The organism is Arthrobacter crystallopoietes, from assembly GCF_017603825.1.
In the GTDB taxonomy this organism is placed as follows: Bacteria; Actinomycetota; Actinomycetes; order Actinomycetales; family Micrococcaceae; genus Crystallibacter; species Crystallibacter crystallopoietes_B.
The window spans coordinates 4,179,127-4,381,539 of sequence record NZ_CP072014.1 but is presented as its reverse complement, the minus strand read 5'-3'; the positions used below and the strand labels follow the sequence as shown (position 1 = coordinate 4,381,539).

General features: G+C 65.0%; 195 protein-coding genes, 4 tRNA genes and 1 pseudogene (1 of these 200 only partly in view). 124 read left to right on the top strand and 76 right to left on the bottom strand.

Translation table 11 applies throughout. The annotated features are described in order from the left end of the window. Positions 1 to 128: 128 nt before the first annotated feature. Both J5251_RS20205 and J5251_RS20200 read left to right on the top strand, forming a co-directional pair. Positions 129 to 1,775: a DEAD/DEAH box helicase gene (locus J5251_RS20205; RefSeq protein WP_139004529.1), complete on the top strand. Its 1,647-nt coding sequence runs from the start codon at positions 129 to 131 to the stop codon at positions 1,773 to 1,775. Positions 1,776 to 1,892: 117 nt separating this feature from the next. Beyond that, the gene (locus J5251_RS20200) at positions 1,893 to 2,342 is read left to right on the top strand and encodes a YccF domain-containing protein (protein WP_139004530.1); all 450 of its coding nucleotides are present in this window, start codon (positions 1,893 to 1,895) and stop codon (positions 2,340 to 2,342) included. A gap of 5 nt (positions 2,343 to 2,347) precedes the next feature. Here J5251_RS20200 and J5251_RS20195 read toward each other — a convergent pair whose 3' ends face one another. Beyond that, positions 2,348 to 2,818: a pyridoxamine 5'-phosphate oxidase family protein gene (locus J5251_RS20195; protein ID WP_139004531.1), complete on the bottom strand. Its 471-nt coding sequence runs from the start codon at positions 2,816 to 2,818 to the stop codon at positions 2,348 to 2,350. Positions 2,819 to 3,060: 242 nt separating this feature from the next. On the opposite strand from J5251_RS20195, the gene J5251_RS20190 reads away from it, so the two are divergent. Then, complete coding sequence (locus tag J5251_RS20190; RefSeq protein ID WP_208574895.1) at positions 3,061 to 3,609, top strand: YceI family protein; 549 nt, start codon at positions 3,061 to 3,063, stop codon at positions 3,607 to 3,609. A 39-nt stretch (positions 3,610 to 3,648) separates the two neighbouring features. Here J5251_RS20190 and J5251_RS20185 read toward each other — a convergent pair whose 3' ends face one another. Next, complete coding sequence (locus tag J5251_RS20185) at positions 3,649 to 4,251, bottom strand: HutD/Ves family protein (protein WP_139004533.1); 603 nt, start codon at positions 4,249 to 4,251, stop codon at positions 3,649 to 3,651. A gap of 15 nt (positions 4,252 to 4,266) precedes the next feature. Next, positions 4,267 to 4,794, bottom strand: a complete 528-nt coding sequence (locus J5251_RS20180) for a GNAT family N-acetyltransferase (RefSeq protein ID WP_139004534.1) — start codon at positions 4,792 to 4,794, stop codon at positions 4,267 to 4,269. A 237-nt stretch (positions 4,795 to 5,031) separates the two neighbouring features. Between J5251_RS20180 and clpB the strand changes: the two genes are divergently transcribed. Next, positions 5,032 to 7,632, top strand: a complete 2,601-nt coding sequence (gene clpB, locus J5251_RS20175; RefSeq protein WP_139004535.1) for an ATP-dependent chaperone ClpB — start codon at positions 5,032 to 5,034, stop codon at positions 7,630 to 7,632. 95 nt (positions 7,633 to 7,727) lie between these two features. On the opposite strand, the gene J5251_RS20170 is transcribed toward clpB, so the two are convergent. Continuing rightward, complete coding sequence (locus J5251_RS20170) at positions 7,728 to 8,960, bottom strand: septum formation family protein (protein ID WP_139004536.1); 1,233 nt, start codon at positions 8,958 to 8,960, stop codon at positions 7,728 to 7,730. Positions 8,961 to 9,233: 273 nt separating this feature from the next. Between J5251_RS20170 and J5251_RS20165 the strand changes: the two genes are divergently transcribed. Beyond that, on the top strand, positions 9,234 to 9,461 hold the full coding sequence (locus J5251_RS20165) for a DUF3073 domain-containing protein (protein WP_074701078.1): 228 nt from the start codon (positions 9,234 to 9,236) through the stop codon (positions 9,459 to 9,461). A gap of 69 nt (positions 9,462 to 9,530) precedes the next feature. Here the strand turns inward: J5251_RS20165 and J5251_RS20160 are convergent, their stop codons facing one another. The 6 genes from J5251_RS20160 to J5251_RS20135 form a co-directional block, all read right to left on the bottom strand. After that, on the bottom strand, positions 9,531 to 10,034 hold the full coding sequence (locus tag J5251_RS20160) for a 2'-5' RNA ligase family protein (RefSeq protein ID WP_139004537.1): 504 nt from the start codon (positions 10,032 to 10,034) through the stop codon (positions 9,531 to 9,533). Between the two features lie 32 nt (positions 10,035 to 10,066). Continuing rightward, entirely contained in the window at positions 10,067 to 11,188 is a 1,122-nt protein-coding gene (gene purM / locus J5251_RS20155; protein WP_139004538.1) for a phosphoribosylformylglycinamidine cyclo-ligase, read from the bottom strand. Next, positions 11,185 to 12,741 (bottom strand): amidophosphoribosyltransferase, encoded by a 1,557-nt coding sequence (purF, locus tag J5251_RS20150; protein WP_139004539.1) that lies wholly within the window; start codon positions 12,739 to 12,741, stop codon positions 11,185 to 11,187. Before purF ends, purM begins: the two co-directional genes overlap by 4 nt. Before the next feature lie 154 nt (positions 12,742 to 12,895). After that, entirely contained in the window at positions 12,896 to 13,252 is a 357-nt protein-coding gene (locus J5251_RS20145) for a hypothetical protein (protein ID WP_139004540.1), read from the bottom strand. Positions 13,253 to 13,261: 9 nt separating this feature from the next. Continuing rightward, entirely contained in the window at positions 13,262 to 13,648 is a 387-nt protein-coding gene (locus J5251_RS20140) for a sterol carrier family protein (RefSeq protein ID WP_139004541.1), read from the bottom strand. 23 nt (positions 13,649 to 13,671) lie between these two features. Then, positions 13,672 to 14,676 carry an asparaginase gene (locus J5251_RS20135; RefSeq protein ID WP_139004542.1) on the bottom strand — a complete coding sequence of 335 codons (1,005 nt, stop codon included), beginning with the start codon at positions 14,674 to 14,676 and terminating at the stop codon, positions 13,672 to 13,674. Positions 14,677 to 14,755: 79 nt separating this feature from the next. Here J5251_RS20135 and purD point away from each other — a divergent pair, with 79 nt between their 5' ends. After that, positions 14,756 to 16,066, top strand: a complete 1,311-nt coding sequence (purD, locus tag J5251_RS20130; protein ID WP_139004543.1) for a phosphoribosylamine--glycine ligase — start codon at positions 14,756 to 14,758, stop codon at positions 16,064 to 16,066. Then, positions 16,063 to 17,019 (top strand): phosphoribosylaminoimidazolesuccinocarboxamide synthase, encoded by a 957-nt coding sequence (locus tag J5251_RS20125; protein WP_139004544.1) that lies wholly within the window; start codon positions 16,063 to 16,065, stop codon positions 17,017 to 17,019. Before purD ends, J5251_RS20125 begins: the two co-directional genes overlap by 4 nt. Here J5251_RS20125 and J5251_RS20120 read toward each other — a convergent pair. The 5 genes from J5251_RS20120 to J5251_RS20100 all read right to left on the bottom strand — a co-directional run bounded on the left by J5251_RS20120 (position 16,997) and on the right by J5251_RS20100 (position 22,436). Beyond that, complete coding sequence (locus tag J5251_RS20120) at positions 16,997 to 17,674, bottom strand: hypothetical protein (protein ID WP_139004545.1); 678 nt, start codon at positions 17,672 to 17,674, stop codon at positions 16,997 to 16,999. The two genes, J5251_RS20125 and J5251_RS20120, sit on opposite strands and share 23 nt — an antisense overlap. Before the next feature lie 60 nt (positions 17,675 to 17,734). Next, positions 17,735 to 18,892: an FAD-dependent monooxygenase gene (locus J5251_RS20115; RefSeq protein WP_139004546.1), complete on the bottom strand. Its 1,158-nt coding sequence runs from the start codon at positions 18,890 to 18,892 to the stop codon at positions 17,735 to 17,737. Between the two features lie 102 nt (positions 18,893 to 18,994). Continuing rightward, positions 18,995 to 19,068, bottom strand: a tRNA-Pro gene (locus J5251_RS20110). A gap of 150 nt (positions 19,069 to 19,218) precedes the next feature. Beyond that, the gene (locus J5251_RS20105) at positions 19,219 to 20,163 is read right to left on the bottom strand and encodes a metallophosphoesterase (protein ID WP_208574894.1); all 945 of its coding nucleotides are present in this window, start codon (positions 20,161 to 20,163) and stop codon (positions 19,219 to 19,221) included. A 2-nt stretch (positions 20,164 to 20,165) separates the two neighbouring features. Then, positions 20,166 to 22,436: a transglycosylase domain-containing protein gene (locus J5251_RS20100; protein ID WP_240792988.1), complete on the bottom strand. Its 2,271-nt coding sequence runs from the start codon at positions 22,434 to 22,436 to the stop codon at positions 20,166 to 20,168. A 36-nt stretch (positions 22,437 to 22,472) separates the two neighbouring features. Here J5251_RS20100 and J5251_RS20095 point away from each other — a divergent pair, with 36 nt between their 5' ends. The 3 genes from J5251_RS20095 to J5251_RS20085 are packed head-to-tail and all read left to right on the top strand — an operon-like array spanning position 22,473 to position 24,043. Then, positions 22,473 to 22,628 (top strand): DUF4177 domain-containing protein, encoded by a 156-nt coding sequence (locus J5251_RS20095; RefSeq protein ID WP_074701091.1) that lies wholly within the window; start codon positions 22,473 to 22,475, stop codon positions 22,626 to 22,628. A gap of 1 nt (position 22,629) precedes the next feature. Beyond that, complete coding sequence (locus tag J5251_RS20090) at positions 22,630 to 23,124, top strand: RidA family protein (protein ID WP_139004548.1); 495 nt, start codon at positions 22,630 to 22,632, stop codon at positions 23,122 to 23,124. Further along, positions 23,108 to 24,043: an NUDIX hydrolase gene (locus J5251_RS20085; RefSeq protein ID WP_139004549.1), complete on the top strand. Its 936-nt coding sequence runs from the start codon at positions 23,108 to 23,110 to the stop codon at positions 24,041 to 24,043. Before J5251_RS20090 ends, J5251_RS20085 begins: the two co-directional genes overlap by 17 nt. A gap of 96 nt (positions 24,044 to 24,139) precedes the next feature. On the opposite strand, the gene J5251_RS20080 is transcribed toward J5251_RS20085, so the two are convergent. Next, positions 24,140 to 24,817, bottom strand: a complete 678-nt coding sequence (locus tag J5251_RS20080) for a Crp/Fnr family transcriptional regulator (RefSeq protein WP_074701094.1) — start codon at positions 24,815 to 24,817, stop codon at positions 24,140 to 24,142. Between the two features lie 258 nt (positions 24,818 to 25,075). Between J5251_RS20080 and J5251_RS20075 the strand changes: the two genes are divergently transcribed. After that, complete coding sequence (locus J5251_RS20075) at positions 25,076 to 26,263, top strand: MarP family serine protease (RefSeq protein ID WP_139004550.1); 1,188 nt, start codon at positions 25,076 to 25,078, stop codon at positions 26,261 to 26,263. A gap of 28 nt (positions 26,264 to 26,291) precedes the next feature. Here J5251_RS20075 and J5251_RS20070 read toward each other — a convergent pair whose 3' ends face one another. From J5251_RS20070 to acs, 3 genes are all read right to left on the bottom strand, one after another. Next, complete coding sequence (locus J5251_RS20070; protein WP_244250736.1) at positions 26,292 to 27,257, bottom strand: DUF2332 domain-containing protein; 966 nt, start codon at positions 27,255 to 27,257, stop codon at positions 26,292 to 26,294. Positions 27,258 to 27,310: 53 nt separating this feature from the next. After that, a complete protein-coding gene (gene aroQ / locus J5251_RS20065) occupies positions 27,311 to 27,769 on the bottom strand; it encodes a type II 3-dehydroquinate dehydratase (protein ID WP_139004552.1) in 459 nt (152 codons plus the stop codon). 132 nt (positions 27,770 to 27,901) lie between these two features. After that, the gene (acs, locus tag J5251_RS20060) at positions 27,902 to 29,875 is read right to left on the bottom strand and encodes an acetate--CoA ligase (protein WP_208574892.1); all 1,974 of its coding nucleotides are present in this window, start codon (positions 29,873 to 29,875) and stop codon (positions 27,902 to 27,904) included. A 275-nt stretch (positions 29,876 to 30,150) separates the two neighbouring features. Here acs and J5251_RS20055 point away from each other — a divergent pair, with 275 nt between their 5' ends. From J5251_RS20055 to J5251_RS20045, 3 genes are read left to right on the top strand one after another with little or no spacing between them, the layout of a single operon-like run. Further along, positions 30,151 to 31,824 (top strand): hypothetical protein, encoded by a 1,674-nt coding sequence (locus J5251_RS20055; protein ID WP_208574891.1) that lies wholly within the window; start codon positions 30,151 to 30,153, stop codon positions 31,822 to 31,824. 13 nt (positions 31,825 to 31,837) lie between these two features. Next, complete coding sequence (gene nth / locus J5251_RS20050) at positions 31,838 to 32,638, top strand: endonuclease III (protein ID WP_244250735.1); 801 nt, start codon at positions 31,838 to 31,840, stop codon at positions 32,636 to 32,638. Continuing rightward, a complete protein-coding gene (locus J5251_RS20045) occupies positions 32,635 to 33,354 on the top strand; it encodes an NUDIX hydrolase (RefSeq protein WP_208574890.1) in 720 nt (239 codons plus the stop codon). Before nth ends, J5251_RS20045 begins: the two co-directional genes overlap by 4 nt. A gap of 1,516 nt (positions 33,355 to 34,870) precedes the next feature. Here the strand turns inward: J5251_RS20045 and J5251_RS20040 are convergent. Further along, complete coding sequence (locus J5251_RS20040) at positions 34,871 to 36,580, bottom strand: bifunctional 3'-5' exonuclease/DNA polymerase (RefSeq protein ID WP_208574889.1); 1,710 nt, start codon at positions 36,578 to 36,580, stop codon at positions 34,871 to 34,873. Between the two features lie 175 nt (positions 36,581 to 36,755). Between J5251_RS20040 and ssd the strand changes: the two genes are divergently transcribed. The 7 genes from ssd (at position 36,756) to J5251_RS20005 (ending at position 41,785) form a co-directional block, all read left to right on the top strand. After that, complete coding sequence (gene ssd / locus J5251_RS20035) at positions 36,756 to 37,850, top strand: septum site-determining protein Ssd (RefSeq protein ID WP_208574888.1); 1,095 nt, start codon at positions 36,756 to 36,758, stop codon at positions 37,848 to 37,850. A 2-nt stretch (positions 37,851 to 37,852) separates the two neighbouring features. After that, positions 37,853 to 39,064: a TadA family conjugal transfer-associated ATPase gene (locus J5251_RS20030; RefSeq protein WP_208574887.1), complete on the top strand. Its 1,212-nt coding sequence runs from the start codon at positions 37,853 to 37,855 to the stop codon at positions 39,062 to 39,064. After that, positions 39,061 to 39,846 carry a type II secretion system F family protein gene (locus J5251_RS20025; protein ID WP_208574886.1) on the top strand — a complete coding sequence of 262 codons (786 nt, stop codon included), beginning with the start codon at positions 39,061 to 39,063 and terminating at the stop codon, positions 39,844 to 39,846. The genes J5251_RS20030 and J5251_RS20025 overlap by 4 nt, the downstream gene beginning before the upstream one ends. Before the next feature lie 218 nt (positions 39,847 to 40,064). Then, a complete protein-coding gene (locus J5251_RS20020; protein WP_208574885.1) occupies positions 40,065 to 40,496 on the top strand; it encodes a type II secretion system F family protein in 432 nt (143 codons plus the stop codon). 142 nt (positions 40,497 to 40,638) lie between these two features. Continuing rightward, positions 40,639 to 40,935: a DUF4244 domain-containing protein gene (locus J5251_RS20015; protein ID WP_208574884.1), complete on the top strand. Its 297-nt coding sequence runs from the start codon at positions 40,639 to 40,641 to the stop codon at positions 40,933 to 40,935. Positions 40,936 to 40,940: 5 nt separating this feature from the next. Then, positions 40,941 to 41,399 carry a TadE family type IV pilus minor pilin gene (locus J5251_RS20010; RefSeq protein WP_240792990.1) on the top strand — a complete coding sequence of 153 codons (459 nt, stop codon included), beginning with the start codon at positions 40,941 to 40,943 and terminating at the stop codon, positions 41,397 to 41,399. Further along, positions 41,396 to 41,785, top strand: coding sequence for an Rv3654c family TadE-like protein (locus tag J5251_RS20005; RefSeq protein ID WP_208574883.1), 390 nt, complete (start codon positions 41,396 to 41,398; stop codon positions 41,783 to 41,785). Before J5251_RS20010 ends, J5251_RS20005 begins: the two co-directional genes overlap by 4 nt. A gap of 4 nt (positions 41,786 to 41,789) precedes the next feature. Here J5251_RS20005 and J5251_RS20000 read toward each other — a convergent pair whose 3' ends face one another. Then, complete coding sequence (locus tag J5251_RS20000) at positions 41,790 to 44,132, bottom strand: DEAD/DEAH box helicase (protein ID WP_208574882.1); 2,343 nt, start codon at positions 44,130 to 44,132, stop codon at positions 41,790 to 41,792. Between the two features lie 98 nt (positions 44,133 to 44,230). Beyond that, entirely contained in the window at positions 44,231 to 44,905 is a 675-nt protein-coding gene (locus J5251_RS19995; RefSeq protein WP_139004563.1) for a GNAT family N-acetyltransferase, read from the bottom strand. Positions 44,906 to 45,003: 98 nt separating this feature from the next. Between J5251_RS19995 and J5251_RS19990 the strand changes: the two genes are divergently transcribed. Further along, the gene (locus J5251_RS19990) at positions 45,004 to 45,897 is read left to right on the top strand and encodes a rhodanese-related sulfurtransferase (protein WP_139004564.1); all 894 of its coding nucleotides are present in this window, start codon (positions 45,004 to 45,006) and stop codon (positions 45,895 to 45,897) included. Positions 45,898 to 45,969: 72 nt separating this feature from the next. On the opposite strand, the gene J5251_RS19985 is transcribed toward J5251_RS19990, so the two are convergent. Further along, complete coding sequence (locus J5251_RS19985; RefSeq protein ID WP_208574881.1) at positions 45,970 to 46,587, bottom strand: GNAT family N-acetyltransferase; 618 nt, start codon at positions 46,585 to 46,587, stop codon at positions 45,970 to 45,972. A gap of 103 nt (positions 46,588 to 46,690) precedes the next feature. Here J5251_RS19985 and J5251_RS19980 point away from each other — a divergent pair, with 103 nt between their 5' ends. From J5251_RS19980 to proC, 5 genes are all read left to right on the top strand, one after another. Continuing rightward, positions 46,691 to 48,217: a DUF7059 domain-containing protein gene (locus J5251_RS19980; protein ID WP_208576234.1), complete on the top strand. Its 1,527-nt coding sequence runs from the start codon at positions 46,691 to 46,693 to the stop codon at positions 48,215 to 48,217. A 74-nt stretch (positions 48,218 to 48,291) separates the two neighbouring features. Continuing rightward, positions 48,292 to 48,945 (top strand): ArsR/SmtB family transcription factor, encoded by a 654-nt coding sequence (locus J5251_RS19975; RefSeq protein WP_139004566.1) that lies wholly within the window; start codon positions 48,292 to 48,294, stop codon positions 48,943 to 48,945. Between the two features lie 141 nt (positions 48,946 to 49,086). Further along, entirely contained in the window at positions 49,087 to 51,813 is a 2,727-nt protein-coding gene (topA, locus tag J5251_RS19970) for a type I DNA topoisomerase (RefSeq protein WP_208574880.1), read from the top strand. 39 nt (positions 51,814 to 51,852) lie between these two features. Beyond that, positions 51,853 to 52,878 (top strand): Ppx/GppA phosphatase family protein, encoded by a 1,026-nt coding sequence (locus J5251_RS19965; protein ID WP_139004568.1) that lies wholly within the window; start codon positions 51,853 to 51,855, stop codon positions 52,876 to 52,878. Between the two features lie 240 nt (positions 52,879 to 53,118). Then, positions 53,119 to 53,973, top strand: a complete 855-nt coding sequence (proC, locus tag J5251_RS19960; protein WP_208574879.1) for a pyrroline-5-carboxylate reductase — start codon at positions 53,119 to 53,121, stop codon at positions 53,971 to 53,973. 3 nt (positions 53,974 to 53,976) lie between these two features. On the opposite strand, the gene J5251_RS19955 is transcribed toward proC, so the two are convergent. Beyond that, the gene (locus J5251_RS19955; protein ID WP_413542043.1) at positions 53,977 to 54,615 is read right to left on the bottom strand and encodes a potassium channel family protein; all 639 of its coding nucleotides are present in this window, start codon (positions 54,613 to 54,615) and stop codon (positions 53,977 to 53,979) included. A gap of 37 nt (positions 54,616 to 54,652) precedes the next feature. Further along, positions 54,653 to 56,065, bottom strand: a complete 1,413-nt coding sequence (locus J5251_RS19950) for a TrkH family potassium uptake protein (protein ID WP_208574878.1) — start codon at positions 56,063 to 56,065, stop codon at positions 54,653 to 54,655. A gap of 137 nt (positions 56,066 to 56,202) precedes the next feature. Here J5251_RS19950 and J5251_RS19945 point away from each other — a divergent pair, with 137 nt between their 5' ends. The 3 genes from J5251_RS19945 to gdhA all read left to right on the top strand — a co-directional run bounded on the left by J5251_RS19945 (position 56,203) and on the right by gdhA (position 59,464). Next, a complete protein-coding gene (locus tag J5251_RS19945; protein ID WP_348272944.1) occupies positions 56,203 to 57,405 on the top strand; it encodes an acetoin utilization protein AcuC in 1,203 nt (400 codons plus the stop codon). Positions 57,406 to 57,484: 79 nt separating this feature from the next. After that, positions 57,485 to 57,949 (top strand): ArsR/SmtB family transcription factor, encoded by a 465-nt coding sequence (locus J5251_RS19940; RefSeq protein ID WP_139004572.1) that lies wholly within the window; start codon positions 57,485 to 57,487, stop codon positions 57,947 to 57,949. Between the two features lie 174 nt (positions 57,950 to 58,123). Next, on the top strand, positions 58,124 to 59,464 hold the full coding sequence (gene gdhA / locus J5251_RS19935; RefSeq protein WP_139004573.1) for an NADP-specific glutamate dehydrogenase: 1,341 nt from the start codon (positions 58,124 to 58,126) through the stop codon (positions 59,462 to 59,464). 95 nt (positions 59,465 to 59,559) lie between these two features. Here the strand turns inward: gdhA and J5251_RS19930 are convergent, their stop codons facing one another. Beyond that, positions 59,560 to 60,798, bottom strand: coding sequence for an alpha-hydroxy acid oxidase (locus tag J5251_RS19930; protein WP_208574876.1), 1,239 nt, complete (start codon positions 60,796 to 60,798; stop codon positions 59,560 to 59,562). A 196-nt stretch (positions 60,799 to 60,994) separates the two neighbouring features. On the opposite strand from J5251_RS19930, the gene J5251_RS19925 reads away from it, so the two are divergent. From J5251_RS19925 to J5251_RS19910, 4 genes are all read left to right on the top strand, one after another. Next, positions 60,995 to 61,921, top strand: a complete 927-nt coding sequence (locus J5251_RS19925; RefSeq protein ID WP_139004575.1) for an N-acetylglucosamine kinase — start codon at positions 60,995 to 60,997, stop codon at positions 61,919 to 61,921. 222 nt (positions 61,922 to 62,143) lie between these two features. Next, on the top strand, positions 62,144 to 63,256 hold the full coding sequence (locus J5251_RS19920; RefSeq protein ID WP_139004576.1) for a 3-deoxy-7-phosphoheptulonate synthase: 1,113 nt from the start codon (positions 62,144 to 62,146) through the stop codon (positions 63,254 to 63,256). Positions 63,257 to 63,403: 147 nt separating this feature from the next. Further along, positions 63,404 to 63,616, top strand: coding sequence for a helix-turn-helix domain-containing protein (locus J5251_RS19915; RefSeq protein ID WP_139004577.1), 213 nt, complete (start codon positions 63,404 to 63,406; stop codon positions 63,614 to 63,616). Between the two features lie 177 nt (positions 63,617 to 63,793). Then, complete coding sequence (locus tag J5251_RS19910) at positions 63,794 to 63,892, top strand: 30S ribosomal protein bS22 (RefSeq protein ID WP_003792170.1); 99 nt, start codon at positions 63,794 to 63,796, stop codon at positions 63,890 to 63,892. Positions 63,893 to 64,005: 113 nt separating this feature from the next. Here the strand turns inward: J5251_RS19910 and J5251_RS19905 are convergent, their stop codons facing one another. Beyond that, positions 64,006 to 64,824, bottom strand: a complete 819-nt coding sequence (locus J5251_RS19905) for an HAD family hydrolase (RefSeq protein WP_139004578.1) — start codon at positions 64,822 to 64,824, stop codon at positions 64,006 to 64,008. A 107-nt stretch (positions 64,825 to 64,931) separates the two neighbouring features. Here J5251_RS19905 and J5251_RS19900 point away from each other — a divergent pair, with 107 nt between their 5' ends. Continuing rightward, the gene (locus tag J5251_RS19900) at positions 64,932 to 65,195 is read left to right on the top strand and encodes a glutaredoxin family protein (protein WP_139004579.1); all 264 of its coding nucleotides are present in this window, start codon (positions 64,932 to 64,934) and stop codon (positions 65,193 to 65,195) included. A 75-nt stretch (positions 65,196 to 65,270) separates the two neighbouring features. Next, a complete protein-coding gene (locus J5251_RS19895) occupies positions 65,271 to 65,984 on the top strand; it encodes a redox-sensing transcriptional repressor Rex (protein ID WP_244250734.1) in 714 nt (237 codons plus the stop codon). Positions 65,985 to 65,990: 6 nt separating this feature from the next. On the opposite strand, the gene J5251_RS19890 is transcribed toward J5251_RS19895, so the two are convergent. Continuing rightward, positions 65,991 to 66,782 carry a hypothetical protein gene (locus J5251_RS19890; RefSeq protein WP_139004581.1) on the bottom strand — a complete coding sequence of 264 codons (792 nt, stop codon included), beginning with the start codon at positions 66,780 to 66,782 and terminating at the stop codon, positions 65,991 to 65,993. Between the two features lie 190 nt (positions 66,783 to 66,972). Next, positions 66,973 to 67,518, bottom strand: a complete 546-nt coding sequence (locus J5251_RS19885; protein WP_139004582.1) for a YceI family protein — start codon at positions 67,516 to 67,518, stop codon at positions 66,973 to 66,975. Between the two features lie 124 nt (positions 67,519 to 67,642). Here J5251_RS19885 and J5251_RS19880 point away from each other — a divergent pair, with 124 nt between their 5' ends. From J5251_RS19880 to ccsB, 5 genes are all read left to right on the top strand, one after another. After that, on the top strand, positions 67,643 to 68,305 hold the full coding sequence (locus J5251_RS19880; RefSeq protein WP_139004583.1) for a histidine phosphatase family protein: 663 nt from the start codon (positions 67,643 to 67,645) through the stop codon (positions 68,303 to 68,305). 54 nt (positions 68,306 to 68,359) lie between these two features. Continuing rightward, positions 68,360 to 68,974, top strand: a complete 615-nt coding sequence (locus J5251_RS19875; protein WP_139004584.1) for a TlpA family protein disulfide reductase — start codon at positions 68,360 to 68,362, stop codon at positions 68,972 to 68,974. A 98-nt stretch (positions 68,975 to 69,072) separates the two neighbouring features. Continuing rightward, positions 69,073 to 69,765 carry a cytochrome c biogenesis CcdA family protein gene (locus tag J5251_RS19870; protein ID WP_418202250.1) on the top strand — a complete coding sequence of 231 codons (693 nt, stop codon included), beginning with the start codon at positions 69,073 to 69,075 and terminating at the stop codon, positions 69,763 to 69,765. A gap of 116 nt (positions 69,766 to 69,881) precedes the next feature. After that, on the top strand, positions 69,882 to 71,528 hold the full coding sequence (gene resB, locus J5251_RS19865; RefSeq protein ID WP_244250969.1) for a cytochrome c biogenesis protein ResB: 1,647 nt from the start codon (positions 69,882 to 69,884) through the stop codon (positions 71,526 to 71,528). 12 nt (positions 71,529 to 71,540) lie between these two features. After that, positions 71,541 to 72,575, top strand: a complete 1,035-nt coding sequence (gene ccsB / locus J5251_RS19860; RefSeq protein ID WP_139004586.1) for a c-type cytochrome biogenesis protein CcsB — start codon at positions 71,541 to 71,543, stop codon at positions 72,573 to 72,575. A 150-nt stretch (positions 72,576 to 72,725) separates the two neighbouring features. Here the strand turns inward: ccsB and J5251_RS19855 are convergent, their stop codons facing one another. Then, positions 72,726 to 73,097, bottom strand: coding sequence for a DUF2809 domain-containing protein (locus J5251_RS19855; protein ID WP_139004587.1), 372 nt, complete (start codon positions 73,095 to 73,097; stop codon positions 72,726 to 72,728). 70 nt (positions 73,098 to 73,167) lie between these two features. Further along, positions 73,168 to 73,587, bottom strand: a complete 420-nt coding sequence (locus tag J5251_RS19850) for a PLD nuclease N-terminal domain-containing protein (RefSeq protein WP_139004588.1) — start codon at positions 73,585 to 73,587, stop codon at positions 73,168 to 73,170. A 106-nt stretch (positions 73,588 to 73,693) separates the two neighbouring features. Here J5251_RS19850 and J5251_RS19845 point away from each other — a divergent pair, with 106 nt between their 5' ends. Then, positions 73,694 to 74,029 (top strand): DUF4229 domain-containing protein, encoded by a 336-nt coding sequence (locus J5251_RS19845; RefSeq protein ID WP_139004589.1) that lies wholly within the window; start codon positions 73,694 to 73,696, stop codon positions 74,027 to 74,029. A 3-nt stretch (positions 74,030 to 74,032) separates the two neighbouring features. Here the strand turns inward: J5251_RS19845 and J5251_RS19840 are convergent, their stop codons facing one another. From J5251_RS19840 to J5251_RS19825, 4 genes are all read right to left on the bottom strand, one after another. After that, positions 74,033 to 74,914: a 1,4-dihydroxy-2-naphthoate polyprenyltransferase gene (locus tag J5251_RS19840; protein ID WP_139004590.1), complete on the bottom strand. Its 882-nt coding sequence runs from the start codon at positions 74,912 to 74,914 to the stop codon at positions 74,033 to 74,035. A 100-nt stretch (positions 74,915 to 75,014) separates the two neighbouring features. Next, positions 75,015 to 76,130, bottom strand: a complete 1,116-nt coding sequence (locus J5251_RS19835; RefSeq protein ID WP_139004591.1) for an AMP-binding protein — start codon at positions 76,128 to 76,130, stop codon at positions 75,015 to 75,017. A gap of 9 nt (positions 76,131 to 76,139) precedes the next feature. Further along, positions 76,140 to 77,078 (bottom strand): 1,4-dihydroxy-2-naphthoyl-CoA synthase, encoded by a 939-nt coding sequence (locus J5251_RS19830; RefSeq protein WP_139004647.1) that lies wholly within the window; start codon positions 77,076 to 77,078, stop codon positions 76,140 to 76,142. Between the two features lie 110 nt (positions 77,079 to 77,188). Next, positions 77,189 to 77,626 carry a VOC family protein gene (locus J5251_RS19825; RefSeq protein WP_139004592.1) on the bottom strand — a complete coding sequence of 146 codons (438 nt, stop codon included), beginning with the start codon at positions 77,624 to 77,626 and terminating at the stop codon, positions 77,189 to 77,191. A gap of 290 nt (positions 77,627 to 77,916) precedes the next feature. On the opposite strand from J5251_RS19825, the gene J5251_RS19820 reads away from it, so the two are divergent. From J5251_RS19820 to J5251_RS19800, 5 genes are all read left to right on the top strand, one after another. Next, positions 77,917 to 78,378 carry an SRPBCC family protein gene (locus tag J5251_RS19820; RefSeq protein WP_139004593.1) on the top strand — a complete coding sequence of 154 codons (462 nt, stop codon included), beginning with the start codon at positions 77,917 to 77,919 and terminating at the stop codon, positions 78,376 to 78,378. A 9-nt stretch (positions 78,379 to 78,387) separates the two neighbouring features. Next, a complete protein-coding gene (locus tag J5251_RS19815; RefSeq protein WP_208574874.1) occupies positions 78,388 to 78,873 on the top strand; it encodes an SRPBCC family protein in 486 nt (161 codons plus the stop codon). A 196-nt stretch (positions 78,874 to 79,069) separates the two neighbouring features. Further along, positions 79,070 to 80,281: a thiolase family protein gene (locus J5251_RS19810; protein ID WP_208574873.1), complete on the top strand. Its 1,212-nt coding sequence runs from the start codon at positions 79,070 to 79,072 to the stop codon at positions 80,279 to 80,281. Then, complete coding sequence (locus tag J5251_RS19805) at positions 80,281 to 81,084, top strand: enoyl-CoA hydratase/isomerase family protein (protein ID WP_139004596.1); 804 nt, start codon at positions 80,281 to 80,283, stop codon at positions 81,082 to 81,084. Before J5251_RS19810 ends, J5251_RS19805 begins: the two co-directional genes overlap by 1 nt. 5 nt (positions 81,085 to 81,089) lie before the next feature. Then, on the top strand, positions 81,090 to 81,953 hold the full coding sequence (locus tag J5251_RS19800; protein ID WP_139004597.1) for a 3-hydroxyacyl-CoA dehydrogenase family protein: 864 nt from the start codon (positions 81,090 to 81,092) through the stop codon (positions 81,951 to 81,953). 101 nt (positions 81,954 to 82,054) lie between these two features. Here the strand turns inward: J5251_RS19800 and J5251_RS19795 are convergent, their stop codons facing one another. Beyond that, positions 82,055 to 82,966, bottom strand: a complete 912-nt coding sequence (locus J5251_RS19795) for an SGNH/GDSL hydrolase family protein (protein ID WP_139004598.1) — start codon at positions 82,964 to 82,966, stop codon at positions 82,055 to 82,057. 139 nt (positions 82,967 to 83,105) lie between these two features. On the opposite strand from J5251_RS19795, the gene J5251_RS19790 reads away from it, so the two are divergent. Both J5251_RS19790 and J5251_RS19785 read left to right on the top strand, forming a co-directional pair. Next, on the top strand, positions 83,106 to 83,717 hold the full coding sequence (locus J5251_RS19790) for a GNAT family N-acetyltransferase (protein ID WP_139004599.1): 612 nt from the start codon (positions 83,106 to 83,108) through the stop codon (positions 83,715 to 83,717). Between the two features lie 4 nt (positions 83,718 to 83,721). Then, positions 83,722 to 84,435, top strand: coding sequence for a tyrosine-protein phosphatase (locus tag J5251_RS19785; protein ID WP_240792991.1), 714 nt, complete (start codon positions 83,722 to 83,724; stop codon positions 84,433 to 84,435). Between the two features lie 310 nt (positions 84,436 to 84,745). On the opposite strand, the gene J5251_RS19780 is transcribed toward J5251_RS19785, so the two are convergent. Then, the gene (locus J5251_RS19780; RefSeq protein ID WP_139004600.1) at positions 84,746 to 85,180 is read right to left on the bottom strand and encodes a PaaI family thioesterase; all 435 of its coding nucleotides are present in this window, start codon (positions 85,178 to 85,180) and stop codon (positions 84,746 to 84,748) included. Between the two features lie 165 nt (positions 85,181 to 85,345). On the opposite strand from J5251_RS19780, the gene paaZ reads away from it, so the two are divergent. Then, positions 85,346 to 87,418, top strand: coding sequence for a phenylacetic acid degradation bifunctional protein PaaZ (gene paaZ, locus J5251_RS19775; protein ID WP_139004601.1), 2,073 nt, complete (start codon positions 85,346 to 85,348; stop codon positions 87,416 to 87,418). Between the two features lie 31 nt (positions 87,419 to 87,449). On the opposite strand, the gene J5251_RS19770 is transcribed toward paaZ, so the two are convergent. The 5 genes from J5251_RS19770 to J5251_RS19750 form a co-directional block, all read right to left on the bottom strand. Then, positions 87,450 to 88,100, bottom strand: a complete 651-nt coding sequence (locus tag J5251_RS19770) for a nicotinamide mononucleotide transporter (protein ID WP_279633604.1) — start codon at positions 88,098 to 88,100, stop codon at positions 87,450 to 87,452. A 66-nt stretch (positions 88,101 to 88,166) separates the two neighbouring features. Further along, entirely contained in the window at positions 88,167 to 88,796 is a 630-nt protein-coding gene (locus J5251_RS19765; RefSeq protein WP_139004603.1) for a TetR/AcrR family transcriptional regulator, read from the bottom strand. A gap of 31 nt (positions 88,797 to 88,827) precedes the next feature. Continuing rightward, a complete protein-coding gene (gene paaK, locus J5251_RS19760; RefSeq protein ID WP_139004604.1) occupies positions 88,828 to 90,168 on the bottom strand; it encodes a phenylacetate--CoA ligase PaaK in 1,341 nt (446 codons plus the stop codon). A gap of 14 nt (positions 90,169 to 90,182) precedes the next feature. Continuing rightward, positions 90,183 to 90,674, bottom strand: a complete 492-nt coding sequence (locus tag J5251_RS19755) for a hotdog fold thioesterase (RefSeq protein ID WP_139004605.1) — start codon at positions 90,672 to 90,674, stop codon at positions 90,183 to 90,185. Between the two features lie 167 nt (positions 90,675 to 90,841). Next, a complete protein-coding gene (locus tag J5251_RS19750; protein ID WP_208574871.1) occupies positions 90,842 to 93,070 on the bottom strand; it encodes a S9 family peptidase in 2,229 nt (742 codons plus the stop codon). A 166-nt stretch (positions 93,071 to 93,236) separates the two neighbouring features. On the opposite strand from J5251_RS19750, the gene paaA reads away from it, so the two are divergent. Genes paaA through J5251_RS19720 form a run of 6 tightly spaced genes read left to right on the top strand, consistent with a single transcriptional unit; the run spans position 93,237 to position 98,021 of the window. Then, positions 93,237 to 94,232, top strand: coding sequence for a 1,2-phenylacetyl-CoA epoxidase subunit PaaA (paaA, locus tag J5251_RS19745; protein ID WP_139004607.1), 996 nt, complete (start codon positions 93,237 to 93,239; stop codon positions 94,230 to 94,232). Positions 94,233 to 94,255: 23 nt separating this feature from the next. Next, positions 94,256 to 94,588, top strand: coding sequence for a 1,2-phenylacetyl-CoA epoxidase subunit PaaB (paaB, locus tag J5251_RS19740; protein ID WP_139004649.1), 333 nt, complete (start codon positions 94,256 to 94,258; stop codon positions 94,586 to 94,588). Continuing rightward, the gene (paaC, locus tag J5251_RS19735) at positions 94,585 to 95,412 is read left to right on the top strand and encodes a 1,2-phenylacetyl-CoA epoxidase subunit PaaC (protein WP_139004608.1); all 828 of its coding nucleotides are present in this window, start codon (positions 94,585 to 94,587) and stop codon (positions 95,410 to 95,412) included. The genes paaB and paaC overlap by 4 nt, the downstream gene beginning before the upstream one ends. 45 nt (positions 95,413 to 95,457) lie before the next feature. Further along, the gene (paaD, locus tag J5251_RS19730) at positions 95,458 to 95,997 is read left to right on the top strand and encodes a 1,2-phenylacetyl-CoA epoxidase subunit PaaD (RefSeq protein WP_139004609.1); all 540 of its coding nucleotides are present in this window, start codon (positions 95,458 to 95,460) and stop codon (positions 95,995 to 95,997) included. Continuing rightward, positions 95,998 to 97,188 (top strand): 1,2-phenylacetyl-CoA epoxidase subunit PaaE, encoded by a 1,191-nt coding sequence (gene paaE / locus J5251_RS19725; RefSeq protein WP_139004610.1) that lies wholly within the window; start codon positions 95,998 to 96,000, stop codon positions 97,186 to 97,188. 53 nt (positions 97,189 to 97,241) lie between these two features. Then, positions 97,242 to 98,021: an enoyl-CoA hydratase/isomerase family protein gene (locus tag J5251_RS19720; protein ID WP_139004650.1), complete on the top strand. Its 780-nt coding sequence runs from the start codon at positions 97,242 to 97,244 to the stop codon at positions 98,019 to 98,021. A gap of 338 nt (positions 98,022 to 98,359) precedes the next feature. On the opposite strand, the gene J5251_RS19715 is transcribed toward J5251_RS19720, so the two are convergent. After that, positions 98,360 to 98,812, bottom strand: coding sequence for an Lrp/AsnC family transcriptional regulator (locus J5251_RS19715; RefSeq protein WP_074701154.1), 453 nt, complete (start codon positions 98,810 to 98,812; stop codon positions 98,360 to 98,362). Between the two features lie 254 nt (positions 98,813 to 99,066). Here J5251_RS19715 and pdhA point away from each other — a divergent pair, with 254 nt between their 5' ends. Genes pdhA through J5251_RS19700 form a run of 3 tightly spaced genes read left to right on the top strand, consistent with a single transcriptional unit; the run spans position 99,067 to position 102,790 of the window. Continuing rightward, positions 99,067 to 100,191, top strand: coding sequence for a pyruvate dehydrogenase (acetyl-transferring) E1 component subunit alpha (pdhA, locus tag J5251_RS19710; protein WP_139004651.1), 1,125 nt, complete (start codon positions 99,067 to 99,069; stop codon positions 100,189 to 100,191). 23 nt (positions 100,192 to 100,214) lie between these two features. Continuing rightward, the gene (locus J5251_RS19705; protein WP_139004611.1) at positions 100,215 to 101,207 is read left to right on the top strand and encodes an alpha-ketoacid dehydrogenase subunit beta; all 993 of its coding nucleotides are present in this window, start codon (positions 100,215 to 100,217) and stop codon (positions 101,205 to 101,207) included. Positions 101,208 to 101,209: 2 nt separating this feature from the next. Beyond that, positions 101,210 to 102,790 (top strand): dihydrolipoamide acetyltransferase family protein, encoded by a 1,581-nt coding sequence (locus tag J5251_RS19700; protein WP_139004612.1) that lies wholly within the window; start codon positions 101,210 to 101,212, stop codon positions 102,788 to 102,790. 19 nt (positions 102,791 to 102,809) lie between these two features. On the opposite strand, the gene J5251_RS20430 is transcribed toward J5251_RS19700, so the two are convergent. After that, the gene (locus J5251_RS20430; RefSeq protein ID WP_244250733.1) at positions 102,810 to 104,489 is read right to left on the bottom strand and encodes an HNH endonuclease signature motif containing protein; all 1,680 of its coding nucleotides are present in this window, start codon (positions 104,487 to 104,489) and stop codon (positions 102,810 to 102,812) included. Between the two features lie 210 nt (positions 104,490 to 104,699). Between J5251_RS20430 and J5251_RS19690 the strand changes: the two genes are divergently transcribed. The 3 genes from J5251_RS19690 (at position 104,700) to J5251_RS19680 (ending at position 107,138) form a co-directional block, all read left to right on the top strand. Next, positions 104,700 to 104,906 carry a hypothetical protein gene (locus J5251_RS19690; RefSeq protein ID WP_139007211.1) on the top strand — a complete coding sequence of 69 codons (207 nt, stop codon included), beginning with the start codon at positions 104,700 to 104,702 and terminating at the stop codon, positions 104,904 to 104,906. A gap of 163 nt (positions 104,907 to 105,069) precedes the next feature. After that, on the top strand, positions 105,070 to 105,903 hold the full coding sequence (locus J5251_RS19685; protein ID WP_139007212.1) for an MBL fold metallo-hydrolase: 834 nt from the start codon (positions 105,070 to 105,072) through the stop codon (positions 105,901 to 105,903). 11 nt (positions 105,904 to 105,914) lie between these two features. Next, the gene (locus J5251_RS19680) at positions 105,915 to 107,138 is read left to right on the top strand and encodes an MFS transporter (protein WP_139007213.1); all 1,224 of its coding nucleotides are present in this window, start codon (positions 105,915 to 105,917) and stop codon (positions 107,136 to 107,138) included. Here J5251_RS19680 and J5251_RS19675 read toward each other — a convergent pair. Continuing rightward, positions 107,113 to 108,021, bottom strand: a complete 909-nt coding sequence (locus J5251_RS19675) for a phosphatase PAP2 family protein (protein ID WP_139007214.1) — start codon at positions 108,019 to 108,021, stop codon at positions 107,113 to 107,115. The two genes, J5251_RS19680 and J5251_RS19675, sit on opposite strands and share 26 nt — an antisense overlap. Positions 108,022 to 108,117: 96 nt before the next feature. On the opposite strand from J5251_RS19675, the gene J5251_RS19670 reads away from it, so the two are divergent. From J5251_RS19670 to J5251_RS19655, 4 genes are all read left to right on the top strand, one after another. Beyond that, complete coding sequence (locus J5251_RS19670; protein WP_139007239.1) at positions 108,118 to 109,113, top strand: o-succinylbenzoate synthase; 996 nt, start codon at positions 108,118 to 108,120, stop codon at positions 109,111 to 109,113. A gap of 214 nt (positions 109,114 to 109,327) precedes the next feature. Beyond that, on the top strand, positions 109,328 to 111,418 hold the full coding sequence (locus J5251_RS19665) for a PhoX family protein (protein ID WP_139007240.1): 2,091 nt from the start codon (positions 109,328 to 109,330) through the stop codon (positions 111,416 to 111,418). Between the two features lie 94 nt (positions 111,419 to 111,512). Further along, complete coding sequence (gene menD / locus J5251_RS19660) at positions 111,513 to 113,393, top strand: 2-succinyl-5-enolpyruvyl-6-hydroxy-3-cyclohexene-1-carboxylate synthase (RefSeq protein ID WP_139007215.1); 1,881 nt, start codon at positions 111,513 to 111,515, stop codon at positions 113,391 to 113,393. A gap of 63 nt (positions 113,394 to 113,456) precedes the next feature. Next, positions 113,457 to 114,344: an intradiol ring-cleavage dioxygenase gene (locus J5251_RS19655; protein WP_139007216.1), complete on the top strand. Its 888-nt coding sequence runs from the start codon at positions 113,457 to 113,459 to the stop codon at positions 114,342 to 114,344. 55 nt (positions 114,345 to 114,399) lie between these two features. Here the strand turns inward: J5251_RS19655 and J5251_RS19650 are convergent, their stop codons facing one another. The 4 genes from J5251_RS19650 to J5251_RS19635 all read right to left on the bottom strand — a co-directional run bounded on the left by J5251_RS19650 (position 114,400) and on the right by J5251_RS19635 (position 118,308). Further along, positions 114,400 to 115,158: an amino acid ABC transporter ATP-binding protein gene (locus J5251_RS19650; protein WP_139007217.1), complete on the bottom strand. Its 759-nt coding sequence runs from the start codon at positions 115,156 to 115,158 to the stop codon at positions 114,400 to 114,402. Positions 115,159 to 115,161: 3 nt separating this feature from the next. Beyond that, positions 115,162 to 115,947 (bottom strand): amino acid ABC transporter permease, encoded by a 786-nt coding sequence (locus J5251_RS19645; RefSeq protein WP_170837956.1) that lies wholly within the window; start codon positions 115,945 to 115,947, stop codon positions 115,162 to 115,164. A gap of 73 nt (positions 115,948 to 116,020) precedes the next feature. Next, positions 116,021 to 116,830, bottom strand: coding sequence for a basic amino acid ABC transporter substrate-binding protein (locus J5251_RS19640; protein WP_139007218.1), 810 nt, complete (start codon positions 116,828 to 116,830; stop codon positions 116,021 to 116,023). A gap of 173 nt (positions 116,831 to 117,003) precedes the next feature. Next, positions 117,004 to 118,308, bottom strand: a complete 1,305-nt coding sequence (locus J5251_RS19635) for an isochorismate synthase (protein ID WP_139007219.1) — start codon at positions 118,306 to 118,308, stop codon at positions 117,004 to 117,006. Between the two features lie 147 nt (positions 118,309 to 118,455). On the opposite strand from J5251_RS19635, the gene J5251_RS19630 reads away from it, so the two are divergent. The 4 genes from J5251_RS19630 to J5251_RS19615 are packed head-to-tail and all read left to right on the top strand — an operon-like array spanning position 118,456 to position 121,932. Then, positions 118,456 to 119,217, top strand: a complete 762-nt coding sequence (locus J5251_RS19630) for a demethylmenaquinone methyltransferase (RefSeq protein WP_139007220.1) — start codon at positions 118,456 to 118,458, stop codon at positions 119,215 to 119,217. 2 nt (positions 119,218 to 119,219) lie between these two features. Then, on the top strand, positions 119,220 to 120,557 hold the full coding sequence (locus J5251_RS19625) for a geranylgeranyl reductase family protein (protein ID WP_139007221.1): 1,338 nt from the start codon (positions 119,220 to 119,222) through the stop codon (positions 120,555 to 120,557). Positions 120,558 to 120,566: 9 nt separating this feature from the next. Beyond that, a complete protein-coding gene (locus J5251_RS19620; protein ID WP_139007222.1) occupies positions 120,567 to 121,667 on the top strand; it encodes a polyprenyl synthetase family protein in 1,101 nt (366 codons plus the stop codon). Further along, entirely contained in the window at positions 121,648 to 121,932 is a 285-nt protein-coding gene (locus J5251_RS19615) for a hypothetical protein (protein WP_139007223.1), read from the top strand. The genes J5251_RS19620 and J5251_RS19615 overlap by 20 nt, the downstream gene beginning before the upstream one ends. Before the next feature lie 20 nt (positions 121,933 to 121,952). Here J5251_RS19615 and J5251_RS19610 read toward each other — a convergent pair whose 3' ends face one another. The 3 genes from J5251_RS19610 to J5251_RS19600 form a co-directional block, all read right to left on the bottom strand. Then, entirely contained in the window at positions 121,953 to 122,429 is a 477-nt protein-coding gene (locus J5251_RS19610) for an HIT family protein (protein ID WP_139007224.1), read from the bottom strand. A 3-nt stretch (positions 122,430 to 122,432) separates the two neighbouring features. Beyond that, positions 122,433 to 122,876, bottom strand: a complete 444-nt coding sequence (locus J5251_RS19605; RefSeq protein WP_139007225.1) for a hypothetical protein — start codon at positions 122,874 to 122,876, stop codon at positions 122,433 to 122,435. Between the two features lie 81 nt (positions 122,877 to 122,957). After that, positions 122,958 to 123,581, bottom strand: a complete 624-nt coding sequence (locus J5251_RS19600) for a putative glycolipid-binding domain-containing protein (protein ID WP_139007226.1) — start codon at positions 123,579 to 123,581, stop codon at positions 122,958 to 122,960. Positions 123,582 to 123,655: 74 nt separating this feature from the next. On the opposite strand from J5251_RS19600, the gene J5251_RS19595 reads away from it, so the two are divergent. From J5251_RS19595 to J5251_RS19555, 9 genes and pseudogenes are all read left to right on the top strand, one after another. Then, a complete protein-coding gene (locus J5251_RS19595) occupies positions 123,656 to 124,363 on the top strand; it encodes a sirohydrochlorin chelatase (RefSeq protein ID WP_139007227.1) in 708 nt (235 codons plus the stop codon). 207 nt (positions 124,364 to 124,570) lie between these two features. Further along, positions 124,571 to 126,295, top strand: a complete 1,725-nt coding sequence (locus tag J5251_RS19590; RefSeq protein ID WP_139007228.1) for a nitrite/sulfite reductase — start codon at positions 124,571 to 124,573, stop codon at positions 126,293 to 126,295. Further along, the gene (locus tag J5251_RS19585) at positions 126,292 to 127,029 is read left to right on the top strand and encodes a phosphoadenylyl-sulfate reductase (RefSeq protein WP_139007229.1); all 738 of its coding nucleotides are present in this window, start codon (positions 126,292 to 126,294) and stop codon (positions 127,027 to 127,029) included. Before J5251_RS19590 ends, J5251_RS19585 begins: the two co-directional genes overlap by 4 nt. After that, on the top strand, positions 127,026 to 127,991 hold the full coding sequence (gene cysD / locus J5251_RS19580) for a sulfate adenylyltransferase subunit CysD (protein WP_139007230.1): 966 nt from the start codon (positions 127,026 to 127,028) through the stop codon (positions 127,989 to 127,991). Before J5251_RS19585 ends, cysD begins: the two co-directional genes overlap by 4 nt. Beyond that, a complete protein-coding gene (locus J5251_RS19575) occupies positions 127,991 to 129,361 on the top strand; it encodes a sulfate adenylyltransferase subunit 1 (RefSeq protein WP_139007231.1) in 1,371 nt (456 codons plus the stop codon). Before cysD ends, J5251_RS19575 begins: the two co-directional genes overlap by 1 nt. Then, a complete protein-coding gene (locus tag J5251_RS19570; RefSeq protein WP_139007232.1) occupies positions 129,351 to 130,484 on the top strand; it encodes an ABC transporter substrate-binding protein in 1,134 nt (377 codons plus the stop codon). The genes J5251_RS19575 and J5251_RS19570 overlap by 11 nt, the downstream gene beginning before the upstream one ends. Before the next feature lie 128 nt (positions 130,485 to 130,612). Then, positions 130,613 to 131,242 (top strand): annotated as a pseudogene (locus J5251_RS19565) (ABC transporter ATP-binding protein); the annotation flags it as partial. Beyond that, entirely contained in the window at positions 131,232 to 132,113 is an 882-nt protein-coding gene (locus J5251_RS19560; RefSeq protein ID WP_139007234.1) for an ABC transporter permease, read from the top strand. The pseudogene J5251_RS19565 and the gene J5251_RS19560, both read left to right, overlap by 11 nt. 65 nt (positions 132,114 to 132,178) lie before the next feature. Continuing rightward, positions 132,179 to 133,717 carry an FAD-dependent oxidoreductase gene (locus J5251_RS19555; protein ID WP_139007235.1) on the top strand — a complete coding sequence of 513 codons (1,539 nt, stop codon included), beginning with the start codon at positions 132,179 to 132,181 and terminating at the stop codon, positions 133,715 to 133,717. On the opposite strand, the gene J5251_RS19550 is transcribed toward J5251_RS19555, so the two are convergent. Then, entirely contained in the window at positions 133,714 to 135,147 is a 1,434-nt protein-coding gene (locus J5251_RS19550; protein WP_139007236.1) for a PucR family transcriptional regulator, read from the bottom strand. The two genes, J5251_RS19555 and J5251_RS19550, sit on opposite strands and share 4 nt — an antisense overlap. A 193-nt stretch (positions 135,148 to 135,340) precedes the next feature. Here J5251_RS19550 and J5251_RS19545 point away from each other — a divergent pair, with 193 nt between their 5' ends. The 5 genes from J5251_RS19545 to J5251_RS19525 all read left to right on the top strand — a co-directional run bounded on the left by J5251_RS19545 (position 135,341) and on the right by J5251_RS19525 (position 141,167). Further along, the gene (locus J5251_RS19545; protein ID WP_139007237.1) at positions 135,341 to 136,912 is read left to right on the top strand and encodes a sodium-dependent transporter; all 1,572 of its coding nucleotides are present in this window, start codon (positions 135,341 to 135,343) and stop codon (positions 136,910 to 136,912) included. After that, positions 136,909 to 137,046: a methionine/alanine import family NSS transporter small subunit gene (locus J5251_RS19540; protein ID WP_139007238.1), complete on the top strand. Its 138-nt coding sequence runs from the start codon at positions 136,909 to 136,911 to the stop codon at positions 137,044 to 137,046. Before J5251_RS19545 ends, J5251_RS19540 begins: the two co-directional genes overlap by 4 nt. A gap of 228 nt (positions 137,047 to 137,274) precedes the next feature. Then, on the top strand, positions 137,275 to 138,705 hold the full coding sequence (locus J5251_RS19535) for an aminobutyraldehyde dehydrogenase (RefSeq protein WP_139005654.1): 1,431 nt from the start codon (positions 137,275 to 137,277) through the stop codon (positions 138,703 to 138,705). A gap of 45 nt (positions 138,706 to 138,750) precedes the next feature. Continuing rightward, positions 138,751 to 140,130 (top strand): 4-aminobutyrate--2-oxoglutarate transaminase, encoded by a 1,380-nt coding sequence (gene gabT, locus J5251_RS19530; protein ID WP_139005655.1) that lies wholly within the window; start codon positions 138,751 to 138,753, stop codon positions 140,128 to 140,130. Between the two features lie 158 nt (positions 140,131 to 140,288). Next, positions 140,289 to 141,167, top strand: a complete 879-nt coding sequence (locus J5251_RS19525) for a universal stress protein (RefSeq protein ID WP_139005656.1) — start codon at positions 140,289 to 140,291, stop codon at positions 141,165 to 141,167. A gap of 5 nt (positions 141,168 to 141,172) precedes the next feature. Here the strand turns inward: J5251_RS19525 and rarD are convergent, their stop codons facing one another. The 7 genes from rarD to J5251_RS19490 all read right to left on the bottom strand — a co-directional run bounded on the left by rarD (position 141,173) and on the right by J5251_RS19490 (position 150,414). Next, the gene (gene rarD / locus J5251_RS19520; RefSeq protein WP_139005657.1) at positions 141,173 to 142,207 is read right to left on the bottom strand and encodes an EamA family transporter RarD; all 1,035 of its coding nucleotides are present in this window, start codon (positions 142,205 to 142,207) and stop codon (positions 141,173 to 141,175) included. Between the two features lie 60 nt (positions 142,208 to 142,267). Further along, entirely contained in the window at positions 142,268 to 143,266 is a 999-nt protein-coding gene (locus tag J5251_RS19515; protein ID WP_139005658.1) for a DUF6177 family protein, read from the bottom strand. Then, entirely contained in the window at positions 143,263 to 143,682 is a 420-nt protein-coding gene (locus tag J5251_RS19510) for a hypothetical protein (RefSeq protein ID WP_139005659.1), read from the bottom strand. Before J5251_RS19510 ends, J5251_RS19515 begins: the two co-directional genes overlap by 4 nt. Continuing rightward, entirely contained in the window at positions 143,672 to 147,706 is a 4,035-nt protein-coding gene (eccCa, locus tag J5251_RS19505) for a type VII secretion protein EccCa (RefSeq protein WP_208574870.1), read from the bottom strand. Before eccCa ends, J5251_RS19510 begins: the two co-directional genes overlap by 11 nt. A gap of 1 nt (position 147,707) precedes the next feature. Beyond that, positions 147,708 to 148,700, bottom strand: coding sequence for a ParA family protein (locus J5251_RS19500; RefSeq protein WP_139005661.1), 993 nt, complete (start codon positions 148,698 to 148,700; stop codon positions 147,708 to 147,710). A gap of 73 nt (positions 148,701 to 148,773) precedes the next feature. Further along, the gene (gene eccD / locus J5251_RS19495; RefSeq protein ID WP_139005662.1) at positions 148,774 to 150,102 is read right to left on the bottom strand and encodes a type VII secretion integral membrane protein EccD; all 1,329 of its coding nucleotides are present in this window, start codon (positions 150,100 to 150,102) and stop codon (positions 148,774 to 148,776) included. A 3-nt stretch (positions 150,103 to 150,105) separates the two neighbouring features. Next, positions 150,106 to 150,414, bottom strand: a complete 309-nt coding sequence (locus J5251_RS19490; protein WP_205676824.1) for a hypothetical protein — start codon at positions 150,412 to 150,414, stop codon at positions 150,106 to 150,108. A 292-nt stretch (positions 150,415 to 150,706) separates the two neighbouring features. Here J5251_RS19490 and J5251_RS19485 point away from each other — a divergent pair, with 292 nt between their 5' ends. The 7 genes from J5251_RS19485 (at position 150,707) to J5251_RS19455 (ending at position 157,665) form a co-directional block, all read left to right on the top strand. Then, on the top strand, positions 150,707 to 151,042 hold the full coding sequence (locus tag J5251_RS19485; RefSeq protein WP_074703288.1) for a hypothetical protein: 336 nt from the start codon (positions 150,707 to 150,709) through the stop codon (positions 151,040 to 151,042). An 80-nt stretch (positions 151,043 to 151,122) separates the two neighbouring features. Further along, positions 151,123 to 151,428, top strand: a complete 306-nt coding sequence (locus J5251_RS19480) for a pore-forming ESAT-6 family protein (protein ID WP_139005663.1) — start codon at positions 151,123 to 151,125, stop codon at positions 151,426 to 151,428. A 75-nt stretch (positions 151,429 to 151,503) separates the two neighbouring features. Then, positions 151,504 to 151,884, top strand: coding sequence for a DUF6507 family protein (locus J5251_RS19475; RefSeq protein WP_139005664.1), 381 nt, complete (start codon positions 151,504 to 151,506; stop codon positions 151,882 to 151,884). 65 nt (positions 151,885 to 151,949) lie between these two features. Then, entirely contained in the window at positions 151,950 to 154,742 is a 2,793-nt protein-coding gene (locus J5251_RS19470) for a hypothetical protein (protein ID WP_139005665.1), read from the top strand. Between the two features lie 150 nt (positions 154,743 to 154,892). Beyond that, entirely contained in the window at positions 154,893 to 155,201 is a 309-nt protein-coding gene (locus tag J5251_RS19465) for a hypothetical protein (protein WP_208574869.1), read from the top strand. Continuing rightward, positions 155,201 to 156,094, top strand: coding sequence for a hypothetical protein (locus J5251_RS19460; protein ID WP_139005667.1), 894 nt, complete (start codon positions 155,201 to 155,203; stop codon positions 156,092 to 156,094). The genes J5251_RS19465 and J5251_RS19460 overlap by 1 nt, the downstream gene beginning before the upstream one ends. 143 nt (positions 156,095 to 156,237) lie before the next feature. Beyond that, positions 156,238 to 157,665 (top strand): FAD-dependent oxidoreductase, encoded by a 1,428-nt coding sequence (locus J5251_RS19455; RefSeq protein ID WP_139005668.1) that lies wholly within the window; start codon positions 156,238 to 156,240, stop codon positions 157,663 to 157,665. Positions 157,666 to 157,724: 59 nt separating this feature from the next. Here J5251_RS19455 and J5251_RS19450 read toward each other — a convergent pair whose 3' ends face one another. Next, a complete protein-coding gene (locus tag J5251_RS19450; RefSeq protein ID WP_139005669.1) occupies positions 157,725 to 157,955 on the bottom strand; it encodes a hypothetical protein in 231 nt (76 codons plus the stop codon). A gap of 212 nt (positions 157,956 to 158,167) precedes the next feature. Here J5251_RS19450 and J5251_RS19445 point away from each other — a divergent pair, with 212 nt between their 5' ends. Together J5251_RS19445 and J5251_RS19440 are read left to right on the top strand one after the other, a co-directional pair. Further along, positions 158,168 to 158,761, top strand: a complete 594-nt coding sequence (locus J5251_RS19445; RefSeq protein ID WP_171059388.1) for a TetR/AcrR family transcriptional regulator — start codon at positions 158,168 to 158,170, stop codon at positions 158,759 to 158,761. Between the two features lie 53 nt (positions 158,762 to 158,814). Then, complete coding sequence (locus J5251_RS19440; RefSeq protein WP_139005787.1) at positions 158,815 to 159,147, top strand: ankyrin repeat domain-containing protein; 333 nt, start codon at positions 158,815 to 158,817, stop codon at positions 159,145 to 159,147. 54 nt (positions 159,148 to 159,201) lie between these two features. On the opposite strand, the gene J5251_RS19435 is transcribed toward J5251_RS19440, so the two are convergent. Both J5251_RS19435 and J5251_RS19430 read right to left on the bottom strand, forming a co-directional pair. Beyond that, positions 159,202 to 160,701 carry a catalase gene (locus J5251_RS19435; RefSeq protein WP_139005671.1) on the bottom strand — a complete coding sequence of 500 codons (1,500 nt, stop codon included), beginning with the start codon at positions 160,699 to 160,701 and terminating at the stop codon, positions 159,202 to 159,204. Then, on the bottom strand, positions 160,694 to 161,164 hold the full coding sequence (locus J5251_RS19430; RefSeq protein ID WP_139005672.1) for a Fur family transcriptional regulator: 471 nt from the start codon (positions 161,162 to 161,164) through the stop codon (positions 160,694 to 160,696). Before J5251_RS19430 ends, J5251_RS19435 begins: the two co-directional genes overlap by 8 nt. A gap of 171 nt (positions 161,165 to 161,335) precedes the next feature. Between J5251_RS19430 and J5251_RS19425 the strand changes: the two genes are divergently transcribed. The 5 genes from J5251_RS19425 (at position 161,336) to J5251_RS19405 (ending at position 165,748) form a co-directional block, all read left to right on the top strand. Further along, positions 161,336 to 162,079: an alpha/beta fold hydrolase gene (locus J5251_RS19425; RefSeq protein WP_139005673.1), complete on the top strand. Its 744-nt coding sequence runs from the start codon at positions 161,336 to 161,338 to the stop codon at positions 162,077 to 162,079. Between the two features lie 26 nt (positions 162,080 to 162,105). After that, a complete protein-coding gene (locus J5251_RS19420) occupies positions 162,106 to 162,798 on the top strand; it encodes an esterase/lipase family protein (protein WP_240793110.1) in 693 nt (230 codons plus the stop codon). A gap of 10 nt (positions 162,799 to 162,808) precedes the next feature. After that, the gene (locus tag J5251_RS19415; protein WP_139005675.1) at positions 162,809 to 164,089 is read left to right on the top strand and encodes an MFS transporter; all 1,281 of its coding nucleotides are present in this window, start codon (positions 162,809 to 162,811) and stop codon (positions 164,087 to 164,089) included. A gap of 105 nt (positions 164,090 to 164,194) precedes the next feature. Then, on the top strand, positions 164,195 to 165,061 hold the full coding sequence (htpX, locus tag J5251_RS19410) for a zinc metalloprotease HtpX (protein WP_139005676.1): 867 nt from the start codon (positions 164,195 to 164,197) through the stop codon (positions 165,059 to 165,061). Positions 165,062 to 165,073: 12 nt separating this feature from the next. Continuing rightward, positions 165,074 to 165,748, top strand: coding sequence for a histidine phosphatase family protein (locus J5251_RS19405; protein ID WP_139005677.1), 675 nt, complete (start codon positions 165,074 to 165,076; stop codon positions 165,746 to 165,748). Between the two features lie 61 nt (positions 165,749 to 165,809). Here J5251_RS19405 and J5251_RS19400 read toward each other — a convergent pair whose 3' ends face one another. Then, entirely contained in the window at positions 165,810 to 166,301 is a 492-nt protein-coding gene (locus tag J5251_RS19400) for a YajQ family cyclic di-GMP-binding protein (RefSeq protein ID WP_074701211.1), read from the bottom strand. Positions 166,302 to 166,471: 170 nt separating this feature from the next. On the opposite strand from J5251_RS19400, the gene J5251_RS19395 reads away from it, so the two are divergent. The 4 genes from J5251_RS19395 (at position 166,472) to J5251_RS19380 (ending at position 171,212) form a co-directional block, all read left to right on the top strand. Further along, positions 166,472 to 166,846, top strand: a complete 375-nt coding sequence (locus J5251_RS19395) for a hypothetical protein (RefSeq protein WP_139005678.1) — start codon at positions 166,472 to 166,474, stop codon at positions 166,844 to 166,846. Positions 166,847 to 166,948: 102 nt separating this feature from the next. Further along, positions 166,949 to 167,030: transfer RNA gene (locus tag J5251_RS19390), tRNA-Tyr, on the top strand. A gap of 251 nt (positions 167,031 to 167,281) precedes the next feature. Next, entirely contained in the window at positions 167,282 to 169,597 is a 2,316-nt protein-coding gene (locus J5251_RS19385) for a penicillin-binding protein (protein WP_244250732.1), read from the top strand. Positions 169,598 to 169,613: 16 nt separating this feature from the next. Continuing rightward, positions 169,614 to 171,212, top strand: a complete 1,599-nt coding sequence (locus tag J5251_RS19380) for a hypothetical protein (RefSeq protein WP_139005679.1) — start codon at positions 169,614 to 169,616, stop codon at positions 171,210 to 171,212. Positions 171,213 to 171,234: 22 nt separating this feature from the next. Here J5251_RS19380 and J5251_RS19375 read toward each other — a convergent pair whose 3' ends face one another. Then, complete coding sequence (locus J5251_RS19375; protein WP_139005680.1) at positions 171,235 to 171,642, bottom strand: hypothetical protein; 408 nt, start codon at positions 171,640 to 171,642, stop codon at positions 171,235 to 171,237. A 181-nt stretch (positions 171,643 to 171,823) separates the two neighbouring features. Between J5251_RS19375 and J5251_RS19370 the strand changes: the two genes are divergently transcribed. Next, entirely contained in the window at positions 171,824 to 172,210 is a 387-nt protein-coding gene (locus J5251_RS19370) for a thioredoxin family protein (protein ID WP_139005681.1), read from the top strand. A 66-nt stretch (positions 172,211 to 172,276) separates the two neighbouring features. Here the strand turns inward: J5251_RS19370 and J5251_RS19365 are convergent, their stop codons facing one another. After that, on the bottom strand, positions 172,277 to 173,263 hold the full coding sequence (locus J5251_RS19365) for a DNA-3-methyladenine glycosylase family protein (protein ID WP_139005682.1): 987 nt from the start codon (positions 173,261 to 173,263) through the stop codon (positions 172,277 to 172,279). 104 nt (positions 173,264 to 173,367) lie between these two features. Here J5251_RS19365 and J5251_RS19360 point away from each other — a divergent pair, with 104 nt between their 5' ends. Both J5251_RS19360 and J5251_RS19355 read left to right on the top strand, forming a co-directional pair. After that, positions 173,368 to 174,744, top strand: a complete 1,377-nt coding sequence (locus J5251_RS19360; protein WP_074701218.1) for a cystathionine beta-synthase — start codon at positions 173,368 to 173,370, stop codon at positions 174,742 to 174,744. 11 nt (positions 174,745 to 174,755) lie between these two features. Then, positions 174,756 to 175,916 (top strand): cystathionine gamma-synthase, encoded by a 1,161-nt coding sequence (locus J5251_RS19355; protein ID WP_139005683.1) that lies wholly within the window; start codon positions 174,756 to 174,758, stop codon positions 175,914 to 175,916. An 83-nt stretch (positions 175,917 to 175,999) separates the two neighbouring features. On the opposite strand, the gene J5251_RS19350 is transcribed toward J5251_RS19355, so the two are convergent. Next, entirely contained in the window at positions 176,000 to 177,463 is a 1,464-nt protein-coding gene (locus J5251_RS19350; protein ID WP_139005684.1) for an alanine/glycine:cation symporter family protein, read from the bottom strand. A 102-nt stretch (positions 177,464 to 177,565) separates the two neighbouring features. Here J5251_RS19350 and J5251_RS19345 point away from each other — a divergent pair, with 102 nt between their 5' ends. From J5251_RS19345 to J5251_RS19255, 19 genes are all read left to right on the top strand, one after another. Continuing rightward, positions 177,566 to 178,213, top strand: coding sequence for an MOSC domain-containing protein (locus J5251_RS19345; protein WP_139005685.1), 648 nt, complete (start codon positions 177,566 to 177,568; stop codon positions 178,211 to 178,213). A gap of 76 nt (positions 178,214 to 178,289) precedes the next feature. After that, positions 178,290 to 180,311 carry an FAD-dependent oxidoreductase gene (locus J5251_RS19340; protein WP_171059395.1) on the top strand — a complete coding sequence of 674 codons (2,022 nt, stop codon included), beginning with the start codon at positions 178,290 to 178,292 and terminating at the stop codon, positions 180,309 to 180,311. After that, complete coding sequence (locus J5251_RS19335) at positions 180,311 to 180,817, top strand: PadR family transcriptional regulator (protein ID WP_139005687.1); 507 nt, start codon at positions 180,311 to 180,313, stop codon at positions 180,815 to 180,817. Before J5251_RS19340 ends, J5251_RS19335 begins: the two co-directional genes overlap by 1 nt. A 366-nt stretch (positions 180,818 to 181,183) precedes the next feature. After that, positions 181,184 to 183,106: a DEAD/DEAH box helicase gene (locus J5251_RS19330; RefSeq protein ID WP_139005688.1), complete on the top strand. Its 1,923-nt coding sequence runs from the start codon at positions 181,184 to 181,186 to the stop codon at positions 183,104 to 183,106. 245 nt (positions 183,107 to 183,351) lie between these two features. After that, positions 183,352 to 184,584 (top strand): glycosyltransferase family protein, encoded by a 1,233-nt coding sequence (locus J5251_RS19325; RefSeq protein ID WP_139005789.1) that lies wholly within the window; start codon positions 183,352 to 183,354, stop codon positions 184,582 to 184,584. Continuing rightward, positions 184,571 to 185,848: a glycosyltransferase family 4 protein gene (locus J5251_RS19320; RefSeq protein ID WP_139005689.1), complete on the top strand. Its 1,278-nt coding sequence runs from the start codon at positions 184,571 to 184,573 to the stop codon at positions 185,846 to 185,848. The genes J5251_RS19325 and J5251_RS19320 overlap by 14 nt, the downstream gene beginning before the upstream one ends. Continuing rightward, a complete protein-coding gene (locus J5251_RS19315) occupies positions 185,848 to 187,008 on the top strand; it encodes a glycosyltransferase family 4 protein (protein ID WP_139005690.1) in 1,161 nt (386 codons plus the stop codon). The genes J5251_RS19320 and J5251_RS19315 overlap by 1 nt, the downstream gene beginning before the upstream one ends. Then, positions 187,005 to 188,858: an ABC transporter ATP-binding protein gene (locus J5251_RS19310; RefSeq protein ID WP_139005691.1), complete on the top strand. Its 1,854-nt coding sequence runs from the start codon at positions 187,005 to 187,007 to the stop codon at positions 188,856 to 188,858. The genes J5251_RS19315 and J5251_RS19310 overlap by 4 nt, the downstream gene beginning before the upstream one ends. Further along, on the top strand, positions 188,859 to 190,136 hold the full coding sequence (locus tag J5251_RS19305) for a phosphotransferase family protein (protein ID WP_139005692.1): 1,278 nt from the start codon (positions 188,859 to 188,861) through the stop codon (positions 190,134 to 190,136). It begins immediately after the preceding gene. Further along, the gene (locus J5251_RS19300; RefSeq protein WP_139005693.1) at positions 190,133 to 191,194 is read left to right on the top strand and encodes a hypothetical protein; all 1,062 of its coding nucleotides are present in this window, start codon (positions 190,133 to 190,135) and stop codon (positions 191,192 to 191,194) included. Before J5251_RS19305 ends, J5251_RS19300 begins: the two co-directional genes overlap by 4 nt. Then, entirely contained in the window at positions 191,191 to 191,595 is a 405-nt protein-coding gene (locus J5251_RS19295; RefSeq protein WP_139005694.1) for a hypothetical protein, read from the top strand. Before J5251_RS19300 ends, J5251_RS19295 begins: the two co-directional genes overlap by 4 nt. A gap of 131 nt (positions 191,596 to 191,726) precedes the next feature. Then, positions 191,727 to 191,798, top strand: a tRNA-Thr gene (locus J5251_RS19290). 59 nt (positions 191,799 to 191,857) lie between these two features. Continuing rightward, positions 191,858 to 191,934, top strand: a tRNA-Met gene (locus tag J5251_RS19285). A gap of 408 nt (positions 191,935 to 192,342) precedes the next feature. Continuing rightward, positions 192,343 to 192,909, top strand: a complete 567-nt coding sequence (locus J5251_RS19280) for a type 1 glutamine amidotransferase domain-containing protein (RefSeq protein WP_139005695.1) — start codon at positions 192,343 to 192,345, stop codon at positions 192,907 to 192,909. Positions 192,910 to 193,042: 133 nt separating this feature from the next. Beyond that, positions 193,043 to 193,951 carry a DUF2797 domain-containing protein gene (locus J5251_RS19275; RefSeq protein WP_240793112.1) on the top strand — a complete coding sequence of 303 codons (909 nt, stop codon included), beginning with the start codon at positions 193,043 to 193,045 and terminating at the stop codon, positions 193,949 to 193,951. 17 nt (positions 193,952 to 193,968) lie between these two features. After that, positions 193,969 to 194,205 carry a hypothetical protein gene (locus tag J5251_RS19270; RefSeq protein ID WP_139005696.1) on the top strand — a complete coding sequence of 79 codons (237 nt, stop codon included), beginning with the start codon at positions 193,969 to 193,971 and terminating at the stop codon, positions 194,203 to 194,205. Between the two features lie 66 nt (positions 194,206 to 194,271). Beyond that, the gene (locus J5251_RS19265; RefSeq protein ID WP_074703291.1) at positions 194,272 to 194,721 is read left to right on the top strand and encodes an FAS1-like dehydratase domain-containing protein; all 450 of its coding nucleotides are present in this window, start codon (positions 194,272 to 194,274) and stop codon (positions 194,719 to 194,721) included. Beyond that, a complete protein-coding gene (locus tag J5251_RS19260) occupies positions 194,721 to 195,146 on the top strand; it encodes a MaoC family dehydratase (RefSeq protein WP_139005697.1) in 426 nt (141 codons plus the stop codon). Before J5251_RS19265 ends, J5251_RS19260 begins: the two co-directional genes overlap by 1 nt. Beyond that, entirely contained in the window at positions 195,136 to 196,233 is a 1,098-nt protein-coding gene (locus tag J5251_RS19255; protein WP_171059390.1) for a UDP-N-acetylmuramate dehydrogenase, read from the top strand. The genes J5251_RS19260 and J5251_RS19255 overlap by 11 nt, the downstream gene beginning before the upstream one ends. A 20-nt stretch (positions 196,234 to 196,253) precedes the next feature. On the opposite strand, the gene J5251_RS19250 is transcribed toward J5251_RS19255, so the two are convergent. The 9 genes from J5251_RS19250 to J5251_RS19210 form a co-directional block, all read right to left on the bottom strand. After that, a complete protein-coding gene (locus tag J5251_RS19250) occupies positions 196,254 to 196,685 on the bottom strand; it encodes a hypothetical protein (RefSeq protein WP_139005698.1) in 432 nt (143 codons plus the stop codon). After that, a complete protein-coding gene (locus J5251_RS19245) occupies positions 196,682 to 197,104 on the bottom strand; it encodes a hypothetical protein (protein WP_139005699.1) in 423 nt (140 codons plus the stop codon). The genes J5251_RS19250 and J5251_RS19245 overlap by 4 nt, the downstream gene beginning before the upstream one ends. Positions 197,105 to 197,339: 235 nt before the next feature. Further along, the gene (gene asd / locus J5251_RS19240) at positions 197,340 to 198,491 is read right to left on the bottom strand and encodes an aspartate-semialdehyde dehydrogenase (protein WP_208574868.1); all 1,152 of its coding nucleotides are present in this window, start codon (positions 198,489 to 198,491) and stop codon (positions 197,340 to 197,342) included. Positions 198,492 to 198,593: 102 nt separating this feature from the next. Next, positions 198,594 to 198,902, bottom strand: coding sequence for a GNAT family N-acetyltransferase (locus J5251_RS19235; RefSeq protein ID WP_139005701.1), 309 nt, complete (start codon positions 198,900 to 198,902; stop codon positions 198,594 to 198,596). A gap of 122 nt (positions 198,903 to 199,024) precedes the next feature. Then, positions 199,025 to 199,606 carry a dihydrofolate reductase gene (locus J5251_RS19230; protein ID WP_139005702.1) on the bottom strand — a complete coding sequence of 194 codons (582 nt, stop codon included), beginning with the start codon at positions 199,604 to 199,606 and terminating at the stop codon, positions 199,025 to 199,027. Beyond that, entirely contained in the window at positions 199,603 to 200,364 is a 762-nt protein-coding gene (locus J5251_RS19225) for a thymidylate synthase (protein WP_240793121.1), read from the bottom strand. Before J5251_RS19225 ends, J5251_RS19230 begins: the two co-directional genes overlap by 4 nt. Positions 200,365 to 200,474: 110 nt before the next feature. After that, on the bottom strand, positions 200,475 to 200,999 hold the full coding sequence (locus tag J5251_RS19220; protein ID WP_139005704.1) for a ferritin: 525 nt from the start codon (positions 200,997 to 200,999) through the stop codon (positions 200,475 to 200,477). A gap of 115 nt (positions 201,000 to 201,114) precedes the next feature. After that, positions 201,115 to 202,080 carry an NUDIX hydrolase gene (locus J5251_RS19215; protein WP_431188568.1) on the bottom strand — a complete coding sequence of 322 codons (966 nt, stop codon included), beginning with the start codon at positions 202,078 to 202,080 and terminating at the stop codon, positions 201,115 to 201,117. After that, positions 202,077 to 202,413, bottom strand: the end of a protein-coding gene (locus tag J5251_RS19210) for an RNA degradosome polyphosphate kinase (protein ID WP_139005706.1). The gene runs 1,889 nt beyond the window's last position; the window shows 337 of its 2,226 coding nt (coding positions 1,890–2,226); its start codon lies beyond the right edge, outside the window; it ends in the stop codon at positions 202,077 to 202,079. Before J5251_RS19210 ends, J5251_RS19215 begins: the two co-directional genes overlap by 4 nt.

Below are 202,413 nucleotides of genomic sequence, written 5' to 3'. Positions count from 1 at the left end.
CGCTTCTCCAGAAGTCCTGACCAACAGGTAAGAAGCCGAGCGGTTGACTCTGTCTGATGATTTTCTTCGGCGAAACCCTGGGCCATGCCGGTGTCGGGGACACTGACCGAAAGTACCTGATTACTCTCATGACTACCTCTACTGCCGTGCGCTCTTTTAAGCAGCTCGGAGTTCCCTCGCCGCTCGTCGCCTCCTTGACCGGCAGCGGCATCACCGAACCGTTCCCGATCCAGGTGGAAACCCTCCCGGACACGCTGGCCGGACGCGACGTCCTGGGCCGCGGCCGGACCGGATCCGGAAAGACACTCGCCTTTGCCCTGCCGCTGGTTTCCCGGTTGGCCGAGCAGGAAGCGGCGTACCGCCGTAAGCCGGGCCGCCCGCTGGGCCTGGTGCTCGCTCCCACCCGCGAGCTGGCCACTCAGATCAACGCGACCATCGAGCCGCTGGCCCGCGAAATGGGCCTGAACACCACGGTGATCTACGGCGGCGTCTCGCAGCAGCGGCAGGAAAAAGCGCTGCGCGCCGGCGTCGATATTGTGGTCGCCTGCCCCGGGCGTCTAGAGGACCTGATGAAGCAGAAGATCCTCACGTTGGAGTCGGTGGAAATCACCGTCCTCGACGAAGCGGACCACATGGCGGACTTGGGCTTCCTTCCCGTGGTCCAGCGCCTGCTCGATACCACTCCGAGCCAGGGCCAGCGCATGTTGTTTTCCGCCACCCTGGACAACGGCGTGGACAAGCTCGTCAAGCGCTACCTGTCCAACCCGCTGACCCACTCCGTGGACAATCCACAGGCTGCGGTAAGCACCATGGAACACCACGTGCTCGTATCGCCGGACCAGACCGTGAAGAAGCAGCTCGTGAAGGCGCTGGCGTCCGGCACCGGCCGCCGTATCCTGTTCACCCGCACTAAGCACCACGCGCGCAAGCTGGCCAAAACCCTGACCGATTCAGGCATTCCCGCGGTGGATCTGCACGGAAACCTTTCGCAGAATGCGCGCGACCGGAACCTGGCCGAGTTCTCCTCGGGTGACGTCCGCGTCTTGGTCGCCACCGACGTGGCAGCCCGCGGCGTGCATGTTGATGAAATCGAACTCGTCGTTCACGTGGACCCGCCCACGGAGCACAAGGCTTACCTGCACCGTTCCGGCCGTACCGCTCGTGCCGGCACGGACGGCACAGTTGTCACCATCGTGATTCCGGACCAGAAGCTCGAAGTCGGCAAGCTGATGAAAGCTGCCGGCGTTGACGTAGCCTTTGAGTCCGTGACAGCTTCCTCTCCGCTGGTGGCCAAACTTGTCGGAGACGTCGCGGCCACGGTGGATCCGGTAGCCCGCCGCGCGGCGATGGATGCCAAGGCCGCGCACCGTGGTGGTGCCCCCAAGCAGGGCAAGTCCACCGGAGCCAACGCCCAGCGCAAGCGCGCTGCCCGGTCGCAGGGCGGCCGCGGCCGCACTGCCGGTGTCTCCGCTGGCGGAACGGGCCGCGCAGCTGCGGCAGAGGGCGCCGGCCGCGGACCCGCAGCGCGCAATACCGCTGCCCCGGGTGGCCGTCGCGCCGACGCCGATGTAGCTCAGCCGGGCCGTTCGCGCCGTCCGGCCACAGGGCAGCGGGCCGGCGGACAGCGGGCCGCAGGATCTGCTGGCGGACAGCAGTCATCCAGTGCACGCGAAGAGGGTGGCCGCGGCCTCGGTCAGGCGCCCTCGTCGTCCGCTCCCCGCCGTGGCAACCGCCGCGCCTCGGCACCGGCCAGCAACGCCCGCCGCAGCCGCTAGTTCGCTCAGCGGCGCTCAACGAGGCCGCAGCACAAGGCCCTGACCGACTCCGACCAAGGGGTTGGTCAGGGCCTTACCTGATGGCGCATATTGGTCGCAGCCGCCAGAATGGGTGCTATGAGGGCAATACTGAATATCATCTGGCTGCTGCTGGGCGGCATCTGGTTGGCGGCGGGGTATTTCCTGGCTGGCATCATTTGCTGCGCGCTGATCATCACCATTCCCTTCGGCATCGCGTCCTTCCGGATTGCCGGGTACGCGCTGTGGCCGTTCGGCAGGAAGGTGGTGGACAAAGGCGGCCGCACCTATGTCATGTCGACGCTGGGCAACATCATCTGGATCCTGGTGGCTGGGATCTGGATCGCCCTCGGACACGTGGCAACGGCCATCGCGCAGGCCGTGACGATCATCGGCATTCCCATGGCGATCGCCAACCTGAAGATGATTCCGGTATCCCTGACCCCGCTGGGCAAGGAAATTGTGCCCACGGACCGTCCGTTCATCGGCTATGACAAGCAGTACCCGGTTATCGGTTACGACCGGCATTACCCGGGGTACGGCCGCTAGAGCGATTATTCGACGTTGAGCCGGCGTGCATCGCTAACCCCGGGACGGCGGCGAGCGACGGACTGCACACGGAAGCGCCGCCCAGTGATGTCCGAGGGGACAACCCGGACAAAGTTGTTCTTTTCGCCGCCCTGCCAAGGAAAGAGCGGCAGCATGGACGAGGCCAAGACATCTTCGATGCTGCTCAGTCGCTCTGCGGGTCCCTTGAGGACCACGCTCCAGGCCATATTGGTCGCCGGGTCGTAGCCGTCCGTTTCAAACGCGACGTTGACGCCTGAGAGTGAACCATCCAGTTTCGTGCCCCGTGCGGTGCGGAAAACGATGGAGCCATGATCGACAACGTAGTTGATGGGAAAAATCTCCGGGTGCCCTTCCACGACCACAGCGAGCCGGCCGAAATCGGTACTGCGGAACATTTCCCAGCACTGGCTGGAGGAAAGGTTCTCAATGCCCTGGGATGCCTCTAGTGCCGTCATGACCTCAGTTTATTTGAGCTGGAGGTCAGGAAGATAGCCCCGGTCAGCGCCATCTTGCCAGCCCTCGCTGGGGGTGCAGCAGCAGCGCCCTCGGAAGCATCATTCATCGTGGAAAACAGATGCAATCTCCCTGTGGATGTGCTGGAATTACCTGCATAGCCGTTGAGGCTATTTACTCATGGGCCGGACACATCCATCTGCCTGGGGAGGCAGTGCCTGTGCCCTATATTCAGGAGGCAGCAATGTCTGAGCTCACGGCCGACTTGTCCGGGGAATGGCGGTTCGATCCGGCACATACCCGCATCGGATTTTCCACCCGGCACGCTATGGTCACCAAAGTACGGGGTGCCTTCAACGAGTTTGACGGGGTTATCCATGCGGATGTGGAAAATCCGTCCAATTCGTCCGTCAAGGTCACCATCAAAGTAGCCAGCATTGATACGCGCAGCGAACAGCGGGACGGGCACCTGCGGACCAACGACTTTTTCGACGCACCGAATTACCCGGAGATCACCTTCGTCAGCACGCAGATTGACCAGGTGGACGAGCGTAATTTCATCGTCAACGGGGACCTCACCATCCGCGGCATGACCAAGCAGATTTCCATTCCCATCGAATTAGTCGGCGTCGAACGGGACCCGGGCGGACAACTGCGCGCCGGTTTCGAAGGCACGCGCAGGATTAACCGACAGGATTTCGGCGTTAAATGGAACACCGCGATGGACTCCGGCGGGGTGCTGGTGTCCGACCGGATTGTGCTCGAATTCGAGGTCTCCGCGGTAAAAAGTTGAAAACAGTGCCGACGACGGCGGGTAGGTCGCTTGGCCATGCTACAGGGCGAAGACCGACACCAGGGCAGCGAAACCTCGGCCGCTGATTGCGGGCGGGCATGGAACATGAACTTGCGGCTCGCCCGGTACCCCCATGGCTGCTTCCTCCGGCGGAGTGCCACCGGCAACGGTGTCGAATGGCGCCAAGGTCCGCGTAGCGGTTCCACTCAAAACCTGCGCCTGCCCCTGCAGCAGCACGAGAAACTGGTCCGGCTGTAGGTGCAGCGGCTGCTTCTTGGATAACTCTGCAATGAGGACGCCGGCCCCGAAGGAATCCTTGCGGGTCATGACGTTCAGGGCACGGCAGGCGCCGGTGGGAAGTGCACATGAGGTGGTGCTGCCGCCGTCGAACCTCAAAGGGCGGAACCGCTCCAGCCTGCGCACAACGCCGTCGACCGTCAGCTCAACAACGTCCCCCTCGATCACGGTGATGGTGCGCTCCATCCCGGGGAAAGCGGAGAAAGCGCCGGCCGCCGTGATGTCGGCGATGCTCAGCCGCCACGCCGGTTCCATTGCTGTGCCACCCAACGCAATCTCGCGCGTAACACCGCCGCCATTGCGCCAGGGCTCCGCTTTCAAAGATGCGAATTCAATGATGGCCATGATTTCCTTTATCGGTCAGAGCTGTTTGTCCCAGTTCAGCACATAGACGTCCTCATGCTCGTCATCGGCCGACAAATCCAGGCCAGGTGCCCGTGTGAAGCCCAGACCCGTGACAATTTTTGCCGAGGCGACATTGCGAGGCTTGACGCGGGCCATGATGGGCGGCAGTTCCAACAGCTCGTTCACATGCACGACGACGGCGCGGACTGCTTCCGTCCCGTAGCCCTTTCCCCACGAGCGGTGTTCCAGCCGGTAGTGCAGATCAAGGACGGGCCGGTCGTCGAGCAGCACATGCTTGACGCCGGCAAAACCGATCGCGTCGGTGCGTTCCGGCAACCGGACGGCAAAGTAGCCCACGCCGTGACGGTCCCACTGGTCCTCCCAATGCGCGAACAGGCCTTCTGCTTCTTCGCGCCACCCCAAGGCATCGCCGGTATTGTGCCGGGCAGTCCGCCGGTCGGAGAGGATCCGGAACATGGCGTCCACGTCTTCGCCCCGCGGCCTGTTGAGGATCAGGCGCTCAGTCTGCAGCGTTGTTTCCATCGCCTGCCTGCCGTGGCCTCGCCGGAATTCCTGCCATGGCACCAGCGTAGTCGTGTCACGCCGGGCGCCGTACCGCTACCCAGCAGGTTCCCTTCACGGACCTGTTCTGCGATGCCACGATAGGAGTGGCCCGCGCTGGGAAGGCTGTGGATAACTTTACTTTCAAAGTTGAGCCTAGTACACTCAAGTTAGTTGCGTTGCGGTAATGCACTAACAGCCGATGGAAGGGAGCTTGTGTTGGACGCGAAATTCACTACCAAGAGCCAGGAGGCTCTCTCCTCCGCTGCCATGAACGCCTCGACGGCGGGGAACCCCCAGGTCGAGCCGGCACATCTGCTCAAGGCGCTGATGGACCAGCGTGAAGGTGTCGCCGTCGCACTGCTAAAAGCCACGGGCTCTGATCCTGATGCGGTCAGCGTCCAGGCCAGTTCTGCCATCAAGGCCTTGCCGGCATCGTCCGGGGCATCGGTGGCCCAAGCGCAGTACTCGCGAGGCTTACTGCAGGTCATCAATGTGGCGAAGCAGGAGGCCGAGAAGCTGGGCGACTCCTACATCTCCACCGAACACCTGCTGCTGGGGCTGGCCGCTGACTCGGCTGCCACAGGGAAAATTCTGCAGAGTGCCGGCGCCTCGCATGAAGCACTTCGGGCGGCGCTGCCCGGCGTGCGCGGTGACCGCAAGGTGGACAGTGCGGACCCGGAAAACACTTTCCAGGCGCTGGAGAAGTTTGGTGTGGACCTGACCGCCATTGCGCGCTCCGGCAAGCTGGATCCCGTGATCGGGCGTGACTCCGAGATCAGGCGTGTTGTCCAGGTGCTTTCGCGCCGGACCAAGAACAACCCGGTACTGATTGGTGAGCCGGGTGTCGGCAAGACTGCTGTTGTGGAAGGCCTGGCGCAGCGCATAGTTGCCGGAGATGTTCCGGAGTCCCTGCGGGGCAAGACGCTGATCAGCCTCGACTTGGGCTCCATGGTGGCTGGGGCCAAATACCGCGGTGAGTTCGAGGAACGGCTCAAGGCGGTGCTTGAGGAAATCAGGAACTCGGACGGACAGATCGTTACCTTCATCGACGAACTCCACACCGTCGTCGGCGCCGGCGCGTCAGAAGGATCCATGGATGCCGGCAACATGCTCAAGCCAATGCTGGCCCGTGGTGAGCTGCGCATGATCGGTGCCACCACGCTGGATGAATACCGCGAGAACGTGGAGAAGGATCCGGCCCTGGAGCGCCGCTTCCAGCAGGTGTACGTAGGGGAACCCAGCGTGGATGACACCATCGGCATCCTCCGCGGCCTGAAGGAACGTTACGAAGCGCACCACAAGGTTTCCATTGCCGATTCGGCTTTGGTCGCCGCGGCGACCTTGTCCAACCGCTACATCGCCGGCCGGCAGTTGCCGGACAAAGCGATCGACCTGGTGGATGAAGCCGCCTCCCGGCTGCGGATGGAAATCGACTCGGCTCCCGAGGAGATTGATCAGCTCCGCCGTGCCGTCGACCGGCTGACCATGGAGGAACTGGCCCTCGCCGATGAAACGGACGCGGCGTCGCAGGAGCGGCTCGAGGCTTTGCGCGCGGACATGGCCGACAAAAAGGAGCAACTGGCTGCCCTCAATGCACGTTGGGAAGCCGAGAAGGCCGGATTGAACCGGGTAGGTGACCTGAAGGCGAAACTCGACGAGCTGCGCAGCCTCGCGGACAAGGCCCAGCGCGACGGCGATCTGGCCGAAGCCTCCCGTATTCTCTATGGCGAAATCCCTGCCGTGCAGAAGGACCTGGATGCTGCCCAGGCAGCCGAAACCGAGACAGAAGCACCTGAACTCATGGTGTCCGAGGAGGTCGGTGCGGACGACATCGCCGAGGTCATTTCGGCGTGGACGGGAATTCCCGCCGGGCGCATGCTGCAGGGGGAGTCCCAGAAGCTGCTCCAGATGGAACAGTTCATCGGAGCCCGCCTGATCGGCCAGACCAAAGCGGTAGCGTCTGTATCCGATGCGGTCCGGCGTGCCCGCGCGGGCATCAGCGATCCGGATCGGCCCACCGGCTCCTTCCTGTTCCTGGGGCCCACGGGCGTCGGCAAGACCGAGCTGGCCAAGGCGCTGGCGGACTTCCTGTTCGACGACGAACGTGCGATGGTCCGGATCGACATGAGCGAGTACTCGGAGAAGCATTCCGTGTCCCGCCTGGTGGGTGCCCCTCCGGGGTATGTCGGTTACGAAGAAGGCGGCCAGCTGACTGAAGCGGTCCGCCGCCGTCCGTACTCGGTGGTGCTGCTGGACGAAGTCGAAAAGGCGCATCCGGAAGTGTTCGACATCCTGCTCCAAGTGCTCGACGACGGACGGCTCACCGACGGCCAAGGCCGCACAGTGGACTTCCGCAACGTGATACTGGTGCTGACCTCCAACATGGGTTCCCAGTATCTGGTTGACCCGATGCTGGACGACGGGCAGAAGCGCGAAGCGGTTATGCAGGTGGTCAACGCGAGCTTCAAGCCGGAATTCCTGAACCGGCTGGATGACGTGATCATGTTTGACCCGCTGAGCATCGAAGAGCTGTCCCGCATCGTGGACCTGCAGGTACAGTCGCTCGCGGCTCGGCTCAACGAGCGCCGACTTACGCTGGAGGTGACAGACGCCGCCCGTGAGTGGCTCGCATTGACCGGCTTTGATCCGGCGTACGGCGCCCGTCCACTGCGCCGCCTGGTGCAGCGGGAGATCGGCGACCGGTTGGCCCGCGGATTGCTCTCCGGTGAGATCTCTGATGGTGACACCGTCCTGGTGGACGTCGCCGAGGTCTCTCATGAAGACCGCGCCGCAGGCCTGACTGTCCGGGCGAAGTAGCACCCGCCCTACGCAAAGCAGCAGAGCCTGCCCCGGTTATGGGGCAGGCTCTGCTGCTTCTTTGTTGGTTGTTTTCGGCCCCGGCGCAGAAGCGCTTATTCGCCGATGAGGGACGCCGAGATGTTGTTGCCTTCGTCGGAGATGACAAAGCAGTCGATGCGGCGGTCACCTTCCTGCCAGGTGCCTTCCGACGGCATGCCATAGGAGTTGCGCAGGTTCTCGTACTCACCGGCATTGTCGTTCAGCTCGATGGCCGAACAGAATTCCTCGGCCTGTACGTTAAGTTCGTCCTTGCCTGGGAATTCGTCGGCCTCCTCGTAGAAGTACGTGCCGACGAGCTGGGCAGCATGCGGGGTCTCGCAGCTGACCACGGTGGCATTCTGCGTGGCCGCTTCGAAGTCGATGAAGCACTGGCCCTCTTTGAAATCGAACGGCGAAACGTCTTTCGCAATGATCCCGTCCGCGCCCGGTGACTTCTCCGCAACGGCCGGCGAGGAGCTCGTGGCGGTACCCGTCGATTCGCCGCCTCTGTTGAGAAGGCTGATGATGATCACCACGATAATCACGATGGCGGCCACAATGCCGAGGCCAATGAACAGCAGGGCTTTGCCCCGCGGTCTGTCGGCGCTACCAGGGGCTGCTGCCGGTTTCTTCCCGGAGGGCGGCTGACCGACCGAATACCACGTGTTCTGCGGTGTCCCGCCGTCGGAATTTCCCGGAGCAGGATCCCAATGCGACGGCGGTACGGTGCCGGGATTCCCGGTGTGCGGGGGAGTGGCTGGACGGGGCTGCGGTTCGGCGTTGCCTTCTGCCGGGTCGGGCGAGGAGGCATCGGCGGCTGTCTCCTCGGAGGCAGCGGAACCGCCCTTTACGTGTTGCGCCGCGGCGGAAACCTGAACCGCGTCGAAGATCCGGTCCCACTGTTTGTCATCGGTGGCCTGCGGGGCCCATCGCGGCTCTGGCGAGGCCGCTTCCAGGCTCAGGCCGGCATTGGTTTCGTCGCCGGACGCGGCCGCCGCATCGCCGGCCGCCGCGCCGGCAGGTGCGGTGCCTGCCGCGGTTGCCGGAACATCTGGGCTTTGGCCACGGCCGAGTTGCTGACCGACGGCTTCGGCTTCTTTGGCCGCAGCCGCGGTTTCGGCGGCAACGGCATCAAGCTCGGCTTCCTGCGCGGCAGCGTTGCCGATCTGGGCCTGATCGAGCTTGGGCTCCGCAAACTTCAGCTTTTCGGGGTTCGTTTCCAGCTCCGGCTCCGCGACGGGCGCGGCATCAGCCTCCGGTTCGGCCGCCGGGGCGGCGTCGTCTGGCTTTTTGCCTTGTTCGCTCATGGGGAAAATTGCCTTCCTGATACTTGCCCCGCGCTCTGCGGTAATGTCCTTTACTCCTGACTTTAGCCAACTATCAGGCGCCGATGCAGGTTATCGCGACCGGACCGGGCTGTGACGGACCGGATTTTGCGAACTTCGGTGCCTGTGCTGCGGCAACGGGACCCGAAGAAAGCATGTACCCTAGATATACGACAGAATTGATCAAACATTCCGGGGCCTCGCTCGTCGCCCGAGCGACCACCTCCGGATCGAGGCGATAAAGGGGGTCACGCCATGGGGCGCGGCCGTCAAAAGGCAAAAGCAACCAAGCAGGCTCGGGAGATGAAGTACTTCACCCCGAACACTGACTACACGGCGCTTCAGCGTGAGCTGGCAGCGTCTAAGAGTAGTGCCTCCAGCCGGTATCCGGAGGAACCGGCTGAGCCGGACTATTCGGCGTATGAGGACAAATACGCAGATCAATTCGACGATGAGGACGAGGAAACTCGCCGCATCGGCTGAGCATCGCCGGGCAGTTGCCGGCACTTTCAGCATTGAATCTCATCTCTTAGCGGCGTGCTTGGCACGCCGCTAAGAGGCGTTTAACGGCAGGTTGACATCGGCCTCCGCAGTGCCATCCCAAACTCCGAGGACCCTGCGGAACCGGCTGTCCGAATCGGGGCGCATGTCCACCAACGCCGCCTGCCGCACCAAGACCTCGTCGCCGGGCTGGAGCCGGCCGACGGTATGGCTGACATGTGGCCGGAAATGTCTGCCGGTATGGTGGGGACTCAGCACATGAGCACCGGGACCAACAGCGGCAAGACATTCCTCATGCAGGCGCTGCAGGCGGGGCACCGGTTCCACCAGCGAGACGTGCACCGTGCCGTTGCGGCCGAAATAGTCGTCCCCGCCGATCCGCACGCGGAAGCCCAGGTGCCGGGTCACCGCCGGACCGAGGCGGCCCATAACGACGTCGGCGCTTTCTTTCGTGTCGAAACGCGCCAAGGTTATATGCAGCGGCCATTGTGAACGCTCGAACGTGAGACCGGCGGCAACCGGCTGCACAAAAACAACGACGACGAATGCTCCCATGTGCCCAGTCTGGCACCCGGGGCAGGGTGAGGCTATGCGTAGTTGCCGACGAGGTGCACGGCTCCGCCGTCGACACCCTTGGCACCCTGGACGAAGTCCGGCCCGGACAGTGAGCCATCAACAGCACCTACGGTGCCCATGGCCCACGCGGTCATGCCGCGCTCGTTCAGCCGTGCCAGTGCGGCATCGGCGCCGGCGGCGTCCACGATGGCAACCATGCCTACGCCGAGGTTCAGGGTGCGTTCCAGGTCTGCCTGCGGGACATTGCCGAGCTGGGCGACAAGCTTGAAGATGGCTGGCAGTTCCCACGTGGAACGGTCCACAGTGGCCATCAGACCCTGCGGCAGCACTCGCGCCAGATTCGCAGCGAGACCGCCGCCGGTCACGTGGCTGAAGCCGTGCACACCGGCCGCCTCGTAGCGTGCCAGATCGAGGCAGTCCGCTGCGTAGACCTTGGTCGGTTCGAGGAGCTCTTCGCCAAGGGTCCGGCCCAGTTCGGAGACCTGGCGGTCGAGGGCCCAGCCGGCGTGGTTGATCACGCGGCGGACCAGGGAATAGCCATTGGAATGGATGCCCGAGGAAGCCATGGCGATGACCACGTCCCCGTCCTTGACCCGGTCCGGGCCCAGCAGGTTGTCGGCTTCGACTACGCCGGTGGCTGCGCCCGCGACGTCGTACTCGTGTTCACCCAGCAGGCCGGGGTGCTCGGCCGTTTCGCCGCCAACCAATGCGGTACCGGCGACCTCGCAGGCTGCCGCGATGCCGCGGACGATGTCAGCGATGCGCTCGGGGACAACCTTGCCGCAGGCGATGTAGTCCGTCATGAACAGGGGCTCGGCGCCGACTACGACGATGTCGTCGACGACCATGCCAACCAGGTCAAAGCCGATCGTGTCATGGATGTCCATGGCCTGCGCGATCGCGACCTTGGTTCCGACGCCGTCGGTGGAGGTGGCGAGCAGAGGCTTGCGGTACTTCAGGAGCGCGGAGACATCGTAGAGCCCGGCGAAACCGCCAACCCCGCCGATGACGTTGGAGTTGTGGGTGGCCTTGATAGCACCCTTCATCAGCTCGACGGCTTTGTCTCCGGCTTCAACGTCAACACCGGCGCTGGCATAGGTGATCTGGCTGGCGCCCAGGTCAGGGGAGGTCATACTCGCTCTTTCTTGTCATCGTCAGTCAGGAGGTTTTCCAAATCCGAGTCAGGCCCCGGGTCGCAGGAACCGTGCTCCTGTTCGTCGGCATTCGGTCGTTCCAGCAGGTTTTTGCCGCGGCGGCTGGCATCCGGCAGCTCTATCGGGTATTCGCCGGTGAAGCAGGCCGTGCACAGCTTCTCGCGCGGCTGTTCGGTGGCTTCGATCATGCCGTTTTCGGAGATGTAGCCTAACGAGTCGGCGCCAAGCGAGGCACGGACTTCCGCCACGCCGATTCCGTTGGCGATCAGTTCGGCGCGGCTGGCGAAGTCGATGCCGTAGAAGCACGGCCATTTGATGGGCGGCGAGGAAATCCGGACGTGGACCTCCGCCGCGCCGGCTTCGCGGAGCATGCGTACCAGCGCACGCTGGGTGTTTCCGCGGACAATCGAGTCATCGATAACGACCAGGCGCTTGCCCTGCACGACGCTGCGGAGCGGGTTCAGCTTCAATCGGATGCCCAGCTGGCGGATGGTCTGGCTCGGCTGGATGAAGGTCCGGCCGACGTAGGCGTTCTTGACCAGGCCCTGTCCGTAGGGGATGCCCGATTCCTCGGCGTAGCCGATGGCCGCCGGCGTGCCTGATTCCGGCGTCGGAATTACCAAGTCAGCGTCAACGGGGTGTTCTTTGGCCAGGCGCCGGCCCATCTCGACGCGCGCGGCATGGATGCTGCGGCCGTTGATGGAGGTGTCCGGGCGGGCCAGATAAACGTATTCGAAGACGCAGCCAGCGGGCTTCTTCTCCGCGAAGCGCTGTGAGCGCAATCCGTTTTCGTCGATGGCGATGAACTCGCCGGGCTCGACTTCGCGCACAAACGAGGCACCGACAATGTCGAGGGCAGCGGTTTCGGATGCGACAACCCAGCCACGTTCCAGCCGGCCGAGGACGAGCGGGCGGACACCGGACTCATCCCGTGCCGCGTAAAGGGTGCCTTCGTCCATGAAGGTGAAGCAGAAAGCGCCGCGCAGTTTCGGCAGCAGCTCCATCGAGCGCTCTTCGAGGCTCTGGCCGGGCTCGCCCGCCATCAGCGCCGTCACCAGGGCAGTGTCCGTGGTGTTGCCCTGGGCCAGCTCGCCACGGTCCGGCTTGCCGAATTTCTCGATGACCTTGTCGTAGAGGTCGGCGGAGTTGGTCAGGTTGCCGTTGTGGGCCAGGGCCACGGTGCCCGTGGCGGTTGCGCCGAGGGTCGGCTGCGCGTTTGCCCAGGTTGAGCCGCCCGTAGTGGAGTAGCGGCAATGGCCGACGGCGATATGGCCGTTCAGCGTGTTCAGCGTCGTCTCGTCGAAGACCTGGGACACCAGCCCCATGTCCTTGTAGACATTGATGCGCTTGCCGTCGCTCGTGGCGATACCCGCGGACTCTTGTCCGCGGTGCTGCAGAGCATACAGGCCGTAGTAGGTAAGTTTTGCTACTTCTTCGCCTGGGGCCCAGACTCCGAAGACGCCACAGGCATCCTGGGGTCCCTTTTCGCCGGGGAGAAGATCATGGGAAAGTTTTCCGTCACCGCGTGCCACCTCAGTATTGTCTCACGCTAATAACGGACCCGGGCAACGGATTACGGCAACTAAGTACAGCCGGGCGTGCCGTCCATGGGACCGGAGGGGGCCAGCGTGAGCAACGGCACTGCGGATGAACCGTGGAGGCGGCCGGCAGCCCACTAAATCCGGTTCAGCGCTCTTCTTGTTGCGGGTCGGTCTGTTCCGGGGTTTCCACGGCCATCATTTTCTCGCTGCGCTTGATGCTGATCCGGTCCACGACCAAGACCACCAGGGCGCCGAGGAGCATGCCGGCGATGCCGAAGACCACGGCCAGGAAACCGAAAATGGAGCTGCGGGTGAACTCTGCGTTCTCGGGACCTGTGTAGGCGGAGATAGCGGCCACGATGATACCGAGGACAATTCCGGCGCCCATGAACGGACCGAATTTGGGTGCGCGGCGTAACCGCACCTCGCGACGGTTGGGGGTACCTGGTCCGGCCGGCTCGAGGGGCTCGGCTGGTTCAGCGGGAACGTGCTCGGAACTCATGCTTCAAGCCTACCGGCTGCCGGTGGCGCCGTGGTCCGGAGCGAAGAGCGGCAGCAGGTCTGCCAGTTCAGCCCGCAGCCCCGAGGCGGAGACCTTTCCACTTTCGACGGCGTTGCTCCAGTTGTCGGTGCCGGTCACCAGCGCCAGCCAGGTGGGCCCGTCGCATTCCACCACGTTGGGCGGGGTGCCGCGGGTGTGCCGCGGGCCTTCGATGCACTGGGTGACGCCGAACGGGGGTACCCGCACTTCCACACTGTTTCCCGGCGCGCGCTCCGCCAGTTCCTCGAGCGAAAACCGCACGGCCGTTGCGGTGGTTTTGCGGTCCGTCGCCCCGCCCAGCCACGTGCTCAGGGCGGCGTGGCCGTCGGCAGCTGCGATCCGCCGTCGTAATCCCATGTTTTCTTCGCTTCCCGGCCGGTTTAGTCCAGCAGCGCCATCACCGGAGCAGCGAGGCGGATCCGGCCCACCGGTTCTCCGCCGCCGAGCACGGGTTTGACCACTTTCTCCAGGACCGGGCCGACCTTCTCCGCGTCGAGCGCACCGGCGGCGGCCAGCAGCGTGAGTCCCACCAGCGACGCAGCCCGGGCGCCGCCGTCGAGAATCTTTACCGCAACGGAGACACCCGTGTCGGTACCCATCACCATCACGCCTTCGGCACCGAGTTTGGCGATGATCTCCAGGTCCTCCATGACTACGGTGTTTTCCTCGCCGTGGCCCTGGACCGCCCAGGGGTAGTCCACCATTGCGGTGGCGATCGTGGCTGCGCGGGCATCCGCGTTCTTGTTCGAGGGGGCTTTGGCCAGCTTGCCGATGGCACGCGCCAGCCCGGTCAGCGACACGGCGGGCACCGGGGCGCCGCAGCCGTCCGTGGCCAGATGGGAGATCCGTTCGCCGGTGTACTCCTCGATGATCTCCATCACGCGGCGCTGCAGCGGATGGTTCGGATCCAGGTACGTCTTGGTGTCCCAGCCGTTTTCGGCACAGGCCCACAGGAACCCGGCATGCTTGCCGGAGCAGTTGAAGGCCACGCGCTGCCGGCCACGGTCGGTACGCACCAGCCAGCCTCGCGCCGCCTCGTCCTGCGGCCAGGCCGCAGGGCACTGCAGGTCTTCGTCGGTGAGGTCGGCGGCCTTGAGCATGCCGTTGACCACGTCCATATGTTCCAGCGAGCCGGTGTGGCTGGAGCAGGCCAAGGCTACCTGGACGCCGCGCAGCGGGACCCCGGACTGCATAGAGGCGAGGGCCTGGAACGGCTTGAGCGCGGAGCGAGGGAAGATCGGGGCGCTGATGTCGCCGAGTTCGGTGACCACGGAACCGTCCGCGGCCATCACGACGGCCGAGCCCAGGTGGCGGGACTCGATGAAGCCATTGCGTTCCACGACTGCCAGTTCGACGGCGTCGGCAGCTTTAAAGGTTTCGGGCATGCCCCTAAGTCTAGGTGGCGGCATAGGTTGGCTGAAACAACTTCGGGCAGCGCGCTCCCGCCCAGTACGCTTAGACGTTGTGAAGGTACTTGTGATTGGCCCCGGCGGCCGCGAGCACGCAATTGTCCGAGCCCTGCTGACCGACCCCTACGTGACCGAGGTGCATGCAGCGCCCGGAAACGCGGGCATCGCGCAGATAGTGCCCACCTACGACATTGACGCCAATGACGCGGCAGCAGTGCTGGCGCTCGCGCAGCGGCTGGAGTCGGACCTGGTGGTTATCGGGCCGGAAGCCCCGCTCGCGGCGGGCGTGGCGGATCCGCTGCGCGAAGCGGGCATCGCGGTCTTCGGGCCGAGTAAGGAAGCGGCCCGGCTTGAAGGCTCCAAGGCCTTCGCCAAGCAGATCATGGCCGCGGCCAACGTGCCGACGGCGATGGCCAGGGTGGCCGTCAATGCGGAGGAAGCCGCCGCTGCGCTGGACACCTTCGGCGCTCCCTATGTCGTTAAGGACGACGGTCTGGCCGCAGGCAAGGGCGTGGTAGTCACCGAGGACCGCGACGAGGCGCTGGCCCACGCCCAGTCCTGCTTCGACGCGGGCGGGGAAGTGGTGATCGAGGAATACCTGGATGGCCCGGAGGTCTCCCTCTTTGTGATTTCCGACGGCGAGCGGGCCGTTCCGCTGGTGCCGGCCCAGGACTTCAAACGGATTTACGACGGCGACCAAGGCCCGAACACCGGCGGCATGGGCGCCTACACGCCGCTGGAGTGGCTGCCGCGGGGCTTCGTTGACGAGGTCATGGAGCGCGTGGCGATGCCGACGATCACCGAGATGGCCAACCGCGGCACGCCCTTTGTCGGCGTCCTGTTCTGCGGGCTGGCCGTAACCAGCCGCGGCCTGCGCGTGATCGAATTCAACGCACGCTTCGGTGACCCCGAGACCCAGGCAGTGCTCGCGCGGCTGCGCACTCCGCTGGGCGGGCTGCTGCTCGCCGCAGCCAAGGGCGAGCTGGACCCGTCCGAACAGCTGAACTGGTCCAAGCGCAGTGCCGTGACCGTGGTTGTCGCTTCGGAGAACTACCCGGGCAAACCCCGGACGGGTGACCGGATCCGCGGCCTGAAGAAGGCCAACGCCCTCGAGGACGTACACGTAATCCACGCAGGCACCGCGCTGGATGAGCACCGCAAGGTAGTCAGCGCCGGCGGGCGGGTGCTCGCCGTCGTTGCCCTGGGTGAAGACCTGGTGGAGGCGAGGGAAAAAGCTTACGACGCGGTGGAACTGATCCATCTGGACGGTTCGCAGTACCGTACCGACATTGGGCTGAAGGCGGCCAACGGTGAGATCGTCCTGCCCGGCCAGCGAAACGAAACAGCAGCAAAGGATCTGGCATGAATTTCAACCCCGAACACCTGGAGCTGCCCGGCTGGACGCACGTGTACTCCGGCAAGGTGCGCGACCTGTATATTCCGGCGCAACCCGCCGAGGGCTCCGCGCAGTCCAACAATAAGTCTGCGGCGCGGCACCGGTTGCCGGATCCGATGGATGATGCGCAGACGGTGCTGGTAGTGGCGAGCGACCGGATCAGCGCGTATGACCATGTGCTGAGTACGCCGATTCCGGATAAGGGACGGGTCCTGACCCAGCTGAGCCTGTGGTGGTTCGAGCAGCTTCAGGGCGTGGCCAACCACGTAGTGTCCACCGATGTCCCCGAGGCCGTTGCCGGCCGCGCGATGGTCTGCAAGAAGCTGGACATGTTCCCGGTGGAGTGCATCGCCCGCGGCTACCTCACCGGTTCCGGCCTGGCGGAGTACCGCGAGTCCCGCACGGTGTGCGCCATCCCGCTGCCCGAGGGACTGGTAGACGGTTCCCGTCTGGAGCCGGCTATCTTCACGCCCTCGGCGAAGGCCGAAGTGGGCGAACACGACGAGAACATTACGTACGACGCCGTGGTGTCCATGGTGGGCGACGATATCGCCGCGCAGCTGAGCAAGAAGACGCTGGAGATCTACCGCCGCGCCGAGGAGATCGCCCGTGAACGGGGCATCATCCTGGCCGATACCAAGGTGGAGTTCGGAATGGATCCGGAAACCGGGGAAATCACCCTGGGCGACGAGGTCCTGACACCGGATTCCTCCCGCTTCTGGGACGCGGCCACTTATGCCCCGGGGCAGGCCCAGCCGTCCTTCGACAAGCAGTTTGTCCGGGACTGGCTCACCTCGGAGGAATCCGGCTGGGACAAGGCATCGGATACGCCGCCTCCGGCCCTGCCGGAGGAGATCGTGGAGAAGACCCGGGCCCGCTATGTAGAGGCGTACGAGCGGCTCACCGGCCGGCAGTTCTCCTGACCACAGGCATGACGCGGCCGGCAAGGCCGGGTTCGCTGACGGGGCGGTCAACCATGTGTGCCGCCTCGTCAGCCGCCACTCCCGCCGCCCGTTCGGCGGCGGCGAGCAGCCGCCCGAATTCGGTGACGGCTCCGGCATAGGCCGCCAGTTCCTCGCTGCCTCGGCTGTATCCGCCCGTTCGGTACTGCCCTGGGCCAGGCCGCAGCAGTTCGGCGCGCCGCATCCCGCGCAGCATGGCAGCAGTTGCAGGGTTGGCCGCATCGCTCAGGGCCGGGGCAGCGGCCGCGGCGGCTGGATCCAGCTCGTACTGCAGCCACCGCTTGAGCAGCGCATCGTGCTGCGCGGCCAAAGGCGCTGCCGCATTCGAACCAGCGGCCGGGCCGCCCGCGAGCCATCGGCGGCGCAGGTGCAGGCCTCCCGGAACCAGCGTCAACAGCAGCAGCGCCATCAGGACTGATGCCGCGGTGGCGCTGAGGGCCGAGGCCAGAAAGACGAGCGTCAGGGCACAGGAGAGGCCGCCAAAGGCGTACCAGAAGGTATTGTCCAGGTCATCCGGACGGTCGATTCCACGCCCGGCAGCCCAAGTGGTCGCCGCGATAATGGCGACGACGGCCAGGCCTGCGAGCAGCAGTTGACCGTAGTCCGTGAGGTTCATGGCCGGGACCTCCTAACTGCGTAGCCCTTTATGCCATTGCAGTACGGACCCGCAGGTAAGTCAATGCCCCTCGTAGCCGACCACGGCATCGAGACGGCGGAGCCGCAGGGCCTTGGGCAGCAGCCGCATGGTGGTATTGCGCGCCTTCCGCAGCGGCGCGGAGTCCAATTGGGCCAAACGCGCCATGCTGCGTGAGCGTTCCACTATCTCATTGGCCCGCGGCGCCCGTATCGATTCGTATTCCACCAAACCGTCCGCAATGGAATCCTTGCCCGCCAACGCATCTGCCAGCGCGACGGCGTCTTCCAAGGCCTGGCAGGCGCCTTGTCCCAAGAAGGGAAGCATGGGATGGGCCGCATCGCCGACCAGCGTGGCCGAACGCCCGGACCAGACCGGCTCCGGCTTCCGGTCAAAGAGCTCGTGCGCAATGATGGCGCTTTCCTCGGTCTTCACCAGTACGGACTCGATACCCGGGTGCCAATGGGCGAAGTTCTCGATCGCCGTCATCTTCCACCCGTCCTGGCCGGCGCCTACCAGCTCTTCGTTTGGCGCAGTGGCATACCAGTAAATACGGTTCCCGGAGAGGGGAGTGGCACCGAAAACGCCGCCGTCTCCCCACATTTCGCCCCACGGGACGGAGTCGAGGTCCAAGCCCGCCGCGTCGCAGACGCCGCGGAAGGCAGTGGTCCCTGAGCTGCGTGGTTTGTCCCGGCCGATCAAGGCGGGGCGGACCACCGAGTAGAGCCCTTCCGCCCCGACCACCAGTTCGGCGCTCTGCCGGCCGCCGTTGTCGAGTTCGACAGTACTTCTGGGAAAGCCGGGTTGGAAGCCGACGGCGTTGAGGCCCAGGTGCACCGTGTTGACGGCCAGCGGCTTGGCCAGAATGGCGGTGAGGTCCGCCCGGTGGATCATCTGGATGGGCAGACCGTAGCGGCGCCGGACATCCAGCTGCTCCAGCAGCATGATCGGGTTGCCATCCATGTCCAGCACGTCGCCGCGGACCGGAACGGCGGCCGCCAGCACCTCGTCCAGGACGCCGAGCCGTTCCAATGCGGCCAGGGCATTGGGCCAGAGTGACAGGCCGGTGCCCGAAGGCGACAGAGTGCCGGAGCGTTCCAGTACGTGGACCTTCCAGTCCGTGTTCTGCAAGGCCAAGGCGGTGGCCAGCCCGCCGATTCCGGCTCCGATGATGATTGCCTTGCGCTCAGTTGCACCCATGCAACCAATACTTTGGGTATTTGGCCGAAAGATCAAGCTGGCAAGAAGAAAGGCCCCCGGCCTGGCATTGCTGCCGGCCGGAGGCCTTTCCTGCTGGTTTCGTCGGGGTGACAGGATTTGAACCTGCGACCTCGTCGTCCCGAACGACGCGCGCTACCAAGCTGCGCCACACCCCGAAACCTTTGCTCCGCCGTCGTTGTCCACAGCAGCAAAAGCAACTGTTCAAGAATAGCGGAGAAAGGGCCGAAAGCTGAAATCGAGGCCCCGGTGACGCTGGACACACCGCTTGAGGCCGTTCCTCTTCACCTGGACTGATCCCGGAATCGTCAGGGGGAGCGGGGCGTGAGGGTCAACAGAACCGCTTCGGGGCGGCAGGCAAAGCGCACCGGGGCCATGCGGGACGTGCCCAGCCCGGCGGAGACGTTCAACGGCACGCTGCGGCCCGCGTGCTCCCAGTAAGTCAGGCCTTTGGCCCGCCACGTGGGCAGGTCGCAGTTGCTCACGAGGGCGCCGTAGCCCGGGATGCAGACCTGTCCGCCGTGGGTATGGCCGGCCAGGATGAGGTCGGGATCGTCGGCGGTGAAGTAGTCCAGCACCCGCTGGTACGGGGCATGCGCCACGGCGATGCGCACATGATCTGCCGCCGCAGAGGTCGAGGAACCGTGCGGATAGCCCGTGTACCGGTCGCGCTCCAGGTGCGGGTCATCGACGCCGGTAAAGTCCAGCCGGAGCCCGTGGAGCACCATGGATTGGTGGCGGTTGGTCAGATCCATCCAGCCCGAGGTGCTGAAGGTGGCGTGCATGTGGCGCCAGGGCAGCTCCCGGTCCGCGTAGTCCTTGGGCTGGTCGGACGGGCCAGCGAAGTAGCCGAAGGGGTTCTTCAGCACCGGCGCATAGTAATCGTTGGAGCCCGGGACAAAGACGCCGGGGAACTCGCGCAGGGGCGCGAGGGCTTCGAGTAGCGGTTCTACGGCCTGCCGGTGACTGAGGTTGTCCCCGGTGTTGACTACCAGATCCGGCTCCAGGGAAGCAAGAGAATGCAGCCACTGCCGCTTGCGCTTCTGGCCGGGAGTCATGTGGATATCCGAAAGATGCAGGATCCTCAGCGGACGGCGCCCGGGCGGCAGAATGGCAAGGGTTTCTTCACGGACGCCAAAGAGGTTGCGTTCAATCAGGCTGCCGTAGGCAAATGCGGCACTGCCGGCCACCGTGACACCAAGTGCCACGCGGCCGGCAGTACGAAGCTGCTTGCGCAGGCGTTCAGCGTCCATGGCTAGTCGTCATCATTTCCGCCGCCATTACCATTGCCGTTTCCGCCGTTGCCGCGGCCATTGTTGCCGTTGCCGCGGTCGTCGGAGCCGCCGTCGTTATTTGATCCGCCGTTGCCCGAACCGCCGCCGTTGCCCGAACCGCCTCCGCTGTTCTGGGACTGCGACGGCTGGGACTGCGACGGGTTCACGATGCTGTTCGGCGGATTCTCAAACGCATTCGTCTCGTAGAGCGGTGCAACTTCCATCATGTATTCGGTCCACTGGGCACCGGCGATGGTAGCGCCATCGACGTAATCGCGGGTCACGCCGTTGATGGGAACGTTGTTGAGCGAATCGTACGAGGTCCAGTTACCCACCCACGATGCGGTGGCGAGGCCGGTGGTGTAGCCGACAGTCCAGGTCTGCTCCGACACGTCCGTGGTACCGGTCTTGGCAGCGGCCGGGAAGCCCATGGGCCGCATGTAGCCGGGGCTGTCCGACACGAGGTTCTCAAGCGGAATAGTCACGGCGTTGGCAACATCCTTGGAGATGGCCCGCTTGCACGATTCCTTCGGCACTTCGTATTCCTTGCCCTGCGCATCCTTGACCGACTCCAGCGCGATGGGCTTGCAGTAGATACCGCCGCTGGCGAACGTAGCGAAGGATGCCGCCATCGTAATCGGCGCGACTTCCTGGCCGCCGATCACGAAGGACGGGTTGTTGACCTCGAACGGCTCGCCGTCGACGGCGCGGTGCACTCCCATCCGGGTGGCCGCATCGCGGATGTCGCAGAGGTCCAGGATGGCGGCCTGCGCGGCGGTGGCGGAGTTGATCGACTTGGTCAGGCCTTCGCTGACTGTCATGGTCCGCTCCCAGCCGGAGATAGCGTTCTTGAAGTCCCACTCCCCGAACCAGGCGCCGGCGGGCAGGCAGCTGGCTTTCCAGTCGTAGCCGGCCGGATACTTGGTCCGGCTGGCGTCGATCCGATCGTTCAGTTTGCGGCCGGACTCCAGCCACGCCACGGTAGTGAACGGCTTCATGGTCGAGCCGGGCTGGAACCCGTAGGCGGTGCCGCCCATGTCCGCGTCCACATTGAAGTTCAGTTCAGTGTTCTCTGCGCCCTGCTCCGGATTGTAATTGGTGTTCTGTGCCATCGACAGGATCTTGCCGGTACCGGGCTCCACGCTCACCATGGACGAACCGGCTCCCGACTCATCGCCCATGGGAACCTGCTCTTCAACGTTTTTCTGGGCGGACTTCTGCAGGCGGGAATCCAGGGTGGTCTTGATGTTCAGGCCACCGCGGGCCAGCAGTTTGGAGCGTTCCGTGGCGTCGGCGCCGAAGGCGTCCGACTGCATGATGACGTGCTGGACGTAGCTGCAGAAGTAGTCGGCGAAATTCGCAGCGACACAGCCCGAACGAACCGGCTGCAGGTCGATCCCCAGGTCCGACGCGACCGCCTTGTCATACTCTTCCTGCGTGATTTTCTGATTGCTCAGCATTGCGGCAAGCACCGTGTTGCGGCGCTCGGTTGTCGCTTCCGGATTCGATACCGGGTTGAAGTAGTTGGGGGACTGGACCATGCCGGCGAGCATGGCGGACTGCGCGATGTTCAGTTTGGCCGCCGGCACGCCGAAGAACGTCTGGGCCGCGGCTTCGATGCCATAGGTCGTGCCGCTGAAGAGCACGATGTTCAGGTAGCCCTGCAGGATCTCTTCCTTGGAGTATTCCTTTTCGACGGCGATGGCGAGCTTTGCCTCGCGCAATTTGTCGCCGATGGACTTGGTGCCGCTGATGGTCAGCTCGTCGGCGCTCTTGCCGGCGGAAGCGCCGGCGTCGATAAGCACGTTGTTCACGTACTGCATGGTCAGAGTAGAGGCACCCTGCAGGTCGCCTCCGGCCATATTGCTCATGGCTGCCCGCATGATGCCTTGCGGATCCACGCCGCCATGCTCGTAGTAGCGCGCATCTTCGATGGAGATGATGGCGTTCTGCATGTGCTCAGAGACCTTGTCCAGCGTCACGGGGACCCGGTTCTCGGCGTAGAAGGTGGCAATCAGCTTGCCGTCCGCCGAGTAAATCTTGGAGGGCTGGGAGAGCGGGCTGGTCTGCAGCTCATCCGGCAGCTGGTCGAAATAGTCGATGGACGAGGTCGCCCCCACACCGGCTACGGCCGCTGCGGGCACCAGCAATCCGGCAGCGAGCACGCCGCAGAGCGCACTGATGCCAAGGAACGCCATGATTTTGCCCAGCGTTGTAGCAGTGTCAAAAAAAGGGGATTTACGAGCCGCCATGGGCTCTAGTTTACAAGCACGCGTTACGGTTGACTTATGACCAAATGGGAATACGCCACAGTTCCGCTCATTATCCACGCCACGAAGCAGATCCTGGACCAATGGGGAGAGGACGGCTGGGAGCTCGTGCAGGTAGTTCCCGGACCCGATTCCACCAATCTCGTTGCCTACCTGAAGAGGGAGAAGCAGTAACATGACGCAGCCGCAGCAGTCCCGCATTTCCGCTGTAGAAGAGCGCCTGGCTGAACTTGGCCTGACCCTGCCCGAGGTGGTCGCTCCCGTAGCCGCCTACGTACCCGCCGTCGTGTCCGGCGACTATGTCTACACCTCCGGCCAGCTGCCGATGGTTAACGGTGAACTGGCAGCCAAGGGCAAAGTGGGCAACGTCTCTGGTTCCGTCTCGGCCGAGCAGGCCAAAGAGCTCGCTGCCACTTGCGCCATCAATGCACTGGCTGCCGTCAAGAGCGTCATCGGCGACCTGGACCGTGTCACACGGATCGTCAAGGTAGTCGGGTTCGTTGCCTCGGAGACGGACTTCACCGGCCAGCCGGCTGTCATCAACGGCGCTTCCGAGCTGCTGGGCAAGGTTTTCGGCGAGGCAGGCGCACATGCCCGTTCCGCCGTCGGCGTTGCCGTTCTGCCGCTCGACTCTCCGGTTGAGGTGGAACTGATTGCCGAGTTCAGCTAGTCCGCTTCGGCAGACCAAGCGCCTGTTCCGGCTTCCCCCGGACCAGCTGGAGGCCGCCCGCAGCTGGTTCGAGCATGGCGAGCGCACGCCGCGCAAACCGCGGTACGCGTCGTCCGTTGTCCTGATCCGCGACAGCCCGGAGGGTACCCAGACTTACCTTGGGTACCGCTCCGGCAGCTCACCGCTGGGCGCCATCGCGTTCCCCGGGGGAAGCATCGATGATGAGGCGGACTTCGAGCCGGTGCCGTGGTACGGGCCGTCTGCGGCCAAATGGGCCCAGCTAATGGGCCTGGACGATCATCAGCATGCCCGGGCCCTTGTGATGGCCGCCATCAGGGAACTGTTCGAAGAGAGCGGCATCCTGCTGGCCGGTCAGGACGAGTCATCCCTGGTCGAGGGCGGCGACAGCGAGGAATGGATGCGCGCCCGCCTCGCGGTCGCCGAGCAGGAAAAGAGCTTTCCGCAGCTGCTGGACCGCTGGGGGCTGGGGCTGCGCACCGATCTGTTGAAGCCGCTCTCGCGCTGGCTCAGCCCGGACTTCGCCCACCGCCGGTTCGACACAAGGTACTTCGCAGCGGCACAGCCGGTCAGCCAGCAGCCGAGCCTGCTGGCTGGCAAGGGTGTCTGGGCGTCCTGGGTCTGCGCAGCCAAAGTGATTGCCGAGCGGAACACCTCCGCGCTCGGGGATCTGGCAGACCAGGAAGACACCCGCGGGCTGAACCTCAGCGAGGTCTCCTCACCTGCGGTGGAAACGATTCTCGAAAAGATAGCTTCCGCCCGTGGTTGCATTGCCTATCTGTCCCACAAACGGCCGCTTCGCGTCTACCATCCGGAACTGGTTTTGGTGGAGGGCGAGCCGATGCTCGAAGTCGAAACCCTCACCGCACCCGAAGGCGGTTCCCTGCAGCGCGGACGATAGAGTTTTTTCGCAGTAGAAATAACAACGGCGACGGTCACCTTGGAAGGTGACCGTCGCCGTCGTTATTTGTCCGCTTTACCCGGTTTTGAAAAGCGTTTAGCGCGAGCGCTGGCGGAGCCGCTGGATGTCGAGAATGACCACCGCGCGGGCTTCCAGGCGCAGCCAGCCGCGCTGGACGAACTCGGCGAGGGCCTTGTTGACGGTTTCACGCGAAGCGCCGACCAGCTGGGCCAGCTCTTCCTGGGTCAGCTCGTGGGCCACCAGGACACCGTCCGTGGCCGGACGGCCGAAGCGGTCGGCGAGGTCCAGCAGGGCCTTGGCCACGCGGCCGGGAACGTCCGAGAAGACCAGATCGGCCAGCGAGTCATTGGTGCGGCGCAGGCGGCGTGCCAGTGCCTGCAGCAGCTGGGCGGAGACCTCGGGGCGGGTTTCGAGCAGGCCGCGGAGGTTTTCGTTCTTCAGCCCGGCCAGGCGGGTCTCGGATACCGCGGTTGCCGAGGTGCTGCGGGGGCTCGGATCGAAGAGTGCCATTTCGCCGAAGAGCTCGCCCGGGCCGAGGATGGCCACCAGGTTTTCGCGGCCGTCGGCAGCGGTGCGGCCGAGCTTGATCTTGCCGGAGACGATGAAATACAGCTGGTCGCCCTGGTCTCCTTCACGGAACACTGAGGCGCCGCGGGAAAGATCCACTTCGGTCAGCTCGTCGGTCAGTGCGGCAAACACATCATCGTCGAGGGAAGCGAAAAGCGGTGCGCGGCGTAGTATCTCAATGTCCATGGAGTCTCCTGTTTCAGTCTTGCGGCGGTCAGCCGGCTGCTCGTCAGCTAGGCACTGCCTTCCATTTTGCCGTATGTAAAGCACTTGTGACATCTTCCACAGGCGCGTTTCGCTTAGGGATGAGGAAAATGGTGGTCACTGCAATGGGAAGGCAGCGTTGTCTGAGGTGCCGTAGCGCAGAACGTCGCTGTGGCCCGGCATATTCCCAGCCTCGGATACTAGACTAATGCCTAAACTTCCGGCCCCGATGGAGACAGCTTGCTTTTTGGCTTGACGATCCTGGACATTGTCCTGATCCTGATCCTGCTCGCCTACCTAGTTGGGGGGCTGCGCAAAGGCTTCCTGGTAACGCTGGGAGGCATCGTCGGGTTTGTCCTTGGCGCCATCGCCGCATTCCTGTCGGTTCCGTTTGTGAGCATGTGGGTGCCGGACCCCGGTTGGCGCCTGACCGCGATCATCGGCGTCGCGGTCCTGCTGGTGATCCTGGGCCACGCCATGGGCTCTGGCATCGGCCGTGCAATCCGGCGAAGGCTCGACTTTCCCCCGGTGAGACCGGTGGACCGGCTGCTGGGCGGAGCTGCCAACGTGGCCGTCGCGGCGCTGGTGATGTCGATGCTGGCATTCAGCATCAGCGCCCTGGGTGTGCCGTTTGTCTCGCAGCAGATTGCCGGTTCGAAAGTCATCCAGACCATCGACTCACTCACGCCGGCCCCGGTAAAGTCATTGCTGGCGCAGGCCCGCTCCATCGCCGTGCAGGACGGCATTCCCCAGGTGATCGACGGCGTGGCGCCGGCCGACCCGGTGCCGGTTCCGGACGCCGGCGCGGATACAGCCGCATTGAATGAGGCCGCCGGGTCCGTGGTGAAGATCGCCGGAACCGCATTCCAGTGCGGGCAGAACCAGACCGGCTCGGGATTCGTGATCGCGCCGGACCGCGTGATGACCAACGCCCATGTGGTTGCGTCGGTGAACGAGCCCGTTGTGGAGATACCTGACGGCCGGGTCCTGCCGGGCCGCGTGGTGCATTTCGATCCGGTTCACGATATCGCCGTGCTTGCCGTGGAAGGCCTGGACGTGCGCCCGCTGCCGGTAGGGGAGGAGCTGGCCGACGGTACGCTCGCCGCCTTCCAGGGCTACCCGGCCGGCGGCCCGTTCCAGAGCCAGCCCGCCACGGTTCAGGGGCTGTCCACCGTGCTCGTGCAGAATATCTATGGCGCCGACCCGGAGGAGCTGGAGGTCTACACCCTGGCCGCCGACGTGGAGCAGGGGAACTCCGGCGGCCCGCTGCTGGACCAGGGCGGGCGCATCGCCGGTCTCGTTTTCGCCAAAGCCACCGATGACGTGCCGGTCGGCTACGCGCTGTCCTTGGATGAAATCCGGCCGGTTATCGACAACGCCATGGTCTACCAGGAGACGGTTTCCGCCGGGCAGTGCATCCGGAAGTAGCGCCAGGCCCCCGAGCTTCGGGGCGGTGCTAGAGCCAGTCCAGCGACTGGCCGTGCGGGCCGGTGAGCGCAACCGCATGGCCGTTGTGCCGGAGCACGAACCTGCCGCGCACATGGTCGGCGTCGATGCCTTCGGGCGCGTCGCCGGGCTGCGGCAGCACCTGCACGCCTTCGTTGGACAGCCAGTGCACGCCAAACTCCCGCACCGTCTGCGCGAACTTCCGCCGTGCGGGCGGAGCCAGGTAGGCCAGCACCGCTGAATGAAGTACGACGACGGCCGCTTCCGTCGGTGCCTCGGCAACCACTTCCGCGAGGCGCTGGTTAAGATCGCCGGCGACCAGCCGCGGGGGATCCTGCCGGGCCATCTGCAGGGCCGCCCGCAGCCGCCGCCGGAACTCCTGTTCCGGCCAGATCAGCGCCTGGAGCCACGCGACATCGTCGTTGTTTGTGCTGTCCAATGGATTCAAGTCGATGCCGGCCCGCCAGCTGATTGTCGGCGGCTCGGCCGGAAGCGGTGCAGATCCGGTCATGGCACAGGGCAGCACCGGCGCGTCCGGGGCAGAGGCCGGCCCCGCAAGGATCGGGCCGCCGTTGTACTGGTAGCGGTAGCGGTCCGGAAACAGCACCAGTCCGGCGGAGGCGCCGACCTCCAGCAGTGCCAGCGGTTTGCCTTCGGCCGCGGCGATGCCGGCCAGCGAGGGCAGGAAGACGGCGCAGCGGCCTGGTTCGTTGGTCTGCGTGGAGCGGGTCAGGATGACCTGGCGTACCTTCGGCCAGCGGGAGAGCACGAACCGCCGGAATTCCGCATAGGGGGTGATTCCGGCGCCGGCGAACCTGGCCGCGGCGAGGACAAGGTTCGGCTGGCGCTTGGCGTACGGCAGCGCGTCGATCAGGGCCAGTAGCTGCGGATCCTCGCTGATGGCCAGCGACCACTCCGCATAGCAGTCGGACTGCCCGCGGGCCTCAAACAGGCCGAAATTCCGGTACCAATCCACCGTGTTTGACTGCGTCCCCGGGTCTGCGCCGCCGCCCGTGTCCATCGGTCCGGCTAGAGGGTTTCGGCGAGCAGGTCGATCGCGAACTTGTAGCCGCTGATGCCCGCGCCGGCAATGACGGCCTGGGCAATACCGGAGATGTAGGAGTGGTGGCGGAACTCCTCGCGGCGGTGGATGTTGCTGATATGCACTTCCACCACGGGAAGCTCGACGCCGGAGAGCGCGTCCCGTAGTGCCACGGAGGTGTGGGTGTAGGCGCCGGGGTTGATCACGATGCCGGCTGCGGTGCCGCGGGCGCCGTGGATGGCGTCGATGAGTTCGCCCTCATGGTTGGACTGGAAGCAGGTGGTCCCCAGTCCGTGGGCCTTGGCTGTCTGCGCGGCGAGCTGCTCTACGTCTGCCAGTGTGGCCGAGCCGTAGATGGCCGGTTCCCTGGTCCCCAGCAGGTTCAGATTGGGGCCGTTGAGGACCAGGATTGTCTTGTCTGCCGTCCCGGCGGGTTGCGAAGTCATGGCTTAACTATGCCTCAGCGGCGGATGCGTCCCCGAGCCACGTTACGGCCTCCGGGCGGGGCTTGCCCCGAAACAAAGGACGGCCGCCGGCAGGATGTCCTGCCGGCGGCCCTCCTTCCGGTGCAGAAGGTGTCAGCCCTTGAGCGAGGAGGTGATCTGCTGCATCACGGTGTTGTCCGCCAGGGTGCTGGCGTCGCCGGTTTCGCGGCCTTCGGCGATGTCCTTGAGCAGGCGGCGCATGATCTTGCCGGAGCGGGTCTTGGGCAGTTCCGGCACCACCAGGATCTGGCGCGGCTTGGCGATCGGTCCGATCTCCTTGCCGACGTGGTTGCGCAGGGTGGTGACGATTTCCGGGTCTTCGACGGCGTTGCCGCGCAGGATCACGAACGCCACCACTGCTTCACCCGTGGTCTCATCGGCCGCACCGACGACGGCGGCCTCGGCGACCGAGGGATGGCTCACCAGGGCGGATTCGATCTCCGTGGTGGACAGGCGGTGCCCGGAGACGTTCATGACGTCGTCGACGCGGCCGAGGAGCCAGAAGTCGCCGTCGTCGTCCTTCTTGGCGCCGTCGCCGGCGAAGTACATGTTGTCGAAGCGGGACCAGTAGGTCTCCTTGTAGCGCTCCGGATCGCCCCAGATGCCGCGGAGCATGGCCGGCCACGGCTCGCGGATGACCAGGTAGCCGCCATGGCCGTTCGGCACCGACTGGCCCATCTCGTCGACGACGTCGACGGCGATGCCGGGCACCGGAGTCTGCGCCGAACCGGGCTTGGTTTCGGTGATGCCGGGCATCGGGGCAATCATGTGCGCGCCGGTCTCGGTCTGCCACCAGGTGTCCACGATCGGGGCCTTGTCCCCGCCGATCACGCGGCGGTACCACATCCAGGCTTCCGGGTTGATCGGCTCGCCCACGGAGCCCAGGACCCGGATGGAGGACAGGTCGAACTTCGCCGGAATGTCCTCGCCCCACTTCATCATGGTGCGGATCGCCGTGGGGGCGGTGTACATGATGGACACCTTGTACTTCTCCACCAGTTCCCACCAGCGGCCCTGGTGCGGAGTGTCCGGCGTGCCCTCGTACATCAGCTGGGTGGCGCCGTTGATCAGCGGCGCGTAGGTCACGTACGTATGGCCGGTGACCCAGCCGATATCCGCGGTGCACCAGTACACATCGGTCTCGGCGTGCAGGTCGAAGGTGGCCTTGTGCGTGAAGGCGCTCTGTGCCAGGTACCCGCCGGTGGTGTGCAGGATGCCCTTGGGCTTGCCCGTGGTGCCGGAGGTGTACAGGATGAACAACGGATGCTCGGCGTCATGCGGCACCGGGGTATGGTCCGCGGACGCGGATTCCACCACGTCGTGCCACCAGAGGTCGCGGCCCTCGTGCCAGTCCACCGGCTCGCCGTTGCGCTTGACGACGACGACGCTGCTGACGGAATGACCCTTTGCTTCCAGGGCGGAGTCCACCGCCGGCTTCAGCGGGCTGGGCTTGCCGCGGCGGTACGTGCCGTCCGAGGTCACCACGAGCTTGGCCTCGGCATCGTCGATACGGCTGCGCAGGGCGTCCGCGGAGAAGCCCCCGAAAACCACCGAGTGGACCGCGCCGATGCGCGCGCAGGCGAGCATGGTAATGACTGCCTCCGGGATCATCGGCAGGTACACCGCGACCCGGTCGCCCTTGGCCACCCCGAGGGACTCAAACGCGTTGGCCGCCTTCTTGACCTCGTCGGTCAACTGGGCATAGGTGTAGGTGCGGGAGTCGCCGGGCTCGCCCTCGAAGTAGATGGCCACCCGGTCCCCGAGCCCGTTCTCCACGTGCCGGTCCAAGGCGTTGTACGCCGCGTTGAGCGTGCCGCCGACAAACCACTTGGCAAACGGCGCATCCGACCAGTCCAGGGTCTGGGTGAAGTCTTCGTTCCACGACAACAGTTCCCGTGCCTGCTTGGCCCAGAAGGCTTGATGATCGGCGTCGGCCTCTTCATAGATGCCGGGCTTGACCACCGCGTTCGCAGCGAATTCCTCGCTGGGCGCGAACTTCCGGTTCTCCTGCAGCAGGTTTTCCAGGGCATCGCTCGTGGCGTGCTGGGTTCCGTTGGCTTCAGACATAAGAAGGCCTTTCGTGGTGTTGCGGCTGTGCGTGGCACATCCCGAAGGGCGGGGGCCACTCGTGCTGATCATCACATTAGTCCCTGCCTCTGAACATCGTGGCACGAGTCACAGTCTCGGATGTAAAAGGACGTAATTCTGCGGTGAGCGGCAATAAAGGGTGTCGAACGGCTCCTTCGGACACCGCGATTCGGCTAGTGATGGCTTCTTTCCTTGACTACGCTGAGACCAGTGCAAGCTCTGCCTAGGCCTGCTTTGGCCGCGACGATCGGAGAATGACTATGACGGATCATGCAGTAACCGCTTCGGACGGCGTCAGCGAGGCAGTGGCCGGGCCGTTCACGGTGCGGGACGTGGCCGTGGCACTGTCCGTGGTGCTGCTGTTTCTGGCATCAGTGCTGCCCACCGCCGTCATTCAGGGAATTGGGCTGAACCAGTGGAATTCCTCCAACCTTTTCCGTCTCGGTCTGAGCATCCTGCTGCCGGCTATGGTGCTGGTGCTGTTCATCATCCGTCGGCTGGCACCCAAGACAAAGCTGCGGATCGGATCCCTGTCCGTGGACCAGTTCGCCTCGGTGGTGGCCTCGTTTACTACCGGTTATTTCTTCCTGACGCTGGTCAGCGCGTTTAGCCTTAGCGCCACGATCGGCTTCATTGGCAGTCTCGGTCTGCTCGCCGCGACCGTTTGTGCACGCTGGATTCCGCAGTTCCGGGCCGATTTTGCCGGTCGGCTTGAAACTCCCGCGCATCCGATTGCCCGGGATGCGGTTCCTGCCCGGGCCAAAGCCCCCAAACCGGTCACGGCAGAAGCCGCGCCGGGGCAGCAGCACGCACCGAATGGCTCGGCAGTAAAGGCGGGCGCGGCAGGATCTACCTCGGCGGGGGCGAAGGCCACCAACTCAACGGGGTTCGGTAAGAACAGCGCAGCAGGTGCAACCGGTGCCGCGTCGGGTGCGGCCGCCGGCCTGTCCGGCCCCGGCACCCACGGAGCATTAGCAACGGCATCCAGCACAGGGGCCGGTGCTGCAGGCAGGGATAAGGGAGCTCGTGAGCAGGGCCGTTCCGTTGTGACGTCGCAAGGCCGCTCGCATGCCAACGGGCATACAGAGGCCTCGAGCGAGGCGGCGAGGGCCGGTTCCGCCGCCGATTTCGCGGCGCCGGCAGGAACAGGCGCCGCGGGCGTGGCCGGTGTGGCCGCTGCAGCGGAAGCGGGCAAGACAGACCCGAAGAAGGAAACTCTGTCCGCGCGCAACGGGAAGGCAGCCGGCGACGAGGATCTCACCGCCCCCGGCGCCGCCGATGGCGAGGCAGTGGGCATTCCGATGTCCGATGACGAAGTGACAGTTGCAGCCGACGCCAAGCAGTCGGCCAAGGAGTCGAGTGCAGCTGCTTCGGCCCGGGCAGCGAAGGATGCGGCCCGGCCGCAGGACCGCGGGGAAGTGACCGAGGCAGACAGCATTGCCGGGGCGGGATCCAGAGGGCCGGATGCTGGCAAGGAGCAGCCCGGTGCTGGGGTAGCTGCTTCCGTCGAATCCACCGGCGAGCAGACGAGCGCATCACAGACTGCTCCTGCCGCCCAGACAGTCGAGACCAGACGACCCGAAGACCGGACTGAAGATCGGTTCGAGTCCGAAATGCCGAAAACTGCGGCCATGGGTTCGGTAGCGGGCGCCAGCACCGAAGGGACCAGGCTTGACGCCGCTGAACCGATCAGCGCCACCCGGGAACACGTCGAGGAATCCGACGAGGAGGTCACTTATGAAGCCTTCTGGTTCGCTGTCGGCCGTACTCGGCCGACATACGACGAAAACACCGGTGAAGTAGCCTTCATGCTGGAACCGGGCGCCTGGATACTGGCGTTGCAGGACCGCGGGGACGAGTTCCTTGTCCAGCACACCGACGGCCGGGTTGGTGTGCTGAGGGACCTCACCAACATTGAACGCGCATAAGGGTCAACGGGCCGTGGGACGAACCAAGATCAGTCCGGATGAGTCCCCGCTGGCGCTCAAACGCCGTGCGCGCCGCATCAACAAGATACTGGCCGAGCAGTACCCCTACGCGGTTGCGGAACTGGATTTCCGCAACCCTTTTGAACTGCTCATCGCCACGGTGCTCTCGGCCCAGACGACTGACGTCCGGATCAACGCCACGACGCCCGCGTTGTTCGCCCGTTATCCGGACGCCCGGGCCATGGCCGAAGCCGATGAAGCCGAGCTGCAGGAGATGCTCCGGCCCACCGGGTTTTTCCGGGCCAAGACGGCCAGTGTACTGGCGTTGTCCAACCGGATCGTGGACGAGTTCGACGGCGAGGTCCCCGGCCGGCTGGAGGACCTGGTTACGCTACCGGGCGTGGGGAGGAAAACGGCAAACGTGGTGCTGGCCAATGCCTTCGGCGTTCCCGGCATCAGCGTGGACACCCACTTCGGCCGGCTGGCCCGCCGTTTCGGCTGGACCGATGCCACCGACGCGGTCAAAGTCGAGTTCGATGTTGCAGAGCTTTTCGAACCCAAAGACTGGACGATGGTCTCGCACCGCGTTATTTTTCATGGCCGGCGGATTTGCCATGCGCGTAAGCCAGCCTGCGGGGTCTGCCCGGTAGCGGCGCTTTGTCCGTCCTTTGGGGAAGGTGAAGTCGACTCGGACAAGGCGGCCAAGCTGCTCAAATATGAACTTGCTCCCGGGCGCGAGGAGCTGCTGGCCAGGATGCGGGCCGGCGAGAGCCGTGCCGAACTACGCGCGGCCGGCTTTAAGCTGGACGCATGAGCGCGAAGTCCGACCTGCAGCAGCTTCTGAACGTTCCCATGGAAAAGCGGTTGTCCGTACGGGACCGTGAGGGCTGGTACAACGTCGAACTCGACGACGAGGAATCCCGGGCGGCAGCGGTCCTGCTGTTGTTCGGGGCGCTGGACAGCACACCCTCCCAATTTCATGAGTCGGCTGTCCCTGATGATCTGGACGTACTGTTCGTGGAACGTGCAGCCACCTTGTCCTCCCACCCCGGACAGGTGGCGTTTCCCGGCGGAGGAATCGATCCCGACGACGACGGGCCGATTGCCGCTGCCCTGCGTGAAGCAGTGGAAGAGACGGGGCTCGATGCCACTGGAGTGGAAGTTCTTGGCACGCTGCCGGAGATTCCCCTGTCGGTCAGCAACTTTCTGGTCACCCCCGTCGTTGCCTGGTGGTCTGCGCCATCGCCGGTAGCAGTGGTCGACTTCGCCGAGTCTGCGCAGGTCTTCCGGGTGCCGGTGGCCGACCTGCTGAACCCCGCCAACCGGCGGATGACAGTTGTCCAACGGGAAGGACAGGTCTTCAAAAGCCCTGGCTTCCTAGTCCATAACGTGGTCGTTTGGGGCTTCACCGCGATACTGCTAAGTCACCTTTTCGACGACCTGGGCTGGGCAATCCCTTGGGACCGGTCGCATGAGATCCCCGCCCCGTTGCGCCCGGTAGCTCCGGTTGATGACCCGTCCCAAGCTTGAACTTCAGCGGCGCCGGAAACCGGACACTGACTGGGTCCACCCGTGGTGGACCGGAGCGGTGGCGGAAGGAACCAAGCCAGCCCTCTTTCTCCCAGACCTTCATTGTGTTGTTCACGCGGGAATACCAGCCGTACGCGGAGTAGGCTCCGAGGACTGCCGGTGAGACGATGTCCGGATTGAGCATGCGAACCCCGGCGCGCCCGGCGACCGGGCGTACCTGATTCGCCACGATCCCTGCGGCGCCTCGGGCCTCTTTTCGCACAGCTCCCGTTAGTGCCCCTGTCAGCAACGCTTCCGGCCCGCTGGCGGCAACACTGAGCAGCCTGTCGCCGTGCTTGGCGGCAAAGCCTGCATGCTTGGCGGCAAAGCTGTGCGCAGCAGCTACCGGTGCGGACTGGAGCGCCGATCGGGCAAAGGTGCCCATGGCCGCCGCCTGCATGCCCAGCGGCCCGGCCTGCGAGCGCCGCGAAAGTTCAGTCGGCCTTCCGGCGCCCGCCAGTTGACGGACGATGTCCAAGGTGGTGTTAATCAGCGGTTTCACCTGGCTACGGAGCCTGCCCGTGGCCTCGAGGAAGGTCAACACGGCCTGGCCAACCCTGGAGGCGGCGAGACCGGTGGTAATGATGAGGCCGCCGCCGGCGGTCAGCCAGGCTGTGACTGCTCCCATCCCGATCAGCGCGGCGATTTGCAGGGCAAAGTCCCGGGCTTCCTGGATCAGCGTGGCATGTGCTTCCTCTACCGCGTTTGCGAGTTCGTCGCAGTCCCTCCCCAAGGCATCACATCCTTCGGCGACGGTCACGGCACTGCGGTACAGCTCCTCCTGATGCGACTCGAGCAGGGTGATGTCTGCTCCCCGCTGTCCGGCCAACGGGGCTGTGGTGGTGCGTAGGGTTTCGCTGCCGAGCGCCCGGAGATCTGCGCCAACCATCCGCCAAGCGCCAGCGGCGGTGCGCATGGCCTCGGCATCGCCCGAAGGCCACCTTTCACCGGCCGAGTCGGCGATGAACTGTCCGAACTCGGGAAGGACCGGGATCCTGCCGCCGACTGCAGAGACCGGCAGCTGCCGGCACAGGCCGGGCGCTGCCGGCTCCTGCGGCGCCGTGTAGGGGGCGTCCTTCCCGCTGGCCAGTTGCTCGGTAAAGCGGTAGAGCTCGGCCGCGGCCCGGGTATGGAATCCTGCGGACGCGTAGGCCGAGCCGAGCAGCTCAAGTGAGGTGAGGATCTGGATGGCGGCGGCGTCGTACGCCTGGCCCCATTCCATCGCTTCCGTCTCCCAGCCGGACATTCCTGCTGCCCCGGCAGTCCGCCCGACGGCGTCGATGCGCAAGTCAGCGACTCTGTCCGCGGAACCCACTGCAGCGGCAGCCGAGACGAGCATTGCCTCTGTATCGATGGTCAAGACTGCCACCAGCACCCCCTGTCAACGCCGGACCGGGCCGGCCGAACAACGCTGGTTCGAGCCTAGGGGGACTGCAGGAGCCAGTGCCATGCCGCTTCTGCCACTTGTGGATAACCGCTACTTCGCATCGGCGTAGGAATCCACCACGGCGATGCTGACGGCGAAGTCGATCGGAATCGGACCGAACATCAGCCGCGTAGCTTCCGCCGCCGACTCTTCAACCATCCGGCACACCAGCTGGATCTGGTCCGCGTTCGCATGCAGCATCACTTCGTCGTGCAGGAAGAACACCAGTTCCCCCACATAGGTGCCCTCCGCAGCAGCGGCGCGCAACCGCCGTCGTAATTCTGCGAGCCAGCACAAGGCCCATTCCGCAGCCGTGGACTGGACGATGAAATTACGCGTGAAGCGTCCCCGGGTGCGGGCGATGCTGTCCGCACGGCGCTGTTCCTCCGCCGTGGTGGTCCGCTGCGTTTGCAGCCAGCGTTCCGAGGGAGCGGCGCAGCTTCGCCCCAGATAGCTGCTGACGATGCCGCCGGCTTCGCCCGTCCGCGCGGCATGTTCGAGGATGCCAATGGCCCGAGGGTAGGTCCGGGTCAGCTGCGGCACCAGCCGGCCGGACTCGCCGGTAGTCGCGCCGTACATGGCGCCCAGCATGGCCACTTTCGCCTTGGCCCGATCGCCGCTGAAACCGACGTCGGCGATGCCTTGGTACAGGTCCTTACCCTTGGCTGCCGCCGCGAGCGCGGAGTCCTGGGCCAACGCGGCCAGTACCCGCGGCTCGAGCTGGGCGGCATCGGCCACCACCAGCTTGTAGCCGGGATCCGGGCGGGCGGCGTCGCGGATCTGTTGCGGAATCTGCAGCGCGCCGCCGCCGCGCGATGCCCAGCGGCCGGTCACCACCCCGCCCACAATATACTCGGGCCGGAACCGGCCGTTTCGCACCCAGGTATCCAGCCAGGTCCAGCCATTGGCCGAGTGCAGCCTCGAGAGCTTTTTGTATTCGAGCAGCGGGGCAATGGCCGGATGGTTGTGTTCCTGCAGTTCCCACGATCTGGTGCTTTTGACCTCGATCCCGGCACGGTGCAAGGCGCGCAGCAGCTCCTGGGCTGAGTCCGGATTGAAACGCGGGTTGTCCAGCAGCTCGCGCAGCCGGGCGGCGAGCCTCTCCAGCTCAATGGGCCGCTCGCCGTTGCGCGGACGCGGACCGAGGAATCCTGCCAGAATCTGCTCGTGGATGTCTTCGCGCCAAGGTACGCCGACGTATTCCATCTCGGCGGCGATGAGCGCGCCCGCGGATTCGGCGGCCACCAGCAGCTGGAGCCGTCCGCGCTCGGATGACGCGGCGACAGCAGCCAGCTGGTCCTGCAGCTCCTGGACCAACTCTTGCACGCTTCTACCGCTGGGCTGCGGCGAATCGAAGAGCGTGAACTGATCCGGCGAATCAGGAACGGGCAGGACCTGCCGGGGCAAGCCATCACGTTCGTCATCCGTCACAGCGGCCTGCCGCAAGGAACGGACATAATCGCTTCCCGGCACGAACTCGGATAGCGACAGGATGTTGCGGGTCAGGGTCAGATCGTGGCAACGATCCACGCTCGCTCCCGCCCTGAGCATCGGCAAGTAACTGCTCCGCGTCGTGTCCCAGACCCAACGGAAACGTTCTTGCTCGGCGCGGCGGACGGCGCCGGGAAGGTCCGCAAGATTTACGACGGCGGCTGGCCCGCTGGGTGCGCCCGTTGCGTCCGCGGGTTGGAGACAGAATGTCTGCCCGTCCGGCGAAGCAGCGCCAATGCCGGGCGCAGCAGGGGCAATGACCATGTACATGTCTCCAGTTTCTCCTGTTTCGCCAGCTTGCTCTGCCGGTCGGCTGTGAGATGCCCGCAGACTGCGGATGGGAGCTGTCCGCAGTCCTCCTCCACAGGCCCGAAAGGCTCTCGCAATTTGCACAATCCGGTGCGGGCAGGTGTCGGCGGCACGCAGGGACAGCCAGTCTCGGAACATGCAGGAGCAGATTTCAACAGTCCAGCCGTGGACACCGGAGCACGGCATGCCCGAGGTGCTGCTGGTCACCGAGTCCGCCAGATTGCGCGATGAAATCGCCAGGATCGCGGCCGCAGCCGGAGTGGGCCTGCGGATTGTGGCAGTGCAGGACCTGGGCCGGGTTCCGGACGGGAGTGTCCTGGTACTGGGGAGTGATGGAGCCTCCCGGCTGCCCCGGCAGGGAGCCGATGTCATTGTGGCCGGTTTCCCGGAGGAATCCGTATTGCTCTGGGAACAGGCCGCGATGGTTGCCGCCCACCAGGTGGCCGTGCTGCCGGAAGCGGCCGCATGGTTGGCAGAGTACTTGAGCAGGAACAGGCAGCGGGACGGCGCGGGGACCGTGGTGGCCGTGCTGGGCGCCACCGGCGGCATTGGCTGTTCCACGCTGGCCAGCTGGCTCGCCGCGGAGGCGGCGGCACAGGGAGTGTCTACCGTGTTGGTGGACACTGACCAGCTCGGTGGCGGGCTCGACCTCGGGCTGGTGCCCGAACCGCTGAGCGGGTTGCGCTGGCCGGATCTCGCCGGGGTGAAGGGAGCCGTCAACCCCGCCCAGCTGAGGGCTTCGTTGCCGGTCGTCAACGGATTCTCAGTGCTGTCCTGGGGAGGCGGCGCGTCCTCCTCGTCGGCATTGGACGTGCCGGCACCCGCCATCGGCGGAGTTATGGCTGCGGCGTCGGAAGGATTTTCGCTCGTGGTCATTGACGCCGGCCGGGTCCAGCAAGGGCTGGACCGCTGGCTGGATACCGCTGATCAAGCCCTGCTGTTGATGCCTTCCGGCACCCGTGGTGTTCTCGCAGCCCGGGCCGCGGCGGAAATCCTGCACCCGCTGACTGTCAGTGCGGTGGTCCGCGGGCCGTTGCCGGCGGGGCTGGACGAAGAGTTGGCGGCGGCTTCGGCCGGGCTTGAACTCGCAGCGTATGTTCCTCGGCTTCGCGGAATGGGGCTGGTGCAGGAAACCGGACGGCTGTTGGAAAGAGGCCAGAGCCGCAAGGTCCGGCGGGCGGTCAGAAGACTGGCGCAACAGATCATGCATCTTCCAGGCAAGGAGCGGTGACCATGGCCTTCTCAACTGGCTCCCGCGGCCGCCGTGCAGCAACCGGGCCTGTAGGGTCCCCGGTCAACCTGGCTCCGTTCCGGGACGCCGTGTTGTCCGATCCGTCGCCCGTCACGGGAGCCCGCGTGGCAGCGGCGGTACAGTCGAGCGGCCAGCTACTGGGCACCGACGGTGTGCTGGAGGCCGTAGAGAATCTGACGGCTGACCTGCGGGGTCTCGGGCCGCTGCAGCGGCTGGCCATGGAAGGGACAGTCACGGACATTCTGGTCAACGGGCCCTCGGAGGTGTGGACCGACGGGGAACGGGGTCTGGAGCGAAGCCAAATCACCTTCGACAACGATGCAGAGGTGCGTGCCTTGGCTACCCGGCTGGTGACCGCCGGTGGCCGCCGGCTCGACGACGGCAATCCATGCGTGGATGTGCGCCTCGACGGGTACCGTGTCCATGCGGTGCTTCCGCCTGTTTCGACCCAGGGAACGCTGCTGTCGATCCGCATCCGCAGGCCCCGCGTGTTTACCCTCGACGAACTGGTCGGGCCTTCATCCGGTTGGCTACCGTACCTCGAAGCAGTGGTGGCCCGGCGGCTGAACTTCCTGATCAGCGGTGCCACCGGATCGGGCAAGACCACGATGCTGTCCGCGCTGCTCGGGCTCTCCGCGTCCTTTGAACGGCTGGTATTGGTCGAGGACGCAGCCGAGCTCAATCCCGACCATCCGCACGTTGTCGGTCTGCAAAGCCGGCACAGCAATCTGGAAGGCAGCGGCAGCGTCGAGCTGGGCGAGCTGGTCCGCCAAGCCCTGCGGATGCGCCCGGACCGTCTGATTGTGGGGGAGTGCCGGGGCGCAGAGGTGCGCGAGTTCCTCGCTGCCATGAACACCGGTCATGCCGGGGCGGGCGGCACTGTGCACGCCAATTCAGCCGCCGGTGTACCGGCCAGGCTGGCGGCCATGGGAGCGCTCGCCGGTTTGGAACCCCAAGCGCTGGCACTGCAGGCCAGTACGGCCCTGGACGTGATCATTCATCTGGACCGCACAGCTGCCGGCAGGCAGATCACGGAGTTGGCGCTGCTGCGGGCCACGCCGACGGGAAGCCTCGGAACGGTGCCGGCACTGGCGGCCCGCGGCACCGTTATGGAATTCGGACCAGGCTGGCGGGAACTGGAGCCCAGATTGTTCGGGCCGGGAACAGGCCAGGCGGGAACAGCCGGATCATGACGGCGCTGCTGGTGATGCTGCTGTGCCTGGCCGCCATTGTGGTCTTGGGCAGCGGGAAACGTCGACTCGCTCGGATCAGTGCCGACTTGCTACGTCTGCCACAACCTCGCCGGCGTACAGGCAAAAGTGGCCGGGACAGCGCCGATGAACTGCCCATGTTCGTGCGGCAGGTGGCATCCTTGCTGCGCTCGGGACGTACTCCGGCCCAGATGTGGGCGGACATGCTCCGGGTTTACGGACCCGACGAGTTCCAAACGGATCCAGGACGGACTTCAACCGGGGCAGAGCGGCCGGACCGTTCTGGGGAGGGCCTCCCCGCGCTGCTTCTGCCTGGCATGCGGTCGGCCGGACAAGCGGCCGAGCTCGGATTAAGCGTCGGCTTCGCCCTGCGCCAGGCCAACGTACCCGGCGTCCGGACACGATCGCCGGCTGCTTCAATGGCACGGCGCATGTGGCAGGACATGGCTGCCTGTTGGGACGCTGCCGAACAGACCGGAGCCCCGCTGGCGGTCCTGCTGGAAAATTACGCCGGTCATTTGCAGCACACCCTGGACGGGGCAGCCGCCCGACGTACTGCATTGGCCGGCCCACGTGCCACGACCACGCTGCTGACATGGCTCCCGATCTTCGGCCTTGGCCTCGGTACTGCCATGGGTACCGATCCTCTTGGCATCCTCCTGGGAACCCCGGCGGGCTGGGCCATCCTCGTAGTGGGATTGGGGCTGCTGGCAGCGGGCCGGCTTTGGTCCCAGCATCTGGTGAGCCGCGCTGCAGACGGATAAATCCGTATGTGCCGAGGGAGAGGACCGATATGGCTGGATTGATTATCCCGCTGCTCATCTTTGGAGCGCTGTGGCTGCTCGTAGGTCCTTGGCCAAGTCTCCGAAAACGCGGGTGGGAACGTCGCCCCGCCAGCACGTCACACTGGTTCCGTGCGGTAAAGCGGCAGTCGTCAGACGCCGGAGCCAGCCGGACAGGTGCCGCCGGGAGCAACAATGAGGTGAGCTCACCCGACACGGCGCTGATGCTGGACCTGCTCGGGGCCATGATCCAATCCGGCACCTCGTTGCCTGCCGCGGTGGCGACGCTTGCTCAGGTCGCCGGACCTCGCAGCAGCGAACGGCTGGATAAAGTCGCCTCGGCCCTGCAACTCGGAACAGAGTGGCACACGGCCTGGGGGCTCGTCGGCAGGGACACCCGCCTGGACGAGATACAGGAGGCGCTGCAGTTCGGAGCAGCCACCGGCGCGCCCTCCGCAGCAATCCTGTATGCCCAAGCAGACCAACTGCGCCGCCGCCGCAGGCAGGAAGCCGAGCGGCGTGCGGCCACCTTGGGGACCCGGCTGGTCCTGCCGTTGGGCTTGTGCGCGCTGCCATCCTTCATCAGCCTGGGTGTCGTGCCGGTGCTGATCTCGTTGCTCCCCGACCTGTGAATCGGCTCCGGAAACAGTTATCCTCCACACACCTTCTTCCGGGAGGGCTTGTGCACTTGGGAGAAAACGTCGGTGTTACGCCGGCTTGCACGGCGGCAGGCTCATAAGTACCGCAACTTTGCGGCTCAACCAGGAGGTAGAAATGTCCCGATCAACCCAGTTCTCCCGTTCTTTCGACGGCTCCACCGCGGCAGAAGCGTCCGCCGAATCGGAGGAGCTCGCCGAGGTCATCGAACTTCCGCTCCCGCATGCGGACGAAACCACCCGCCGCGGCTGGCGCGGGCTGACGGGTTCGGAAGCGGGAATGGCGACCGCCGAATACGCCATCGCCACACTTGCCGCCGTGGGCTTTGCCGGGCTGCTGGTGCTCATCCTGCGCAGCGGGGAGGTGCGGGGGCTCTTGACGGGCCTCGTGGAAATGGCACTGACCGCGGTGTGAGACCTGTGCTCCAGCGACAGGATTCCTGCTGCCGCGCTAAGCGTACGCCCGGCGCGGCAGCCGGAAAGACCAGGGTGGCCCGCCGGCGGAGCGGTGACCGCGGGTCGGTCACCGCCGAGACGGCCATCGTGATGCCGGCAATTGTGGCGGTGCTGGCCATGCTGCTCGCCGGGGCCGCCGCCGGGTCAACACAATTGCAGTTGGAGAAGGCCGCGCAGACAGCCGCTCGCCAGCTAGCCCGGGGCGAAACGGCGGCGGTGGCGGCCTCCGCTGTCCGCCGGATTGCGGGCAGCGGAGCCACGTTGGCAAGCGGAAACGCCGGAGGGTGGATCACCGTGAGGACCACTGCGGCGGTACCCGTTCCCTGGGCAGGCGTCGGCGGCTGGACCTTGGCTGCAGAAGCGACCGCACCGGCCGAGCAACACGCGGTCTCATCGGCGACGATCTCGGGAGCGACGAAATGACACGAGACGCTGTTACCCCGCTGCGCGAACGCGGTTCCGGCACTGTGATGGCGGCGGCAACAGCACTGTTGATGTGCTTTCTGACGGCGGCGCTGGCGGCGGGAATGCAAGCCAGTACCGCCGTCGCGCGCGCGTCCAAGGCCGCGGACCTCGCAGCCTTGGCAGCCGCCGATGCCGCCCGTGGGCTGCTGGTCGGGGACCCGTGCGGCTTGGCCGATGAAGTCGCACGCGAGCATGGCGCCGAGCTGGAAAGTTGCCGTCGGCACGGTGCGACGGGAGCCGTAGTCGACATCGACGTAGCCGTCCCGTTACCGCAGCTGTTCGGTATGATGCATGCGCCGTGGAGGGAGGCTGAAGGGCGGGCCAGGGCTGGCCCGCCGCCCTGACCGGTCAGCGCGTTGCTTCCGCCGCGGGCATATCGGCCGCGGCGAGCAGCGCATCGATCAGCATTACGGCACCGGACTTGTCCAAGGGGTTGTTCTTGTTGCCGCACTTAGGTGACTGCACACAGGACGGGCAGCCGGACTCGCATTCGCAGGACCGGATAGCGTCGCGGGTGGCGGTCAGCCAGGTCCGGGCAGCGTCGTAACCCCGTTCAGCGAAACCGGCTCCGCCCGGATGGCCGTCGTAGACGAAGATCGTCGGTTTCCCGGTGTCGGCATGCAAGGCCGTGGAGACTCCGCCGATGTCCCACCGGTCGCTCGACGCTACCAGCGGTAGCAGCCCGATCCCGGCATGCTCGGCGGCATGGAGGGCTCCGGGAATCCTGGCCGCAACCAGGCCGGCCGCGGCAAGATCGGCATCGTCGATGGTGAACCAGACTGCCTTGGTAAACAGTTCCCGCGCACCCAATTCGAGCGGTTCTTCACCCAGGATCTCGTTGGAGATGAAAGCCTTGCGCTGAAACGAGATCACCTTCGTCGTGACTTTGACTTCACCGAAAGAAGCACGGACCCTGCCCCAGTCTGCACCGCGTAGTTCTTCCAGAACCTCGATCTGGGTGATGTCCCGGGCCTGCGTGTAGTAGTCGGGATTGGACCGGGTAACCATGGCGCAGTGGTCCTGCTCATTGAGCTCGTCCACGATGTACGTGGTGCCTTGGTGGACGTAAATAGCTCCGGTGTGGGCCTGGTAATGGGACTGCGGCGAGTCCATGGTGCCCAGCAGCATGCCCGATTCCGATTCGACGATGTTGATGGGACCACCGCCGTCGCCTCGGAGGTTAACCAGGGACGCTGCGCTTTCGGCGTGTGTCCAATACCAGCCTGCAGGACGACGCCGCAGATAACCGTCCGCCGTGAGGCTATCCAGCAGGGATTCGGCGGTGGGACCGAAGAGCCCCAGCTCTGCCGGAGTCAGCGGCAGCTCCTGGGCCGCCGAACAGAGATGCGGCCCGAGGACGTAGGGATTTGACGGGTCGAACACGGTGGCTTCGACGGAGACGTCGAAAACCGCTTCAGGATGGTGCACGAGGTAAGTGTCGAGCGGATCATCACTGGCCACGAACGCTGCCACGGCATCCTGCCCCGCCCTGCCTGCCCGTCCGATCTGTTGGAACAGCGAGGCCCGCGTGCCGGGCCAGCCTGCGACCAGTACCGCATCCAACCCGGAAATATCGATACCTAGTTCCAGCGCGGAAGTACTCGAAACGCCAAGCAACTGACCAGACCGGAGCTTGTTTTCAAGTTCCCTGCGTTCCTCGGGCAGATAGCCGGAGCGGTAGGCAGCGATCCGTCCGGGCAGCGACGGATGGACCTCTTCCAAGAGCCTTTTGGTAATGCTGGAGATAGTTTCCGCCCCGCGCCGTGACTTGATGAAGGCGATGGTCCGGACGCGTGCGGAGACAAGATTGGCTAGCAAATCGGCGGTTTCGGCTACTACGGTCCGTCGTTCACGGGCGCCGTTTTCGCCCTTGAGCTCCGTTAGTTGGGGCTCCCAGAACGCTACAGTGGTGGCGCCGTGGGGCGAACAGTCCGTCGTCACAGCGTCGGCGTCGGCACCGATCAGCCGACCAAAGGAAGAGGCCGGATCGGACGACGTGGCGGAGGCGCCGATGAAGACAGGGTCGGCGCCGTAGCTGGCGCAGATCCGACGCAACCGGCGCATCAGATTGGCCACATGTGAACCGAAAACGCCGCGGTAACTGTGGGCTTCATCGATGATGACGTACTTGAGTCGGCGGAAGAACCTGGCCCACCAGGTGTGGTTCGGCAAAATGCCAAAGTGGAGCATGTCCGGATTCGCCAGGACGAAATTGGCGTGGTCGCGGATCCAGCGGCGGGCACCGGGATCCGTGTCGCCGTCGTACGTTTCGGCCCGCACCGTCGGCAGTTTGAGGGATTTGATGGCGGACAGTTGGTCTGCGGCGAGCGCTTTGGTTGGAGCCAGATACAACGCGACGGATCCCGTGGGTTCCAGCCTGGTTTGGTCCTCCAGCGACGTACGGTGGATCGAGTCCAGCGCCGGGAGCTGATACGCCAGCGACTTCCCGGACGCGGTACCTGTGGCAATGATTGTGTGGCGGCCGGCATGGGCCGCTTCCGCGGCGAGGACCTGGTGCCGCCACGGCTGGTGCATGCCCACGGTGGCATAGGCATTGACGACATCCGAGTGGGCCCAATCGGGCCAGGGTTCGTGGATGGCGTCCCGGGCAGGCAATTCGCGGACGTGCATGAGCTGTTCGGGGTCCGGACCGGAGCCGAGCAGGGGGATCAGGGAATCATGCAGTGCCACCCGAATATTGTGTCACCTGCCGGAAGCAGACGGCGCCGCTGCCCACCCGAGCAGCCGCCACCAGGAAGGAAGGCAGGGCGTACTTGTCAGCGGTGGGGCTAAGCGGCGTCCGAGGGCTTGAGGATCAGGACATCGCACACCGTGTCCCAGCCCAAGTGCTGGTACAGCATGCGGCCGTCATGCGAGGCGATCAGCAAGCCAGTTTCCACTAGATGCTCGAACGCTGAAGCCGCCAGGGCGCGCATGATGTGGGTGGCTAGGCCGCGGCGGCGAAAGTTGTCATGGGTCTCGATGTGGTCGAAGACCGCGACACCATCCACCACAGCCATCACGCCGTGGGCCGCTTCCTCCTCGCCGTACATGACGCGGGCGCGGTGCACGTTGCCGTCCCGATCGATGAACGTCTTGAAATCGGGGTCCCGGTACCAGGGATCCTCGGCGTCCTGTTCGGACATGTCGGTGACCATCATGGACTGGTCGCTGTGATGGACCCTCAGCCCGTGCTGCGGCGCCAGCATATGGTAGCGCTGCGGATCACGGGTCAGTACGGTGAGCATGCGCTTGGGCGATTCGAGCGTATTCCTGGCGAGATCCGCGAACTCCTCGTCGCCGGGCTCATAGGCAAAGAACTCCCAGTCGCCCGTCTTGTCGGCGAGCACGATGGCCGGATGCCCGGCTTCGCGAGCCGGGGAATAGCCGCGGCAGGCTGACCAGCCGGCAACCCACGCCGGGAGCAAGTTATCAGGTACGTCTGCGGTGAAATCGAGGCCCATAGGTAGACAGTACCGAACCAACAGCGTGGGCGGCATCCGAAGTAGATGACAACAAGGTCACAATAACCGGTTTGCCATCTGCGCTTACCCTTAAATACGTGGCTGTAAACCGAATTGTGCTTTATTACGCGTTCACCCCCTTGCCGGACCCCGAAGCGGTACGGCTGTGGCAGCGTGCCCTTTGCGAAAAACTGGGACTGCGGGGCAGGATCCTGATCTCCGCGGACGGCATCAACGGTACCGTCGGCGGGGAAATCGGTGCGGTCAAGCAGTATGTGAAGGCCACCCGCGAGTATCCGGCGTTCAAGAAGATGGACATCAAATGGTCGGAAGGTGGTGCCGAGGACTTCCCGAAGCTGAGCGTAAAGGTCCGTGACGAAATCGTGTCCTTCGGCGCACCAGGAGAGCTCAAGGTCGACGAGAACGGCGTGGTCGGCGGCGGGACGCACCTGAGGCCGGAAGAACTGCACGAGCTGGTCGAGGCCAAGAAGCAGGCTGGCGAGGATGTGGTCTTCTTTGACGGCCGCAACGCGTTCGAGGCGCAGATCGGCAAGTTCAAGGACGCCATAGTCCCGGATGTCGCCACCACCCACGACTTCATCAAAGAGCTGGAATCCGGCAAATACGATGACCTCAAGGACAAGCCCGTGGTGACGTACTGCACCGGTGGCATCCGCTGCGAAGTGCTGTCCTCGCTCATGGTCAACCGCGGTTTCCAGGAGGTTTACCAAATGAAGGGCGGCATCGTCCGCTACGGCGAGACATTCGGGGACGCCGGGTTGTGGGAAGGCTCGCTCTATGTCTTCGACAAGCGCATGCACATGGAGTTCACGCCCGAAGCGAAGACCATCGGCGAATGCGTCCGCTGCCAAGGTGCAACGAACAAGTTTGAGAACTGCTCGAATCCGAGCTGCCGCAACCTCACCCTGTATTGCACCGAGTGTGCGTCGAACCCCGAGACCCTCCGCTGCCCGGACGGCTGCGCCGCCTAAGAGAGAGGCGGCCGGTTTCGGCGCCGGTTCCAGCTCCCGCGCTGCGTCCGGGACAGGCTTGAGTGCCGGCTGCTAGGCCTCCACAGGTAGCTCGCGGGCGGAACCGGTGGATTCCATTGGCCCGGCTTCGGGCCACAGCCCGCCGGAGGCGTCCTGCGGCTCGGTGACCTCTTCTTCGGTCTTGAAGATCCGCAGGCCGCGCGCCTGGTAGTTGGCCAGCGCCGACGGCCCGTCCAGCGAGCAGGTGTGGACCCATACCCTGCTGACGGGTGCAAAGCGTTCCCACCGGGCGTCCAGTTGCCACGCCTGCTGGATCCCTTCCGTCAGCAGCGCGCCGCCGAACCCTTCACCGATGAACTCCGGGAAGAGCCCGAAGTACACGATCTCTACTTCGGTGCCCGCCGCGCCGGGACGCCCCATCAGTTCCACGTAGCCGGCCGGGGCGCCTTCCACCAATAGCACCCAGGTCTCGGAACCCGGAGTGCGCAGTACTTCGTCCCACTGGGCGCGCGTCAACGCAAGGCGATCCGACCAGTTCCAGCCGCTGCCGACAGACCGGTAGAGGAACTTGCTGAACTCGGGACTGATGCTGCGGACCTGTTCGATCCGGGTACCCGGCGCCAGCGGGCGCGATCCCGGAACCAGCTGCTCGGGCGCAGTCTGCTCCAGATAGGTGGTGGTAACAAGCATGCGCCCATTTAACCATTCCTGCTCCGCGCCTAGACTTTGAGGCGTGACTGAGTTCAATACCGGCAACATTCCGGACGCCCCGCAGAGTACGGATCTGCAGCTGATGGCTGCCCTGGCCAAGGACCTGACGGCGCTGGATTACACGGTGGACGGGGTCCAGCAATTGCTGGGCGACGAAGCCTACGAGGCCTTGGACCGGGACCAGTTGATTCCGGCCCAGCTGGTAACCGATCGCGAACTTGACGCTGCCAGGTCCAAGCCGTTGGCCGCCGTCGTACGTTTGTGGCTTCTGGGCGGGACGCTGGAACGCGACCAGCTTACATCGGCCTTTCCCGCCGTCACGCCCGAAGGGCTGCTGGCACTGGGGCTGATCAACAACGACGGCGGACGCTTCCGTCCCGCCGTTGACCTCCGGCCGTATGCGTTCGACGAAACGCAGCTGTGGGTGGCCAGCGACCTGGGTGCGCACCAGGCACCCGGGGTGCTGCGGCGGGACCACGTGCTTGGGATCGGGCAGGCCTCGCTGACGCTGGCGCAGTTGACTGTCCGCGCGCCGGTGGAACGTGCGCTGGATCTGGGCACGGGCTGCGGCATCCAGCTTTTCCACCTGCTGGGCCACGCGCGGCATGTGACGGCCACGGACATCTCGGAACGCGCCTTGGCCTTTACCCGCTTCAACCTGCTGCTGAACGCGGGCGCACTGGATCTGGATCCGCAGAACCTTGCCGAGCGGGTCAGCCTCCGGCTGGGCAGCCTGCTCGACCCGGTGGCTGGCGAGCACTTCGGGCAGGTCGTGAGCAATCCGCCGTTCGTCATCACGCCGCGCACCGAGGAGACTGCCGATGAGGAGCAGTTCACGTACCGTGACGGCGGACTGCCCGGCGACGACATTGTCTCCACGCTGGTCCGCCGCCTGCCCTCGGCGCTGGACACAGGCGGGATGGCGCAGATGCTGGGAAACTGGGAGATTCCGGCCGGTGCCGGTTCCTGGCATGACCGGCTCGAAGTCTGGCTCGATCCGAAAACCGAGGCTTGGGTGATCCAGCGCGAACAACTCACTCCGTCGTCGTATGCACAGACGTGGCTGCGGGACGCTTCGGAAAACCGGGATCCGGGTCTCTACGGCCGTTCCTATGCAGCGTATCTGGAAGATTTCGCTTCCCGTGATGTGGAGAGCGTGGGGTTCGGCATGATCTGGCTGCGGCGCAGCGAAAGCGCCGCCCGGCTGCGCAGGTTCGAGGAAATCGGCTACGCGATCGAGCAGCCCATCGGGCCGCATCTGGCCGCCGCCGTCCACCGGCACGATTGGCTCGAGGCACACGCGGAGGACTTCGCGGACCAGCGGCTGCAGCCAGCCGAGGACGTCACGGAGGAACGCCATCAGCGCCCGGGGGCAGAGCATCCGGGCGTGATCCTGCTGCGGCAAGGAGCGGGCTTCCGCCGCACCAATTTGATGAGTTCCGAGCTGGCGGGCTTCGTCTCCGCCAGCGACGGTGAACTGACAGTCGGCCAGCTGGTGGCTGCGCTCGCAGCCCTGCTGGAGAGGCCGGACGCGGAATTCTCCGAACAGCTCACCTCCGAGGTGCGCAATCTCGTGGCGGACGGCTTCCTCGTTCCTGCCGCGGCGTAGGTGCCTCAATCGTTGCCATTTCGCAAGTGAACCGGCTCACTGCCGCGCTCTGAAGGGCACTAGACTTACCTTCCATGACCAAAGGTGCAGCGCCATTTACCGACCCAGCGCCCGGCGAAATTTCCGGAGCCGGGGCGCCGGCGGGCTCGGGGGACCGGGTCAACATTTCAGATGCGAGGGCCATCCGGGCGCTCGCCCATGCGGTGCGCCTGAAAGTTATCGAGGAACTATTCGATACGCAGCAGCCGGCCACGGCCACCGAGCTGGCGCAGCGGCACGGACTAACGCCGAGTGCCATGAGCTACCACTTGCGGGCCTTGGAGAAGTGGGGCTTCGTCAAGCGCAGCGCCAACCAGGGCGACGGCCGGGAGCGGCACTGGCAGGCAGCCGCGGGACGGCTGGATGTCACCTCGGTGGCGGACAGCCGGGCGGCAACCCTCGGCGTCGTCGATGTTGAGCTCAACGACCTGCGCCAGCGCCTCTCCAAGTACGTCAAGCGGGACAAACAGGCGCCGAACCCGGACACCTGGCGCCAGGAGGGCCACCTCGCCGCGCTGAGCACCGGCCGCTTTTATCTGACAGAGGAGCAACGCGCGGATCTGGGCCGCCGGATCGGCGAGATCCTGCTCGAGTTCAGCCCCACCACAAATCCCGAAAACCGGGGCGAAGACGCCCAAAAGCTGTACTACGTATTCTCTTTCCTGCCCGGGGATATCGACGACGCGTAGAGCTCCCGCCGGCCCCGTGCCTGCACCCGATTTTCTTCGTTGTGCCATTCTTGGGGCTAACCTAGAGCTGGCAGCTGTCCCGGATACTTCGGGGACAGGATGCATCTGCCGCACCGCCACAGCAATTGACGTAGGAGAATCGTGCCACCCAAGGCCCGCGAAAAAACCGGTATGAAACTCGTCATTGTCGAGTCTCCTGCCAAGGGCAAGACTATTGCCGGGTATCTCGGCGAGGGTTTTGAGGTCACGGCCTCAATGGGCCACATCCGGGACCTGCCGCAGCCGTCGGACCTGCCGGCCGAGCTGAAGAAGACTTCGGTGGGCAAATTCGCCGTCGATGTCGAGAAAAACTTCGAACCTTACTACGTGGTTTCTGCGGACAAGAAGAAAAAAGTCGCCGAACTCAAGAGCCTGCTCAAGGACGCCGACGAGCTCTACCTCGCAACTGACGGTGACCGCGAGGGCGAGGCCATCGCGTGGCACCTGCTTGAGGTGCTCAAGCCCAAGGTCCCGGTCCACCGGCTGACCTTCCCCGAAATTACCCGCGAAGCCATCCAGCGTGCCCTGCAGGAAATGCGCGATGTGGACACCGATCTGGTGGACGCGCAGGAAACGCGCCGCATTGTGGACCGGCTCTTCGGCTACGAACTGTCCCCGGTGCTGTGGCGCAAGGTCAAGGCCGGGCTCTCTGCCGGGCGCGTCCAGTCCGTGGCCACCCGCCTGGTAGTCGAGCGCGAACGTGAGCGCATGGCCTTTCGCTCCGCGTCCTACTGGGATCTGCTGGCCACGGTCGAACCCGAGGATGCTGCCAAGGGCGGCGCGTTCAAGGCGAAGCTCGTTTCGCTTGACGGCTCCCGCGTGGCTACCGGAAAAGACTTCAACGACGCCGGTGTGCTCACCGCCAAGTCCGCGGTGCACCTCGATGAGGCGGCTGCTTCGTCCCTCGCCAACGGTCTGCGCACCGCGGAGTTCGCCGTCCGTTCGGTGGAGAACAAGCCGTACACCCGGCGCCCCGCCGCGCCGTTCACTACCTCGACGCTGCAGCAGGAATCTGCCCGCAAGCTGCGTTTCTCGGCCCGGATCACCATGCAGGTGGCCCAACGCCTGTACGAAAACGGCTACATCACGTATATGCGTACCGATTCGCCGGCGCTGAGCGACCAGGCCGTCAACGCGGCACGCCGCCAGGCCTCGGAGCTGTACGGCCCGGAGTACGTACCGGATGCCCGCCGCGTCTACAAGGGCAAGGACAAGAACGCGCAGGAAGCCCACGAGGCCATCCGTCCTGCCGGCGACTCCTTCCGTACCCCGGGCCAGGTCCGCAGCCAACTCAGCAGCGACGAATACAAGCTCTATGAACTGATCTGGAAGCGCACCGTTGCCTCCCAGATGGCGGACGCAAAGGGCTCGACCTCCACCGTTCGCCTGGGCGCCGTTGCTCCGGACGGCCGGGACGCGGTCTTCTCCGCTTCCGGTACCGTCATCACCTTCCCCGGCTTCATGGCCGCCTACGAGGAAGGCAAGGACGCAGCCCGCGATGAGGACGACGACGCGGCCACCGGCCGCCTGCCGCAGCTCGCCGAAAAGGACGCGCTGAAGGCCCAGGACGTTGCCGCCGTCGGACACGAAACCTCCGCCCCGCCGCGCTACACCGAAGCCTCGCTGATCAAGACGCTGGAAGAGCGTGGCATCGGCCGGCCGTCCACCTACGCGGCTACCATTTCCACCATCATGGACCGCGGCTATGTCAGCACCCGCGGCTCAGCTCTGGTTCCTAGCTGGATCGCGTTCTCCGTGGTCCGCTTGCTGGAAGAGCACTTCCGCGACTACGTGGACTATGACTTCACGGCCGCGCTCGAAGAGGACCTGGACCGCATCGCCCGCGGCGAGGCGAGCCGGGTGGACTGGCTCGACGGGTTTTACTACGGGGACCGCAAGGAAACGGGCCTGAACACCATCGTCAACGACCTGGGCGAAATCGATCCCCGGGAGATCAACTCGATCGAAATCGCCGAAGGAATCACCCTGCGCGTGGGCAAGTTCGGCCCCTACCTGGAGCGCGCCGCCGTGCTCGATCCGGAGACCGGAGAGCTGGCCGACCCGCAGCGTGCAAACGTTCCGGACGATCTCGCACCGGACGAGCTGACCGCCGAAAAGGCCGTGGAACTGATGGATAACCAGGGCCCGGGCGAACGAGAACTGGGGCAGGATCCGGAGACGGGCCGGACCATTGTGGCCCGGGAGGGCCGTTACGGCGCCTATGTCACCGAGATCATTCCGGAGCCCACGGCCGAGGAGCTCGCGAACCAGCCTGTGGAGTACTACAAGAACGGCAAGCCCAAGCCGCCGAAGAAACCGGTCAAAGTCAAGCCGCGCACCGGTTCCCTCTTCAAGTCCATGACGGTGGAGACTGTCACGCTGGAAGACGCCTTGAAGCTGATGAGCCTGCCCAGGGTGCTGGGTACGGATGCCGAAGGCAACGAGATCACCGTGCAGAACGGCCGCTTCGGCCCGTACCTGAAGAAGGGTACGGACTCGCGTTCCATCGGTTCGGAAGACGAGATCTTCACCATGACGCTGGAGCAGGCGCTGGAGATCTACTCCCAGCCGAAGCAGCGCGGCGGCCGGACCGCTGCGCCGCCCTTAGCCGAGTTCGGCACGGATCCCGTCTCGGAGAAGAACATCGTGGTTAAGGACGGCCGTTTCGGTCCGTACATTACCGATGGCGCGACCAATATTACGGTGCCCCGTTCGATGAGCATCGAGGAGCTGACCCGCGACCAGGCCATTGAACTGCTGGCCGAAAAGCGTGCCAAGGGTCCGGCCAAAAAGCCCGCCGCCCGGCGCAAGGCCACGGCCAAGAAGTAAGGGACAAACAGCCGTGCTTTCAGCCGACATAATAAGAGCATGCGTCTAGGCGTCCTCGATATCGGTTCGAACACCGTCCACCTGTTACTGGTCGACGCCCATCCGGGCGCCAGGCCCGTTCCGTTTGCCTCGCACAAGCGGCCGCTATCGCTGGTGGCCTATCTGGATGGCGAGGGGAACATCAACGAGGACGGCCAGCAGGAGCTGATCGGGTTCATCCGGGAGGCGTGGGCATTCGCCGGCCAGCACAGCGCCGAGGACATGCTGGCTTTCTGCACGTCCGCTATCCGGGAGGCTGCCAACGGCGACGCCGTGCTGGCCCGCGTGCAGGCTGAAACCAACGTCGCCCTGCAGGAACTGACCGGCCCGCAGGAAGCGGCGCTGACCCTGGTCGCGGTCAGGCGCTGGTACGGATGGGGCGCCGGCACCATTCTGGATCTGGACATCGGCGGCGGCTCTTTCGAAATGGCCATCGGACATGATGAACAACCGGATGTGGCGGCATCGGTTCCGCTTGGCGCCGGACGGCTGACCCGTGACTGGCTGCCATCCGATCCGCCCAGTGCCGGCAGCGTCAAGGACCTGCGGCACTACATCAGGGAAACCCTTGCGCCGGCCGTTCAAGAGTTCGACGGCGCGGGGTTCCCGGATCTCGTCGCCGGCACTTCCAAAACGTTCAGGTCCCTGGCCCGCATTACAGGAGCAGCTCCGTCCGCGGCCGGACCCTACATCCGGCGCGAACTACGCCGCGAGGATCTTTCCCTCTGGACCCAGAGGCTTTCCGCGATGCCGGCCAGCGACCGGGCCAACCTGCCCGGGGTTTCACTGGTCCGCGCCCCGCAGCTCCTGGCCGGGGCACTGGTCGCGGAGGCGGCGATGGAGATGTTCAACATCAGCTCGATGGTGATCTGCCCGTGGGCCCTGCGCGAAGGACTCATCCTCAAGCGCTTCGACCATCTGCTGTACGACAGCGATGCACCGGTGCGCCCTGTGGGGACTGCCCTCGTCCAGAAGGCACTGGAACCTGCTCCGGCGGTCGAAAGGCTGGACAGAGCGATACCTTAGCCAGCTGCTGGTTAAAGAGAAGGTGCCGGCACAGCCTGCGGACGGTTGGGGGAGACATCCGCGGGTATTGCCGGCACCGGACCAGGAGACCCGGTCCATAATCACTCGCACCTTCATGAGGTAGTAATTAAGGTAGGTTTCCTTGTTGGGATATCGCCTTTAAGATGCTGGGAAAAGACTGTGAATCGGTCCCGACACAGAAACATGCCGGGGCCGGCGGCTGCGTGATTCAATGGCAACATGACTGCGCAGACTACTGAAACCACCGGCCGGATCGTCTTTCTGGGATGCGGTTCCATGAACGAAGCGGTGCTCGCGGGCCTGTTGGCCGCCGGCACTCCTGCGGCGAATGTGACCGCGACGGTCCGCCGGAGCGAGCGGGCGGAAGAACTGCGCAGCCGCTACGAGGGTTTGACCGTGCTGGCCGAAACCGAGGACGCGCAGGCCAATCTCAAGGCGGTGGAGAGTGCCGCGCTGGTGGTGCTGGGGGTTAAGCCGGTCGGCATCGTCGACTTGTGCCGCAGCATCGCGTCCGCCCTGTCGCCGCAAACCGTGGTCCTCAGCGTTGCGGCCGCGGTCACGATCGCCACTATGGAGGCCGCGCTGCCCGAGGGCCAGCCGCTCGTGCGCACAATGCCCAACACACCGCTAAAGGTGGGCCGGGGTGCCGTCGGGCTTTCGGCCGGCAGCAACGTTACCGAGGATCAGCTGGCGGCGGCAGCCGCGGTGTTCTCCGGGGCAGGCACCACGGTCATCGTTCCGGAAGGGAACCTCGACGCCGTTTCCGCCGTCAGCGGATCGGGCCCGGCCTACGCCTTCTACCTTGCCGAAGCCATGGCGCAAGCAGGCGTGAAGCTTGGCCTTGATCCGGAGCTGGCCATGGCTCTGGCCCGCGATACGGTTGCCGGCGCCGGCGCTATGCTGGCCCAGGAGGGGGCGGACCCCGTGGCGCTGCGCAAGGCGGTCACCAGCCCTAACGGCACCACCGAACGCGCTATCGCCGCCTTCGACGAGGCTGGGTTGCCGGATATCATTGCCGCCGGTGCACGTGCGGCTGCGGAGCGCGCAGCGGAGATTTCCCGCGAACTCGCCTGAGGGCTACGGCCGCGCCGCGAACCGCTCGAGCAGATCCACATGGCCTGACACGATAAGCATGTCCCGGCTGGACACTTTTGTCTCGGGCCGTGCGTAAGTGAAATCCTCGCCGGGAGACTTCACGCCGACCACGGTGATGCCGTACTTGGAGCGGACCCCCGACTCGCCGAGGGTGAAGCCCTGGGTCTCCTTCGGCGGGTACATCTTCACGATCGCAAAACCGTCGTCGAACTCGATGAAGTCCAGCATCCGTCCGCCCACCAGGTGCGCGGCGCGGCGGCCGGCGTCGGCCTCCGGGTAGATAACATGGTTGGCGCCGATGCGGGTGAGGATCTTGCCGTGCGAGGCCGTAATGGCCTTGACCCACAAGTGTTCGATACCCAGATCCACCAGATTGACCGTGATCAGCACGGAGGACTCGATCGAGGTACCCACACCGACGACGGCGGACGTAAAGTCCTGAGCACCGAGCTGGCGCAGCGCGTCGATGTTGGTGGCGTCGGCTTCGACGATGTGGGTCAGCTGGCCGGACCATTTCTGGACCAGGGCGGGGTCGCGCTCGATGGCCAAGACCTCCCGGCCCTGCTTCACCAGCTGCTCGGCCGTGGCCGCGCCGAAGCGGCCCAGGCCCACCACCAGCACCGGAGCGTTGTGTGCCGGACGGTTGCTGTTCGACTTGTCAGCCAATGATCGGCCTCTCTTCCGGATAATGGAACAATTGTCGGCTTTCACGCAAGGCTAGCGCGGAGGCCAGCGTGATAGTACCTACGCGGCCTGCGAACATCAGGGCCGAGAGGATGTACTTGCCCTCAGGGGGCAGTTCGGCGCTGAGGTTGGTGCTCAGCCCGCAGGTTGCGAAAGCCGAAATGACTTCGAACAGTATGCGGTCCAGGTCCTCATCGGTCATTGACAGCAGCATGCCGGCAGCCACGGCCACGAAGGTAGCTCCCATGACGATAACGGAGATCGCCACGCGCATGGCACCCTCGGGAATTGTACGGCCGTAGGCGTTAACGTCCCTGTTGCCGCGCGCCTCCGCGGCAATCGCAAGGAAGACGATGGCGATTGTGGTTACCTTGATGCCGCCGGCCGTCGAGGCTGAGCCGCCGCCCGCAAACATGAGGGCATCCGTGAGCAGCATGGTCGGGGAGTCCATGGCGTTTTGGTCTACGAGGTTGAAGCCGCCCGAGCGCATCATCACCGAGGCGAAAACCGCGTGGATGCCTTTGTCGGTGGGGGAGAGTCCCCCGATCGTATCCTCGTTCTGCCATTCCATGAAGCCCCAGGCTATGGCCCCGAGGAGCAGCAGGAGGGACGTGACTTGAACGGTGAGCTTGGTGTGCAGATTCCACCTGCTGAACCGCCAGCCGCGTTCCAGCAGGACCATAACAACGGGGAAGCCCAAGCTGCCTAGAAATACCCCGATCATCAGGGGAGTAAGAATCCAGAGGTCTTCTTCATAGGGCACCAGACCGTCGGAGTGCGGCGTGAAGCCCGCGTTGTTGAATGCGGAGATGGAGTAGAAGACGCCATGCCAGACAGCTTGTCCGAAGGATTCGCCCAGAATGATGAACCGGGGGATGAGCATCAAGGCCAGCGCCAGTTCGATGAGCACCGACGTGGTGATGACGATCCGCAGCAGCGTGCCGACTTCGCCGAGCCGGCCGGCATTGTTCATGGCCTGCTGGGCAATCAGTTTTCCCCGGACGCCCAGCCGTTTGCTCACCATCAGGGCCAGCATGGAGGCCAGCGTCAGGGTGCCCAACCCGCCGATGAAGATGGCGAGCAAGATAATCGCCTGGCCGAAGAAGGTCCAGTGGGCGGCCGTAGAGACAACCGTCAGGCCGGTCACGCACACGGCCGAAACGGCTGTGAAGAAGGCGTCGTGCAGCGGCGTAATGTTCCCGTCCGCAGCGGCGCCGGGCAGTGACAACAGGCCCGTGAAGACGAAGATAACGCCGGCGTAGACAATAAGGGCCAGCCGCGCCGGAGAACTGTTGGCGACGCTGTCGACAAAATCGCGGATCCTCAGCAGGAAAGAAAGCTTCCCTTGCTTCCGATCCTGCCGACTGAACGGCTGGTTTATTGTCATACGGTTCGCTTCTGACGGGCTGGTAGGTTTCCTGGCGGGTTTGGGGACTTGGTCCTTGCAGTAGTAAATCATCTATCCGCCGTCATCGGGGACGCTAATCATGCACCCCGGCCACCGTTTCGCGTAGCCTGTCCCTGATGCAAGCGAACCCAGCGGCCAGTGTTCCAACTCACGTCATGTGGGATGAGTCGATGCTTGCTTACAATTTTGGGCCGCAACATCCAATGTCGCCGATCCGGTTGGATCTGACTGCGCGGCTGTCGGCAGACTTCGGCCTCTTCGACAGGGACAACGTCTCGGTCGTCGCTCCCGAGGTCGCGACGGACGATCAACTGCTGGCCGTTCACGACGCAGAGTATGTGGCGGCCGTGCATGCCGTCAGTGCCAACCCGGACGAGCCGGATGAGTCAAGGGGGCTGGGCACCGAGGATGACCCGGCTTTTGCCGGGATGCACGAAGCCAGCGCGCGGTTGGCCGGCGGAACACTGCAGGCGGCGGAAGCCCTGTTGAGCTCGAAGGCCGTGCACGCGGTCAATTTCGGCGGGGGCATGCACCATGCCGCGCGTGACAAAGCCAGCGGCTTCTGCATCTACAACGATTGCGCGCTGGGCATTCAGCGCCTGCTCGACGGCGGCGTCCAGCGCGTCCTGTATATCGACGTCGATGCGCACCACGGCGACGGTACCCAGAACATCTTTTGGAATGATCCGCGGGTGCTCACTGTCTCCATCCATGAGACGGGCATGTCGCTGTTCCCCGGAACGGGCTTTGCCAATGAGATCGGTGGTCCGGACGCTCTGGGCAGCGCCGTGAACGTGGCGGTCCCTCCGCGCACTGGGGACGCGGCCTGGATGCGGGCCTTCCATGCGGTGGTCCCGCAACTGGCACATGCCTTCAAGCCGGAGATTATCGTGAGCCAACACGGCTGCGACAATCATGCCCGGGACATCCTCAGCAGCGTCCGCCTCAGCGTCGACGCTCAACGGCAGATGATGCTGGACATTGCGGAGCTGGCCCGTGAAGTGACTGATGACCGCTGGATTGCCACCGGCGGTGGGGGCTACGACATTTTTAATGTGGTGCCGCGTTCGTGGAGCCATCTGGTTGCCGTTGTTTCCGGCCAGCCTGTCCCGTTGCGGGCGGAAGTACCGCAACGCTGGCGGGACTACGTGCTGGAACGGTACGGGCAGACTGCTCCATTGCTGATGAACGACGACGCCCAGCTCTGGTGGCGCTCCTGGGAAGTCGGCTACGACCCCAACGACGCGGTTGACCGCACGGTCATGGCGACTCGCAAGGAAGTGTTCCCGTACCACGGGCTGGACCCCTGGTTTGACTGAGCATAACGATTTCCATGCGGTTGCCGCCACGTGCACCGCGGGGGATGCCGCCCCGCGTATATGTGGCTAGGGTAATGGAATGGTCATCGATGATGTTTTCGCCGTAATCGCAGAGGGGACGCGCCGTGAAATACTCGGCTCCCTGCGTGAGGGCGACAAATCCGTGGGCGAGCTGGTCGAGGAACTCGAGGTCAGCCAGCCTACAGTCTCTAAACATCTCAAGGTGCTGCGCGAGGCCGGGTTGGTCTCGATGCGGGCCCAGGGACAGAAGCGCTTCTACGCTCTGCAGACAGACCCGCTGCAGGACATCGCGGACTGGGTTGCCGGCTTCGGACTAGCGTCGGTAAACCTGCCCGTGGAGGAACCGCTGGCGCCTGCGGTGTCTCTGGTCTCGGCATCCGCCGCGGAGCTGGACGGCGACGGAGAGAACCAGGTACCGCCCCAGCTGGGCCGATCCCTGGGCCTTGCGGCCAATCAAGCTGCGAAGCAGGCAGCGGATCTTTTTGCGCACCTGCCGAAGCTGCGGCGCAGCCGCCGCGGCTAGCGGCGGAGGGCCGAATTCATTACGCCGCCGGCAGGCGTTATTTCGTTCCCGTTATCATCTTGCCCACCGGGTATGTTTCGATTTGAAGGTTGCGCAGCTGCGTCTTCCAATCACGAGATTTTTCCGTACATGCACCTGCCCGCACTCCGATAGCTATTGAAGGGACCCACCCCCATGGATGCGAATCTGCTCGAAATCCGGGACGAAGTCTTTCGCCGCAATCCCGGCGAACTTGAATTCCACCAGGCCGTCAACGAGGTTTTTGAAAGTCTGGTCCCCCTCTCGAACAAGCACCCCGAGTATGCAGACGCCGCTATACTTCAGCGCATTTGCGAACCTGAACGTCAAATCATTTTCCGCGTACCGTGGGTTGACGATTCCGGGCAGGTACAGATCAACCGTGGCTTCCGGGTGGAGTTCAACTCCGCGCTTGGCCCGTACAAGGGCGGACTGCGTTTCCACCCGTCGGTCTACCTCGGCATCGTCAAGTTCCTGGGTTTCGAACAGATCTTCAAGAACGCCCTGACCGGAATGCCCATCGGCGGCGGCAAGGGCGGGGCGGACTTTGATCCGCGCGGCAAGTCCGACGGCGAAGTCATGCGCTTCTGCCAGTCCTTCATGACGGAACTGTACCGCCACATCGGCGAATACACAGACGTTCCTGCCGGTGACATCGGCGTGGGCGGGCGTGAAATCGGCTACCTGTTCGGCCAGTACAAGCGCATCACCAACCGCTATGAGTCGGGCGTGCTGACCGGCAAGGGCATCGGCTGGGGCGGCTCCCTGGTCCGGCCGGAAGCCACCGGTTACGGCGCCGTGCTCTTCACCCAGGAAATGCTCAAAACCAAGGGCATGTCCTTCGACGGGCAGCGGGTTTCCGTCTCCGGTTCGGGCAACGTGGCCATCAATGCCATCGAGAAGGCACAGGCGCTCGGTGCCACCGCCATCACGGCCTCCGACTCCGGCGGCTACATTGTGGACGAGGCCGGCATCGACGTCGAACTCCTTCGCCAGATCAAGGAAGTCGAGCGCGGCCGTATCTCCGAGTACGCCGAGCGCCGCGGCGGTTCCGTCAGCTACGTCGAGGACGGCTCGGTCTGGGACGTCGACGCGACCGTGGCCCTGCCCTGCGCCACGCAGAACGAACTCGACGACAAAGCAGCCGCGAAGCTGCTCAATTCCGGCCTGATTGCGGTGGCCGAAGGCGCCAACATGCCTTGCACCGCCGAGGCCACCGCCCTGTTCCAGGAAGCCGGTACTCTATTCGGCCCGGGCAAGGCGGCCAACGCCGGCGGCGTGGCAACCTCCGCCCTCGAGATGCAGCAGAATGCCAGCCGCGACGCCTGGAGCTTCGAGCACACGGAGGAGCGTCTCGGCGACATCATGGTAGGCATCCACGAGAGTTGTGCGGCGACGGCAGACGAATACGGCATGCCGGGCAACTATGTCGCAGGCGCCAACATCAGCGGATTCCGCCGCGTTGCGGACGCCATGCTGGCCCTGGGCGTCATCTAAGGGGATTTACAGCGAACGACGGCGGGGCTCACCAAATGGTGAGCCCCGCCGTCGTTGTTTAACGCAGTGTTGGAAGCAGGAACAGCGCCGTTCGGTCAGAGGCCGGCCGGGAGTTTCACATGATCCGGGTTCAGGTCTTCGACCTTGTTGACACCCAGCAGGCGCATGGTGCGGGCCATTTCGCCGGAGAGGATTTCCAGGGCACGGTCTACGCCCATTCGGCCGCCGGCCATCAGCCCGTACAGGTAGGCCCGGCCGATGAGGGTGAAATCGGCTCCCAGCGCGATCGCGGCCACGATGTCGCCGCCGCTCATGATGCCGGTGTCCAGCATGATGGACGTCTTGCCTTTCAGCTCCCGCGCCACCTGGCTGAGCAAGTGCAGGGGGATGGGCGCGCGGTCCAGCTGGCGTCCGCCGTGGTTGGAGAGCACGATTCCGTCCGCGCCGTAGTCCACCACCTTTCTGGTGTCTTCCAGAGTCTGCAGCCCCTTGACCACCAGCTTGCCCTTCCAGGTGTCGCGCAGCCACGCCAGGTCGTCGAAGCTCAGGGTGGGGTCGAACATGGAGTCGATCAGTTCGGAGACGGTCCCCGAGTAGCGCGAGAGCGAGGCGAACGACAGCGGCTCATGCGTGAGGAAATTGAACCACCAAGCGGGACGGTAGGAAGCGTCCAAGACGGTCTTCGCGGTCAGCGCCGGCGGGATCGTCATGCCGTTGCGGACGTCGCGCAGCCGGGCCCCGCCCACGGGGGTATCCACCGTGACCATCAACGTGTCCATGCCCGCCTTGGCCGCGCGGTCGATCAGCGCCAGGGACTTCTCGCGGTCGGTCCAGAGATAGAGCTGAAACCAGTTGCGGCCATGCGGCGCGGCAGCGGCGACATCCTCGATCGACGCGGTGCCCATGGTGGAGAGCGTGTAGGGGATCCCCGCCGCGGCCGCGGCCCGCGAGCCGGCATACTCGCCCTCGGACTGCATCATCCGGGTGAAGCCGGTGGGCGCGATGCCCACGGGAAGCGCCGACCGCTGGCCCAGCACCTCGGTGCTCAGGTCCACGGTCTGGACGTTGCGCAAGATGCCGGGCCGGAACTCCAGGTCCTGGAATGCCTCGCGTGCCCGGTTCAGGGTGATCTCGGCTTCGGCAGCCCCGTCGGTGTAGTCGAAGGGCGCCTTGGGTGTGCGCCGCTTGGCCATCGCACGCAGTTCCCAGATGGTGTTGGCACGCTGCAACCGGGCGGCGCTGCCGAAGGTAGGCCGCTTGAACTGCATCAGCGGGGTGAGATCTGCAACTTTGGGGATCCGGCGTTTGAGGGCCGGGGGCAGTTCTTCATGCATGGCTTAGCTCCCTCGTGGGTGGAAACCTGTGTGGTCTAACCACAGCCTACGGCATATGGGAGGAGCACGGGAAGGGCCAGTGCCATGGGAACGCCGGGATTCCATCGAGCGCGACGCCAGCCGGTTGACCGACAACCTGCCTCGCCGAGGCCGCCTCCGAAGCCGGATGCGCAGGGCGGCAGTAAGCTCTAACGCTATGGCGCACATTCTGATCGGACTGGACATCGGCGGCACCAAGACCCATGCCATCCGTCTGGAGGACGGGGCCGTCACGGCCGAAGCCATTGCGGGCAGCGCCAACGTGCAGAACGTTTCCAGTGAAGCAGCGTCCAACGCGCTGGCGGAAGTTTTCTCGGCCCTAGGCAGCGATGCGGACACGGTGATCGCCGGGGCCGGCGGGATCGATACAGCGAACGACGCCGGCGCCCTGGCCGGTCTCATCTCGCCTTTTGCCCCGCACGCGGAAATCCACGCCGTACACGATTCACGCCTGGTGCTCGCCGCGGGACGCGCCCGTCGCGGCATTGCGGTCATTGCCGGCACGGGATCGGCGGTCTGGGGCACGGACGGCGCTGGAAAAGAGGCCCGGGCAGGAGGCTGGGGCTACCTGCTGGGGGACGAGGGCAGTGGCTACTGGCTGGGCCGGGAACTGGTCCGGCACGCATTGCGCCGCCGCGACCAAGGCCTGGAGCCCGATGCGCTGACACGTGCCTTGCTGGCCGACTGCTCGCTGGCGGACCCGGTGGAGCTGATCGCACACTTCCACGGTCCCACCGGGCGCCGCTACTGGGCGCAGCGCTCGCGGTTGGTTGTCGACGCTGCCGCCGCTGATCCGGTGGCCGCGCACTTGCTGGCTGTTGCCGCCGAGGATCTGGCGGGGCTTATCCTGCAGGTCGCCGGCCGCCTGGATATCTCCGGACCCGTGATCCTCGGCGGCGGACTCGGGGCGAACGTGCCGCAATTGGCTGCCGGCATTGCCGCCGCACTTGCGCCGTACGGCATTGACGACGTCCGCCAGCTGGATCGGGAGCCAGTCTACGGTGTGGACCTGCTCGATGATCCGGCCGGTCACGCAAGCAGCCCGGGTTCGGATGCGCCAGCTCCGGACCGCCGGAAGTCATAATCGTCATAATTGTCGCAGGGTGGAAATCGTGGCTTATGCTCGTGGACATGACAACCCGTTGGTATGCGTATTTTCCGTTGGCTCTGGAGGGGCCTAACGTGACTGCCTAACGGCGTGCGCAACCGACACCTTCAGAGCCAACAGGGCAGAGATCATTCTCTGCCCTTCGCCATTTCCACGGCGGGTTCTGATTGGTTCCCGCCATCATAAGACGGGAAAACCATGAATCCGGTACTGAACGCAGACAAGATCCAGACCAGCAACCTGCGGGTCACCTCCTTCAGTGCGCTGCCGACGCCGCATGAGGTCATCGAAGAGCTGCCGGCAACTGCCGAACAGTCCGCCGTCGTCGACCGTGGCCGCGCCGAGATCCGTGCGGTCATGGACGGCGTTGATGACCGGCTGCTGGTGATCGTCGGCCCATGCTCCATCCATGATCCGGAGGCCGGGCTCGACTACGCGCGGCGCCTGGCAGCGGTGGCCCAGCAGCACAGCTCCGAGCTGCTCGTCGTCATGCGCGCGTACTTCGAAAAGCCGCGCACCACGGTTGGCTGGAAAGGCCTAATCAACGACCCGCGCCTGGACGGCTCGCATGACGTTGCCGCCGGGCTCCGAACGGCGCGCCGGTTCCTGCTCGACGTAGCCGACCTCGGGCTCCCTGTTGCCACCGAGTTCCTCGAACCGATCAGCCCGCAGTACGTAGCTGATCTGGTCAGCTGGGGAGCGATCGGTGCGCGCACAACGGAAAGCCAGATCCACCGCCAGCTCGCTTCGGGACTGTCCATGCCGATCGGTTTCAAGAACGGGACCGACGGCGGGCTGCAGGTTGCGCTTGATGCCTGCACCGCCGCCTCGGCTGCGCAAACTTTCCTTGGTATTGACGAAGCCGGCCGGGCCGCCATGGTCTCTACCGCGGGGAACGCCGATACACACCTGATTCTGCGCGGCGGCAATGCCGGACCAAATTACGACGCCGCCAATGTTGTCCGTGCCTCGGAGCTGCTGGCGGAAGCGGGGCTTAACCCGCGGCTGATCGTTGATGCCAGCCATGCCAACAGCGGCAAGAGCCATCACCGGCAGGCAGAGGTGGCGCTGGACGTGGCCGCCCAACTGGAGGGGACAGGCCACAGCGCCTCCGCCATTGCCGGGATCATGCTGGAAAGCTTCCTGGTAGCGGGAGCGCAGAAACTGGATGTCGCTGACCAGGCAGCCGGCAACGCCGAACTGGTTTACGGGCAGAGTGTGACGGACGCATGCATGGACTGGGACATGACGGTTTCCACGCTCGCCCACCTTGCCTTGAGCAGTGTTCAGCGAGCCGGAATGTCCCGCTGAAAAAGCCGCTCCTATCATGTAACGCTTAATCAACAGGGCAACTTTCACTTTGGTCACTTGGCCCTCTAGAGTGTCTAGCTAGACGGCAATTACTCGCAGGGCAAGGCGGCATGCCGTCCGGCCCAACCGGAGTAAAGGATTTTGGAAATGGCTGAGGAGAAGAACTTTTCGAACGTCCGCTTTTTGACGGTGTCGGAAGTAGCCGAAGTGATGCGTGTTTCCAAGATGACCGTTTACCGGTTAATTCACTCCGGAGAGATGCCTGCTGTGCGTTTCGGCCGCTCTTACAGGGTGCCGGAATCGGCCGTCGAGCAGTATCTTCGCGGTGCCGTTGTGGAGGGCCAGTCGGATACCGCTTAGGCGGTTTTGGAACTGGGCAACGGACCGGGCGCCAACGGGCGGTAAATTGTCGCCTGATTTAGGCGGTACCCTGTTAAGGAACGTTTTACGTCATCGTAAGAATCCGCCGGCCACTGCTGTTCTCAAGGGCAAACTATGGCAGGCGGATGTTAATCGAAGTGAATTTGTGAGGAACTCGTGGGTTCAGTTATTAAGAAGCGCCGCAAGCGTATGGCCAAGAAGAAGCACCGTAAACTGCTTCGCAAGACACGCCACCAGCGTCGCAATAAGAAGTAGAGCTTCCGCTTTACAGCATGCTTCTCGGTCCGCCAGGTAACTGGCGGGCCGTTTGCGTTAAGCCGTGCGGGACTAGGAACTGCAACTGTGGCGGGGAGGCCGTAGCGGCCGGCTCAGCCGCGTGGGCCGCGGAACTTGTGCACCCCTCGCCAGAGCCCGTACACGGCGCCAGCGCCGGTGGCGGCTTTGAGTCCCAGGGTTGCAGCCTTGCGGCCGCTGCGGAAGTCGTAGATCGGCCAGTTGCGTTCCCGGGCGTGCCGGCGCAGCCTCGCGTCCGGATTGATAGCCACCGGATTGCCCACCAGCGACAGCAGCGGAACATCATTGTAGGAATCGCTGTAGGCCCAGCAGTTCCCCAGCTCCAGCCCTTCCAGCTTGGCGAGTTCGGCGACGGCGTAGGCCTTGGCCGGCCCATGCAGGATTTCACCGACGAGGGCGCCGGTGTAAGCGCCGTCGGCAATTTCCGCCACGGTACCCAAAGCCCCGTCCAGGCCCAGCCGGTCAGCGATGACTTCCGCGACGGTCAGGGGAGTGGCGGTCACCAGCCACACCTTGCGGCCGGCGCGCAGATGCTGGTCCGCGAGGGCGCGGGTGCCAGGCCAGATCTTGGAGGCGATGATCTCGTCATAGACTTCCTCGCCCAGGGCCTTCACATCCGTCACCATCAGCCCGGCGCCGAGCGCCATAGCGGTATCGCGGACAGACTGGATGTCCTTCAGGTTTTCCCCGCGCCATAGGAACTTTCCCTGCTTGATGGCGAACCCCGCAACGTCGCGCATCCGGAAGGCGCCGCGTTGGTACATCTTGCGCCCCACATGGAACAGGCTTGCCCCGCGCATCAAAGTATTGTCGACGTCGAAAAACGCGGCCCCGGTTTCTGCGCCGGAGGGATCAGGCTTTCGGTGGGCAGGACCTGTGGCGGCTGAGGGCATGTCTCGAGTCTAACGAGCCGGAGGCATCGAAGCCGAGCCGCCCTGTGGAGGAGGGCGGGCAGTGTCTGGTTATTGACTCCTGACCCGGTGGGGTTACGTTGTTAGCTATGACGGATTCAGCTGCTCCCTGCCCTAGCCATGAACTGGTGCTGCTCACCAAGCCGGACTGCCACCTTTGTGAAGCGGCCCGGGAAACTGTCTCGGCAGTTGCCGATGACCTTGGCCTGGAATGGCAGGAGAAGTCCATTCTGGAGGATCCGGAGCTGGAACGGCGGTTCGCCGAGGAGATTCCGGTGGTCATGATCGACGGCGTGCAGCGAGATTTCTGGCGCATCGACCCCGAGAGGCTGCGGCGCCTGCTGACGTCCTGATCCAGCAGAGCCGATTGGTTGCCGTTTTGCCCAGCGCCTAAAGTGGGACTACAGCTAGCAATGGAGAGCCACATCGTGACCACGCAGGATCTTCCCGGTACCGCTGGGAATCCCGAAAGTTCGGGCCGCACTATTCCGCCGGCGTCTGTTGCGCGGCTGACGATCTACTTGCGAGCCCTGAACTCTCTGCTCGCCGAGGGGGTGGAGCGTGCCTCATCGGAGGAACTCGCCGAAGCCGCCGGGGTCAAATCCCCAATGCTCCGCAAAGATCTGTCCTACCTCGGCTCCTACGGCACGCGCGGCGTCGGCTATGACGTGCAGCTGCTGACGCGGACCATTTCCGCCCGGCTGGGGCTGACCCAGGAATGGCGCGTCGCCATCATCGGCGCCGGTAACCTCGGCAGGGCTCTGGCAGGTTATTCGGGTTTCACCACGCGTGGATTCGAAGTTGCGGCCATCTTCGATGCTGACCCGTCGATCATCGGAACCGAGATCGGCGGTCTGAAAATCCACAACACGGCCGACCTGGAAACCGTGCTGCACCGGACCGGCGCGAACATGGTCGTGCTGGCCGTTCCGGGCCGTGTGGCACAGGAACTCTGCGACAAGCTCGTCGCTGCCGGAATCACCAGCATCCTGAGCTTCGCTCCCGTTGTGCTGCAGGTGCCGCCGCACGTGCAGGTGCGGAAGGTCGACATGGCCACCGAGTTGCAGATCCTGGCCTACCACGCACAACGGGCGCAGGAATCGGAGCTGGACTCCGAAACCCGCGCCCGCAAGGCACAGTAGGAAACGTCAGCGGCCGTAGATGCCGAACTTGCGTGCCGCCACTGCCTTGAAGAAGTTGCTCGACGGCGGCATGAACAGCAGCACGACGGCGGCAATGCCGAGCAGGATCGTCAGGGTGTGCAGTCCAAACGGAATAATGCCGAGCAGGGACAGCGCGGCGAACACCGTACCCGTAATCCGGGCCCAGTTCTTGCCGGCCTTTACACCGAAGGCAACCATCAGATAAAGTCCGATGCCGATAAGCCCGACGACGACCATGACCACGCCGGCCATACCGCTGGCCATGTCGATGAATTCCTGTTCGCTGATCTGGCCGCCAGTCTGGGCCACAGCATCCCGGACAGCCGGATCATCCGCCAGCTGGGCAAGCACAGTGTCCATGGTTGCCAAAGAAATGATGATCTCGATAGCGGTCAGCGCGGCCGCCGCGATGATCAGCCAGAAAGCGATCATGACTTCTTTGGGAGCTTCGGGCTTCCCTGCACCGCCTTGGGGCTGGCTGCTCGGATAGCTGTACTGGCCGGGCTGTGCATTCTGGTACCCGTACGGAGACGGGGCGTTCTGGCCATAGGGCTGTTGTCCGTACGGCTGGTTTTGTCCGTAGGGGCTGTACTGGCCGGGCTGGCCGGGCTGGCCGGGCTGCTGGCCGTAGGGCGAGTTCTGTCCGTACTGCGGCGTGTTTTGGCCGTAGGGCGAGTTCTGTCCGTAGCGGGGTGCGACGTCGCCGTTCTCGCCGGACTGTCCCGGTTGCTGGTCCGGTTTCTCGGACGGATTTGGATTGTTTGCGGGAGTGGACATGGTCGCATCCTTCTTCTGTCGATCGACACTGCAGATAGCCGCCGGTACCGCGTTGACAAGGCAGAACAGGACAGCTCCTACTGCAACCCTACAGCGCAGACATACCGGCAGGGACTAGCTCTGAAGGATGATTTTGCCCGGCCGGAACAGCTGTCCCGGCCGGGCAAATCCATGCATCGGATCGGGCAGCTCAGGCCTGCTTGACCAGTGCCGCATCCAGGTTGATCTTCACCTTGTCGCTGACCAACACGCCGCCGGCCTCCAGCGCCGCGTTCCAGGTCAGGCCGAACTCCTTACGGCTGATTTCGGTTTCACCGGTGAACCCGGCCCTGGTCGCCCCGAACGGATCGACAGCCACGCCGGTGAACTCCACCTCGACTTCCACCGGCTTGGTCGTGCCGCGGATCGTCAGGTCGCCGGTAACGGTGTAGTCCTCGCCGTCGCCTTCGACGCCTGTGGCGACGAAAGTCATTTCCGGGAACTCCTCGACGTCGAAGAAGTCAGGTCCCTTGACATGGGCATCGCGGTTGGCGTCGCCGGACTCGAAACTGGCTGTATTGACCGTGGCGTGCAGAGTGGACTCCGCGAGCGACTCGCCAACACGTGCCTCGGCCGTTGCATCTGTGAAACGGCCGCGGACCTTGCTGATTCCGGCGTGGCGGACGGTGAAGCCGATTTCACTGTGCGCCAGGTCGAGAGTCCAGACGCCTTGAGCCAGACCTTGGGGCAATGTCATAACGATCTCCTTAGGTGGGAAAAACGATTCCATCAGGGCTGAGCAGCAGATCTTCACTCAGTGCCCATTGTTGCCACGCCCTCCGGCTTTGGGCAATCCCCTTGACTTTGAGAGAATTAAGACCATGCCCCTATCCACTGTGCATTTACTCCGCCACGGCGAGGTCCATAATCCGGACCGCGTCCTCTATGGCCGGCTGCCTAATTTCCGTCTCTCCGAGCTCGGACGTGAGATGGCCCAGCGGGCGGCGGACTTCTTCGCCCAGCGGGTCGAAGGTGGTGCCAAGATCAGCTATCTGGTGGCCTCTCCGCTTACCCGCGCACAGGAGACGGCTCAGCCAACTGCCGCGGCGTTGGGCCTGGAGATCGTGACCGACGAGCGGATTATCGAAGCCGAGAACCACTTCGAGGGCCTCTCCGACGTTAAACGGCACCTGCGGGATCCGCGGCACTGGAGGTACCTGCGCAATCCGATGCTGCCGTCCTGGGGGGAGCCCTACTCCGGACAGGTCGCCCGGGTCATGGCAGCGGTCCAGGATGCCCGGCACGCCGCCGTCGAACGCGGCGGAGAAGGTGCCGAAGCAGTGCTGGTGAGCCATCAGTTGCCCATCTGGGTGACGCGGCTGGCAGCGGAACAACGCAGGCTGTGGCACGACCCCCGCCGCCGGCAATGTACTTTGACCTCGGTAACCAGCCTGAAGTTCGACGGCGAACGCCTCGTCGGGGTCGAATATTGCGAGCCCAGCGCCGACCTTTTGCCCGGTGCGGCGAATATCCCGGGAGCGTAATAGAATTACTACGCGTTGTAGAAGTGGGATACTTCCCAGCCCACGAAGAAAAGTGTGATTGTGACTGCCCAAACACCCCAGCCGTTCAACCGTCGTTCCCTGCTCAAGCTTGGTGCGGGACTGGTCTTTGCCCTGCCCCTGGCCGCCTGCACGGTGGAGGATTCCCTCGCCCAGCAGGCCAATGCCGGCGATAACAAAAACTACATCGCCGGGGACGGCTCGGTGACCGAATACGACGCCGCCACCCGCGGTGAACCGGTCCAGCTCTCCGGGAAACTCTTCGACGGAACCACCGTGGAGGCCGCCGATTTCGCCGGCCAGGTCACTGTGCTCAACTTCTGGTACGCCGCATGTGCACCGTGCCGGCTGGAAGCCCCGGACCTGCAGGCCTTGAGCGAGGAGTTCGCCGACAAGGCGCAGTTCTACGGCGTGAACATCCGCGACGAACGGGCAACGGCGGAAGCCTTCGAGCGCAATTTCGGCGTGACCTACCCCAGTTTTCAAGATAAGGACGGCGGCATCCTGCTGGCGATGACCAACTACGTCCCGCCGCAGGCCGTCCCCACCACGCTCGTGCTCGACAAGAAAGGCCGGGTAGCTGCCCGCATCCTGGGCGTCGCGGACAAGGGCACGCTGAAAGCGCTGATCAGAGACACAGCGGCCGCCTGACCGTGGAACTGACTGCGGCCTACGTCCCCCTGAGCATCGGCAGCGCCTTCGGCGACACCGTCCTGAACGGTTCCGTCCTGCTGGCCATCCCCGTGGCCATGCTGGCGGGGCTGGTGTCTTTCCTGTCCCCGTGCGTCCTGCCCCTGGTGCCGGGCTATCTGGGCTACGTCACCGGACTGACCGGCGTGGATCTGGAACGCCAGCGCCGCGGGCGGATGCTTGCCGGCATCGGCCTGTTTGTGCTCGGCTTCTCCATTGTCTTCGTGGCCATCGGAGCGGTGTTCGGGCAACTGGGAGCCTGGCTGAAGGGATCGGAAGCCGCGTGGGTCACGCAGGCGCTCGGCGTCGTCGTTATTGCGATGGGCGTGATCTTCATGGGCGGACTGTCCTGGTTCCAGCGCGACCGCAAGATCCATTCCCGCCCGCCGGCCGGGCTCTGGGGCGCCCCGGTGCTTGGGATGACCTTCGGCCTGGGCTGGGCGCCGTGCATCGGACCCACCTTCTCCGCCGTCCAGGCGTTGGCATATTCCGGCGGCGCCGACGCGACCAAGGGCGCCTTCCTGGCCTTTGTGTACTGCCTGGGGCTCGGCATACCGTTCCTGCTGATCGCGCTCGGCGTGCGGCGGGGCATGGGCGCCATGGCATTCTTCCGCAAGCACCGCCTGTTCCTGCAGCGGGCAGGCGGGGCACTGCTGGTTGTTCTCGGTGTGCTGATGGCCAGCGGGATGTGGGGAACCTGGGTAACGCAATTGCAGGACTGGTTCGCAAATGAAGTGAGGCTCCCCATCTGATGAGCGAAACACCTAAGACTCCCGAGACGCCCGCGTCCGAGACACCCCCGACCCCTGGCACGGAGCAGGCAGGGCCCGCGGGCAAGGCGGATGCCGCCCGCGGGTGGGGCCCGGCGATGAAGGACAAAATGCCTTCGGCGAAGAACGACGTCGCCCTGCCCGCCTTGGGTTTCGTCGGCACCTTGCGCTGGATCTGGACCCAGTTGACGAGCATGCGCACCGCGCTGTTCCTGCTGCTGCTGCTGGCCGTCGCCGCAGTGCCGGGCTCGCTGTTCCCGCAGCGGCCGGCGAATCCCGCGGTCGTCACCCAATACATCACTGACAACCCGGAAACCGGTCCCTGGCTGGACCGTTTCCAGCTGTTCGACGTCTACTCGTCGGTCTGGTTCTCGGCGATCTACCTGCTGCTGTTCATTTCCCTGATCGGCTGTGTGGTCCCGCGCGCCATCCAGCACTGGAAGGCCATGCGCTCCCAGCCGCCGCGGACCCCGCGCCGGCTCTCCCGGCTGCCGGAATACGGTTCGATGGCGCTGCCGTCAAACCTGGAAGTCACGCGCGAATCCGCCGTCGACGATGCCGCCCGGCTGCTCAAGCGCCGCGGATACCGGGTAGAGGTGCGCGGCAAGGACGGCGCGATGCCTTCCGTGGGTGCCGAGCGCGGCTTCCTGAAGGAAATCGGCAATCTGGTCTTCCACGTCTCGCTGATCGGTGTCCTGGTCTCCGTCGCCGTGGGCGGGCTGTTCGGCTACCGCGGTCAAAAGATCATTGTCGAAGGCGAGTCCTTCGTCAACACTTTGGTGGGTTACGACAACTTCTCCCCGGGCAGCAATTTCCACGAGGACCAGCTGGAGCCGTATTCGCTGCAGCTGGACAGCTTCGACGTGGTCTTCGACCGTGAATCGGACACCCACTACGGCCAGCCGTTGGACTTCACTGCGGTCCTGACCACCAAGGAATCGCCCGAGGCGGAACCGGAACAGCAGACCCTGAAGGTCAACGAACCGCTGTCCATTGGCGGAACGAGCGTGTACCTGGTCGGCAACGGCTATGCACCGGTCGTGACGATCCGCGACGGCGACGGCAACATCGCGTTGCAGGGTCCCGTGGTGTCGGTGCCGAACGACGGCGCTTACACCTCGACCATGGTCATTAAGGTCCCGGACGCCCAGCCGGAACAGCTGGGATTTGTGGGCTTCTTCCTGCCCACCGCGGTGGAAGGTTCCGATGGCGTGGCCGTAGGCAGCGACCCGGATCCGTTCAACCCTCGGCTCTACCTGAACGGTTACTACGGCGACCTCGGCCTGGACGAAGGCGACCCGAAGAACGTCTTTGTGCTCGACACTTCCACCCTGACATCGATGAGCGACGGCGAAGACGAAGCAGGCGAATTCTCCCTAGGCGCCTACGAAAGCTACGAGCTGCCGAACGGACTGGGCAGCGTCACCTTCGACGGACTGAAGCGCTACGTCGCCCTGGACGTCGACCACGACCCGGGCCAGGCCGGCGCGTTGGTGTTCTCAACGCTCGCCATTATCGGCCTGAGCGCCTCCCTGTTCATCGGCCGCCGCCGCGTCTGGGTTCGTGCCGGTACCCACGAGGACGGCCGGACCATGGTTGAGTGGGGACTGCTGGCCCGTGGCGAAGACCCCAGGCTGGAAGGCGAATCCGCGGCCCTGCGCAAACTCTTCGAGAAGGAATGGCTGGCCAACCAGGACCAGCAGGCAGACAATAACAAAAGCGCCGTCGGCGTAAAGAACTCCTAAGGATCCCCTCCAATGCCCTCCATTGACGAGACGCTCGGCCAGTACAGCGAGCTGTTCATCCTGCTGGCCGCCATGGCATACACCGTGGCGTTCATTGCTTTCTGCTGGGACCTGGCAACCTCCAGCAAGACCATCCGGTCGGTCGAATCCCGTCTGGCCCGCGAACAGTCCGAGCCGAAGGTGCTGGCCGGAGCAGGCGGTGGCTCCGCAGCCGGTTCTGCTGGAAGAGCAGGGGCCGGCGCCCCCGTCGAGACGGCAGACGAGGCTATGGTCTACACCAGGGAACGCCGCGTGGCCGCCCGTATCGGCGTGGCCGTCACCATCGTGGCTGCCTTGGTCCACGCGGCCGGCGTGATCTCCCGGGCAATCGCGGCGCACCGCGTGCCGTGGGGCAACATGTACGAGTTCTGCACCACCGGCGGCTTGATTGTCGCCGTCGTATTCCTGTTGGTCCTCACCCGCAAGGACGTACGCTTCCTGGGCTCTTTTGTTATCGGCCTGGTTGTCATCATGCTGTGCGCGGCTGCCATCGGCTTCCCGACGCCGGTGGCCCACCTGGTGCCGGCGCTGCAGAGCTACTGGCTGATCATCCACGTCTCGATCGCCGTGATCGCCTCCGCTTTGTTCACCCTGACTTTCGCCATGTCCGTGCTGCAGTTGCTGCAGGCCAACCGGGAAGCCCGCGCCCGCGCCGGCCAGCCGGAGCGCATGGGCTTCCTGCGCCTCGTGCCGTCGGCCCTGTCGCTGGAAAACTTCGCCTATCGGGTGAATGCCATCGCGTTCGTGCTGTGGACCTTTACCTTGATGGCGGGCGCCATCTGGGCCGAGAAGGCGTGGGGCCGTTACTGGGGCTGGGACACCAAGGAAGTCTGGACCTTCGTGATCTGGGTGGTCTACGCCGGCTACCTGCATGCCCGCGCCACGCGCGGCTGGACCGGAACCCGGGCCGCCTGGCTGTCCATCGTCGGCTACCTCTGCGTGGTCTTCAACTTCACCATCGTCAACGTCTTTTTCTCCGGACTGCACAGCTACTCCGGCATCCAGTAAGCGGACCTCCCCACTAGCTTTCTGAACGGGTCCTGCGCCTTGGGCAACCAGCGCGCAGGACCCTGTTTCTTCCTCAGCGACCTAGCAGCGAACGGATCCGTAGGTCCTGTGTGCCACGCATTCACCGGTGCTCGCGCGCCGGAACGCTAGCTACGGCACATCCTGACCTGAGGCTTCCGCGGGGACCGCGCCACTAAGACTCCGGCTGCCAGGACGCCGGACGTCGAGGCGACGGCACAGGACACCGTCCAGCAGACCAGCTGCCAGTACACCCGTTCCATAGGAAACCAAGTCGAGCATGCCGAACGTAGTGCCGAAAACCAGGCGCGCGGGCGGGAAGATTTCGCCGAGTGCGGCGGGCAGGGGCGAAAGCTGGAGGAGTTCGACGGCGGTGCACACCGCCAATGCGGCCGCGGCGGCCTGCCAACTCGGGATCCGCGAAGCCACGGCGGCGACCAGGAGGTAGATCAGCACCGCGTAGAGTGCGTCGCCGGTGTGGTTGGTCCAGGTGCCACTGCCCATGAACCGGACCAGCAGCCCCGCAGCGATAGCCAGCGCTGCGCTGGCGAGGAGGGCCCGCCGTCGTAATCCGTCAGCGCGGGGTGTTCGGATTTTCCGGATCCTCTTCGCTGACCTGGTTCGTTCCGCTGTGGTTGGTACCGCTGCGGCCCTTGTCCTTGGCCTGCTTCTTGAGTTCCTCTTCGCGCTTCTTCAGCGCTTCCTCGCGCTGGCGTTGCCGGCGCTGCACGTCCAGATTGCGCAGGAAAGCGACGTCCTCATCGGGTGCCATGGGCCGGCGCGGCGCGGCCTGCTGCGCCTGTTTGGAAGCGCGCGGCCGCCCGAAGGCAAACCAGAGCAGGGCGCCGATGAGCGGGACCAGGATGATGGTGAGGATCCAGCCCGGTTTGGAGATGCTGCGGACTTCTTGCGGCCGCGAGCGGATGCACTCGATCAGCGCATAAACAATGATTGCGACTGCGAGTACAACGAGCATTATGTAGACACGGGCCATGCATTAAGTGTAGTTGAGCCGGGGCGTCGCCACTGCTCGTGCAGCTGGCTTTCCGCTCTGAGCGCGAGCGGAGACCGGACTGGCGCCGACAGCGTAAACTTGTGTGGTGGCTTTCTGGAAATTTACCGCTCTGCGGCTGGGTATTGTTGCAGTCATCTTCGTCATCTGCATGTGGCTGGGCGTTGGCCTGATCTTCTCCGCCCTCGTGGCTGCCGTCGCCGGATGGTGCATCACGTACCTGTTCTTCCGTGAAATGCGCGACGCCGCTTCGGAGTCAGTGCGGCACCGGTTCTCCGGCAAGGCCGCGCCCCTGCGGACCTCAACCGAGATCTCGGATGCGATGGCCGAAGACGAAGCCGTGGACCGCTATGGCGAGCTCCGGGTGGACGCGGACCGCAAGCCCAAAGACACCAAGCGCGAAGATAAGCCGACGGCGGACTGACCGCTACATCAGCCGGGTCAGCGCCAGACCCAGCGAGAAGGCGACGGCGAAGCATAGGTTGATGATGCCGGTCTGCTTGAGCACCGGGATCAGGTCCTTTCGCTTCTTGCCCTTGAGCATGACCCAGCTGGGCATCAGGCACACCGGTGCCAGCAGCAGCACCAGCAGGATCCACGGATGCTCATTGACCAGGACCAGCGGCAGCAGGATGGCAACGGCCAGCATCATCACGTAGCTGATCCGGGCGGCTTCGTCGCCCAGCCGGACGGCCAACGTGATCTTCCCGACCTCGCGATCCGTGGGAATGTCCCGCACGTTGTTGGCCATCAGCAGCGCGGTGGCGATCAGTCCCGTGCCTACCGCGCCCACGAAGGAAGCCCAGCTGACCTGCAGGGCCTGGGTGTAGGTGGTGCCCATGGTCGCCACGATGCCGAAAAACAGGAACACGAAGACTTCGCCCAGGCCCCGGTAGCCGTAGGGGTTGCTGCCGCCGGTGTAGCCCCATGCGGCAATGACACAGCCGGCTCCCACCAGCAGCAGTGGCCAGGTCTGGGACAAAACAATCAGGGCCAAACCGGCGAGCAATGCCAGTCCGAAGCAGCCGAAGGCCGCAAACTTCACCGACTTCGGCGAGGCCACTCCGGAAGCGGTCAGGCGGATGGGCCCCACCCGGACATCGTCGGTGCCGCGGATGCCGTCCGAGTAGTCATTGGCATAGTTGACACCGATCTGGAACAGCAGGGCGATCAGCAGCGCCAGCAAAGCCCGCGTGGGGTCGAAGGCCTCGAGGTCGAAGGCCGCGGCGCTGCCCACGATGACCGGGGCGGCCGCCATCGGCAGCGTGCGGGGGCGTGCGCCTTCAATCCATTGGGCAACTGTAGCCACGTGAAGATCCTGCTTTCGTGAACGGTGATGATGGCGGCGGACCGGTTCCGGTGCCGGCCGCAGTGAACTATTCTCGCTTATCGCCGGCGGCGTGCGCGTATCAGCCGGCTTCGCGCAGTGCCCGCGCCACGGCCAGCCGGTCCGGTTTGCCGTTGGCCAGCAGCGGCAGGGCCTCCAGCCGCACGAGGATGCGCGGCACCGCGGCTGGTCCCAGCGCCTCGCGGACGGTCCGGCGGATCAGCTCATCGTCGGCAGAACCGACGACGGCGGCGCCCACCCGGGTGCCCCACTCCGGGTCCTCAACACCGGCTACCAGGGCAGCGTCCACCCCGGGGACGGTCTCGACGGCCGAGGCGACGGCGGCGGCGGAGATCTTGACGCCACCGGTGATGAGCACATCGTCCGCGCGCCCGCTGACGGTCAGCACGCCGTCGTGCACTTCACCCAGATCCTCGGTGAGGAACCAGCGGCGGGCAGCACTGTCCTTGTCCGGCAAGGTACTGAAATGCGCGTCGGTCAGTTCGGGATTGTCCAGGTATCCCGAGGCCAGGATGTCGCCGCCAATGGATATCCGGCCAGCATCCAACCGTAGCTGGACGCCGTCCAGCGGTACGCCGTCGTAAACACAGCCGCCGCAGGTCTCGCTCATGCCGTAGGTACGGACAATCCGCAGTGAATGTTTACGGGCAGCCGTGCGAAGGTCGTCGGACATCCGGGCGCCGCCGAGCAGGATGGTGTCGAAGCGCCGCAGCACCTGGACTGTTTCCGCCGACGGGTCCGTGAGCAGCCGGTGCAGTTGGGTGGGGACCAGCGAGACCAGCCTGAACCTGTCCGTGAGCTCGCCCGCTGCCGTGGTGAACGCCTCCGGGGCGAAGCCGTCCGACAGGTCCATTACCCAAGGCCGGGTACCCGCGTAGAGCGAACGCACCAGCACCTGCAGGCCGGCCACATAGTTGGGGCTCAACGTCAGCAGCCACTGGCCCTCGCCCTGCAGCCGCATGGCCGTGGCCATCGAGGACGCGGCGAGCGCATCAATCCCCAGCATGGTGGCCTTCGGCGTGCCGGTAGAGCCTGAGGTCCGCACTACCGCTGCGGTCTCCGGCGCCAGGCCTGCCGAGGTAACCGGTTCTGGGGTGCCATCGGGTGTGATTTCGACGGCGGGGCCCGTGCCTGCCAGCGCGGCCGAGAGTGCTTTCAGCGCCGGATCGATGTTCATCCGGCGGCCCTAGAAGTAGCGCGGGAAGCGGGACCAGTCCGGGTCGCGCTTTTCCAGGAAGGCTTCCTTGCCCTCCACGGCCTCATCCGTCATGTAGGCCAGGCGGGTGGCCTCGCCGGCGAAGACCTGCTGGCCTGCCAGCCCGTCGTCCGCGAGGTTGAACGCGAACTTGAGCATGCGGATGGCCTGCGGCGACTGCCGAGCGATATCGGCGGCGTATTCCAGCGCGGTCTCCTCCAGCCGATCATGATCCACGGCCTCGTTCACGGCGCCCATCCGGACCATGTCTTCGGCGGAATACTCCCGCGCCAGGAAGAAGATCTCGCGGGCGGCCTTCTGGCCGATCTGGCGGGCCAGCAGCGCCGAGCCGTAGCCGGCGTCGAAACTGCCGACGGTGGCGTCCGTCTGCTTGAACTTTCCGTGCTGGCGCGAGGCGATGGTCAGGTCCGCCACCACGTGGAGGCTGTGCCCGCCGCCTGCCGCCCAGCCATTAACGACCGCGATGACTACCTTGGGCATGGTGCGCATCAGGCGCTGGACTTCGAGAATATGCAGCCGCCCGGCGCGGGCCGGGTCAATGGTTTCCTGCGTCTCACCGTCGGCATAGCGGTAGCCGTCGCGGCCGCGGATCCGCTGGTCGCCGCCGGAACAGAACGAATGCCCGCCGTCCTTGGCGGAGGGGCCGTTGCCGGTCAGCAGGACAGTCGCCACCTCCGGCGTCATCCGGGCGTGGTCCAGCGCACGGTAGAGTTCGTCCACCGTGCCGGGCCGGAAGGCATTGCGAACCTCGGGCCGGTTGAAGGCGATGCGCACGGTGGGCAGGTCGCGCAGCACGGCGCCGGACTCGTCGCGTTCCACCTGGCGGTGGTACGTCATGTCCTGGAAATCGAAACCGGATACTTCGCGCCACTGGGCGGGGTCGAAGACATCCGACACCTTTGCGGGCAAGACGGCGGCCCGTGCTTGGTTGCTGGCTTCCGGTGCGGCGGTGGCGGGCGCGGGGGCAGAATTCTCAAAGCTCACATAGCGAGTTTAGCCCGGGGCCCAAAACCAACCTCTCACGTGAGGCAGAATTCGTTGCCTTCCGGATCGGCCATGGTGTACCAGCTGTACGGTCCCTGCTGGGCGTCGTACAGGAACTTGGCACCGCGGGCTTCGAGCCGCTCCCGGACCACGTCCCTGTCGTCGCCGGCGAGGCGCACATCCCAGTGCAGCCTGTTCTTCACCGTTTTCGGTTCCGGGACCGGCTGGAAGAGGATCCGTCGGCGGTCGGGCAAATCCTTTTCCTCCGGCGGAGAGATAGCGGCGCCGGCCCGCCAAACCAGCATGCCGTTATGGGTGATGGTGTCTTCCTCCCGGGCGTGGCCCTGGGCGATCATTTTCTTGATGAACTCCGGGTCCGTTTGCTCCAGCGTCCAGCCCAAGGTTCCGGCCCACCAGTCGGCTTGGCTGTGGGGGTCGGCGCAGTCCACGACTATCTGCAGGTTGTAGGTCATGCTTCGACGGTAGGCGCCCGGCCAACCGCGCGCCAGAGTCTTCAGGACAACTTTTGTCCGCGAATGCGACGACGGTTGGTCCGGCACTTGCGCCGTCCCCTGCCCGCAGCTGCACGGAGACGCGTTGAAACGTTGACAGCTCCGTCCCGGCCCTTCGGCGGCACCGGACCCGGCGCGGAACTGCGGCTGGATGACGGACTGGTCGCGTCCTTCCCAGTGCCTGTCTGACCCATGGGCTACTGTGTTGGGCAGACCAACGCGGATACACATGTTACAAACCAGAGGAATCAATGGCGCATCAACTGGAGTTGACCCAGCACGTGAATGCACCGGTGGAAGCCGTGTGGGAGGTGTTGACTGATATAGAGGGAGCCGCGGGAACGCTGTCCGGCGTGACCAAGGTGGAAGTCCTCACGCCCGGTCCCTATACCGAAGGCTTCCGTTGGCGGGAAACCCGGAAAATGATGGGAAAGGAAGCCACCGAAGAGATGTGGGTTGCGGACGCCCAGGCTCCGCATGCCACCACGGTTAAGGCGCAGTCCGGCGGCGCCGACTACACGACCCGATTCGCCTTGCGCCCCGTGCCGGGAGGTACGGAACTGACAATGTTCTTCGGTGCCGAGCAAGCCCGCCCGGGCACGCTGACCAAGCTGATGATGGCCGTGTTCGGCAAGATCGGCATGAACGCCGCCCGTAAAGCGATGGCGCAGGACTTGAAGGACATCGCGGCCAGGGCCGAAAACCGCGCCTGAGGAGGAAGTATGACGGCAGGAAAATTCAAGGTGGATGTCAGTCTGGACAGCACGGTGGAAGGCCAGCCGGTGTTGCGTTTCCGCCGCCGGTACGGTCAGGACATCGAGCGGCTGTGGCGCGCGCTGAGCGAGGACTCGGAACTCTCGGCATGGTTCCCTTGTGCTGTCCGGCTGGAACAGCAGGTGGACGGAACCATCGAATTCCGCTTCCCGGGCGAGGAACCTGACCACGGCAAGGTCCTGGAGCTTGATCCGCCGCACCTGCTCGCCTTCAGCTGGGACCAGGAAGTGCTTCGCTGGCGGCTGCAGCCCGATGCCGGCGGCAGCCTGCTCATGCTCACGAACACCATCCAGGATCCGGCCATGATTGCCAACGTTGCTGCCGGCTGGCACGGCTGCCTCGAGCAGCTGGCGACTTTTCTCGATGGTTCCGGCGACGCGGGGCAGCCCGTTGAAGAACTGGTGCGGCACTACAGCCAGGCGCTGGGGCAGTAGGCACGCCGCCCGCCGTCGTCGCTGTGGCGTCAGCGCCCGGTGTCATGTAGCGCCTTGGACTGATGCTTCAGTTGACCCTCGCCAGCGCGCGTGGGATTCTTTATAGAACGGTCGGTCGGTAATTTCTTCCGGGCAAAATCCGTCGGAGCCGTCCGCACATCGTCATCCAAGACACTCGAGCGCGAGGGAAAATTCAATGGCTGAGGCATTCCTGATTGGCGGGGCCCGTACCCCGATTGGCCGCTATGGAGGCGCACTGTCCGCGGTACGCCCGGACGATCTGGCCGCACTTGTGGTCAAGGAAGCCGTACACCGTGCTGGTGTGGATCCGGACGCAGTGGACGAGGTTATTTTCGGCAACGCCAACGGTGCGGGTGAGGAAAACCGCAACGTCGCGCGTATGGCGTGGCTGCTGGCCGGCTACGGGGACCACGTGCCTGGCATTACCGTCAACCGCCTCTGCGCCTCGGGCCTGAGCGCGATCATCATGGCCTCGCACATGATCAAGGCCGGCGCCGCGGACATCGTCGTGGCCGGTGGCGTCGAGTCGATGAGCCGTGCGCCCTGGGTGCAGGAGAAGCCGATGAAGGCCTTCGCCAAGCCCGGCGAGCAGTTCGACACGTCCATCGGCTGGCGTTTCGTCAACGAGCGCTTCGCCAAGGGCGACCTGTCCCGCGACGGCAAGATGACCTACTCCATGCCCGAGACGGCCGAAGAGGTCGCCGATGTTTACGGCATTTCCCGGGAAGATGCTGACGCCTTCGCCGTGCAGTCGCATGAGCGGGCCATCGCGGCCATCGAGGGCGGCCGGCTGAAGGACGAGATTGTCCCCGTCACGGTCAAGAGCCGCAAGGGCACCTCCGTCGTCGACACGGACGAGGGCCCGCGCCCGGGTACCAGCATGGAAGTGCTCGCCGGCCTGAAGCCCATCATCAAGCCCGGCGGCGTGGTCACGGCCGGCAACTCCAGCTCCCTCAACGACGGCTCGTCCGCGATCATCGTGGCGTCGGAGGCGGCCGTGAAGAAGTTCGGCCTGACCCCGCGCGCCCGAATTGTGGAAGGCGCCTCCGCTGGTGTGGCCCCGGAAATCATGGGCGTCGGCCCGGTACCGGCCACCCGCAAGGTGCTGGACAAGGCAGGCTGGAGCGTCGAGGACCTCGGCGCCGTTGAACTCAACGAAGCATTCGCCACGCAGTCCCTGGCCGTGCTGCGCGATCTGAAGATTGACCAAAGCATCGTGAACAACGACGGCGGGGCCATCGCTTTGGGGCATCCGCTCGGTTCCAGCGGCTCACGTCTGGTGGTGACGCTGCTGGGCCGGATGGAACGTGAGAACGCCCAGCGCGGCCTGGCCACCATGTGTGTGGGAGTGGGCCAGGGAACCTCGATGATCATCGAGCGGGTCTGATGCTGTTCGACGCACACGAATTCTCCACCCTGCTGGTCGAAGAGCGGGAAGACCGGATCCATGTCCAGTTGAACCGGCCGGAGGTCCGCAACGCCATCGACCAGACCATGGTCGATGAACTGCACACCGTCTGCGCGGTGCTGGAGCGCCAGCCGCGGATCATGATCCTCTCGGGCACGCAGGTCAACGGCAAGGGGATCTTCGCCTCGGGGGCGGATATCGCGCAATTGCGCGAACGCCGTCGTGAGGATGCCCTCGCCGGGATCAACTCGACCATCTTCAACCGGATCGCCCAGCTGCCCATGCCGGTCATCGCCGCCCTGGACGGCTATGCCCTCGGCGGCGGGGCCGAACTGGCCTACGCTGCGGATTTCCGCCTGGCCACGCCAAGCGTGAAGATCGGCCAACCCGAGACCAATCTGGGGATCATGGCAGCCGCGGGAGCCACCTGGCGCTTGAAGGAACTGGTCGGCGAACCGCTGGCCAAGGAAATCCTGCTGGCCGGCCGCATCCTCGGTGCGCAGGAAGCCCTCGCGGTGCACCTGGTCACGGAGGTCCACGAGGCCGACGTCCTGATCGACGCCGCCCACGCGCTCGCGGACCGGATCGGGGCGCAGGACCCGCTGGCCGTCCGGATCACTAAGAGCGTGTTCCACACTCCGCGGGAAGTCCATCCCGTTATTGACACGATCGCGCAGGGAATCCTGTTCGAATCCGAAGCCAAATTCGACCGCATGCAGGCGTTCTTGGATAAGGGCGCGGCCAAGCGGGCGGCCAAGGAAAAGCAGACAGAAAGCAAGTAAGCCACATGGAAACAGTAGATACGGTACCTAGCAAAGTAGGCGTGCTCGGCGGCGGTCGCATGGGTGCGGGCATCGCCCACGCCTTCCTGACCGCCGGTGCCGAGGTAGTGGTGGTGGAAAGGGACGACGACGCCGCGGAAGGCGCGCGCCGCCGGGTTACTGATGCGCTGCTCAAGAGCGTGCAGCGGGGGACCACCACGGAGACCATCGAGGCGCTGACCCAGCGGCTGTCGGTCTCGGTCAACTACAACTCCTTCGGCAGCTGCGGTCTGGTAGTCGAAGCCGTGCCGGAAGACTTTGAACTGAAGTCGACGGCGCTCAAGGCCGTGGAAGCGCAGTTGCCGCCGAACGCCTGGCTGGCCACCAACACCTCGTCGCTTTCGGTGGGCAAGCTCGCCGAACAGCTCGAGCGGCCCGCCAACTTCTGCGGACTGCACTTCTTCAATCCGGTCCCGGCTTCGCTTCTGGTCGAGGTGGTGCTGGCCGAGGAGACCTCGGAAGAACTCGCCGCCGCAGCCCGGTCATGGGTCCAGTCGCTGGGCAAGACCGCCGTCGTCGTCAATGACGCCCCCGGCTTCGCTTCCTCGCGGCTGGGTGTGGCCATCGCCTTGGAAGCCATGCGCATGGTTGAAGAGGGCGTGGCCTCAGCCGAAGACATCGATGCGGCCATGGTGCTCGGCTACAAGCATCCCGTGGGGCCGCTGAAGACGACGGACATTGTGGGCCTGGACGTCCGCCTGGGCATCGCCGAGTACCTGCACTCCACCTTGGGGGAGCGCTTTGCGCCGCCGCAGATCCTGCGGGACAAAGTGGCCAAGGGCGAGCTCGGCCGCAAGAGTGGCAAAGGTTTCTTCAGCTGGGATAGCTAGGCACACCCCAACCGCCACGTACTAAGCAGGCAAACAATTGCCCGCCGGAGAATTTCTCCGGCGGGCAATTGTTTATGGGCTGTCGGCGTTGGCGGGCGTTGCTAGCGCTGCAAGGAACGGACTACCGGCTTCAGGACTTTCGCGTAGCCCTTCTCATAGCCTTTTTCATTCGGGTGGAAGTTGTTGTAGTCCTGCAAATTGGTTGGATCGAAGTTGATCCACGGTTCGGACGATCCGATCCCATGATTCCGGAATCGCTTGGTTACATCGACGTAGACCACCGAGTCGGATTGTTCCGTAGTCCCCTCGATGATGCTGTTCAGTGTGTCCACGCCGTCGTTGAAGACCTTTGCCGCTTCGGGGGACAGGGGCGAGGCTGTGGCGCCTTCCGTTGAGAACAGATGCGGATATCCGAGTACGGCGATGGTCGCGTCTGGAGCGGCGGTATTGATCTGTTGGTAGTCCAGGGCCAATGCCGGGGCTACCTGCGTCCTGGCTGCTTGTTCGGCCTGCGTCACTGTTGCTTTACAGATCGCCAAGTCCTGTTGCATGCAGGCACCGATGATGCGGCTGAACTGGACATCGTTGCCGCCTGCTGTCAGGGTCACGAGGTCCGTTCCTGCTCCGAGCAAGCCATCTTCCGATGCGAGCTGAATCTGCTGCGGCACGTCGGGGACGTCCTCGTTGACCGGCTCGGAAGGTCCGGTGCCGGCCCAGGCACCTGAGCAAGCGGCGTTGGCCGTGAGCTCAACAGCGCGCTGCCGCTCGCTAAGCGATTCAGCATAGCCGGAGGGAGAGACGAAGCATCTTGGGTCATTGGTAATGGTGCTCGGAGCGGGTGTACCGGCGCCGATGCCGGCGGAGTAGGAGTCGCCGAAAACGACCAGATCGATGGAATCCTCATGGGCGGCGGCGGGCGCGGCCACTGACCCGGCTACCAGACCGGCAACTAGAACTGTCAGCGCCCCCAGACGCTTAGGCAGGCCGGTACGGCCCTGAAAGTTAGCATTCATGCGTCTCAAAATACCCTTGGCGGCTATCGAAGTGGCACGTTTCACATCGTGTCGTCGAGCTGAACTTTTGCGACACGCCGCTGAAGGCCGGCCCCATTTCCCGCACCCTAAGGTCTTTCCAAGGTTCTAAGATGAGTCCATGCCACTGTTCGAGCCGCTGACCCTGACCGGTAAGTACGTCCGACTGCAGCCCTTGCGCAGGCGCCACATGCCCGATCTGGAGGACGCTGTTCGCGACGGCGAGCTGTGGAACCTCTGGTACACCCGGGTTCCCTCGCCGGAGACCATGGAGCTGGAAATCCGCCGCCGGATGGAGAAACAAGACGAGGGGACCATGCTGCCGTTCACTGTCAGCCGGCTCTCCGACGGCGCCGTTCTGGGCATGACCACCTTCTGCAATATCGATACGGACACGCCGCGGGTGGAGATCGGCTACACCTGGACGCGGGCCAGCGCACAGGGGACCGGAGCGAACCCTGACAGCAAGATGCTCCTGATGACGCACGCGTTCGAAAAGCTTGGCTGCAAGGCAGTGGAATTCCGGACACACTGGATGAACCGCCAGTCCCGCGAAGCCATCGAACGGCTTGGTGCGAAGCAGGACGGCGTGCTCCGCAACCACACGAAAATGCCGGACGGGACAGTGCGTGACACGGTTGTCTACTCCGTGCTCGATTCCGAGTGGCCCATCGTCAAACGCGGTCTTCAGGCCCGGCTGGATAAAGTCCGCCCCGACGCAGGGAACCGGTGAGGACATGACGGCACGGCTGGAGCGGATCCACCCGATGGAGTGGGACGGTGCGGTTAATGCGCGCCGGATTGCCGGGGACATTTTCGGGATGGGCCGTTCTGAATGGCTGACGGAAACCGGCTGGCGCCAGATGTACGACGACGGCGTGCGCACCGTTGTCGACTTGCGGAACGTGGGGGAGCGCTCGCGCCGGGAGACGGATCCCGAGGTCGCAGCCGAAGTCCGCTCGGCCTTCACCGTGCTCCACTGCCCGACCGAAGAACCTGACCACGCTGAGTTCCGCGAACTCAGCGGGCCCTACCTGAGCCATCCGCGTTCCTACCCTGACAACCTCCGGCTCTTTCCGGACAAGATCACGGCGATAGCCCGGACCCTCGCAGGAGCGGAGGGCGCCGTCGTTATTCATTGCTCGGCCGGACGCGACCGCACCGGACTGATTGGGATGCTGCTGCTGAACTTGGCAGGCAAGGACGCCGGCACCATCGCGGACCACTACGAGTTCGGCCTGCGCGGCATCAACGAGTGGCACCGGATCAGTCCGTATCCGCATCCGATCGAACGGTATCTCTCGGGTTCGGAGCTTACGGCGCGGATTGAGGACACCCGCGCCGCTGTAGAGGCGGCCGCGGAAGGTTTCGAAGCCGCACAGTACCTGCTGCGGAACGGACTGGGCGAGGCAGAGCTGCGGCAGTTGCGGAACCGGCTTCACCTGGACTGAATCTGGCGGCGGTGGCAGCTTCCCCAAGCTGCCACCGCGGCCTTCCCCAACGCCGCCGAGGTAAGTGATGCGTTACACGGTGCTGCACCCGGCGGTCCGCCCGCCGCCGTCGTCATGTTCGCTTGAACGTGCGGGGCTGGAGTCCGCGGATGGTGGCTGCTTTACCGTCAGCATTTCTGCTGGGCGGTCTGCCGGGCCTCCGCTGACGCCGGTGCGGGCTTCGTGATTGAAACATTACCGGCCAGTTCAGGCAGAAGTGAGGATCTTCACTACTCGATTTTCTACTGGACTTTCATGAGTAACAGGCGGTCTATCCGCCGGGCTTGGGGCGGTCCAGAATCAGGTTGGTGATGCGCATGGAGCAGAGCCGGCGTTCCTCGTCGTCGTAAATCACGACCTCGTGGCTGGTGGTGGTGCGGCCCAGATGGATTGCCGTGGCGATACCAGTGATCGTGCCCTTGCGGGCTGAACGGTGATGAGTGGCCGAGACATCGACACCGACGGCGGAGCGACCCTTGCCGGCATGGATCACGGCTGCCCAGGACCCGATGGCCTCGCCGAATGCCAGCGAGGCGCCGCCATGCAGCAGGCCGAACGACTGCCGGTTTCCTTCTACCGGCATCGTGGCGACCACGCGCTGGGCGGATTCTTCCAGAATCCTTACGCCCATCTTCTCGTCCAGTTCGCCGAGGACGATCTTCCACGGCTGGTCCTGTTCGGTTTCGGTCTTGATATCCGGCTCCATTATTTGATCCTGACCCTTTCATCCTGTCGGCTTCGGATGCATTCATGTAGTGTAGACATGTTACCGAACGACCGTTCAGTTTGTTTATCCTGCGTTGTTCAGATGCTTGTCGATACTGTGGACGATACTGCGATTCGTCCCCAGAGAAGGAAAGGGCAGTCAACGATGACCACTACCTCCGTTGGTGTTGAATTTGTGCCGAGTTTCGTCCAGGACGCCTGGTGGACGCCGGAACCAGGCGTAACCGGCACTGAGGTCCGTGATGCCAGCACAGGCGATGTGCTGGCCCAGGTGAGCACGGACGGGCTGGATCTGGCAGAAATGGTCGAGTACGGCCGGAGCGTCGGCCAAACAGAATTGGGCAAGCTGACCTTCCACCAGCGTGCGCTGAAACTCAAGGAACTGGCACAGTTCCTCAACAGCCACCGTGAGGCGCTCTACGAGCTCTCCCACCGCTCGGGCGCCACCAAGATCGACAACATGATCGACATCGACGGCGGTATCGGCGTCCTTTTCACGTTCGGTTCCAAGGGCCGGCGCGAACTGCCCAATGCCCAGGTTGTCATCGACGGGCCCGCCGAGGTGCTCGCCAAGGACGGTTCCTTCATCGGTGAGCACATCTACACCCGCATTCCGGGTGTGGCTGTACAGATCAACGCCTTCAACTTCCCCGTCTGGGGCATGCTGGAGAAGTTTGCGCCGGCGTTCATTGCGGGCGTTCCCACCATCGTCAAGCCGGCTACGCCCACCGGCTATGTCACTGCGGCCGCGGTGAAGCTGATCATCGAGTCCAACATTCTGCCGGCCGGATCCCTACAGCTGATTTCCGGCTCCGCCCGGGACATGCTGGACCACCTTGACTACCGCGATGCGGTCTCCTTCACCGGCTCGGCTAACACGGCCAACCTGCTGAAGTCCCATCCGAATGTCGCCCAAGGCGGTATCCGTTTCACGGCGGAAGCTGACTCCCTGAACGCAGCGATCCTGGGTCCCGACGCCGTGCCGGGCACCCCTGAGTTCGATGCCTTCATCAAGTCACTGGTCACCGAAATGACGGCCAAGGCCGGCCAGAAGTGCACCTCCATCCGCCGCACCATTGTCCCGTCGGAGCGTGTGCAGGACGTCATCGACGCCGTACGGGCGCGGATCGAGGAGCGGGTTGTCGTCGGCGATCCGCGGGCAGAAGGCGTGACCATGGGCGCCCTGGCTTCCCTGGAGCAGCTTGCCGATGTGCGCGCCGCAGTTCAGGAAATGCTCGACGCCGGCGGCGAACTGGCGTACGGAACACTGGATTCGCCGAAAGTCACCCTGCAGGACGGAACTGTTGGCAGCGTCGACGACGGCGCGTTTATGTCCCCGGTGCTGCTGAAGTTTGCCGACGCCGAGGCGGAAGCGGTGCACTCGCGCGAGGCCTTCGGGCCGGTTTCCTCCGTCATCGGTTACAAGGACCTGGATGACGCCATCCGGCTCGCCGCCATGGGCTCAGGCTCGCTGGTTGCGACCGTCGCCACCAACGACCCGGAGACAGCGCGCAAGCTGGTGACGGGAATCGCCGCCCACCACGGCCGTGTGCTGGTGCTCAACCGCGAGGATGCGCGCACCTCAACCGGCCACGGCTCCCCGGTGCCGCATCTGGTCCACGGCGGTCCGGGTCGTGCAGGCGGCGGCGAGGAACTCGGCGGCATCCGCTCCGTGCTGCACCACATGCAGCGCACCGCGGTCCAGGGATCGCCCAACATGCTTACGGCGATCACCGGTGTCTGGCATACCGGCGCCGACCGCAATTTCGATGAGGTGCATCCCTTCCGGAAGAACCTCGCCGAGCTCAAGATCGGCGATGCACTGCGCTCGGATCTGCGGCAGGTCACCCTGGATGACATTACTGCCTTCGCGAACGAGACCGGGGATACGTTCTACGCGCACACCAACCAGGAGGCAGCAGAAGCCAATCCGTTCTTCCCCGGCATCGTGGCGCACGGCTACCTGCTGCTCGCCTGGGGCGCGGGCCTCTTCGTGGAGCCCGCTCCGGGCCCGGTGCTGGCGAACTACGGTCTGGAGAACCTGCGGTTCATCACGCCGGTCGCGGCCGGAGACTCCATTCGCGTGACGCTGACCGCGAAGCGCATCACGCCGCGTGAAACGGACGAGTACGGCGAGGTTGCCTGGGATGCAGTCCTGACCAACCAGAACGACGAGATCGTTGCCACCTACGATGTGCTGACGCTCGTCGAAAAGTAGCAGCGGTTACAGTTGCTCCTGCCAAGCGGCATCAGCTGCCGGCAGGGTGAGCCACCTGCGTAAGGCGGCCTTGATGATTCAGGGCCGCCTTCCATTTAACCAGTCCGAACACGTAGAGACCGAGGACGACGGCGGTATAGACGAATGCCGGAGGCGGGGCCGGGACCAGCACGGCCAGGCTGGCCAGGTTCAAAGCCCCGAAAGCGCCACCGACATACCAAGACTCGAAGATGCCGTGCGCGAACCCTAAGTACATCACCAGTGGCAGGGACGACAGCAGACTGCTCAGGATGTATCCGGGGCCGACAAAGGGCAGCAGTTCGGAGCCGGCAAAACCGATGATCAGAGTGAAGAGGATCAACAGTCCGGCTGCGATGCCCCACTCCACCGGGTAGGCGCGCCGCAGCGGGATCGAGGCGGTGGCGCCATCTTTGTACAGTTGCCAGCGCCATTGGCCGTAGACACAAACCGCAAGCGTTAGCACCGGGCCGAAGCTGGTCCGGATGCCTTGGGCCTGGAGGCCGAGACTAAGAAAGGCCACAGTGGTAGCGACGGGAAACAACCATGCCCATCGGAACCTGTAGGCAAAGAGCGCAATGCCGGCAATGGTGAGACCCATATTCGCCAGCGATATCCAAATATACGGTCCGGTTTCCCCAGGAAAATCCACGAACCAGTCCATAACGTCCCCCTGACGCCGATTGGTTGCTGCCAGCCTAACAGTCAGGCGGCCAGGGGCGGGAGGCTCTCAGGCGATAACGCGGGCGGCCGTTGGCAGGTGAAGGCCGTCAAACATCATGGAAATCAGATCATCGGCCAGCTTTTGCGAGGTCAGCTTCCCGCCGGGCTTGTACCACTCGACGATGGAGTTGATCGTGCCGAAGAGCAGGCGCGTAGTGGTGCGCGGATCGATATCGCTGCGCAGGCTGCCCTCTTCGCGGGCCGCGTCCATCAGGGCAGCGACCTTGTGGTCGAACTCGCGGCGGCGTTCCAAGGCGTCGCGCTCCACCTCGGTGTTCCCGCGCAGCCGCAGCAGCAGGGTGACGTAGGGGAGTTTCTCCGTCAGGACGTCGATGGTCCGGCGCAGCACGTACTCCAGCCGGTCATCTGCCCGGCCGGCGGAGGCACCGGGCTCTTCCAGAATTGCTTCCAGTGAACCCAGCGCCTCCTCCAATGCCAGCCGCAGCAGGTCGCCTTTGGACGGAACATGGTGGTAGATAGCGCTCTTGGAGATGCCGAGGTTTTCCGCCAGGATGCCCATGGACGTCGCCTCGTAGCCATGCTTGTTGAAGACGGTGACGGCTACGCTCAGCACTGACTGCTGGTCGTAGCCCGGGCGTCCGCGCCGGGCTGTTTCCGGATTTTTCGTCTTCACCATGACAACTATCTTTCCATGAACGTTCGGTCGGTCAGCTCTCGACCTTACGCAGGTCGTAGATCCGGCGGAGTTTCCCGTTGGACCGCTCGAGGGAGTGTGGTTCAACGATGTCGATCCGGCAGCTGGAGCCGACGTGGATCTTGATCTGCTTCTGCAGGTCCTTGGCGGCCGCGGCGGCGGTCTCGGCCGTGCAATCCTCGCGGCGTTCGATCTTGACGGTCAGCTCGTCCATCCGGCCCGGCCGGGTGATCTCGAGCTGGAAGTGCGGGCTCAGACCCGGAATCCGCAGCGCGATTTCCTCGATCTGGGTCGGGAACAGGTTCACGCCGCGCAGGATGATCATGTCGTCGCTCCGGCCGGTGATCCGGCCGATCCGGCGCATGTTCGCCCGCCCGGTGCCCGGCAGCAGCCGGGTCAGGTCGTGGGTGCGGTAGCGGATGACCGGCATGGCCTCCTTGGTCAGAGAGGTAAACACCAGCTCGCCGTGTTCGCCGTCGGCCAAGACCGCGTCCGTCGCCGGATCGATGATCTCCGGGCGGAAGTGGTCCTCCCAGATCGTGGAGCCATCCTTGAAATCGATGCATTCACCGGCCACGCCCGGGCCCATGACTTCGGAGAGGCCGTAGATGTCGCAGGCGTCGATGTCGAGCTTGGTCTCGAGCTCATGGCGCATCTCCTCGGTCCACGGTTCGGCGCCGAGGACAGCAACTTTGAGCGAGGTCTTGCGCGGGTCGATGCCTTTCTGCTCCATGGCATCGACAATGGTCAGCAGGTAGGTCGGCGTGCAAAGAATGGCGTCCGGCTCGAAGTCCTGGATCAGCTGGATCTGCTTCTCGGTCTGGCCGCCGGACATCGGGATAACGGTGCAGCCAAGCTTTTCGGCGCCGTAGTGCGCACCGAGGCCGCCCGTGAAGAGGCCGTACCCGTACGCGTTGTGGACCTTCCAGCCCTTCTTGACGCCGGAGGCGCGCAGCGACCGGGCGAACAGCGTCTCCCAGCGGTCCAGGTCCCCCTTGGTATAGCCGACCACCGTGGCGCGGCCGGTGGTGCCGGACGAAGCGTGGATGCGCGCCACCTCGTTCTGCGGAACAGCGAACATGCCGAACGGGTAGGACTGGCGGAGGTCTTCCTTGTCCGTGTACGGGAACTTCGCCAGATCGGCCAGTTCCTTCAGGTCCTCCGGGCGCACGCCGGCGTCGTCGAACTTCTTCTTGTACATCGGCACACGTTCGTAGGCGTAAGCCACGGTGTGCTGCAGGCGCGTCAGCTGAAGGGCTTCGAGTTCGTCCCGGCTCATCAGCTCTTCGGGATCGAGGGTCTCGGGCTCAGCCGGAGTGGACTTGCGGGCTTTCGTACCGGTGGTGGTGGTCATTAAGAAGGTCCTTGCTAGTGCTTTTTGGCGGCGGGGTTGGGTACGGTGCGCGATCTGCCGCGGAACTCGGCGAGGATTTCCTCGCCGCTCCCGGACTCCTGGGTCACGCGGATGTCGAACAGACCGCTGCGGCCGGTCTGGTTGACGAGGGTGGCGGTGGCGGTCAGTTGACGGCCGGAAAACCCCGGATTCATGAAATTAACATCGACGCCGGAGGCAACGGTAATGGTGCTGCCGTCACCGTGCGGATCGTTGCAGGCCAGTGCGAAGGCGACGTCGGCGAAGGCGAAGATCATGCCGCCCTGCGCCATGCCGAAGCCGTTGAGCATCTCGTCCCGCAAGCGCATCCGGATGACAACATCACCGAACTCCGCGCGAACCAGTTCCACGCCCATCCACGCGGCGGCCTGGTCATTGACGAAGGCAGGATGGAAGGGCGCAGCAGATTCCGCGGCGGGGCTGTCGGGCTGCCCGCCAAGGTTGGTGTCGACGTCGATTTCCGTCATGTGCGCCCCTCGTTGTTCTTTACCGAATGTTCATTAGGTAATCCTGATTTGTGAGCCAAGTCAAGTCATCCTGGTCGGCAGAAGGCGCCCGGCAGCACCGACGCAAGCGGGGCCGCCGCAGAAAACTGCGGCGGCCCCGCCGTCGTGCTCTTCCAAAGGGAGCTTTACTAGATCAGTTCGCGGGCATCCAACGCAGCAAGGACGAAGGCGTAGTCCCAGGCCCGGTCCTTCCAGGCTTCGTACCGGCCCGAGGCTCCGCCGTGGCCGCCGTCCATCTCCGTCTTGAGCAGAATCGGCTCCGTTCCCGTGGTGGCTTCGCGCAGCCGGGCAACCCACTTCGCCGGCTCCACGTAAAGCACGCGCGTGTCGTGGAAGCTGGTCACCGCCGCGATGCGCGGATAAGCAGCCTCATGCACGTTCTCGTACGGCGAGTAGGACTTCATGTAGGCGTAGACCTCGGGGTCCGTAATCGGATTGCCCCATTCTTCCCACTCCAGGGCGGACAGCGGCAGATCCGGATCAAGGATCGAGGTCAGCGGGTCCACGAACGGCACCTGGGCGACAACGGCCGCGTACTTTTCCGGCGCCAGGTTGGCAATGGCACCCATCAGCAGGCCGCCGGCGGAACCGCCCATCGCGGCGATCCGCGCCGGATCGGCCCAGCCGGATGACGCCAGCCAATCGGTGGCGTCGATGAAGTCGGTAAAGGTGTTCTTCTTGGCCAGCTTCTTGCCGTCGTCGTACCACTTGCGCCCCACCTCGCCGCCACCGCGCACGTGCGCAATGACGAAGACAACGCCGCGGTCCAGCAGTGAGAGCCGGGCGGTATTGAAGCCCGGATCCATGCTGACCTCGTAGCTGCCGTAGCCGTAGATGAGCGCAGGATTGGCGGAATTGCGCTCCACCGTGGCCTTGCGGACAATCGAGAGCGGAATCTGCGTCCCGTCCTGCGCGGTGGCCCAGGCCCGCTCGGCGACGTAGTCCTCGGACCGGTAGCCGCCCAGAACCGGCGTCTCCTTGCGCAGGAACAGCTCCCCGGTAGCCAGCTCGTAGTCATACACCCGGGGCGGGGTCAGGAACGAGCTGTAGCCGAGCCGGACGACCGGAGCGTCGTAGTCCGAACCGCCGACGCCGGCCGTGTAGAGCTCCTCGTCGAAGTCCGGCTCCACCGGCAGCGCCTGCCCGGGCGTGCCCAGCCCCGCCAGCGGAATGACCTGCACGCGCTCGATCGTGTCTTTGCGTACGGACAGCACCGCGTGCGTAGCGGTGACCCCCGCACCGTTGACCCGCACGCCGTCGTCGTGCGCTATCACGGTATTCCAGCGCTGCTGGGCCAGCGGTTTGGCGAACTCGGCCGCGTCCACCACGGAAACCATGGAGTTGACCGCGTCCTTATTGTGCGTCAGCAGGACCCTCTCCACCCCATCGAGCAGGAACGGTTCAGCCTCGTAGAGGATGCGCTCGTCGCGCGAAATGACGGTGCGCAGGCCGGTCTCCTGGTGCGCGAAATCAAGCAGTCGCGTTTCGCTGTATTCGGAGCAGCCGATCCCGATGACCAGATGCCGGCGGTCGGCGGAGAGCTCGAAGCCGGTCCACATCGCGGGATCGTCTTCCTGATAAACCACGACGTCGGCGCTCACCTCGGTGCCGAGCGTGTGGGATTTGATCTGGTACGGCCGCCAGGAATCGTCCACCACGGTGTAGAAAACCTGGCTGCCGTCGGGGGAGAAGGCCAGCGAGTAGAACACGTTCTCCACCACATCCGGAAGCAGCTCGTTGGTCCGCAGGTCCTTGATCCGCAGCGTGAACCGCTCGTCGCCGGCGTTGTCCACGGCGTAGGCGTAGAGGTTGCCGTCGCGGGTTACCGCCGCGCCGCCGAGGGAGAAGAAGGGGTGGCCCTCGGCCTCGGCGTTGCCGTCCAGCAGGATCTGCTCGCCTGGCACTTCGGTACCGGGTTCAACCTGCGGCGGCGTCCAGTCTGCCTTCGTGTCGCCGGTATCTTGGGCCTTGACCCGGCACTGGATGCCGTACTGCTTGCCCTCTTCCATCCGCCCGTAGTACCACCAGCCGTCCTTGCGGACCGGGACGGAAAGGTCGGTTTCCTGGGTGCGGTTCTTGATCTCGCTGAAGATCGCCTCGCGCAGCGGCTGCTGGTCTGCTGTGACGGCATCGGTGTACTGGTTTTCGGCCTGCAGATGGGCAACGACTTCCGGACTGTCCTTCTCGCGGAGCCATTCGTAGTTGTCCACGAACGTGTCCCCGTGATGGGTGCGCTCCACCGTTTCTTTCCGGGCGACCGGCGGCTGCGGCAGCCCTGCGGGCGTGGTCCCGCCAGCCGGGTCGGCAGTGCCGATGGTAGGGGAGTCTGCTTCGGTGTCTGCGGGAGAGTGGCTCATGCCCCAAATATATAGACCGGGTTCCGTGTAGCCACCGGGTTTGGCTGACAGGTGAACCGAACCTTCGGCGCGTGACGCTTGACTGTCTCGCCGACGTGACTATATTCTGAACGAACGGTCGGTAAATATTTCGCGCCGGAAATTCCCCCATAGTGAGGTGACCATCATGGCAACGCAGACGCAATCCCCGCGGGACGCACAGTTGCAGCCTGTTCCGTCCGCTGAGGACGAGGCCGGCCAGGCCTACTTTGACAAGATCATCGCCGAGGATTCACGGATCGAGCCGGCGGACTGGATGCCAGCCGGGTACCGGAAGACCCTGACCCGGCAGATTTCCCAGCACGCCCACTCCGAAATCATCGGGATGCAGCCGGAGGCAAACTTCATCACGCGCGCCCCGTCGCTGAAGCGGAAGGCCATCCTGATGGCCAAGGTGCAGGACGAAGCCGGGCACGGCCTCTACTTGTACTCGGCGGCGGAGACCTTGGGCACGCCGCGCGACGAGCTCTTCGACCAGCTGCTCAGCGGCAAGGCGAAGTACTCGTCCATCTTCAACTACCCGGCGCTCACCTGGGCGGACATGGGTGCCATCGGCTGGCTGGTGGATGGCGCCGCTATCGTCAACCAGGTGCCGCTGTGCCGTGCTTCTTACGGTCCCTATGGCCGGGCAATGGTGCGGGTCTGCAAGGAAGAGTCCTTCCACCAGCGGCAGGGCTTCGAGATCCTGCTCGAGCTCGCCAATGGAACGCCTGCGCAGAAGCAGATGGCCCAGGACGCGGTCAACCGCTTCTACGCTCCGGCGCTGATGATGTTCGGTCCGAACGACGACGAATCCCCGAACTCGCAGCAGTCCATGCGCTGGAACATCAAGCGCTTCTCCAATGACGAGCTGCGCCAGCGATTCGTCGGCATGATCCAGGAACAGGTAAAGGTCCTCGGACTGACCCTGCCCGATGACGAGATCCGCTTCAACGAAGAAACCGGCAAGTGGGAGTACGGCGAGCTCGATTGGAATGAGTTCTACGAGGTCCTCAAAGGCCGCGGCCCCTGCAACGCCCAGCGGATGGAACGCCGCCGCGAGGCGCACGAGAACGGCGCATGGGTACGCGAAGCAGCAGCTGCCTACGCAGCTAAGAAGGCACAGAAAGCACAGGTAGCCTAATGGCAACATCAGACCAGACCGCAATGGGCACGTCGGACAAAACCCCCGCCACGGAAATCGGCCACACGCCGGAAAAGACCCCTTGGCCGCTCTGGGAGGTCTTCGTCAGGTCATCCCGCGGACTTTCGCACGTGCACGCAGGGTCGCTGCACGCGCCGGACGCCGAGATGGCCGTGCGCAACGCGCGGGATCTATACACACGGCGCAACGAAGGCGTCTCGCTGTGGGTAGTGCCGGCGTCGTCGATCATTGCCAGCGATCCGGATGCCAAGGGTGAGTTCTTCGAATCGCCCAAGGGCAAGGACTACCGGCACGCCACGTATTACAAGAAGAGTGAAGGGGTGAAGCACCTGTGAGCGGGGAAAGCGCAACACGCATCACGCCGGGCAACGCCCTGCGTCCCGAGGACGTGGCCGAGCGGGTTGCCGGTGGTATCAAGGTCGGCGAAGACGTCGGCGAATATGCCCTGCGCCTCGGCGACGATGCCCTGATCCTGGCCCAGCGGCTCGGCTGGTGGATCTCCCGGGCGCCCGAGCTCGAAGAAGACGTGGCCCTGGGCAACATCGCCCTGGACCTCCTGGGACACGCTCGCTCGTTCCTTACCTACGCCGGCTCCGCATGGGGCAAGTCCGAAGATGACCTGGCCTACTGGCGCGGCGAGGCGGAATTCCGGTCTTGCTTCCTGGTCGAGCAGCCAAACGGTGACTTCGGCAAGACCATCGCCCGCCAGTTGGTGTTTTCCATCTTCCAGCATGAGCTGTACTCACGGCTGATCGATTCCGCGGACGAGACGATCGCGGCTATCTCGGCCAAGGCGCTTAAGGAAGTGGACTACCACCGGGACCACGCGATCCAGTGGACCATCCGGCTCGGCGACGGCACTGAGGAGTCCAAGCTCCGCATCCAGGCCGGCCTCGACTCGGTCTGGCCCTACGTGGCCGAGCTGTTCCAGGACGACGAACTCATCGAACGGCTTGACGGCGTTGCCGCACGTCCGTCCGAAATGCGCGAACCGTTCGATGCGCTCGTGGCGCAGGTGCTGGACGAAGCAGGGCTGAAGCTCCCCGACGTGCAACCGGCGATGACCGGTGGCCGTAGCGGCAAGCACAGCGAACACCTGGGCTACATCCTCGCGGAGATGCAGGTCATCGCCCGCGAGCACCCGGGCGCCACCTGGTAAACCGGCAACAGCCAAGACGAGCAAGAAAAGATAACGGAGCAGGTTATGTCTACCAACACAGCAGTGCGCCCGGCCGAGGCTGAAGCAGCCCGTGCCTGGGACATCGCGGCGACGGTCTGCGACCCTGAGATTCCCGTCATCAATATCGCCGAGCTGGGAATCCTGCGCAGTGTCGACGTCGTGCCTGAAGAATTCGACGACAACGGCAACCCGGCAGTGGACGTGACCATCACGCCCACCTATTCCGGGTGCCCCGCCATGGATGCCATCAAGGACGACGTCGTTGCCGCCCTTGGCGAACAAGGTTACGGCGACGTGAGGGTCAGGCTCGTCTTGGCGCCGGCCTGGACCACGGACTGGATGACGGATTCGGGCAAGGCCAAGCTGGAGGAGTACGGCATTGCGCCGCCCACCGGCATGGCTGCCCTCCGCACCGGTCCGATCAGCCTGGGCCTCAGTGTGAAATGCCCGCAGTGCAACTCGCTCAACACCCGTGAACTGACCCGGTTTGGCTCCACCTCCTGCAAGGCGCTCTATCAGTGCAATGAGTGCAAAGAACCTTTCGATTACTTCAAGGTGCTCTAAATGACTACTTCCACATCGCCGGCCTCAGCTTCCGACGCTTCCGGCGGTACCGCCACCGACGCGCCGGCCAAGAAGCGTGGGTCCTTCCACCCGTTGAGCGTTGCCGAGGTCCGCCGCCTCACCGACGAGGCCATCGAGGTGACGTTCGCCGTTCCCGAGGAGCTGCAAGGCCATTACGACTATGTCCCCGGACAGTACGTAGCGCTGCGCACCACCATGGAAGGCCAGGAGGTCCGGCGCAGCTACTCCATTTGCGCCGAGCCGCGGCCAGGCGAGATCCGCGTGGCGATCAAACGCGACATCGGCGGACTGTTCTCTAACTGGGCCAACGAGAACCTCAAGGCCGGGGACGTCCTGGACGTCATGAGCCCCACGGGAGCGTTCATCTCCAAGCACCAGATGACGGAGATCAACCACCCGGAGGCCATCGACACGGACGCCGAAGACGTTTTCGTGGCGTTCGCTGCCGGTTCCGGCATCACCCCGGTGATCTCCATCGCCCGCACCGTTTTGGCCGCGAACGACAACGTCCGTTTTGACCTGGTATATGCGAACAAAGCCGCCATGGACGTCATGTTCGTGGAGGAACTGGCGGACCTCAAGGACAAATATCCTGCACGCTTTGGCCTGCACCACGTGCTCTCCCGCGAACAGCGCATCTCGCCGCTGCTTTCGGGCCGGATCGACGCCGAAAAACTCACCAGCCTCTTCGACGAAGTGCTGCGCACCGATGACGTCGACGAGTGGTTCCTCTGCGGTCCGTTCGAATTGGTCCAGCTCTGCCGCGACACCCTGGCCGAACGTGGAGTTCCGGCGGAGAAAATCCGCTTCGAGCTCTTCACCACCGGCGAGCCAAACAAGCCGCAGGGCAACATCGGCCGACCGGTCGAGGTGGATCCGAACGCGGACAACTACGAAATCAACTTCCAGCTGGACGGGCTCTCCGCCCAGGTGGCCAGCCCCAAGCATGCCCGCGAAACCGTGCTCAATGCGGCACTGCGCGTCCGTCCCGACGTTCCCTTCGCCTGCGCCGGCGGCGTCTGCGGCACCTGTCGCGCCAAGGTGGTCTCCGGCACGTTCGAGATGGAGGAGAACTACGCGCTGGAGCCGGAAGAGATCGAGCGCGGCTACGTGCTGACCTGCCAGACCCGTCCCACCGGCGATGAAATCACCGTCAACTACGATGCGTAAACGCCGCTGAATTTACCTGCACTGCACCTGCACCGAAGGAGAAAACCGTGGGCATGATCGAGTTGTCGATCGAAAACAACGTCGCCGAAGTGGTGCTGAACGCGCCGCAGAAGATGAACGCGCTCAATGAAGACGCTTTGGCTGAGCTGGGAAAGGCGTACGACGACGCCGCCGCAGCCGCCGCTGACGGTTCCGTCCGTGCGTTGCTGCTCCGCGGTGAAGGCCGGGGCTTCTGCGCCGGACGCGACATCTCCGGCGTCGTGCCCGAAACCGATGACGCGTATGGCTACCTTGGCAATCTGGTGACGCCGCTGCTGAAAAAGATAGCGGCCTTCCCGGCACCCACGTTCGCGGCGGCGCAAGGCGCATGTCTCGGCGTCGGACTTGGACTGCTCATTGCCACCGACGTGGTTTACGTTGCCGACAATGCGAAAATCGGCTCGCCGTTCGCCAACCTTGGCGCCACCCTTGACTCCGGCGGCCACTGGTTGTTCACCGAGCGGCTCGGCGCCCACCGCACCCTGGATCTGATTTACACGGCTGATTTGATGAGCGGCGAAGAAGCTGTCCGTGCGGGCTTGTTCAGCCGGACCATGCCAGCGGACGAGCTACTGGACAGCACGCGCGCCACGGTGACCAAGGTTGCCCAAGGTGCAACGGGGGCCTTCCGTGCGTCGAAGGAACTGGTGGCCAACATCCGGGACCAGCGACTGGGACTATGGTCCGCCGTCGACGAGGAAAACACCGCCCAAGGCGAGCTGTGCAAGAGCGAAGACTACGCTGAGGGTTTCAAAGCGTTCCAGGAAAAGCGCAAGCCAGTCTTCAAGGGCTAGCTAGCCGCCACCTGGCACACCGACTTACAATCCCTTCGTACCCTTGACATGTCTCACGGCCGGGCAGAGAATTTATCAAACTGATTTTCTAAACCGATGAAACGATCCGAGCTGGGGAAACCCACAAGGCATGGCAGGGCTGGTCCGCTTCTGCGGCCACATGGGGGAGGGCAGTTCCGCGACGCGAGGCTGTTGCAGTCGGAGCACACCAGCCCTGACCATGGTTAGCGGGAACGCCGCCGGGACGAACCCGGCGGCATTGCCGTTTAACGCCGCTTCTTAATGTTGGCCATCAGTGATCTGGCGTATAGGCCTGGGTTTATCGCCCGACCCGGCCGTTATCGAGTGTCGAGGTCCTCGAACACGAGGAACGTCTGCGTGTCCAGAATCCCGGGCATTGACTGGATCTGGTCAAAAATGACCCGGCGCAGGTCCACGTTATCTATGGCGCGCACCAGCAGGATCACGTCAAAGTTACCGCCGACGAGCGCGATGTGATGCACCTCCGGGATGGCTCGAAGCGCTTCCCGCAGTTCGCGCCAGGAATGCTGGCGCAACTTCAGGGTCACATAAGCCGAAGACTTCAGTCCGGCCTTGATCGGATCCACCAACGCCGTGAACTTCGTCAGGACTCCGGCTTCGGTCAGACGAGCGATACGCGAATACGCGTGAGCGCGGGAGATGTGCACATTCTCGGCTACAGACGTTACCGACAACCGGCCGTCCCGGGTGAGCTCTGACAGGATCTTCCGGTCAATGTCGTCCAGCTTCGGCGAATCGCCATCTGTCATTCGTCTACACCTCGTTTAGTTAGGCAGCTCACAATTGCAATTCGTCCATAAGAATACGGCCTTGGGATTGAAAATTCCATAATCTTTAGTGGAAGTGGATACGAATAGTCATCTGAACGCATACTAAAGCCACACAGTTTCTACTCTCCGGCACAGCTGCGGTGAACGATTATCCGCCTGACGGCCAACAGTATGCGAAGGATTCGAGGGAGCAAACGATGACTATCTCAACCGGAAATCCGCTCGAGGGATCGATGCAGGACCCCTCCCGTCGTCCAGACCTGGATCAGCAGGCAACCGCCGAGTCCTATATGCTGCCATCCGCGCAGCCAGTCCAGCTGGTGGATCCGGACGGCCGCCACGTCCACAACGACAAATACCCTCTGCCTGATGGCGAAGCCCTGCTGGCTGCCTACCGGGAGCTCGTCGTCGGCCGTCGTGTCAATGACCAGGCCAATGCGCTGGTGCGCCAGGGCCGGATGGCCGTCTACCCGTCCTCCCACGGACAGGAAGCCTGCCAGGTTGCGGCAGCCGTCTGCATCGACAAGCAGGACTGGCTCTTCCCTACGTACCGCGACACTGTTGCGGTGCTGGCCCGGGGCGTGGATCCCATCCAGGCGCTCACCCTGCTGCGAGGCGACTGGCACAGCGGGTACGACCCGTACGAACATAACGTTTCCATTCAGGCCACGCCGCTGGCCACCCAGCTGCTGCACGCCGTCGGGGTGGCGCACGCGGCCAAGCTCAAGGGCGAGAACACCGTTGTCGTCGCCATGTGCGGCGACGGCGCAACCAGCGAAGGCGACTTCCATGAAGCACTGAACTTCGCAGCCGTCTTCCACGTGCCCGTGGTGTTTTTCGTCCAAAACAACCAGTACGCCATCTCCGTGCCGTTGCACCACCAGACCGTAGCGCCGTCGTTAGCTCATAAGGCCATTGGTTATGGCATGCCGGGGGAGCGGGTCGACGGTAATGACCTTGCAGCGCTGTTGTCCGTCCTGGGCAAGGCGGTCGAGCGGGCGCGGGACGGCGGCGGGCCGGCATTGGTGGAAGCCCATACCTACCGCATGCAGTCCCACACCAACGCGGACGATGCCACCCGCTACCGCAAAGACGACGAGGTCCAGCAGTGGGTGTCGAAGGATCCGATCCAGCGCATGCGCACCTATCTGACTGACCTCAACCTGCTGGACGAAGAAGTGGAAAAGAACATTGCCGAGAAGGCGGAGACGGTGGCAGCTGCAATGCGGGACGGACTGAACGCCGAGTCCGAGGTGGATCCGGAGGACTTGTTCCGCTACGTATTCACCGAAAAGACCAGTCAGCTCCTCGAACAGGCGGCCAAGCTGCGCGACGAGCTGGCACGCGAACCGGCCTAGCTGCTACCACCGGAGGAACCACCATGAGCACAACACTGACGTTTGCCAAGGCGCTGAACACGGCACTGGCCGATGAGATGGAGGCGGATTCGACCGTCGTCGTATTTGGTGAAGATGTCGGCCCTCTCGGCGGCGTTTTCCGGATTACCGACGGCCTGACGGCACGCTTCGGCGAGGAACGCTGCTTCGACACGCCGCTGGCCGAGTCCGGCATTATGGGCATGGCCATCGGCATGGCGATGAACGGGCTCCGTCCGGTGGTGGAGATGCAGTTCGATGCCTTTGCCTACCCCGCCTTTGAACAAGTCGTTTCGCACGTCGCCAAGATGCCGAACCGGACCAAGGGCAAGGTCAAGCTGCCCATGGTTATCCGCATTCCCTATGCGGGCGGCATCGGCGGAGTGGAACACCACTGTGACTCCTCCGAGTCTTACTATGCGCACACGCCCGGGTTGACGGTGGTGGCGCCGGCGACAGTGCAGGACGCGTATACGATGCTCCGCGAGGCCATCCGCCACCCGGACCCGGTGGTGTTCTTGGAGCCAAAGAAGCTGTACTGGTCAAAGGAGGACCTGGAGCTGGAGTCCTTGCGCGAATCAGTCGGCTCGTTTGGCCGTGCTGTCGTTGCGCGCGAAGGCAGCGACGCCACGCTGATTGCCTACGGTCCCTCGGTATCCACCGCGTTGAACGCCGCAGCCGCCGCTGCCGAAGAAGGCCGGTCGCTGGAGGTCATCGACGTGCGTTCCATCGTTCCTTTCGACGACGAGACAGTGGCGGCGTCCGTGCGTAAGACGGGCCGCGCCGTCGTTATCGCGGAGGCCCCTGGCTTTGCCTCAGTGGCCTCTGAAATCGTGGCCCGGGTGCAGGAACGCTGTTTCCACTCGCTGGCAGCGCCGGTTCTGCGCGTTACCGGCTTTGACATTCCTTACCCTGCGCCGAAGCTGGAGCAGTTCTATTTGCCCAGCGTGGACCGAATCCTCGACGCCGTGGATGATCTTCAGTGGGAGGACGCATAACCATGTCACGTCAGGTATTCAACCTCCCGGATCTGGGTGAAGGGCTGACCGATGCTGAGCTGGTCAACTGGCTGGTCAATGTCGGCGATGAAATCAAGGTCGATCAGCCTATCGCCGAAGTCGAAACCGCCAAGTCCATGGTGGAAGTACCCAGTCCGTTTGCTGGCACCGTCGCCGAGTTGCATGGCGCGGCCGGGGACACCATTGATGTCGGCAAACCGTTGATTTCCGTCGACGCGGCAGGAGCCGGTTCTGCCGGAGCAACAGGGGGTTCCAGTGCAGCTGCCGGCGGGCCGCGCGCTGCCAAAGCACATCCCGGCGCCGAAGCGTACCGGGACGAGGAACGGGCCGGCGTCCAAGCCCCGGCTGAGCAGGCCGAGCAGGCAGAAGACGGCGGATCCGGAAACGTTCTCATCGGCTACGGAACACCCGGCGGCCATGGTGGCGCCAAGCGTACCCGTCGGCCAAAGGGGAGCGCCGGCGCGCGGGTCGGGGCAGCCGCTCCTGTTGCTGAGCCGCGGGCAGTCCCCGCTGCAGCACCTGCAGTTGCTGCAGCGCCCGATCGTGCGCCTCGGGCCGCCGTAGCCCAGGCTGTGCGAGCTGCCGAAGCCGGTGAACCAGGGACTCCGGCAGCTGCGGGATCGTCCAACGGAACGGTACCTATTGGTCTGGCTCCGCAGGTGATTTCACCGCTGGTGCGAAAACTGGCCCGGGACGGTGGACTCAGTATTTCCGAGATACACGGTTCGGGCCCCGGTGGACTGATCCTGCGACGGGACGTTGAGGAGGCGCTTGCGGGCCTGAGCGAAAGCCCTGCGGTGGTGGGATCGGCCGACGCCGCTTCCATTGCTACTGCCGCTGGCGGCGGTGCTGGTGATGCACGCACTGGGCTTGGAATCGCTACCCGCACGCCTATGAAGGGTGTACGGAGGACGGTAGCTGCAGCTATGGCGCAGAGCCGGCGGGAGATTCCGGAAGCCACAGTATGGGTGGATGTGGATGCCACCGCGCTGCTTGAGATCCGTGCTGCCCTAAAGAAGCGGGATGGAGACAATACGCCAGGTCTCCTGGCTTTCATTGCCCGTTTCGTAACTGCAGGTCTGGCCAAATTCCCTGAACTCAATACTCGGGTAGAAAACGATGAGATCGTGGGCTTTGACGGCGTAAACCTCGGCTTTGCAGCACAAACGGATCGGGGGCTAATGGTTCCCAGCATCCGGAGGGCCGACAAGCTCAGCGCACGCGAACTCGATGCCGAGATACGTCGACTGACTGCCGTCGCCCGCGAAGGCAAAGCCACTCCGGCAGAATTGACCAGCGGAACTTTTACGCTGAACAACTACGGGGTCTTTGGAGTGGACGGCAGCGCAGCCATCATCAATTACCCAGAAGTGGCGATCCTTGGGATTGGCCGGATCATTGATAAGCCGTGGGTCGTCGATGGACAGTTGGCGGTGCGGAAAATCACCGAGCTGACACTGGCCTTCGACCATCGTGTTTGCGATGGTGGCACAGCCGGCGGCTTCCTCCGATACGTAGCGGATGCTATTGAAAGCCCGGGATCGGTTCTCGCCGACCTCTGAGTTTGGGATTGCCTCCCTGTTATGCGGCGGGGCGGTAGAGGAAGTCGATGTGGCCGAGTGCCTGTTCGAAGATTGACAGCGGCTCGGGCAGTTCGTCCGGTTGCTCTGTTGCCGTTGCCGGTGGTGTGCCGGGTAGTGCTGGTGCGGTGGATTGGTAGGTGTGTCCGGTGGGGGTGGTGGTTTCCACGGTGTGCCGTGGGCCGGGGACGGTTTGGGCGTGCCAGCCGTCGGCTTCTTTCGCGAGGTTGCATGCTTCGCATAGGCCTTGCCCGTTGATCTCGCTGGTGTCCCCGGCGTTGCGCCAGGGCACGACGTGGTCGTGGTGGCGGATCGGCGCGTCGCACCAGGGGGTGCGGCAGAGCTGGTCCCGGGCCTGGATGACCCGCTGCATTCCGGCCGGCATCAACCGTGCCCGCGAATCCATTCCGAGCAGCTGCCCGGTACCGGGCGCTGTATACAGCCGGCGGACCCACACTTCCACCCCGGGCGCATCGCCTGCATCGCCGGGGTCACGTCTGGAGCCCGGCGGCCCGGTCGCCGAACCTGCTTCCCTTGTGTTTCCGGCGGTTCCGGTGTCTCCGTTCGCGCCAGCAGCATCGGTGACCGGTACCGGTTCGCCTGCGCCTGTCGGACCGGACCCCGTAGCGCCGTTCCCGTTGCCGGCATCCGCGGAGCCGGCAACGGCTTCGCCAGACCCATTTGCGGCACCTTTGATCGGGTTGCCGGCGGCGGGGCCGGCCTCGCCGCCGTTCGCGTTCTCGTGGTCGGTGTTCTCGGTGCGGAGCAGGTCGCGGGCCCATTGCGCGGGGACGATGCCGTACCCGGCCAGGTGGGCCGGCTCGGAATCGCCTTGGAACAGGGTACGGTCGGTCATGACCAGCTGCACCTCGATTTTCGCCGGGCTCCGGGCCGGCTGGCCGGTGACGCGTTCGACGAGGATGTCGGCCATCAGCTGGCCCCGGCCGCGTTCATCGCCCTGCGCCTTCAACCGGTCGGCCGCCTTGACCAGCGCGGCGGTAACGGCCACGCCCTGCACCACCGGAAGCAGGGCGCTCACGTAAGCCATGGTGTCCGGCGCCGGACGGCAGGAAACATGGCGTCCGGTTTCGGCTTTCGCGGCCCGGCGGACCACCGCGAGCGGATCCAGCCGCAGCGCGGCCTGCTTCGCCAGCGCCCCGATCCGTTTATCCCCGCACCCTTGCAGCGTCCCCGGATCAGCACACAGTTCCCGGTCCACCGCGGCCCGGTCCTCCACGGCCAGGCAGGCGGTCTCGCGGACCAGGATGCTCGCCCGCCATTCATTCAGCCGGCCCTGGGCCAGCGCCTGATACGTGTACGGCATTTCCCTGACCAACGCGGTCGCCAGGCCCAGGTGCTTACCGCCCCGGTTCGGGGAGTCCTTCCGGGCCAGGCCGACTTCCTTCGCCAGTCCCCGGCCCCGTTTCTCCGCGGAGATCCCGGCCGCGGCCCGGGCCTCCCGGCGGGAGGCAACAAACGCTTCCGTCTCGCGGGCCTGCGCGGCAGCCAGGGCGGCCTTGAGGTCCTCCATCGCGGTGATCCGGTCAATCCGCACCCCTTCGGAAACCTCCTGGTCCAGGTCCGGGAGCTCGGCGGCCCAGCCGCGGACCAGCACCGCACCCGGATCGCCGTGAACCGGTTTCACCGGCCCCATTTCTGCTGGAACGATTGACTCGAACATACATTCGATTTTACCGGGGCGTGATGGAGACCACAAGCGGTTAGTCCGGCGGTGGATAACCAGAACGGCGATGCTAAAACGGTGGGTGCTGAATAGGGGAAATATCGAGGCTGTTGGTCAGTTGGAGCCTCCCACGTCACCCCGTGGCGGCCCGAACCTCGACCGCGCGAAGCCCTGTACCGCCGACATTGCCCGGGCTACCCTTAGGACATGAAAGCTCTTCCTGAGGCCTACGAACTGTATTTGGCCGGACTGAGTGCCGCTGAGGCGGACGCCATTCGTCCGGTATTTCTGGAGTCTGTGGCGGAAGGCGACCATGGAATTCTGATCCGCGGAGCTGGGTCGCACCACGTCCAGGCAATGGTTGACCAACGCGTTCCTTTTGGCGAGATCCACGAAGGGTACATATGGGATTGATAGACGGGTAAGTCGGTTTCCGTTCTCACCCCACGGGAGAGAGTCTGTTCGGTTACGTGCTATCCGGTCTGTGACTGTTTCCTTCCCGCTCACCGCGATACGGTTGGGGTTGGACGCGCAATGACGCTGCGTCCGGGAACAGATCCAGGAGGAAATGGCCGGCATGAGCGAGACCGTGCAAACCGAGGACAAGGCCGAGTACGTTCAGGTGGCACCCGGTAACTATGTCATCCGGACGCGGAGTTATTTGCTCAACACCGGCTTGGTGATCGGGAAGCAAAAAGCCATGGTGATCGACACCGGGGCGGGCCCGCGGCAAGCACAGCAGATCTACAAGGCGGTCCGGTCCCTAACGAAGCTGCCGCTGGTGGTAGTCAATACCCATTCGCATTTCGACCATATCTTCGGCAACGCCTTCTTCGCGGACAACGGCGTCCATGACTTTTATGCGCACCGCAACTGCGCACACGATATGGCTGAGACTGCCTCACTCCAGCGCGAGCAGGTAGCGGAGACGGAACCCGAGATGGCCGAGGGGATCGGTGAACACACACGCATCCGTGTCCCGACGAAGCCGGTGGATACCGAAGTCACCGTGAACCTCGGTGACATGCCGGTGAAGCTGTTCTACCTGGGCCGGGGCCATACCGACGGCGATTTGCTGGTGGGTACGCCGTCGACCCTCTTCGCTGGCGACCTCGTGGAGCAAGGCGCGAATCCGGCGTTTGAGGATTCCTACCCGCGCGACTGGGTGGAAACGCTTCGCAAGATCTCCGGCTTGCGCCACGAATACGATGTGCTGGTGCCAGGCCACGGGCAAACGGTCAGCGATGCTTTCGTCAAGAGTATGTGGGAGACCATGTCGCTGGCTGTCCGGATGGGTGAGCAGGCCAGCAGGGACACGCCCGCGGACACCACGAAGGCGATACCGATACTGCCGTATGGCCCGCTCCAGTCACGGGCGCTGCTCACGCGTCTGAAGCAAGCACCTCGTTAGGTGGTGCTGAGCTGAGGCCCGATGCGAGTTTCAGCCTCCGCCGGATTGCCGTGCCGGCGTATGGCCCGTCCCTTCTCTACGGAGTAGGCCAGGGTGCCATTCTGCCGGTAGTGGCCCTGAGCGCCAGGGATCTCGGGGCCACCGTGGCTCTTGCCGCGCTGATGGTTACGCTGCTCGGCGTCGGCTCGCTGGTGACCAACATTCCGGCGTCGATGCTCACGGCACGGTTCGGCGAGAAGTGGGCGCTGGTAGCGGCGTCGCTATGGTGTGCAGCCGCTATGCTCCTGGCCGTGGCGGCCCCACACATCACGGTCTTCGCGCTGGCCGTCTTCCTGATCGGCATGGGCGGATCCGTTTTCCTGCTGGCCCGCCAGTCGTACCTGAGCGAGGCCGTGCCGGTAAATTTCCGCGCCCGTGCGCTGTCCACTCTCGGCGGCGTGCACCGAATCGGGATGTTCTTTGGTCCGTTCGCCGGCGCGGTCGTTATTGGGTTGGCTGGAACCGCCGGCGCCTACTGGCTGGGCGCGGTTGCCTTCCTCGTAGCCGCGGGAATCTCGTTGACGGTCCCCGAACTGGAGGTGGCGCGCACTGACTGCGACGGCGAAGAACCGGCGCGGCCGAGCATGCGTTCGATTGCCCGCAGCCACCGCCGCATTTACCTGACCATCGGGATCGGCATCCTGCTGATCGGGGCCGTCCGCGCATCGCGCAATGTTGTGATCCCGCTATGGGGCGACAGCATCGGCCTGGACGCGGCGACGACGTCGGTTATTTTCGGGCTCTCCGGCGCGGTGGACATGCTGGTGTTCTACCCCGCCGGAAAGCTGATGGACCTCAAGGGGCGGCTGGCCGTGGCCATCCCGTTCCTGACCGTCATGAGCGGAGCGTTGTTCCTCATCCCGTTCACCGCCACCATGCTGGGCTTCCTGCTCGCGGCGCTGCTGATCGGACTGGGCAACGGGCTAGGCTCGGGCATTGTCATGACCCTCGGTGCGGACTATGCGCCGCCGGTGGGCCGGGCGCAGTTCCTTGGCTTCTGGCGGCTGCTCAGCGACATCGGCATCATGGGCGGTCCCGCGCTGCTCAGCCTCGTGACGGCCGCGGTTTCCCTGTCCGCCGGCATCTGGATGACCGCCGGGCTGGGGCTGTTGGGTGCGGTGGCGATGGCCTACTGGATCCCGCGCACCGGGCCGCTGGAGCCGGAGCCGGTTATTTCCGGCGGGACTGGAAGCTGAAGAGCCAGATCAGCAGGGCGCTGAGCAACATGCCGGCCCCGACGATTAAGCCCATCCCGGCCCAAAAGAACAGCGGCAGCCGTCCGTCGCCCGGCGTCGGCGCGGCGCCTATTTGCTGGATGAACCAGTAGAGCGCCGCGGCCAGGCCCAGCCCCAGGAGCGCCAGCAGCCAGCACAACCGGGGCCACAAGGGCGAGGACGACCAGTGGCTGCCGTAGCCGTGGAAGAAGTTCCAGCCATCGCCCGAACGCAGCACCAGCGGACCTGCCACCAGGGCCCAGAAGCCGGCCACCAGGAACGCCGCGACCACGTCGGCCGGACGGTGCCAGCCGTTGATGAGCGTGGCCGCACCCGCGAGCACGGCGTAGGCGCCGCCGGCTGCTGCCGCAAAGGGCCGCCAGCGGGGCGATACCACCAGGAAAATGGCCATCGCCGCGGCCGCCGCAATGGTGGTGTGGCCCGAGGGCAGGGAGTTGTGTTCCAGCGTGGGGACACCGCGATCGGGCCGGTCCAGGATGAGGTTCTTCAGGATCCAGGTGCTGGCGGCCGAGGCGGCGACCACGCCGACCGCAATGCCGGCCGCCCGCCAGCGGCGCCGGGCGAGCGCCACCACCAAGAGAACGACGGCGGCGAGCGCCACCGAGATATCGGGCAGCAGGTCCAGGAAATCCAGGAAGACCCCGCGGCCCAGCCGCCAGCCGGCTTCCGCTTCGGCCCAGGCGGACTCGTCCGCGAACTGGCCCAGCGTGGTGCGGACAAAGGCGTAGTACGTGAAGGCAAACGCGGCTGCGCAGAGGACGGCGCCGAGCCAGAACAGGATGGGACTTCTGCCCGCCCGTCGGCGGGCGGCGGGCCGGGCCCTGCTCTTCTGCTGGTTAGTCATCGCCTTCAAGGGTCGCATAATTTGCTGGACGGATGCCGACAGCCACGCCCTCATGCCCCGGCGTAGAGTGGAATAGTGACGATCGAGCCCTTAAAGATGCCGACTTTGGACGAACTGCTGGCCACGGCGCGGGTGGTCTCGCTCCCTATGAAAGTGAAGTTCCGCGGGGTGCTCCGGCGCGAGGTGATGCTCTTCAACGGTCCGGCGGGCTGGACGGAATTTTCTCCTTTTACAGAGTACGACGACGGCGAGGCGGCTTCGTGGCTGCGCGCGGCTGTGGAAGCGGGCTGGCAGGGTTTCCCCGAGCCGGTTCGCACCAGCGTCCCGGTCAATGCCACCGTTCCCGCGGTTGCCCCGGAGGACGTGCCGGCCGTGCTGGCCCGTTATGACGGGCCGAAGACGGTCAAGATCAAGGTTGCCGAGCGGGGCCAGAGCCTCGAGGATGATGTTGCCCGGGTGGAGGCGGTGTCGGCAGCCGCGCCGGCCTCGGCCCTGCGGGTGGATGCCAACGGTGGCTGGGATGTTCCCACCGCCGTCGAAGCGTTGACGCAACTGGCCGAGTATGGGCTCGAATACGCCGAGCAGCCCGTTCCGGATATTGATGGCCTGCGGCAGGTGCGCCTTGAACTCAGGCGCCGCGGTATTGGCACCCTGATTGCTGCGGACGAGAGTGTGCGGAAGGAAAGCGACCCGCTCCTGGTGGCACGGGAAGAGGCGGCAGACCTGATCGTGGTCAAGGTACAACCCCTGGGCGGGGTGCGCCGCGCCCTGGATATTGTGGCCCAGGCGGGCCTGCCCGCCGTCGTCAGTTCCGCCTTGGACTCGTCCGTGGGAATCAGCGCCGGGGTGGCGCTGGCCGCGGCGCTGCCCGAACTGCCCTACGCCTGCGGCCTGGCCACGGTTTCGCTGATGGACGCAGATGTGACAAGCCGGCCCCTGGTGCCGGCAGGCGGCGAACTGCCGGTCCGCACGGTGGAGGTAGATGAGGATTTGCTGGAACGGTACGCGGCACCGGCCGAGCGGCAGCAGTGGTGGACCGAGCGGCTCGAACGCACATATAGGACGCTGGCTGAGGTGGCAGCCGCGAGGTAGGGGATGGATGGGGTGGCCGGATGAGAGGTGGCGGTTGATGCGGCCGGGGAAGAGAATGGCCGGGAAGGGCTGGCCGGAAGGGCCGGATGGCGAAAGCTAGGCTTGACCGCGGAGGGTTCGCCCCGCCGTCGTTGGTTGTTTGCTTGTTGTTTACTTAGCCTCGGCCTGTTGGTCGGATTGCGCTGAAATGGTGAAAGCCGTTCGCAACCGTTCGATGTGGAAGGCCTCTGAAGTGTCTGATCTGAAAAAACGCCTGCTGCCGATGCTGGGACATACCTCCGGCAAGCGCAGCGCCATGACCTGTGCGCTCAAGTGCGACAATGCCTGCGCCAAGGGCGTGTGCAATACCTCGGACAACAACTACTTCCGCGACATCGTCTCCGCCGAATTCTCCCGGCGGAACATGCTCGGCGTCAGCGGTGCCGGCGTCGTGGCACTGATGTTCGGCGGGGGAACGGCCGCGGCCAACGGCTCCGCTGCCGGTCTGGCTCCTGCGGCCAAGCAGGGCTTTGGCTCCGGCAACGCGAGCAAGCTCAAGTTCGCCGGTATCGACGGCGTGCCCAACACCGTCGACGACGTGGTGGTGCCCAAGGGCTACAACTGGGAGCCGGTCATCCGCTGGGGCGATCCGCTGTTCCACGATTCCGCCGAGTTCGACCCGGAAAACCAGACGCCGGAGTCCCAGGCCGGCCAGTTCGGCTACAACTGCGACTACCTCGATATCATCGAGATTCAGGGCAGCAACGGCAAGCGCGGTGTGCTGTTCTCCAACCACGAATACACCAACGAGAACCTGATGTTCCCGCCGGACATGGACATCAGCCAGGTCCGCAAGACCGCCATGGCGGCGCACGGTCTATCCGTGGTCGAGGTGGAGCGCAAGGGCAAGGGCCAGCCGTGGAAGTATGTACGCGGGGCGGAGCTGAACCGCCGCTTCCTGATGGACACCGAGTACCGGCTGACCGGTCCCGCAGCCGGTTCGGACCTGCTCAAGACCAAGGCCGACCCGAGCGGCCGCGCGGTGCTGGGCACGCAGAACAACTGCGCCGGCGGCACCACGCCATGGGGCACCATCCTCTCCGGCGAAGAGAACTTCAACCAATACTTCAAGGTTTCGGCGCCGACGGATGAGCAGCGCCGCTACGGGCTGACCAACTCCAATCCGTCCCGCGGGTGGCACGTCGAAGAACCGCGCTTCGACACGGACACTGCCGAGGGCAAGAACGAGGACAACCGCTTCGGCTGGATCGTGGAAGTGGATCCGTTCGATCCGAAGTCCACGCCGCGTAAGCACACCGCGCTGGGCCGTTTCAAGCACGAGGGCGCCAACGTCACCATCGCCAAGTCCGGCCATGCCGTGTCCTACTCGGGCGACGACGAGCGCTTCGATTACCTGTACAAGTTCGTCTCCAAGGACACGTACCGCGAGGGCGACAAGAAGCACAACATGACGCTGCTGACCGAGGGTGACCTCTACGTGGCCAGCTTCTCCGGCAACTCCCCGGCGAACCAGATTGACGGTTCCGGCGTGCTGCCCAGCGATGGTGCCTTCGACGGCGTGGGCCACTGGATCCAGCTGACCCACAACAACAAGTCGCTGGTACCGGACATGGAGATCGACCAGGTCCTGGTTTACACCCGGCTGGCGGCGGACAAGATGGGGGCCACCAAGATGGACCGCCCGGAGGACGTGGAGATCAACCCGGCCAACGGCAAGATCTACGTGGCCTGCACCAACAACACCAACCGCACGGCTGCCCAGGCCGACGAGCCGAACCCGCGGGCCAACAACCGCCACGGCCACATCGTCGAGATGACCGAGACCGGGGACCAGACCTCCACCGAGTTCGCCTGGAAGCTGCTGCTGGTCGCCGGTGACCCCGAGGTGGACGAGAGCGTCTACTTCAACGGCTACCCGGCCGACCAGGTCCAGCCGCTCTCCTGCCCGGACAACCTCGCGTTCGACTCGGCCGGCAATCTGTGGATCTCCACCGACGGCCAGCCCGGCACCATCCAGCGCAATGACGCCCTGTACCGCGTCACCATGGAAGGCCCCGAGATGGGCAAGGTGGAGCAGTTCATGGCAGTTCCGATCGACGCCGAAACCTGCGGCCCGGTCATCCACGACGAGGACGGCTTGGTCTTCGTGGCGGTCCAGCACCCGGGCGAGGACGGTTCCTGGGACCAGCAGCGCTCGCTGTTCCCGGACTACCTGCCGGCCGGCACGCCCTCGGGCAAGGGCGGCCTGCCCCGCCCGGCCGTGATCCAGATGTTCAAGGGCAAGAACGGCTTCGTCGGCCGCTAGCACCTGGCGCCTAGTGCCCGGCAGCAGCGGCACAACAGCGACCCCGCGGCCGCGTCCACCTTGGTGGGCGCGGCCGTCTGCCTAGGATGGACAGGTGACCGTTGAACTGAACGCCCTGGATGCCGCCCGCTCCGCTGTCAGCGCCCTGTTGGACGGTGGGGTGCGCGATGTGGTGATCGCGCCGGGTTCGCGCAGCGCCCCGCTGGCTTATGCCCTCGCCGAGTCCGAGGCACGCGGGGAGCTGCGGCTGCACGTGCGGATCGACGAGCGGGCCGCCTCCTTTACCGCGCTGGGCCTCTCGCTGGGATCCCTGCGCCCGGTGCCGGTGGTTACGACGTCGGGCACCGCTGTCGGTGAACTCCTGCCTGCGGTGATGGAGGCCAACCACGCCGGCGTAGAGCTTGTGGTGCTCACGGCGGACCGGCCCGAGGAACTGCGCGGCACAGGCGCCAACCAGACCACCAGCCAGCCGGGAATTTTCGGGCGGCATGTCCGCTACGCGGTGGACGTGGCTGCGGGCGAGGACCCGGCAGAGGCCATCAATTCCGGGCTACTGGCGGGCAAAGGCATCCCGGTCGCACCGGTGGAAACCGTACAGGCCACGCACACTTTGACCGCCACGCCCTCGCGTGGACACCATGGCCTGCACGGGGCCGATCATCATCAGGGCGCCGTTGGTCCGGTGCACGTCAACCTGGCGTTCCGCGACCCGCTGGTGCCGGCAATGAACGACGGCGGGGCTCCGGCTTCGTCCCTCGAGTCACCTGCCGCCGGGGTGCAGCAGATCGGGGGGCCGCAGGCGCCGGCCGGGCGGCCGGCCCCAGTCGCCCTCAGGGAGGAGCCAACCGAGGCCGCGTCCACTGCTCCAGCTGCGCCGGCAGCTGAACCGGCGGAGGAACGGCGGACCGTTGTGGTTGCCGGCCACGGTGCCGGTGCCCAGGCGGAGGCATTCGCCCGCGCGCACCGGCTGCCGCTGCTGGCCGAGCCGTCGTCCAATGCGCGTTTCGGGCGTAATGCCATCCCGGCATACCGGCTGCTGCTGGGGCATCTCGGCGCTGACATCGAGCGTGCCGTGGTCTTCGGCCGGCCGACGCTCTCCCGGCCGGTGGCCGCCCTGCTGGCCAGGCCCAACGTCCAGACGGCACTGTTCATGCCGGAGCCGGTGGCCTGGTTCGAACCCGGCCGGCGCCGGGAACGGATCATCAGCGAGCCGGCGGAACTCTCCACCTTCTCCGGCACCGGCCCGGCCGGGTGGCTGGAGCGCTGGCAGGACGCCGGCGCCGCAGCCGTGCCGGCCATAGGAAAACTGCTGGACCAAGCGCCGGGCCTCACCGGACTGCATGTGGGCCGCGTGGTCTGGGCCACTGCGCAAGGCCGGCTGGTGCTCGGGTCCTCCAACCCGATCCGCGATGTAGATCTTATGGGCGCTCCGGCGCCGGAGCCGGCGGCCTTCGTCCACGCCAACCGCGGTTTGGCCGGGATCGACGGCACCATCTCGACTGCCACCGGCATCGCCCTGGGCGCCGGCCGGCAGACCACCGTCCTGCTGGGCGACCTGACCTTCCTGCACGACGCCTCCGGCCTGTTCCTCGGTGACGGCGAAGCGGAACCGGCGCTGCGCATCGTCGTCGTCAATGATGCTGGCGGCGGGATCTTCTCGCTGCTCGAACACGGCGAGGTGGGCGGACGCGCGGACTATAGCGCCGCCGTCGAACGCCTCTTCGGGACCCCGCATCAAGTGGACCTGGCCGCTATCGCCGCAGCCTATGGAGTGGGCTACCGGCTGGTGGAGGATGAAGCCTCGCTGGAGGACGCGCTGCTGGAGCCGGTGTCCGGCCGCAGCATCCTGGAGGTCCGCACGGACCGGGCCGCACTGCGGCAGCTGCATGCCGCGATAACGGAGACCGTGGGAGCAGCACTGCGCGGCCGGATGCCCGAAAGGCCTCGAACGTTGCCTCAGGTAACTCCCAGCTGATGTCGGGTGTGACCGCGGACCAGGCATAGCCGAAGCATAGGGTTCCCGGCTAGAAAGGAACCCATGACGCACAAGACGCCCCACCCTGACCACGACCGCGGACTCGAATTCGATCTGACGACGCTGAGCCGCCGGCGCACGCTCGGCTTGTTCTTCGGCGCCGGCACGATGGCTGCCTTGGCGGCCTGCACTCCCTCAGGCACTACCAACGGTTCAACGACGACGGCGGCCACATCACCTCCCGCTGCTGCTCCGGCCTCGGGAACGGCCTCGCCCGGTGCGGCTACGCCGTCGTCCACCATCACCCGAGCCATCGCCGAATGCGGGGCGGAAATGCCGGATGAAACCGCCGGGCCCTTCCCCGGGGACGGCTCCAACGGCCCCAACGTACTGGAGGCGTCCGGCGTGGTCAGGAGCGATATCAAGTCCAGCTTCAACGGTTCGACAACGACGGCGGAGGGAGTGCCGCTGAAATTCACGCTGACCCTGCTGGACAACGCCAACGGCTGCAAGGCGCTCGCCGGGGCAGCGGTTTATGTCTGGCACTGCGACCGGGAGGGCCGGTACTCGATCTACGATTCCGGGCTGGAAGGCGAGAACTTCCTGCGCGGCGTGCAGGAAGCCGATGCCAACGGCCAGATGACGTTTACGACCGTGTTTCCCGGTGCCTACAACGGACGCTGGCCGCATATCCACTTCGAAGTTTTCGAGTCCATGTCCAACGCCACGAATGCCGGGCAGATCCTGAAGGTCTCGCAGATCGCCCTCACGGAGGCGGCCTGTACGGACGCCTACGCCGCCCCCGGGTACGAGACAAGCCGGCAGAATTTCCCGAATACGACGCTGGCCACGGACAATGTCTTCGGCGACGACGGCGCCATCTACCAGCTGGCCACGATGTCAGGTTCCGCGGCCGAGGGCTACACTGCCTCGCTGAATGTCACCATCTGAATCCGAGCTGCCGGTCAATGGCCGGCAGCTCGGAAATCCGGACGCTGGGCCAGGGTCAGAGCACCTTGGAGAGGAAGGCCTTGGTGCGCTCGTGCTGAGGATTCCCCAGCACGTCCTCGGGCTTGCCTTGCTCGACCACAACTCCGCCGTCCATAAAGACCACACGGTCGCCCACTTCGCGGGCGAAGCCCATCTCATGGGTCACCACCATCATGGTCATGCCCTCGTCGGCGAGCTGGCGCATGACTTCCAGTACGTCGCCCACGAGCTCCGGATCCAGTGCGCTGGTGGGCTCGTCGAAGAGCATCATGTCAGGGTTCATGGACAAGGCCCGGGCGATCGCCACACGCTGCTGCTGGCCGCCGGACAGCTGGGCCGGGTACGCGTTCTCCCGGTTGTCCAGCCCGACTTTGGCCAGGTTGCGCCGGGCGGTTTCGACGGCCTCGGACTTCCCGCGCTTCTTGGCCCGCTGCTGGGCCAAGGTGAGGTTGCGCAGCACGCTCAGGTGCGGGAAGAGGTTGAACTGCTGGAACACCATGCCGATGCGGGTACGGATCTTGTCCAGGTCCGTTTCCTCGTCGGTGATGTCCACGCCTTCCACCAGGATGGTCCCCTTGGTTGGTTCCTCCAGCCGGTTCACGCACCGCAGCAGCGTGGACTTGCCCGAGCCGGACGGCCCGATGACGCACACCACTTCGCCCTGGTCGACGTGGAAGTCGATGCCTTTGAGGACTTCGTTGTCCCCGAAGCTCTTGTAAAGGCCCCGGACCTCGATTGCGGGACGGTCCTTTCGCAGGGAACTCTCCGTCGCCATGGCTTACCGGCCTCTCTTGTTGTGTCGTTCAAGCTTGGCCACCAGCTGGGTGAGCGGGAGCGTGATGATCAGGTACATCAGCGCCGCCACCATCAGCGGTGTCGCGTTCGCCTGCTGTGAGACGGCATCGCGTGCGAAGGTGGTCAGTTCCCGCTCGCTCAGTGCCATGCCGGCGATGAACAGCAGCGAGGTGTCCTTGATCAGGATGACCAGTTCGTTGGTCAGCGGCGGTGTGATGATGCGGAAGGCCTGCGGCAGGACAACCGACACCATGGTCCAGCTGGGGTTCATACCCAGGGAACGGGCGGCCTCGCGCTGGCCCGGGGGAACGGCCTCGATGCCGGCGCGGATGGTCTCTGCGATGTACGCTGCGGAGACCACAATCAGGGCGATCAGACCGGCACCAGCGCTGCCTCCCGGCGGCCGCCAGTCGAAGGCGATCGGCACGGCGAACGCGAAACCGAAGATCACCAGCAGTGCCGGCAAACCGCGGAAGATTTCGATGTACGCGGTGGCTACCCAGCGATAGGGACCCACGGGGGAGAGCTTCATGAGCGCCAGCAGCAGGCCGAAGATCAAACCGCCGACGAAGGCGATCGCGGTGTAGACAATCGTGTTCTTCGCAGCGATCAGGATGACTTCGGGGAAGGCTGCGGCAGCAACCTCGGGGTTGAAGAAGTTGGTTTGGATTGCTTCCCAGTCGGCGACGAATACGACGGCGGCGACGGCAAGGATGAAAATGGCGTAGAGCACGCCGCGGAACAGGCGCCTACGGGTAGACGGTTTCACATTCAGGCCTTCCAGAGGTCTTCAGGACAAGCTTCGCCCCGGACAGCTGATCCGGGGCGAAGCTGTAAGGGCGTTACTGGGTGAAGTACTTGTCGTAGATCTCCTGGTACTTGCCGCTCTCCCGCAGTTCGGCCAGCTCGGCGTTCACTGCCTCCAGCAAGGCCTCGCTGCCCTCTTCCTTTACAGCGAAACCGTAGGACTCATCCGTCGGGTATTCCTCGACGATCTCGTACTTGCCGCCCTCCAGATGGCCGAGGTTGACCGGAAGGTCCTGCAGCACGGCGTCGACGCCGCCCGACTGCAGCGCCGGGAACAGCTCGGCATCCGACGGGTAGGCGCGGACCTCGGTGTCGGCCGGGACGTTCTCGCGGGTGTACGCCTCGCCGGTGGTGCCCTGCTGAACGCCTACGGACTTGCCGGCCAGATCGCCGATAGCCTTGATATCCGAATCGGCCGGAACCAGCAGCGACTGCAGCGAGTCGTAATACGGCTCGGAGAAGTCGATGTTCTCTTCGCGCTCTTCGGTGATGGTCATCGCGCTGGCGCCGATGTCGCACTGTCCCGAGGCCAGCACCACGCCGGACTGCAGAGCGTCGAAGCCAACATCCTGGATCTGCGTGTCCAGGCCCATGCCCGTGGCGATCTCGCGGATGAGATCCATGTCGTAGCCGGTGTATTCGCCGTTTTCCTCGAACTCAAACGGCGGGTACGGAATGTCGGAGCAGACGGTGAGCGTGCCCGGGGTGACCAAGCCAAGCTCGTTGCCTTCGGCAGCCTGGGAGCCGCCGTCCGAAGACGAGCCCCCACCGCACGCGGTGAGGGCCAGGGTGCCGGTGGCAAGGACGGAGAATACCTTGACCGCGGTGGATGCGTTTTTCCGCATTGGCTTTCCTACCTGTTCTTTGATGAAAAATCCGGCTTAAGTCTAGCCGTAACATTCGGTAACGGGTGATATGCATCACAGGCTACATTGATTGCCTATTAGTCAACAAGCCGGACTCGCTCAACTGTACAAATTGTTATGCGCCGCGACCAGCTGGAGCGCTTCGGCGACGGCTAGCGGCGCAGGCCCAAGGCTTCAATCATGGGCCTGAACTTGGCCCAGGTTTCCGCCAGTTCCGCTTCCGGGGTCGAAGCGTCCACAATCCCGCAGCCGGCGTAGAGCCGCACACGGGTGGGGCTTTCCACTACTGCACCGCGCAGGGCAATGCCCCATTCGCCGTTGCCGGCGCCGTCTGTCCAGCCCACCGGACCGGCGTAGGGTCCGCGGTCCATCTGCTCGAGTTCGCGGATCAGCGCGCCGGCCACCTCGGTGGGCGTTCCGCACACCGCCGCCGTGGGATGGACGGCTTCGGCCAGTTCCAACGACGACGGCGCGTGGCCGCCATTGGTGGACAGCTCCGCCGACACGTCGGAGGCCAGATGCCACACGTTGGGCAGTTCGAGCACAAAGGGCTCGCTGTGCGAGGTCATCTCGGAGGTGTACGGCTCCAATTTGCGCGTCAAGGAGTCGATGGCGATCTCGTGCTCGTGTTGCTGCTTCTCGGAGCCGGCGAGCACCCGTTCGGCGTAGGCGGCGTCGGACTCGCCGTCGATCTTGTGGGTGTTGGCGCGGTCCAGCGTCCCGGCCAGCACCCGGGCGCGGGCCACGTTGTTCTCTACCTTGATCAGCATTTCCGGAGTGGAGCCGATGAGGCCGTCCACGCCGTAGGTCCAGCAGTCCTGGTAGCGGATGGCCAGTTCGCGCAGCACCTGGGCGGTGGCGATGGGGGAGGAGAGCTCGGCGATCACGTCGCGGGCGAGCACCAGTTTGCTCAGTCCGCCGCCGGAGATTTTCTCCACGCCCGCTGCGACCGCGGCTTTGAAGGCACTTTCGGAAACCTGCCCGGGGTGCAGGCGGTCGGCGGTTTCGGCGCCGCGCTCGGCGGAAATTTCGTCCAGCCAGCCAGCCAGTGCGGCCTCGGCCGTCTCGGCGCTGAGGTTGTCGCCGTCGTCGTCAGTTATATAGGTCAGCCAGCAGCCCTGTTCGCCGAGGCCCACAACAACCTGCGGAACAATCAGCCGCGAGGCGTGGCCGGAAGTTTTGGAGAAGGCGAACGAACCGAAGGCCACCAGGCCGGTGCCGGGCAGGCCCACCGGGTTGTCCACCTCTGCGTCCTGCTGCAGCTCCCGCCACCAGCGGGCCGCGGTTTGGAAGCGGCCGGGACCGACATCCGTGAACCGGGCGACCTCGCCGAAACCGACCAATCCGCCTCCGCGGCGAACCCAGCAGAGCACGTCGTCGCGGACCAGATAGTCCATTATTCCGGTCGGTGAAGAGTGCTCACCGAGGTCAACGGTGACGGCGCGCAGGGAGGTCATAATGACTTCAAGGTTACCCCGCCGGCAGCGCACCACAGCACCGGTGCAAGCTGGCCCACACCCGCCGTTGCGCGGTGATGGCGCGGCTCCCGCGCCGGGTCTCGGGACGCGGCAAACCAGCGCGGCAAACTTTGAGACAATGAACGGGTGAACCGTGCATCCCTGGACAAGCGCCCTGATGAAGTAGCAGCCATGTTTGATGACGTCGCGCCGAAGTACGACGTCGTCAATGACGTTCTGTCCATGGGGCAGACCCGGCGGTGGCGCCGGATTGTGGTGGACGCCGTCGGCGCCAAGCGGGGCCAGCGCGTCCTGGATCTGGCCGCCGGAACCGGCACCTCCAGCGAGCCTTACGCCGATGCGGGCATCCACGTGGTGGCCTGCGACTTCTCGCTGGGCATGCTGCAGGTGGGCAAGCGCCGCCGCCCGGACATCGACTTCGTCGCCGGGGACGCCACCAACCTGCCGTTCGCCGACAACTCCTTCGACGCCGTGACCATCTCGTTCGGCCTGCGCAATGTGAACGAACCGCGCAAGGCGCTCCAGGAAATGCTGCGCGTGACCAAGCCCGGCGGCCGGCTGGTCATCGCCGAGTTCTCCTCGCCGACCCTTCCAGTCTGGCGCACCATGTACACCGAATACCTGATGCGGATGCTGCCGGCCATCGCCAGCAAGATCTCGTCCAACCCGGACTCCTATATCTATCTGGCCGAATCCATCCGCGCCTGGCCCAACCAGAACGAGCTGGCCCAGTGGATCGCCGAGGAGGGCTGGCAGGACGTGGCGTACCGCAACCTCACCGGCGGCATCGTGGCCGTGCACCGCGCCCGAAAGCCGGGCCGGACGGAAGCGGCCAACGCCGACGCCCAGAGCGCGCTGCGCCGCCGGGGCACGAGGGCTGCGCTGTAACCGTGCCCGTTCTGATTGTCGGGGCCGGACCTGCCGGCTCAACCGCTGCCTACTACCTGGCCAAAGCGGGTATTGAAGTTACCGTGCTGGAAAAGACGTCATTTCCGCGCGAGAAAGTCTGCGGCGACGGCCTGACCCCGCGCGCCGTCCGCGAGGTCCAGTTGCTGGGCCTGCCGCACGAGGAATCGGCCGGCTGGCGGCGCAACAAGGGCCTGCGCCTGATCGCCGGCGGCCGGCGGCTGGAACTTGCCTGGCCGGAGCTCTCGGACTTTCCGGACTACGGTTTGATCCGCACCCGGCTGGGCTTCGACGAGGAACTGGCCCGCCATGCCGAGGCTGCCGGGGCCACGGTGTTGGAACGCCATTCCGTTTCCACTGCATTAAGGAACGACGCCGGCCGGGTCACCGGGGTGCGCGCCAACATCCTGGATGAACGCGGCCGGAAGACGGGGCAGACGCAGGACTTCAGCGCCGACGTCGTACTCGCAGCCGACGGCAACTCAACCCGCACGGCCCTGAGCCTCGGCATTGAAAAACGCGATGACCGGCCGCTCGGTGTGGCCGTGCGGACCTACTTCACCAGTCCCCGGCACGACGATGACTGGATGGAGGGCTGGCTGGAACTGCCCGATGCCCAGGGCAACCCGCTGCCTGGCTACGGCTGGGTCTTCGGCGTCGGCGACGGCACCTCGAACGTGGGCCTAGGCATCCTGAACTCGTCGCGCTCCTTCGGCAAGCTGGATTACAAGCAGGTGCTGCGGGACTGGACCGCCGCCATGCCTGCCGAGTGGGGCTACACCCCGGAGAACCAGGTTGGCGAGATCCGCGGCGCGGCCCTGCCGATGGGCTTCAACCGGACTCCGCACTACTCACCCGGACTGCTGCTGCTCGGCGACGCCGGCGGCATGGTCAGCCCGTTCAACGGCGAGGGCATTTCCTACGCGATGGAATCGGCCCGCTACGCCGCGGAATTGATTGCCGACACCTTTGGCCGGCTGGGCGGTTCACAGGGCCAGATCCTCAGCCAGGCCGGCTTCGATTCCTCGCTCGCCCGCTACGCCGGGATCATCCAGGGCCACTGGGGAAGCCACTTCACGCTGGGCCGCGTTTTTGCCGGCCTGATCGGAAAACCTGCCATCATGAAGCTGGCACTGCGGACCGGAATGCCGGTGCCGGTGCTGATGCGCTTCGTGGTGCGGATGCTCGCCAACCTGACGGACCAGGACGGCAAGGGTTTTGAGGATAGAGTTATTCATCTGCTGGAGAGACTCACGCCGCCGGCATCCAACCAAGGCCTTTCCACGCACAGCCGCACCCCATCTGCCCCGACGATTAGTTAGTGTTATACAGTGACTGACGCAAAACCGAGCTGGACTCCTGCAGGTGCCGGCGTGCCGGACTCCCTGGAGCTGGACACGGCCACCGCCGCCCTCGCCACCAGCCTGAACCTGCCGGCGGGCTTCGCCCCGGTGGCCCAGGATCCCGCTCTCGGGCCCGCCGTATCCACGGCCCTGGCCCGAGTGGAGAAGCGGCTGCGTGCCGCCATCGCGCACTCGGATCCGCTGGCGGACACCACCAGCCGGCACCTCGTCGAGGCCGGCGGCAAACGCATCCGCCCGCTGCTGACCATCCTGGCGTCCCAGCTGGGGGAGGGCCCCGTGCCCGAGGTGCTCCAGGCCGCCGTCGTTGTTGAGCTGACTCACCTCGCTACCCTGTATCACGACGACGTGATGGACTCAGCCCCCTACCGCCGCGGCGCGCCCACGGCCCATGAGGTCTGGGGCAACCAAGTGGCGATTCTCGCCGGCGACCTGATCTTTGCCCGCGCATCGATCCTGGTCTCGGAGCTCGGCCCGGAAGCCGTCAAGATCCAGGCCCGCACCTTCGAACGGCTGGTGCTGGGCCAGCTGCACGAAACCGTGGGACCGCGCGAAGACGAAGATCCCGTGGAGCACTACCTTTCGGTCATCGCGGACAAGACCGGTTCGCTGATCGCGACCTCGGGCCAGCTGGGTGCGATGTTCGCCAACGCCGGTTCCGATGTGGTGGACATGATGCTGGAGTACGGCGAAAAGGTCGGCGTGGCCTTCCAGCTCGCGGACGACGTCATCGATGTCACCGGGCTGAAAGTCAAGTCCGGCAAGTCGCCCGGCACCGACCTGCGCGAGGGCGTGCCCACGCTGCCGGTTCTGCTGCTGCGCCAGGCCGCCGCGGCCGGCGACAGTTCGGCGGCCTCCGTACTCAAGCTGGTGGACGCGGACCTGACGTCGGACGAGGCCCTGGCCCGCGCCGTCGAAGCGCTGCGCGAACATCCGGTGACCGCCGAGGCCTGGACCGTGGCCCGCAAGTGGGCGGATGACGCGAAATTGGCCTTGGAACGGCTGCCGGAAAGCACCGTCAAGCTGGCCCTGACCGCGTTTGCCGAGGCGGTTGTCGACCGCGACGTCTGATCCCGGAACGGCCTCGGCCAATGCCGGACTCGAGGAGCGCAATGCCACGCCTGCCACCGTGAGCGGCACCGAGCACGACGACCACCTGGGCGTCCTGCGGTTCGACTTCGGCGGGGACAGCAAGGACCTGCAGCATGTGAGCTGGGACGAATGGTTCAAGACCTTTGACGAGCGCAGGCTGAACTTTATCTACCAGGAACAGCGCACCGACGGCACTGACTCCAACTTCTTCCGGCTGGAGAACCCTAACCGCGAAGACGCCTGACGCACTCCGGCTGCGGGCGGTCAGAGCTGCGACATGACCGCCCGCAGTTCGGCGGCCTTGCGTGCCCGGATGGCGGGATCCACGATGGGCCGCTGCGGCGTGAAGTACAGTCCGTCGTCGTGCCAGCGGGGCAGCACGTGCTGGTGGTAGTGCCAGACGTGCTGGCTCCCGGCGGGCTCGTTGTGCTGGCGGGTGGTAATACCGTCCGGTTGCCACGCCTTCTTCATGGCGACGGCGATGTCACGGCTCAGCGACGCGATCTCTGACAGGACATCGTCGGGCATGTCGTAGAGCAGCTCGAAGTGTTCCTTCGGCCCCACCAGCACGTGCCCGGGTTCGGGCTCGAAGCCGTGCGAAGCGATCCAGGCTATGGCCAGTCCCGTCGAGGCTACCATGTCCTCCGGACGGCACAGATTCGTCTGGAAACGGAACTGCCCGGAGGCCAAGTCGCAGAAGGGGCACTGGTAATTTTCGGGTGCGTGGCTCGGCCAGATCATGGGTCAGTCTTGCAGTTCGTCGTCGTTCTCATCGTCATTGAAGACCCAGTCGAACATGTCGAAGACGAACTCGCTGAAGGTGGATTCCTCGCTCTGCCAGCGCTGCTTTCCGGTGTTGGTTCGGATCCAGACGATGGGATCGGGAACGGCAAGGTGCTCGGCCCGGAAGCCCCAGTTGGCTTCTTCATCCATTTCGTCCAGGAAGAGCAGGTAGCCGTCCTCGATTTCCAGCTCGTCCGGATCCCAGAAGAAATCGTGGGCCTCCATCAGGTCCTCGCAGCCGCCCAGGGCGTGGTAGAACTCCACCAGCGCCTGCGGAACCTGGAACTTGTGTTCGCCGAGGAGGCCTTCGAGTTCGTCGTAGGAGATGCCGTCTTCTTCGCTCCACTTCCGGCCCAGGTACTTGGGGACGAGGGCACGGAACTTGTCCACGAACATTTCGGGCATGGGGGCTCCTTGACTGGTGGGGTGGGTCGCTCACCATCCTACCTGCGGGTGCCGGTTGCCCAGTCCCGTTGCCCGCCGGCCTCAGCTCCGGCGGCGCTGTGCCAGCCCGGGGTAGTCAACCACGATGCCGTCCGCGTCAACCGTGACTTCGGCGCTGAAGTTGCCCGAATCAAAACCGATCAGCGCGGTGCCGGTGACGTCGTTGTACGCCTTGATTCCTGTGTAGCGCTGCAGGGCGGGAACCACCTCCAGACTGGGCATCCGGACAAACGCGACGGCGAGGTCGGCGGAGACCTGCTCATCATGGACCAGGCCCAGGCGAAGGATCGGCATGGTGTTGGTGACCGGGCACAGCCCGAGGTCGCAGTCCACCGCCCCGACCAGCGCCGACGGATCCGCCAGTCCCGGCTCGGGCAGGTCCACGGTGCCCCAGGCGCGCGCTTCTGCGCTCCATTCGCCGTTGGTTGCGCGCACCAGTTCCAGGTGGCGGCTCCAGCCGTGGCCGTGCACCGTGACGATCAGACGCTCGGTGAACCAGTTCTGGGTGGTGGTCAGCGACCAGCTGGCGGCGTATTCGGAGGTGCGGGAGGCGCCGTGGGCGCTCAGCCGCTCGGGCTCGAGGTTGATCGTGGCCGATTCCGCCCGGCTCGGGTCGTCCTCACCCAGCCAGCTGTGCGTCCGGCTTTCATGCGTTTCATGTGCCATGGCCCAAGCCTTGTGCCTGTGCCCGGATATGGCAAGACCACGGCGGGCAGTAACTGCCGCTATTGTATTGCCTCATGCCACCTGTCCTGATTGCCTGCGCGCACGGAACGTCCAACCCGGCCGGCCGCCGTGCCATCGATGCCCTCCGCCGGGAGGTTGCCCGGTTGCGGCCGGGGACCGAGGTGCTTGAGGCCTATGTGGACGTACAGGAGCCGACCCTGCCCGAGGTCGTTGCAGCATTGCCGGCCGGGCGCCGCGCCGTCGTTGTTCCGTTGTTGCTCTCCGCGGGCTACCACACGAGCGTGGACATCCGGCAGGCGGTGGAAAGCCGCCCGGGTACCTGTGCAGCGGAACCCCTGGGCCCTGATAAGCGGCTGGCCGCTCTGCTGCAGGAACGACTGACGGAGTCGGGGGCAGCTAACGACGACGCCGTGGTGCTGGCCGCGGCCGGGTCCAGCCTGACGGCGGCAGCGGGAGCCGTGGCGGAACTGGCCGGCATGCTGCGTAAGCTGCGGTCCGGTCCCGTGACTGCAGGCTTCGGTGCCTCGGCGAGGCCATCCGTGGCCGAGGCCGTGGCAGCTGCCCGGCAGGAATCGGGCCAAGCGGGATCAGCGCGGGTGGTGGTGGCGTCCTACCTGCTGGCGCCCGGATTCTTCCACGACAAACTTGCCCGTGCCGGCGCGGATATCGTCACGGGGCCGCTGCTGCCGCACCCGGTCCTGGCACAGCTGGTGCTGGACCGTTACGACGCTGCCGTGGCCGCGAACTTCACCCGAGGATAGGCGGAACTGCCGCCGCGATGAGGCGGCATCCGCGCAGCTGGGTAGCGCGATTTCGACGTTTTGCATTCGACGCCTTGTTACGGGAAATGCGTAATAAGTCGTCGGAAGACGGGCAATATTTCCGCACAATACGCCGCGCAACAGGCCGTGACCGGATGTTTCGGGAACATTGTCGCCACTCCGGCGGGCTCCGTACGCTCGTCCACTATGAGCGCACCAGCAGCATCCGCAGAGACCAGAACAGGCAGGCCGTCCCGTCCGCCCACCAAGCCCCACGGCCAGTGGAAGGTCGACGGAACCGAGCCGCTGAACGGCAACGAGGAATGGAAGCAGCAGGACGGCGGGCTCAATGTCCGCCAGCGGATCGAGCAGATTTATGCCAAGGGCGGCTTCGACTCCATCGAGGCCACCGACCTGCACGGCCGCTTCCGATGGTGGGGGCTGTACACCCAGCGCAGGCCGGGAATCGACGGCGGCAAGACCGCCACGCTGGAACCGCACGAGCTCGAAGACAAGTACTTCATGCTCCGTGTCCGCATCGACGGCGGCGCCCTGAGCACCGACCAGCTGCGGGTGATCGGCGGGATCTCCACGGAGTTCGCCCGGGACACGGCGGACCTGACGGACCGGCAGAACATCCAGCTGCACTGGATCCGGGTGGAGGACGTGCCGGAAATCTGGAACCGCCTGGAAGCGGCCGGACTCTCCACCACCGAAGCCTGCGGCGACGTGCCGCGCGTCATCCTCGGTTCACCCGTGGCGGGCATCGCGGCGGACGAGATCATCGACCCGACGCCGGCCATCCGGGAAATCTCCGAGCGCTACATCGGGGATGAGTCCTTCGCCAACCTGCCGCGCAAATACAAGACCGCCATCACCGGGCATCCGAGCCAGGACGTGGTCCACGAGATCAACGACTTCGCACTGGTGGGCGTGGTGCACCCCGAGTTCGGTCCCGGCTACGACCTCTGGGTGGGCGGCGGGCTGTCCACCAATCCACGGCTGGCAGAACGGCTGGGCGTCTTCGTCCCGCCGGAGCGGACAGCCGAAGTATGGGTAGGCGTCACCAGCATCTTCCGTGACTACGGGTACCGGCGGCTACGCAACAAGGCCCGGCTGAAATACCTGCTGGCCGACTGGGGGCCGGAGAAGTTCCGTGCCGTCCTGGAGGAGGAGTACCTCTCCGCCCCGCTGCCGGACGGCCCGGCCGCACCCAAGCCCACCTCGCCCGGGGACCATGTCGGGGTGCACCGGCAGAAAGACGGCCGGTTCTACCTCGGTGTCACGCCGGTGGTGGGGCGCGTTTCCGGCAGCACTCTGGTCCAGCTGGCCGACCTGCTGGAGGCCAAGGGCTCCTACCGGCTGCGGACCACACCGCACCAGAAACTGGTGCTGCTGGACATCGCCGAAGAACACGTGGCGGAGCTGACGGCAGAACTCGACGGGCTCGGCCTCAGCGCCGCGCCCTCCCTGTTCCGCCGCGGCACCATCGCGTGCACCGGAATTGAATTCTGCAAGCTCGCCATCGTGGACACCAAGACCACCGCCGCGGAGGCGATCACCGAGCTGGAAACCCGGCTCAAGGACCTTGCGGACAGCGGGGAACTGCCGCAGCAACTGAGCCTGAACATCAACGGCTGCCCGAACTCGTGCGCCCGGATCCAGACCGCCGACATCGGGCTCAAGGGCCAGCTGCTGCCTGACGGCAGCGGCGGGCAGACCCCGGGCTTCCAGGTCCACCTCGGCGGCGGACTGGCCGCAGTGGACCGTGCGGAACCGGGCCTGGGACGCACGGTCCGCGGCCTTAAGGTCACGGCCGATGGCCTGGTCGACTACGTGGAGCGGCTCATCCGGCAGTACACCGCCGCAAAGAACGACGGCGAGACCTTCGCGCAATGGGCGCACCGCGCCGAGGAAGGAGCACTGAAATGACCGCACGTCCAACCACGGCAACTTCGTCATCCCGTTCCCGGAGCGAGGAGCAGTTGCGCGCGCTGGCCGACGCCGGGGCAGCCGAACTGGGGTGGGACGCCCCGGCACCCGAGGTTGTCACCTGGGTGGCGCGGAACTTCGGCACAGCCGAGGCCGCCGTCGCCTGCTCAATGGCCGATGCCGTGTTGCCGCACCTGGTCGCCCAGCAGCTGCCCGGCGTCGATGTCCTGTTCCTGGAGACCGGCTACCACTTTCCGGAAACCCAGGCCACGCGGGACGAGGTAGCGCGTTCGCTGGACGTCAACGTGGTGGATGTGCTGCCGGAGCAGACGGTGGCCGAGCAGGACCGTAGCCTCGGCAAGGATTTGTTTTCGCGCGACGCGGCCTTGTGCTGTGAACTGCGCAAGATGCGTCCGCTGAAAAAGGCCCTGTCCGGCTACGGCGTCTGGTTCACCGGCGTCCGCCGCGATGAGGCACCCACCCGGACCAACACCGGACTCGTCACCTGGGACAGCGCGCATGCCCTGGTCAAGGTCAACCCCTTGGCAGGCTGGAGTTTCGATGACCTGCTGGAGTACGCCGGCCGGAACGGCGTGCCGGTAAACCTGCTGCTGTCCAACGGCTATCCGTCCATTGGATGCAAGCCCTGCACCCGCCCGGTTGCCCCGGGCGAAGACCCTCGTGCCGGCCGCTGGGCCGGCCTCGCCAAGACGGAATGCGGAATTCATCAATGAACACCACTTACCTGACCGAAGACCGTCCGCCCGCCGGGGCGGCCACCCCGGCAGCCAGCGCCCCGCGCGCCGCGCTGTCCTCGCTGGACGCACTGGAATCCGAGGCCATCCACATCATCCGCGAGGTGGTTGCTGAGTTTGAGCGGCCGGCCCTGCTGTTCTCCGGCGGCAAGGATTCCGTGCTGATGCTGCACCTGGCCACCAAGGCCTTCTGGCCGGGCAAGGTTCCGTTCCCGGTGCTGCACGTGGACACCGGCCACAACTTCCCCGAAGTACTCGAATTCCGCGACCGGACCGTGGAAAGGCTGGGGCTGCGCCTGGTGGTGGGCAGCGTGCAGGAGTTCATCGACCGCGGCGAACTGTCCGAGCGGGCTGACGGCACCCGCAACCCGCTGCAGACCGTTCCCTTGCTGGAGGCGATCTCGCGCCACCGGTTCGACGCCGTGTTCGGCGGCGGACGGCGGGACGAGGACAAGGCGCGGGCGAAGGAACGGATCCTGAGCCTGCGCGACGAGTTCGGCCAGTGGGACCCGCGCAACCAGCGCCCCGAACTCTGGAACCTCTACAACGGCCGGCACACCGTAGGCCAGCACGTCCGCGCCTTCCCGATCTCGAATTGGACCGAACTGGATGTCTGGCGCTACATCGAGCGCGAATGCATCGAGCTGCCGGGCCTCTACTACGCGCATGACCGCGAAGTGTTCCGGCGGGACGGCATGTGGCGGGCCGTCGGCGAAGTGTCGCAGCCCAGCGAGGGCGAGCAAGTGCTGACCAGAAGGGTGCGCTACCGGACGGTGGGGGACATGTCCTGCACCGGCGCCGTGGAATCAGCCGCTGCCACCGCGCACGACGTCGTCATCGAAGTCGCGGCCTCCACCCTGACCGAACGTGGCGCCACCCGGGCCGATGACCGCATCTCCGAGGCCGCCATGGAAGACCGCAAGAAGGACGGGTACTTTTAATGACCACCACCGACTTCCAGACCGCCACGCTGTTCCGGTTCGCCACGGCAGGCTCCGTCGACGACGGCAAGTCCACGCTGGTGGGCCGGCTGCTGCATGACAGCAAATCGATCCTCGCGGACCAGCTTGAGGCAGTCACCCGCACCAGCGCCGAACGCGGCTTCGGCGGATCCGCGTCCGGCAACGGGCAGGGCCAGCAGATCGATCTGGCCCTGCTGACCGACGGCCTGCGCGCCGAGCGGGAACAGGGCATCACCATCGATGTCGCCTACCGCTACTTCGCCACCGAAAAGCGCAGCTTCATCCTGGCCGACTGCCCGGGCCATGTGCAGTACACCAAGAACACGGTGACCGGCGCATCCACTGCGGATGCCGTCGTCGTACTGATCGATGCCCGCAAGGGCGTGCTGGAACAGACCCGGCGGCATCTGGCCGTGGCCCGGCTGCTGCGCGTGCCGCACATCGTCGCCGCGGTCAACAAGATCGACCTGGTGGAGTTCAGCGAAGCCGTGTTCCGGGATGTGGAGGAACAGTTGCTGGGCGCAGCCGCGGAGCTGGGGCTGCCCGACGTGCGCGTTGTACCGGTGTCCGCGCTGGAAGGCGATAACGTCGTCGAGCTCTCGGCCCGCACGCCCTGGTACACCGGGCCGGCGCTGCTCGAGGTGCTGGAAACGCTGCCCGCGGTGGACGAACTCGAGAACGAATTCGAAGCGTTCCGGTTCCCCGTGCAGTCGGTCATCCGGCCGCAGGGGGCGCTGGCGCCGGGCCTGGATCCCGAGACCTTCCGGGACTATCGCGGTTATGCCGGGCAACTGGCCTCCGGTGTGGTCCGCGTCGGCGACAGCGTCACCGTGCTCGGCTCCGCCGGCGGGACCCAAATAACGACGTCGGTGGCCGGCATCGATTTCGCCGGCACCTCCCTGGCGGAGGCCTCCGCGCCGCAGTCCGTGGTGCTGCGGCTCAGCGACGATATCGACATCAGCCGCGGCGATCTGCTGGTGGAAACCGGCACCTTCGCTCTGGCGAGCCAGGATCTGCACGCCTCGCTGTGCTGGCTCTCGCCCAAGCCGCTGCGTGAAGGCGCCAAGGTCCTGGTCAAGCATGGCAGCAGGACGGTGCAGGGGCTCCTCCGCTCCATCACCGGCCGGCTGGATCTGGCCAGTTTCTCGCAGGAGCCGGCGGCGGACCTGGGGCTCAACGACATCGGTACCGTGCAGATCCGGCTGGCTTCGGCGCTGCCGGTGGAAGCCTACGAACGGCACCGCCGGACCGGAGCCTTCCTGGTGATCGATCCCGTGGACGGCAACACCCTCGCCGCCGGCATTGCCAGCGGGGTTCCAGGCGGGGAGGGGGAGCCTCATGGCGGCTAACCGGGCCCGGAAGAAGGGGCTCCTGCTGTCCAGCCGCACGTCCGAAGTCCTGCTCGCCGTCGGGCTGGCCGTCGCAATTGTTGCCGGGGCGGTCGCGGCTTCCCTCGCAGCCGACCGCAGGGGCGGACATGAGGTCGAGGTCCCGGTCAGCGATGCGCAGGAGCTGCGGCTCGGTTACTTCGCCAACGTGACCCATGCACCGGCGCTGATCGGTGTGGATAAAGGGTTCTTTGCCGAGGAGCTTGGCGGGACTGAACTGTCTACGCAGGTCTTCAACGCGGGTCCGGCCGCCGTGGAGGCGCTGAACGCCGGCGCCATCGATGCCGCCTTCATCGGCCCTAACCCGGCCATCAACTCCTATGTGCAGAGCGAGGGACGGTCCCTGCGGATCGTCTCGGGGGCGAGTTCCGGCGGTGCCCAACTGGTGGTGCGCGAAGGAATCGACAACCCCGAGGACCTGCATGGGGCCACGCTGACCACGCCGCAGCTTGGCGGGACCCAGGATGTTGCCCTGCGAGTCTGGCTGAAGGAACAGGGGATTCCGATTGCCGCAGACGGCCAAGCAGGCGTCACCATCAACCCCACGGAGAATGCCGGCACTCTGCAGCTGTTCAAGGACGGACAGGTCGACGGGGCGTGGGTGCCGGAACCGTGGGCCTCGCGGCTGGTACTCGAAGCCGGCGCAAAGGTGCTGGTCGACGAGCGGGACCTGTGGCCCGAGGGCCAGTTCACCACCACACTGCTGATTGTCGGCACCGACTTCCTGAACCGGCATCCCGAGCAGGTCAAGGCCCTGATCGCCGGCGAACAACGGTCCGTGGAATGGCTGAATGAGACGTTGGCCGCAGATCCGGCCATTGTGGCCGAGGCCATCAACGCGGGGCTCGAAGATGCCCACGGCCTGCCGCTCACCGACGAGGTGGTGCGGCGCTCGCTGGCGAACATAACGTTCACCCTGGATCCCCACGCCGCCGCACTGGCCCAGCTGCTGGAGGACGGCGTCACCGCAGGCACTACCGAGCAGGCCGACATCAGCACCATTCTGGATCTGTCCATTCTCAACGGGCTCCGGTCGCGGGAGGGCAATCCTGCCGTTCCCGCTGCCGGCCTGGGCAAGGAGTGAGGACCATGACTTCCCAAAACACCGTGCTGCAACGCGCGGGCGCCCAGCTGGAAATCAGCGGCCTCTCCAAGCGCTTCGGCGCGGACGCCCCGCTGGTGCTGGACAACGTCAATCTGCGCGTGGAGCGAGGTGAGTTCGTTGCTCTGCTCGGCGCCTCGGGCTGCGGCAAGTCCACACTGCTGAACCTGGTGGCCGGGCTGGAAGAACCCACGGCAGGAGAGCTGAAAGCTCCGGAAGCGGCGTTTATGTTCCAGGACGCCTCATTGTTCCCCTGGCTGACGGCGCAGGCCAACGTCGAGCTGGCGCTGGAACTGCGCGGCGTGGGACGGCAGGAGCGCGCAGAACAGGCTCGGGAATTGCTGGAGCTGGTCCACCTGGGCGGAGCCGGGAAAAAGCGTCCGCACGAATTGTCCGGGGGCATGCGCCAGCGGGTGGCCCTGGCCAGGTCGCTGGCCCAGTCCCGTGAGCTGCTGCTGATGGACGAACCGTTCGCGGCCCTCGATGCCATCACCCGGGATTTGCTGCACGACGAACTGGAACGGATCTGGCGCCGGACCGGCCGGACCATCATCTTCATCACGCACAATGTCCGTGAAGCGGTGCGGCTGGGGCAGCGGGTACTGCTGATGTCATCCCGCCCCGGGCGTATCGCCGCCGAATGGAATGTCGGAGACGGGCTGGACGCACGGGACCGTGCCGAACTGTCCGGCGAAATCACCACCGAGCTGCGACGGGAGATCCGCCGTCATGCGGCTTGAGACAGAATCCAACGACGACGTCGGCCAGCTGGAAGCCGGGCTGGATGCGCTGCAGGCACAGCAACCGGGCAGGTCCACAGCCAGACTGGCCATCGGTAAGGCCTTGCTGCCCGTGTTCGCGCTCGCCGCCATCGTCTATGTGTGGCAAATGTACATCTGGATTGTGCAGCCGCGCCCGGACATCCTGCCCGGACCGGCCGATGTGGCCGCGGCGCTGGGCTCCTTAGGGGGCGACGGCGCCGCGCAGGAGACCATCCTCACCAGTCTCGAACGCGGTGTGCTCGGATTCCTGATCGCAGCGGTGATAGCCACCCCGGCCGGCCTGCTGCTGTCCCAGCACAAGGGGCTGCGAGCCGCCTTCGGCCCGCTCATCTCCGGGCTGCAGGTTCTGCCGTCCGTGGCCTGGGTGCCGGCTGCCATCATCTGGTTCGGACTGACCGATGCCACGGTGTATTTCGTGGTGCTCATGGGCGCCGTGCCTTCGATCATCAATGGGCTCATTTCCGGTGTGGACCAGGTGCCGCCGCAGTTCCTGCGGGTAGGCCATGTCCTGGGCGCCAACCGCTGGCAGCAGGCAACCCGGATCATCCTCCCGGCCGCACTGCCGGGCTACATCGGCGGTCTCAAACAGGGCTGGGCCTTCTCCTGGCGCTCGCTGATGGCCGCCGAAATCATCACCGTCGGCGGGTCCATGGGCTTTGGCCTGGGCTCCTTGCTGCAGCAGGGCCGGGACTTGTCCGATATGGCCATCGTCGTGTCGGCCATTCTGCTGATCCTGGCCATCGGCATTGTCATTGAATTGCTGGTTTTCGCCCCCGTTGAGCGCAGGCTGCTGCGCGGCCGGGGACTGCTGAAGTCCCGTGCGGCCTGAGTCCTGCAAGATCCCCTCACAACCTCTCTTCCCATTGACCTGGATTCCCCGAAAGGAACACTCCGATGACAGCATCCCCCCTTGCCTCGCCCCATTCAGGCGCAGGAAAGCCATCCAAGCCGGAGGCTGCACTGGCTCCTCATTCCGACGGCGCCAGGCCGCTTCGCGTCGCCGTCGTTGGTTCCGGTCCGGCCGGCGTTTATGCCGCCGATATCCTCACGAAAAGCGATGAGGTGGCCTCCGGTGCGGTGCAGGTCAGCATCGACCTCTTCGACCGCTACCCGGCTCCGTACGGCCTGATCCGCTACGGCGTCGCCCCGGACCACCCCCGCATCAAGGGGATCGTGACGGCGCTGCACAAGGTGCTGGACCGCGGTGATATCCGGTTCTTCGGCAATGTGGACTACGGCACGGACCTGTCCCTGGCCGATCTGCGCGAACACTATGACGCGGTCATCTTCGCCACCGGCGCCATCAAGGACGCAGACCTGAACATTCCCGGCGTCGAGCTTGAGGGCTCCTTCGGCGGGGCGGACTTCGTCTCCTGGTATGACGGCCACCCGGACGTTCCCCGCGAATGGCCGCTGGAGGCCAAGGAGATCGCGGTCATAGGTAATGGCAACGTGGCCCTGGACGTGGCACGGATCCTCTCCAAGGATGCCGATGACCTGCTGGCTACCGAGATCCCGGACAACGTCTACCGGGGCCTGAAAAATTCACCCGTTACCGACGTCCACGTCTTCGGCCGCCGCGGTCCGGCGCAGGTGAAGTTCACTCCGCTGGAGCTGCGCGAGCTCTCGCATTCCCGTGACGTCGACATTGTCCTTTATCCGGAGGACTTTGACTTCGACGAAGGCTCCGACGAGCAGATCCGCTCCAATAACCAGACCAAGACGATGGTCAACACGCTCACCAACTGGCTCGTGGAGGAGCAGGACACCGGAGCATCGCGCCGGCTGCACCTGCATTTCCTGCACAACCCGGTGGAGATCCTCGCCGGCAGTGGCGAGGCAGCCGGCCGGACCACGGGAATCCGTTTCGAGCGCTCCGAACTCGACGGCACCGGCAACGTGCGCGGCACCGGCGAGATCGTTGAGTACCCGGTCCAGGCCGTCTACCGGGCGGTGGGCTACTTCGGGTCCGCGCTGCCCGACGTCGAATTCGACCACCAGCGCGGCGTGGTCCCGAACGACGGCGGCAAAGTGCTGGATGCTGACGGGAATCCGGTACCGGGGCTGTACGCCACGGGCTGGATCAAACGGGGTCCGGTGGGCCTGATCGGGCACACTAAGGGCGACGCGCTGGAAACCGTCACCCATCTGCTGGCGGACCGCGCCGGACTGCCGGCTGCGGCGCGGCCGGACGAAGCCGCCATCCTGGAACTGCTCGGGAACCGCGGCGTGGAATACACCACATGGGACGGCTGGTTGGAACTGGATGCGCACGAGCGCGCACTCGGTGCCGAAGCAACGGCAGCCGGCCCGGTGGCACGCGAACGGATCAAGGTAGTACCCCGGGAAGACATGGTCCGGATTTCCCGTTCATCGGAGGCCGCCGCCGGGGGAATGGCCGCAGCTGTTGCCGCCGGAACGGAACGGAGCTAGGCGGAACCGGATTCGGCGGCGAGCCGGCGCACGGTCAAGGCCAGCCAGAGATGGACCCGGTCCGCCGTAGACGCCGGATCGTAGCCGGTTAGCTCGATGATCTGGGCCAGCCGGTACCGCACGGAGTTGCGGTGCAGCCCGAGGGTCTCGGCGACCGCGGCCACCGAGCCGTTCAGTTCCAGATAGGTTTCCAGCGTGGACATGAGCTGGGCATCGTGGGCGGCGTCGAACTCGGAGAGCGGATCCAGTGCTTCGGCGGCGAGGTCGGCCAGCGGCACATCTTCGGAGGCCATCAGCAGCGAGGTCAGTGACAGCCGCTGCGGCACGTTCAGCCGGGCGCCGTGGGTGAGGGCTTCCTTCGCCTCGAAGTAGCTCCAGCGCAGGCCGTTGGGCTGGGCATAGCTGCCACCCACACCCACGGTGGCGGTCAGGCCGGCGTCGTACAGGTAGTTGCTGAGTTCCTCGCCGAGGCGCTCGCCGGATTCCGCGTCCCGGACCACCAGGACCAACCGCTCATCGACCAGTCCGGTGGCGGTCCCCTCAAAGGCTGCGGGCAGGGGCAACGTCCGCAGGGCGGCGCGCTGCCCGCTGGCGGTCTGGACCAGCATGACCAGTTGGCGCCGCGTGGTGTCGACGCCGATCGTATTCAGCCGCAGCGTCGCGTCCTGGCCCTGCAGGGTGCCGCGGACGATGTCCTGCAGGATTTGCCCGGCGGCATTGCGCTGGGCCGCCCGGTGCTTGGCCTGGTTGCTTAGTTCCAGGCTGATCATGCTCTGTGCATAGTCCACAATGGCATTGCGGTCATACGGTTCGGCCAGTGCGAGCGTGCACCTGTCCTTCAGCCCGGTGGCGATGGGCACCTTGTTCCAGCTGCCGGTAGCGCCGGCTCCGGTGCTGAACAGCACTGCCCCATACTGCGAAAGCTCGACGTCGGTACCCACCATTCCGGCCAGGGTGCGCAGCAGTGCCGGCAGGCCGCCGCCGCCCAGCAGCGAGGCCGAGAGAGCCTGGTGGTCGGAGAGCAGCCGCTCCAGTTTGCGGTAGTGGTCGGCCGAGATGGCATCGGCGACCATCCGGCTGATCGCGACGAAGGGCGTTTCGTACGGTATCTCGAATACCGGCAGGTTCAGCTGGTCTGCCTCGTTCAGGAACGCCGGTGGCACTTTGCTGTGCGAGAGGCCCAAAGCGAAGCCGATGGCGACGGCGCCTGCCTCGTGGACCCGTGCAACGAAGCGCCGCTGGGCGGCAGCGGTCTTTTGGCGCAAACCGGTGGTCAGCACTACTTCGCCGCCGCCGAGGAAAGGCAGCGGGTCTTCCAGTTCGGTCGTCGCCACCCAGGTGATGGCAGCATCGGGATTACCGGCTGCCTTCCCCACGACGCGCAGGTGCAGGGACTTTTGGGCCAGAAGATTGGCAAGAGAGACAGCCATAGGGCAACTATACGGGCATTAATTGTGCACGTGCACTACGGGCGCCTTTGGCGGGGCATTGGAATCACGGAAAGGCATCCTGCAACAGCGGTAACGGTTTGTGCGTTCACCCGCGGGGTGTTGTTCCTCGCGCATGGGGCCGGGTCTATGATGGGCGAAATCAGTCATTTTGCAATCGTTATGAGGTCCCAGCATGAGCAATCTGTCGCACCCGAAGGGGGCGCCGCCGGCCAAGCCGCCGCGCGAGATGTGGTCCACCCGAAAAGTATTCATTCTCGCCGCCATCGGCTCCGCCGTCGGCCTGGGAAATATCTGGCGCTTTCCCTACGTCGCCTATGAAAACGGCGGCGGGGCATTCATCATTCCGTACCTGGTCGCTCTGTTGACGGCTGGCATTCCGCTGTTGTTCCTTGATTATGCAGTGGGGCACCGCCACCGGGGCTCTGCGCCGCTGGCTTATCGACGCCTGACGCCGAAGGCCGAAGGGCTCGGCTGGTGGCAGGTCGCTATCTGCTTCATCATCTCCATCTACTACGCGGTAATAATCGCGTGGGCCGGCATGTACATGATCTTCTCGTTCACCGAAGCCTGGGGCGCGGATCCGGCCACATTCTTTATCAGCGACTTCCTCCAGGTCAGCGAGAACATCAACATCGGCTTCGATTTCGTGCCCAATGTGCTCATTCCGCTGGTCATTGTCTGGGCCCTGGTGCTGCTGGTCCTGGCTGCGGGCGTCCAGAAAGGCATTGGCCGGGCAAACATCATCTTCCTGCCGCTGCTGCTGGTGATGTTCCTGCTCCTAGTGGTCCAGTCGCTGTTCCTCCCCGGTGCGGCTGACGGGCTGGACGCCCTGTTCACCCCGGACTGGGGCGCGCTGACCAACACCGGTGTTTGGGCGGCTGCCTACGGCCAGATCTTCTTCTCACTGTCTGTGGCATTCGGCATCATGGTCACGTACGCCTCCTACCTCAAGCGCAAAACCGACCTGACCGGCTCCGGCTTTGTGGTGGCCTTCTCCAACTCCGGTTTCGAGATCCTGGCTGGCATTGGTGTTTTTGCCGCCGTCGGTTTCATGGCCTTCACCGCAGGCGCAGAGGTCGGAGAGGTGGCCGGTTCCGGCGGTATCGGCCTTGCCTTTATCGCGTTCCCGACCATCATCTCCGAGGCCCCGCTGGGCGCGCTGCTTGGCGTCCTCTTCTTCGGATCGCTGGTCTTCGCCGGCTTCACCTCGCTGATCAGTATCATCGAGGTGATCATCTCGGCTGTGCAGGACAAGCTGGGTATGGGACGGGTGAAGACCACGTGGATCGTTGGTATCCCGCTGGCACTGATCTCGATCCTGCTGTTCCCGACCACCACTGGACTGAATCTCCTGGATGTCACGGACGCCTTCGTCAACAACTTCGGCATTATGGCCTGTGCGTTGGTCACGGTCCTGCTGCTGACGTACGCTTTTCGGAAGCTGCCGCTGCTGGGCGGGCACGTCAGCGACGTGTCTTCCATCAAGCTCGGGCTTGGCTGGCGGATCCTCGTGGGCATCCTGTCGCCTATCGTCCTGGGCTACATTCTCATTAGCGAGCTGATCAAGAAAATCCAGGAAGGCTACGCCGAGATGCCAACGTGGTTTGTGGGCGTTTTTGGCTGGGGCATGGTGGTGGCGCTGATCGTGGTTGCACTGGTCCTGTCGCTCATCCCCTGGAGCAGCAAATCCGCGGCCAACGATCCTGTGCTGGATGCGCCGAATAGGAAAGAGGTAAGCAAATGAGCACCGCGGCCATTATCATGCTGATCATTTCCATCCTGACCGTTTGGGGAGGCCTCGGCCTCGCCTTGGTCAACCTCCAGCGGCACCCGGAAGACGACACCAGAATGCCCGAGGAGCACGCACCGGAGCTCTGATGCCCGTTGCTTCATCCTGATGATGCCCCGTTGCCTGCGCAGCGGGGCATCGACGCGTCCGGCGTGCAAGTCCGGTTGGGCATGTGCACGAACGTCAGCGCCGGTCCGTGTGCAGGAAGCTATGGCTGCGGGCCGGGCCTGGGGCATATTGTCGGCAGTGTTGCGGCAATCACAGCCGCTGACCGGTTATGCGCGTTACGGCCTGAGGCCAGAAAAGGGATGTAAACCGTGGTTCAGACCCTGCAGAACTTCATCAACGGCGAATTCGTCACTCCCGCCGGAACCGAACTGCTCGACATCATCAACCCGACTAACGGCGAAGTGGTGGCCCAGTCCCCGGTCTCGGTTGAATCCGATGTTGATGATGCGATGGCTGCGGCGGCCGCGGCTTTCAAGAGCTGGAAACACGCCACACCCAGCCAGCGCCAGTTGCTGCTGCTCAAGCTCGCGGACGCGATGGAAGCCCACAGCGAGGAACTGGTCGAGGCGCAGCACCGCAACACCGGCCAGGTCAGGGAAATGATTGCCTCCGAGGAGGTGGCCGCCGGTGCCGACCAGTTGCGCTTCTTCGGCGGGGCCGCACGCCTGCTCGAAGGCAAGTCCGCCGGCGAATACATGGAAGGACATACGTCCTTTGTGCGCCGTGAACCGATCGGCGTGGTCGCACAGGTGGCACCGTGGAACTATCCGCTGCTGATGGCCGTCTGGAAGATCGGCCCGGCCCTTGCCGCCGGCAACACCGTGGTGCTCAAGCCTTCCGACACGACGCCGGAGTCCACTTTGGTGCTGGCCCGGCTGGTCAAGGACATCTTCCCGGCCGGCGTCGTCAATGTGGTGCTCGGCAATGGCGGCACGGGCGCTGCCATGGTGGAACACAAGACCCCTGGCCTGGTTTCCATTACAGGCTCTGTACGCGCCGGAATCGCCGTGGCCAGCGGAGCCGCCAAGGGCCTGAAGCGCGCACACCTGGAACTGGGCGGCAAGGCGCCTGCCATTGTTTTCGCCGACGCCGACATCAAGAAGAGTGCCGCGGCCATTGCCGAATTCGCCTTCTTCAACGCAGGCCAGGACTGCACTGCCATCACCCGCGTGCTAGTGGAAGAGAGCGCGCACGATGATCTGGTCAACGCCATGGTCGAGCACACCCGGACGCTGCGGACCGGCTCCGAGAATGACGCCGAGAACTACTTCGGGCCCCTGAACAACATCAACCACTTCAATGCCGTAAACGCAGTCATGGACGCGCTGCCCGAACACTGCACGGTTGCGGTCGGCGGCAAGCGCGCCGGCGACAAGGGATTCTTCTACGAAGCCACTATCGTCACCGGTGCGAAGCAGACGGATGATATCGTGCAGCAGGAAACGTTCGGCCCCGTCATCACCGTGCAGAAGTTCGCCACGGAGGCCGAAGCCGTTGAGCTGGCGAACGACGTCGAATACGCCCTGGCCTCCAGTGTCTGGACGAGCGACCACGGGACGGCCATGCGTGTCTCCCGTGATCTGGACTTCGGCGCGGTCTGGATCAACACCCACATCCTGCTCACGGCAGAAATGCCGCACGGCGGATTCAAGCAGTCCGGCTATGGCAAGGACCTGTCCATGTACGGCGTCGAGGACTATACCCGTATCAAGCACGTCATGAGCGCTTTGGACGCTTAGCAACGAACAATAACGACCTACCTGAACAAGTTGAAAGGCAAAATAATGACCACTCAGGCTACCGAGCCCCAGTTCCGGCTCGAGCAGAAGCGCAAAATCCTCGGTGACTTCCCCGGGCCCAAGTCCGTCGAACTCGCTGCCCGCCGTGCCAAGGTCGTGGCCAGCGGCGTCGCCTCCGGCGTGCCGGTCTACGTGGCCGACGCCGACGGCGGCATTGTCCAGGACGTCGACGGCAACTCCTTCATCGACCTGGGCTCGGGTATCGCCGTGACCAGTGTCGGCGCATCCGATCCCGCCGTCGTCGGCGCCGTCAAGGAACAGGTGGAGCACTTCACGCATACCTGCTTCATGGTCAGCCCGTATGAGGGTTACATCGCGGTTGCCGAGCAGCTGAACGAGCTGACCCCGGGCGACCATGACAAGCGCACCGTACTGTTCAACTCAGGTGCCGAAGCCGTTGAAAACGCCGTCAAGGTCGCCCGCGTCGCTACCGGACGCACCGCCGTCGTCGCCTTCGACCACGCGTACCACGGCCGCACCAACCTCACCATGGGCCTGACGGCGAAGGCCAACCCCTACAAATCCAGCCCGGCCGGCAGCTTCGGCCCGTTCGCACCGGAGATCTACCGCGTGCCGATGAGCTACCCCTTCCGCGAGGAAGCCGATATCAAGGGCGAGGACGCGGCCCGCCGCGCGATCACCATGATCGAAAAGCAGATCGGCGCCGAAAACGTCGCCGCGATCCTGATCGAGCCGATCCAGGGCGAGGGCGGCTTCATCGTCCCGGCCGAGGGCTTCCTGCCGGCGCTGGCCGCCTGGGCCAAGGACAAGGGCGTTGTCTTCATCGCGGACGAGGTCCAGGCCGGCTTCTGCCGCACCGGTGAGTGGTTCGCCTCCGACCACGAGGGCATCGTCCCGGACATCATCACCATGGCCAAGGGGATCGCCGGCGGCATGCCGCTGTCCGCGATCACCGGGCGCGCGGAACTGATGGATGCTGTGCATGCCGGGGGACTGGGCGGGACCTACGGCGGCAATCCCGTGGCCTGCGCCGCGGCACTGGCTGCAATCGAAACGATGAAGGAGCAGGACCTGAACGCGCGGGCGCGTTCGATCGAGTCCCAGGTGCGTGCCCGGCTGGATAAGCTGGCCGCCGAGGTCGACATCATCGGCGAGGTCCGTGGCCGCGGAGCCATGCTGGCGCTGGAATTTGTGCAGCCGGGGACCGCCGGGACTACCAAGGCCCCGAACGCCGAGGCGACCAAGGCCATTTCCGCCGCCTGCCTGAAGGAAGGCGTCATCATCCTGACCTGCGGCACCTACGGCAACGTGGTCCGTCTCCTGCCGCCGCTGGTCATCGGCGACGACCTGCTGGCGGATGCCCTCGACGTGCTCGAAGGCGCCATCCGCGCAGCCGCCGCCTGACCCTTCAACGCATCTGTCCGAGGGGGCAGGACCCGGCAGCGGCCGGTCCTGCCCCCTCGCGGCTTCCGGATCCCGCTGATGAAATGTGTCCTGCCTCACGGTAGAGTCGCTTCATAATGCTCATGCGGTGACCGCCGCGGCGGTGGAGGGTGGAACGGATGCGATATGTCGTGGGGTACCAGCCGGATGACCGGGGAGCCGATGCCATCGCGCTGGCAGTAACCGTTGCGCGGGCGCAGGGGACCGGGCTGGAGATCGTCTACGTGGTGCCGGAGAACGCGCCCTACGTAGCCGTCAATCCGCAGGGCAAACGCATCAGCGCCGGCGAGCAGGAGGTCCTGACCGCGCGCCGCGAAGCGCTGAAACTGGTCCCTTCGGATATCGACGCCGAATTCCGGGTGGTGGACTCGGATTCCTTCGCCGAAGGCCTGATCGAAACAGCCACTGCGCAATCGGCCGCGCTGATCGTCATCGGTGCCGCCTCCAACGGGCTGTTCAAACGGTTCTCGGTAGGCAGCGTCGCCAACGCCTTGCTGCACGCCTCTCCGGTGCCCGTGGCCCTTGCGCCGCGCGGCTACCAGCGGAAGGGGCCGCTGACCCGTCTGACGGCGTTCATCGGCGAGCGGCAGGGTGCCCAGACGGCTCGGGATGTGGCGCTGCGGGCTGCCCGCCGTCGTGGCCTGCCGCTGCGGCTGGTCTCGCTCGTGGCGCTGGACACGCACGAACGCTCGGACTCGGGCGAGGCAATACACCAGGCCCATCTGCACGCCAACTCGGTCCTGGCAGAAGCCGCAACCAATGCACTGGACGGAACCGCAACCGTCACCGTGGCGCACGGACGGAGCATCGAAGAGGCCATCGACAGCCTGGACTGGGACGACGGCGAACTGGTGATCATCGGTTCAAGCCGGCTCGCCCAGCGCAACCGGCTGTTCCTGGGCAGCACGGCGCTGAAGGTGCTCCGGGCGCTGCCCGTGCCCATGGTCGTGGTTCCGCAGGAGGGCGTGCACGGGCTGGATGCGCCGGGCCACGTCTGACCGGTTCAGGCGGCGGCCGGTTGGGGCAGCTTGCGGTAGGAAGCGAGCATGTCCGTAGTCAGGATGATCAGGGAGAGCCAGATCAGGCCGAACCCGATCCACCGTTCCAGCGGCATCGGTTCGTTGAAGACGGCCAGCGCGAGGATGAACTGGATCAACGGGGCCAGATACTGCAGCATGCCCACCATGCTCAGCGGCAGGCGCCGGGCCGCAGCGCCGAAGAACAGCAAGGGCAGCGCAGTGATGAGTCCGCCGGCAGCCATCAGCCAGAAATGCCCGGGACCGTTGTCGAGCAGGGTTGCCTGGCCCTGGACCATCAGCACCGCCATCACGGCTCCGGCCAGGGGAGTCAGCACCAAGGTCTCCACGCTCAGGCTCGAGACGGCATCCACCTTGGACCCCACGTTCTTCTTGACCAGGCCGTAGAAGCCGAAGCTGAAGGCCAGGATCAGCGACAGCCAGGGCACGTTGCCGTAACCGAACGCCAGCACCAGGACGGCGATAAACGCCACGGACAGTGCCGCCCACTGCGCGCGCCGGAGCCTTTCTTTCAAGATGAGGACACCAAGCAGGACGGAAATCAGCGGGTTGATGAAGTAGCCCAGTGAGGCCTCCACCGTGCGCTCGCTGAGTACGGCAACGGTGTAGGTCAGCCAGTTGACGGCGATGAGCGCCGCGGCCAGCGAAAGCGTGCCGAGGGTGCGCTTGTCCACCAGTGCAGCCTTGAACGGGCGCCAGCTGCGCATGGCCGTCATCAGCAGCACGCAGAACAACAGCGACCAGACCACCCGGTTGGCCACGATCTCCAGCGGACCGGCTGGCTCCAGGATGGCGAAGTAAAGCGGCAGGATGCCCCACAGCCCGTAGGCAGCCAGCCCGAAGAGCAGGCCCGTGCTGTGTTCGCTGCGCGGTTTCCTGCCGTTGGTGCCGGCTGCTGCTGCATCCGTCTCTGCCACGGCATTCAGATCCGGGGCGACGGCAGTTAGCTGCTGGTTGGGAGGGGAGGCTGGCTCGCCGTCGTTAGTTGACACAGAGCCCATAACATCACCGGCAGGCCGGGTATTCCAACCTGGCGGCTGGCGGGGTCATAGGTGGCGGCCTCAGCCGGGTAGCCGGCCCGAAAGTTTGCCCGCGAGTTCTGCCCAGGCTTCCAGCGGGTGCTTCTCCTCCGAGGCAGGTTCCTGCGCGTAGTTCACGGCCAGGGACTGCACCGGCGGAACTCCGATCAACCGCGCGCGCGGTCCCGCGGCTGCCAGCGCCTGCCGTGCGCCGAAGTCCTGCAGCGCCTCCGAGCCGAAGAACGCACAGGCCGGAACGGACATGCCGGTGAAACGCGCCGGGCGGGCAAGGTTGCTGAAGCCGACGGCGTGGCCCAGAACGGCCGTGCGAGCGTGGCTGCGGTGCATCCGTGCGGCGAAGGCCTCCAGTTGGTCCGAGCCCAGCGGATCGGCGCTTTCCGCCAGGAGTTCCACACTTTCATGGACTCCGGCCGCGGATCGTTCCACCTTAACGACGGCGATCGACGCTGCCGCCGTCCCCACCCGCGGCTGCCCCACAGCGAGCAGCACGGAAGTTTCCGGTGCCCGGTCATAGCAGTGGGCCGTGATCGCCGCGGTGTCCCATGGTTCACTGACCGGTTCGGACCGGCCCCAACCTACGGGCGGGTGGCCGGTGAGCTCGGTGAACAGCTGCACGGTGAAGTCCCCGATGCGGGTGCCCAGGCTAGCCGGGTGCATGGTCTCGGCCCGGACATGGAGCAGGCCTCCGGGCGTGCGCGGGGTCAGCAGGAAGTCCTCGGCGAGTTCGTCGAGCGGTTCGAAAACCTCACCGTTCCAGCTGTGGACCCGGCCGGTGAAGCCGTCAAAGAACGTGCCGTCCGCGCTGGTAGCCAGCCACTGGCAGCCCGGCTCCGAGAGCAGCATGCTCAAGGGCAGGCTGATCGCGGCAGTACCCGGTGTCAGCACGGCGAAGTGCCGTCCGTCTTCCTGGGCAGCCGCGTGCGACTTGGCGATCCAGGGCGAGAGGTAGGTGATGGGTTTGTTCTGGAAAAGGACTCCCGTGGCGGCACTGCTGAAGTCGAAGGCGGAAGCGTGGCTCACGGCTGCACCACCCCGGGAACGACGACGGCGCCCTCGCAGCGGCGGGCGAGAGCATGGCACAGGGCGTCAGCCCTGGCTGCGGCATGGGGGAGCCCGTCGCGGACGTGGACGTCCTGCCACCAAAGCGGTTCGGCGGCGGGATCTCCGGTGCCGGGTGCGAAGACGGCCGGCACCCGGACACCGGGCACGGCGGAGACTTCCGCGCCGGCGAGCAGTCGCTGCACCTCCTGCGGAACGCGGACCAGGCGCGGTAGCTCGAGCACCAGCTCGACCTCGCCGTCGTCGGTGAAGAGTTCCAGCAGGGAGTTCTCCGCAGTTTCCCTGACACTGAGCTCCGGGACCGTGGCGACCAGGGCCTCGACCACGGTCCGCTGGTCCGGTTCCCGCAGGCTGATGACGGTCCAGTCACTGCTCATCGGCCTCGGCCTCCGTTGCGTTGTAGTACAGCTGGACGGTGTTCACGGGCTTGCCCGACTGCACCAGCTGGGCCCGGCCCGGGGGCAGCGCACGCGCGCGGATGCCGTTGAGCAGAGCGCCTTCGCCGCGGTCGCCCGACATCAGGATGCCGGTGCTGCCCGAATCGCGCAGTGACATGAAGAAGGCCTCGTACATGCCTCGGCTGGCGCCGCGCACCCGTCGCGAGAGTACCGCGTGCAGGCCGATCTCCGGTCCCAGCGGCAGGTAGGGCGTCAGCCGGCTCAAGGGGGAGGAGCCGCCTGCGGTGAGAATGTCGTAGTCGTCGATGATGAGCACAACGCGCGGAGGGTTCCCGCCGTTGTTGGCACCGCCGTCATTGTTTCCGTTGACGCGTTTTTCCAGCTCCGACGCCACGGCTCCGGCCAGCTGTTCGGCCAGCGCGGGGCTGGTGGCGTAGCCGCCCAGATACTCCTCGGGCACCTCGTCGGCGAGGCCGCGGCGCGGGTCGAAGACCGCGAAGACCAGGTTTTCCGGCGTATGCTGCTCGGCCAGGCGCCGGATCACCGAGCGCATGACGTTGGTCTTGCCGGCGCCGTCGTCGCCGAGGACCACCAGGTGCCGGTCCTTGACATGCATGTCCAGATGCTCGGTGCCCAGATCCGTCTCGCGCAGGCCCAGCGGAATCCGCCCCGGCCGCGCCGGGGTGACGGCCGCTTCCGCCCCTACCAGCGGCGGCAGGACGCGCACCTGCATGGCGCGGTCATCCGTGGAGGCCGCGACGGCGGCGACCAAGTCCCGCATGCCCTGGACCGCGGTGTCCGGATCCGGCTCGGAATCGATCCGGGGCAGGGCGATGTGGCCGATGAGCTTCTGCTCCATCAGGCCGCGGCCCGGCCGGTCCGCGCTGATGGACTCGGCGAGTTTGCGGCCGAAATTCGATTCCGCGGGATCTCCCAGCCGCAGCTCGATGCGGTTGCCGAAGAAGCTCTGCTGGGCAATCCGGACCTCGTTAGTGCGGGTGGAAGTCACGATCATGTGGATTCCGTAGCCGCCGCCGCGGGAGATGATCGAGTGGACTTTCTTTTCGACGTCGTCGAACTCGTCGCTGAGCTGGCCGTAGCCGTCCAGTACCAGCACGATGTCCGCGCTGGCGAGTTCCGGAATCATGCCCTGGGCACACATCCGGCGCAGTGTCTGCAGCGAATCGATCTGGTACCGCTCGAACAGCTGCTCGCGGGTATCCAGCATGGCCGCGATCTCCTCGATGGTGCGGCGCACCACTTCGCGGTTGGTGCGCACCGCCACGCCGCCCACGTGCGGCAGTCCCTCCAGCGGCAACAGGCCGCTGCCCAGAAGATCGACGGCGTAGATGCCCACCTCGGATGGGCTGTGCGTGAGGGCCAGGCTGCAGACAATGGTGCGCAGGGCGGTGCTCTTGCCCGACTGCGGCCCGCCGACAATGATGGCGTTGCCACCGGCATTGTTCAGGTCCAGTTCCCACAGCCCCTGCCACTGCTTGGCCGGGTCATCGAGCAGGCCGATGGGGATGCGCAGGCTGCCGCCCTTGGCCAGCCGGATGCCCTGGCTGGTGGCGGCGGCGGAGCCGGCCGCGGTGTCCAGGGCGATGCCCTTCGGCAGCGGCGGCAGCCAGATGGGCTGGACCGAGCGCGGGAAGGTGCGCAGGGTTTCCATCAGCGTGGACATGACGGTGGGCCCGGTGGTGCGTTGCGAAGCTTTGGTCCGCAGGCCCGACTTTGCCGGCTTGCTGCCGGCCGCTCCGGCAGCGGCGTCTTCAAGAATGGCGGCGTAGCGCGGGACGGCCAGCACCAGTTCCTCGGACTCGTCCTGTTCCGCTTCCGGTTCCTCCACCTCAACCGGGCCGGAGACATACCCGGATTTGAAGCGCGTGTAGGTGGTGGTGTCCACCTTCAGGTAGCCGAAGCCGGGGACCGGCGGCAGATGGAAGGCGTCCGGGGTGTCCAGCACCGTGCGGGACTCGGACTCGGAGAGGGTGCGCAGGCCGATCCGGTAGGACAGGTACGTGTCCAGGCCGCGCAGCTTGCCGCCCTCGATCCGCTGGCTGCTCAGCAGCAGGTGCACGCCGATGGACCGGCCGATGCGGCCGATGGAGAGAAACAGTTCGATGAAGTCCGGCCGGGCGGTCAGCAGCTCGCCGAACTCGTCGATGATGACCACCAGGTGCGGGAGCGGGTCCATCTCTTCGCCCCGGGCCAGGCGTTCCTGGCGATGCAATTGGTAGTCGGTGATGTTGGCGATGTTGCCCGCGGCCTTGAGCAATTCCTGCCGCCGGAGGATTTCGCCATTCAGGCTGGCATAGACGCGCTCGATCAGCGTCAGGTCATCGGAGAGGTTGGTGATGATGCCGGTGACCTGCGGGGCGCCCTCGAACGGGGCGAAGGTGGCGCCGCCTTTGAAGTCCACCAGCACCATGGCCAGCACATCGGGGGAGTGGGTGGCCAGCAGCCCCAGCACCAGGCTGCGCAGCATTTCGGACTTGCCCGAACCCGTGGCGCCCACGCAGAGGCCGTGCGGGCCCATGCCGAACTGCGCGGATTCCTTGAGGTCAAGCATGGCCGGCTTGCCCCGGTCATCCGGGCCGAGCGGGACGCGCAGGAAGTCGATTTCGCTGCGCGGCTGCCACAGCCTGCGGATGTCCGCAGCGTCCAGCCTGGGCGAGAGGCCCAGCATCTCCAGGTAACCCACGGAACTCTCGGCGCTGTTGTGCTCGAGCGAATCCGGGGACAGCCGCATCGGCGCGAGTTCGCGGGCCAGCGACTCCGCGGTGGCCAGCGGCAATTCGTCCAGCAGTCCTTCCTCGGTCACCGGGTCAACCGGATCCTCGCGGTAGTTCTGGCTGAGGAAGCTGCGCGGGCCGGCCGCCGCTTCGCTGATCCGGATGCTCACCTCGCCCGGTTCGTGCCGGCGGTTGTCGGTGAGGTAAATGACCGTGGTACCCAGCTGGCCGGGGGAGGACAGTTGGTCCGGCAGCGCCAGTTCCTGGGGCGGCTCGCCGTAGGTATCGGCGATGATCAGCAGCCGCGGCATGGAATTGCCGACGCCGGCTCCGCCCCTGCCGAGATGGTTCTTGCGCGCTTCCGCGGCGATGGTGGAGCGGTTCTGCAGGTCGTCCTTGAGCAGGTCGGAGAGCGAATCGAGCGAGGGAGCCAGCCGGCGGACGGGCCCGGTGCGGTGCGTCCGCGACTGGTCCGCCAGATGCGGCAGCCAGGTCGCCCACGCCCAGTCGCCGTACCGGTCCGCCGGCACGGAAAGCGCGATGTGCAGGTCCTCGGGGGAATGGAACGCAGCGGCCTCGACCAGCAGGTTCCGGCAGACGGCCAAGGCGAACTCGCGTGAACCAACCAGGCTGACATTGCCCGCCGAGTCCAGCGGAATGGTCAGCGGCAGCTCTGGGGAGGCCTCGAAGCGCTGGCGCAGGATCTGCAGTTCGGTGGTCATGAACTGGTCCGTCTGCTGCAGGCCGGAAGTCGAGTCATTGACCCGGATCTCCCGGTTCCGCCGCTCGCCGCTGCCGATCCGAACGTCCAGGAAGTCCTCGTTGCGACGGCGGCGTTCCCAGATCCGTTTGGGATTGCGAATGATGTCGAACAAGGCCGACGGCGGAGGACTGCTCACCCGGGCAACCTTGATGGCATGCTGCTCATCGGTGCGCAGTTCGGTCCGCGCGCGCTCCAGATATTCCAGGTAGTGCTCGCGCTGGTCGCGGCTCTGCCGGGCCTGCTTTCCTTTTTGGCTGACCATCATGGCGATGGAAGCCAGTATGGTCACGATCATCATCAATGCACCGACGGCGGCCAGGGACGATCCGCGGAAGAGCATCATGACCGTCATGGACGCGCCCGCGCCCAGCAGCGGCACCAGCGACATCATGTTCATGCCGCTGCGGCCCTCGTTCACGGGCGGCGGCGCATCCAGGGCGTAGGGTTCCACGGTGCGTGCCGGGGGAGTGGTCCGGGCCGGGCGGTGGATCATCTTGACGCCCATATCACCGGTTCCCGTTGGCTGCGTGAAGGGCGGTGGATGCGAGCGTGGTGGCATCCAGCCGGGTCTGCGGTGCCAGCAGGCCCAGATCGATTTCGACGCCGGCGGCCAGATGGCGGTCGTAGGGCAGGGCGAGCACGTCCAGGCCTTCGCGGCTGAGCCGGACCGCCTCCTTGACCGGGTCCAGCGGAGCATCGGAATCGGTGCTGGTCACCACGGTCAGCAACGGCAGCGCGTGCGTGGCCGGATCCTGCCGCCAGGCTCGGGCATAGCTGAGCGCGTCATTGACTCCGGAAACGGTGGCCGGAACCACTTGCACCACGGCGTGCGAGGACTTGATCGCCCATACGCTGTCCGGATGGCTGATGCCGGTGGGACAGTCGATCAGGGTGATCGGGAAGTAACGGCTGACTGCGGTCAGGGCGTTGCCCAGCGCCGGGTACTCCGCGCGCTGCTGCCACAAGCGGACGCCGGTGGCATAAAGATTGGCCCCCGCTGCCCCCATCCGGCCGGCCAGCTCGGCGTGGCTCGCGGGGGTTCGGCTAACGACGGCGGAGGCCAGCTCATCGACGGACGGCGCCTGCTCGAGGCCAAGACGCAGCGTCAGGGAGCCGAGTCCCGGGTCGTTGTCCACGGCGGCCACCGAGTCCTGGCGCATGGCGGCATACACGGAAGCGAGCAGCGCCGTCGTCGTTGTCTTGCCGGCCCCGCCGCGCGAACTGATGACGGCGACGCGGCGGCCGGTGGTGACCGGTTCCTGAGCTCCGGCAGCGGCCGCGCTGAGCCGTTGTGGGTAGTCGTCGGAGCGGAAGAGGCTGGTGAGCTGGCGCATGACACGGGCCCCGGCGGGCAGTCCCTGGCGGGTGCGCAGTCGGCGGCGGAAGGTGTCGGTGGAGGTTTCGAAACCGCCGAAACCGCCATCGCCTCCGGCCTGCACGGCCTGAGCTTCGCGCCGGGTCTGCGGCGTCGGCTGGGGAGTCCACGGATCGTACGTCACTGGGGCTTCCTTCCCAAGGAGCTGAGCCGGGCCGGAGTTGCCGGCCGGTCTGCGGTTGCGGTGCGTGCCGGACTCATGCGCCGAAGCTCGTCAGCAGCTGGGCGAAGAGTCCGAACAGCCCGAGGATCAGCGGCACAGTTGCCAGGATGGCGATCGTCTCGATCTTGTTCCCGGCGAGGCGCAGGCGCGCGGCCGTGTGCGCCGGCAGTCTCAGCGTGAGGACAGAGCCGACGGCCAGCGCCGTCACCAGCAGGAACAGGCCCACCAGCCATTCGGAGCCGTTCAGCAGCCGCAGGGCGGACAAGGCCAGCGCGGCGACTCCCACCGACGCGGCGATGTAAAGCGAGACCCGCTCGGCTGCCAGCGGAAAGGACCGCGCCCGCAGGCTTGCGGCGAGGACCAATGCGGCCAGCAGCGGCAGCGTCCAGGTCTGCTGCGTAGAGTCCGTGCCCAGGATCCACAGTGCCGCGGCGATGGATAGTGCCGTCAAAACGGTGCCCAGGGCCAGGGTCCGGTGCGCGGCGCGGATAGCGTCCATGGCATCGGCACGCCGGATGGAACCACCTTGGGAACGCTGGTCATCCAGCGTGGCCAGACCGGAGACGGAGAGGGCAATCTTCGGCGTGAGGCCCAAAAGCACAATGCTGGTGGTTCCGGCGATGGCTGCTGCACGAACCGGATCACCGGAGAAAAAGCCGCACGCAGCCCAGATGACGGTCAGGGCGGCCAGCGTTCCGGCCGCACCGAACATGGCCTTGGACCGGCCCAGTACTGTCCCGACGGCGGCAAAGGCCACGGTCGAGAGCAGCGCGAGGACCAGCAGCTTCAGCTCGATCCCGCGGTCCAAGTGCAGGACGGAGCCGAGGCCGAAGAGCCAGCCGGTGCCGGCCAAGGTCAGTCCGACGTTCCTGCGCTGCGGCGTCCCGAAGATAGTGGACAAGGCCAGCAGGACAACTGCAACGGCCAGCAGAATCCACCAGCTGCTGCCCCCCGCGAACGAGCTAAGCAGTATTTCCGCTGCGCCCCAGCTGCCCAGGGCGGCGAAGGCGCCGGCCATCAGGTGGCGGAAGCGCTCGTCCCAGCGGCCGCCCACCGACTCGGTTTCCTCGACCACCGTGTCCGTGACGTCGTAGACGACGGCGGGCGGCGGAGCATCGGAGGCGTTGAACAAGGTGAGCTTGCCGCCGTCGCTGACACCGGCGTCGGACAGTGTCGCCTGGTCGGGCAAGGGCTCGCCGGACGCTTGGACCAGCACTTTGGCCGCAACCTCGTCGCGCGGTGAGTCCGCCATCAGGTCGAGGATCTGCGGCATCAGGGTACCCACCGGCTGGTCCGCCGGCAGCAGCAGATCCAGGTGCCGGCTTTCGCCGATCAGCGTGACGCGGGTAAAAGCGAGGGGCATCGGTCAGGCTTCCGGTCGTAGGTTCTCGAGGGGCAGCGCCCCGTGCTGGGGATCTGCATGCAGCTGCACCCAGGCCGAGGCCGAGCGTTCCTGCTGCTTCTGCCGCTGTTCGGCCAGCAGGTTGCTGACAAAGGAGTAGCCCACGCAGATCGCGGCGATCAGTGCGGCCAGTGCAATGCTGAATAGGAACAACCTCAGGGTGTCCATCCAGCGGCGCTGGTGCGGATTCTCGCCGTATAGCAGGGCAGAGGTCAGCCGGTTGCGCCGGACCACCACAGACTCGATGAGCTGACTGTCGTAGTCGTTGGCCATGCAGGCACTCCTCTTCTGGCGTCGGTTTCGTGTGGCTGGCGATGCTCATCGGCTCTGCGGCCCGGCAACGCGTATCCATCATGTCATCCCGAAACCGCCAAACCGCTGGATGACAGACCGAGTGGGGAGTTCTACCCATGCTGAACGGTTGCGACGGATGTGGCGTTTGGGATTCTATTGGACTACCCGCAGACCCTCTAACAGTCTCCACAAAGCTTCTGCTGGTAATTCCTGCGAAACGATCAACCTGGACAGACGAAGAGCGCAGCCAAGCGCCATGAAGGTGGTAACGATGAAATTTGATATGGGCTCACAGACCCTGTCGCAGCTGACCTCACAGACCGGAGGCTCAAACGAGGACATGGGCCAGCTGGTCCGGAACCTGGTTGACGCGGTCGCGCCGCTCGAAGGTAAGTTCAACGGCCAGGCCCGCGTGAAGTTCGACGAATTCAAGGCCCGTGCCGACGAAATCGCCAACAACCTCAATGGCGCGCTCGCCGCGATCCTGACCGGCCAGAGCGAAATGGACCTGGCGTTCCACACCGGCGACCAGGAGTCTGCCGACAACGCCTCGCAGCAGCAGGGCGCCGCGAATTTCGACGCCGCCAACTTCAGCTCTTCGCGCTAGTCCGTCCGGTCCGCAGCAGCGGGCATCCCTTACAGGCTTCACTTCTCCCGGCACTTGCCGGATCTCCGAAAGGAACTGCTATGTCCCAGGACCGTCTTACTTACGACACCGACATTTCCGCCCAGGTACAGGGCGAAATCCAGTCCATCGTCGGCCGGCTCGAGAGCCTGATCGCCGAGCGCGACAAGGCCGTTGCCGCCGCCATGTCCGATTACCAGGCCGACGGCGTCTCCGAGGAGTACCAGGGCGTGGAAACCCGCTGGAAGAACGCAGCCGGCGAGGTCAAGGAAATCATCCGCCTGGTCCGGAACACCCTTGAGCAGAATGACCAGACCGCGGCAAACACCGGGGCCCGCGCCCGTGCCGCTGTCCAGAACATCGGCTAACCAGCCAGACAGGGCAGCGCCGAAATTACGGCGCTGCCTTTCGCACGGATCAGGTACGCCAGGCATGGAGGAAAGATGGCAGCGGACTGGGACATTGAATCGGCGACGATCCAATCCATCATCGGCAAAGTGCAGACGCAGACCGAGAAATATGCGGACCTGTTTGTGGAGTTCGGCGCGGAAATAAGTTCCATCATGGAAGCCTCGAAGTCGCAGATCATCGGCGAGGCGCTGGTCGGATTGTCCGAAGAGAAGCTGCAGGCAGCCATGACGCAGGTCCAGGGCCGTAGCGTCCAGGCCCTTAACTCCACGTCTACCGCGGTCAACGCCATCATTACCGGTGACCAGACGATGGAACAGAACGTCCGGGCGGCCCAGGACACCGCCAACGATGCCTACATCCCCGAACCCGCACCTGCGCCGCACCGGAACGGACCGGTTCCCCAAGCGGTCTGAGCAACGTTTGCGCCGCCGCCTCACATTCACTCATTCACTCACTCGCACACATGAGGTATTGAACCATGGGCTGGAATCCCTCTGAGTTTCCGCCGTTGCCGGACGGCGATGTGCTGGAACAGCACGCCGGCAAGCTGCGGACCAAGGCAGAAGGCATTCAGTCGGCGGCCGAGGAATCGCACACGCTGTGGGCCGGCATGTCCACCGCGTACAAAGGCCCGGGGGACTGGCAGGTCCACATTGCCTTCAACAAGGTGGCCTCCGAGGCAGAAGTCGTCCTGGAGGACGCGAACGCCGTCGCGGACGCCATCGACACGTTTGCCGAGTGGGCCAGGGAAGCTAAGCGGCGCTACAACGCCCTCTACGCGGACTGGCTCGCCGTGCAGTCCCGGATCGACGACGGCGGCGATGACTGGCGTGAGGACCAGGACCTGGTCAACGACGACAACAACATCCTCAAGTCCGCGGACGCGTTGCTGGCCGAGCATATGGAAGCGGAACGCACGTGCGCGACGGCGATCTCCGGTCTCTTCGATGGGCCATCGTATGTGGTGACAACGCAGGATGGGCCGGGAGCCAACCAGGTCGCCTACGGGTATACCGCCGACCAGCTCGACGCCGCGGCGGCGGAGGGGAACATTCCTTGGGGCGAGCCGACCGAGTGGGACAAGCCGTGGTACCGCGATGCCCTCGACGGCGTGGTGTCCTTCGGCAAGGGTGTCTGGAGCGGCATTACCGGCACGGTGACGGGCCTGTGGAACATGGTGAACTTCACGGACATGGAGACTTTCTCCGCGACGTGGAAGGGCATCGGCACGCTGGCGCTGGACGTGGCAATTGTTGCCACTCCGGTGGCCCAGGTTGCCCTGCGCGCCACCGGCAACACACATATCGTGGACCAATCGGCGGAGCGCCTGGTGGCCGTGGGCAAGGCCGCGGTCCATTGGGATGACTGGAAGCGCGACCCGGCTTATGCGGCCGGCGCGTCCGCCTTTGACCTGGCCTCCATCCTGCTCACGGCCGGCGGCGGCGCCGTGGCCAAGACCGGCTCCGTGGCCTCGGCCGTCACCCGTGTCGGCAGCACCGGCAGCCGCGTGGCCAGCGTTGTGAACGCCACCGGACTGACAAAGGTCGCCGGCTACACCGGCCGGGTCATCGACCTCGGCAGCGCACTGAAGATCAACACGGTTAACTTCGCCACCGACATCGCCCGTGTCACCCTGGGCCGCGTCGCACCCGCCGCCGTCCGCGTGGACAACCTTATTAACGACGTCGGCACCTCACTTTCCGGTCCGCGTGCGGCCTACGCCGGGGTTTCCACCGGCAACGGCCCCGGCCCGGTCAGCACGCGCCTCGATAACCTGATCAACCGCTTCGACGCCGAGGGCCCGGTGCAGCCGAATCGGGGAACAGCCTCGGACGCCATGCGTTCCCCAGGCTCGGCCGCACCGGACGGCACTCGCGCCGGCAGCGGCTCAGGACCCAGTCCGGAACGCTCCCCGGGAGCCATCGCGGGTGACGGCGCAGGTAGCGAACCGCGGCACGGCCACCCCCAGGCGGGAGCAGGAACCGAATCTCCGGGACGGACGCCAGGGGCGGCAGCCGAGGTCCAAGTTCCCGAGCCCGAAGCGGCAGCCATCGGCATGGTTGAGGATGTGCCGGCGGATCCGCCCGGCGTCCAGCCTGGTTCCGTTTCCGGGCCTGACACGGCAGGCGCCGGTCTGACCGGTCCTTCCGCTGAGGCGCCGCGCGCGGTTGTCCACACCGATGCAACAGGCCGGCCTGTGTCGGTCGAGGTGGACGGAAAAGTCCACACGGTAGTATCACGCAGCGACCAGATCGCGCAGCTTCCACGCTCCACAGGCAGCGCTGCGCTGGACTCATGGAACAACCCCGAGGCTCTGCTCCAGACGCGGCTGCCCGCGGATGAGCTTGCTGAGCTGGACGGGTTCAGGCGGCCGGACGGCAGTCTGCCAAACGAGGTCCTGGACCAGCGCATTGCCGGGCTGATCGAACGTGAATTCGGCACCGCTGACGGAGGCGGTCCACAGTTGCCCCGGGACGCCAGCAATATCGAGCGTGCCCTGGCCCCCTTCACCAACCGGTACTACTACGACCTGACCGACGCACAGTCAGAACTGCTCTATGACCTCCGGCATGCGATGGGCACAGGCGATGAAACGACGCTTTACCAGAAGGTCATGCCGGCGGGGAATGCAGAGCAGATGTTGGCCGGTACCACTAGATACTTCGACTCGGTTGGCGGCTTCGTCAGCAAGGCAGCCGATACGGAGTCCCTGCGCAGCGTGGATGACATCATCAATGGACTCCGGCTGGATTATTGGAATTCCCAGAAGCTCACACTGGACGGATCAGACAATCCTCTGCTCGCGCGTTATAACCAGAGTCCGCAGTTTCTCGGGACCGAAGTCGATGTGCCCACGGAGGTCGCTTTCATGCCGGGGCAAGTCGACGACGTCGTTGCAATCCGTTTCCGCACGCCAAACGCTGACGAAATCGCCATTCCTGATGGTTCGAACCACAATCGGGTCGATGAGATTCGCCGGAACCGGTCGGCGGAAACCGCGGCTGGAACACCTGTTCGCCCGGAGGACGTGATTCGGTCGAAGCGCGAGGCGGACAACGCCCACGGCGATCCGATCGCGAATGATCCCGCTATGTGGCCGAATACCGGCCACGGATTCACCAGCAGCCGTGTTGATGGCACACCGATCGTGCCTGAACTCCAGGTCCAGGGCGGGGTTCCCCTCGCCAAAGGCGCCGAGATGTGGCGCATCAACAAGGCCGGCGAAGAGGTTCTGATCGGTATCTTCGATCAAAAGTGGATTAGGGTTTAGGCCATGTGGCGTGGTGACGGGACGAAGCTGACCGGTAGTTATGGAACGTGGAAGGGCCGTGAAGTCGAATTGCAGGTTGGCGTCCCTGAGGACGGCATGTTCACTGTCATCCAAGACGGGGGCGAGCGGCCGTCTGCGGAGTGGGAACGGTTGGATTTACCGAATCGCTTTGCCCGCGGGCCGGTCCGGTTCTACTTGCACGTGCCTGCCGATGAGGTATCCGATGTGCACCGCATCCGTGCCACGGCGACGTGGGACTATGAGCCTTTGAACGTGGTCGCCGAGGACGGGAACGGCAACCTGGCGGTGGAAACCCTCGGCCAGTGGTCCCGTGACAGGATGGGAACCCTCGTGCGTAACTATGGGTTTGAGTGGTATGACAATGCGTTCGTCTTCGGCTGGATTCCTGCTTCGGATGTCTCGGATCTGACATTCGAACGCAGGGATAGGAAGCGTTGATGGATTACCTGCAGAAAGCGGTGAGTCCGGGGCAGCTGGCGGAGTACCTGGCCAACGCCTCGGACCGGATAGCTGGTTTTGTCCTTCGCGCAGCCGACGTCGCAGGGGCCGGGACGCCTGGGTTGCTGTACCAAGCGCACGGGCTGGGATTTGCCGGTTCGCCGTGGCGGCCGGATGAACCGTTCATCGACGTCCTGAGGTTCCCGGTTCCGTTGAAGAACTACCTGCATGACGCCATGGCCCCCGACGTCGTGGATCGCCCGCCGTTTACTGGTACGGGGTTTGCCCATTGGGAGGGCGGGCAGGCACCCCTTTTCTTTCTGGATGAAGTGAGACTGCCGGCCGGTTCGGAGTTGTGGCGGGTTCATGCCTCCGGAGCGGAAGAACTTCTGGCCGTCTACACCGATGTCGGGTACGGGTGGACGGTCATTGCTGAAGGACTCGGAGATGTTGCCCGGCCGGTGCCGCCGTCGTTCCTTATGGGGTGGCGGGCAATGTGGCGGGGGGTTGAGTTTTCCGCGGACCTGCTGGATGGCGGACGCAAGGTGGTGTTGGCTTCAGCAGAAGAGCCTCCAGCGGGTTATGACGGATTTGTGCGCACACCACGCCTGGTTTGGCGTGCGGAAGTGCCGGTTGCCGAGGTCACCGACGTATATGAGCTGTATGTCTCCTGCCTGTATCAGGGCCTGGAGTTCCGTGTCACGGACGTGGCCGCTGATGCCGATGGCCGGGTTTTCCGGCTCTCTTACGTTGGCCATGATGCCGACTTTGCTGAAGGAATCGGGCTGAATAAAGCTGATGCCGGCGTGTATTGGACTCTGGCGCGCGAAGCTGACGTGCGCGATCTGAAGTTTGTGCAGAACCGGCTGGCAAGCATGCCCAACGCCGAGTAGCGGCGGCAGCAGTGGAGCGAGAATGACATCTGGGGGCGCCCTGTGTCCGACACCACGGTTTTAGGACGTGGGGGACTGCGGCATTTAGAATAGGAAACTGTGCGCTTATTGCGCAGGAGGATTCCCCGAAAGAAGGACGATCAGTGTCTAACTCAGTTGCGGACCGGCAGCAGCGCCCGTTGCGGGTCGCCATCATCGGCGCCGGCCCTGCAGGTGTCTACGCTGCCGACATTCTGACCAAAGCCGAACGCGACTTCGAAGTCAGCATCGACCTCTTCGACCAGTATCCGGCGCCCTACGGTCTGATCCGCTACGGTGTTGCACCGGACCACCCCCGGATCAAAGGCATTGTGAACGCCCTGCACAAGGTGCTGGACCGCGGTGACATCCGTTTCCTGGGCAACGTCAACTATGGGCGGGACCTGACGCTGAAGGACTTCCGCGACTTCTACGATGCGATCATTTTCTCCACCGGTGCCATCAAGGACGCGGACCTGAACATTCCCGGCGTCGAGCTCGAAGGCTCCTTCGGAGCCGCGGACTTCGTCTCCTGGTACGACGGCCACCCGGACGTTCCCCGCGAGTGGCCGCTGGAGGCCAAAGAAATCGCGGTCATAGGTAACGGCAACGTGGCCCTCGATGTTGCACGGGTGCTCTCCAAGCATGCCGATGACCTGCTGGCCACCGAGATCCCGGACAACGTCTACCGGGGCCTGAAAAATTCACCCGTTACCGACGTCCACGTCTTCGGCCGCCGCGGTCCGGCACAGGTGAAGTTCACCCCGCTGGAGCTGCGCGAGCTCTCGCATTCCCGCGACGTCGACATTGTCCTTTATCCGGAGGACTTTGACTTCGACGAAGGCTCCGACGAGCAGATCCGCTCCAACAACCAGACCAAGACGATGGTCAACACGCTCACCAACTGGCTCGTGGAGGAGCAGGACACCGGAGCATCGCGCCGGCTGCACCTGCATTTCCTGCACACCCCGGTGGAAATCGTCGAGGGTACCGGCGACGGAGCCGGCAAGGTTGCCGCGATGAAATTCGAGCGCAACGAGCTGGATGGAACGGGCAATGTCCGGGGTACCGGCGAGATCGTCGAGTACCCGGTCCAGGCCGTCTACCGAGCCATCGGCTACTTTGGCTCAGAGCTGCCCGAGGTCGGTTTCGACGAACGCCGCGGTGTCATTCCGAACGAGGGCGGCCGCGTGATCGATACCGAAGGCAATCCGGTTCCGGGCATCTACACTACGGGCTGGATCAAGCGCGGCCCCGTCGGACTCATCGGCCACACCAAGGGCGACGCGCTGGAAACCATCGGTTTCCTTTTGGAGGACCGGCTGGATCTGCCTGCGGCGAAGAACCCCGGCGAGGACGCCATTATCAAGCTGCTCGAAGAGCGCGGCGTCGAATACACCACTTGGCAGGGTTGGCTGAAGCTGGATGAGTATGAGCGCAAGCTCGGCGCCGATTTCGCAGCGGCGAACGACGACGGCGGTGCTCCCGCCGTCCAGCGCGAACGCGTCAAGGTTGTGCCGCGCGACGAGATGGTGCGCGTCTCCCGCGGCTGACCTCGGGCTTGCCGGGCGGGCCCAGGCAGTGCGCGCCCGGCATCAGCAACATGATGCCGCTACGGATTGACGTAGAAGCGCAGGACGTCGCCGCTGGGCAGCTCGAGCCGGATCTTGTTCCGGCTCGGAGTGCTGATCCGCGCCTCCGGGTAGACCGTCCGCAGGCTGTTGATCAGCCGCTCCGGACCTTTGTCCTGGGCACCCGGTCCCGAACGTGTTTCTTCGGTCGGTCTGCGTCGGCCGGCCAGCTTAGCGGTGCTCCGTTGCAGCCAAGTCTGTGTTGTAGCCACGATACCCATCCTCAGTTGATGGCCTTAACCGTTTCCGGCTGGTCCGACCCCCGTGCCGTCCCTATACCAGTATGCGAGCCATTGCTCCCTACCTTAGGACGGCACACCTAGAAAAAGTTGTGAAAATCAAACTTCATAGTGCGCCGCACTATGCTGGGGTCCAGCAGAGCATCCAGCCAGGATGCCAGGGAGGACGAGGAGCGCGCACGGGCATGGCGAGACCGCAGAATCTCCAGCGCAAGCCGCAGCTGCTGGCGGGCATTCTGGACTATTTGCAGGACAAGAACCTTGCTGGTCTGTCCTTCCGGTCCTTGGCGGAAGGGCTGGGGATCAGCAGTTACATGCTCGTCTATCACTTCGGTAGCAGGGAGCAGCTGGTCGCCGAAATTGTGGCTCAGGTCCAGTCCGGGCTGGCAGCGCCACCGCGTGACCAGATGCTTCATCTGGCGCCCGAGGGGTTCCGCGAGCAGATGCTCCGGTTGTGGAGCCGGTCCATGACGGTCCGCGGGCGGCAGCTCCAGCGGCTCGGTTTCGAAGCGGCGATGCAGGACCCGGGAGGGGCCTTCGGCACCCACTCGGCCGACCTCTATGGGGCGTGGCAGGACGTCGCCACCGGCTGGCTACAGGCCAACGGTGTAGCACCGGAGACGGCAGAAGTCGAAGGGCGCCTCTTTGCCGCAGGCGTTCATGGCTTGCTGTACGAGCACGTGCTTACCGGCGATACGGAACAAACGACGGCGGGCTTCCGCCTCCTGCTGGACCGTTACCTGTCAAAGGCAGCGTCTTCGCCTACGCTGGAACCGTGACGAACGAAATCCCACTCAATGAAGAACAGACCGCACGCGTTGTCGGGCTTGCCATGGATCTGGCCCGCGAAGGCAAGACAGATGAACTGTCGGAATTTCTCGACCACGGACTGCACGTGGACGTGCTCGATTCGGACCGCAATACCCTGCTGATGCTCGCGGCTTACCACGGCCAGGAAGAAACCGTGGTGATGTTGCTGGAACGCGGTGCCGATCCAGACATCCGTAACGTCCGCGACCAGTCGCCAATTGCCGGTGCCCTGTTCAAGGGCGAAGATACCGTGGTAGGCAGGCTTCTGGCCGCCGGTGCCGATCTCGATGCCGGTACGCCGACCGCCCGGGACGCCGCCAAGATGTTTGGCCGCGAACACCTGCTTGAGAAATAGGAAATGCCCGGGACCGGCCATGGCGGCCGGTCCCGGGCATTTTGTGCCTCAGAACTAAGCGGAGTCGGTGTTGACGTCGACGGAGGAGATCTTGCCGGCCTGAAGGGCCTCGATCGCCTTACGCACGCCTTCGCCGTAGGCCGGATCGGCCTTCGTGCAGTTGGCGATGTGGCGTTCGATGGTGGCCTGCGAGGCGCCATCGATGGCCCGAGCGGTGTTCTCGAACAGGACCTGGCGCTGTTCCTCGGTCATCTTCTCGCGGAAGAGGATGCCGGGCTGCTCGAAGTAGTTGTCGTCGTCCTCGCGGTAGTTGAACCGGTCGGCGACGGCGCCCACGGCCTGGGCCGGATCGCGGTAGGCCGGCTGTTCCTGCCAACGCCCGTAGGAGTTCGGGTTGATGCCCGGAGTCGCACCCTGGTTGCCGTCGACACGCATTGCGCCGTCGCGGTGGAAGGAGTTGACGAGTTGGGCGCCGCGGGGGTAGTTCACCGGAATCTGGTGGTGGTTGACTCCCAAGCGGTAGCGGGCGGCATCACCGTAGGAGAACAGGCGGCCCTGGAGCATGCGGTCCGGCGAGAAGCTGATGCCGGGAACCACGTTGGCCGGGGTGAAGGCAGCCTGCTCGACATCGGCGAAGTAATTCTCCGGGTTGCGGTTCAACTCGAACTCGCCGACCTCAATCAGCGGGTAATCCTTCTTCGACCAGACCTTGGTGAGGTCGAACGGGTGGTACTTGTAGCTGTCGGCCTCGGCTTCGGGCATGATCTGCACGAAGAGAGTCCACTTGGGGAACTCGCCCTCCTCGATGGAATCGAAAAGGTCACGCTGGTGGGATTCGCGGTCCTCGCCGACCAGCTTGGCGGCTTCGGCGTCGGTGAGGTTCTTGATGCCCTGCTGGGTACGGAAGTGGAACTTCACCCAGTAGCGCTCGCCGGCTTCATTGATGAAGCTGTAGGTGTGCGAACCGAAGCCGTGCATGTGGCGGTAGCTCGCCGGAACACCACGGTCCGACATTACGATGGTGACCTGGTGCAGCGCCTCGGGCAGGTTGGTCCAAAAATCCCAGTTGTTCTCGGCGCTGCGCAGGTTGGTGCGCGGGTCGCGCTTGACCGCGTGGTTGAGGTCAGGGAACTTCAGCGGGTCGCGGAAGAAAAAGACCGGCGTGTTGTTGCCGACAACGTCCCAGTTGCCCTCTTCTGTGTAGAACCGGAGGGCGAAGCCGCGGATGTCGCGCTCGGCGTCGGCTGCACCGCGTTCGCCGGCAACGGTGGAGAAGCGGGCGAACATCTCGGTCTTTTTGCCGACCTCGGAGAAGATCTTCGCGGAGCTGTACTTCGTGATGTCGTGGGTCACCGTGAAGGTACCAAAGGCACCGGAGCCCTTGGCATGCATGCGGCGCTCGGGGATAACCTCGCGGTCGAAGTGCGCCATCTTCTCCAGGAACCAGACGTCCTGGAGCAGCATGGGACCGCGCGGACCGGCGGTCAGGCTGTCCTGGTTGTCCGCTACGGGTGCGCCCGCAACGGTTGTCAGCGGCTTGGTGTTATCAGCCATGTGTTCTATTGCTCCTTGTCGGATCTTCCATTGTGAAGGTCTTTTTGGCAGTGCAGGCCGGACAGGTGCCCCAGTACGTAACCTCGGCTTCGTCAATCGTGAAGCCGTGGTCATCGGAGGCAGCGAGGCACGGTGCTGCGCCGACGGCGCAGTCCACGTCTTCTATGCCTCCGCAGGACCGGCACACCAAGTGGTGGTGGTTGTCGCCAACCCGGGCCTCGAAGCGGGCCGGTGAACCTGACGGCTCGATCCGGCGCACCAGCCTGGCTTCGGTCAGCGCTGCCAGCACGTCGTAGACGGCTTGCTTCGAGACCGTGCCGATTTCGGCCTTCACCACACCAGTGATGGTGTCGGCATCGGCGTGCGGGTGGGCACGGACGGCCTCCAGCACTGCAGTCCGTGGACGGGTGACGCGAAGCATGGCTTCACGCAGCAAGTCCTCCGGCTCCCTCATATCGACCATGGTTTCGATCCTGCCATGTTTTCTGGAATCAGTCCAGAAAACACTTTGGGCCGGGCGTGTCGGCTATCACCGGAGTGTGTACGGAACTTGCCTGCGCTCTATTCCGCTCTCATCGTCCGCAGTGCCCGCACCGTAGCCTACGATGACACACACGTTAGGTGGTGTTCATTTATGTCCGCAGTCCAGGAGTTCACGGTGGAGGTAGAAGGCCGCGAACTTAAAATTCTGTCCCGGGGGAGGGGGCCGGAAACCTTCGTACTGGTGCCCGGCATTGGTGTCTCGCCCCGGTATTTTGTCCCGCTGGCCCGTGAACTGGCTGCCTTTGGTGCCGTGCACTCCGTTGAGCTGCCCGGCTTCGGCAGTACCCGGGCTCCACGGACGGCACTGTCGATGCAGGACTTTGCCCAGCTGGTGCGGGCTGCGCTGGATGCCGCCGGAGTTGGCCCGGCGGTGCTGGTGGGGCATTCAATGGGTTGCCAGATCACCGCGGAGATGACCGCTGCCCATCCCGCACTGACCCGCGCCCTGGTGCTGCTGGGGCCGACGACGAACCGGAAGGAGCGAAGCGCCCTTCAGCAAGGGTGGCGGCTGTTCCAGGACACACTAAGGGAGCCGCCCCAAGTGAACTTTGTGGTGCTGAGCGATTACGCCCGGTCCAGCAAACGCTGGTACTTGACTACAGTGCCCGAGATGGTCGGTCACCGGCTGGAGGAGACACTGGCCAAAATTGATGTGCCCACGCTGGTCCTGCGCGGGGAACACGATCCGATTGTGCCGCGTGAGTGGACTGCCGAACTGGGAAGGGCGTGCCCCTACGCAAGAATTGCGGAAGTACCGGGCGAAGCCCACGTGGCGATGTTCCGCCGGCCCAGAACCGTCGCGAGCTACTGCCTGGAACTGGCTGCACGGGCATGAGCCGCGGTGGGGCGCCCAGTGTCAGAGTGACGCTGAGCCGCGGCTGGGCATGGCTGCAGGACTATGCCTATGTGGCTTATTGGCAGGTGCACGGCTTCCTGTTCCGGGATGATCCTGCGCCTTATCTGCAGGCAGCGGGCCGCGAGGACCAGCCGGTGCTGCTGATTCCGGGCATCTACGAAAAATGGCAGTTCCTCAAGCCCATCGCCGATGACCTCCGTCAGGCGGGGCATCCGGTCCACGTGGTGGAGCCGCTCGGGTACAACCGGGGCACCGTGGCCAAAATGGCTGAACTGGTCAGCGCCTACCTGGCGGCGGCAAACCTGCAGAACGTGACTATCGTGGCCCATAGCAAGGGCGGGCTCATCGGCAAGTACGCCATGACCATGCCGGGCGCCGCCGGACGCATAGCCCGCATGGTTGCCATCAACACTCCGTTTTCCGGTTCCGTCTACGCCCGGTTTTTCCTGGTTCCCAGCATCAGAGCCCTTTCGCCCAGCAACAGCGCCCTGCGATCCCTGGCAGCCGAACTGTCCGTGAACCACCGGATCACCTCGGTCTACAGCTCCTTTGACCCACACATTCCCGGCGGCAGCGAACTGCCCGGCGCGGAGAACATCGAGCTGGACCTGATGGGCCATTTCCGCATCATCGGGGACTCTAAGGTCCTCAAGGTGATCCGCAGCGTGCTGTCCGGGAAAGGTGCTTCCGGCAACTAGAATCTCGTCCATGCCCAAACTGTTCGCCGACACCACTCCGCTCAAGGAAAGCCTGGATTTTCGGCGGATGTGGATCGGGACCTCGCTGTCCTCGATCGGTGCCCAGCTCACGCTCGTGGCGGTCAGCCTCGAGGTCTACCAGCTGACGCAGTCGACCCTCGCAGTCGGCGCCATCGGCATCGTCGGGCTGGTCCCGCTGGTGCTGGCGGGACTGTACGGCGGCTCGGTGGTGGACGCGCACGATCGCCGGAAGGTCGCCCTCTACTCCGGGCTGGTTCTCTGGGCCTGCGCCGGGCTGTTCGCAATGCATGCCTGGTCCGGACTGGGCCAGGTCTGGCTGCTCTACGTCCTGATTGCCATCCATTCTGCCGCTGCCGGCCTGAACCAGCCGGCCCGCAGCGCCATTGTGCCCCGGCTGGTCCGGCGGGAGATCCTGCCTGCTGCTAACGCCCTGACCATGATGACCTTCGGACTGGGCATGACGATCGGCCCGCTGCTCGCCGGCGTGCTCGTGGCCAACGTCGGGTTCGGCTGGACCTACACCATCGACGTGGTGACCTTTACCGCCGCCATCTGGGCCGTGTTCCGGCTGCCGCCGATCCCGCCGGAGGGCGAAGTCCGCAAGGCCGGCCTCCGGTCCGTCCTTGAGGGTTTGCAGTTCCTGCGCACCCGGCCCAATATCCGCATGACCTTCTTGGTGGACATGGCAGCCATGGTCCTGGCGCAGCCCCGTGCCCTGATGCCAGCCATCGGCGCAGTGGTCATCGGCGGTGGGGAAGCGACGGCGGGAATCCTGCTGGCAGCGGTTGCTGCGGGCGCGTTTCTCGCGGCTCTCTTCTCCGGGCCGTTGGGCCAGATCCGCCGGCAAGGCTTGGCAGTGCTGTGGTGCGTGGCAGTGTGGGGAGCCGCGGTAACGGCCTTTGGCGCCGTCGTCGTTCTTGCCGGCAAGGCCGAAGCAGCGGTGGATGGAAGCATCAGAACCTGGTTGGTTCCGGCGGTGGCCTGCCTGATGGTGGCAGGGGCGGCGGATACTGTCAGCGGCGTGTTCCGCAATACCATTCTGCAGTCGGCGACACCGGACGCCATGCGGGGCCGGCTCCAGGGCATCTTCATCGTCGTCGTTGCCGGCGGACCGCGGCTCGGGGACGCGGTGGCCGGCGGGAACGGCGAGTGGCTGGGCGAGGGGTTCGCGGCCGTCGCCGGGGGACTGGCGTGCATGCTGGCGGTCTGGCTGCTGCATAAATGGCAGCCGCGCTTTGCCTGCTATGACGAAAGGAACCCCGAGCCGTAAGGAACACGCCGCCGCCGCTGTACGTTATACGGAGTGCCTGGTCAGAAGATGGCTGGGCGTGCCACGCTGGTCATCGACGGCCGGCGTAGAAGGAGATCTGACGCGGTGCACAATCATTTCAACGGTTTGAAGACAGCCGGCTTGCTCGGCGTGCTGTTTGCGATCCTGCTGGGCATCGGTGCCCTGCTGGCCAGCGGCACGGGCAGCAGCAGCTGGATCTGGATTATGGCCCTGATCGGTGTCGGCACCACGGCCTACAGCTACTGGAACAGCGACAAGTTGGCTATCCGCGCCATGCACGCATACCCGGTCACCGAGCAGCAGCAGCCTCAGATGTACCGGATCGTCCGCGAACTATCCACCCGCGCCAACCAGCCGATGCCGCGGCTGTACGTCTCGCCCACGCAGGCGCCGAACGCCTTCGCCACCGGCCGCAACCCGCAGAACTCGGCGGTTTGCTGCACTGAGGGCATCCTCCGCCTGCTCACTGAGCGGGAGCTGCGCGGGGTGCTCGGCCACGAACTGATGCACGTCTACAACCGCGACATCCTCACGTCCTCGGTGGCAGCCGCCGTGGCCGGAGTCATCACGTCGGTTGCCCAGTTCATGCTGTTCTTCGGCGGCCGGGACCGCAACGCCAACCCCATTGCCCTGCTCGCCATGTCGCTGCTGGCACCGGTTGCCGCCATGCTGATCCAGATGTCCATCAGCCGCACCCGCGAATACGACGCCGATGAAGACGGGGCGCAGTTGACTGACGATCCGCTGGCGCTTGCTTCGGCTCTGCGCAAACTGCAGTACGGCACCCAGCAGGCGCCCTTGCCTCAGGACCAGAAACTGGTCAACACCAGCCACCTCATGATCGCCAACCCGTTCCGCGGCGGCGGACTCAAGAAGATGTTCAGCACCCATCCGCCGATGGACGACCGGGTGGCCCGGCTGGAACGCATGGCGGGTAGGACCCTTGGCTAAGGAGCGGACCAGATGCGCCTGCTGCTGATCCGCCATGGCCAAACGCCGTCGAATGTCAAGGGGCTGCTGGACACTGCGGTTCCCGGACCGGAGCTGACCAGGCTGGGCCACAAGCAGGCCCGGGCACTGCAAAAGGCGCTCGACGGCGAGCCGATCGATGCGCTGTTCGCCTCCACAGCGATCCGTACCCAGCTGACCGCCTCGCCGCTTGCCACCGGGATGCAACTGGACGTTGAAATCCGCGACGGCGTGAAGGAGATCTCCGCCGGACAGCTCGAGATGCTCGGCGACATCGAATCGGTGCGGACCTATATGACCACTGTTTTCGCCTGGTCCGGTGGAGAGCTGGACCGGCGGATGCCGGGCGGGCCGGACGGCCACGAGACGTTCGGCCGTTTCGATGAGGTGGTCGCCGAGGCCGAGGCCGCAGGGCTGGCAACTGCCGCCATTTTCAGCCACGGAGCCATGATCCGAAGCTGGGCCGGAGCGAGGGCAGGAAACCTGGGTGTTTCGTTTGTTGCGCGCCAGATTCTCAGCAACACCGGCGTGGTTGTGCTTGAAGGCAGCCTGGCCAACGGCTGGAGGGCATTGACCTGGATGGGCCAGGCCGTGGGTGGGGCCGAGTTGACGGATGCGTTGACCGACGGGCCGACGGGTGATCCGGTTCCTGCCCGGGAAGACCTGTAAGCATCAGGCCGTGGGGCGGACTTGGCGCGGCAGCGCGACAACGCCGCCGCGCCGAGAGGTGCTATCGGTAGTTGATGAACTGGAGATCTACGTCCAGGTCAGCTGACTTCAGCATCCCCATGACTGACTGCAGGTCGTCCCGCGACTTGGAACTCACACGTAGCTCATCGCCCTGGATCTGGGCCTTCACTCCCTTGGGGCCCTCATCGCGGATGAGCTTGGAGATCTTCTTGGCCTGATCCTGGGCGATGCCCTCCTTGATCGAGGCCTCGATCCGGTACTCCTTGCCGGAAGCGTACGGCTCGCCGGCGTCGAGGGACTTCAGCGAGATGCCCCGCTTGACCAGCTTGGACTGGAGGACATCCAGGACGGCCTTGACCCGTTCTTCGGAGTTGGCCTTCATCAGAATCTTCTCGCCGCTGAAGTCCACCTCTGCGCCTACACCCTTGAAGTCGTACCGCTGTGCGATCTCCTTCTGCGCCTGGTTGAGGGCATTGGCAACTTCCTGGGTATCTACCTTGCTGACGACGTCGAATGATGACTCACTGGCCATGGTTCCTCCTTGGGTGTGGGAAACGTACTCTGCCACTAGCCTACTGTCTGTCCTCAGACCCGGCCGGAATCTTCACAGCCCCTACTCAGGATGTGCTCAGTCCCTATCCATCTTCCGGCGAAAGACTCGAATAATTGATTCACCAAGCGAAGCATATGAGGAGACAGCCGATGTCCAGCCGCCAGCGCTATCTTGTCCGTTCGATGAGGGTAGCCGCCGGCTCATTCCTGACGGCCGCAACGGTGGCTACCCTGACGGTTATCGGTTCCGGGCCGGCAGAGGCAAGTTCATCAACGGTGAATGCAGTGCATTCCCATCTCGCCGTGGCCGGAACCGGCACATTCGTCCGGCGGGAATCCGATCTGCTGGAGAAGCGGCTTGCGGATGCCCGATTCGCCGGCGGCCAGCAGGAGTCCAAACGTGAGCAGCGGTTGGCGGGACTGCGTGCCGAGATGGACCAGGCCGTTGCCTGGAGGATGGTGACGCAGCGGCAGGCGGAGGGCTTCATTGCCCAGCTGGCCTCCCGTATTGATCGCGGGTTTTAGCCCGGGAAACAGGGGGTTAGGAGCTCGATTCGATTCTCGGCCCGATCTTCTGTAAGGTTATCTTGCTTCCACTTACGGAGGCGGTCTTCAATGAAGACGTTCGGCAGATTACCCGAGCGGCCAAAGGGGGCTGACTGTAAATCAGCTGGCAATGCCTACGGGGGTTCGAATCCCTCATCTGCCACCGGACGTAAGATCCCCGGAACTTCACTACTGTGAGGTTCCGGGGATTTTTACTTGCCGATCCATCGGCTTATTTCCCTCTGTCTCATATGTCCCAGATGTCAATTACGTCACATTTCGGGCGTCTTACAACACTGCGGCAACATTCCCTTGTGCACGAGGTGCGAGGACGTACTCTGTACATACCGCTCGCCGGTGGCCACAGTGACGTGGTCTTGCCAGATCTGCGTTCGCAGTCGTCAGGAGTACTAGATGGGACGAAAAAACGCGGCATTGACAAGTCTCCATGAACTTATGGGGTCTGCTCGGTCGGGTTATCCGGAGAAGGAGCGTGCCTGGCCGGCACGGCTGGCCGTGTGGGCCGGAGCCGTGGCGGTTGTTGCGCTAAGCGCTGGGACGCTGGTCGCGCCGGGAGCCGTTGCGGTCTCGGCCGGAGCGAATAGTCTGGTGAGCCTCTGGGAGGAACTACCCGAGGACCTGCCGCTGGAGCGCTCATTGCCCCAACACACTGTGCTGCTGGACAAAGACGGCAAGGAGTTCGCCCGCTTCTACAGCGAGAACCGGATAGACATCGACGTCGACGATGTGTCGCCGACGTTCCTCGAGACACTGATCGATACTGAAGACGCACGCTTCTACGAGCACAACGGAGTGGACCCGTACGGTATTACGCGGGCGTTCGTGAACAACGTTGTCAATGCCAGCCAGCAAGGAGCCTCGACCCTCACCCAGCAGCTGGTCCAGAACATCCTGGTCAACAACGCGCGCGACGAAACCGAAGAATCGGTGGCCGTGGGAGAAACCTACAACGCGAAAATCCGGGAATCGAAGTACGCGGTCCGGCTCGAACAGCAGCTGAGCAAGGACGAAATCCTGAAGATGTACGTCAACGCGGTATATTTCGGCAACCGCGCCTACGGCATCGAGGCCGCTGCCCGGATCTACTTCAACACTTCGGCATCTAAACTCAACCTGACGCAATCGGCGTTGCTGGTGGGCATGCTCAAGGGACCGGCAGTTTATGATCCGGTGGTCCATCCGGAAGCGGCGACGATGCGGCGGAACACCGTGCTCTCCGTGCTGGAGCGACGGGGGACGATCACCGCCGAAGAAGCGGATGCCGCTCGGGAAGCGCCCTTGGGCATCGACCGCGGATCTGTTCCCTCCAGTTGCGGCGACTCGGAGTATCCCTTCTACTGCCATCTTGTCCGCGAGGAAATTCTGACCAATCCGGCCTTCGGAGCCACACCCGAGCAAAGGGCGGACCGGCTATCCCGAGGCGGGATGACCCTGACGACAGGGTTGGACCGGCAGGCCATGGAATCGTCCCGGAAAGCGGTGACCAAAGCGCTGGGCGATAAGAACCGAGCCGCCCTCGGCGTCGCCGTCGTTGAACCGGGAACCGGCCATATTGCTGCCATCACCCAGAACCGGAAGTGGGGCAAGGGTAAGGGGGCAACCGAGGTGGTTTACGCCACCAGCGAGTTCCAAGTCGGTTCCTCGATGAAGCCGATTGTGCTGGGCACGGCCCTGAGCCAGGGGGTTCCTGCCTCGCAGCGTTACTCGGCGAACGGACCGTACTACTCGCCGTCGCTAGATGATCCGGTGGAGGGATTCCACAACTACGGATACATCAACCACGGCAGCGTCGACGCCTACGAGGCCATCCGCAAATCCATCAACGTGTACTTCGTTCGGCTGATCGAACAGACCGGAGTGGTGGACGTGGCAAAGTTTGCCGAAATGCTGGGAGTGACGTCTCTGCCCACGGACAAGCTCAGCGGCCGGGAAGCCTCCTTGGCACTAGGAGCGTATGAGATTTCGCCGCTCGAAATGGCCAACGCTTACGCCTCCTTCGTCAGCGGCGGCGTTGTATGCAAACCGGTCACGGTGGTTGCCGGGGTCCGCAGCGATACCGGCGAGAAGATCCCGGTTCCCGATGCCGACTGCCACCAGGGGATTGATCCGGGCGTTGCAGATACGGTCGCGGACGCTCTGAAAGAGCCGTTCAAGTCCGGCGGCACTCTCTCGGGCATGGGCAAACTCAAGGGCCGCGAGGCAGGGGCCAAAACGGGCACCACCAACGATTTCTCCGCCAACTGGATCGTGGGGATGACGCCGCAGTTCTCGACGGCGGTGTGGCTCGGCGACCCGCGCGGCGGCGGCCAGTATCCACTGGACGAAGTCGACGCCTACGGGACCACCTTCTACGATCTCACCGGTTCGGAGGTGGCCGGGCCCGTCTGGAAGGCCACGATGGAAGGTGCGCACAAGGGACTGCCGGCGGTTCCGTTGCCCGAATCGGCGCCCGTCGGGGTAGGGACAGTTACTGCCAAAGCCATTCCCGACGTGCGCGGTCTGAAGGTAGACGAAGCCATCACGGTGCTGCTGCGGAACAACCTGACGCCGGTGATTAATAAAGAGCCGGCCAAGGAGAATCCGCTGTACACGCCGGATACGGTGACCGCGCAGACTCCGACCCCGGGCAGCTCCTTGAAGTACCGGCAGGAAGTGGCGATCACATTGAGCGCCGGCAGCGATACCTCGATCAGTGTCCCGGCCGAATAGCAGTTGAGGAGCCATTGTGTCTGTATTCGAAAAGCGCCCAGGCATGGCACTGGCAGCCGGTGCCCTGGCACTGACGGCTGTCGCAGGGAGCGGACTGTGCGCGCTGTATCTGTCCGGAACGCCTTTTGTTGCCTCCGAACAAGTTTCCGTTGAGGAAAAGGCGTCGGAAAGCACTGCGGCCAAACCGGTCTTTGCCGAGATCCGGGACATGCCGGCGGAAAAGGTGCTGTCTGCAGCATTGACGGAGCCGCCCAAGGGATGGCGGCCTTCCGGCACGCTGCAGCGCTCGGCGTCGCAGCCGGTGCCGTACTCCTGCGCGGTCAACGACACGGCCCCGTCTGTAGCCCTGTCGCGGCTGTTCAGCGTCGACGGCGATCGTGTCCAGGTCGTTACGGCCGCGTATACCGCGGGACTTGGCGCCGAGGTCATGCGGCAGCAGATGAAGGAGGCGCAGTCCTGTGCCGGAAGCGCCGCGGCCATCAACGAGAGCAAAGTCGGCGGGAAAGATCCAGGGGTGGAAGCACATCGTGTCTTTACCTATAAAGGCAGCAGCGCCGCTCAGGTAGTCTCCTTCCGCCGTGGAGACGTGCTTGTCTTTCTGGTCGGCGCGCCGGATGCTCCGCTGAGCCGGGTCGCGAGACAGTTGGACGATCATCTTGCCGCCGGGCTCAAAGACGTCTGCGTAGACCAAAAATCGGTAGCTGCGGATGCCTCGCGCTCGCCGTGGTCCGATGCGGGATACAAGCCGTACACGGTCAAGGACAAAGTGGCGGTCAGGGACGTGCCAATGCCCACGCTGCCCGCCGGCTCAGGGATCGAAGCCGTTCCGCTGCCGGGGCCCAAGATCAAGGTTGAATACGTCCAGCCGGCTGCGGATCCCTACTATGCGGTATGGCCGCCGATGCCCAAACGGATGGATGTTCCGGAACCGCCGAAGAGCCCGGCAAAGGCAGCCGTAACGGAAACCAGCATCAGGATCCTGGCAGAGGACAAGCAAGGCCCCGGCTGCGGCTGGGCGTTCACCGGAATGAGTCCCATGGTGTTCGACGCTCAGGAAGCGGAGCAGACTAATACCGAACGGCGCCGGGAGGCCAGCCAGAAGCTGGCAGCAGGTACCCAGCAATGGCAGCAAAGCGTGCTCGACTACTGGACGGCGCACGAGAAGTACAGCCAGGCCGCGGACGATTACAAGGGCTATGCCAAGGAAGTCCGCGAGGTCAACAAGGCCTGGGCGGCCATCGGCGCCGAATGGGATGCCTACTGGGTTTCCTACGCGGCCTATGAAAGCGCCTTGGGCGTTCGAGCACAGTTCTTCCGGGACCAGGAGAACGCCGAACGGTCCTATCTGAACGCGCTGGCCCAGTGCGAGGCTGACAACCGGAGGGCGGCGGAACAGCCCAAACCCAAGCCCAAGCCGGAGCCGGAAGAATCGGACGACGAGGACAAGGATGAGGACAAGGAGGAGCCAAAGGAGGAGGAGCAGGAGCAGCCCCAGGTGAGGCAGGTTGACTGCGACTCTGCCATTGGTGTTCCGGCCATCCTGGACTGGGCTCCGCCACCCGTACCGTCAGAGCCCGCACCGCCGGCCGACCCGCGCCCTAAAAACCGCCGCTAGGCGGCGGCCGGCGGAGGCAGCTTCAAGCGGCCTCCGCCTTGGCGAGCGGGTAGATGTCCCAAAGTAAGCAGGTGGCGTCCGCCTCCACAGCGTGCATCAAGGTGAAATGCAGCCATTTCCAGGCGGAGGCACCGTTATTGTCCGCGGGAGCGGGCGGACAGCTTCCCGGTGTATACCAGCTGCCACGGCACCAAATGTGGTGCAGTTTGCCGTTGATGGTCGCGTACGGATCGTCGCCTGCGCTGCCCCTGGGTAAGTCCAGCTTGGATCTCAGCGAGGCGGCCCGGCCAACGGCATAGAGTTCGGTCCTGGACGGGTCGTGGCCGAAGGGCAACTCCTCCACCAGTTCATCAATCAGGGCCGTGCTGAGGACGACAGCGTCATCGATAGCCGAACCCTCCGTCAGGATCAGTGCAGTCTGGCGTTCCATCGGTTGCTCCTTCGATTGTGGTTGATCCATCGGAACCGAGATTAGGCGGCCCCCACCGCCGCGGGTAGGGCGGCGGCGGACCTGTGGAAAACACGTGCACGATCGGGGTGCGGGACACCAGCGCTCATGCGCTGAGCGAACAGGGGGCGACATATTCGGTTGATCCCATTAGCGTGGAAGCATGGCAACGATTAATATCACCGAAGCCCAGTTCCCCCAGACCATCGAAGAGAACGACATTGTGTTCGTGGACTTCTGGGCTGATTGGTGCGGCCCATGCAAGCAGTTTGCCCCCGTATACGATTCAGTCTCCGACCAGCACGAGGATATTGTCTTCGCGAAGGTAGACACCGAGGCCGAGCAGGGCCTCGCCGCCGCTGCCGGCATCACCTCCATCCCGACCCTGATGGCGTTCCGCGAGAAGGTCCTTGTCTTTTCGCAGCCCGGCGCCCTGAATTCGGGCCAGTTCACCGAACTGGTGGATGCCGTCAAAGGCCTGGACATGAAGGAAGTCCACGCCCAGGTGGCAGCCCAGCAGCAGCAGGCCCAGCAGGCTGACGCCGAGTAGGACTCTGCTCCCGCGCTTCTAAAGCTCCCCGCCGTTCCGATACGGCGGGGAGCTTTTTTGGCTTAATCAGTGGAAGCGGTGGTCCTGCGGGGCCAGCCGCGGGCCGAAGGCCGGTTTGCGGAAACCGCTGAGGTAGAGCATCCGCACCACCCGCTGCCGGTGTCCGCGCCAGGGCTCAAGCAAAGCCAGCATCCCGGCGTCGTCCGTTTTCTTTCCGGTCAGGGCGTAGCCGACGAAGGCGGCCAGATGGAAGTCCCCAACGGAGACCGAGTCCGGATCGCCATGGGTGCGCTGGGCGATCTCGGCGGCGCTCCATGGACCGATGCCCGGAACGGAACAGAGCTTTGCCGCCAGTTCCGGGCCGGGGGAGAGCGCGGCCAGCCGCTCCAGGCCGGAGGCAACCTTGCAGGCGCGAAGAATCGTGGCGGAGCGTTTGGCGTCCACACCGGCGCGGTGCCAGTCCCAGGACGGGACGCGCCGCCATTGCTCCGCCGAAGGCGCGACCTTCAGTCCCGCAGGGGCGGGTCCGGGGGCGCGCGTACCGTACTTGCTGACCAGATACCGCCAGGAATAGCGGGCTTCTATGGTGGTGATTTTCTGCTCCAGCACCACCGGAACCAGTGCGTCCAGGATGCGACCGGTACTTGGCAGCCGCAGGTTCCGATGCCGCCGTCGCGGATCGGTGACCAGTTTCGGGAGCGTCGCGTGGAAATCCGGCCGGTCGAAGGCCGTCCAGTCATCATCTGCGCCCAGCAGGGCCGGCAACCCGGGCAAGGCGGCTTCGGCGCCGGGGCCCCAGGCGAGGGCCCGGACGACGGTCCGATCGGCGCCGCCACCGGGACCCGCGTCCTCGCTGGCCAGGCGCAGCGTCACCGGCCCTTGGACAGTGGCGAAGGCCAGCCACACGCCGTCGTGCCTGGTTTGAAAGGTAGGGTCCTGTTTGCCACGGGGAATGATGCCCAGGGTTCCGCGCAGATCGTAGCCGGCAGGAAGTTCCACCGTTGCCGCGGCATCTGCGGTCGGGGCAGCGGTGGCGGCAAACGTGGAAGGCACCTATCCATGGTCGCACGCGCCGGGGAGGCCAGAGCGGCCGGGCTTGAGTCGCAGGGTTTCGTTCCGGCTATGAGCCTTGTGAACGGGCCGGTAGATTTGGGCCCATGAAGTTTGCCAATTCTGTACTGGACCTGATCGGGAATACGCCGCTGGTCAAACTCAACAATGTGACCGAAGGCATCAGCGCCACCGTGCTGGCCAAAGTGGAGTATTTCAACCCGGGCGGATCCATCAAGGACCGGATCGCGGTGAAGATGGTCGAAACCGCGGAGCAGGACGGACTGCTCAAGCCCGGCGGAACCGTGGTGGAACCTACCAGCGGCAACACCGGCGTGGGCTTGGCGCTGGTGGCGCAGCAGAAGGGCTACAAGTCCATCTTCGTCACCCCGGACAAAGTCGGTGTGGAGAAGCGCGACGTGCTCAAGGCCTACGGCGCCGAGGTAGTTGTCACGCCCACGGCCGTGGCGCCGGACAGCCCGGAGTCCTACTACGGCGTGTCGGACCGTCTGGTCCGCGAGGTCGAGGGTGCGTACAAGCCGGACCAGTTCTCCAACCCAGCTGCTCCGTTGAGCCACTACGAAACTACCGGCCCGGAAATCTGGCGGGACACGGACGGGCTGGTCTCGCACGTGGTCATCGGTGCCGGCACCGGGGGCACCATCACCGGCACCGGACGCTACCTCAAGGAGGTCTCGGCGGACCGTGCCTCCGGCCCGGTCCGGATCATCGGCGCCGACCCGGAAGGCTCCGTTTACTCCGGCGGCACCGGCCGCCCCTATTTCGTGGAGGGCGTCGGCGAAGACATGTGGCCGGCGAACTATGACAAGTCCGTGCCGGATGAGGTCATTGCGGTCAACGACGCCGAGTCCTTCGCCATGACCCGCCGGCTCGCCCAGGAAGAGGGACTGCTGGTCGGGGGCTCCTCCGGCATGGCCGTGGTCGCCGCGCTGAAGGTAGCCCGGGAGCTGGGACCTGACGACGTCGTCGTTGTTATTCTGCCGGACTCCGGCCGCGGTTACCTGGGCAAGATCTTCAACGACGAATGGATGAAGTCCTACGGCTTCATTGCCGGCGGCGAAGAGGCCACCGTGGGCGAAGTGCTCAAGGGCAAGGCGGGGCGTCTGCCCGAACTGGTCCACACCCATCCCACCGAATCGGTGCGCGACGTCATCGAGATCATGAACGAGTACGGCGTCTCCACGCTGCCGGTCTTCTCGCAGGAACCGCCCGTGGTGATGGGCGAGGTGCTCGGCTCGGTGGATGAGCGCACCTTGACGGCCCAGCTGTTCAAGGGCGAAGCCAAACTGACCGACAAGATCGGCGACCACATGGGCGAACCGATGCCGCTGATCGGCTCGCTGGAATCCATCTCCGCCGCCCGCGAAAAACTCCAGTCCAACAACGCGCTGATGGTGACCTTTGTCGGTGCTCCCATCGGCGTGCTGACCCGCCACGACCTGTTGACCTACCTGACGAGCTGAAGGAGATTTCCATGACTGCAGAGAAGAACCAAGGCTTCAACACCCGCGCCGTGCACGGCGGCCAGGCCTTCGAACCGCGCACCGGTGCGGTTGTTCCGCCCGTGCACTTCAGCTCCACCTATGCGCAGGACGGGATCGGCGGCCTGCGCGACGGCTACGAGTACGGGCGCGGCACCAACCCCACGCGTGATTCGCTCCAGGAACAGTTGGCGGCGGTGGAGGGCGGCAAGCACGCGTTTTCCTTCGCCTCCGGCCTCGCCGCCGAGGATTCGCTGATCCGCGCGTTGCTGGCCCCGGGCGAACATATCGTGCTGGGCAACGATGCCTACGGCGGCACCTACCGCCTGATCAACCGCGTGCTCGGAGACTGGGGCGTGGGCCACACGGTGGTGGATATGTCCGATGAGTCCGCGGTGGCGGCTGCGGTGAAGGAGAACAAGACCCGGTTCGTCTGGGTGGAAACCCCGTCCAACCCGATGATGAAGGTCACCGACATCGCCGCGCTCGCCGAGGTTGCGCACGGTGCCGGCGCGCTGCTGGTGGTCGACAACACCTTCGCTTCCCCGTACCTGCAGAACCCGCTGGCGCTCGGTGCAGACATCGTGGTGCACTCCACCACCAAGTACATTGGCGGCCACTCGGACGTGGTCGGCGGTGCCGTGGTGCTCAACGATGACGAACTCGCCGAGAAGATCGGCTTCATCCAGTTTGCCGTGGGAGCCGTGTCCGCACCGCTGGACGCGTTCCTGACCACCCGCGGCCTGAAGACGCTGGGCGTGCGCATGGACCGGCACTCGGCCAATGCGCAGGCGGTGGCCGAATGGCTGCAGGGCCGGCCCGAGGTGGAGGCCGTCTACTATCCGGGCCTGCCGGACCATCCCGACCACGAGCTGGCGAAGAAGCAGATGCGCGGCTTTGGCGGCATGGTATCTGTGTCCTTCAACGGCGGCGAGGCCGCGGCCCGCAAGGTTGCCGAAAACACCACGATCTTCACCCTGGCGGAGTCGCTGGGCGGCATCGAGTCCCTGGTCAATTACCCGTCCGAGATGACGCACGCCTCGGTGAAGGGTACGGAGCTGGAGGTCCCGGCCAACCTGATCCGCCTTTCGGTCGGCATCGAGGACACCGAAGACCTGATCGCAGACCTCGAGCAGGCGTTCAAGCAGCTCTAGCGGTTTAGAACCCCTAACGACGACGGCGGTGCCGGACTTTTGGAAGTCCGGCACCGCCGTCGTCGTTTGCGAAGCAGGTGTCCTTAATGCCTGGTGGGGACCGAAACCTCATGGTTGGTGACGTCCTCGGGGCTCCAGCATTCGACTCCGTCCAGGTCCGGCATGTCGTCTGCTATGAAGACCGGGTCAACGCCCTGCCTGGATTGGGCGGTGTAATGCTTGAGCAGCCGGAAGGCGACGCCGGAGAGCAGCCCGATGGCGATCAGGTTGGTCAGCGCCATCAGACCCATGATGCCGTCGGCGAGGTTCCAGATCAGCCCGGCGGAGGCAATGGAGCCGAGGAAGACCGCAGCGGTGGCCAGCGTCCGGTACATCATCAGGACGGTTTCGTGGTCGGTGATGAAACCGATGTTGGTTTCCCCGTAGTAGTAGTTGCCGATGATGGAGCTGAAAGCGAGCATGAAAATGATGACCGCAAGCATGATGCTCGCCCAGGAGCCCAGCTGCGATGTGATTGCGGTTTGCGTGAGCTCAATTCCCTGCGATGCTCCGACCGGGTTCTCCACGGTGCACAGAATGATGAACGCGGTGATTGAGCAGATCAGGAAAGTGTCGAAGTAGACCCCGAGGGTCTGGACCAGCCCCTGCTTGACCGGATGGGTAACGGAGGCTGTGGCGCCGGCGTTGGGAGCCGAGCCGAGGCCGGCTTCGTTGGAGAACATGCCGCGTTTGACGCCCTGCATGATGACGGTGCCCAGGCCGCCGCCGATGGCCGATTGGAAGTTGAAAGCCTCGCCGAAGATCGCGCCCAGGACGTCCGGTACACGTTCAAGGTTCATGCCGACGATGACCAGGCCAAGCAGCACGTAGAGCAGCGCCATGGCGGGGACCAGGGATTCCGTGACATGGGCGATGCGTCGGATACCGCCGAAGACCACCAGTGCAGTGAGCAGTGCCAGCACCAAGCCAACGGTCCAGCCAAAGATCGGGGTGACCGCTTCGGCGCCGAAAGCGCCTGCGACCGATTGTGAAATCGTGTTGGCCTGCAGGGAGCTGAACGCGAAGGGGAAGCAGATGATGAGGATGACCGCGAAGATGATGCCCATCCAGCGCTTCTTCAGGCCGCGCTCCATGTAGTAAGCGGGGCCGCCGCGGTAGCCGTCCTTGGTCCGCACTTTGTACAGCTGGGCCAAGGTGGATTCGACAAAACTGGAGGCACCGCCGACGAACGCCATAGTCCACATCCAGAAGACGGCACCGGGGCCGCCCACCGCAATGGCTGTGGCCACGCCGGCCACGTTGCCCACGCCCACGCGGGACGCGGCGGAAACGGTAAAAGCCTGAAAAGAGGAGATCGATTTGCGCGAGCCGTCCTCGTTGACCAGGGCCCTGTCCGTCAGCGTCTTGAACATGGCCGGGAGCAGGCGCAGTTGCACCACGCCGGAGCGGACGGTGAAGTAGATTCCAAGGACCGCCAGGACAGGGAGCACCACCCAGGTCCATAGTTCATTGCCCCACGTGCCGAATAACTCTTCCAGTATTTCCATGGGTACACCCTACTGACCACCACGCCATAACCACACCCCTGCTGCCGCCGGGGGCCGGTCTCCGAACGAATCCTGCGATCCCAACGGCCATAAACTGGGGCAATGACTTCCGGATCGCTGCTTGCTGTTTGCTCTGTCCATGCCTTAAAGCCCGACGAGAGCATTGTCGGCGTGACCGCCATCGACAAGCGGTCGGTGGAAGGCCCGGTGCTGGTGCACCAGCTCGGGTTGCGGACGGATGTGCAGGCGGACCGCAAGCACCACGGCGGCGAGCTGAAGGCCCTCTATGCCTATGCAGAGGAAGACGCGGCGCAGTGGGCGGCCGAGCTCGGGCGCGAGGTGCCGGCCGGTCTGTTTGGCGAAAACCTGCGCACCCAAGGCCTGCCGGTCAGCCAGGCGCTGGTGGGGGAGCGGTGGCGGATCGGCAGTAAGGTCACCGCCGAAGTAACCATGCCGCGGATTCCCTGCGCCACCTTCGAACGGCACATGGCAGAACCGGGCTGGGCCAAGCGTTTCCTGCGCAAGGGATTGCCCGGTGCCTACTGCAAAGTGGTGCAGGCCGGGGAAATTGCCCCGGGCGACAGCATCGATGTCGTCTTCAGGCCGGGCCACGGCGTGAGCGTGGCCGACGTTTTCGGCGGGCTGGACAAGGCCCAGGCGCAGGCTTTGCTGGACTCGGAAGCTGCCGGCGAAATCAGCATCGGCGGCAACGTCAACAAGGCGATCAAACTGGCATTGCGCCGGGGCTGACCCGCGGTTGTTGCCCGGAGGCGTTGTGCCCTCTAGTCTTTATGCAACTAGTTGTGCAAAGGAGTGCATAGTGACATTGTCTGCCTTCCCCCGACTGCTTGAGCCGCTGGACCTTGGCTTCACCACCCTGCCCAACCGGGTCCTGATGGGCTCGATGCACGTGGGCCTGGAGGAGCTGCCCGGCGGCTTCAAGCGGATGGCCGCGTTCTACGCTGAACGGGTGCGTGGGGGAATAGGGCTGATTGTCACCGGGGGCATCTCGCCTAACGAGGCCGGGCGGCTGAGTGCAGGCAGTGCCAAAATAACGACGCAGGAGGAGGCGGCCGAGCATCGCGTGGTTACGGAGGCGGTGCATGCCGAGGGCGGCCGGATTGCCATGCAACTGCTCCACGCGGGGCGCTATGCCGCGCATCGGGAACTTGTGGCACCCAGTCCGGCGGCCTCTCCGATCAATCCGCTGGCTCCCCGCGAGCTGTCCATATCGGAGATTGACCAAACCATTGAGGACTTCGCCAACGCTGCCGCCCTGGCGCAGGCAGCGGGCTATGACGGCGTCGAAATCATGGGCAGCGAAGGTTATCTGATCAATGAATTCATCACGGCCCGGACCAACCACCGCACCGATGCCTGGGGCGGTTCCTACCGCAACCGGATCCGGTTTCCGCTGGAGATCGTCCGCCGGACGCGTGAACGGGTCGGCACGGACTTCATCATCATCTACCGGCTTTCCATGCTGGATCTGGTGGAGGGCGGATCCAGTTTCGAAGAGGTGCTCGAACTGGCCCGCGGGATCGAGGCCGCCGGCGCAACGCTGATCAATACCGGAATCGGCTGGCATGAGGCCCGGGTCCCCACCATCGCCACATCCGTTCCGCGGGGCGCCTTCGCCTGGGTAACGCGGAAGCTGATGGGCCGGCTCGGCATCCCGCTCATCACCACCAACCGCATCAACACCCCCGAAGTAGCCGAACAGCTGCTGGCGGACGGCTGCGCCGACATGGTCTCGATGGCCCGCCCGCTGCTGGCAGATCCGGCCTTTGTGCTCAAGGCCTCGCGCGGGACGTCGGATGAGATCAACACCTGCATCGCCTGCAACCAGGCCTGCCTGGATCACACTTTCGTCGGAAAGGTCACCTCCTGCCTGGTTAATCCGCGCGCCTGCCACGAGACCGAAATCCTCCTGGAGCCGGCCGCGGAGAAGAAGAATCTCGCCGTGGTCGGTGCCGGCCCGGCGGGCCTCGGTTTCGCCGTCGCCGCGGCCGAGCGCGGCCACCGGATCACGGTCTTCGAGGCCGCCGGCGAGATCGGCGGGCAGTTCAACCTGGCCAAACAGATCCCGGGCAAGGAGGAGTTCCACGAGACCATCCGGTACTTCGGGCGCCAGCTTGAGCTCCGGGGCATCGACCTGCGGCTCAACACGAAAGCCATCGCGCAAGACCTGCTGGCCGAGGGCTTCGACGAGGTCATCCTCGCCACCGGCGTGCTGCCCCGGCTCCCCGGCATCGAGGGGTTGGACCACCCTTCGGTGCTCGGCTACCTGGACGTGTTGCGCCGACATAAGCCGGTGGGGAATACCGTCGCCGTCCTGGGCGCCGGCGGGATCGGCTTCGACGTCGCCGAGTACCTCGCGCAGTCCGGACCGAGCGCCACCCTGGAGCCGGGGCTGTTCTACGAGCACTGGGGCATCGACCCCCTGTACGGAACGCCGGGCGGGCTGGCCCGGCCACACCCGCCGAAGCCGGCACGCAAGATCTACCTGCTGCAGCGCAAGAGCAGCAAGATCGGCGCCGGCCTGGGCAAGACCACCGGCTGGATCCACCGGGCCGAGCTCAAAGCCAAGGATGTCACCATGATTCCCGGCGTCACCTACCGCAAAATTGACGACGGCGGACTGCACTTCAGCGCGGACGGCACCGACCAAGTACTCCCCGTGGATACCGTGGTGCTGTGCACCGGCCAGGAGCCGCAGCGCGAACTGCAGGCGGATCTGGAAGCTGCCGGCCTGACGGTCCATCTGATCGGGGGAGCGGACGTGGCGGCCGAGCTCGACGCCAAACGCGCCATCAACCAGGCCACCCGGCTGGCGGCGGCCATCTGATGTCACTGCCGCACGCCATTCTGACCGCGCTGCTGGAACAACCCGGTTCCGGGGCCGAGCTGGCGCGCCGCTTCGACAAGTCCTTCGGGTTCTTCTGGCCGGCCACGCATCAGCAGATCTACCGCGAGCTCGGCCGGCTGGAGAAAGACGGGCTGATCCGCTCTACCGGCCGCGATTCGAGCCGGGGCAGAGCCAAGGACTACGAGGTGCTCGGCGAGGGGCGCCGCGAGCTGCAGCGGTGGACGGCGGAACAGCAGGACCCCCGCCCGGTCCGCGAGGCGCTGATGATCAGGCTGCGCGCGGCGTCGGTGCTCGGCGATCCCATCGCGGACGAACTGGAACGTCACCTCCGGCTGCACCGGGAGCAACTGGCCACCTACCGGGCGCTCGATGAACGCGGGAACTGGGGCGGCGGGAACGAACTCCAGCGCTCAGTGCTGACGGCAGGCATCATGTTCGAAGAGACGTGGATTGCCTGGGCGGAGCAGACTCTCGACGCCCTGTGACGCTGGCTGTGCCCAAGGTCACCGGCCGACGTCATGCATTCGGGCGCAAAGAAGTTGCGTCGTACCGTACACTGGATACATCCCCCACTCCGGTATTCCCTGATTTCGACGCGGAGAACGCGTCAGATGGTGTGTAGGGTCCGCATTATGCGGACAGTTTTCATTTTGGGAGCGCCGGCTGAGAAAACGCCATACAGCCTGCCGTGAGGCAGCCAGCAAAGTTATGGCGGGAAGTCCTGCCAAGGGATTGGAACAGCGCCGGACTTGTGTCAACAGGCCTCTCGGATCATCACCGCTCGTAGCTCAATCGAGTTCAGCGGTGCTGCTTTGCGCGGCCACGGTCCCCAAATGAATATGAGGAACCCTATGTCTGAAACTCCCACTGCCATCATGTCTGAAAACGCCGCCACTGAGCCGGCTACGGACAACAGCGCCGTCGAAGAGAACACCGTTTTGTTCACCGATTTCGGTCTCGACGGCCGCGTGCTCGCAGCCCTGAGCGACGTCGGCTACGAAAAGCCGTCCCCCATCCAGGCCGCCACCATCCCCGTATTGCTCGAAGGCCGCGACGTCGTGGGCCTGGCCCAGACCGGTACCGGCAAGACCGCCGCCTTCGCCGTCCCCGCGCTGTCCCGGATGGCAGAACTGCCGCCCACCAAGAACACCCAGATCCTGGTGCTGGCCCCCACCCGTGAGCTCGCGCTCCAGGTAGCCGAAGCCTTTTCCTCCTACGCCTCGCACATGGAGAACTTCACGGTTCTTCCGGTCTACGGCGGATCCCCTTACGGCCCCCAGCTTGCCGGCCTGCGCCGCGGCGCACAGGTTGTTGTCGGTACTCCGGGCCGCGTCATCGACCACATCGAGAAGGGTTCCCTGGACCTCTCGGAACTGCAGTACATGGTGCTGGACGAAGCAGACGAAATGCTGCGCATGGGCTTTGCCGAAGAAGTTGACCAGATTCTCTCGAAGACTCCGGAAGACAAGCAGGTTGCCCTGTTCTCGGCCACCATGCCCACCGCCATCCGCCGGATCGCGAAGAAGTACCTGAAGGACCCGGCCGAAATCACGGTCAAGGCCAAGACCACCACGGGCACCAACACCCGCCAGCGCTACCTGCAGGTCATGGGCCCGCACAAGCTGGATGCCATGACCCGGATCCTGGAAGCGGAAGATTTCGACGGCGTTATCGCCTTCGTGCGCACCAAGATGGCTACCGAGGACCTGGCTGACAAGCTCAAGTCCCGCGGCTACCGCGCCGCCGCCATCAACGGCGACATCCCGCAGCAGCAGCGTGAACGTACGGTCGAGGCCCTGCGCGACGGCAAGATCGACATCCTGGTTGCCACCGACGTGGCCGCCCGTGGTCTCGACGTCGAGCGTATTTCCCTCGTGGTCAACTACGACATCCCGCACGACACCGAGTCCTACGTGCACCGTATCGGCCGTACCGGTCGTGCCGGCCGCTCGGGCGACGCCATCCTGTTCATGACTCCGCGCGAGAAGTACCTGCTGCGGGCCATCGAGAAGGCCACCCGCCAGCCGGTCGAACAGATGCACCTGCCTTCGGCGGAAACCATCAACAACCTGCGCATGAGCAAGTTTGCCGAGAAGATCACGGAGACCCTCTCGTCCGAAGATGTCTCCATCTTCCGCGACCTGATCGCGACCTACGAGACCGAGCACAACGTGCCTGCCGCGGAGATCGCCGCCGCACTGGCCGTCATGGCCCAGGGCGGACGCCCGCTGCTGGTCCAGGACCTGCCGGAAGCACCGAAGGGCCAGCGCGAGCGCGCCGCCGGCGGACGCGACGCCATGGGCTCCCGTGGTCCGACGCGTGCACTGACCGAAGGCAATGCGACGTACCGCATCGCCGTCGGCCGCCGCCAGCGCGTCATGCCGGGCTCCATCGTCGGTGCCATCGCCAACGAGGGCGGCCTCAGCGCCGCGCAGATCGGCGGCATCGACATCCGCTCGGACCATTCCCTGGTGGAACTGCCCGCGGATCTGTCCAAGGACCAGCTGCGTGCTCTGTCCCGCACCCGCATCGGCGGCGAACTGATCCACCTCGAACTGGATTCGGGCCGCAAGCCGCGCCGCGACCAGGGCGACTTCGGCGGCAGCCGCGGCGGATACGGCAGCGACCGTCCGTTCAAGAAGAAGTTCGAAGGGGACCGTCCGTACAAGAAGAAGTTCGACGGCGACCGCAGCTTCAGCAAGGACCGCGGCGAGCGTTCGGACTTCGCCGGCCAGGGCGCCGGAGCCCGCAAGCCCCGCCACAAGAGCTACTAACCCGCGGCCGGACCCGGCAGTTCCTGCAGGGAATCGGCGGCTGAAGTAACCTTCATCAAAAAGGCACCCGTGCAAGCGGGTGCCTTTTTGCATGCCCGGGGCATGTCCCCAGCGCCGTTCCGACGCGGATGTGAGGCGCACCACGCCGAGCATGAGAACTCTCTCATATAGGTTTCATAAACGATTCATCATCCTGCGGCAAAGTGAACAACACGCACGAAGAGAATGAAATCTATGGAGGACTGATGTATACCAACCAGCAAGACAGCGGTGAGTTACGGATAGTTCTCTACTCCCATGATTCCCAGGGCCTGGGGCACACTCGGCGCAACCTTGCCATCGCCCATGCGCTGGCGGCCCGCCTGCCGGCGCTGACCGGACGGAAAGTGTCGGGCTTGCTGGTGACCGGCGAGGGAACCGCCACCAGCTACCGGCGACCCGAAGGCTGGGACTGGATGGTCATTCCCGGCATCAGCAAACGCGAGGGCAACTACGCACCGCGCCACCTGAATGTGCGGATGAGCCGGCTCATCAGCCTGCGCTCCGCAGTGATTGAAGGAGCCCTGACAGCCTTCCGTCCCCATCTGGTCATCGTGGACCGGCATGCCTTCGGTGTGGATGGGGAACTTGTGGACGCGCTGGCTGCGGTGCGGGAAGCCAATCCCGGCTGCAAAGTCATCCTCGGCCTGCGCGAGGTCCTTGACGATCCCGCCGTCGCAGCCCGCGAATGGACCGCGCTCGGGGATCTGTGCCACGTCCGGCGCACGTTCGACGAGCTCTGGGTCTACGGCGACCCGGCCGTGCACAATCCGGTGGCCTCGGGAGAAATCCCAGCGGCCCTTAGCGATAAGGTCCGCTTCACGGGCTATCTGGCCGCAGGCCGTCCCCGCTCTTCGCGCAAACCCCATGCCCGCAAGCCGTACCTGCTGACCATGGTCGGCGGCGGATCGGACGGATTCGACCTGACCATGGCAGCGGCGCGCGCCAAGGTTCCGGCGGGGTACCGCCACCTGGTCATTACCGGCCCGCAGATGGCAGCAGACCAAAGGCGCCAGGTCGAGCGTGCCGCCCGGAAGCGGACCGATGTGATCGCCAGCGTCCCGGATGCGCTGGTCGAGATTAGTGCAGCTGCCGCCATCGTGACCATGGGCGGCTATAACTCGGTCTGCGAAATCCTCAGCACAGACACTCCTGCCCTCGTGGTGCCGCGGGTCTGGCCCCGGCAGGAGCAGCTGATCCGCGCACGTTCCCTCAGTAACCGCCAGCTCGTGGACGTCTGCGAGCCTGCCCAGCTGAGCAGCAAGGTCCTGGGCAACTGGTTCGAAACGGTTGCCGGAACAGCTGCCGCCCGCACCGGCATTGAGCTGGACGGTCTCAGCTCGGTGGCCCGCCTCGCCGCGGCTCTATTGGGAACCGCAGGCGCCGAAGATACAGTGAGCCCAGCGGGGCAGAAGGAGTTGAACCGTGTTGCAGGCTAAGCCCAAGACGTCAAGAGTCGGCTATGTCCTCAAGGTCTACCCGCGCTTTTCCGAGACCTTCATTGTCACCGAGATCCTGGCCCGGGAAGCCTCCGGCGAAGTGCTGGAGATCTTCTCGCTGCGGCCGCCGGCGGATCCGCGGTTCCATCCGGAACTGGCCCGGGTGCAGGCCCCGGTCAACTACGTACCCAAACCGGCCAAGCTCAGCGAAGGCTGGGCGATTGTCGCCCGCGCCCAGGAACTGAATCCGGAATTCGCCGGCCGATGGGCACAGCTGCTGCCCCAGATTGCCGGTTACGACCCTACCGAAGTGCATCAGGGCATCGAGCTGGCCACCATGGCACTCGAGCGCGGCATCACGCACCTGCACGCCCACTTTGGTTCGCTGGCGGCCCGTACCGCGGAGATTGCGGCCGCGCTGTCCGGCATCACCTATTCCTTCACCGCCCATGCCAAGGACATTTTTCACGAGGATGTGGACCGCAGCCGCCTGGCCCAAACCCTGGCCAACGCGTCGCACGTGGTCACCATCAGCGAGTACAACTACCGCTACCTGAGCTCCACATATCCCGCCGAAACTGCCAACCTGCACCTGGTCTACAACGGACTGGAACTCAAGCGCTTTCCCTATAGTGCGCCGCAGGTACCCGGACAGACGCTGCGGGTTGCCGCCGTCGGGCGCCTCGTGGAGAAGAAGGGCTTTGACCTGCTGATTGCATCGGCGGCCGAACTGCGTGGCCGCGGCCTGCGGCTGGACGTCCGGATTGCCGGCGGCGGCATGCTCGAAACCGAGCTGGCCGAACAGATCACCTCGCTCGGCCTGGAAGGCACGGTCCGGCTGCTGGGCCCGCGGACCCAGCGGGAAGTCGCCGACCTGCTGCGCTGGGCCGATGTTTTTGCCGCGCCCTGCGTCGTGGGGAAAGACGGCAACGCCGACGGGCTGCCCACGGTCCTGCTGGAGGCCATGGCCATGGGGGTGCCCGCCATCGCCAGCGATGTCACCGGCATCCCCGAGGTGATTCATCCGGCGCAAGGCGGCGCGGCGCAAACCGGCATCCTGATCCGCAACGGCGTGGCGGCTGACCTGACCGCCGCGCTCGAGGAGACGGCCCGGCCGGACTTTGACCGCGAGGGGATCGCCGCGGCTGCCCGGCAGTGCATCGAAGCGAATTTCGACTCTGCCAAGCAGGCACGGCGGCTCCGGCAGCTGGCGGAGGCCCCGGCGTCCACCGTACCTGCCGCAGAAAGCCTGGAGGTGGCGTAATGCGAGTGGCATATCTGTGCGCGGACCCGGGCATTCCGGTCTTCGGCACCAAGGGGGCCTCGGTCCATGTCCAGGAGATCATCCGCGCCTGGCGGGCACGCGGCGCCGAGGTGCGTGTCTACTGCACGCGCACCGGCGACGACGTTCCCGCGGACCTGGCCGACCTCACGGTGACCTGGCTCAAGGTGCCCCAAAGCCAGGGACCCGAGCGCGAAGCCGCCCAGGCCGCGGCGGCCGCGGAGCTGGCCGGGAAAATTATCGACGACGGCGCGGACCTCGTCTATGAGCGCTACAGCCTCTTCAGCACCGGACTGGCCCAGGCCACTGCGGCGCTGGGGATTCCCGGCATCCTCGAGGTCAACGCCCCGCTGATCGATGAGCAGCGCACCCACCGCTACCTGCATGACGAAGCCGCTGCCGCCGCAGCACTGCGCGCGCAGGTGGCCGCAGCGGACCGCACCGTGTGTGTCTCCGCACCTGTCGCCCGGTGGGTGGAAAGCAAAACCGAACCTGCGCACCCTGGCGGCATCGCCGTCGTACCTAATGGCGTGAACACGGACCGGATCCTGCCCGCCAGCCCCGACCCCGGTGCCGTGCCGGTAGTGGCCTTTGTCGGCACGCTCAAACCATGGCACGGGGTGGAGGTGCTGCTGGAAGCCGCCGCGCTGGCCTCGCAGGCATGGCAACTGCGCATTGTCGGCGATGGCCCGCTGTCGGCCGAACTTCAGCGGCGTGCCGCGGAACTGGGCGTGGCGGTGGACTTTACCGGCGCCGTGGTGCCCGAACAGATTCCCGCGGTGCTCGCAGACTGCTCGCTGGCAGCCGCGCCGTACCCGGCCATGGAGTCGGATGCGGACCAGTACTTCTCGCCGCTGAAGATTTACGAGTACCTCGCCGCGGCGCTGCCGGTGGTGGCCTCGAACGTAGGCCAGATTCCGGAAATTATGGACGATGGCGGAACCGGGCTGCTGGTGGAACCATCGGATCCGGCCGCGCTGGCCGCCGCGATTGACTGCTTGGTGGCCTACCCCGAGCGGCGCCTGGCCATGGCCCTGGCGGCCCGGGAGCAAGCGGTCGCGCGGCACAGCTGGCATCAGGTGCTGGAGCAAAGTCTGGCCGGAATCCGCCTGCCGGATAAGAACCAGGAGCTGACGGTATGAGCCGGAAACAAGCTAGCCCCGCGGCCCTGCGCCGCACCCTGGGCATCATCAGGCCGCATGTGGGCCGGCACAAGCTCCTGATGGGCGGCGGCATCACTGCCCTGCTGTTCGAGGTGGTGTTCCGGGTGCTCGAGCCGTGGCCGGTCAAGTTTGTGGTGGACGCGGTCACGCGCAGCCTCGGCGCGGACCTGGCCGGCAGCGGGCCCACGGCGACCCCCGTGCTGCTGCTTTCCTGCGCCCTGGCCACAATTTGCATTGTCGGCTTCCGCGCGCTGGCGAACTATCTGGCCACCGTGGCCTTTGCGCTCGCCGGCTCGCGGGTCGCTGCGGCGCTGCGCGTGCGTGTTTTCTCCCATGTCCAGGCGTTGTCCGACCGCTACCACTCCTCGGCGCGGACCGGCGATACGGTGCAGCGGCTGGTGGGCGACATCGGCCGGCTCCAGGAAGTTGCGGTCACGGCCGGGCTGCCGCTGGTGGCCAACGTGATCACCCTGGTCGTGATGGCCGGCGTGATGTTCTGGCTGGATCCGCTGCTGGCCCTCGTGGTGGTCCTCGCTGCGGCCGCATTCCTGCTGATCTCCCGCGGCAGCACCGGCAAGATCACCGCTGCTTCCCGGAAGACCCGCAAGGGCGAAGGCGCGCTGGCCAACACAGCCCAGGAGAGCCTCGGTGCCATCCGCGTGGTCCAGGCTTACGGGCTGGAACGTGTCCTCGCCGGCAAGTTCTCCAATAGCAACAAACAGGCCCTGACGGAAGGCGTGCAGGCACGCCGGCTGGCCGCCGGGCTGGAACGCCGCACCGATGTGATCGTCGGCGTTGCGACGGCGGCAGTGCTCTTCGGCGGTGGCATGCGGGTGGCCGAAGCGGCGATGACGCCCGGGGATTTGGTCATCTTCCTGACCTACCTCAAGACCGCCATGAAGCCGCTGCGGGACCTGGCCAAGTACACCGGACGCATCGCCCGTGCCACCGCTTCGGGCGAACGCGTCGCCGACCTGCTGGACGAACGCGTGGACATCCAGGACGCCCCGGACGCGGTGGAGCTGTCCAGTGTCCGGGGTGAGATCCGCCTGCAAAGCGTGCGGGCAGCCTATGGTGACGGACGCCCCGTGCTGCACCACGTGAACCTGCATATTCCGGCCGGTCAGAAGGTGGCTGTCGTCGGGCCATCCGGTTCCGGGAAGTCCACGCTGGCTTCGCTGCTGGTGCGCATGATGGACCCCGTGCACGGCTGCGTCAGCGTGGATGGACACGATCTGCGGGAAGTGACGCTGGCTTCGCTGCGTTCGCAGGTAAGCCTGCTGCTGCAGGACTCGGTGCTCTTCACCGGTAGCATCCGCGACAACATCCGTTACGGCAGGATGGAGGCCACAGACGAGGAAGTGGAGCAGGCTGCACGGCGTGCCCAGGCCCATGGCTTCATCATGGCGTCGTCGAACGGCTATGACACTGTGGTGGGGGAGCGCGGGAGCACACTCTCCGGCGGACAACGCCAGCGGCTGGCCATCGCCCGTGCCCTGCTGCGGCACGCACCGGTGGTAGTGCTGGACGAGGCCACCACGGGATTGGATCCCGAAGCAGCAAGTGAAGTGCTCGCAGCTCTGGGCACCCTGACTGAAGGACGTACCACCGTGACGATTACGCACGACGCCGGACCGGCGCTGGCCGCTGACCGTGTTCTCTGGGTCCAGGACGGCAACGTGGTGCTGGACGGCACTCCCGGAGAACTGCTCGAGCATCCTTCCGGCACCTTCAAGGCCTGGGTGGAACAGCAGCAGGCGGCCAATGCCAGCGAGGCGCGGGTCGACGTCGGCCATCCCGCCGGCGCCGCCGTGGTGGAGGTGGTCTAGGTGGCCGATTCCGTTGTTGATCCAGCCCTGCCGGCGCTGGATGTCGTGATGGATCCGGAGCGGCTCAGCAGCCTGTTCGGTCGCCCAGTCGCCGCGGCGCATGTGCGTTATAAGCCCGGTGTATCCGTGGTGGCCCGGCTTTCCGGAAGCGACGGACCTGCCTGGATCGCCGGATACTCACGCAGCCAGGATTCGAAACTGGCCAAGACCTTCAAACGCGCCGAGCAGCAGGGGGTGCAGCTTGAAGCCGTGGAGCTCCCCGAAGCTCCGGGACAGCTGCTGGTGTCCGGGCCGCCGGCGCTGGACGGAAAACTGCACCGTGCCCTCGCCGGAACCGGGCTGCTGTCCGGCCGAGCCGGGGAGATCGACGTGCTGAACTACAACCCGCACCGCCGTCTGGTCGCAGCCTTCGGCCAAGGCGAGCAGCGCCGGGTCGCCAAGGTCACGGCCGGACCTGCGCGGGTGCACGCAGACATGCTGAGGCGGCTGCAGGGCGCCGGCGTCCCGGTCCTGGAACAACAATCTCCCAGGGACGAGGCAGACGCCCGTCCGGACGGCGCGGACGCCCAGCACGCCGTGTACTACCCCTGGTTCGGCCACACCGACCTGCAGCGCCTGCACCAGCAGGATCAGGATACGTCGGAGCAGGGCCAGCCTGATCCGCGGGCGCTCGCGGCCGAAGCGGGACGGTTCCTGGCGCTGCTCCATACCCAGCCGCCGTGGGCGGGTCCGGATCCGGTCCAGCCGCCGAAGGCCGGCCACGGCGGTACCGGCGCCGATCCCAGGGTTCCCGCTCCCGGCCACGTCGCCATGCCGGGCCTGCAGAAGCTGGCAGCCAACACCGGCCAGCTGGTGCCCGCAGCGGCTGAACGCCTGCATCACGCCGCCGAGCTGCTGACCGTTCGGCTGCGCCGGCCGGGCCGGGCCGGGTTTGTGCACGGAGATTTCTCCGCCGACCAGATCCTGGTCGGCAGCGAAGGCCTGCGCATCATCGATCTGGACCGGTTCGGCTATGGTGCAGTGGCCGCGGATTTGGGCTGCTTCGCAGCGGTCGAGCTGCTGGACACCGGTACGAAAACCCTGACGGAGGCGCTGCTCAAGGGATACCAGGAAGGACAGGGCGGAAGGTTTGGCGCCGGGGTAGACGCCGACGAGCTGAACGTCTGGACCGCCTGCCACCTGTTCTCGAGGATTTTGGAGCCCTTCCGTGCGTGTGAGCCGGACTGGCGGCAGCTCATCCTCGACAGGCTGGCACAGATCGAAGGAAGGCTGGCATGACAGCCGTCGTTCCTTCAACAGTCTACGATCAGGCCGGCGCGCCCCTGTCGGTCCGCCGCGCGTGGCCCAAGAGCGGACGTCGGCTCACCTTCGAAGCTGTGGATCAATACGGCCGTCTGCGGGCGGGCATGATTGACGACGGCGGGAAAGTCATCGTTGCCGGCTTCAGAACGGACCCTGCGCTCCCGGGGCTGGGGGAGGCCGGCGGGAAGCTCCTGGTCCACCGCTATAAACGCCGCGCTGTACTGCGGTCCGAGGACGGTGCCAGCTACACCAAGCTACTGGCTTCCGGTAAGGCTGCCATGGTAGCTGGGCAATCCGCACTGATGCATAAAGCCGGAAGCCGCGCAGGCTTCGCGGTGCCCGAGGTGGTGGGTTGCGAACCGAACCGGGTGGTCTCCGCCGCGCTGGCCGGAACCAGCCTCCATGAACTCGGGAGCGCGGATACCGTGGGCGCATGGGACCGTGCCTGGCAGCTCTGGGCGGAGCGGTGGCCGTCGTTGGTCCGGGATGCTACCCGGGTCCACGAGCTGCCGCTGCATGACGGCGCCGCGGAAGCGTCTACGGTACGCAAGTGGGTGGCTCATCTGCTCGACTTCGGCGCGCTGGATGCGGATCCGGCTGCCGTCCGGAGCCTCGCCGATGAGGTGTGTGGAGCCCTGTCGGAGGGGAGCGGCCACGGGGAAGCAGGCCTTGCACACCGGGACCTGCACGATAAACAACTCCTCTACTGCGCAGATGCGGCTTCGCTTGGACTGTTGGATTTCGACACCGCCGCGCTGGCCGAGCCTGCGCTGGATCTGGCAAACCTGGCCGTCCACCTTCGGTTGCGGGCAGACCAAGGCACCGCCACCGCGGAGGCCCGTAAGACGGCCGAAGCGGCGGTGGACGCGGCCGCCGCAGACTTGTCGGTACCGGCCCGCCGGCTGCATCTTTACACCGTGGCCACCCAGCTGCGCCTGGTCTGCGTCTACGCATTCCGTCCGCAATGGCAGCATCTTGCCCAATCGTGGTTGGACAGCTTGCTGGTGTCCCAGACAAGAAAGGGAATCTCGTGAAGATCTTCTCGTCCATACTGGCTTTGCTGCTGGTCGGAGCAGCGAGCGTGATGTTGTGGAACGTCGCCGTGGCGCAGCCGGCGGATTCCACCATGGATGTCTCTCACCTGCAGCAGGCCTCGTCGCCGCCGGAACCGACCCCTGCTGCCGATCCCGATGGCAATGCAGATCCCCAGCCCGAAGCGCCGGCGAAACCTTCGCCCAAGAAGGAGCAGCAGGATCCCCAGGGCAAGGATGAGCCGGCCAACCCGGCGCAAGACTCCGCCCCCAAGCCGGTACCGGCCCCGGCCCCGGCCCCGGTACCGGAACAGGTCGCGCCTGCGCCACCGGTTGTTGTTGACGACGACGATTGGGATGACGATGTCGGCGATGACTGGGACGACGGCGGCGGAGACGATTAGCTACACCCCCTTGGGACGCCTTTGAAGAGGTGAAACAGCGGCGGTGTCAGCGGCCGGAAATGTGGGGCTGGCCACAACCGCCCGTTCCGATTTCACACGGAGCTAAACTGCTGGTAAAGTTTTTCTCCGTTGCCCCCCTAGCTCAGTGGTAGAGCGCGTTCTTGGTAAGAACGAGGTCACCGGATCGATTCCGGTGGGGGGCTCTGAATAGCGAAGCCCGCGTCTGTGTCGCAAAGACGCAGCGCGGGCATTCCTATTTTGTGGCGGTGTAGCTCAGCTGGTTAGAGCGCACGACTCATAATCGTGAGGTCCCCGGATCGAGTCCGGGCACCGCTACCAATAAGAAGGCCCCTGACTTGGAAATTCATCCCTAGTCAGGGGCTTTTCTTTGCGCCGTTATCGGGCAAGCATCGCAAATCGCCAGTCGTTGCTATCTCATTCGCCTTCGTGGCCGCATCGTGTTTCCTCTGCCGCCAACAGAATTGCAAAATAATCTCGGACCATGTCTTCTGTTGGATCCGGGTCAATGGCACCCATGGAGTAGACGCGCCTCCCTTGCTAGCGCTCCTCAAAGGCTACATGTGAGGTGATTTCACTTTCACCGACGATGAAGTGCCCAAGAGGCAATCCGGCGTGGTGTCGAAGCTCCGCCCGGCCCAATGGTCAGCTTGCTTACTGAATCCGTCTGTGGCTAGCGTGGAGGGTATGGGGCTGGCGCCGATTCGGCCCCTAGGAAGTGGAGGAATGATGTCTGAACAGAATATTTCCGGTAAGAAAGTAGCTTTCCTGCTCACGGACGGCGTGGAACAAATTGAACTCACCAGCCCTTGGCAGGCAGTGAAGGCCGCCGGCGGAGAGCCCGTCCTTGTCGCACCCAAATCCGGGACCTTGCAAGGGTTTAAAGGCACCGAGAAGGCTGACACCTTCCCGGTGGATGTGACCGCCGATCAGGCCCGTGTCGACGATTACGACGCGCTGGTCATTCCGGGCGGTGTCGTGAATGCGGATCATCTGCGCGCGGAACAGGCCGCAGTGGACTTCACCCGTTCCTTCTTCGATAATCAGAAGCCCGTGGCCGTGATTTGCCATGGCCCCTGGATTCTCATCGAGGCAGGGGTAACAGATGGCCGCAAACTGACTTCCTATCACACCCTGGCCACGGACCTGAAGAATGCCGGAGCCAAGTGGGTTGACGAGGAAGTAGTGGTGGACCAAGGGTTGGTGACCAGCCGGAATCCTGACGATCTGCCCGCCTTCAACGCCAAGCTGGTTGAAGAAATAGCCGAAGGCAAGCACCGGGGCCAGACGGCGTAGGGGTTTTACGCCTAAAGTCCAAGGACTCTCAAAGCCCCGACGGCGGACGCTCCGCGAGTGCGCCGTCGTCGGGCTTTGTTCGTGTCGTGATGCCGGGTGCATAACGGGCAAGCCCGCGTCTTAGAGTAGCTACATGAGAGGTGCATTCCTGTGCCACGGCATTGTCTGGAACGCGGCGGGGCCACGGCTGGCGTTGGCAAGGCCGGACGGTTCGGCGGCCGCTATGGATGTTGCCGAGGGGACTCTGCTCAGCTTCCGGGTTCTGGAAGCAGGAAAGTTCTGCCTGGGCAGCCACCGGGTTCAGGGACCGCGGACCAGACGCCACGTGCCGTGCCCCCTGCAAGCCCCCGCCGAACGGGGCTACCAATGCATCAACTGTTTGCTGAACGATGATCTGCGCTTCCTTCACGACGCGCACCGCAGCGGTGCCGCCCCGGACGGACTGCGCGCCTACCTTGCCCAGCCGCACTGGCTGTACGTGGCGACATTTGCCTCCGGTACGAGCAAGGTTGGTACAGCCTCGGACGTGCGCAAGCGGCTCCGCCTTGCGGAGCAAGGAGCCGTGGCTGCCCGCTACGTGGCCAGGGCCGACGATGGCCGGATTGTCCGCGTGCTGGAGGACATGGTTTCCCAGCAAACGGAATTGACCCAGGCGGTGCGTTCCGCAACGAAGCTGACCGGTCTGCAGGCGCCGCAGAGCCCGGCCGAGCTTGACCGCATCAACGCCAACCATGCCCGCACTGTCCGGAATCTGCTGTCAGGCGCGGAGTTGGAAGGCTTTGCCACCGTCGACCAGACCTGGGAATTGCCGGAACCCGGCAGGCGGGTCATGGGTTCGGATTCGCGTACGGCTTATCCGCTGGAGCTGGCAGCAGGTGGCCATGGACTGATGCTGGAGGCACTTCTGGGCAGCATTGCCTTGATCCGGACACGGGAGGGCAGCCCGACCTATCTGGCCGATCTGAACGGGCTCAAGGGCAGGCGTATCGAGTTGGGGTCCTATCGGTCACAGCTACCCCCGGTGCAGGTTTCGTTGTTCTGAACCGCTAACCTTGAAGTATGAACCCCTGGGATATTGGCTCGCCGCTCTACCGCAAACTAGTCATCTCAGCCATGGTTCTTATCGGCGCCGGTATCCTGCTGTCCATTATCGCTGCCAGTGCTGGCCTTCAGTCCCTCGTATGGGCTTCCCTGGCCATCATTATCACCGGCCTGCTCACGCATCTGGCCGGTCTGGTGGTGCGGGCGCGGGACGCCAGGGCCCGCCGGGCAGCCGCCCGGCCGCAGAAGAATTGATACACGCCCTGCACTAGGCTTTGAAGAGACTTTCTGCCCTTGAGAAGGAGATCCATGTCAGAACAGATCGGGGTCAACCCGCAACTGGCCGGCCGCGTTTATCCGGCCGGGGAAGCCTACACCGTAGGCCGTGAGAAGATCCGGGAGTTCGCGCGGGCTGTTAAGGCAACGCATCCGGCGCACTTCGAGGTGGAAGCCGCGAAGGACCTGGGGTACGCGGACCTGATTGCGCCACCGACATTCGCGATCATTGTTGCGCAGCGGGCAGACGCACAACTGATTGAAGACCCCGAGGCTGGCATTGATTTCTCCCGCGTTGTCCATGCCGACCAGCGGTTCGTCCATCACCGTCCCATCGTGGCAGGCGACCAGTTGGTAGCCGAGCTACACGTGGACCAAGTTCGGGCGATGGGTGGCGGAGCCATGATCACCACCCGCGCGGAGATCAGCACGACTGATGGTGAGAAGACCGCCACTGCAACGTCTTCGATTCTGGTGAGAGGGGAAGGCCAGTGATGCCCGCGTTGAGCGATCTGTCCGTCGGACAGGAAATCGGTTCCACATCCATCGATGTTTCCCGGGCTGATTTGGTGCGGTACGCCGGTGCCAGCGGTGACTTCAACCCGATTCATTGGAATGACCGCTTTGCCGAGCAGGTCGGACTGCCTGGAGTGATCGCCCACGGCATGTTCACGATGGGAGCTGCCGTCCAGCTCGTCACCGACTGGGTGGGCAACCCCGCGGCGGTCGTCGATTACCAAACGAGATTCACCAAGCCGGTTGTTGTGGAGAATCTGGACGCAGGCGGCGCTACTCTCGAGGTCGCAGGAGTCATCGGCGCTGTCGACGAGGCGAATTCCTCGGTCCGCGTGGATCTGACCGTGACTGCCGCCGGGCAGAAGGTCCTGGTTAAGGCGCAGGCCGTTGTCCGTGCCTGGTGAAGCTGCCGTCAAGCTGGCGCCACTTACTACGGTAGGAGTCGGCGGACCCGCCCGGCGCTACGTCGAAGCCACATCGGAACGCGAAATCATCGACGGCGTCCGTGCCGCGGATGAGGCAGGCGAAGATCTGCTGATTATCGGCGGAGGATCCAACCTCGTGATTGCGGATGAGGGGTATCCGGGAACGGTTCTGCGGATTGCCAGCACCGGGTTCGACGTGGACGACGCCGATGCAACCCCCGGCAGGGTCATGGTCACTGTCCAAGCCGGGCAGCCGTGGGACGAATTCGTGGAGGCCACGGTGCTGCACGCGTGGTCCGGGCTGGAGGCGCTGTCGGGAATTCCCGGTCTGACCGGAGCTACGCCCGTCCAGAACGTCGGAGCTTACGGAGCGGACGTCTCCCAGACCGTGGCCACCGTACGGACGTGGGACCGGGAAGCCAACGTGGTTAAGACGTTCGCCAACCCGGATCTCCAGTTCGGCTACCGTGACTCGGTCCTGAAGCAGACGACAACCAACGGATCGCCGCGCTTCGTGGTCCTGACGGTCCAGTTCCAGCTCGCCCCGAGCCGACTGAGCGCGCCCATCCGCTATGCCGAGCTGGCGCGGTCCCTCGCCGTCGAAGTCGGAGAACGCGCCAAGGCCAATGACGTGCGCAGCGAGGTCCTGCGACTGCGGGCCTCGAAAGGCATGGTCCTGGACCCGGCCGACCGGGATACCTACAGCACCGGTTCCTTCTTCACCAACCCGATCGTTGCTGCCGAAGTGGCCGGTCAACTGCCTGAAACGGCTCCCCGGTGGCCCGTGGGCGACCAGATGAAGCTCAGCGCCGCCTGGCTGATCGACAAATCCGGCTTCGGCAAGGGGTTCGGGCTTGAGGGCACGGCCAACGGAAGCGTGGATGGGTATTCCATCGCCGGAGGCAGGGCGTCACTGTCCACGAAGCACACCTTGGCCATCACAAACCGTGGGAGCGCCAACGCCGAGGACATCGTGGCTATTGCCCGTACGGTCAGGGATGGCGTCCAGGACAAGTTTGGAATCCGGCTCGTTCCCGAACCGCTGCTGATCGGCTGCGCCCTCTGACGCTGACGTTGGACCGCGGATCACGGCTGCACCCGTAGTGCCTGGTCGTGGGCGCTCCGGAAGTGCAGCAGATCCAGCCGGTGAGCCCGGAAGTCCACCAGCCGTTCCCCGCGGAGCCAACGAACCAACCGGTCGCTGTGGCTGATCTGTACCTTCCGGTCCACGCCATGGTTCATCAGCCATTCCGGGGCGAGGAATTCGGGCAGTGCCGCCAGCAGCTCGCCGGCATGCATCAATCGCGCGAAAGCCGAACCATACGGCTGGAACTGGCGTTCCAACTCCAGCATCTGACGCTGCTCGGCTGCCAGATAGTCCTCGCCGCAGAGGTCCAGGAAGTGCCGGAGATGGATTTCGATCCGGTTGCACCGGTCTACGGTCACCGGTTTCTGGCTCAGGTTGTACCGGAGGAAGAACATCCGGAGCAACTTGTCGACGTTGGGGCTGCCTGTCATGATGCAGCCCTTGCTCGCCGGACTGCTCCCTCCACCTCCAGCACGGCGCAGCTGTGCCAGCTGCGGTCAACGTAACCGCTTTTGCACAACCATCCCGCCAGACGTGCGGTTTGGCTGATTTGGATGCGGCGGTCTGCCGGGATGCTGTTGAGCCACGGTGGATCCAGGAAGCCGGGCAGAGCATGGATGACCTCCTCGGCATAGAACGACCGGCAGAAGGCATCGGACGGGTCCTTGTGCTGTTCCCGGCGGTAATAGGGGAGTTGCTGTGTCTCAAGGACCCGGTGCCCGGTTTCCTCCAAATACCGGTGCAGCTGGGCGTGGACCAGCAGGTATCGCTCCGCGGTCGCCTCCCGTTTCCTGGCGCACGACTGAACCAGAAACTGGTGCAGCAGTTCGCCTGCTGTTGGCGTTTTCATCGAATAGTCCTTTCCGGCGTGCGGATACTGATATGCCTTCACGCTATGCCGGGGGACAGATGGGATAGAACGGGTATTCGAAGTATGTGGACCGCCGCGGTCTTGGCCCGGCGGGTGGAGGAACAGTTCCGGCCGCTGGTCCAAAGCCAGGCACCGGCCATTAACAGCAGCAGTCCGCTTCCCGAAGGAAACGGACTGCAGTGCGCTAAAAGGGCGGCTCTCGGCCGCCGGGCGCTTAGAGGTTGCCGGTGGCAATCCGCAGCATGCGGCGCAGCGGCTCGGCCGCACCCCACAGCAGCTGGTCGCCGACAGTGAAGGCGCTGATGTATTCGGGTCCCATTTCAAGCTTGCGGATCCGTCCGACCGGGATCTCCAAGGTGCCACTGACGGCAACGGGAGTCAGCTGTTCCATGGTGGCTTCCTTGGTGTTGGGAACCACCTTGGCCCACTCGTTGTCGGCGTCGATCAGCCGCTCGATTTCGGACACGGGCAGATCTTCCCGGAGCTTCAGCGTCAGCGCCTGGGAGTGCGAGCGCATGGCACCGATCCGGACGCAGAGCCCGTCGAACGGGATCCGGCTGCCTTCGGCAACGTCGAGGCCGAGGATCTTGTTGGTCTCCGCGCCGGCCTTCCACTCTTCCTTGGACTGGCCGTTGCCAAGATCCTTGTCGATCCAGGGGATCACCGAACCGGCAAGCGGCACGCCGAACTGGGAGGCATCCAGCTCGGGGTTGCGCTGCTCGGCCAGCACCTTCCGGTCGATTTCCAGGATGGCGGAGGAGGGATGGGCCAACTCATCGGACACCACTGAGTTCAGGCTGCCGAACTGGTTGAGCAGCTCGCGCATGTGCCGGGCGCCACCGCCGGAAGCAGCTTGGTACGTCATGGAGGTGCCCCACTCTACGAGGCCGTTCCTGAACAGGCCGCCGAGGCCCATGAGCATGGCGGAGACCGTGCAGTTACCGCCGATGTAGTTTTTGATGCCCCGGGCCAGGCCGGAGTCGATTACTTCGCGGTTGACCGGGTCCAGCACGATGATGGAATCCTGGTCCATCCGCAGTGTGGAAGCCGCGTCAATCCAGAGTCCGTCCCAGCCGGCGTCGCGCAGCTTGGGGTAGACCTCGGCGGTGTAGTCCCCGCCTTGGGCCGTGACGATAATCGGCAGCTTGGCCAGCGTGTCGATATCGTAGGCATCCTGAAGGGCACCGGCTCCTTCGGCGAACGCGGGGGCCTGGCCGCCGGCGTTGGACGTCGAGAAGAAAACCGGGTTGATCAGATCAAAATCGCCCTCGTCCTGCATACGCTGCATAAGGACTGAGCCGACCATTCCGCGCCAGCCGATAAGGCCGACTGATTGGACAGTGGAACTTGCTGCGGGAGAAGTCATACGCTCCATTTTAGGCCAGTATGCTGTCCGACCCCCAAATAGGTGACCTATACCACCAAATTGCTGTTCCTCACAACCTACTGTTGTGCACGCCCCGGAACTTTAGCGTGCGTGTTCGACGACGAGGTCACCGTACTCCGGAAAACGCTCGAGGTACGACTGGACGTACGTGCACAGCGGGACCATCATCTGTCCCTTGGCCCGCATGTCCGTCAGGATCATGGTGACCAGGGCGCGGGCAAAGCCACGGCGGCCGTATTTCTCGTCGATGATGGTGTGCTGCAGGGTGATGACGCCGTCGTCGTCGGTCTCGAAACCTTCGAATCCAATAAACGTATCGCCGCAGTGGAGCTCATAGCGGCCCCGGCTGGAGTCTTGGACCAGAGTGAGGTTCTCGTGTGAAACAGACATGGTTCCTCCTGCGCATCGGACCGGCGGCACTGTTGGCGCCCGTCCACCGATCCTAGCCATTTCAGCGGCCGGACGGCAGGGGCAATTTATCCTGCCGCGGTTCCTCCAGCCGGAAGAGTCCTTCAGTTGGCGGGATCCACCTGCTGCGTCCACAACGCGATGCGATACCGGGTGCCGTTGGAAGAGGTGAGCCAACCCTCGGCGGGGTCGGCTGCGTCGAAAGTCCATCCTGCGCTTAGCATCGGTGCGAAGGTGTCGCCGTCCGTCTCCAGATCGATCACAGTAACGACGGCGGTGTTCGCCAGGGCGGTAGCGTTGCGGAAGATTTCGCCGCCACCGATAATCCAGACCTCTTCGCTGCCGGGGCTGGATGCGGCCTCGGCAAGGGCCTGCTCAAGGGATCCGACGGCGACAGCGCCGGAACGGGCCAGCTCTTCCCTCCGTTCCGGGTTACCGCTGATGACGATATTTGTCCGGCCCGGCAGCGGGCGGAACTTCGCGGGGAACGAGTCCCACGTCCGGCGGCCCATAATGACTGGATGCCCCTGGGTGGTCCGTTTGAAGTGCGCCAGGTCTTCCGGCAGGTGCCACGGCAGCTCGCCGTTCTTGCCGATCACACCGTTGGAGCTTTGCGCCCAGATCAGGCCTAGCACCGGTTCTTTCCGGGCTGCATGGGTGCCAGAGGGGGTGTTGGCGGGGATCATACGGCCACCGGCGCCTTAATAGCGGGATGGTGCTGGTAGTTAAGCAGTTCAAAGTCCTCGAAGTTGTAGTCGAAGATGCTCGCCGGCTTCCGCAGGATGCGCAGTTGCGGGTAGGGATACGGGTCGCGGGCCAATTGCTCGGTCACCTGTTCCACATGGTCGTCATAGATGTGGACGTCGCCACCGGTCCAGACGAACTCTCCGGGTTCCAGTCCCGCCTGCTGGGCCAGCATCAGCGTCAGCAGCGCGTAGGACGCGATATTGAACGGCACGCCCAGGAACATGTCGGCGCTGCGCTGGTACAGCTGGCAGGACAGCCTGCCATCCGCCACATAGAACTGGAAGAACGCGTGGCACGGCGGCAGTGCCATGTTCTTGATCTCGGCCACGTTCCAGGCTGAAACGATGTGCCGGCGCGAGTCCGGGTTGTTTTTCAAACCCTCCACGAGGTCGGCGATCTGGTCGATATGCCCGCCGTCCGGCGTCGGCCAGGAGCGCCACTGCACACCGTAGATAGGGCCGAGTTCGCCGTTCTCGTCCGCCCACTCGTTCCAGATTTTCACGCCGCGTTCCTGCAGCCACCTGGCGTTGGAATCACCGCGCAGGAACCAGAGCAGCTCCAAGGCGACGGATTTGAAGTGCACCCGCTTGGTGGTGATCAGCGGGAAACCCTCGGCCAGATCGAACCGGATCTGCCGGCCGAAAACGCTATGCGTCCCGGTGCCGGTACGGTCCGATTTCACGGTGCCGGAGGCCATGACCTCTCGCAGCAAGTCTTCGTAGGGAGTGGGAATGGCATTCACGCTGACCAGTCTAGACCAGCCGGCAACGGGATCCGGACTGGCCAGCCATGATGCCTTGCAAGTGCTTAGACGGCGCCGCCGGCAGCTTCCGGTGCACCGTAGTCACGGCCCTCATCGCCCACGGATTCGCGGGCCAGGAAGTTCTCGATGTCGAACAGGTTGTCCGCGCGTTCGGCGATGGCCAGCAGAGTGGACATGGACGCCACCTCTTCGACCTGCTCCTTGAGGAACCACAGCATGAACTGTTCGCCCAGGGCATCGGTTTCGGCGCGCGCTGCAGCAAAGAGCGCCTCGATCTGGGCCGTGACCTGCTTTTCCTGCTGAAGGGCCAGACTTATCGGCTCCACCACGTTGGTGAAATCATTGTGGACCTGGTTGATAGCCGGAATCGTCACCTTGAGGTCCCGGTCCAGCATGTAGCGCACCAACATCATGGCGTGGTTGCGCTCCTCGAGCGACTGCCGGTAGAAGTGCTTAGCCAGCTGGGGCAGGTCCTCGTTATCAAACCAGACGGCGATGGCGATGTACTGCTGCGAGGCAGCGAATTCGTTGCCGACCTGGTCCGCGAGAAGTTCGTTGAATGTGCTCATGCAAGCACTCTAGGACCACACGTCGGTCTTGGATAGGCAGGTTAGGCTAGCCAGATTTCCCTTAGCCGGACCTCACAACGGCACATCCGCTGGCCGCTCGCCACACCGTAAAGCGTCAGTCGTCGTAGGCATCGAAGTGTTCCAAGGAAACTATTCTGTTCGGATTCTTGACGCTGATCTGGCAGACGAGCATCGCCCCGGGCTTCAGATACGGATCTCTGGTAGGCAGCTGTTCTGCCAGTTCCTCAGGCAGCCGGGCACGCAGGACCTTGATGACCTGAGGCAGGACAGGCCGGTGGGTGCAGACTGCCGTGGATTTGCGCTTGTCCAGCAGATATTCGATGGCCGACCGGGCCTTCTGCGGGTTTCGGTGGGCACTGTGCTCCGTGATGGCCTCGACCGAACGGATCTTGCTTTTCTGTGAATTGGCGTACGGCGTGATGGTTTGCATGCAGCGCAGCCAGGGGCTGGAAACCACCCGTTTGGGCTGCCAGGAGGCGAGCAGGCGGCAGACCGCCAGCGCCTGCCGCAGGCCGGTGGCCGCAAGCGGCCGCTCACCTTCAGCCCGGGTCCAGGACGAGCGCGGCTTCGCTTTGGCATGGCGCACGACGATGAAGGGGTAGGTCTCCAGATCACCGTTCTCGTAAGCCTTCACCAGAGCAGCCAGGGGTTCCTTGTCCGAGGGGTTGCTCAGCAGCTCGGCCGCTTCCTCCGGAGTGCTCCAGCGGACCTTGTCCACTTCCTTGCCGTCCGGCTTCGGCGTCCCCTTGTCCAATTTGGCAGCCCAGTACAGCACTTCCTTCAGCCCCGAGGGCACCTGGTAGTGGATAGTGGGCAGGGGAATGCCCAGCTTCACCCGCACGCCGACTTCTTCCTCGACTTCGCGGACAGCGCACTCGGGATTCGTTTCCCCGCTGTCCAGCTTGCCTTTGGGCCAGGACCAGTCCTTGTACCTCGGACGGTGGATGAGTAATAGCTCCAGACGGCCCTGTCTGACACGCCAGCACAATGCGCCGGCCGCGGTGACGCTGATTCTGGCGGAGGCCTCGGTCCGGTCCGTTGTCTTCAAGTCCGTCATCACCGGCGCGTCACTGCACGTTGGCGTGCGCGCGAAGCCAGCAGCCAGGACTGTACGTCGCTGAGCGGATTGCCCTCGGCGTCCTTGTGGTGCCGGGTCCACCGGCCTAGATTGTCCAGATGCCAGCTCGCGGTGCCGGGGTCCATGTACCGGTCCATCAAGGCCACCAGGTCGGCAATGTCTTCGCGCGAACTGAGCTGCACGAGCGCTTCCACCCGGCGGTCGAGGTTCCGGTGCATCATGTCCGCCGACCCAATGAATACCACCGGATCGCCCGCGTTGGCGAAGGCGAACACGCGGGAGTGCTCCAGGAACCTGCCCAGAATGGAGCGCACC

Excerpts from the sequence above, each read along its gene's own strand:
- J5251_RS20205 (WP_139004529.1), top strand. The coding sequence starts at position 129 with ATGACTACCTCTACTGCCGTGCGCTCTTTTAAGCAGCTCGGAGTTCCC.
- J5251_RS20200 (WP_139004530.1), top strand. The coding sequence starts at position 1,893 with ATGAGGGCAATACTGAATATCATCTGGCTGCTGCTGGGCGGCATCTGG.
- J5251_RS20195 (WP_139004531.1), bottom strand. The coding sequence starts at position 2,818 with ATGACGGCACTAGAGGCATCCCAGGGCATTGAGAACCTTTCCTCCAGC.
- J5251_RS20190 (WP_208574895.1), top strand. The coding sequence starts at position 3,061 with ATGTCTGAGCTCACGGCCGACTTGTCCGGGGAATGGCGGTTCGATCCG.
- J5251_RS20185 (WP_139004533.1), bottom strand. The coding sequence starts at position 4,251 with ATGGCCATCATTGAATTCGCATCTTTGAAAGCGGAGCCCTGGCGCAAT.
- J5251_RS20180 (WP_139004534.1), bottom strand. The coding sequence starts at position 4,794 with ATGGAAACAACGCTGCAGACTGAGCGCCTGATCCTCAACAGGCCGCGG.
- J5251_RS20170 (WP_139004536.1), bottom strand. The coding sequence starts at position 8,960 with ATGAGCGAACAAGGCAAAAAGCCAGACGACGCCGCCCCGGCGGCCGAA.
- J5251_RS20165 (WP_074701078.1), top strand. The coding sequence starts at position 9,234 with ATGGGGCGCGGCCGTCAAAAGGCAAAAGCAACCAAGCAGGCTCGGGAG.
- J5251_RS20160 (WP_139004537.1), bottom strand. The coding sequence starts at position 10,034 with ATGGGAGCATTCGTCGTCGTTGTTTTTGTGCAGCCGGTTGCCGCCGGT.
- purM (WP_139004538.1), bottom strand. The coding sequence starts at position 11,188 with ATGACCTCCCCTGACCTGGGCGCCAGCCAGATCACCTATGCCAGCGCC.
- J5251_RS20145 (WP_139004540.1), bottom strand. The coding sequence starts at position 13,252 with ATGAGTTCCGAGCACGTTCCCGCTGAACCAGCCGAGCCCCTCGAGCCG.
- J5251_RS20140 (WP_139004541.1), bottom strand. The coding sequence starts at position 13,648 with ATGGGATTACGACGGCGGATCGCAGCTGCCGACGGCCACGCCGCCCTG.
- J5251_RS20135 (WP_139004542.1), bottom strand. The coding sequence starts at position 14,676 with ATGCCCGAAACCTTTAAAGCTGCCGACGCCGTCGAACTGGCAGTCGTG.
- J5251_RS20125 (WP_139004544.1), top strand. The coding sequence starts at position 16,063 with ATGAATTTCAACCCCGAACACCTGGAGCTGCCCGGCTGGACGCACGTG.
- J5251_RS20120 (WP_139004545.1), bottom strand. The coding sequence starts at position 17,674 with ATGAACCTCACGGACTACGGTCAACTGCTGCTCGCAGGCCTGGCCGTC.
- J5251_RS20115 (WP_139004546.1), bottom strand. The coding sequence starts at position 18,892 with ATGGGTGCAACTGAGCGCAAGGCAATCATCATCGGAGCCGGAATCGGC.
- J5251_RS20105 (WP_208574894.1), bottom strand. The coding sequence starts at position 20,163 with ATGGACGCTGAACGCCTGCGCAAGCAGCTTCGTACTGCCGGCCGCGTG.
- J5251_RS20100 (WP_240792988.1), bottom strand. The coding sequence starts at position 22,436 with ATGGCGGCTCGTAAATCCCCTTTTTTTGACACTGCTACAACGCTGGGC.
- J5251_RS20095 (WP_074701091.1), top strand. The coding sequence starts at position 22,473 with ATGACCAAATGGGAATACGCCACAGTTCCGCTCATTATCCACGCCACG.
- J5251_RS20090 (WP_139004548.1), top strand. The coding sequence starts at position 22,630 with ATGACGCAGCCGCAGCAGTCCCGCATTTCCGCTGTAGAAGAGCGCCTG.
- J5251_RS20080 (WP_074701094.1), bottom strand. The coding sequence starts at position 24,817 with ATGGACATTGAGATACTACGCCGCGCACCGCTTTTCGCTTCCCTCGAC.
- aroQ (WP_139004552.1), bottom strand. The coding sequence starts at position 27,769 with ATGACTTCGCAACCCGCCGGGACGGCAGACAAGACAATCCTGGTCCTC.
- acs (WP_208574892.1), bottom strand. The coding sequence starts at position 29,875 with ATGTCTGAAGCCAACGGAACCCAGCACGCCACGAGCGATGCCCTGGAA.
- J5251_RS20055 (WP_208574891.1), top strand. The coding sequence starts at position 30,151 with ATGACTATGACGGATCATGCAGTAACCGCTTCGGACGGCGTCAGCGAG.
- J5251_RS20045 (WP_208574890.1), top strand. The coding sequence starts at position 32,635 with ATGAGCGCGAAGTCCGACCTGCAGCAGCTTCTGAACGTTCCCATGGAA.
- J5251_RS20040 (WP_208574889.1), bottom strand. The coding sequence starts at position 36,580 with ATGTACATGGTCATTGCCCCTGCTGCGCCCGGCATTGGCGCTGCTTCG.
- ssd (WP_208574888.1), top strand. The coding sequence starts at position 36,756 with ATGCAGGAGCAGATTTCAACAGTCCAGCCGTGGACACCGGAGCACGGC.
- J5251_RS20030 (WP_208574887.1), top strand. The coding sequence starts at position 37,853 with ATGGCCTTCTCAACTGGCTCCCGCGGCCGCCGTGCAGCAACCGGGCCT.
- J5251_RS20025 (WP_208574886.1), top strand. The coding sequence starts at position 39,061 with ATGACGGCGCTGCTGGTGATGCTGCTGTGCCTGGCCGCCATTGTGGTC.
- J5251_RS20015 (WP_208574884.1), top strand. The coding sequence starts at position 40,639 with ATGTCCCGATCAACCCAGTTCTCCCGTTCTTTCGACGGCTCCACCGCG.
- J5251_RS20005 (WP_208574883.1), top strand. The coding sequence starts at position 41,396 with ATGACACGAGACGCTGTTACCCCGCTGCGCGAACGCGGTTCCGGCACT.
- J5251_RS19995 (WP_139004563.1), bottom strand. The coding sequence starts at position 44,905 with ATGGGCCTCGATTTCACCGCAGACGTACCTGATAACTTGCTCCCGGCG.
- J5251_RS19985 (WP_208574881.1), bottom strand. The coding sequence starts at position 46,587 with ATGCTTGTTACCACCACCTATCTGGAGCAGACTGCGCCCGAGCAGCTG.
- J5251_RS19980 (WP_208576234.1), top strand. The coding sequence starts at position 46,691 with ATGGCTGCCCTGGCCAAGGACCTGACGGCGCTGGATTACACGGTGGAC.
- J5251_RS19975 (WP_139004566.1), top strand. The coding sequence starts at position 48,292 with ATGACCAAAGGTGCAGCGCCATTTACCGACCCAGCGCCCGGCGAAATT.
- J5251_RS19965 (WP_139004568.1), top strand. The coding sequence starts at position 51,853 with ATGCGTCTAGGCGTCCTCGATATCGGTTCGAACACCGTCCACCTGTTA.
- proC (WP_208574879.1), top strand. The coding sequence starts at position 53,119 with ATGACTGCGCAGACTACTGAAACCACCGGCCGGATCGTCTTTCTGGGA.
- J5251_RS19950 (WP_208574878.1), bottom strand. The coding sequence starts at position 56,065 with ATGACAATAAACCAGCCGTTCAGTCGGCAGGATCGGAAGCAAGGGAAG.
- J5251_RS19945 (WP_348272944.1), top strand. The coding sequence starts at position 56,203 with ATGCAAGCGAACCCAGCGGCCAGTGTTCCAACTCACGTCATGTGGGAT.
- J5251_RS19940 (WP_139004572.1), top strand. The coding sequence starts at position 57,485 with ATGGTCATCGATGATGTTTTCGCCGTAATCGCAGAGGGGACGCGCCGT.
- gdhA (WP_139004573.1), top strand. The coding sequence starts at position 58,124 with ATGGATGCGAATCTGCTCGAAATCCGGGACGAAGTCTTTCGCCGCAAT.
- J5251_RS19930 (WP_208574876.1), bottom strand. The coding sequence starts at position 60,798 with ATGCATGAAGAACTGCCCCCGGCCCTCAAACGCCGGATCCCCAAAGTT.
- J5251_RS19925 (WP_139004575.1), top strand. The coding sequence starts at position 60,995 with ATGGCGCACATTCTGATCGGACTGGACATCGGCGGCACCAAGACCCAT.
- J5251_RS19920 (WP_139004576.1), top strand. The coding sequence starts at position 62,144 with ATGAATCCGGTACTGAACGCAGACAAGATCCAGACCAGCAACCTGCGG.
- J5251_RS19915 (WP_139004577.1), top strand. The coding sequence starts at position 63,404 with ATGGCTGAGGAGAAGAACTTTTCGAACGTCCGCTTTTTGACGGTGTCG.
- J5251_RS19905 (WP_139004578.1), bottom strand. The coding sequence starts at position 64,824 with ATGCCCTCAGCCGCCACAGGTCCTGCCCACCGAAAGCCTGATCCCTCC.
- J5251_RS19900 (WP_139004579.1), top strand. The coding sequence starts at position 64,932 with ATGACGGATTCAGCTGCTCCCTGCCCTAGCCATGAACTGGTGCTGCTC.
- J5251_RS19890 (WP_139004581.1), bottom strand. The coding sequence starts at position 66,782 with ATGTCCACTCCCGCAAACAATCCAAATCCGTCCGAGAAACCGGACCAG.
- J5251_RS19885 (WP_139004582.1), bottom strand. The coding sequence starts at position 67,518 with ATGACATTGCCCCAAGGTCTGGCTCAAGGCGTCTGGACTCTCGACCTG.
- J5251_RS19880 (WP_139004583.1), top strand. The coding sequence starts at position 67,643 with ATGCCCCTATCCACTGTGCATTTACTCCGCCACGGCGAGGTCCATAAT.
- J5251_RS19870 (WP_418202250.1), top strand. The coding sequence starts at position 69,073 with ATGCTGGCGGGGCTGGTGTCTTTCCTGTCCCCGTGCGTCCTGCCCCTG.
- resB (WP_244250969.1), top strand. The coding sequence starts at position 69,882 with ATGAAGGACAAAATGCCTTCGGCGAAGAACGACGTCGCCCTGCCCGCC.
- ccsB (WP_139004586.1), top strand. The coding sequence starts at position 71,541 with ATGCCCTCCATTGACGAGACGCTCGGCCAGTACAGCGAGCTGTTCATC.
- J5251_RS19855 (WP_139004587.1), bottom strand. The coding sequence starts at position 73,097 with ATGGGCAGTGGCACCTGGACCAACCACACCGGCGACGCACTCTACGCG.
- J5251_RS19850 (WP_139004588.1), bottom strand. The coding sequence starts at position 73,587 with ATGGCCCGTGTCTACATAATGCTCGTTGTACTCGCAGTCGCAATCATT.
- J5251_RS19835 (WP_139004591.1), bottom strand. The coding sequence starts at position 76,130 with ATGAACATCGATCCGGCGCTGAAAGCACTCTCGGCCGCGCTGGCAGGC.
- J5251_RS19825 (WP_139004592.1), bottom strand. The coding sequence starts at position 77,626 with ATGACCTACAACCTGCAGATAGTCGTGGACTGCGCCGACCCCCACAGC.
- J5251_RS19820 (WP_139004593.1), top strand. The coding sequence starts at position 77,917 with ATGGCGCATCAACTGGAGTTGACCCAGCACGTGAATGCACCGGTGGAA.
- J5251_RS19815 (WP_208574874.1), top strand. The coding sequence starts at position 78,388 with ATGACGGCAGGAAAATTCAAGGTGGATGTCAGTCTGGACAGCACGGTG.
- J5251_RS19810 (WP_208574873.1), top strand. The coding sequence starts at position 79,070 with ATGGCTGAGGCATTCCTGATTGGCGGGGCCCGTACCCCGATTGGCCGC.
- J5251_RS19805 (WP_139004596.1), top strand. The coding sequence starts at position 80,281 with ATGCTGTTCGACGCACACGAATTCTCCACCCTGCTGGTCGAAGAGCGG.
- J5251_RS19800 (WP_139004597.1), top strand. The coding sequence starts at position 81,090 with ATGGAAACAGTAGATACGGTACCTAGCAAAGTAGGCGTGCTCGGCGGC.
- J5251_RS19795 (WP_139004598.1), bottom strand. The coding sequence starts at position 82,966 with ATGAATGCTAACTTTCAGGGCCGTACCGGCCTGCCTAAGCGTCTGGGG.
- J5251_RS19790 (WP_139004599.1), top strand. The coding sequence starts at position 83,106 with ATGCCACTGTTCGAGCCGCTGACCCTGACCGGTAAGTACGTCCGACTG.
- J5251_RS19785 (WP_240792991.1), top strand. The coding sequence starts at position 83,722 with ATGACGGCACGGCTGGAGCGGATCCACCCGATGGAGTGGGACGGTGCG.
- J5251_RS19780 (WP_139004600.1), bottom strand. The coding sequence starts at position 85,180 with ATGGAGCCGGATATCAAGACCGAAACCGAACAGGACCAGCCGTGGAAG.
- paaZ (WP_139004601.1), top strand. The coding sequence starts at position 85,346 with ATGACCACTACCTCCGTTGGTGTTGAATTTGTGCCGAGTTTCGTCCAG.
- J5251_RS19770 (WP_279633604.1), bottom strand. The coding sequence starts at position 88,100 with ATGGACTGGTTCGTGGATTTTCCTGGGGAAACCGGACCGTATATTTGG.
- J5251_RS19765 (WP_139004603.1), bottom strand. The coding sequence starts at position 88,796 with ATGGTGAAGACGAAAAATCCGGAAACAGCCCGGCGCGGACGCCCGGGC.
- paaK (WP_139004604.1), bottom strand. The coding sequence starts at position 90,168 with ATGACCACCACCACCGGTACGAAAGCCCGCAAGTCCACTCCGGCTGAG.
- J5251_RS19755 (WP_139004605.1), bottom strand. The coding sequence starts at position 90,674 with ATGACGGAAATCGACGTCGACACCAACCTTGGCGGGCAGCCCGACAGC.
- J5251_RS19750 (WP_208574871.1), bottom strand. The coding sequence starts at position 93,070 with ATGAGCCACTCTCCCGCAGACACCGAAGCAGACTCCCCTACCATCGGC.
- paaA (WP_139004607.1), top strand. The coding sequence starts at position 93,237 with ATGGCAACGCAGACGCAATCCCCGCGGGACGCACAGTTGCAGCCTGTT.
- paaB (WP_139004649.1), top strand. The coding sequence starts at position 94,256 with ATGGGCACGTCGGACAAAACCCCCGCCACGGAAATCGGCCACACGCCG.
- paaD (WP_139004609.1), top strand. The coding sequence starts at position 95,458 with ATGTCTACCAACACAGCAGTGCGCCCGGCCGAGGCTGAAGCAGCCCGT.
- paaE (WP_139004610.1), top strand. The coding sequence starts at position 95,998 with ATGACTACTTCCACATCGCCGGCCTCAGCTTCCGACGCTTCCGGCGGT.
- J5251_RS19720 (WP_139004650.1), top strand. The coding sequence starts at position 97,242 with ATGATCGAGTTGTCGATCGAAAACAACGTCGCCGAAGTGGTGCTGAAC.
- J5251_RS19715 (WP_074701154.1), bottom strand. The coding sequence starts at position 98,812 with ATGACAGATGGCGATTCGCCGAAGCTGGACGACATTGACCGGAAGATC.
- pdhA (WP_139004651.1), top strand. The coding sequence starts at position 99,067 with ATGCAGGACCCCTCCCGTCGTCCAGACCTGGATCAGCAGGCAACCGCC.
- J5251_RS19705 (WP_139004611.1), top strand. The coding sequence starts at position 100,215 with ATGAGCACAACACTGACGTTTGCCAAGGCGCTGAACACGGCACTGGCC.
- J5251_RS19700 (WP_139004612.1), top strand. The coding sequence starts at position 101,210 with ATGTCACGTCAGGTATTCAACCTCCCGGATCTGGGTGAAGGGCTGACC.
- J5251_RS20430 (WP_244250733.1), bottom strand. The coding sequence starts at position 104,489 with ATGTTCGAGTCAATCGTTCCAGCAGAAATGGGGCCGGTGAAACCGGTT.
- J5251_RS19690 (WP_139007211.1), top strand. The coding sequence starts at position 104,700 with ATGAAAGCTCTTCCTGAGGCCTACGAACTGTATTTGGCCGGACTGAGT.
- J5251_RS19685 (WP_139007212.1), top strand. The coding sequence starts at position 105,070 with ATGAGCGAGACCGTGCAAACCGAGGACAAGGCCGAGTACGTTCAGGTG.
- J5251_RS19675 (WP_139007214.1), bottom strand. The coding sequence starts at position 108,021 with ATGACTAACCAGCAGAAGAGCAGGGCCCGGCCCGCCGCCCGCCGACGG.
- J5251_RS19670 (WP_139007239.1), top strand. The coding sequence starts at position 108,118 with ATGCCGACTTTGGACGAACTGCTGGCCACGGCGCGGGTGGTCTCGCTC.
- J5251_RS19665 (WP_139007240.1), top strand. The coding sequence starts at position 109,328 with ATGTGGAAGGCCTCTGAAGTGTCTGATCTGAAAAAACGCCTGCTGCCG.
- J5251_RS19655 (WP_139007216.1), top strand. The coding sequence starts at position 113,457 with ATGACGCACAAGACGCCCCACCCTGACCACGACCGCGGACTCGAATTC.
- J5251_RS19650 (WP_139007217.1), bottom strand. The coding sequence starts at position 115,158 with ATGGCGACGGAGAGTTCCCTGCGAAAGGACCGTCCCGCAATCGAGGTC.
- J5251_RS19640 (WP_139007218.1), bottom strand. The coding sequence starts at position 116,830 with ATGCGGAAAAACGCATCCACCGCGGTCAAGGTATTCTCCGTCCTTGCC.
- J5251_RS19635 (WP_139007219.1), bottom strand. The coding sequence starts at position 118,308 with ATGACCTCCCTGCGCGCCGTCACCGTTGACCTCGGTGAGCACTCTTCA.
- J5251_RS19610 (WP_139007224.1), bottom strand. The coding sequence starts at position 122,429 with ATGATCTGGCCGAGCCACGCACCCGAAAATTACCAGTGCCCCTTCTGC.
- J5251_RS19605 (WP_139007225.1), bottom strand. The coding sequence starts at position 122,876 with ATGCCCGAAATGTTCGTGGACAAGTTCCGTGCCCTCGTCCCCAAGTAC.
- J5251_RS19600 (WP_139007226.1), bottom strand. The coding sequence starts at position 123,581 with ATGGCACATGAAACGCATGAAAGCCGGACGCACAGCTGGCTGGGTGAG.
- J5251_RS19595 (WP_139007227.1), top strand. The coding sequence starts at position 123,656 with ATGCCACCTGTCCTGATTGCCTGCGCGCACGGAACGTCCAACCCGGCC.
- J5251_RS19590 (WP_139007228.1), top strand. The coding sequence starts at position 124,571 with ATGAGCGCACCAGCAGCATCCGCAGAGACCAGAACAGGCAGGCCGTCC.
- J5251_RS19585 (WP_139007229.1), top strand. The coding sequence starts at position 126,292 with ATGACCGCACGTCCAACCACGGCAACTTCGTCATCCCGTTCCCGGAGC.
- cysD (WP_139007230.1), top strand. The coding sequence starts at position 127,026 with ATGAACACCACTTACCTGACCGAAGACCGTCCGCCCGCCGGGGCGGCC.
- J5251_RS19575 (WP_139007231.1), top strand. The coding sequence starts at position 127,991 with ATGACCACCACCGACTTCCAGACCGCCACGCTGTTCCGGTTCGCCACG.
- J5251_RS19570 (WP_139007232.1), top strand. The coding sequence starts at position 129,351 with ATGGCGGCTAACCGGGCCCGGAAGAAGGGGCTCCTGCTGTCCAGCCGC.
- J5251_RS19560 (WP_139007234.1), top strand. The coding sequence starts at position 131,232 with ATGCGGCTTGAGACAGAATCCAACGACGACGTCGGCCAGCTGGAAGCC.
- J5251_RS19555 (WP_139007235.1), top strand. The coding sequence starts at position 132,179 with ATGACAGCATCCCCCCTTGCCTCGCCCCATTCAGGCGCAGGAAAGCCA.
- J5251_RS19550 (WP_139007236.1), bottom strand. The coding sequence starts at position 135,147 with ATGGCTGTCTCTCTTGCCAATCTTCTGGCCCAAAAGTCCCTGCACCTG.
- J5251_RS19545 (WP_139007237.1), top strand. The coding sequence starts at position 135,341 with ATGAGCAATCTGTCGCACCCGAAGGGGGCGCCGCCGGCCAAGCCGCCG.
- J5251_RS19540 (WP_139007238.1), top strand. The coding sequence starts at position 136,909 with ATGAGCACCGCGGCCATTATCATGCTGATCATTTCCATCCTGACCGTT.
- gabT (WP_139005655.1), top strand. The coding sequence starts at position 138,751 with ATGACCACTCAGGCTACCGAGCCCCAGTTCCGGCTCGAGCAGAAGCGC.
- J5251_RS19525 (WP_139005656.1), top strand. The coding sequence starts at position 140,289 with ATGCGATATGTCGTGGGGTACCAGCCGGATGACCGGGGAGCCGATGCC.
- rarD (WP_139005657.1), bottom strand. The coding sequence starts at position 142,207 with ATGGGCTCTGTGTCAACTAACGACGGCGAGCCAGCCTCCCCTCCCAAC.
- J5251_RS19510 (WP_139005659.1), bottom strand. The coding sequence starts at position 143,682 with ATGAGCAGTGACTGGACCGTCATCAGCCTGCGGGAACCGGACCAGCGG.
- eccCa (WP_208574870.1), bottom strand. The coding sequence starts at position 147,706 with ATGGGCGTCAAGATGATCCACCGCCCGGCCCGGACCACTCCCCCGGCA.
- eccD (WP_139005662.1), bottom strand. The coding sequence starts at position 150,102 with ATGCCCCTCGCTTTTACCCGCGTCACGCTGATCGGCGAAAGCCGGCAC.
- J5251_RS19490 (WP_205676824.1), bottom strand. The coding sequence starts at position 150,414 with ATGGCCAACGACTACGACAGTCAGCTCATCGAGTCTGTGGTGGTCCGG.
- J5251_RS19485 (WP_074703288.1), top strand. The coding sequence starts at position 150,707 with ATGAAATTTGATATGGGCTCACAGACCCTGTCGCAGCTGACCTCACAG.
- J5251_RS19480 (WP_139005663.1), top strand. The coding sequence starts at position 151,123 with ATGTCCCAGGACCGTCTTACTTACGACACCGACATTTCCGCCCAGGTA.
- J5251_RS19475 (WP_139005664.1), top strand. The coding sequence starts at position 151,504 with ATGGCAGCGGACTGGGACATTGAATCGGCGACGATCCAATCCATCATC.
- J5251_RS19470 (WP_139005665.1), top strand. The coding sequence starts at position 151,950 with ATGGGCTGGAATCCCTCTGAGTTTCCGCCGTTGCCGGACGGCGATGTG.
- J5251_RS19460 (WP_139005667.1), top strand. The coding sequence starts at position 155,201 with ATGGATTACCTGCAGAAAGCGGTGAGTCCGGGGCAGCTGGCGGAGTAC.
- J5251_RS19445 (WP_171059388.1), top strand. The coding sequence starts at position 158,168 with ATGGCGAGACCGCAGAATCTCCAGCGCAAGCCGCAGCTGCTGGCGGGC.
- J5251_RS19440 (WP_139005787.1), top strand. The coding sequence starts at position 158,815 with ATGGATCTGGCCCGCGAAGGCAAGACAGATGAACTGTCGGAATTTCTC.
- J5251_RS19435 (WP_139005671.1), bottom strand. The coding sequence starts at position 160,701 with ATGGCTGATAACACCAAGCCGCTGACAACCGTTGCGGGCGCACCCGTA.
- J5251_RS19430 (WP_139005672.1), bottom strand. The coding sequence starts at position 161,164 with ATGGTCGATATGAGGGAGCCGGAGGACTTGCTGCGTGAAGCCATGCTT.
- J5251_RS19425 (WP_139005673.1), top strand. The coding sequence starts at position 161,336 with ATGTCCGCAGTCCAGGAGTTCACGGTGGAGGTAGAAGGCCGCGAACTT.
- J5251_RS19415 (WP_139005675.1), top strand. The coding sequence starts at position 162,809 with ATGCCCAAACTGTTCGCCGACACCACTCCGCTCAAGGAAAGCCTGGAT.
- J5251_RS19405 (WP_139005677.1), top strand. The coding sequence starts at position 165,074 with ATGCGCCTGCTGCTGATCCGCCATGGCCAAACGCCGTCGAATGTCAAG.
- J5251_RS19400 (WP_074701211.1), bottom strand. The coding sequence starts at position 166,301 with ATGGCCAGTGAGTCATCATTCGACGTCGTCAGCAAGGTAGATACCCAG.
- J5251_RS19395 (WP_139005678.1), top strand. The coding sequence starts at position 166,472 with ATGTCCAGCCGCCAGCGCTATCTTGTCCGTTCGATGAGGGTAGCCGCC.
- J5251_RS19385 (WP_244250732.1), top strand. The coding sequence starts at position 167,282 with ATGGGACGAAAAAACGCGGCATTGACAAGTCTCCATGAACTTATGGGG.
- J5251_RS19375 (WP_139005680.1), bottom strand. The coding sequence starts at position 171,642 with ATGGAACGCCAGACTGCACTGATCCTGACGGAGGGTTCGGCTATCGAT.
- J5251_RS19370 (WP_139005681.1), top strand. The coding sequence starts at position 171,824 with ATGGCAACGATTAATATCACCGAAGCCCAGTTCCCCCAGACCATCGAA.
- J5251_RS19360 (WP_074701218.1), top strand. The coding sequence starts at position 173,368 with ATGAAGTTTGCCAATTCTGTACTGGACCTGATCGGGAATACGCCGCTG.
- J5251_RS19355 (WP_139005683.1), top strand. The coding sequence starts at position 174,756 with ATGACTGCAGAGAAGAACCAAGGCTTCAACACCCGCGCCGTGCACGGC.
- J5251_RS19350 (WP_139005684.1), bottom strand. The coding sequence starts at position 177,463 with ATGGAAATACTGGAAGAGTTATTCGGCACGTGGGGCAATGAACTATGG.
- J5251_RS19345 (WP_139005685.1), top strand. The coding sequence starts at position 177,566 with ATGACTTCCGGATCGCTGCTTGCTGTTTGCTCTGTCCATGCCTTAAAG.
- J5251_RS19335 (WP_139005687.1), top strand. The coding sequence starts at position 180,311 with ATGTCACTGCCGCACGCCATTCTGACCGCGCTGCTGGAACAACCCGGT.
- J5251_RS19330 (WP_139005688.1), top strand. The coding sequence starts at position 181,184 with ATGTCTGAAACTCCCACTGCCATCATGTCTGAAAACGCCGCCACTGAG.
- J5251_RS19325 (WP_139005789.1), top strand. The coding sequence starts at position 183,352 with ATGTATACCAACCAGCAAGACAGCGGTGAGTTACGGATAGTTCTCTAC.
- J5251_RS19315 (WP_139005690.1), top strand. The coding sequence starts at position 185,848 with ATGCGAGTGGCATATCTGTGCGCGGACCCGGGCATTCCGGTCTTCGGC.
- J5251_RS19310 (WP_139005691.1), top strand. The coding sequence starts at position 187,005 with ATGAGCCGGAAACAAGCTAGCCCCGCGGCCCTGCGCCGCACCCTGGGC.
- J5251_RS19300 (WP_139005693.1), top strand. The coding sequence starts at position 190,133 with ATGACAGCCGTCGTTCCTTCAACAGTCTACGATCAGGCCGGCGCGCCC.
- J5251_RS19280 (WP_139005695.1), top strand. The coding sequence starts at position 192,343 with ATGTCTGAACAGAATATTTCCGGTAAGAAAGTAGCTTTCCTGCTCACG.
- J5251_RS19275 (WP_240793112.1), top strand. The coding sequence starts at position 193,043 with ATGAGAGGTGCATTCCTGTGCCACGGCATTGTCTGGAACGCGGCGGGG.
- J5251_RS19270 (WP_139005696.1), top strand. The coding sequence starts at position 193,969 with ATGAACCCCTGGGATATTGGCTCGCCGCTCTACCGCAAACTAGTCATC.
- J5251_RS19260 (WP_139005697.1), top strand. The coding sequence starts at position 194,721 with ATGCCCGCGTTGAGCGATCTGTCCGTCGGACAGGAAATCGGTTCCACA.
- J5251_RS19250 (WP_139005698.1), bottom strand. The coding sequence starts at position 196,685 with ATGACAGGCAGCCCCAACGTCGACAAGTTGCTCCGGATGTTCTTCCTC.
- J5251_RS19245 (WP_139005699.1), bottom strand. The coding sequence starts at position 197,104 with ATGAAAACGCCAACAGCAGGCGAACTGCTGCACCAGTTTCTGGTTCAG.
- asd (WP_208574868.1), bottom strand. The coding sequence starts at position 198,491 with ATGACTTCTCCCGCAGCAAGTTCCACTGTCCAATCAGTCGGCCTTATC.
- J5251_RS19235 (WP_139005701.1), bottom strand. The coding sequence starts at position 198,902 with ATGTCTGTTTCACACGAGAACCTCACTCTGGTCCAAGACTCCAGCCGG.
- J5251_RS19230 (WP_139005702.1), bottom strand. The coding sequence starts at position 199,606 with ATGATCCCCGCCAACACCCCCTCTGGCACCCATGCAGCCCGGAAAGAA.
- J5251_RS19225 (WP_240793121.1), bottom strand. The coding sequence starts at position 200,364 with ATGGCCTCCGGCACCGTGAAATCGGACCGTACCGGCACCGGGACGCAT.
- J5251_RS19220 (WP_139005704.1), bottom strand. The coding sequence starts at position 200,999 with ATGAGCACATTCAACGAACTTCTCGCGGACCAGGTCGGCAACGAATTC.